Origin of the sequence: Micavibrio aeruginosavorus ARL-13 (assembly GCF_000226315.1) — a bacterium.
Taxonomy (GTDB): domain Bacteria; phylum Pseudomonadota; class Alphaproteobacteria; order Micavibrionales; family Micavibrionaceae; genus Micavibrio; species Micavibrio aeruginosavorus_B.
The window spans coordinates 115,344-346,029 of the sequence record NC_016026.1; the positions used below are offsets into that span (position 1 = coordinate 115,344).

Here is a 230,686-nt window from a genome sequence, read left to right on the forward strand (position 1 = left end):
AAGGTGTTCAAGGAAGAGCCGAAACATTTCATGGCGCTGAAGCCCATGAACTGCCCGGCACACGTCCAGATTTTCAATCAGGGCATCAAATCCTATCGCGACCTGCCGATCCGCATGGCGGAATTTGGCTGCTGTCACCGCAACGAAGCGCATGGCGCCCTGCACGGCCTGATGCGTGTGCGCCAGTTCACGCAGGACGACGCCCACATCTTCTGCCGCGAAGATCAGATCGAAGCGGAGTCCATGGCGTTCTGCGAATTGCTGCGCGTCATGTACACCGATCTGGGCTTTACCGATGTTGTGGTCAAACTGGCCACCCGTCCGGAAAAACGCGTCGGTACGGAAGAAAGCTGGGATTACGCCGAGAACGCCTTGAAGCAGGCCTTGGATAAAGCCGGTCTGGCTTATGAAATCGCACCGGGTGACGGGGCGTTTTATGGCCCGAAACTGGAATTCCACATCCGCGATGCAATTGGCCGGTCCTGGACCTGTGGCACGTTGCAGCTGGACCCGAACCTGCCCGAGCGTCTGGGCGCGTCCTATGTCGGCGAAGATGGTGCGAAACACCGCCCGTTGATGTTGCACCGGGCGATCCTGGGGTCGTTGGAACGCTTTATCGGTATCCTGATCGAAAACTATGCCGGGAAATTGCCGCTCTGGCTGGCCCCGGTCCAATGCGTGGTCGCCACCATCACGTCTGACGCGGATGATTACGCCCGTGACGTGCTGGAAAAACTGAAGGTCGCGGGCATCCGGGCCGAAATCGACCTGCGCAATGAAAAGATCAACTACAAGGTCCGGGAGCATTCCCTGGCCAAGGTCCCGGTCATGTTCGTGGTCGGCAAGCGCGAGGCCGAGGAGCAAAAGGTCGCCATTCGTCGCCTGGGCGATGAAAAACAGGCCTTTGACCCGCTGGAATCCGCGATTCAGGCCCTTGCAGAAAGCGTAAAACCGCCGTATTAATAACCCCTTATAGAAACTCGGGGGTGTGATGATCCGCCCCCGGTAACACCAACTTAATTAATGGAGACGACCCATCGCTAGACCACCTGTACCCCCGCGCCGTGATGCACCCCGTGATGACGGCCCGCGCGTGAATGCTCAAATCCGGGTGGACAAGGTCCGCCTGATCGGTGCCGATGGTGAAATGGTCGGCGTTGTGTCGATCCGCGAAGCTCTGGCCGCCGCTGAAGAAGCGGGTCTGGATCTGGTTGAAATCTCCCCGGGTGCTGAACCGCCGGTTTGCAAAATTCTCGACTTCGGTAAATACAAGTACGAGATGCAAAAGAAGGCGAACGAAGCCCGCAAAAAACAAAAAGTCATCGAGATCAAGGAACTGAAATTGCGTCCCGCAATCGGTGACCATGATTACGAAGTGAAGATGAAGGCCGCCCGCCGCTTCCTGGAAGAAGGGGACAAGGTGAAATTCACCCTCCGCTTCCGTGGTCGCGAAATGGCGCACCAGCAATTGGGGATGGAAGTTCTCAATCGCGTGAAGGAAGATCTGTCGGGTCTGGGCAAGGTTGAAATGGAACCGCGTCTGGAAGGCCGTCAGATGATGATGGTCATCGCCTCTGAATCACCGAAGACTTAAACACTTCGATAGCACATTCAAAAAGCCCCCGAGATTTTCGGGGGCTTTTTTAAATCAGGCCGCGTTCGGTGCGTTATCTTTCTTCGGCAGATTCCAGCCTTTCAACCCGGTGACGCAGGTCCGTGTTTTGTGTCCGCAAGACATCGTTTGCGATTTTCAGTTCTTGTACTGCTTTGACCAAGGGGACCACCACGGTGGAATAGCTCATGGACTTTGCGTTCCGAACAACTTCTTTTGTGCCGTTTTCCATCGTGATTTCAGTATCCGGGCCATACCCAACCAACTCCGGAAGGATCGGTTCAACGTCCTGTGCGATAAATCCCATTTCCGCCTTTCCGGCCGATTTAACGTCGCGCCAATGATACCGCACGGGGCGCAGCTGCATAATGGCCTCCAACCCGTCTTTATCACCCAGCGGCGTGATCTCCTTTTTCAATCGCCTGTCGGACGCGCTCGACCAGGCTCTGTTTCCACCGCATCCGTAGGTGTTTACCGCAAAACAGTAAATTGCGTATCCTGTGCTGCTGTTGCTGAGGGCGTAAAGGCCATAATTGGTGCCACTGTTGGATGCCGCATAAGCGTACACGCCGTATCCTGTGGGGCTGTCTGAATGTCCTTGGACGCCGTAATTGACATCGGATGTTGATGATGTGCGCCCATAGACACCGGTTGCCCCGTAACCGTTACCGCTATTGGTGCCGTAAATGGCGGCTGAGCTGGATGATGCCGTTGTAATCGCAACGGATAATAATCTTCCGGTCGCTGTTGATGATGTGATGGATAATCCGGGGCTGGATGTAATCCCATCCCATGTCCATGTTTGAGGATAGTTGGCGTTATTGATTGTGTTGGATGCTGTGGCTGGGGTCAGGCTTGAAATTGCGGCCGCGCCCATGCTGACCCATGCTGTTCCGTTGCAAAAACTCCATGTCGATACCCCGTTGTAGCGCAGTCGGCCCAGTTTCTCCGTTGTGCATGATGTCGCATCGTTCCCAATTTGCAGGAGAGATGTTCCCGCCGTGCTTTGCTCCAGCGCGTTTTGCCATGTCGTGCCGTTGCATATCAATGTGCGGCTTGGGATTTGTTCCGGTCCGCCGGTTTGTCGAACCTCACCATTCACGCTGCACGAATCACCGGGCTGCGCTTCGGCGGCCAGTGCGGGAATCGGAAAAAAAGACAAAAGGGCCCATAAAAAAATGGGAAAAAGGGCGTAAAAGCGCATCGCGAGTGATAACAATATTATAAATAAATATCTGCGCGAGCTTTCAATGGCAGCTTTGGGACGCTGCGGCTTAGCGCTATCACTCTGATTCCGGCACCAACGCCAAAGGCTTTCGAGGCCTTGCAATGTGGAACCGATTATAGGCGGCTTTTTTATTCCTTCAAGAGGGATTTTTGCGGACGCATTTTACTGCGCCGCAACGGCATCACCATCAATAAAATGCTCCGACTGCATCGCCCATAGTTTTGCGAACGTACCGTTTTTGGCCAGCAGTTCGGCGAAGCCGCCGTTTTCAACGATCTCCCCATTTTCCATGACGATCAGATTGTCGGCATGTTTCACGGTCGACAGGCGGTGGGCGATGATGACCATGGTTTTTCCGGCGAAGGCCGTTTCCATCGCGGTCTGGATCACCTGTTCCGACAGGGAATCCAGCGCCGATGTTGCCTCATCAAAAATAATCAAATCGGCATCGCGCACAAACGCCCGGGCAATACCCAGACGTTGGCGTTGCCCGCCGGACAATTTGATCCCGCGTTCGCCAATCATCGTGGCATCCCCATCGGGCAGGCTGGCAATCAATTCATCCAACGCGGCATGTTTCAGGGCGCGTTGGTATAAATCTTCGTCGACAGCGTCGATGCGGTCGAGCAAGATGTTGTCGCGGATGGTGATGTTAAACAATTCCACATCCTGCGGCACCAATGCGATACGGTTCAACCATTCATGCCCCGGAACATTGTTCAAATTGGCATTGCCGACGGTGATGGTGCCGGTTTCGGGCAACATCTGTTTCATCAACATGCGGACCAATGTTGATTTGCCCGCACCGCTGCGCCCGGTCAGGGCGATGGTTTTCCCGCGCGGAATGATCAGGTTGATATTGTGCAGGGCATGGCCCTTCTGCCCGTCATAGGTGAAATTGACATTGTTGAAACGAATATCATTCCAATCGGCGGGCAGGGATTGGGCGGGGGCGAAATCCATCATCTGCGGCTTTTCGCGCAGCGTTTCGGATATGCGCATAAACCCGTTGCGGTATTCCAGGAACTGATCCTGCATATAGACCATTTCTTCCAGGCGGGACCACAAATTGAACATCAGGAAGAACACGGTCGCAAACGCCCCGGCGCTCAACCACCCGCCAAACATACCGGACAGGCACAGGCCAAGGGTCAGGACGATCCAGAAAAACGCCGTCATGTTCAAAACCGTCCATTTGAAATAGGTGATTTTGAACACATCGCGCATGGCGAAATGGGCATCGGCTTCGTGGCGCTGGGCTTGCTCGTCGATATAGGCACCCATGTTAAACGCCTTCACCGTACGCACCGCGCCGACAAATTCGTAAACGCGGGCGGTCAACTTCTCCAGCATCTTGTTATGGCGGTCGTGCATTTTCGGCAAATTGCGCGCCGTATAAACGCCCACCGCCATAAAGGTGACGATAAACCCGGCATAGAGCAGCAGGAAGTAAAACGGTGCGTCGATCAGGATGACGGACGCAAAAATACCAATCACACTGCCCACGAACGGGACCAGTGACCATTTATAAATGTTATAAAGCTGTTTCAACGATGATCGCGCCGTGGTGATGCGCTGCATCTTGCTGCCCGATCCTTGCGATTCGTGCCAGTTGAGTGACAGGCGGTTCATGTGCCGCACGGAAAACAACGCCATGCTGCGATTCAAGCGATCTTCCATCGCCGCTTCGTTCAGGAACAAGCCCATGGAGATCAGCGCCAGGCCATAGGCCACCATATACGGTACGATCATCCACATCAGGCGGGACGGGTTTTCCATCGCCCAGCCTTCTTCAAATCCCTTGATGGTGATACCGATGAAAAACGGCATCATGGCCAGCACGGCAAATCGCACTATGCGTAATGCGGTAAACATGAAAAATGTTTTGCGATAGGGCCGCAAGAAAAACCACAACCAGCGCAGAAACGACGCCGATTCCGCGGGTAAATCGCGTTCGTCAGGCAGGATGAATTGTGGGTCTTGCATGGGTTTTACTCCGGTTTTTATGATTGTTTTCAACATGGTGCGCGCTGTCTCCCCACCTCTAGCATCCCCGCGAAAGCGGGGATCCAAGCGATATGCGGGGCCACACTCTGGATTCCCGCCTTCGCGGGAATGCCGAACAAAAGAAAAAATCGTCGTGTGCGCCGCGCGCGTCGTGTTGTGTATTTCTTGCAGTCATAAGACAATCCCGGCTTTCGCCGGGATGACTCAAAATTTTAAATGTGAACGTGGCGCGATCTTAAACGACCGAAGCAACCCATTCGTTCAGTTGCGTTTTGGACATCGACCCAACGCGGGTATCAACAACCTGACCACCCTTGAACACCATAAAGGTCGGGATGCCGCGCACGCCGTATTTCGTCGGAGCGTTCGGGCTTTCGTCGATGTTCACCTTGACGACTTTGACCTTCTCGCCCATTTCGTTGGCCAGTTCATCAACCAGCGGACCCATCGCCTTGCACGGGCCACACCATTCGGCCCAGAAATCAACAACGACCGGGCCGTCGGCTTTCAGGACTTCGGTTTCAAAATTTTGGTCGGATACTTTATGGGTCATGGCCCGTTCCTCTCTTCGGATGAATGAATTCTGTACCTTTTAATATGGTCGCTTGGCGTGCGGGGTCAAGGGTCGTGCGTCTTTTCCATCCACATTCCCCCTGTTTCGTCACCCCGGAAAAGGCGTATAGCCTTTATCCGGGGTTTGTGCCGCGATGGATAGGGCACGGCCAAAATCCCGGATAATCCCTGACGGGATTTCCGGGATGACGGTTTTGGATGAGGATGCTCTTTAGGTTATTTATTTTCCAGAATCTCCATCAGCCGCATCCCGTCGGTCCACAGCAGGGCCGTGCGAATCACCCGGTCTGGGTAGATTTTGCGGATGATGGCGGCATAGGCCCGCATCTGCTTGCGGTAGAGAGGGGCCACATCCTTCTGGTCCAGCGGTGGTGGGCGGTTGGTCTTATAATCAATGATCCATACTGCATCATTTGTGATCGCCAGACGGTCAATCTGCCCGCTGATCAATTGCCCATCGACATATCCGGTCACCGGCACCTCGGCCATGGTGCCGGGGGCGAACAGGGGCGCAAATTGTGGATCATCCAAAATCGCCATGACTTCGGTCACGATGCCGTCGCGCACACTGTGCGGTAAATCCTGTTTCGCCACATGCTGGCGGGCGGCATCCATGCGGGCGCCGGCCGGCATGTCGGGCAGGATTTGTAACAAGCGGTGCGTCACAATCCCGCGACGGAACCGGTACGGGTCATCCCCCTGCAACGGGGACCGCGCGGCGGGTTCGGCATCGTCGGGGCGTGATGGCATCAATGTCGTTGGCGCGCCGGGTTCGGTGGGGGCGGCGCGGTCAACCCAATCCGGGGCGGCTGCGTCGGTGGTGTTGGTGGGTACATATCCGGCTGTGCGCCTTTCATCGACGGGGCGCGTTTGCGGGTTGGATATGCGGCGAATGGGATCATCGAAACCGGGATGATTGACGGTTTCAACATCATCCATCCGGTCAAACGCATCGGATATCAGTTGATACCAGCTATCCTCCAGCCGGGCGCGTTTTTTCTTCGCCGCGGCGATAATCAACTGGTCCTCCGCCCGCGTCATGGCGACGTAGAGCAGGCGGCGTTCTTCCTCCGCCTCTGCCGCGTCAATGCAGCCTTGCGCGGTGGTGTAGGCGCGCGGCGCTTCGGCCTTGCGCGTCGTCCATAATGGCGCGGCCAATCCGGTTTTACGGGGCCACAGAACGGGCACATCTTTCTTCCCGCCACTGCCCTTGATCGTATCGGGCAGGATGACGACGGGGGCTTGTAGTCCTTTGGACGCATGCACGGTCATAATCCGCACCTGATCGCCCGCATCATCCATTTCGCGCTTTAGCTGGGTGTTCGTGCGGTCCTGCACCTGCACGAAATCCTGCAGGGACGGAACATGGGTGCGCTCAAACGACAGCGTGTTGTTAATGAATTCCTGCAACGGGTCCAGCGCCTCATGCCCCAGCCGCGCAATCAAGGCGTGGTGGCCGCTTTTGGAATCGGCGGGGCAAGGTGTTTGCAGAAGGCGCGTGAAAAATTCATACGGGCGTAGCAAGCTGCCATCACGCAAACGATCATTCAGCCACGCAGTCACCGGATCATCACCCGCGCGGGCGCGCAGGGCGGACCAGAGCGTTTGTGACCCCCGGTTCCACGCAATATGTTCCAATCGCGCATCATCCCACCCGCATAATGGTGATTTCAGGATACAGGCCAGCGATAAATCATCCTCCGGCAACAACGCGAATCGCGCCACCGCCATCATATCCTGCACCACCAATTGGTCGTTCAGGACCATGCGGTCCACGCCGCTGACGGGGATGTTGCGGGATTTCAATTCGCGCACCAGCTTTGGCACGAAATCATTCCGGTTGCGGACCAGCACCAGAATATCCCCGGCCAGCAATGTGCGGCCCTTGGATTCCAGCATCATTGTGTCAATAGATGATGCAATATGATCCGCCACGCGGATGGCCAATTGGGTGCGCGCATCGATGGATGATGTACGCTCCAGCGGCAACACCCAATCGTCTTTGCCTTTGTCTTTTTCCGGCTCGTGCAAAATCGGCCAGATTTCAACCGACCCGGCCTGTCCAATCCGGTGCGCGGTGTGGGTGATAATGTCATCGGCCACGCCCTGTAACACGGGCGGTGGGCTGAATGTTTCATCGGTTGCCCGCAAAACGGATGTGGTGGACCGGAATGACACGTTCAATCCAACATCCCGCCACCACGTCGCATTCATGGCGCGCACGCGCGCGGCGAAATTTTTGCGCATGGTCTGGAACCCATCGCGGTCGGCGCGTTGGAATCCGTAAATGGATTGTTTTTCATCACCAACGAAAAACAATGTACGGGCCAAATGCTCCGCATCATCGCGGCCACGCCCGGACAGGAAATCATCACTCAACGCCCGGATAATCGCCCATTGTTCGGGGTTCGTATCCTGCGCCTCATCGACCAGAATATGGTCCAGCCCCTGATCCAGCTTGAACATCACCCATGGGGCGATGGTGTCGGCATCCATGCCCATCGTCTGACCCTGCAGCAAGGACAGCGTGCGCAAAATCTGATCATCGAAATCCAATGCGGAATGGCGGGCCTTGATGGCGGCATAATCGCGCAACACCGCCCCGCCGAACGATAACAAATCACTGGTCGCCCGGGCGGATGCGACGGCGCGCAATGTTTCGTTAAGGGTGATCAACCGTTCGGCTTCGGCAATCAATGTCGGTTCGCAATTGGCATCCGCATCCTTCGCACCCTTGGTGGCGATGCGGGCCAGAACGGTTCCGGCTTTGGTCAGGAAAATACCCGTATAGGCCTCAAATTTCTCTGCCCGGACGTGCGCGGGTGATTCCAGCCAATCCTGTAATAATCCCGCGCGCTCAACATCGGTCTTTGTGCCTTGATTGAGTGCCCGACACGCCGCCCATAAATCATCCTTGGCGAATGATGTATCGGCGCATGCATTCAAAATAAACTGGTCGCGGTCCAATGTGGGATCAATGCCCAGAATATCGCACACGGCGCGGTGTAATGTGTCCGCATCCGGATGGGTGCGCATGGTGTGTTCCAGCGCGCCGCGTTCGGACAATAATGCGGCCAGTTGGGTATCCATCTGCTCTTCATTCAAAATGCGGGTCAGGCGGCGGACGATATTGTGCAAATCACCGTGCATGTCATCGCGCGCAGTTCTTAAAACCTGATCCCGCGCCATGGCGATCAACCGTTTGGCTTCGTCATCTTCCAGCGTTTTAAAATCGGGCGACAGCCCCGCTTCCAACGGAAACCGCCCCAGAATGCTTTTGCAAAACGCGTGAATGGTCGTGATGTTTAATCCACCGGGGGCGTCGACCACGCGGGCGAATAATTGCCGGGCGGCGACCATTTGGTCGGCATCCGGGTCCTGGCCAATCAAATCGCGCAATGTGGCGTGTAACTTCTCATCGTCCATTACCGCCCATTCGCCCAAGCGTTTGGACAGGCGCAGGCGCATTTCACTTGCCGCTGCTTTGGTGAAAGTCAGGCACAAAATGCGGTGCGGGGCGCACGCGCTGGCGGTGCCCTGGCCCGGGCGCGGCAACAAAATGCGCAAGACGCGATCGGTCAGAACCTTGGTCTTTCCCGATCCGGCGGATGCGCCCACCCATACGTGGGCGGCAGGGTCGGATGCTTGCGCCTGCAACGATGCGGCGTGGGCGCTGGCGGCCTGTGGTGATTGATCGGGCTTCTCTGCTGCGGACGATTTCGGGTTCATGCCGCATCCTCCGCTTCATCATCCGCATCGCTCAACACCACCCATTCCTGCACACGGGCCAGTTGATCGTAATCACGATATTTGGGTGCGTTCGCCGGGTTGGGCAGGCTGTAATACGGCGTTGCCGGGTTTTTGAATGCGGTGACCAGATCGCGCAATCCGTTATGGGCATAGGTGGCCAGATGCACGGCATCGCCTTCTTCTATGTTCAGAATGGTGGGGTTCTTCCGGCCCGATCCATCCCATGCGGTAAAAGCGCGCAGTCCATCGACGCTGGGTTTCGGCCCGCTATCGTTAAACCCGCCATGCAGAATCATCGCCCCTTCCAATGGCAATTGCGGGGCCAATCCGGCCTCGATCGCTTTTTTGCTGGGCAATGTTCCGGTTTTGTAATCAATCACGGTGGCGCGGCCATCGATCGTGCTGCGGTCAATGCGGTCGGCCTTGGCGGTCAGGGTAAAAACGCTGCCATCATCCAAGGAAATCGGTAATGTTCCTGTGGCCTCCAGCGCCCATGGTTTGGAATGGATGCGCTGCGCGGTTTCTAGCGTAACGAAATGGTCAATCGCCGCTTCCATGCGCGGCCACCAGAACCCCCACAAACGTGGATCATCCATGTGGGCTTTCATCTGGTCATGGGCCAGCGTGATTAAACGGCTTTGTGCATCATCCGGCCATTCGTGCATATGATCCGATACGAAATGTTCGAACACTTCATGGATCAACGTGCCGCGGCTAGCCGCATCTTCGGGCTTGTCCAGCATGTCCAGTTTGCGCAGGCGTAAAATCCGTTTGGCATACAGGGCATAGGGATCGCGCATCCATGTTTCAATGTCGGTGACCGGCAATGTCATTGGGCGGCGATCGGCTGGTGGTGTCGGCGCGGGGCGCGTGGCGGCGGCAATGCGTGCACCATCATCGCTGAACATCCGCGCACGGTGCAGGGCGGGGTGGTCGTGCAAATGTTCGGGCGGGATATCGAGCGCCTGTAACACCGTATCCAGCCGTTGCAACCAGCGGGACGGAACGGTCGGCGTGCCATCCACCCGCTTGCTGCGGCTTAAATACACAGTGGGCGCGCAGAAACCGCAGGCAAAATCATGCGCGGCAAATCCGACCATTTGTTCCGTGGGCGGCAGGCCGAATTGCTTGCGCATCGGGCGCGACATCCACGGGTCATGGCCGGGATCGGGGGGCCATGTGCCATCGTTGAGTCCGGCCAGAATAACGCAATCGGCTTGGGTCATCCGTGCTTCGATCTGGCCCAGAATGGACAGGCGCGGGTGGGTGCCATAAGCGGGGCGGATGTTGACGCCCTCCATCATGCCGCTGATGATGGATAGATAATCATCCAGACTCATCGGCGGCATGGCGTTCATATCACCGGAAAAGGCCTGTGCCAGTTCGCCGTGCAATTCGGCCAGAACGGTGGCTGCCGCCTCGCCATCTTCGCCGGTCCAGATCGTATCGGCACGGCTTAAGTGCTCGGCTACCTTGATATGCGCGGTCAGCCAGGAGGGCAAAGGGCGCAGCGTATCCGCATCACCCTGCAATAAATCATCAAACGGTGCGAAACAGGTACGCAGATGATCGATCAAGGGCGCAACATCCGGCGGCGCATCATGGCCGCGTGCAATTTGCGCTTCGCGTTTGGCGTTGATATGGGCGATTAATCCATCCCATCCATGGGCCGGGGCGGGGCCGCGCAGATAATGGCGATCCAGCGCCCGGACCATGCCGCGCCCGCCATCCGCATCATTGTCATCCCACCGCATCAATGAATGTTTCACGGCGGCCAGCAACGCGGCGGGGGCGTACTGCTCAATCGCCGCCCGTGCAATCAGGCGCAGGAAAATACCAACCCGTGTGGTGCTGAGCGGTTGGCCGCCGGAATCATCCATAATGATGCCCCAGCGATTCATGATCAAACTGACCCGGCGGGCCAGCATCCGGTCCGGTGTGATCAGTGATGCCGTGCGTCCCGGTGTTTCCAATGTTTCGCGTAAGAGAAGGGCAATGGCCTCGGCCTCTTCCTGCGGGTTTTCGGCATCCATGCGGCGCACGCGGCCCAACGTGTCGCGCACATGGGTACGGGTGTCTGTATCCGGGTCCAATGTCGTCCACGCATCGGCGGTGGCGGCGGGGCGCATCATTTCACGCGCCAGCCATTGGCGGGCGTTTAATTGCTTCTGGGCCACGCCCGGATTGATGTCGGTGCGTGCGGGTGGTGTATGTGGCCAGAGAACAACGTCATGGCGATGCAAATTTTCATCCATCCCATGCAGTAATTTTTTCAATGCATGTTGCGGGTGGGAATCATCCAATGCCGCCCAACTGCCATCATCCATATCACGATCCAGCGCGGGCAGGATCACCGACCCATTGGGTAATCCCGCAATCACGCGCAATAAACGGGCCGTGGCGGGAATGGACCCGGTTGAACCGGCGGCGATAATGCGTTGGGTCGGGCGCGTGGCATCCCAATGATCGGCCAGCGCGTGGGTCAATCGGCCACCGCGGTCCGCCGCATCAATCATGCCGTGCGCGTCCAGCAAGGCGGGCCACAATTTCATGATGATCGACAGGAAATCCAGCGTCACGCGCCAATGATCGGCAAATTCATCCGGTACCAACGCGGGCAGGGCGTCCAGCGTGACCCCCTCCATATAGCATTGGTCGATCAGGCGCCCCAGTGTTCCGGCCAGGGCAAAGGCCTGATCGGGGCTGTGCACCCGGGTCTTCCATTCCATGATCATGCGCGCCAATAAAATCTGACGGCGAATTTTCGGCATGGCGGGAGGCAGGTTCAGGGCGACAGCATTCCCGGATGAAGCAATCGATTCAAGGCTCAATGAATCTTCATCCACCTCGCCCAAGGCGCTCAGGCGCGGCAGCAAAATCGGCGCGCCCTTGGACAGACGCAAAAACGCATTCTGCATCGTCCGTGTCGCGCGGCGTGTGGGCAACAACAGATGAATAGAAGACAGACCCTGCGGATCGCCCCTCGTTTCATCCAGCAACCCATGCGCCAGCGCATCGGCAAAGGCCACCCCCGCCGGAATGGTGAACAGGGTCAGCTTGTGATCCGCTGCCCCCATATTCATCACGCGGTGGGTTTGGCGGGCGGGTAAACCGGATTGGACGGGGAGATTGAGCCGCCCGTGGCGGCCAGATGGGCCTCCACGCTGGCCAGATCGGCCGGCGTGCTGATGTGGTGCCATGCGCCGTCATGTTCCAGTCCGAACAAACGGCCATTGGCCTGCGCCTTGTCCATCAGTTGCAGGAAGGAGAACGGACCGTTCGGCGCATTTTCAAACAAACGCGGATGCACGATGCGCACACTGGTCCACATATGGGTGCCGGTTTGCGTTGTGCTGCGGATAATCTGGCCATTCGGCAGAATGTCGTAATCGCCAACGCCGCCGGTCAAGGTCATGGCGCTGACGGGTTGCAGCAACAGCAACAAATCCATCTTGGAATCATCCCACATGCTGGCCATACGGGTCAGGGCATCGCCGCTGACGCCATCCTCCCACAGCGTGTCGCCGGAAAACGCGAAGAACGGCTGGTTGCCCATGGTGTACAGGGCCTTGTTCATGCCGCCACCCGTGTCCAGCAATGTTTGTTCGAATGAAAACGTTAAACGCGGCGCATGGCGTTGGCCCAGATGCTGTTCCAATTGCGTGGCGCGATAATGCAGATTGACGGTCACATCATGCACGCCATACGCGACCAGACGGTCCAGCGTGTGGTCGATCATTGCTTTACCGGCCACGGGCACCATCGGTTTTGGCATCGTGTCGGTGTGCGGGCGCAGGCGTTTTCCCATTCCGGCGGCCAGAATAAAGGCACGGTCAATATGCGGCGTACTCATGATTATGCGTTTCCTTCGTTAAGGGGAATATCGGGAATGGTGATGATGCGAATATCGGGGCGATGCGGGTCGGCGGCGAAATGCAACGTCCACCCTTGCGGCGGCACCATGGTTTCCAGGATCGGGCCAAGGTTACCGGGCCATTCAACGATGGTGATGGCACCGCTCAACGCTTCTTCCCAGCCCAGCTCCCACACCTCGTCCGGTGTTTTGATGCGATATAAATCGAAATGCCATACGGGCCCGCGCGGCGTGTCGTATGTCTGAACCAATGTGAAGGTCGGGCTGGGCACTTCCAGTTTTTCATCTCCGGCCAGGGCGCGGATCAACGCGCGGGCGAAGGTGGTTTTTCCGGCCCCCAAATCCCCTTCCAGCAACAACACCTGACCCACGCACAGGCGTCCGGCGATGGATTGTGCCAACGCCGCGGTGGCGTCTTCGCCCCGCAATTCGTGGGTGGTCGTCGGGATGTGAAAATCATGGTCTGTCATGGCTTGCTATTTGTGCAGGAAATGGCGCAAAAACCAAGCCCCGTGCGGTGAAAAAGGGATTGTTTTCCATGATCGTTCCGGGCACGCTCGTTCCTGTTTGAAAGAGGTCGTTAAACGATGAACGCATCCATTCCAGCCCCGATTGTTGAAACAGACGTTGCCGTGATTGGTGCGGGGCCTGTTGGCTTATTTACCGTATTCCAGTGCGGCATGCTGGGTCTGTCCTGCACGGTCATTGATGCGCTGCCCGATATTGGCGGGCAATGCACGGCGGTGTACCCGGAAAAACCCATCTATGACATTCCGGGTTTCCCGCGTGTTGAGGCGGCATCACTGATCGCCGCGCTGGAACAACAGGCCGCGCCGTTCGCGCCGCTGTACCTGCTGGGGCAACAGGTGGTGCGCGTGTCCGGTACGGTGCATACGGGGTTCGATCTGGAAACGGAAAAGGGTAATAAAATCAAGGCAAAGGCCATCATCATCGCCGCCGGGGCCGGGGCGTTCGGCCCCAACCGCCCACCGCTGGAGGGCATTGAATCGTACGAAGGCACGTCCGTGTTCTACATGGTGCGCCGCCGTGATGACTTCGCCGGGAAACGCATCGTCATCGCCGGTGGTGGTGACAGTGCGGTGGACTGGGCGTTGTCGCTGGCCCCGATTGCCGCGCGTGTGATGGTGGTGCATCGCCGCGACAATTTCCGCGCCGCCCCCGAATCCGTCATGCGGATGCAGGCGATGGCCGATGCGGGTGAAATTGATCTGGTCGTGCCCTATCAGCTAAAGGCGCTGGACGGTGTTGGCGCGCATCTGCGCCACGTGACCGTGGCGACGATGGATGGCACGGAAAAAGTGCTGGAGGCTGATGTGCTGCTGCCGTTCTTCGGTCTGGCGGCGTCGCTGGGGCCGATTGCGGATTGGGGGCTGGCGGTTGACCGGCACCATATTCCGGTGGAACCATCAACGGCGGCCACATCGGTGCCGGGTATTTATGCCGTGGGCGATGTTGCAACCTATCCGCAGAAATTAAAGCTCATCCTGACCGGTTTTGCCGAGGTGGCGCAGGCCGCGCACGCCATCTACCGCCAAACCCATCCGGGGCAGGATCTGCACATGGAATATTCAACGACGAAAGGTGTTCCGGGTTTGGCCTAGGCCAGCACGTCATGCTGATCCGGATGACGGTTCATCCACGACACGGCGTAGGAACAGATGGGATAAATTTTCTGGCCGTGGTCGCGGGCCATGGTGGTGATGCCCTCCATCAAGCGCCCGGCGGCGCCGGTGCCGCGCAAAGGCGGCGGGGCTTCCACATAATCGATGAATAAAGTGGTGCCTTCGACCCGATACGCCGCAAAGGCGGTGTGCCCGTCAATATGCAGCTCGAACCGTTCTTTCTCTTTGTTATCAATAACTTGAATTGATTCTGTGGCGCTCATCTCCGCACTCGCTTTCCTGTACTGACATAGGGTGCGCATAAATCTGCACAAGTCCATGGCGCATTTTATGCTATACTCAGACCTATGAGGACGTTGATCGGATTACTCTTTTTGCTGTTTTGCAGCATGGTGACGATCCCGGTTGCCAGCGCACAGGATGCGCCGGTGATTGTGCCGATGGCCGATCCGGTCACACCGCCCGCGCGGCCTGATGGGGCGCGCTGCTTCATCATCAAAAATGCTGCGCCCTATACAATCATGGGCTCGTTCCGCACCAATTTTTTTGAAGCTGCCGATGGAACACAGGCGCGGTCCCAAACCAATTTCCGCATGGCTCCCGGTGTGTCCGAAGAATATTGCACCTATGGCCCGTTTTACAGCGGTGGGCGGCTTGAGGTGATACTGCGCACAATCGTGCCCATCTTCTCCTGCTTCACTGTGGCGGAGGGGGAAATCACGATCCGTGGCAAGGTGGAAAAAACAGGATCAAAAACCTGGATCGAATGCCGCTAGGCGCGCCATGTCTTCCAGAAATTGCGGCCCCTTTTTATGAGGGTTCGAACTTTGTTCGAGCGGGCGCGCGAATTTAAACGGGCAGGGAAATCGTAACAATCGTGCCGTGATTATGCGGGCTGTCCAGTGTGATGGTGCCGCCATGCAATTGCACAATATTCCGCACAAGGGTCAGTCCCAACCCCGCACCCTGTCGCGCGGCCATGGCACCCTTTACATTGCCGCGTTCAAACGGCTCCAGCACACGGGCGCGATCTTCGCTGGCGATACCGGGTCCGGTGTCGGTGACGTGCAGGGCGATATGACCATCGCTGGTGCGCGTTGCGCCCACGGTGATGGTGCCGCCCTCCGGTGTGAAATTGATCGCGTTGCGGATCAGGTTCAGCAACACCTGCTTCATGCGCTGTTCATCGGCATTGATGCTGCCGATATCATCCGGGCAATCCAGCCGGACGTTGATTTTTTCCTTCCGAGCCCATTCGGTGGTCAGATCAACCAGCCCGGCCAGCATGCGGTGAACATCAACGGTGGATGTTTGCAATTGCATATACCCGGCTTCAATCGTTGACAGGTCCAGAATGTCGTCAACCAGACTGACCAAGCGTTTGCCCGCATCCTGCAAACCGGTTGTATATTCTTTTTGTCGTTCATTCAGTGGTCCGAAATATTCATGGCCCAAAATTTCGGCAAACCCGGTAATGGCGTTCAGCGGTGTACGCAGCTGGTACGACACGTTGGCCAGGAAGTCGAGCTTCAGCCGCTCCGCCGCTTCCAAGGCTTCGTTACGATCGCGCAAGGCGGCTTCGACGCGGGCGCTGTCGGTCACGTCGATATGCGCGACCAAAACGCCACCATCGGGCAGCGGCACGGTCGAAAAATCAACCAGTGTCTGGTTCAGCAATTGCAGGCGGCCTTCGCGCTGTGTGCGGTCCAGCCCTTGTGCAATCAGTTCTTCGCGCTGCTGGGGCCACACGGTTTCATGGAATAGTGGTTTGAGGCGTTCAACGATCCGGCTGATATGCGGCTCGCCGTCCAGATCTTCGGGGTTCAGGTGCCACAGCCGGGCCCAGGCCGGGTTCCACAATTTCAATCGTCCGTCGCCGCCAAACACGGCCACGCCTTCGGACAAATTGTCGAGCGTTTCCTTTTGCACAGCGACCAGCGTGTTATAATTGGATTCCAGTTCCAATCGTCCGGTCACGTCTTCGAAAATCATCATCAATCCGCCCATCGGGTGCGGGATGACCAATTGGCGCAGGGCCCGCCCATCGGGCAGGTACAGCATATCTTCGTGCCCACCGATCAGGCCGGTAAACATGTTCAGCCAGCTTTGCTTGAACTTGCGAAAATCGGCCTGTTCCGGCAGGCGCCGTGTTTCGCGCAATTTTTCCATGATATCGCCCAGCTTTGGCTGGGTGTTTAACCAGCTGTCGTCCAGTTGCCACAACTGCGCAAAGGCCGAATTGAAAAACTCAATCTTCTGGTCGGCGGCGAAAATGGCGATGGATGATCCCAGTTGTTCCAGCAATTCTTTGTTGGCGGCGGTGTTGCGACGCTGGTGTGTTTCCAGCTCTTCTTCCCGGGTGCGGTCATGCGCGCTGCCCAGTGTTAACCCCAATCCCGGCAGAGGGGTTTCCGTGACGTCCCACAACAACCGTGTGCCCGCATGGATAATATGGGCCTGTGTCGTTTTGGGCTGTGCCGCATCCAATGCGGCCTGTGCCAATGGGCGGCCCGGCTGTAATGCGGTTGCGGGCCCCTTTTTGCGGGCTGTTTGCGGCAATTCGCGCTGTTCTGCGATGACGGTCGCGGGCGAGGTGTCCAGCACGTTGGCATAGGCCCGGTTGCACCAGATCAAATCGGTCTGCGTATTGCGCATCCACAACGGAACAGGGGCGTGATCCAGCGCGGCCTGCAGGCGCAATTGCTCCGATTCGGCAAATTGCTGGGCTTCGCTAATGCGGCGCTGTTCCTGGGCCTGGACGGTTGTATCCTGAAGCCACAGGATGTTGAAACGCATGCTGCCATCGCTATCGACGCCTCTGGACCCGGACAGGGTCATGGTTCGGGTGCGGTCCGCTGTGCGGACGGTGATGGAAAAGGGTTCCCCCTGTTCCTGCAACCGGAAAAACATACCCTCCAAAGCGGCGGCGTCACTGGCCGACAGGCGGTTTTGAATGTCGTGAATGTTGCGGATCGAATCCAGTGCCAACAGGCGACAAAACCCCTCGGAATAGGCGATGGCCCCATCCGGGCCCCAGCCGCAATAATCCATCGGCACCGCTGACAGAAAAGCCTCCATCCGGGCCTTTTCCGTGCGGAGCTCGCCCCCGCCCATCAGCGCCGTGATAAAACGGGGGCCTTTGGCGGTTTTTTGCGGGTTTTTCTTATTGGAATCTGCGGTTTGGTTCATGCGCGCAGTTTATCCGGTCGGGGGGGTATCATCAAGGGTGGCAGCAGAGGCGGGAAGTCAGCCCGGTTTTATAGATTTATCAATATTTTCTGGTACAATTTCTATCAATGATAACGGGGGCATACATCATGGGGGATTCTCTTTTGCGCAAGGCTGGGCGCGCGGCTCTGCTCGTCGGGGTGGTGACGCTTGGCTTGGGGGCATGGGGGCATTCAAACCCGGCTTTTGCCGCATGCTCCAACCCCGCCGGAAATGCGGGGGATGTCATCTGGAATACAGCGTCCAACACCCCGACCTATTGCAACGATACCAACTGGGTTTCTTTTGCCAAGGGCGGCAACGCGATCAGCTGGTTTTCCGCGGCGACTTTGCCGTCGCTTGTTAATCCGTCCCCGTCGACCAACGATTATATGGGGCGCGGGGGCGTATCCATTTCCGGCAATTTGGCGGCCGTTGGCGTGCCGGATAACGCCGTCACTTTTGCGGCGGAGGGGTCTGTCTATGTCTATGCGCTGGATACCGGTGCGTTGGTTTCAACCCTGGTGAATCCCAACCCAACCGCCAGTGACTATTTCGGATATGACACGGAAATCGATGGCAATCTGGTCGTCGTGGGTGCGCCCGATGATGATGCGGGCGGCAGCGGCGCGGGTCAGGCCTATGTGTTCAACGCTACGACCGGGGCGCTGGTGTCAACGTTGGCCAATCCCAATCCAACGGCCAATGATTCCTTTGGTGGTGATGTTGATATATCGGGCAACCTGGCCATTGTTGGTGCACGTTTTGATGATCCGGGCGGGGTCAGTGCGGCGGGTCAGGCCTATGTGTTCAACGCTACGACCGGGGCGCTGGTGTCGACGTTGGTTAACCCCAGCCCGACAACAAATGATTATTTTGGTGTGGATGTTACGATCTCTGGCAACTGGGCCATTGTGGCTGCCCCTGATGATGACCCGGGCGGCCTTGATAATGCCGGATCGGTTTATGTTTTTGATGCCACAACTGGCGCATTGCTTCACACCCTGACCGCGCCTGTTCCGGCCGCCTATAAAGATTTTGGGTCGTCAATTGCGGCGGACGGTGATCGGCTGATCGTCGGAATGAACAACGCCGATGTGGGCCCGGGGCCGGCTTATTCCGCCGGGGCGGCGTATGTATATAATTTAAACACCGGGGCCTTGGTGACCACCATCGAAAACCCCGAACCGGAAGACAGCGATAATTTCGGCTATACAAATTCGGTTGCGATTTATAATGGCATGGTGGCCGTAGGGGCCTATAGCGCTGATCCAGATGGAGTCGATGGCGCGGGCAAGATTCACCTGTTCAATGCGGACAGTGGAACATGGCTGGGTCGCGTCACCCGCCCGAATAAACAAACCATGGATTTTTTTGGTCAGGGAATTGCGCTGGGTGATAACGTTCTGGCCGTGCCGTTTCAAAAGGAAATGGTGTCGGGTCTTAGCAATGCCGGAACGGTTTATGTCTTTGAACCCAGCCTTCCGAAAGGGGCGGAGCCGTGGGCTACCGTTGGGATGGGGTACTACACGGGCTGTGGTACGCGGAATGGTGAACTGTACTGCTGGGGTCAAAATTCTTATTACGCGACGGGTCTTGGTACATCGACTGGGGAGCAGACAACGCCGGCGCGTGTGGGAACGGATACGACGTGGGATATGGCCAAGGGTTCGGCTTTCCACAGCTGTGGTATCAATAACGGGGCGTTATATTGCTGGGGCGGAAACGCTTCCGGCCGTACCGGGATGGGGACAACATCCGGTGATACCACGACACCAACCCAGGTTGGGGCATTTACGGATTGGACCTATGTTGATGCGGAATACAGCCATTCTTGCGGGTTGCGTGGAACGGGATTGCTGTATTGCTGGGGGTCGAATAGCTCGGGTCGTACAGGTCTTGGAACGACATCAGGGACGACGACAACACCAACGCAGGTTGGTGCGGCCACAGATTGGACGTGGGTCGCCGGCGGGAACACGACCACATGCGGCATTCGTGGTGGGGCTTTGTATTGCTGGGGGTCGCAATTCTACGGCAAGCTGGGCAATGGTTTGACCAGTGGCAGTGCATCCAGCCCGGTTCAAATCGGATCGGACACGGATTGGACGGATGTCAGCGCGTCTTGGGCGCACACATGCGGCATTCGCGGTGGGGCGTTGTATTGCTGGGGCTTCAACGGTGATGGCAGAACCGGGCTAGGAATCAGTGCCGGGAACCAAACCACACTGGCTCAGGTCGGATCGGATACGGACTGGACTCGCATTTCCGTTGGCGAAAGTTTCAGCTGTGGCTTGCGTGCTGGTGGTCAGCTGTATTGTTGGGGGGCGAACTTCAGGGGAAAAACTGGTTTGGGGACTGATTCCGGAAGTCAGCTGGTTCCGGCTCAGGTGGGGGCCTACACCGATTGGATTGAACTCAGCGTCGAAGAAGGGGCCAGTTGCGCCTTGCGCAACGGTGGGACGATGTATTGCTGGGGTGGCAATGGCAACGGTGTTACGGGATTGGGTCTTGATGGCAGCACAACCGGTGTCGAGGGCACATGGGTGCCGACTCTCGTCGGGGATGCTTGTGCGGGGCCAGCGGGAAGCAATGGTGATATAACCTACAATCCGACATCCCATGTCCTGCAATATTGTTCTGGTGGGCTGTGGCTGGCCGCGGGCCCGCCGGGGAACGGCGGGGCGGGATGTTCGAACCCATCCGGATCGGCGGGGCATCTTGTCTACAATTCCACACACAATGTCCTGCAATACTGCGAAGGTGATGCGTGGGTTGCGCTGGGGCGTCCGTAAACGTTGCGGTTTATTGTTGTTGCGCTCTTTTGAATTTATGATTGTATATATTTAGGACGACATCTGTCGCCCCGGGTCTCGAAAAGCCCGTATGAATCAAAACGTGGAACGGCTCTGCACTATATTCGTGCAGAGTCTGCCTGCTGTCACATTCATATGGTCTGGCCCCGGCGGATGCCCGTCCCGGGGCTTTTTTATTTTTTGGATTTTGACCATATGATCCGTTTTATACGCCGTTTGTCTGCCTCCATAATTTTTATCGTCATGATCGCTCCGGCGACGCCAGCATGGGCGGATTGCGCCAACCCGGTCGGTGTCGTGGGGGATGTGATATGGAGTGCTGTGAGCGAGAGCCCGGCTTATTGCGATGGCACAACATGGCACGCCTTTCCCAAGGGAAAAGAAGTGGAATCGTGGGCGGCTCCGTCACAATTCCCGGTCCTGAACAACCCAACGCCGCATTCAACCGATTATTTTGGCTATGCGGTGGCCATTTCGGGCAGCCTGGCTGTTGTGGGTGTGTATCAGGATGAATCGGATGGTACGACCGGAATTTCGAATGCGGGCCGTGCCTATGTCTTTAATGCTGACACGGGGGTTTTGGTTGCGACCTTGAACAACCCAACCCCTCATATCAGCGATTTTTTTGGCTATAGCCTTGCGATTGACGGCAACACGGTTGTTGTTGGCGCATATCAGGATGAATCAGACGGCGAAGCGGGCGTGTCTGCCGCAGGGCGTGCGTATGTGTTTAATGCGACAACTGGGGCGCTTGTTTCGACTTTGAATAACTCCAGCCCGCATGCAACGGACAATTTCGGTTATTCTGTCGCGATCGATGGAAACGTCGCTGTTGTCGGGGCGCATATGGATGAATCCGATGGGGGTGCCGGTGTATCGGCGGCGGCTGCTCTGCGCCATCGGGTGCGGCGTGCGATCTCGTGTTCAATACAACGCACGGTGTCTTGCAATATTGCGAAGGCGATGCGTGGATGGAAATCGGGAAATAGAATGAAGATTAAAAAAGGCGGGGTGTGTGTCCCGCCTTTTTGTTCTGGCTTTTTGTTTTGATTAGTAACGGTAATGATCCGGTTTGTACGGGCCTGATTCTGCAACGCCGATATAATCGGCCTGTTTCTTCGTCAGCTTGGTCAGCTTCACGCCCAGTTTTTCCAGGTGCAGGGCGGCGACTTTTTCGTCCAGGTGTTTCGGCAGAACGTAAACCTTGCCCGCCTCATAAGCGGACGTGTTGGTCCACAATTCGATCTGGGCCAGCACCTGGTTGGTGAACGATGCGGACATCACGAAGCTCGGGTGGCCGGTGGCGCAACCCAGATTGACCAAACGGCCTTCGGCCAGAACGATCAGGCGTTTGCCGTCCGGGAATTCCACTTCGTCCACTTGCGGTTTCACATTGTGCCATTTGTAATTCCGCAGCGCTTCGATCTGAATTTCGGAATCGAAGTGACCAATGTTGCAAACAATCGCGCGGTCTTTCATCTGGCGCATATGGTCCAGCGTGATGATGTCAACGTTACCGGTTGTGGTGACGAAGATGTCGGCGGTGGATACCGCGTCTTCCATCGTCACAACCTGATACCCTTCCATCGCGGCCTGCAGTGCGCAGATCGGGTCGATTTCGGTGACCAGAACGCGTGCGCCTTGGGAACGCAAGCTTTCAGCAGAGCCCTTGCCCACGTCGCCAAACCCGGCCACCACGGCAATTTTACCGGCCAGCATCACGTCGGTGGCGCGCTTAATGCCATCGACCAGCGATTCACGGCAGCCATAGAGGTTGTCGAATTTCGATTTGGTCACGGAATCGTTCACGTTAATGGCGGGCACTTTCAATGTGCCTTTTTTTGCCATTTCGTACAGGCGGTGCACACCCGTCGTGGTTTCTTCGGACAGGCCCTTGATGTCTTTCATCATGTCCGGGAATTTTTCGTGCATGCGAATGGTCAAATCGCCGCCATCGTCCAGAATCATGTTCGGGGTCCAGCCATTCGGGCCGGTGATGGTGCGGTCGATGCAATCCCAGAATTCTTCTTCGCTCAAGCCTTTCCATGCGAACACCGGAATGCCGGCGGCGGCAATCGCTGCGGCGGCTTGGTCTTGCGTGGAGAAGATGTTGCAGGATGACCAGCGCACTTCCGCACCCAGTGCCACCAGCGTTTCAATCAGCACGGCAGTCTGAATCGTCATGTGCAGGCAGCCAACAATCCGGGCGCCTTTCAGGATCTGCTTCGGGCCATATTCGGCGCGCAAAGCCATCAGGCCCGGCATTTCCGTTTCGGCAATCGCAATTTCCTTGCGACCCCAATCGGCCAGTGTGATGTCTTTCACGGCGTAATCGTGGGTTTGGGCTTTTGCGGCAACAGCGCTCATCTTTCGGGCTCCTTAAAAAGCGGGCGGAATTTAGGAAAATGTTATATCTTTGCGTGTATTGATAAGGGGTCGGCCCGCCAAAAGCAAGGGCAAAAGCCACGAAAAGATGGTTTAAAATATAACAATATCAATCGGTTAGGTTAAAATAGGGGTTTGATCATGACGGTGTACCGTGTTCCTGCAGCCAATCCATTGAAATCACAAGCGCCCGTGATCGAGGCGCTGGATGGCGGCCAGACCATCCCGGCCATCAGTTTTTCCGGCGGTTGGAATGGTTTCCCGGTCGATGCGCGGAAATTGGCCGACAACATGGCCTCTCTGCTCAACGGCAACCCGGCGCCCCATGCGCTGGCTTCACAAAATTCCGATATTCATTATCACCGTATTCCGGCGGGTATCGTCCTGCGCCATCGCGACCCGTCATCGGGTGGGGTTAGTCGCGAAGGCTTGACCATGATCGTCAACCATGCGGCGGGTGATGTGGGTGAAAAATTATTGGCCCGCATGACGCCGGATTTTATGCGCTCACTGTGTGCCACGATGGATCATCGTGTCTCCGCTGGCGGTCCGTCCGGTCGTGCGCCGAAGCCTACGCTCTAAATATTTTACCGTCCAATATCACGGTGCAATGTTGTGCTGGAATAACCTTGTTGTTCCAGCCAATCATGCATTTGTTCGGTGGTGAACACCGACCGGTGCCGTCCGCCCGTGCATCCAATCGCAATGGTTAGATAGCTTTTCCCCTCCTGCTGATACCGCGGCAGGAGCGGAGCGAGGAGGGTCTGGAAATTCTGCATAAACGGGGCCCAGGCCGGATCGTTGCGCACGTAATCGCCGACATCCTTGTCCAATCCCGTTTGCGGGCGCAGTTCCTTGATCCAATGCGGGTTGGCCAGGAAGCGTATATCCATGACGATGTCCGCCTCACGCGGTACGCCGTATTTGAATCCGAATGACATGATCGTCACCGTCATGCGCTCCCCACGGGCCAGTCCGAACAGGGATGTTAATTGGCGGCGCAAATCCTGCGCCGACATGTCGGATGTATCAATCACATGACTGGCTGTGGCGCGTAAGGGGTGCAGCCATTCCTGCTCCCGTTTGATCCCGGCGCTGACGGGGCGGTCCTTGGCCATCGGGTGGCGGCGGCGTGTTTCGGTGAAGCGTTTTTGTAATGTCGATTCATCCGACCACAAAAACACCAGTTCCGCGTTGTGGCGCTTGGCGGCGGCCAGAATGGCGTCCGGGTCAAACCCGCGGGATCGCGCATCAATACCAATCGCGACCGGGGCGGCATCGTGTGCGGTTTCCTTGATCAGTGAATCGATCAGCGACAGCGGAAAATTGTCAAAAACCTCATACCCCAGATCCTCCAGCGCCTTCAGCGCAGAAGTCATGCCCGCACCGGACAATCCGGTCAGGATCAGGGTCGGGCGGTGGGATGATGGCGGGGTCGCGGATGAATCATTCATCCCTCTAAAATACCCCCGCGCGCATCAAACGTCACGGGACAAGTTTCATTATTTTAATCAGGGCCTGGCCCAGCGGGCTTTGGGACAGGTCGTTCTGTCGTTCCGCCGCGCGTCCGATATGGTCCTCAATCCGCGTCAGGCGCGGGTCCGGTCGCCAGGCCTGCACCGCGTCCTGCAAAGGCGGGTAATCGCGGAACGTATCGGGGAAGGGCACGCTGACATACACGGCGTCATGGCGGACGCAAACGCGAATCTGCGAATTGGCGCGCTTGGCAAAATCCACATAACCGGGCAAATGCCGCGCCTGCGCCATGGTGGACACATCGGCGGTTGGCCAGTTGAGGGCATCATGCACCGGCCCAAATCCCGGCAGGCGTGGCAGGGCGTCAATATCGCGCTTTACATCATCTGTTTCCGGAACCAGCCAATTGGTGCCGGGAATTCCGATCCATCCTTCGTGGGTCAGCCCGATGCCATAGCGGAAGCTGATGCTTTCCACGCGGCCATCGTCATCCACTTTGTAATGTGGTGTTTCCGCACCCAGCAGGGGTGTGGCCTTGCGCAGATAGGCGCTGATAATCTGCGCGGCATCATTGCGGCACGTGGCCCAATCGCCCAGGGTGCGGGCCAGTGCGGGATCGTTCACCTGAAAATAGGCGCGTCGCCCGGGATGCAGGCGCAACGGACCCTGTGGTGGTTTTTCTCCCGTGGCGCGGGCCCAGAAATTGGATAAACGTCCCATGAAATACCCTGTTTTCTTATTCGTTTTTATAATGGGCAGGACTTTAGGGTGGGTGTTTGTCCCTGTCAAATTTGACGCTGGACCCTCTTCTGGGCTATGCCCTGTGGGCCATAAAAACAGGGGTTGATTGTGCAGGACAACATCAAAAAAGGCATTTTGACATGGGGCAGTTACGTGGCCGCGATACCTGTGGGGCCGGGGGCTGGGCTGGCGGGGTATAGCGCTGGCGTTGCCGCGGGTGGTCTGTTTCCGCTTGGCCTTGTGGTGGGTGTTGGTGTGGCTGTGGCCTTGTCGGCGGTGTGTGTGCCCCTGGCGCTGGCCATGCGCGACAAGGGGGAGGATTTATCCGTTTCAATCCCCAAGGCCGCAATGGGCTATGCCCGTGCGATTGAGAATATCATCCCGGCTGTTTTGATCGGTGTGATTACCGGGGCCATGCTGAACCTGCAGATGGGCAGCCTGTTTGACCGGAAAAAACCGGATCAATCTGTTGATACGGGCATGGTCATGTTGCCGCACCCACCTTTTCACACGGTGCCGACACGCCCCGTTATTGCCGTGCCGCAATCTTCTGTTCTGGCTGTGCGGTTTAATGCCCCGGCGCAAAACATCATCCCGTTGACGCGTGAAGCCTATTATTGTGCGGGACGTGCAGCGGGCGACATCGTGCGTGTGCATGTGCCCGACGTGCAATATCCGGGCGGAAAAATCTTCGTGGCTGAATGTAAATAATTTCGCCTATGCGCGGTTAAAGACGACGGTAAAGCGCGCGCCGCGAATTTGATTGTCGCGGTCACGAATATTCTCCGCAAAAATCACGCCGCCATGCGCTTTCACGATCTGCCGCGCAATGGACAGGCCCAATCCCGAATGGCTGCCGTAATCTTCGTGCGCGGGGCGCTCGCTATAGAAGCGTTCAAAGATGGTGTCCAGCTTATTTTCCGGGATACCGGGGCCTTCGTCTTCGACCTGAATCAAAACCTGTTCCCGGTTTTGTGACAGATTGATGGTCACCGATTTATTGACGGGCGTGAAGGACAGGGCATTGGACAGCAGGTTTTCAAACACCTGCGCCAGTCGCCCTTCCGATCCCCGGACAATCACGGCTTCGGCGCTGTCGATATTGATGCGCAGGCGTTGTTCCGGTGGCAATGTTTCCACGCCACTTTCGGCATGACGACGGTTTTGCTGGGCCAGTGCGACACGACGGCCATCAATAATCTGGGTCAGCATCCGGCCCATATTCACATTGCCCATTTCTTCGCGCGATAATTCGGCGTCCAGGCGGGATGCGTTGGAAATATCGCTGATCAAACGGTTCAGGCGGTTCACATCATGCTGCATAATGCCGAACAGGCGGTCCAGATCGGCCTTGCTCTTCACAATCGGTGCGGTTTCCACCGCACTGCGCAGCGATGTCAGCGGGTTTTTAATCTCGTGCGATACATCGGCGGCGAAGCGTTCAATTGTATCCATCCGATCGCGCAACGCCGTGGTCATGGCGTTCAATGCGGCGGAGAGTTCGCCAATTTCATCCTTGCGGTGGGTCAAATCTGGAATGTCGATCTGGCGGCCCTTGCCCAAGCGCACGGCTTCGGCGGCGCGGGCCAGTTTTTTCAACGGGCGGCCAATCGATCCGGCCAGATACATCGACAGGAAAATTGTGATGGACAACGCGCCCAGGAAGACGGTCAGCACATCGTACCGCATCTGGGTAATCGCGGATTCAATTTCACGCCCATCGCGTGATAGCATGACGACGCCAATCACATTTTCAACCTTGCGGATCGGGGCGGCGGCGGTCAGGCGAATTTTTCCCTGCCGGTCTTCCCATGCGGTGGCGCTGATCCGTCCGGTCAGGGCGACGGCGGCATCCGGGTATGCGGTGATGCTTTGTGCGCCCGTGTCCGGATAATCGGGCAGGTCGCTTTGCATTGGGATCCATTCAATAATCGCCTGGCCCCAGCGGTTCATCTGTTCGGACAGGCTGGGCTGGGCCGCTTCGCTTTCGGCGGCAACGGCACTACGTGCGGCGGCCACGCGGGCCTCGCCTGATCGTTCGCCACCCAGCTCCAGCGAATCGCCGATCAATGTGCCATCCGCGCTGAACAATCGTGTACGGTTTTCGGTGGTCTGGCCCAGGCGTCGCACCATGCGGCGGGACAGTTCGGGCACCAGCATTTCAATCTCTTCGGGTTTGGCGAAGAAGAACGGTTTCCCCTTTTCCACCGGACGCACGGCGGCTTCGGCAATGGCGCCGGCGAACAATTGCGATTGAATTTGCATGGTTTCCAGTTCGGCGCGGATCAAACTGTCGCGGTACTGGCCGAGATAGAGAAGACCAACAACCAGAACCAGCGGTGCAATCACGTTTACCGCCAGAATACGGACCGTCAGTCCGCCCAGAATACGGGGGCGCGGCATGGGCGGCAAAATAGCCCATACATCATAACCGATATCGGAACTGGCTTTACTTCGCCGGTCCTTAATCTTCTTTATAACGGTACCCAACGCCATAGAGTGTTTCAATCTGTGAGAATTCGGGGTCAACGACACGGAACTTTTTCCGGATGCGTTTAATGTGCGAGTCGATGGTGCGGTCATCGACATAGATATTTTCGCCATAGGCCATGTCGATCAATTGATCGCGGTTCTTCACGTGGCCCGGGCGTTGTGCCAGTGCCTTGACCAACAAATATTCCGTCACGGTTAAATCAACCGCGCCACCCTTCCACATGCACAAATGACGGGCATCGTCCAAAACCAGATTGCCCCGCTCAATCATGTTTTTGGCCGCCTCGTCCTGCGACGGGGCGGGCTGTTTGCGCACGTCATTACGGCGCAGGATGGATCGAATCCGTTCGATCAGCAGGCGCTGTGAAAACGGCTTGGTGATGTAATCATCCGCCCCCATGCGCAGGCCCAGAACTTCGTCAATCTCGTCATCCTTGGAGGTCAGGAAAATGACCGGAATGGCCGATTGTTCGCGCAATTTGCCCAATACTTCCATGCCATCCATCCGCGGCATCTTGATATCCAGCACGACCAGATCAGGTAGATTGGCGGTGATCCCGGCCAAGCCTTCCTCACCATCGGTGTAGGTCTTCACCGTATAGCCCTCAGCCTCCAGCGCCATCGAAACCGATGTCAGGATGTTGCGATCGTCGTCAACCAGGGCGATGGTTTGGGTGGCGGTCTGGGTCATGGGTGTGGCGGTCCTTTGAGAATCAGCAAAAATATCGAAATGATTATAATGATTTGCCATGCAAATGGGGATTGAAAAGGGCACGTTTGTGAAAAAATCGTGGTCTTTTGCCCTTTTTTACGAAAATGCGGCCTGCGCCAGTGTGTGACCCGCCAGATAAAGCGATCCGGCCACGATGATGCGGCCCGGTGCGTGTGTGGCGGCCAGTGTTGCGATGGCGTGGTCCAGATCCGGGGCGCATGACACATTGCGCGCACCATGTGTCCGCCACAGCGGGACCAGTGTTGCGGGGTCGTGGCTTTTCCCGCCCTCGCTGCCCGGCACGGGGATCAGTGTCACGCTGGTCGCACATTGGGCCAGCGGGGCGATAAACCGGGCCGCATCCTTGTGTCCCATCATGCCAATGATCAAATGCGTGGGGTGGCCATCGCTTGCGTACAGGGCGGCGATATGCCGGGCCAGCACAATGGCGCCGCTGTCATTATGGGCGCCATCCACCCATACGTCCCACGATGCGGGGGCGGCGGGATGTGAAATACGATGCAACCGCCCCGGCCAGTGCGCGGTGCGCAGGCCGTGATGTATGGCGTCGATGGGAACAGGGCATTGCGATTGCGCGCGCAAGGTGGCGATGGCCAGCGCGGCATTGTCAATTTGATGCGCGCCCGCCATGGCCGGGCGGGGCAGGGCGGACAGGGTTTCCCCTGCCACCGTCAAGGACCAGGATGAATCGGTGACATCATGCACATGCCAGTCGCGTCCCATGATCGTCAGTGCGGCCTGCATCGCGGCGGCGCGCGTTTCAATCACGCGAATGGCGGCCGGGGCCTCATCCATCATCTGTGCGCCCACGACACAAGGCACGCCGGGCTTGATAATGCCGGCCTTCTCGGCCGCAATGTTTTCCAATCTTTCGCCCAGCCACGCCGTGTGGTCAAAGGACAGGGTGGTGATTGCGGTGGCAATTGGGTGTTCGACCACGTTGGTGGCGTCCAACCGCCCGCCAACGCCGGTTTCCAGCAGGACAATATCGGCGCGCGTCCGGGCAAAGGCGGTAAAGGCCGCCGCCGTAGCGATTTCAAAGAAGCTCTGATCCGGGTCGTCGTGGGCGGCGGCCAACACTTCATCCAACAACGGTTTTAGCCGGGCATCATCAATCACCTGACCGTTCAGGACGATGCGTTCATTGAACCGGATCAAATGCGGGGAGGTGTAGGCGTGAACGCTGTGTCCCGCCGCCTCCAGCATCGCGCGCATAAAGGCGATTGTTGAGCCCTTGCCATTCGTTCCCGCGACATGAATAACCGGCGGCAGGTGCGTATGCGGATTGCCCAGCCGATCCAGCAGTGTAAAAAATTCAGGCCGGATGGAATGATCCATCCGGCCATTTTTACGAAGGCTGAAAATATGGTTCAGCGTGTCCTGCAAACCAACCTTCTGCTGTTTCGTTAATCCGCGATCTTGCGGATGGTTTTGCTGGTCATCGCGGCGCGCTTCTTGGTTATTTTTGCGGCCACTTTCTTTTTCACAGACGGCAGTTTTGCGACATTGCGCGCGGCTTTCGCGGCGCTGGAAATATCGCCCTTGCCGGATTTGCCCGATCCGTTGACGGATTTGCTGCCCTTGCCGCGGCTGCCGCCACGGGCTTCTTCGCGGCCCGTGCGGTTCATCAGCAGGTTCAGAACGCGGGACAGGGTGGAATGCAAATCCTTGCGCGCCACAACCATGTCGATCATGCCGTGATCCAGCAGATATTCGGCGGTCTGGAATCCCGGCGGCAATTCTTCGCGGATGGTTTCCTGGATTACACGCTTTCCGGCGAAGCCGATCATGCAACCCGGTTCGGCGATTTGAATGTCGCCCACCATGGCAAAGGATGCGCTGACCCCGCCCGTCGTCGGGTCGGCCAGCAAAACGATGTAGGGCAGTTTGGCGTCCTTCACCATCTCCACGGCGATGATCGTGCGCGGCATCTGCATCAACGACAACGCGCCTTCCTGCATACGGGCGCCGCCCGATGACGGAATAACCATGAAGGCGGAATGGGTGCGCACGGCTTCTTCGGCGGCACGCACAATCCCTTCACCAACGCCCGCGCCCATGGACCCACCCATGAAGGAGAAATCGAACGCCGCGCACACAACCGGCTGGCCGCCGATGGTGCCGGTGGCAATCACAATCGCATCTTCGCGTTTGGATTTGCTTTGGGCTTCTTTCAACCGTGCGGAATATGCTTTGCGGTCCTTGAATTTCAACGGATCAACCGGAACATGCGGGGCGCGGATTTCGTTCCACTCGCCGTCGTCGAACAGGATGTTCAGGCGCTGGTCCACGTCGATTTTCAAATGATGTCCGCAATGGGTGCAGACATTCATGTTTTCATCCAGATCGCGATGGAACAACATGCCATCGCACGCCGGGCATTTTTGCCACAGATTATCGGGCACGTCCTTTTGCTGTGAAACAAAGGACCGGATCTTCGGACGAATGAAATTGCTCAGCCAGTTCATGCCTGCAACACTGCCTTCTTTAAAGTGGGCCAGATGATCATGTCTGATCATTACGCTCCCGCTGGTCGAAACGGGACCAGTCGGGGCGTCTTTATCCCCCAAGCCGGGGGGGATTGTCAAGGAAAGCGCGGTTATGACAATTGGAAAACCGCCCAGAATGGCGGTTTTCTTACGTTTTAAAACAAAAGGTTAGGATGTGGCCGTCGCGGGCACCAGCCCGCGCAGGGGCGGGAAATGAAGCTGCGGATTCTTCCGCAGGGTGCGCTGCATCTGATCCGATGTCATCCATCGGAAGACCTGTGCACACGACCGCTGGTTCTCGGCGGTACCAATCAGCATGGGGTGCGTCGGCGCCCCGTATTTCAACGCATCGAATAAATGTTCGAACGCATCATACAAATTCAGATCATGGCCAATATTAAAATCCAGGAACCCGCGCTGCGATGGCATCTTGCCATTGTCATGCAGGGCCAGGACGCGATGATCGTGATAATAAATGGCAAAGACCAGCGGCCCGATTGTGCCATCGCTTTTATAGCATAAACGCTGGTCCAGGCAGGGCGTGATGTCACGTTCGACCAGCATGTGCAACGTGTCGGTGCGCAATTCGCCCAGCAGGTTGCGCAGCCGCGTCGCATAGGCGGATGTGCCGCTGGCCACCATGGATGGGGCCAGACCCTGATGCGTGTCCGCCCGCAACAATGACCGGCGGACCAGAACGGCGATCAGATCTTTCTGTGTCACCGGTATAGTGTCGTCGTCTGTGTGATTCTTTGTGAAGAGCACATCAAAGAAGCGCCGTATGGTGGCCGATACATTCAACATGGTCTGCAGTCCCCGTTTTTGAACTCTGAAGAGTATCCTAATAAGCGGGGCTTACAGGAAGCTTTCATGGGATTTTGCGATTGAAAATCAGGGGGTTGGCGTATGTTGGCTGGGTTGTGGCAAGGCCCGGGCCATGGTGTTGATGGCCTCAATATCCACTTCTTTCAACCATCCGTTCGCTTGATAGGGCGCAATCTTGGCCCATTCGCGCAAGACGGTGCGGCGAAATTCGGCATGGGTGTGAAAATCCTGTGCGGCCACCGGGAATTTGTTTCCGGTGGCGTGCATCGCGAAAACTTCCGGCCAGCGGCGGGCGGTCGTCATCATGGTGCGGCGTCCGGCGGTGACGTTGCCAACGGTGATGATGGTGCGGATCTGATCCAGTTCACCCCGTTGCATGATCATCCGGCGGGCATAGACAATATTTTCCTGCGTGTTCGTCGCGCGGTTTTCCAGCAGGATGGAATGATCCGGCACGCCATGTTCAATCAGGATCCGGCGCATCATTTCCGCTTCGGTTTCCTGTGCCGTGGCCTTGACGCGGCCCGACACGATGAAACGGTTTGTGTACCCGTCATGGAACAATTGCGCGCCGCATTGGGCAATCGCGGGGGTGGTTTTAACGCTGCCGCACAACACGGCCAGATCGGCACAGGCCAGTTCGGTCTGTTCAATCAGCAGATAGGCATGAACGGCCCGATAAAACGCATGGCGCAACCCCCCGCGCGCGGCGGGGCAAGACGGTGGAAAATCGGGTGACGCATTACGATCCATAAGACCGTGATTAGGTGAGGGGGGCGGCAATGTCCAGAAAAAATACCCCTATGCCGCCTTTTTTAGGCTGGCTTTTTCAAGGTGGCCAGAATGGTGCGGGCGGCGGCGGCCGGATCGGCGGCTCCCGTGATTGGGCGGCCAATGACCAGATGGCTGGCCCCGGCATGCAGGGCTTCGTCCGGGGCCATCGTGCGCTTCTGGTCTCCGGCGTCTGATCCGGCGGGGCGAATGCCCGGTACCATCAACGTGAAATCGGGGCCAAGGGCGGCACGAAGCGGGGCAATTTCGTGGGCCGAACACACCACGCCGTCCAGTCCGGATTCTTTCGTGAGTGTAGCCAAGCGAATGACCTGTGCGGCCACATCATCCCCTTGCCCCACGGCGGACAGGGATGGGGCATCTAGGCTGGTCAAAATGGTAACGGCCAACAGACGCGGAGGTGTGATGGCGCATTTGGCGGCTTCATCCATCAACGCATCGTGCCCCGCCCGCATCATGTCGGCCCCGCCGGATGCGTGGACGTTGACGAAGGCGGGCCGCGTGCGTGTGGCCGTGCGCAATGCGGCGGCCACGGTGTTGGGAATGTCGTGGAATTTCAAATCCAGAAACAGGGCCGCGTTTGGCGCTTCATCCATCACGCGGCGAATGCCATCGGGACCATGGGTGCAGAAAAACTCCAACCCTAATTTGATCCCGCCCGTTACCGGGCCAATGGCGGCAACCAAGTGTTTGGCATGGTCCAGATCGGGTGTGTCGATGGCGCAGAAGATGATGGGCTGGGTCATGGTGGGGTGGTCCGGTCTTGTGTTTTGCGCTCAAGAAAAAGGGCGCTGGTGATGCGCCCTTTTTAAATTCTGTTTGTGCGGATTAAAATTCGTTGTCGTCCCCGTCGGACACGCCGCCATTCAGGCGCTCGCGCAGGGCTTTGCCGGTTTTAAAGAACGGCAGGCGTTTGGCGTCCACCTCGACGCTTTCGCCGGTGCGGGGGTTGCGGCCCGTGCGGGCTTCGCGTTCTTTCACGGAAAATGCGCCAAAACCACGCAATTCCACGCGATCGCCTACGACCAAGGCCTTGGTGATTTCTTCGAAGATGGTATCGACGATTTTCTCAACGTCCCGCATATAAAGGTGCGGGTTGCGTTCTGCGAGCTTCTGGATCAGTTCCGATTTGGTCATCGCCTTCAAATCCCTTGTGTTTTTGTGCGCCTTGGGCGCTGAGATCTTTGTCTGGGGTATTCCTTAAGGATGCCCCATTTCCCCCGGCCTCGTCAAGTGAAACCCATTGATTGAAAAGGATTTTTTAAGGAATTGGGGGTGTTTTGCACCCCCTGATCCCCCTGAATCCGTGGTTTTGTGCGGGATTCAGGTGAATCAATGTGTTAACGCCGCTATGAAAAAACCCCGCTGGTTTTCACCAACGGGGTTTTTCCTGTGTTCAGGCGAAGGGATTAGGCTTCGTCTTTTTTCGATTTCAGGGCTGCGCCCAGAATGTCGCCCAAGGACGCACCCGAATCGGACGAACCAAAGGCAGCCATGGCTTCTTTGTCTTCGTCGATTTCGCGTTGCTTGATCGACAGGCTCAGCTTGCGGGACTTCTTGTCGGCGCTCAGAACTTTCGCATCGACTTTTTCGCCAACGGCGAAACGGTCGGGGCGTTGTTCAGAACGTTCACGGGACAGATCGGCCTTCTTGATGAAGCCGGTCACGTTGTCGCTGACGTTTACTTCCAGACCGTTTGCGGTCACTTCGGTAATCGTGCAGGTCACAACGGCGCCCTTGTTGAAGCCGTCCAATGCACCAGCGTTCGGATCTTCACCCGACAATTGCTTGATGCCCAGAGCAACGCGTTCTTTGTCAGCCTCGACTTCGAGGATCTTGACCTTCACGGTGTCGCCCTTGTTGTACTGCTTCAGCGCGTCTTCGCCCGTTACATCCCAAGCGATATCGGACATGTGAACCATGCCGTCGATGTCGCCCGGCAGACCGACAAACAGACCGAACTCGGTGATGTTGCGGACTTCGCCGTCCAGAACATCGCCAGCCTTGTTTTTCGCTGCGAAGTCTTTCCACGGGTTTTCCGTGGTTTGTTTCAGGCCCAGGCTGATCCGGCGTTTTTCCTGATCAACATCCAGAACCATAACTTCAACTTCTTGGGATGTGGACACGATCTTACCCGGATGAACGTTCTTCTTCGTCCAGGACATTTCAGATACGTGAACCAGACCTTCGATCCCGGATTCCAGTTCAACAAATGCACCGTAATCGGTGATGTTGTTGACGCGGCCCGTGACTTTCTGGCCAACCGGGTATTTCGCTGCAATGCCATCCCACGGATCGCTTTCCAGCTGTTTCATACCCAGGCTGATGCGCTGGTTTTCTTCGTTGTAACGGATCACCTGAACCTGGATGTTCTGACCGATGGTCAGCATCTCGGACGGGTGGTTGACGCGTTTCCACGAAATGTCGGTGACGTGCAGCAAGCCGTCGACACCGCCCAGATCAACGAACGCACCGTAATCGGTGATGTTCTTGACGATACCGGTCAGAACCTGGCCTTCGCGCAGGTTGCCCAACAGATCCGAACGTGCGGATTCGCGGGACTCTTCCAGAACGGCACGGCGGGACACAACGATGTTGCCACGCTGACGATCCATTTTCAGGATGTGGAACGGCTGCGGTGTACCCATCAGCGGACCAACGTCGCGGACCGGACGGATGTCCACTTGGGACCCCGGCAAGAATGCAACGGCGCCGCCCAGGTCGACCGTGAAGCCGCCTTTGACGCGACCGAAAATAACGCCCGTAACACGTTCGTTTTTCTCGGTTGATTTTTCCAGTTCGGCCCAGACTTCTTCGCGACGGGCTTTTTCACGCGACAGGGCGGTTTCCCCATCACGGTTTTCCATGCGCTCGACGAATACCTCAACGATATCGCCAGCTTTCACTTCCGGATCTTCACCCGGGCGTGAGAATTCGCGCAAGGCCACGCGGCCTTCGGACTTCAGGCCGACATCGATCATTACGAATTCGCTGTCGACACCAATGACGCGGCCCTTAACAACGGACCCATCAAAGGATTTTTGTGGTCCCAAAACTTCGTTCAGAAGTTTCGAGAAGTCTGAGTTTGTGCTCAGGTCTTTCAGATTTGCGGCTGGTTTTGCCATGGTTTAGTTTCCTTTTCGGTAGTCATGATCGCAAGAGGATTCCCCCGTCCGGCTGACCCCCAAACCCGTGAAGGTGAGGGGGAGTGACGGACGCTTGTCGCTGCCAGAGATTCATTGCGTCGTGCCTGATGTGGATAAATCCATATCAGACGCGCTGGTTGTATCGGGCAAAGCCGCAGAAATCAACCATTTTCACCGAAATTTGTGATTCTTTTTCAAGGATTTGGGGCGCAGCAGCCCGCGCTTTATTCCCCCTCCCTGAGGGATGGGGCTAGGGGGAGGGGTTATCATGCCGGTTGTATGGTGCGCCACCGTGCCTCCTCACAACCATTTTACCCCCTCACCCCAACCCTCTCCCCATGGGAGAGGGGGGTGAAGAAAGCTTATTTCTGGCCCAAAACCGTCCGCACATGCGCCATCGCCAACGCCACAACCGCCTCGACCCCCATGGCGGTGGTGTCGATCACGATGGCGTCCGGGGCGATGGTCATGGGGGCGTCCTTGCGGCCCATATCGCGGGCATCGCGGATCTTCATATCCTCTAAAACCTGTTCAAATTCAATGGCTTCTCCGTTGCCAAGCAGCTCCTTGTGGCGGCGCTGGGCGCGTGTTTCGACCGCCGCATCGACATAGAATTTCACCGGGGCGTCGGGGCAGATAAAGGTCGTAATGTCCCGCCCGTCCAAAATGGCCCCCTTGGCCGGGGTCCCGTCCGCCAAGGCGGGCGGGTGGATGGCAAATCCGCGCTGTAAATCGGTCAGCGCGCTGCGCACCCCCGGTACGGCGGCCACAACAGAGGCGTATTTTCCGGCCTCCGCTGTGCGGATGGCGGGATCTTTAAGGGATTGAAGATCAAGGTTTTTTTGCAGATTTTGTGCGGCTTCTATGGCTGCCCCCGCATCCGCAGGGTCGCCCCCGGCGCGCAGCACATCCACCGCCACCTTGCGGTACAGCGTGCCTGTATCCAGATAGGCAAACCCCAACGCATCGGCCAACCGCCGGGCCAATGTGCCCTTGCCGCTGGCTGCGGTGCCGTCAATGGCGATGATCGGTGTCGGGGCTCGTGTTGTCATAGTCGGCAGGATTGAGGGATTTAGGGGATTTTGTAAAGCCTAAAAACGGCAGGTTTTATAGATTTATCAATCTATTCTGGTACACTGAATGGATGTTTTTAGGTGGTGGGGGCCATCCATATGCATTTTTGCAGTTTTGCTCCAAAGCGTCGATTGAATTGCGCGCGCTCATGGTCTTGGGCGTGTGGCCTGGCCTTTATTTTGTTGTTTGGTGTTGTGCTGGTGCCGGGCTCTGCGCTGGCGGCCTGCGCGAGCCCGACCGGTGTGGCGGGCGATATGATCTGGAGCAGTGCGGGCCGCGCTCCGGCCTATTGTGATGGTGCGAATTGGCGGGGCTTTCCCAAAGGGGGGTATTCCTGGTCATCGCCGATTACTGGCGCGATCATGAATAACCCCAGTCCGACCAGCAATGACCAATTCGGTAGCTCGATTTCTCTTTCCGGCAATTTGATTTTGGTGGGTGCCGTACTGGATGAATCCAACGGTACGAATGGCACTGCTGATGCGGGGCGGGCGTATGTTTTCGACATCGATACGGGCGCGTTGGTATCGACATTGAATAATCCCAGTCCGAACGCGAACGATTATTTTGGTGGTTTTGTGGGGCTGTCGGGAACTCTCGCGCTTGTTGGGGCTGAAAACGACGAATCCAACGGCACGAACGGCACCACAGATGCGGGCCGGGCTTATGTCTTCAATGCGCTGACGGGCGCGCTGGTGTCAACGCTCAACAACCCCAGTGCCACGTCAACGGATAATTTTGGCTGGACGGCTGGTCTGTCGGGTAATCTGGCGGCCATTGGTGCGCCGAATGATGAATCGGATGGTGGCGCTGGCGTTGCCAATGCAGGGCGAGCATATGTTTTTAATGCGACCACGGGTGCGCTGGTGTCGACGCTCAACAACCCGGCACCGCACACCAATGACCAGTTTGGATACTCGATTGCGATCGATGGAAATCTGGTGGCCGTTGGTACGCCGAATGATGCCGCTGATGGGACCAGTGGTGTCCTGTCGGGCCGTGCATACGTGTTCAATGCGACCACGGGTGCGTTGGTATCGTCGTTAAATAATCCGTATCCGAATGCGACAGATTATTTTTCAAATGCGATCGCGATCTCGGGGAACCGTGTTGTCGTGGGTGCCCCATGGGATGAATCGGACGGCACCACGGGAACCAGCTCCGCGGGGCGGGCGTATGTCTTTAATGCGACGACGGGGGCTCTGATATCAACTATCAATAACCCTACGCCCCATGCCAATGATTATTTTGGGGTCTCGGTTTCAATCTCTGGCAATATTGTCGCGGTTGGTGCTCCGTATGATGAATCGAATGGGACGACGGGTACGGCGGATGCGGGGCGTGTCTATCTTTTTAGCGCGGATACTGGCGCGCTAATTACCGCGATCAGCAACCCAACGCCGAACAATACAGACTGGTTTGGGAATGCTGTTTCTGTGAATGGGCAGCGTTTGGGGGTAGCGGCTCCGTTGGATGAATCAAACGGAACAAACGGCACGGCGGATGCGGGGCGTGTTTACGCTTTTAGTGTCAGTTCCGGCACGACATCGTGTGCAAACCCTGCGGGAAATGTTGGTGATGTATCATACAACACGACAAGCCACGTCCTGCAATATTGTGATGGTCACGCTTGGTATGCGGCGGGTGCACCCGGCAATGGTGGTGCGGGTTGTACGAACCCGACGGGCGTGGAAGGGGCTGTGACCTATAACAATACGCACAAGGTTCTTCAGTATTGCGAAGGTGATGTCTGGATGGCGGTCGGCGATCTGGTGCCACCGACATGCGGCGGTGTCGTTGTCGGGACCTATTGCTGGTATTACGGTGGCGATGGTCAAAGCTGTAACACCGTGTGCGCGTCGCGTGGCGGATGTAACGCCACGGGTCTGTCCTATGCGGCGGGATCGACGGCCAATTGCACGGCGGTTCTCGATGCGATTGGCGCGCCGGGGGCCGGATATTATTTCCAGGGTTATGCGGCCCTGAATGTTGGGTGCAGCTACGCCATGGGCAATGGCCGTGTCCGGGATACCAGCAACACATGCGGCGGTTCGGTGGCGGCGACATTGCGTGCCTGTGCCTGTAACAATTGATATGACGATTTTTTAAACGGGATGTTGTGTAAAATGTGGCGGGCGAAGACGAACATATTATTTCTGGGTCTGGTGCTGGGCACCCTTTTGGGGGCGGGCCCCGCGCACGCGGCGTGCGTGTCTCCGGCAGGTGATGCGGGGGATTTGATCTGGTCTTCGGCTTCGAATGCGCCCGCTTATTGCAATGATACGGATTGGGTGGGGTTTCCGTCGGGCACATTTGGGGCGTTTCCCGGGGCCTTGTCGCAAACAATCAATAACCCACCCGCGCATTCCAGTAACTCCGACTTCTTTGGTGCGCGTGCGGCAATTGACGGCAACCTGATTGTCGTTGGTGCGCATTTGGAGGACCCCTCCGCGATCGTTGATGCGGGGCAGGCGTACGTATTCGATGCGACGACGGGCGCATTGGTTTCCACCTTGCTCAACCCCAACCCAACGTCACAGGATTATTTTGGTATTTCTGTCGCGATCAGCGGGAACCTGGCAATTGTTGGTGCGTATCAGGATGATCCGGGTGGTGTCACCAGTGCCGGAACGGCCTATGTGTTTAATGCGACAACCGGGGCCTTGGTGGCGACGTTGAATAAAACAGTCCCGGCGTCCTATGATCTGTTCGGGATTAGCGTTGGGATCAGTGGCAATCTGGCGGTTGTCGGCGCTTATCATGATGACCCGAGTGGTGTGAGTTTTGCGGGCGCGGCGTATGTGTTCAATGCAACCACCGGGGGGCTGATCACAACGCTGACCAATCCCGCGATGACGGCGTCCGCGTTCTTTGGCAACTCCGTTGCGATCAGCGGCAACCTGGTTGCGGTTGGCGCGTATCAGGATGACCCGGGCGGCGTGGCCAATGCGGGAACGGCCCATGTGTTTAACGCGACGACCGGTGCCTTGGTCACAACGCTGGTTCAACCGGGCGCGGAGGCAGATGATTCCTTTGGTTCCAGTGTTGCCATATCCGGTAATACGGTTGTCGTCGCCGCGAACAAGGACCATGTGAGTGGTGTGGACGATGTCGGCACGGTGTATACGTTTAATGCAACAACGGGTGCATTGATGGCGACGCTGAATAATCCAACACCGACGGCGAATGAAAGTTTTCCGACCGCTGTGGCGATTGATGGAAACACGGTCATCGCGGGCAGTAACCTGGAAAACATCAGCGGAAATTCCAACGCGGGTGCTGCCTATGTTTTTGATGCAACGACCGGGGATTTGTTAAAGTCGATAGACAACCCGACGCCTGCGGTTAATGCCTATTTCGGCAGCGCTGTCGGGGTTTCGGATTCGATTGCCGTTGTATCGGGTTATGGCTTCTCAAGCGGTGCGGGTCGTGCGTTCACGTTTGTGCCGGATGTGTCTGGTGCGGGCTGTGTTGCTCCCGCCGGTGCGGTTGGTGATATTTTCTACAATATGATCCACCATGTCCTGCAATATTGCGATGGGTCCGCTTGGCGTGCGGCTGGGCCGACGGGCAATGGCGGTGCCGGGTGTGTGAATCCGGCCGGTGATGCGGGTGATGTTGTGTATAATTCCACCCACAATTACCTGCAATATTGCGAAGGGGATGATTGGATTGGGATTGGGCGCAAGGATGTTTCTGAAATCCCGCCAACCGGGTGCCCGGTCATTGGCAATACGTGTAATGATGGGTCGATTTATGCAGGCTTGACGCCGGATGGAAATGTGCCGATGTATGCGGCCGCGTCGAATGCGCCAACGCAGATGAATTGGAACAATGGAACATCCAACAATATCGATACGGCGATTGTTAACTGCACCAGCGGGGCGCAATCAGGCTGTGATACAGGTGAGGCCAATACAATATTGCTGGCGGGTCTTGTGAATGCGGCCTCACCCTATGAGGCGGCCACATACTGCAGCAACCTGGTCGCCCATGGCCGCAGCGACTGGTACCTGCCGGCTTTGAATGAATTGCAACTGCTCTACACCAACCTGTATCTGGGGGGATTTGGCGGACTGACCAACCATGATTACTGGTCGTCTTCGGAGCAGAGTGACGATAGTGGCAAGAACATCTATTTTGGCGACGGGAACACCTATAACGGTGGCAAGTCCAATGATTTCCGCGTGCGTTGCGTGCGGAAATAATCAGATTTTGTTGTTCTGAATCAAGCTATTATGCTCGCCACCCTGTTTACAGGCCTGCGCCTTATCCAAAGGTGTAGGATGACTGGCGCGCGCCATAAATCAAATTAGTTCAGTTGAATAGTTTAAAAAGGTCCGGCCTGTGGCGGGTACGGGTCCCATTCGGGTTTATAGCGTAGGCGTATCTTGGGTATGGTCGCATATTATGCGGGCGCGATATGGCGCGGGGCTGTGTTTCGGTCCAGGGTCTGTGGTGCTGTTTTATGTCTGACGGGTTTTCTCTTCCTCTTTTCCGGGGGTTTTTCCACGAGCGCGTTTGCGGCCTGCTCTTCCCCGTCCGGTGTGGCGGGTGATTTGATCTGGGACAACACCGCCAATGCGCCGGCGTATTGCAACGATACGGCCTGGGTGCATTTTCCGACGGGAATGGCGGGGGATGCCTATACGGCGACGGCATTTCTTTCGAACCCAAGCGCAGTGGCTGACGATGATTTCGGATCAGCAATCGGGATTTCCAATGGAAAAATTGTGGTGGGCACGCGCATGCGCGATGTATCCGGCGTGAGCAATTCGGGTCGGGCGCATATTTTTGATGCCGAAAGCGGCCGCCCTCTGGTGACGTTGGTGAACCCTGATAATACAGCCGGGGACCAGTTTGGTCACGGGGCAGATATTGACGGCAACCTGGCTGTTGTTGGTGCGCCGGTAAATACGGTGGGTGGCGTGGCCCAGGCGGGATCGGCCTATGTCTATAACGCGACGACGGGCGCACTGGTGGCGACGCTGGATAACCCGGCACCGGGTAACATGGATTGGACCGGGTATGACGTTGCGATCTCCGGCACCATTGCTGTTGCGGGGACGCCGCGTAACGGGGCGGGCGATCATGGGTCTGTGCATATTTACAACGCCTCGACCGGTGCTTTCTTGCGCGGCTGGAATGCACCGGATCAGGCGGATGGCGATTGGTTTGGTGTTGCTGTCGATATTGATGGCGACCTCATTGTCGTGGGGGCGCACCAGAAAGAATCCGGGGCGATCACGGACGCGGGCAGGGCCTATGTGTTCAGTGCGGCGGATGGGTCGCTGGTCGCCACGCTGAATAATCCCGCCCCCGGTGCGAATGATAATTTTGGCCGCGCGGTTGCAATTCATGGCACGGTGGCGATTGTGGGGGCACCGAATGATACGTCCGGCGGTGTGGCTACTGCCGGGGCGGCCTATGTGTTCAACGCGCAAACAGGCGCTTTGCTGACCACTCTTGAAAACCCCGACCCCGAGGCGAGTGACAATTTTGGCATGGCGGTTGCGATCCATGGCGGAAAGGTTGTTGTGGGTGCGCGCTGGGCCAATGTTGACGGGCTGGACAATGTGGGTGTGACCTATGTGTTCAGCACATCAACAGGGGATTTGATTGATACGATTCATAATCCCGCACCGGCGGCCAGCGACACATTCGGGTCGCAGGTTGCGATTGAGGGCGAGTATGTCGTGGTCTCCGCCCGCAATGATGCCTCGGGTGGTGTTTTGACATCCGGTGCGGCGCATGTGTTCAAGCAGCAGCGCCCAGCCCTGAAAAACGCGCAGTTGATCGGAACGCTGGATAACCCCGATCCTGGGGTTGATGATCGGTTTGGCAACGTCATGGAAATTTCCGGCGATTATGTCGCGGTTGGGGCGTGGACCAACGATGTGGCGGGTTTTGATGATGCCGGCAGTGTGTATGTATTTGATTTGCGTACAGGGGCGCTGGTCTCTTCTATCGATAATCCCGAGCCTGCTGTGGGCGATGCGTTTGGTTTTAATATTGATCTTGATGGGGCGACGTTGGCCGTTGGTTCGCACCTGGATGACCCTGGTGGTGTTGTGGATGCGGGCAGTGTTTATATCTTTGATGCGCTCAGTGGAGCGCTGTTGCGGCGTTTGAATGACACGACGCCAGAACCGAATGAGCGATTTGGTTTTGATGTGGGTTTATCGGGCAATCTGGCGGTGGTTGGTGCCAACTTGGCCGATCCCGGCGGGGTTACCAATGCGGGCGCGGCGTATGTTATCAATATTGATACTGGAACAGTTGTAAGTACGCTGAATAATCCGGCTCCCGGGTCTGGGGATGAGTTTGGCGTTCGTGTTGTGATTGCCGGGGACAAGGTCGCTGTCGGGGCCTATAAAGATGATCCTGGTGGGGTTGTGGATGCGGGGTCGGCCTATGTTTTCAATGCGACGACAGGGGCGCTGATCGCAACACTGAACCATCCGTCACCGACGACGGATGCGCAATTCGGACTGGGTATTTCCCTGTCGGGTGATCTGGTTGCCGTCGGGGCGTTTCTCAGTGACTTGAACGGCGTGACGGATGTAGGGGCCGCCTATATTTTTGACGCCAATACGGGGGCCAATTTAAAAACCCTGACCAGCCCCTATCCCAACACGAATGATCGTTTCGGCAATGGTATTGAATTGGTTGGTGATCTGGTGATTATCGGGTCGCGTTTTGATGATTCCAGCGGCACGACCGATGCGGGCGCGGCCTATGTCTTCAATGCCCGAACGGGGGCGCTGGTGCGAAAATTTTATGCGCCGACACCAACGACTGGTGATGAATATGGTGCGCGCCCATCCATGTCCACCCGCTATGTTGTGATTGGCTCGCGCTGGCGCGATGTGGGTGGTGTTGCTGACACGGGGCAGGTCTATGCCTATGCTTCACTCTGCACGAACCCGAATGGGGCTGTGGGGGATATCACCTACAATACAACGTCCCATGTTTTGCAATATTGCGCGGGTGGGGACTGGATTGGTGCCGGCCCGGCGGGTGATGGTGGTGCGGGTTGCACCGGCCCTGCGGGGATTGAGGGTGACCTGATGTATAATTCCACCCACAATTACCTGCAATATTGCGAAGGCGATACATGGCGCGGTATTGGGTTTTAGGGTGTAACTAACACGCGTCCAGATCCGCGCCCAGATCGCGCAACAATTTCACGAATGTCGGAAAACTTGTGGTGATCGGGGACGCGTCATCGACGCTCACCGGATCTGTGCTGGCCAGCCCCATGATCAGGAAGCTCATGGCGATGCGGTGATCCAAGGCGGTTTCAACATCCGCGCCGCCTTGTGGGGCGTGCCCGTTGCCATGGATGGTCAGGCTATCCTCGCCCGCTTCAACACGCACGCCGCATGCGTCCAATCCCGTGGCCATCATCGCCAAGCGATCGCTTTCCTTCACCCGCAATTCGGCCAGATTGGTCATGCGGGTGGTCCCGTCGGCAAAGGCGGCGGCAATCGACAGGATGGGGATTTCATCGATCATGCTGGGAACGCGTTCGGGCGGGACCGTGATGCCTTGCAGGGTTCCGGTGTAGCGCACGGCAATGTCGGCGATGGGTTCTCCTGCTTCGGTGCGGATGTTTTTGAATTCAATGTCCGCACCCATCTCCTTCAGCGTGTCGTACAGCCCGATGCGGCGGGGGTTGATGCCGATGCGGGGCAGGGTGATGTCCGACCCCGGCACGATCAATGCGGCTACGGCTAAAAACGCGGCGGATGATGGGTCGCCGGGGACGTCGATCGCGCATCCCTGCAACACGTGCCCGCCATCGACATGAATGGCATCGACCAGACCGCTGATTTTCTCAATCCGGACCGGTACGCCAAAATGGCGCAGCATATTTTCGGTGTGGTCGCGGGTGGGGTGTTCTTCAATCACCGTTGTGGTGCCGTTGGCGCGTAAACCAGCCAGCAGGACGGCGGATTTTACCTGCGCCGATGCGACCGGCAGGGTGTATTTGATGGGTTTGAGCGCGTCGCTGCCACGCATGGTCAAGGGCAGTTTTCCGCCATCGCGGGCCAGGAACACCGCGCCCATTTGTTCCAGTGGGGTAATAACACGGCCCATCGGGCGCTTGGTTAATGATGCATCGCCTGTCATTGTTGCGGTGATGGCGTGCCCGGCCATAATCCCGGCCAACAGGCGTGTCGATGTGCCGGAATTGCCCATATCCAGAACGTGGTCCGGGCTGTGCAAACCTTTGGTGCCGACGCCATGCACGCGCCACAGCCCATCATCGCCCGACGATATGTGCGCCCCCATCGCGGATAACGCGGCGGCGGTGGCCAGAACGTCACCCCCTTCGAGTAAGCCCGAGATGATTGTTTCCCCATGCGCCAGCGCCCCCAGCATGAGGGCGCGGTGCGAAATGGATTTGTCGCCGGGAATGCGGACACGGCCCATCAGGGGTGGGCATTGGCGGGATGTCATTGGTTTGTGTTGGGGCTGGTGCATGGGGACGCGCATTATTGTTCAAAAATCCATCATAAAAGAGGGAGTCGCATGGCTCCCTCTTTTGTAACGCTTCTGGTCCTGAAAGCCAAGATCGGTTCAGCCATCAAACTGGGACAAATTGCCGTCATAGCTGGTGATAAAGCTTTTGAATTTCACCAGCGGGATCGGGCGGGAGTAGCGGAAGCCTTGCACCTCGTCGCAATCCTCGGCGATCAGGAAGGCTTCGTGTTCGCGGGTTTCCACACCCTCGGCGATGACCTTCAGGTTCAGGGAATGGCCCAGACGGACAATTGTCTTGGCAATCGCCGCATCATCCGGATTGTTCAGGGCATTGCGGATAAAGGACTGGTCGATCTTCAGGCGGTCAATCGGGAATTGGCGCAGATACGACAGAGATGAATAGCCCGTGCCGAAATCATCAATCGCCAGCTCTACGCCCAACCCGTGCAGTTCCTGCAGCGTGTGGATCGTGTGCTGAATATCGTCCATAAAGACGCTTTCCGTGACTTCCAGTTCCAGCATTTTCGGGTTCAGCCCGGTTTTATTCAGCACATCGCGGACGTAGGACACGATGTCGCTTTGATAAAACTGCGCGCCTGATACGTTGATGGCGATGCGAATATCGTGGCCGTTGCGGTTCCATTCCGCGGCGGCTTCGCACGCCTGGGCCAGAACCCATTCGCCAATCGGCACGATCAGGCCAGATTGTTCCGCGACCGGAATAAAGTCGGCGGGCGATATGTATGATCCGCCTTCTTTGCTGTTGTCCGGCTTGAACCAGCGCAACAGGGCCTCGGCTCCAATCACCTTGCCGGTTTTTAAATCCAGCTGCGGCTGGTAATGCAGGTCCAGTTGGTTTTTGTCCAAGGCTTCGCGCAGGTCGCGCAACATTTGGAATCGTTGCTGAACGGCACGGTCGAAATCTTCGGAATATTCCTTGACCTGATCGCGCCCTTCTTCTTTTGCGCGGTTCAGGGCGATATCGGCGTTTTTCAACACCTGATCCGGGTCGATACCATCATCCGGGAATGTAGCCACGCCGATGGATGCGCGGATCTGGAATTGTTCGTTAAACACGCGGAATGGTTCGGAGCGGATCACGCCCATCACGCGGTCGGCGATATCGCGCGCGACCAGTCCGCCCGACAGGGCGACGGTAATGGCAAATTCATCCTCGCCCGACCGGGCCACGGTGGCGGATTCGGGCAGGGAAGAACGCAAACGTTTGCCCACGGCGCGCAAAATGGCGTCACCAATATTGTGGCCCATCGTGTCGTTCACGTCTTTGAAATGGTCCAGATCAAGCGCGACGACGGCAAAGCGCGTCATGTTGTCGGCGGCGTCGCGGCTGCGGGCATGTTCGTTCAAATTCATCACGAACTGCGTCCGGTTTGGCAGCCCGGTCAATGTGTCGTAATAGGCCAGCTTGTGAATCTGGTCTTCGGCCGCGGCGCGGATGCGGCGAATGTTATCGGCATTTTGTTCAATCAAATTATGCGACAGCGCGATGGCTCCGCCAATTTCGTCCGCCGGGTCATACGGAGAATCCGGCAATTGCGGGTTTTCCGGGTGTTCCGCGGCCATGCGCAGATTGTTACGCATGAACATGACGGGTTCCAGAAGCCAGCGGCCCAACGCCACCATCAATACGGTCGTCACAAAAGCAGACATCAGCATCATGATGGTCAATGTCTGCTTTACGTACGCAATCACCTGCGGCTGAACCGCGGAGGCATCGATGCGCACGACAATATTATAGGGCCGCCCCAAAGCAGACGGGCGGAATACCGTTTCATAAATATCCCCATTATTCGTGCGTAACGTCCGCGTCACGCTGTTGGGGTCGTTTAATGTGATCGTTGTCGCCTCACCATAACTGCGCAGGAAGTTTAAATCGGCCGCATAAATGGCCAGACCGCGCACCTTGGTGGTGGACAGAAGCCGGCGAATGCCCGTGTCGTTCAATGGTGATGTGTAATAATCCGGAACATCTTCGATCATCAGCGGAACAATCGCCGTGCGTGCCGTGTCCGACAATTCCGCCAGCCGGTCATTGGCATAGCTGTTTACCGTGATCCACAGCGTAAAGACCTGCACGATCAGGATGGTCAAAAACACAACCATGGCGATGCGCCAGCTCAACCGGCTGCGCCAGATTTGCGCCGGGGAATACAGAAGCTGGTCGGTCAGGCTGCGCTTTTTAACCTGTGTTCTGTTTCGCTTCGCCTTGGCCACCGTTGAAAATCCGCTCGAATGAATCCGGGATTGAAGATGCATTTTAGACCGTAATCCCACACATAAAACTATCGTTACATCGCCGTTGATTGTGTGCGCAGAATGCCCCCATCCGCCCGGAACAGGCGGGCAATGAAACCCCACACACGAATCCGATTATGGCCGGGAAGTGTTAAAAACCACTTTAAAAACGGCGAAGAAAAGGTAAAAAGACGCCCTGTAACGCCCTGATTTTCAATATTTATCAGGCTTTGCTAAAAAATTTTACGTTTTTGATTAAAATTTTTCGCAATTTGCATCCATTCATGCAAACCGGCGGTATCCGGGCGGGTTACAGGGTCTCCCGGAACCGTACGGGGGTCCCGACGGGGCTGCCGACCAATTCATCGTCACGCATGACAATATGGCCGCGCACCACGGTCATGACCGGCCACCCGGTGACCCGCATACCGTCATACGGGGTCCACCCGCATTTCGATTTTTGCTGGGCGTTGGTGATGGTGTGCGTGGCATTCAAATCAACAATGGTGAAGTCGGCGTCGTATCCAAGTGCAATCCGCCCTTTGTTCGCGATTTGATGGATACGCTGCGGGCCATAACTGACCAGTTCGACAAACCGTTCCAGACTCAATCGGCCTTCGTGAATGTGATTCAACATGACGGGCACCAATGTCTGCACGCCCGGCGTACCGCTGGGGCTGGCGGGATAGGTTTGATCTTTTTCGTCTATGGTATGGGCCGCGTGGTCGGACCCCAGAATGTCAATCAACCCGTTATTGACGGCAGCCCACAGCGCATCCTGATGCCGTTGTTCGCGAATGGGTGGATTTTGCTGGGCCCGCGTGCCCAGCCGTTCATAACAGTCCGGCGCGGAAAAGGTCAGATGGTTGGGCAAAACTTCGCAACTGACGATGTCTTTATGATCTTTGATAATGTCCAGCTCTTCCGCCGTGCTGATATGCAGGATATGCACCCGCCGCCCGGTCTTGCGGGCCAATCGGATCAGGCGTGTCGTGGCCGATACGCACGATTCAACCGACCGCCAGACAGGGTGGAGCCGCACATCATGACTGTCGCCCAGTAACGTGGCCTTGTTGGCGTTCATCATGGCTTCGTCTTCGGCATGGGCGGCAACGATGCGTTTTCCATGGCGCAGGATGTTTTCAATATGTTCATCCTCCGCGCACAATAAATCGCCCGTGGATGACCCCATGAAAATTTTAATGCCGCAGACACCGGGCAAATTTTCCCATTCGGCAAGGTGTGCCGCATTGTTCGCCGTGCCCCCGAAATAAAAGGCGTAATCGACCCACGGTGCGCGTGCGGCCAATTGCATTTTATCGGCCAATGTTTCCGGTGTGATGGTTAATGGCTTAACGTTGGGCATTTCGAAAATGGCGGTGACGCCACCGCACGCCGCGGCCATGGTGCCATGTTCAATATCTTCCTTGTGCGTTAATCCGGGTTCGCGGAAATGCACCTGCGTATCAATCACGCCGGGCAGGATGTGCAGACCCGCGCAATCCACCCGATTCGCGGTCTTTGCGGTGCCGAGGTCGCCAATGGCGACAATGCGCCCACCGCGCACCCCCACATCGGTGTTGGCCCGCCCGCCGGGCGTCACCACTGTGCCGTGGCTCAGAATCAGGTCAAATCCGGCACTTTCAGGGGCGGGGGCTTGGGTCATGATGGGGGCCTGTGATATGATTAAGGTCAGGTTTTTACACGGAAATTTAAGGTCCGTCAGGGGATAATAGGCGGCAGGGGTTCAAAGGAAAAGCACCTTTCATGGAAATTATTCGCGAAAGCGCCGAACATCATTTTCTCACCTTCGTCGAGGTGATGCGCACCGATCCGAAAGGGTGGGTGGGGATGATTCTGGGTCTGTCGCGCAAATATAACCATGACGCGATGATCAGCGATTTGATGACCATTCCGGCGAAACAAGCTGCATTGGCCGCCGAGGGTGATCAGTGGGTTGATTATTTCGCCGAAAAAACCGGCATTCTAGACAAACCGACACTCTATCGCTTTGCTGATGGCGATGTGCTGCTGGTTACGCGCATCGTGACAGAACAGCAACAGGACCGCCTGTTCGACATGCACCGCGAAATCACGGATCAGCATAAAATCTCATCCTGTGACGTTTTGAATTTCGGGCGTGAAATGATGGTCGCGCAAAAATTGGCCGATCGAAAAATGTTGACGCAACAGCGCAGCAAGGCCTATTTGGCCATGGCCGATCAAAACCGCGTATCGTCTATCGCCGTGCGCCGTGACCGGCGTGATGCGGCCCTGATTTTATTGGTCGAAGATGATCGCTTCACCGCCTCCTACACCACCGGAATTTTGCAGAAGGATTATGAACTGGTCCATTCCAAGGTGGGCGAGGATGCTATTCTGGCCTATATCGAACACGCCCCGGATGTCGTGTTTCTGGATATCCATTTACCCGGCCTGAACGGCCATGAAACGCTGGATGCCATCCGCAAGGTGGACCCGGCGGCCTATATCATCATGCTTTCGGTCGACACGGTGAAGGAAAATATTGTCAACGCGTCCAAGGGTGGCGCATCGGGGTTCCTGAAAAAACCCTTCTCCAAGGACCGGATGCTGGCCATCGTCCAAAAATCCCCCTTTATCAAAGGGGGAAAGGTGCCTTCCTTTAGTTAAATCATCCTGCTATAGATTTTCAACGGATTTTCAAACGTTTTTGACGGATCGTCGCCATGACCGAAATGCCTGTTTTGCGGCTGCATAATTCTTTGTCGGGGGAGAAAGAAATTTTCACCCCCGCCGACCCAAACCATGTGCGCGTCTATGCCTGCGGCCCGACGGTGTACAGCTTCGCCCATATCGGGAATGCCCGTATGGCGGTGGCGTTTGATTTGCTGAATCGGGTTCTGCGCCATTTGTATCCGCGCGTGACCTATGTATCCAATATCACCGATGTGGATGATAAAATCATCACCGCGTCCAAAGAAACGGGCGAGGCGATTGACGTGATCACCCGCCGTTACGAAAAAATCTATAACGACGATATGGCTGCGCTCGGCGTGCTGCAACCCGATGTGCAACCGCGCGCCACCGAACATATCCCCGAAATGATCACACAGATTGAACAAATCATTGAACGCGGTCACGGGTATGCTGCCGATGGTCATGCGTTGTTCAACGTGCCGTCTTACGATGCCTATGGCGCGCTGTCGGGGCGCAGCCGTGATGATCAAATCGCCGGTGCTCGTGTTGAAATCGCCCCGTATAAGAAGGACGCGGCGGATTTTGTGCTGTGGAAGCCGTCGACACCGGACCAGCCGGGCTGGGATTCCCCATGGGGCCGTGGCCGTCCGGGCTGGCACATTGAATGCTCGGCCATGGCGGAAAAACATCTGGGTCTGCCGTTTGACATTCATGGTGGCGGGGCCGATCTGAAATTCCCGCACCATGAAAATGAAATCGCACAAAGCTGCTGCGCCCATGGGCATGAAACCGATCCCCGCGCCTTTGCCCGTATGTGGGTGCATAACGGGTTTGTGACGGTGGCCGGTGAAAAAATGTCCAAATCATTGGGCAATTTTCTGGTTGCTCATGAATTGTTGCAAGATCACCCGGGCGAAGTGTTGCGCCTGGCCCTGCTGGCCGCGCATTATCGTCAACCGCTCGATTGGACCGAAAACGGCCTGCATCAGGCGCGCAAGAATCTGGATACGCTCTATCGTGCGCTCGATAATTTGTCCGGCGTGCCGGATGGCGATGCTGTCGTTCATCATGGGGTGATGGCGGCGTTGTGCGATGATTTGAACATGCCGCTGGCGCTCGCCGCCTTGTTGGCTTTGGCCAAGGATGCCAACCGCACCGATCTGAATGAATCTGAGAAGATCGAAATCAAGGCGGCGCTGAAGGGCACCGGGGCCTTGCTGGGCTTGTTGCAGCAAGACCCGCAAACATGGTTCCAGGGTGGTGCGGCCAATGATGACGATGCCGAAATTGATGCCTTGCTGAAGGAGCGCACCGAGGCCCGTAAAAACAAGGACTTCAAACGCGCCGATGAAATCCGCGACCTTTTTGCGGCCAAGGGGATCGAGATCGAAGACACCCCAACCGGGCCAAAATGGCGCCGGGCTGTGAAGTAAAGCAGGCTGGCAATCAGGCGGTGTTTGGGCTAAAACGGATTTTATGATGACCCCAGTTTCCAATATGCCGGCGCGCGGTCTGGTTGCGCACCATTTATCCAAGACCTACAAAAAACGTCCCGTTCTGCGCGATGTCAGTGTGCATGTCCAGCGGGGCGAGGCCGTGGCCCTGCTCGGCCCCAACGGTGCCGGTAAAACCACCAGCTTCTATATCATCACCGGCCTGATCGGCGCGGATTCCGGCATGATCATGCTGGATGGGCAAGACATTACCAACCTGCCCATGTATCGCCGCGCCCGTCTGGGTATTGGGTATTTGCCACAGGAATCATCTATCTTCCGTGGCTTGTCGGTCGAGGATAATATCCGTGCCGTGTTGCAGGCCCAGAATTTGAACCGCGAAGATCAGGAAGCCCTGCTGGATGAATTGCTGGCGGAATTTTCCGTTGATCATTTGCGCCGTGCGCCCGCCATTGCCCTGTCGGGTGGTGAACGCCGCCGTGTCGAAATTGCCCGCGCACTGGCCAGCCGCCCGTCCTTCATTCTGCTCGATGAGCCGCTGGCCGGGATTGACCCGATTGCGATTGGCGAAATTCGTACGCTCATTTCACATTTGAAAGATAAAGGTATCGGCGTCCTGATCACCGATCACAACGTGCGTGATACGCTCGACCTGGTGGACCGGGCCTATATCCTGCACGATGGTCATGTGTTGATGGAGGGTACACCCGCCGAAATCATCGCGCACGACGATGTGCGCCGTGTTTATCTGGGCGAAACTTTCGCGATGTGATTTAGCTCAAGATTTTTTTCAAGCTTTGTGAACACTGCGCCAGTTTTTGACGCGGTGTTTTTTTATATAATGCCGCGATAAAGCTGTTGTAATTCATCTTGTCCATATACGGGTGGGGTGTGAAATATTGCACCATGTGCGCACACTCCGCCGCGGTCAGGGTGTACAGGCTCAGGCCCACATGCTGTAACGCGGTTTCCAATTCCTGCATATAATCGTCGATATGATCGTTGATATATTGCTGGCGTGTTCCCGCAGGTGCACCCACCCATGCAAATCCGGCCAAGGCCTTGGCGATGGCGGGTATGGCGTTTTTATCCGCACGCAATTGAAAGGATTTTTGTTGTTGCGGCGGGTATGCGGATGCTGCGGCCAATACATGCCCGCCATTATGATGCAGAAAACTGATCATATTCGCCGCCGTTGTTCCTTGCTCATAAGCATCATCAAACACAATGAAATATGACGGCGCATTGTTATTGCGGTCCATAAAGGGCAGGGGATCAATCTGATCCGCGGCCACAAACCCGAAATGATGTTTGGCGCGCAATGTCGGCACCAACCCTTGCGCTTTGGAACTGGACCGATTCAAATGCCGCAATTCACACAATCCCGTGGCCAATCGCCAATCCACCTGCGGTATGTCGTGGCGCAAGGCGGCCTGAAACCGTCTGGCCAGCAATGTCAAAGGGTGCGGTGCCGGAAAAATGCGCGATGGGCTTTTGTGCGGATAGGCGATGGTGACAATATGATCCGGCCCATCCGTACCACGGATTTTATCCAACTGCGCCAGAACAACATCCTTAAAAACCGACAGGTCCACGGGCTGTGTGTATCCCTTCACCCGCACCACATCCGGGAAATCATCCCGCAGGGGCAGGCGCATATCCACATTCACCAACGGGCGTGGTGCGGCGTGTGTTTGGAAAAGCTGAGCCAGAAGCCCCATGGCTATGTCTCTCGTCTGCTGTGTGGATTGCGGGGACCCTAAAGGGTCATGTAAATTATGTTAAACATTCCAGGGGCATACCCATATAACCCTCTGAAAGCCCCATGATTTCCGCCAATTTTGTGGTACACTTATTGCATGTCCAATGTGTCCCAACGGCTGGATCTTCGCCAGTCTCAAAACCTCGTCATGACCCCCCAGCTGCAACAGGCCATCAAGCTGTTGCAGATGAACAATATCGAACTGGCGGAATATATTGAGGAGGAGCTGGAAAAAAACCCGCTGCTGGAAAAGGGCGAACCCGAAACCCAAACCAGCGTTGAGGGTGAGGGCGATACAACGGCCGCCGAATCATCCGCACCGGAACGGGACGCGATGGAAAGCGGCTTTGATGAAAACTGGACCGGGAACGAAGCCGACACCCCGTCATCCACGGCGGCCAGCGCCGGTGATTACACCGGGGCCGATGTCTATAGCGGCACGGGTGCGGGCGGGCGCAGCAATTTTGAAAATGATGAAAACTCCCTTGAAAACACCCTGACGCGCGACAAGACCCTGCGCGAACATTTGCTGGAACAGGTGGCGGTCGATACATCCGACGCGCGTGATCGCATGCTTGCGGCCCTGTTGATCGACCAGCTGGATGAAACCGGATATTTGCGCGAAGGTGCGGAAACATTGGCCGAACGGCTAGGCTGTCCGTTGGATCGGATGCAGGCTTTGCTGGCGCGTCTGAAAAAATTTGATCCGCCGGGTATTTTTGCCCGCGACCTGTCCGAATGTCTGGCCCTGCAACTGGATGATCTGGGGCAACTGGACCAGCCGATGCGGATTTTGCTGCAGAATCTCGATAAGCTGGCCAGCCATGATTACGACGCGCTGGCGCGCGCCTGCGGCGTCAATGAAACATATCTGCGCGATATGATTGATGATATCCGCGCACTCAACCCGCGTCCGGCGTCCTCGTTTGATCATTTTGTGGTGCAAACGGTGATCCCCGATGTGGCCATGCGCCCAATCCCGAAATCCGAAGGGGGCGGCTGGCGCGTTGAATTGAACAATGACGCCCTGCCGCGCGTTCTGGTCAATCAATCCTATTACACCACCGTGGCCGGCCAGGCGAAAAGCCGTCAGGACAAGGATTACTTAAGCGCGCAGATGAACGCGGCCAGCTGGCTGGTCAAGGCGCTGGACCAGCGCGCGAAGACCATTTTAAAGGTCGCGGCAGAAATCGTTGAACAACAAAACGCGTTCTTCCTGTTCGGGATTGAATTTCTGCAGCCGCTGACGTTGAAGGACATTGCGGAAAAAATCGAAATGCACGAAAGCACGGTCAGCCGTGTGACCACGAATAAATACATCGCCACACCGCGCGGTATTTTTGAAATGAAATATTTCTTCTCCACCGCTTTGGTCGCGGCGGATGGAACCAGCCATTCGGCAGAGGCGGTGAAGGCCAAAATCAAAACCATGATTGATGCGGAAAAATCCGACGCCGTGCTGTCCGACGATGCCATCGTTGATGCGCTGAAGGCCGAGGGGATCGACCTGGCCCGCCGTACCGTTGCCAAATACCGCGAGGGCATGAACATCCCCTCCTCGGTCCAGCGCCGGAAGCAGAAGAAAAATTCAGGGCCCGCCTGACCGACTCTTTATCTTGGTTTCATTCCTTTTTGCTGTCATTCCCGCTTTCGCGGGAATGACAAAGGAGGGGGGATTGCAAAGTTTCTTCTTGCCATAATTTTTATATAATTGATTTTATTATACATTTCACCTTTCGATACGATGGGTAAGTTAAGTTGATGTCAATGATTTGCGGACTAGACTCAATAATACGGGGGTACGAAGGCGCGCGACGCGCTTTTCGGGGTCCCCGAACCGTGGAGGATTTTCGCTAAATAAGCACGTCACAATCATCCCGCCTAAATCGCAAGATTTTTCTAAACCAAATGTAAGGACGAAAACCATGGAACTATCCGTTCAAGGCAAACAGATCAATGTCGGCGACGCACTGCGCGCCCATGTCCAGGAAAAGCTGGAGGATCTGAACGCCAAATTCTTTAATCGCGCGATTGATGCAACGGTCATCTTCTCGCGCGAGGGCCATGCGTTTTTCAATGCGCATGTGTCCATTCGCATCGGTAAAAACATCAACGTCGTGGCCGAGGCCGAAGACACCGATATTTATGCGGCCTTTGACCAGGCGGCGGTGAAGCTGGCCAAGCAATTGCGCCGTTATAAAAACCGCCTGCGCGACCACCACCGCCGTGCCGAAGACATGCCGGACGATACAATCCTGCAAGCCCGCAGCTATACCATCGCCCCGGAACAGGATGATGAAGATGCAAAAGAATCATCCGGTGAACAGGCCCCGATCATCGTCGCGGAAATGACCACCGACATCCTGACGCTCAGTGTGTCCACGGCCGTGATGCACATGGATCTGATGCACCAGAATGCGCTGCTGTTCCGCAACGAAAGCCACGGCGGCCTGAACATGGTCTATCGCCGCCCGGACGGGCATGTGGGCTGGGTCGACCCGGTCGGCAACGGCCTCTCCGCGCACAAGGAAGCGGCGGAATAAATAAACATTTTCTCTTGAAACGCATGAACAAGGCGGCCTTGGTGGCCGCCTTGTTTTTTTACGCGCCCGCTTGCGTTCATGCGGGGCCACAACATCACTTATTCTTTTTCCGATACATACACGGCGCAATCCTCCGACCCGACGCGCAAAACGGCCATGTGCGTGTAATGCGCCACGCGGTCCCCGCCGATGCAAAAATCGTAATACAGATTGGCCGGGAAATAATGGTCCGCCGTGGTCGCCACCACGCTCGCATCACCAAACGCAATATAAACCGGGGCGGTGGCACAGACGCTGACAATCCGCGTATCATCATCAAACGCGGTCGCGTTACGGCTGGATGTGGCCCCGGCGGTCAACGCATGCGCCCCACCAGATTTCAAGCGCACGGCGGGAATCGGGGTGTTATCACTGTCACGCGGCAGTAAAGTGGCCATTCTTTCTCTCCTTCAAATCACAATAAAAAACGCGCCGAACCCAAGGGGCCAGCGCGCAAAAAAGCCGGGCAAAAATGGATACAGTGATCCCGGCGACAGAGGGCAGTATCACCGGGCTTTAGCGGATTGTCAAGGAAATTATTCCTACGCCATCGACCCGATCGCAAATTCCGTCGCGTGCCCCGGATGGACCGTGTGGTCGGCATGCAATGCGCCGACGGGGAGGTCGACGAGGGTGACGTAGAGCTGGACGCCCATCTGGCCGCTGGAGGACAGGTCGGCATTTTTCGACAGGGCCTCGGCAAAGCGGGTGGCGGCTTCCATCGGTTCGGTTTCGTATTGGGGCCGTTGCAGCATCAGGCAATATTCGTTTTTACCCGTTTGCGCGATGATGTCGCTTTGACGGCGCAGGCGGACCAAGCTTTGTGACAGGCGCGCGGACAGGGCGGCGGCGGCGTAGGACCCGTCCACCTCCAGCACATCCTTGTGATTTTTAATCCCGATAAAAACGAGGAAGGAACGTTCGCCATAGCGGTCGGCGCGGTCCAGACAGGACAGGAACAATTGGTTAAAGGCCGATTTGGCGATGACGCCCCCGGCGGAGGGGAAATCCTCGCTATCATCGCCAATGCGAGCGATCAGGCTGGTCAGCCGCTCGGCGTTTTGGGCCATTTTTTCCAGGCCCGCCCCGTCGATGGGTTTCAGCATCACGTCATTGGCCCCGGATTTCAACGCCTCGACCCGGTCCATGGACCCGGACATCAGGACGATATAGGGGTAATTCCGCACCGAACGGCGAATGCCCAGAATGATCGGGCGCGCGTTGTTCAGCGGGGCGGGATCAATAAACACCGCATCAAAGGGTTCCACCCCCAGCCGTTCAATCGCGTTATTTTTCACCGCTTCTTCCACCACGCTATGGCCGGCGGATTGCAGGCGGGAAGATACGAGCTGGGTCGTCAGGCTGTCGCGGTCGATCACGAGGATTTTCATGCTGGGTGGGTCCCTTGAAACCCCCGGATTTCCGGGGGGATATGTCTTAAATAAAGGCCTGATTATTCTATCCTATTTTCCCATTGTGCCAAGGCTGGTCTTAAAAAATGGGTAAGAGGGCGCAAAATCCGCAAAAACCGGGAATTCCGCCCCAAAATAGTGCTTTACAAGGGCATGAGGCTTCGCTAATTAAAGGGCCTTCGCCGCGAGGCGGAGGAAAATCCAAATGCCGTGCCCAGGTGGCGGAATTGGTAGACGCGCACGGTTCAGGTCCGTGTGGCCGAAAGGTCGTGGAAGTTCGAGTCTTCTTCTGGGCACCATTTATTTAGAGTATGAGAGGCTTTCGCCTTGAATGACGATCACCCGCCCGCGATAATGTGGCGGGTTTTTGTTTTTTAACCATAAGGGATCGAGACCACCCATGACCGTGACGTTGCATAAGGGCGATCTGCCCGCGGGATTGAATTTCGGCAAAATCATTGCCGTTGATACCGAGGCCATGGGTCTGAACAATCACCGTGACCGTTTGTGCGTTGTGCAACTCTCCGCCGGGGATGGCGCCGCCCATCTGGTGCAATTTGCACGCGGCGAATATGACGCGCCGAATTTGAAAAAATTGCTGGGCGATCCGAATGTTTTGAAACTGTTCCATTTCGCCCGTTTTGACGTGGCGATTATCAAACATTATCTGGGCGTTGATTGTAACCCGCTGTGGTGCACGCGTCTGGCGTCCATGCTGTGCCGGACCTATACCGACAAACATGGCTTGCGTGAATTGTGCCGCGAATTGCTGGGCATTGAACTGAACAAGCAGCAACAATCATCCGACTGGGGCTATGACACGCTCAGCCCGGAACAGATGAATTACGCCGCCAACGACGTGTTGCATCTGCATGCGTTGAAAGAGCGTCTGGAAATGATGCTGGAACGCGAAAACCGTTTGGAGCTGGCGCAGAAATTGTTCGATTTCGTGCCGACCCGCGCGCAGCTGGATTTGATGGGCTGGCCGGAAACCGACATTTTCGCGCACAATTAAAGATAAGAAAGATCGCCATGATGACTGCACCGCGCTTTGACGCCGACACCACGCCGATGGATACCGACAAGGCCGCACGCGACATCGCCACGGGCCGCCGCACGATTGAAACGGAAGTGGCGGGGCTGAACGCGTTGGCCGCATCCATGGATGAAAATTTCGCCCGCGCCGTCGCCACCATTCAGGCGATGAAGGATTCTGGACGCGGTCGTTTGATCGTGGCAGGCATTGGCAAAAGCGGCCATATCGCCAAGAAGCTGGCCGCGACCTTCGCCTCCACCGGCACGCCGGCGTTCTTCGTTCACCCGGGCGAAGCCAGCCATGGTGACCTGGGCATGGTGACGGAGGATGATATTGTCCTGCTGCTGTCCAATTCCGGCGGCAGTGCGGAACTCTCCGACTTGATCCATTATACGCGCCGTTTTGGCATTACCCTGATCGCCGTGACCAGCAAAGCAGACAGCGCGCTGGCCAAACATGCGGATCAGGTGTTGCTGTTGCCGCAAATGCCCGAAGCCTGCCCCATCGGCATGGCCCCGACGACATCCACCACCATGACGCTGGCTCTGGGCGATGCGATTGCGGTTGCGCTGCTGGAACGCATGGGGTTGAGCAAGGATGATTTTAAAGTCTGGCACCCGGGCGGCAAACTGGGCCAGCGTTTGCAAAAAGTTTCGGCCTTGATGCATGCCTATGACGCCCTGCCTTTGATCGACCAATCGGCCACGATGGATCAGGCGATTTTGATGCTGAGCGCGAAAAATCTGGGCGTTGTTCTGGCGCTGGATTCATCCAAAAAGCTGGCCGGGATTATCACCGACGGCGATTTGAAGCGCCATATGGGCCCGGATCTGCTGTCCCGCAAGGTGGCTGAGATTATGAGCAAGAACCCGCGCACCATCGCGCATGACGCGCTGGCGGTTGAGGCCGTGGACGTCATGACCAAAACGCCGGGCCAGTATTTGACCAGCTTGATCGTCGTTGATGACAATGGCGATCTAACCGGACTGATCCGCTTGCAGGATTGCCTGCAGGCCGGAATCGTTTAACCCCTTATCTTGATATAAAGGCGTACCACAATGCATTTTGATATTCTGCACCTGATCGAAACACTGGGCATGTGGGGCGTCTGGGCTGTGGTGTTTGCCGAATCCGGCATTTTGTTCTGCTTCTTTATGCCGGGGGATTCCCTGTTGTTCGCGGCTGGCGTTCTGGCGGGACAGGATTTGATGCCGATTGGTCTGCTGGCGGGGGGGTGTTTCATTGCGGCGGTGACGGGCAATTTGCTGGGCTATGAAATTGGTCGCCGTGTCGGCATGAAAATCATCAACCCGCGCACGGAAAAATTCCTGAAGCCGGAATATCTGCAAATGACGTCCGACTTCTTTGAAAAGCACGGTAAAATGGCTGTTGTGCTGGCGCGTTTTATGCCGATCATTCGTACATTCACCCCGTTTCTGGCCGGCATGGTCGGCATGTCGTACCGTGTGTTCTTCATCTACACCATCGTTGGTGCGGTGTTCTGGGCGATTGGCCTGACTATGCTGGGCTTCTTCCTGGGCGACCTGATCCCGCAGGACAAGATCGACATGTATATCCTGCCGATCATTGTGTTGATTATCCTGATTTCGGTTTTGCCGTCGGTGTTCCATATCTGGAAAGAAATGCGCGCGCGGAAAGCCGTCGCGCCCGAGAATGATAAAGCATGACACCCGGCGCATTAGATTCCGACGATCACGATCTGGACCGGGCGCGCCTGTCCCAGCTCTTGCGCCCCGATACGCGGGAACGTGCGCGGCTGAAACTGACGGGGCAACGTCGGACTTTTATCATGCGGTGGGTGCGCCTGTTGCTGCCATTGGCGGCGCTGGCGATTGTGGCGGTGGTGATTGCCTGGCCAAAGATGGAAGACAACATGGCCCCGGTGCGCAAGGAAGAAATCCTGCCGCAGACGGTGGGTCGGAACGAACTGATCAATCCGCGTTTCGAAAGCGAAGACAGTGACGCCCAACCCTTCACCGTCACCGCCATATCCGCCACACAGGACAGCAACGATCAAACATTGATCCTGCTGAATAAACCGAAGGCGGACATCAAGCTGAATTCCGGGCACTGGATTGCGGGCGAAGCGGATCAGGGCGAATACCGTCAGGAGCAAAAGAACCTGACCCTGACCGGGAATGTCCGCCTGACTCAGGATGAAGGGTATATGATGGAAACCGCCTCCCTGTTTGTTGATATGAATACACGTACAGTCCGCACCAGCGACGCCGTGCGTGGCAGCGGCCCGGCGGGCACGTTACAGGCCACCGGCATGCAAGGTGATGGCGTCAGCGGCGTTCTGGTCTTTACAGGCCCCGCGACACTGGTTCTCAACCGCTCTGTGAAGGGCTTGTCACAATGAAAAAATTTCTCGCTCTGTTTCTGGTCTGTGCGCTGTACGCCCCGGCGGCCATGGCCCAAACCAGCAATTCATCCGAACCGCTGGAAATCAGCGCGGATAAAACGCTGGAATGGCATCGCAATGACAAACGCTATATTGCCAAGGGCAAGGCTGTGGCCCAGCAGGGCGATACCACCATCGCCGCCGAAACGCTCACGGCGGACTATCGCGAAGCGAACGGCAAAGACATGGATATTTACCGCCTGACCGCGGAAACGGATGTGGCGATTACATCGGGCATTAACACCGCCTACGGCAATCATGCGGTTTATGATGTCGACAGCGGTATGGCCACATTGACTGGCGGTGATTTGCGCATGACGTCACCCGAACAGACCGTCACCGCGACCGACAAATTTGAATATGACGTCAATGGCGGGCGGTTGTCGGCGATGGGCAATGCCAAACTGGTGCGGGGCGAAGATATTCTGGAGGCCCCCAGCATGTCGGCCTTTTTCGCCGCGCAAAGTGCGGATGGCGAACAATCCCGCAAGCTGGAGCGGATGGAAGCCACGGGCGGAATCACAATCACCACCCCGACGGAAATTCTCACGGGTGATCGCGGGGACTATGATGCCGCCACCAACATCGCGACTGTGACCGGTAACGTCAAAATCACCCGGGGCCAAAACATTCTGGAAGGCGAAAAAGCCACCGTCAACCTGACCACGAATGTCAGCACCCTGACCGGAAATACCGTGCAAAAGGGCAGTGATGGGCGCGTGCGCGGTGTATTTTATCCGGATGATCAGACGAATGAGAAAGCGGAAACAACGCCGGCAAAGACGGATCTGAAACCGATCATTACCGTCATTCCCGCACCAACGGCGGGTGAACCGGTTACGCCTTAAAAAACCCAAGACGTCATCCCGGCGAAAGCCGGGATCTTCCAGACATAATGGACGAAGACACCGGCTTTCGCCGGTGTGACGACTGATTTTTATGCAGAGTAATATTACCGCGCGATCAAGACGCGGTAGAAAACATACTGGTTCGCCGCTGTATCGCGGAAACATCCAGAACTGTGGTTGCGCAGGCGGTCGCCGGCATCATCATCGCCCAGCGTTTGCGCCCCGGCATAGGTGCCATCAAACAAGGTGAAATCGGCTTGCGCGTCCACGGGAATGGCGTCGCCGTCATTCTGAATATCCACCAGTACATTGATCCATTTGCACACGTCGGCCCGCAAATCGCGCACCAGCATGATCAGATCCGCCGATGCGGCCGTCCCCGCCGTGGTGCCGGCCCCGATAAATTCATTGCTTCCGGTAAACAGCATGCTTGGGACGCCAACACCGGATGAGGCATCAATGGTTTTTAAAACCACGCCGCCGCCGGTGGGGTCAAACACTTCGAAATCGGGGTTTGTCCCCGGCGTGCCATAGGTCACCGGCAGGTCGTCATGCGCGAAGCTGACCTGTGATGCCGTTGCCCCACGCAGCCGAATTTGCGCCACCGCCCGGGCCATGGTTTCACCATATTCAATGATGTCAGAGGCCAGCAATTTATCGCGGTCGCGCTCCAGCGTTTGCACCGATCCGCGATTGCCCTGTGAAATCGCAAAAGACAACGCGCCAAACAAGGCCACGCCGACAAAGATATAAAAGAAAACGTTGCCGCGTTCATTGCGGCGATCTTGAAAATGTTTCATGTCTTTATGATGCCTGATCCCGGGCCATTTTGCCAGACACCGCCTCCTCTCCCCTTTGGCATTCCCGCTTTCACGGGAATGCAGACTGAAAAAAGAGAACGCTTGCTAGACCTTCGCAATAAAGGCCTTGAATTCAGACTGGTTGGATTTGGGAATATGTACGGGCATGGTGCGTATGCCGTGCGCGGCCAGTGTCAGGAACGTAGCGCGTCCCGAACCGATTTCAATATTTTCCATGAGACCAATCCCAAGGATCGGCATTTCCAATGCTGCGCCGGAGGCAATCTTGCCTTCCACTTCGGCGCGCTTGGGCTGTTCCTTCTCCGGCAACTCTGCCGCATCTTTGATACGCCCATCGGGCAACATCCATTCATAGGAGAAGAGCGAGGTCTGCCAGCTTTTCAAAACCTTGGGCACGTCGATCATGACCGTTTCATAACGGTCTTCGCGCCCCGCGGTCACGGGGTTGGCTATAAAGTCCGGAATTTTAACCGCGTCTTTTGTGGCCATGCGTTGATTCACAATCGGGGCCCGATCCCCTCTGGACGGGCCTACCCCTTTTTTATAAAGTGTGCCGGTAACAAATTGGTAAACGCGCCCCGCGCCGCGTTAAAGGTTTTATGATTATGACAATGCAAAACGCATCCACCCAACCGCCTGAAATCATTGCCGTCGATGCCGATTGCGACGAAGTCTGCTGCGATGGCGGGGGCGGGGCCTTGGGGCATCCGATGGTCTGGTACACGTTTGATGGCCGCAAAACCGTGGAGTGCCTGTATTGCGACCGGCAGTTTGAACAGAAAACGGCTTAAAACCGCCAAAATCTGCCTCGAATGCTCTGTATGAAATTCAAACCCCCGGCCTTGATGAAGGGCGGGGGTTTTCTATATATTTAAATGGATGGTGCCGGATGGCCGGGCCATCGATTGCACACCGCCAAGGGTGCCGGGGATCCGGGCCAGCTGGGGGTGGGTGATCTGAACAACATCAAACCTCGCTTATCTTTGAAGGAGGATTATTATGACATCACGCCTGACCGTGTTCGATTCCCCCCTGTTTCTGGGCTTCGAACAATTTGAACGCACACTGGACCGGATTAAAAAAACATCCGACGGTTATCCGCCTTACAATATCGAACAGATCGGGGAAACGGGGCTGCGTATTACGCTGGCGGTTGCCGGGTTCACCATGAATGATCTGGATGTCGAAGTTGAAAACAATCAACTGACCATCCGCGGCCATCAGGCCGAAGACGACGATACGCGCCTGTACCTGCATCGCGGGATTGCGGCGCGGCAATTCCAACGCTCTTTCATCCTGGCCGACGGTATTGAGGTCGATGGCGCATCGTTGGATAACGGTTTGTTGCATATCGACATGAAACGGGTCGAACCCGAATCGGCGGCCCGCAAAATCGCCATCAAGGATCAAAACGTCCTTGGCCAGAACGGCCATTCATCCCGCAAGGCGATCGACGTCGAAGGCCAGAATAACAAATAAGGCCTGAAACCACCCACACACCCCTAAGCAACGCGTGTCTTCTTAAGCGTTGCTTAGGATCTTTCCTATACTTTCTACCGAAAGGGGAATAGCCATGACGGACTGCAAAACAACGGACTGCAAATCGGCGTCCGCCCTTCGCGACATTTCTGCGCAGGATTTTCTCGGCTTTGGTGTGCAGCATGTTGCCTATGTACGCCCGGCCATTCTGAACGGCCAGAAGGTGTTTTCCATCCATGCTGCTGATGGGACGCCGCTGGGGTATCACGATAATTTCGATGCGGCCCTGGTCCTGACACGTCAGAACGATCTGGAACCTGTGCGCGTGCAGTGATGCACCGTGCCCATCCATGAATAGCAAAAAGCCGGTCATTGAACCGGCTTTTTTCATGTCTGTATCGTTGCAACGGATGGATTATTGTTTGACGTCGTTGCTGGCCATCGCGCGCAGGTTCATGCGCAGATTTTGCCACTGCCGCGCCGTGGTGTGACGCTGGTTTTCGGTTTTGTCGCTGTTGCGGACGATCAGTCCACGGATAAATCCCTTACGCGGTACGAAATGCTCGCGGCTATAGCTGCGGATAATCGACGGAATATTCAACATGATGTTTCGGCTCCCTTTGCCCTTGCGGGCGTTTTTATCGCGCGCTGCTTCACAATCGGGGCGTCCCGAAAGGCCAGCGCCTTCAACACAATAATGCTACGGAGTATTTACATATCCATACACGATCACACGAAAAAGTCAAGAGACAAGCGTACTTACACGCAATCGCGGGGGCGCTGATGGTGATGAAAACCAGATGGTGCCGTGTGAAATCACAGGAAATCCGTGCTTGGTCTTGATCAATACCCTTTGTGTATTTCCATAACTATAATCTCACTATACAGGCTTTTTGTGATGCGATTATGGAGATTCGACGCGGATTGCGGCGAATCGCACCGAATCGGCGGTTCTTTGGGATAGGCGTGCCCGCGGGCGCTCAATTTAAAAATGAAACGCGGTTACGCCGCGAACATGCCGCCCGTACGCACCATCGGGGCGTTCAGGGCCATGCGGATATCGCTCTCGCTACGGGCGCGGCGCAAGGCGGCGCACGCTGCGTCATCACGCAACAGGCGCGACAGGCGGGCCAGACGGCGCAAATGCAACGGGCCGTCAGATTCCGGTGATAACAGCATGGCGACAATATCCACCGGCTGGCGATCCACCGCGTCAAAATCAACCGGGCTGGCCAGCGTCATCATGACGAAGACCGGGCGGTCCAGCAGGCGCAGACGCAAATGCGGAATCGCTACACCGCCCCCAATACCGGACGTGGCCTGACGTTCACGCTGCAACAAACGTGCGGCGATGGCGGCGGGTTCCATAGAAGCGGGGGAGGCGGCCAGATCGGCCAGGCGGTCAATGATTTTTCGGCGGGTGGGCAATTTCGCCAGCGGCAAAACAAGGTCGGCGTCGATGTGAAATACCGAGTCGGACATTCTGTCTTTTCCCGTTCCTTTAAAAACCAAGTGAACGATAAGGCAAAGAATCTACGCCGTTCTTTGTACAGCGTGTGATTCGCTTCGCCAACGGTTTCTGAATCATGTGATTCATTTTAATCACAACTTTGAGATTGTCGTAAGATGGGCGCTTGTTACGGGAAACCGCGCATGAGCACAAAGATATTCCCCGTCATCCCGGCCTTCGCCGGGATGACGGATGAGGGCAGATCTTCACGCACGCGATTTCAACGCCGTGGCGATGGTGCCATCATCCAGATAATCCAGATCCCCGCCCACCGGAATGCCGTGGGCCAGCCGTGTGATTTTTACGGCCTGATTCCCGCTGTTATTGCCATGCAGACGATCGGTGATGTAGTGGGCTGTGGCTTGCCCGTCCACTGTCGCGGCCAGCGCCAGAATGATTTCATCGAACCCGTCATGGCGCACACGCTCCAGCAGCGATGCAATGCGCAGATCCTGTGGCCCGATCCCGTCCAGTGCGGACAGCAATCCACCCAGAATGTGATAGCGCCCTTTATACGCACCCGTGCGTTCAATCGCCCATAAATCCGACACGCCGGATACCACGCACAATGTGCGGGCATTGCGGCTGGTGTCCTGACACACGCGGCACGGATCGGCCATATCCAGATTGCCGCACGCGGAACAGGTGCGGATGGTTTCCGCCGCATGGTCCAGCGCGTGGGCCAGTGGTTTCATCGCGCTGTCCTTGCGCGACAGCAGATGCAACGCAATCCGCCGCGCCGAACGCGGCCCCAGTCCGGGTAAATTGGCAAAGGCGCGGATCAATTGATCCATCGGGCCATCGTCACGCCCATAATTGCTGGTTTGACTCATGATGGCTGGGTCCCGCTGGATTGGGTTCCAGATGGCTGACGGCCCAGACCGCCCGCGCGGGCGGATGAATCATCGGTGTGAATATCGCCGCGATGGGCCTTATGCGCCAGCAATTGCGGGATGATGGCTGATACCATCGGCGGTGGCCCGGCGACGTAAAGCGACAGGCCGGATAAATCGGCATGATCACGAATCACGACATCCCCAACCATGCCGGCCTGTGCATCCGCCGGGCGGCTTTGGTCATCGCGCACAACCGGCACGAACCGGAACTGCGCATGGGTGACTTGCAGGGCGCGGAAATGGTCGGCCATATACAGGTCATCGCCATGATTGACGCCCCAATACAAAGTCACAGGCCCCGGGTGCCCGGTGTTCAGGGCGGATTCAACAATTGCCTTCATCGGTGACAATCCCATGCCCCCGGCAATCGCGATAATCGGTTTCACGCATCCCGGGGCCAATGTGGCATGGCCCATCGGTGCGGTGACGGTCACGGTATCGCCGATTTTCAATTGTGTGGCAACGTGCTGGCTGGCCACGCCGCCGGTGTTGCGAATGTGAAATTCCAGACGATCTGTCGTGCCGTTGGCATCGGGCGCATTGGCGATCGAGTAAGATCGGGCGGGCAATCCCGCCACGGCCAGATCGGCATAGTGCCCGGCACGATAGGACAAACGCATAGTGTTGTTCAGGCGCAGACGAAGAATACGAATATCGGCACTGGGCGCATCAATCCCCTCTACCACCGCGTCGAATGATGCGGGTGGCGGTGTGGGGGGCAGGGCGGTGCACATCCCTGTGCATCCTGCCGGATCAGCGCTGGCTTTCAGCGTGTCGCTCAATCGCGGTCTCCGTTTGCTGGCCATTCAAGATGCCTCGTTATACCCTATTGGTTCAGCGAACCAGCCTTTTTTTGCGGATCGCGATAGACAAATAAATCACGTTCCAACGCAACACCGGTCTGCATCTGGAACAATTCCACTTCGCTCACCGATCCCTGCGGATCGACGACACGCCATTTTTTCAACTGGAACGGCTCGCGCGTGAAGCCGAGGGTCAGGCTGCCCGCACCCGCATCGGCGGTCTGGCTCAGTTTGATCTGGATCAACCCGCCGCTTTCCACGACGCTGTCGACCTTCACATCGCCAGACAGGCGAATATCACTGCGCAACAGGAAATCGGCCAAAGTCTGGCCAATCGGCGCGTTGGATTGTTCGCCCAGATTGGCGTCATAGAAATAAATGAACACGCCATCGGCGACGACAAAATCCTTCACCGGGTCATCATAATCAAACCGCAATTTGCCTGGGCGGTTCAGATAGAACGTCCCGATCAATTGCGTGCCGTTTCCGGCGGTGAGCAGGAAACGCGCCCGCGCTGTTTTTAATTGCTGTAACCATTGCTCGGCCTGCGTGGCTACGGCTGTGGCCTGTTCGGGGCTATAGGTTATGACGCCGGGGGCCAGGGCCGGAACGGCCTGCGGGGCTGCGATGGCGGTGGCGGGCATGGCGATCGGGCTGGCCGTCTGGTCAGCCGTTTGGGCGATGGCCCCTGTGCCAATGAATGCCACGGCCCCCAAAAGAGCCACCCCGGTCAAAGCTGTCAAAATACGTGTTTTCATGGGGTCATTTGTACCCAAACAACCCGGCGAAAGAAAGGCATGAAGAAGGCCGGATCAGGGTGTATCCCGAACCGGCCTTATTGCAAAATTATGGTAATATATACGAGAGGTCAGGCGTCGGAATAATCCCCGACCAGAACCTCGCGCTTGCCGGTGGCGCTGGCGCGGCTGACCACGCCTTGGCGTTCCATCTCCTCCATAATCCGCGCGGCGCGGTTATAGCCGATCTGGAAGTGGCGCTGGATAAAGCTGGTCGACGCCTTGCGCTCGCGCGCGACCAACGCCACAGCCTTGTCATAGAATTCATCGCAATCATTGCCGCCGCCGCCTTCGCCGAACATGGCGGACATGATTTCGGAATCACCAAAATCGCCGCCCTCGGTCACATCGTCGATATACGACGGCTCGGCCTGGCTCTTGATGAAGGTGACAACGTTTTCAACGTCATCATCGGCGACGAACGGGCCGTGCACACGTGTGATGCGGCCACCCGATGCCATGTACAACATGTCACCCATGCCCAGCAATTGTTCCGCCCCGCCTTCACCCAGAATGGTGCGGGAATCGATTTTCGATGTGACCTGGAACGAAATCCGGGTGGGGAAGTTGGCTTTAATAACGCCCGTAATAACGTCAACGGACGGGCGCTGGGTCGCCATGATCAAATGGATACCGGCGGCCCGGGCCATCTGGGCCAGGCGCTGGATCGCGTTTTCAACGTCCTTCCCGGCCACCAGCATCAGGTCGGCAAATTCATCGACCACGACAACGATATACGGAATTTCGTTCATATCCATCGGCTGTTCTTCAAACACCGGTTTGCCCGTGTCACCGTCAAATCCGGTTTGAACGCGACGGGTCAGAACTTCGCCCTTCTTGCGCGCTTCGCGCAGGCGTTCGTTATACCCCTCGATGTTCCGCACGCCCAGTTTCGACATGGCGCGGTAGCGGTCTTCCATCTCCTTCACCGTCCATTTCAGGGCGACAACGGCCTTGCCCGGCTCGGTCACCACAGGGGACAGCAAGTGCGGAATATCGTCATAGACCGACAATTCCAGCATCTTCGGATCAATCATAATGAAGCGGCATTTTTCCGGTGGCAGACGATACAGCAACGACAAAATCATCGTGTTCACGGCCACGGATTTACCCGAACCGGTGGTCCCGGCGACCAGTAAGTGCGGCATACGCGCCAGATCGGCGATAATCGGCTGACCACCAATATCCTTGCCCAAAATCAACGGCAATGCGCCCTTGGCATCCTGTACATCCGATGTTTCCAGCATTTCGCGCATAAACACGGTCTGGCGTTTGCGGTTCGGCAATTCAATACCAATGACGTTGCGGCCCGGAATAACGGCACAACGCACCGATGTGGCCGACATGCTGCGGGCAATATCGTCGGACAGGGAAATGACGCGCGATGATTTCACGCCCGGTGCGGGTTCCAGTTCGTACAGGGTCACAACCGGGCCGGGGTGAATGGATACGATTTCGCCCTGAACGTTGAAATCCTGCAACACGGTTTGCAGCAATTCGGCATTCCGTTGCAACGTGGCTTCGTCCATTTGCCCATCGCCCAGATTGTCCGGCAATTCGCGCAGCAAATCAGTGGATGGCAATTCCCATTCGCCATCGGCGGTGGCCAGCGCCAATTGGCGTTGCTTGGTGGACGGTTTCGGGGCCTTTTTCTTGGCTTTTTCGGGTTTGACGACTTTGGCGGCCTTTACCGGCGCGCGCAGTTGTGGGGTGGAGTCTTCATCCTCCTCGTCCACTTCTTCTTCGTCATCCTCTTCGTATTCTTCGTCGTCCTCGTCTTCTTCCTCATACTCCGCATCAATGACGTCGTCGTCATCTGCGGTGATACGGGCGCGGCGGGACCGGGATTTCGGCGCTTCCAGTTGGGTCAGGCGTTCGCGTTGCGGGGCGACATATTCTGGGTCGCTGTAATGGCGGACCCAATCATAAAACGCATGGGCGGCGCCAACGATTTTCTCGGTCGTCCATGCGGCCATGTAACGCAGTGAATCCCAGACATAAATCACTTCATCCTTCGTCACGGCCATGGCCAACGGCAGGCACGCCAGCGCGCCCACAGCGGCAATCATGGCGGCAATCGTGTGCGCGCCCAATCCCGTGGATGACCCCGGCAACCATCCGGCCAATGTGTTCAACAAAACAACACCACCACTGCCGCCCAACCAGTCCTGTGTCATCCATCCACCAGAAGGCAGACGTGCCGCCGCCGTGGCCGTAAACAACGCGGCCAGAATGGTGAACACAAACCGCAGCGTCAGCGGGCGGATCGGCGTGCGGCGAATAACCCGCGCACCAAGCGCGATCAGAACCAGCGCAAACACGCATGATCCAATGCCCAAGGTCTGCAAAAACAAATCCGACATAAACGCGCCGGGCGTGCCCAGCCAGTTCTGTGTGCCGCTCAGCATCTCATCGGCGGCGCTGGCCGTATTCATCGACGGATCGGCGGGGTGATAGCTGATCAAAGCGGCAATCATGGCCAGACCGGCCAAGGCAATGGCTCCACCAAATCCATCGACCAGACGGTTGGCGGCAAAGGCCTGAATCCGCTCCGGCACAAAGGCGGGGCCCTTTTGACGGGACGAAGAGCGGGAGCGCGAAGAGCGACGGGAACGGGCCATGGCGGTGTAAAGTCCAGAGGGTATGATTATGAAAAGAATGACCCGGGAGGGCCGATGAGAAACGGTAAGGCAGAGCGCCTTGTCCACCATTTTATCCCCAGACTCCAGCCTATACAAGCGGGGATCAGTACGGAAAATGGGGTTTTATGGAGGTGCCTCGCGGCCTCCCCCCACCCAACCCTCCCCCCTCATGCGGGGGGAGGGCTATTTCTCGATCATCTCCTCCCCCTTGGAAAGGGGGGGAGGGTCAGGGTGGGGGGATGGAAAGAGTTGCCGGGGATAAAAAGGGTCCCGTTAACGCTTTATTAAAGTTTTTAGCCAAAATTCAGGGATGGAGAGTCCTGCGCTTTCTCCAAGCGCTGGGGTGTGTGTTTTTTGAAATTGATATTTGAGACGAAGGAAGGGGTTTTCAATGCCTTCAGCCGCCATGCGTGATTCTGCCAAGAAATCCGCACCACCGGGCGCAATTGAATACAGCGTCTACAGCTTTCAAAAATCCGGCGGTGCCTCTGGCGACCGTTGGAAAAAACACGACTCCTTTTCCGACATGACCAAAGCGGTGGAACAGGCGGAAACGCTGTTCGCGACCAACGAATATTGCCGCGTCGAAATCAAACAAAAATACACCGATCCAAAAAATAACCGCTGCGTCGACATGACGCTGAAAACCTATGAACGCAAGGGCGTGCGTATCTCCGGCACGGTCATGGCGTTGGGCGGGGCTGTCGCGTGTGGCGTTATTGCCTTTATCGCGGCCTATATTGTTGGCACGAAAATGTAATCTGTTCGCTCTCGCCTTTTCACGCTTTGCGCTTCTCAACACAAGGAATTTTTCTCCATGGATGGCTTTATTTCCTTCGGTTTTATCGTGCTTATCATGTTCCTGTTCGTGGCGTTCAAGGGCGTCGTCACGGTGCCACAGGGCTATGAATACACACTGGAAATGTTCCGTCGTTATACCCGCACGCTGGGGCCGGGCCTGCATCTGATTATCCCGTTTATCGAAGGGATCGGCGCCCGCATCAACATGATGGAACAGGTGCTGGACGTTCCGTCCCAGGAAGCCATTACCAAAGACAACGCCATGGTCAAAGTTGACGGTGTGGTGTTCTTTCAAGTGATGAGCGCGGTCAAGGCCGCGTATCAGGTGTCTGAACTGAACCTCTCCATACTGAATCTGACCATGACCAATTTGCGGACCGTGATCGGGTCGATGGATCTGGATGAATTGCTGTCGCAACGGGAAAAGATCAATCATCAATTGCTGCGCGTGGTGGACGAAGCCACAGCCCCATGGGGCGTGAAGGTGACCCGGATCGAGGTGCGTGATATTTCACCGCCGCGCGATCTGGTCGATTCCATGGCGCGCCAGATGAAAGCCGAACGCGAACGCCGCGCCGTCATTCTGGAAGCCGAAGGCATTCGCCAGAGCGAGATCTTACGCGCCGAAGGTGAAAAACAGGCCGCCATTCTTGAGGCCGAGGGTCGCAAGGAAGCCGCCTTCCGCGATGCCGAGGCCCGCGAACGTGAGGCCGAAGCCGAAGCGCGCGCAACGCAAATGCTGTCGGATTCGATTGCGAACGGGAATGTGAATGCCATTAATTATTTCGTGGCCCAGCAATATGTGGAAACGCTGAAGCAATTCGCGATTTCTCCGAACCAGAAACTGATCTTTATGCCGCTGGAGGCCTCGGGCGTTATTGGTGCGCTGGGTGGTATCAACGACCTGATCCGCGATGCGGGCCTGGCGCGCGACACCGCCGCCGCAACCAAAAGCCCGTGGAAGGAATAAGCAACCTCAACCGTCATTCCGGCGCAGGCCGGAATCCATACGGTCTATCCAATGGATACCGGCCTTCGCCGGTATGACGAAAGGACAAAATTGAAATGAAGCAGGATATTTGATCATGGAATCACTGAACTTATTCTGGGGCTGGTTTGCCCTCGCGGCGCTGTTTCTGGTGATGGAAATGGTGTTGCCGGGCTTTGCGTTCCTCTGGATCGGTCTGGCTGCGGCGATTGTGGGTGTGATTGTCTTTGTTGCCCCGATGCTCAGCCTGCCAATCCAACTCGCCTTATTTGGTGTGCTGGGCGTTGCGGCGTATTTCATCTCCCGCCGTTTCCTGCCACACAAAACCCGCGAAGAACCGGGCGGCATCGGCGGCAACGTCCATGCCCGCTACATCGGCACCATCGTCACATTGGATGAAGCCATCGAAAACGGCCGCGGCCGCGCCCGCGTGGGCGACACAACATGGGCCGTCGTCGGCCCCGACGCCTCTGCGGGTGCGTCGGTAAAAATCATCGGATTAAAAGATGAAACGACGTTCCGGGTTGAGCCTGTTTAATATATGGGGTCGCTGCATGGAAAAGAATATCGGGCAGAAAATCTGTAATATTCTGTTCAGTGAAAATTTGTATTTTGAAAAAACTTCTGGCGATTTGGAGATTTTTTACCCTTGGTGCGGGCCAGGCGATGCCTTCTATATCAATAAAGAGCAAAAAAGATGGATTTTGCTCTTTATTAGAACTTCGATGGCTTTGTTTTTATCCTCGGCTGTTTTGTTAACGGCTCTATCCGAAGCTAATGCCGTTAGCTTCGATAAACTATTTTACGCGGGACATCTTTTTCTCTGGGTGTCGTTTAGTGTTCTGTGCGGCAGTCTTCTTTTATTCGGTAGATTGTTTGGCCCTTTCATTGTCCCTGCGCACGAGCAGGTCAAACGGACGCCTTCTTGGATTTGGGGGTATCTTTTTATATTTTCAGCCTGGCTTTTGATATTACTTATGGGATACGCCCCCATAAGTAATATGGACTCACATCTCCTCTTGATGGGGATGGTCGCCATGGACGGTATTTTCGCCGCGCTATCGGGTTGGCTTCTGTGGCGCAGTAAAACAACCGGGCTCTATTTCTTCACTTAAGCCCCGACGCCCTTCTTACTCCCCATCCGGCAAATGCCCCAGCGGGTCGGCTTCGACCATATTCGCCACCTGTTCAAACACGGTGGCGTTTTCTTCCATCTGGTCTTTCAGGACCGGGTTCTGTTCGGCCACGGTGCGGAAGAAGAAAGCGGCGTCGCGCAACAGGCGGGCGGCCAGTTCGGCATGGGTTGCCATGGGGGTGTCCTCGGGTTCGCGGTGGGGCCGCCTGATCGGGGCCTGAAAAAACGATGCCGACAGTGTAGGGGCTTCAAAGCGGGCCGCCTAGATGAAATATTTTGTCATAATATTAAATTTGCCCCGCGATCTCCCGCATTCCACCCGCATCCACCCCTTGGCTTTTTGTCCGTTTATCTGTATACCGCAAGGGGTGGGGGCCAAACGGGTCGCCGCATGTTAAACCTTTCTTTCCGTACGCGTTTTTGAGATTAGGGTCCGCACACATGGACAACATGGAATTCAACAAAATTTTCGCCGCCGTGCTGGTGGCCGGTATCGTCGCCAGCCTGACGGGATTCATTTCTTATACGGTGATTCATCCGCATAAATTGGATGAAAACGCCTATAAGATCGAAGGCGTCGTCGAAGATGGCGCGGGTGCCGCTGCTGCACCGACGGGCCCGCAACCGATTCTGGCGATGCTCGCTTCCGCCGATGTTGCGCGTGGTGAACAGGCGGCCAAGGCTTGCGCGGCGTGCCACAGCTTTAACAAGGGCGGCGCCAACGGCATCGGTCCGAACCTGTACGGCATCGTGAACGCGAACAAAGCCCACCTGGCCGGCTTCGCGTATTCCGAGGGCGTAAAGACCAAGGGCGGCAAATGGGATTACGACAGCCTGAACCATTTCCTGTGGAAGCCGAAAGCCTATATCGCCGACACGAAAATGAACTTTATCGGCCTGAAAAAACCGGAAGACCGCGCTGCTGTCATCGCTTGGCTGCGCACGCTGTCTGATTCTCCGGCGGGCCTGCCCTCTGCGGCCCAGATTGCTGCGGAAGAAGCCGAACTGGCTCCGCCAGCGCCGGCTGCCGAAGCGGCCCCGGCTGAAGCCAAACCGGCAGAAGCCGCGCACTAAGCGCCTGCGACAGATCAAATAAAAAATCCCGCCGTTCGGTTCGAACTGGCGGGATTTTTTTAACCACAGATGGACACGGATATATTTCACGTCATACCGGCGCAGGCCGGTATCCATGGGATGGATCGTATGGACGCCGGCCTGCGCCGGAGTGACGGGTGAAAGGGTTACGCCTTCTGCTCCCACCCGCCCGTCGGCGTTTGTTGCCAGTATGTAATGGCGTGGCCCGCGTCTTTGTATGTTTTCCAGCGCTGGCGCGCGGCGGCGATTTGGGCATCGTCGTGACCGTCCAGAAATTCACACACCAGAGCGAAGTGATCGACATCATCCGGGGCCACACCCATGCCGGTGATCAACAAATCGGCCTTGTTGGGATTGTCGTTTCCGGCGGTGATGTAAATCGGCTGGTCTTCGGCAAATCCGTCTTTCTTCGTGCCATGGGGCAGGAAGGAATCGGGGTTGTATGTCCACAAATGCGCGGCCATTTTTTCGGCGATGTCATCATTGGGCAGACGGATAACCACACGCTTGCCGCCGGCAATCGCCTTGGTCAAAACCTGGGGCAAGGCTTGCCCCAGATCCTGTGTTTGCAGATGGTAAAAACGAATTTCGCTCATCCGGCCTGTTTATCACGCTTTCGGTGCGGGCGCAGCTGCCACTTTCGGCTTTTTCTCAAAATGATCCATGATCAATTGGTTCAACAGACGCACGCCAAACCCGGTGCCGATTTTATCCGGCATGGTCGGGTGACCAAAAACGCCATTGGCCACGCCTGCAATATCCAGGTGCGCCCATTTGGTTTTGCCCTCGATAAATTCCTGCAGGAACGCGGCCGCCGTGCTGGCGCCCGGTCCGCCATTGCCAATATTGACCAGATCGCTGTAGGTACCGCGAATGGCCGCGGAAAATTCGGGGCCCAATGGCATCGGCCAACCGCGTTCTTCCACTTTCGCGCCGCTGGTACGGATGCGTTTGGACAATGTTTCATCGTTGGAAAACACACCGCACATCGTGCTGCCCAATGCGGCCTTGCACGCACCGGTCAATGTGGCCAGATCGATCACAGTGTGGGGTTTGAACCGGCGTTGAACATAGGTCAGGCAATCGGCCAGAACCAGACGCCCTTCGGCATCTGTGTTCTGCACATCAATGGTTTTGCCGTTCATGGCGGTGATAATGTCGTCAACGCAATTGGCGTCGGGTCCGATATCATTGCGGGCCAACCCCAGAATGGCGACCACATCGACGGGGGCCTTGCGTCCGGCCAGTGCGGCCATGGCTCCAGCCACGGCGGCGGCCCCGCCCATGTCGAATTTCATGGTCGACATATTGGTTTTTAGCGACAGGCCACCCGTGTCAAAGGTCAACCCCTTGCCCACCAGCGCCAAGGGTTTGGATTTTGCGTTGCCCGTGCCGTTGTAACGCATCACCAGCATACGCTGGCGGCGATCTTGGTCCAGATGGCTGCTGCCCTGACCAACGGACAGGAACGACCCCATGCCCAACGCCTTCATGCCGTCTTCCAGAATGGTTTCAACGCTGATGCCCAGCGGGCTGAGCGCGGCGGATACGCGCGCGGCCATGTGACCCGGGGTCATAACGTTTGGTGGCTCGTTCGCCAGATCGCGCGCCAAAAACGCGCCTGCCGCCACCGGGGCCAGATGCGCGAATTTTTCGCGGGCGGCATCCGGGTGGGGTTGGGCGATGCGGATGGTGTAATCCGGGGTTTTGGGCGCGTTGGATTTGTATTTATCGAACGTATAGGATTTCAGCACAAACCCATGGGCCAGATCGGCGGTCAGATGGGCATCATTCCCGGTGAAATCATTCGCCAGAATAGTGACGGATGTCATGCCCGTTGCGGCGACAGCCGTATAAATTTTCCCGCCAATGGTTTCGGCGCGCAGGCTGTCCATGCCTTTTGCGGCCCCCATGCCGACCAGAATCATTTTCTTGAACGGGGTCCCCGACGGGGCCGGCACGGTCAGGGTCTGGCCGGTCTTGCCCTGAAAATGCACATCGGTGCTCAGTGCGTGTTGAATGGCCGCGCCCATATCGCGCGGGGCGATCATGGTGGCGACGCCCGGGGCGCGCTTGTCATACACCGGAACGATGACGATATCGCTGGCGTGTTCGGTTTGCCCGGCTTGGGTGGTGAATGAAAAATGCGTCATGGTGCGCTCCCTTGGTTCTTCGTTTTTTATGATTGGACGGGTAGTCTTGCGCCACGCGGGCGCGGGCGTCAAGGATTGGTTGTGGCGCACAGCAAAACCCCCTCCATGCGTTGGCAGGAGGGGGTTTAAGGTGTTCAAATTCAATATTATTTCGCGCGGGACACGTATTCGTCCGTGCGGGTGTCGATTTCGACTTTTTCACCGATTTCGATGAAGGCCGGAACCGAAATTTCATGGCCGGTGGCCAGTTTCGCCAGCTTCATCACTTTACCGGATGTATCGCCACGGGCGGCCGGCTCGGTGTAGGTGATTTCGCGCACGACTTTGGTCGGGATTTCGATGGACAGCGGGCGGCCTTCGTACATGACGATTTCGCACGGCATTTCATCTTCCAGATATTTCAGGGCATCTTCCATGTAATCCGGGGTGATTTCGTACTGGTTGTACTCGGCATCCATGAAGACATAGTTGTCGCCGTCGTTATAGGAGTATTTCACTTCCTTGTGGTCCAGAACAACGTCATCGAACTTGTCGTCGGCGCGATAAACGCCTTCGGTCGAGTTGCCGGTGATCAAGTTTTTCATTTTCAGTTTCATAACGGATGCGTTACGGCCCGATTTGCTGAATTCAGCCTTGGTGATCAGCATCAGGTTTCCGTCCATCGTCACGACGTTGCCGGAGCGAAGTTCTTGGGCGATTTTCATTGTATGAATGTCCTTATATTAGTTTTGATCTTTTTGGTTCCGGATAAAACGGACCAGCTGGTCGGCCAGATCCGCCTGTTCGGCCAGATTGCGGGCCCAGTCTCGCGCGTGCGGGCCCAGCCGGGGCAGGGCCTCAAAAAAGTCGCGCATCACCTGGGTGCTGCCCTCTCCAAGGGCCTCTACATTCCACATTATAGTGAATTGTGCAAGCTTCTCGGCGTCTTGGGGGCTCAGATTCGCACTGTAACGGCCTAAGAACGCGTCCAGTTTGACCAGGTGGGCGTTCTCCTCCTGCACATAAATCTGCCAGACCATGGGGCGCCCGGCCCAGATGGCCCGGACGAATGAATCTTCCCCCCGGACGAAATTGATGTGCGCGGTCCAAAGCAATTTGTCGTAATCATCCTGTGTCAAAAACGGCACGGGGTGGAGGCTGACATGGTCGGATTGAAAATCGTTCAGCGCGGCCATATGCGTCGGGGCCACCCCGGCGGGAACCAGCAATCGGGTTTTGATCTGTTCCCGGTCCAACATCCGGATCAGGGCGGCGACGGGTGCGTTGTCATAACAAAACAGGCTGATGTCGATGGTGTCCGGGTCAATGGCCGGGATGCCGTGGCGGGCACGCCATGCGTTTTGCGCGGTGGTGTCGGATTGGAATGTTTTGATCGCGTCCATCAATCCGACCTCACGGCTCAGGCCCCCCGTGCGCGGGGTGAAGCCGGGGAAGAATAATGTCTTCTTCATCCCGGTCATCGGGTTGGTGGATGGGATGGCATGGACCCCATCGACCCAGTCCTCGGCACTGAGATATTCAAGGTCGACCCAGACCGGATTCGGGGTGGTGGCTTTCATCGCCGCGATGACCGTCTGAGGCAGGTCACAGGCAAAAGCCTCGATCACCGCATCGGCCATGGGCAGGTCTGGCGTGTTATAAAATTGCCCGATGGCATCCTCGGTCCAGAGCAGGATGGTGACCCCATCGATCACCTGCCGGGGGGCGGCGGGGTCCAGCCGGGGTTCGATCCGGGCAAAGGTTTTGAAGTCATCAACATACAGCCGGACACCGCATCCTTGATCCCGGACGAGTTGCCGCGCAAACCGCCAGCACACCCCGATATCGCCAAAATTGTCGATCACGCGACAGAACAGGTCGATGCTCAGTGGGGCGTGGATTGGGGGTGTGGTCATCATGAAACCGCTCTCGGGGTGGTGTGATGCGTGTATAGCAGGGTGGGGTAATCGGGTTCAATCTTTTCCCGGTCTGGCCACCCATCCCTCACCCCGACCCTCTCCCGGAGGGAGAGGGAGCAGTCTAATCTCCATGTACATATCTCCCCAAATCTTCCCCCTCTCCCTCCGGGAGAGGGCTGGGGTGAGTGTGCTTTGGTGTATGTCATGGAAAACAACTAAGTTATTGATTTTGTTTATACGTACGGTCGCATACGTGCTGAATGTGCGATGCTTTTTGGTTGGGTGTATGTGCGAGCTGGATGGTATGCGGCTGCCCGTTTCGGGGGGTGCGGCGCGCGTACGCGAGGCTATTATAAAGCGTCTGCATTGTTTGCTTGCGCGGCTCTGAAATCTGCCGCACCCTGTTTAAAGGGGGTGTGCATGATCCGCGAAGTTATATTAACCATAGTGGGGCTCGGGTTATTGTATCTGGGGTACACCGTTGTCGTAATGCACTTTTGGTCTGATAGCCATCTGGCTGTTCTGAGCCAAGAATTGGAGCGTACGGAGCGTGCAATGGCCGCGCGATCACCAGATCAGAAACTGTTTGATGTCAAAGATTGTGATCGGGCTATCGACCAAGCGAAGGTCCAGAATGCCGACCCATCCGGATACGACGAGGCTGTGCGTATTTGCCGTCATGTTGGTGCATGGGGAGATACAGGGGTACAGTACATTCTGGGAACTTGGTACAAGCAGGGCAAGCATGTCCTGCAAAACGATGAAGAGTCCCAAAAGTGGTATTTGGCCGCTGCTATGCAGGGGCATGTCCCAGCCCAATTGGAAATGGTTTTAGCTTACCTACGCCAATCCGAAACCGCCGAACAGCAGGGAGATTCCCATCAGGCGATGGATTATGGGATGGAGGCGTATGGTTGGTTTTGTGTAGCACAAAAGCAGGCGGAAACGTCCAATTTCACCGGCTTTGATGCCTGGACGGCTACGCGTACAGATGATGGGCCTCAGTTAATGCAAACTATTGCGAATGGTTTCGTAGAGCACATTAAGCGGCAACCTTTTTTCCCAATTCGTAAGACGTACGAGAAGATGTGTCGGGAATATGTGAATTTATACTACAAGCCGCCAGCGGCTCATTAGACTGTTATAAGGCCCCATCCCCACTGCGGAGGTGGGGCCTTAAAATAGGATGGCCTTACGTCTTACTCGTAATAATCCATCACCATCTGGTTCAGGACGCGGACGCCAAATCCGGTGGCACCTTTCGGGCCCAGTGGCTTGTCGGCGTTGACCCAGGCGGTCCCGGCGATGTCGAGGTGGGCCCAGGGGGTGTCGCCCTCGATAAAGTGTTGCAGGAACCCGGCGGCGGTACAGGACCCGCCATGCGGGGACCCGCTGATGTTTTTCAGGTCGGCAATGGTGGACACCATCGATTTGCGATAAAAATCGTCCAGCGGCATCCGCCACAATTTTTCGCCCGTCTTCTGGCTGGCGTCGTTCAACTGGGTCCACAGCGTTTCATCATTGGCATAGGCCCCGGCATATTCGGATCCCAACGCCACCATGATCGCCCCGGTCAGGGTGGCCAGATCGATGATCATCTTCGGCTTGTCATGTTTCTGGACATAGGTCAGGGCGTCGCACAGGACCAGACGGCCTTCGGCGTCCGTGTTCAGGACCTCGATGGTTTTTCCGGCCATCGAATTGATGATATCGCCGGGGCGATAGGCGCGGTCGGACGGCATATTTTCGGCCAGACCGACAATCCCGACCACATCGACCTTGGCCTTGCGGCTGGCCAGCGTGTGCAGCAAACCGACCACGGCGGCCGATCCGCCCATGTCCATTTTCATGTCATCCATGCCGGCGGCGGGCTTGATGGAAATGCCGCCCGTGTCAAACGTCACGCCCTTGCCGACGAACGCCAGCGGTTTGGTCATTTTCGGGGCGGTTTTTGCGGATTTCGCGGCCTTTCCGCCCGATTTTCCGGCATAGCGCATAATCACCACGCGCGGCGGGCGGGCCGAGCCCTGACCCACGGCCAGATGGGATTCCATACCCAGCTTGGCCATTTTCTTCTCATCCAGAATTTCGACATGGATGCCCAAAGGCTGCAGCATTTTGGCAATTCGTTTGGCGTAGCTGTCCGGGTAAATCACGTTTGGCGGCTCGTTGGTCAGGTCGCGGGCCACATGGGTTCCGGCGGCGGCGGCGGCCAGATCGCGGTCAAACGCGGCGGCCTTGGTCGCGTCATCCAGCACGATATCGACGGATTGCAGGGTGCGGGCTTTCTTCTCGCCCTTTTTGCTGCTGCCCTTCTCGGTCGATTTATACAGGTCGAAATCATAGGCGCGCAGGCGCACACCTTCCGCAATGTGGGCGGCGATGGCGTCTGCGCCAAGGGATTGTTTTTCATCGGATTTTTTGGGTTTCTTGTCCGATTTTGCTGCGCCTTTTGCTGCAGCAAAAAATGTCGCGTGTTCCGTGCCCGTGGATTTCAGGGCGCTGTAGAATTTGCCCCCGATCACGGCGGCTTCGGCGGCGGTCAGATCGGCAACCTCGCCCATCCCGACCAGCATGTAACGCACCACGCCGTCCTTGTTCTTTGGGGCGGCGATCACGGCGACCTGCCCGGCCTTTCCGGTGAAATGATCCTGCGCGTCCATCCACTGGCGAATGGTCCCGCCGCTTTGCTTGTTCAGGGCTTCGGCCTCTGGGCTGAAAGCCCCATCGGCGCCAACACAGGCAGCCAGGGTGTCGGATTTGGACTTCGATGTTTTGGAAAATGTGATTTTGACGGTTTTGGTCATGATTTTTCCGCTTTTTGAGAGATTTACGGCTTTGCCGCCCGGAACGGGCTTGGTATGGATAAAGGCCGACAAACTTTAACCCAGACGCGTGCCTTTTTCCATGGGTGTCTTTGACCGCTATCTGTTCAAAACCCTGCTGATCGCCACGGTGTTTATTGCCGTGGTGCTGGCGGCTATTATTTTCCTGACGCAGTCATTGCGCTTTCTGGAACTGGTCATCAATGCCGGGGCGTCGGGCTCGGCCTTTTGGTTGCTGACTCTGCTGGCCTTGCCGCGCTTCTTTGAAATCATTCTGCCCATCGCGTTGCTGGCGGCGATTGTCTTTATTTATAACCGCATGACGATGGACAGCGAACTGGTGGTCATGCGGGCCATTGGGGCCTCGCCCGCGCGGTTGGCCCGTCCGGCCTTGATGCTGGCGCTGGGGGTCAGTGTCGTATTGTTGATCATGACAGCGTGGCTGGCCCCGGTGACGTTGGCGGGAATGCAACATCTGCGGCAGGTGATCAAAGCGCAATATTCCAGCCTGCTGTTCCGCGAAGGGGTGTTTAACGCCGTGGCCCCCGGCCTGACCGTGTATATGCGGGAACGGCTCGAGAATGGTGAGCTGGGCGGATTGATGATTCACGACACCCGGGCCCAAAACCCGACCCCGGTGACGGTGATTGCCAAACGCGGTGTCATGGTCGCCACCGATTCCGGGCAGCAGGTTGTTGTGTATGAGGGGTCGCGGCAGGCGATGGATGACAGCACGGGCAACCTGACCCGGCTGGATTTTGACCGCTATCTGATTGATTTGCCGGAAGGGTCGGGCGTGGTGCGCCAACGCTGGCGCGAGCCGGAGGAGCGGACCCTGTTCGAATTGTTCCGCCCCGACATGAATAATGAAAATGACCGGGCCAATCGCCGCGATTTTATGGTCGAAGCCCATCGCCGCATCATCAGCCCCTTCCTGGCCCTGACCTATAGTGTCATCGGTCTGGCCTTCTTGTTGCTGGGGCCGGTGGATCGCCGCGGGCAAACCCGTCGGATCGTGGCCGCCATTGCCGCCGTGGTCGGGATTCAGGGCCTGTATCTGGCCGCTTTTAACATGGCGCAGGACCATATCGGCGGGATTATTTTGATGGATGTGCTGGTGCTGGGGCCGTTGCTTTTGTGCGGTTACCTGCTCAGCGGAGCCAGCGAGGCCATGCGGCAAAAACCATGGTGCCGCACCCTGTCATCCGTGTTTGTTTCCGGCGCGAAAAACACCAAGGCCGGGGGTGCAGCATGATCAACCGTCACGCCACGCTCAACGCCTATCTGGGGCGGCTTTTTGCGGTCAATTTCCTGTTTATCACGGCCATTTTGCTGGGCGTGGTCTATCTGTTCGATACGGTCGAATTGCTGCGCCGGGCGGCGAAGCGCGATGTCGGCCTGTCCCGCGTGCTGGAGATGGGGTTGTACAAGCTGCCCGAGGTGGGGCAGTTGATTTTCCCCTTCGCCATCCTGTTCGGGGCCATGTTCACCTTCTGGGTTCTGACCCGGCGCAGCGAACTGATCGTTGTGCGCGCGGCGGGGTTTTCCGTGTGGCAATTTCTGGCCCCGGTCATGGGTGTGGCGGTCCTGATCGGCGTGCTGCAAATGACCGTCATCAACCCGCTGGGGGCGATGATGCTGGGGCGGTATCAGGTGCTGGAAAACCGGTATTTGCTGCCCGAGGGGAACCAGATCGCTTTGTTTAAGGAAGGGCTGTGGCTGCGACAGGCCTATGACCCGCAGGCAGAGGCCACCCCGGCCCCCGGGGATGATGATGGCGATGCGGGCTATGCCATTATTCATGCGGCCAAAATTCAGTTGCCGGACTGGGAATTGCGCGAAGTGATGGTGCTGTTCTTTGATGGCGACAATAACTTCCTGCGCCGGATGGACGCGGCCCGCGCCCGCCTGACCCGTGGCCAATGGAATTTGCAGGATGTGCAAATCAGCGTGCCGGGAAGCCGGGCCGAGCGGGTGCAACGTTATGCCCTGCCAACCCGGTTGACCGCGGATGAGATTGAGGAGAGCTTCTCCTCCCCGGAAACTTTGTCCTTCTGGAAACTGCCGGGCTTTATCGCCACGCTGAAGCAAACCGGGTTTGATGCCACCCGCCTGTCGATCCATTTCCAGTCTTTGCTGGCCCAGCCCTTGCTGTTTATGGCCATGGTGTTGCTGGCGGCGACAGTGTCGCTCCGGCCGCCACGCTTCCGTGGGGCGATGGTGATGGTGATGGCCGGGGTGCTGATGGGCTTTCTGGTCTTCTTCCTGTCCAGCTTCCTGCAGGCGCTGGGTGCCTCGCAACAGATCCCGGTCCTGCTGGCGGCCTGGTCCCCGGCGCTGGTGACGTTGTTGCTGGGCGGGGCGGTGCTGCTGACGCTTGAGGATGGCTGATGCCACTTTGCAACACTCTGTGTATTATTTGTGCCACACTGCCCGGAACGTCTTGATATAAAGGCGAAAAAAAGTTAAATCGGTGCGTCTGTGTTAACCATGCGTTTAGCGCGATCTGGTTAACTCGGTGTGTGTGGCGCGTGCTGGCCATGCGCTTGTTCTTACAAAACTTTACAAGATCCATGAAACCCCTTCGATTGTGCGGGATATAAAATGATGGCGCGGTTTGCGTGTTTGAAATTCTCTCATTTGGTGCTGGCCGGTTTGGCCGCGCTGACCCTGTCTGCATGCAGCAGCACCCAAGCCACGGACCCAAATGATCCGTTGGAAGGGTATAACCGCGTCATGTTCGCCGTGAACGATGCCGTGGATCAGGCTGTTCTGCGCCCGGTGGCCAAGGGATACCGATTTGCCGTTCCACAACCGGCCCGTACCGGCGTGCGCAACTTCCTGCGCAACCTGCGTGCTCCTGTGAACCTGGCCAACGAAGCGTTGCAGGGTGACCTGGCGGGTGTTGAAAATGTTCTGGTCCGCACCTCGGTCAACACGCTGATCGGCGTTGGTGGCCTGATTGATGTGGCTGGTATGGAAGGCTATCCGTACGAACAGGAAGATTTCGGCCAGACGCTGGGCGTCTGGGGCGTTGGCCACGGGGCTTATGTGATTTTACCGCTGATGGGGCCGTCGTCCCTGCGTGATGGTACGGGCATGCTGGTCGATGGGTTTATGGACCCGCTGCGCTGGTACCTGTTCAACACGGAACGCGAAGGCTGGCACTATGCCCGTCTGGGGATGACCGTGATCGATTCGCGTGAAGAATTGCTGGATGCGCTGGACGATCTGCGCCGCAACTCCTTCGATTACTATGCCGCGACGCGCAGTGCCTATCTGCAGCGCCGTGAAGCTCTGGTCAATGATATGGACCCGGGCGTGGGTGGCGTGGCAATCCCTGACTACGATTAAGGGTGTCGGGATCGCTGTATAAAGGATTGATTCGGGGCCCTGCGTGGGTCCCGAATTTTTTTAGAAATGAAGGCCATTTGCCCTGTTTTTGCCTTTGATGTCTGGCACACTGACAATAGAGTTTGCCGCACGCGATAATCAGGCTATATGGTGTGCCGGCCAAAGGATATGGCCTAAGATTAAAGTCACTGAAACCGCCCCTCTATGGGCCCCATGAATGTGTTGAGGTTATTTGAATGCTGGATCGGAAAACAGGACTGCGCGGATTGGTTTTGGGTGTAGCGGCGGTGGCTGTACTGTCCCCGCTGGCCGCGCATCAGGCATGGGCGGGAATGGATATTCGCCCGGCTTATACGGCGGACTCCCTTTTTGTCCGCGTCGCGGATCAAAAGGGCGCGGAAAATTTCGTTGATTCCATGGCCGGACGGGCGATTGCCTTCCTGGGCAATGACGCCATGTCGCAGCAGCAGAAACGCGCGTCTTTCCGCAAATTGCTGGAAGATTCTTTTGATATGGCGACCATTGGCCGCTTTGCGCTGGGGACCTATTGGCGCTCCGCATCCGAAGCCCAACGGGCCGATTATCAGAAACAATTCAAAATTATGGTTGTGAATGTCTACTCCGAACGGTTCAGTGAATACACGAACCAGACCTTCCGCACCACGGGATCGCGCCCGGACGGGGACAAGGATGTGATCGTATCCTCCCTGATCGAATCGCCGGAAGGAAAACCGCCGGTAAAGGTGGATTGGCGTGTGCGCAACAAGGATGGCCGTTACAAGATCGTTGACGTTCTGGTCGAGGGGGTCAGCATGTCCCTGACGCAGCGTTCCGACTTCTCCTCGGTCATCCAGGCTGGCGGTGGCAATGTACAGGTTCTGCTGGATCATCTGAAAAAGAAGAACGGATAAGCAGCGCTCACAGCGCGCATAAAAAACACCCGCCGGATTGGCGGGTGTTTTTTATTATTCCGTATGAGGTTACTGTTTCGCGAACATGCCTTGCAAACTGCCCGCCGCCCCTTTGAGCGACCCACCGACCGAGTTCGCGCCCATGGACACGTTGCGGACCAGGTGTTCCGCCGGGTCGCCGGAGAAGTCGCCGAAGCCGTTGACGTTCGTGCCCAGCCAGTACATGACGTGGTTCGGGATCAGCGTGATCAGTTTGAACGACGCCATGCCCATCATGTACACGATGATCGCGTAAATCACGGTGTGGAAGAAATAGTCGATGGTAGAGCGCATAAACTCCCATGCGCCCAGCTGGCCATCCAGCGCGTTTTGCGCGTCCTCGTTGTTAAAGCCGGTCAGGTTGGACACGACCAGATCAAAGATACTGTTCAGCACCTGAACCTGGGCCGCGAAGATCGACACGGCAGCGATCAGGCCAAAGACGATAAAGAGCGGTCGCATAAAGATTTCAAAGATCAGGAAATAGCCGTCCTTGGCCGCATCCCCCATCAATCCGTCCCCGTCGATCCGGATGTGGGCCAGCGCCCACAGCGGCACGCCCACCATCGCCTCGAACACGCCCTTGACCCAGTTGCCGACGGCGAAGAAGAAATAGATGAAGGGCAGGAACGGCAACACGTAATACAGCACGAAACCCATGCTGAGCGTCATAAAGGCGACGCCGCTGGCGATGCTGGAAAACGCCCCGGCCAGTGGTCCGATCCCGAACAAGCCGTTCAGCAGGTTGGACAACGTGGCCACGGCCCCGGACCCGGCGGCAATACCAAGGTTGGTGATGGCCGAATCCACCATGGATTTGCCCAACGCCACCAATTGCGCCAGCGGGTGGACGTTGGCGTTGTTGCGCATGTTGAACAACCCTTCCGTCCCGAACATGGCATTGATCACGTCGATCAGAATGTTTTGTGATGTCGGGATGGGAATGTTTTCGGCCCCGCTTGGCTGGCCTGCGGCCTCAACGTTCCAGATATCATAGGCGCGGTTCAGCGCAGAGGACAACGCCGCGCCATACTCCGTAAATTCAACCGCCACGCCATCCGCCATCGTCGGCTGGTACCGCAGCTGGCTGATGATTTCGTTGTCCTTCTTCCGTTTTTCCTCCAGCACATATTCCATGATGGCCGGGTACTTGGTCGGGAAGGGGATGTTATAGGCCGCGGCGATCATGGCGCCGTTCATCTGGGCGATCTTGTTGTACCAGATACCACCGCCGCCCCAGCCCAGATCCTGCTGGGTGAACAGCCATTGCGCTCCGCCGATTTGCTGGACCGTGCCGTAATAAATCCACTGATCAATGTTTTCACTCCACGACCGGACCAGATCATCGCGGTCCTGAGGCGTGGGCATGGTGTTGGTGATGCTGCTGGCCGTGCTGTTGGGCAGGGCTTCTTTCACCGCGGCATAACCCGCATTGATGAAATAGCTGCCATTGTCTTCGGTGTTGATCTGGTTCCACGGGGCGCGGATCAGGCCTTCATAGTAGGATTGCTGGATAAAACGGGACCCCGGCTCCTGCACATCGGTCGTGGTCATGACCAGCTGTCCGCAATAAGGCATGACGTAACCCGGCTTGTTCTTGTGCCGGATAGGGTCGCGTTCACCAAACACGACGATAATGTCGCCATTATCGTAGAATTGTAGAGCATCGGCCCAGGCAGCGTCAGACAGCAACATGAATTCCGGCGCGCGGGTCACGCTGCGCACCAGATAGGCGTTGATGCTGACTTTGCCTTCGGCCAGCAACTCATACGATTTCGTGCAAGCGGCCAGAACCGTATAAAACTGCAACAAATCGTTCGGTTTGGGTTGTTGTGGTTCTGCGACCAGAAAATTTGGGTTCCCCAGCAGGGTCGTGCCGACAAGGCGCTGGTTAAACAGGCTCCAGCCATTGCTGGCCATGTTTGATCCCCATTTCGCCGCATACAGCGTCACATATTGCGCCCCGTTCAGCCCGTAGCTAAGCGGTACCAGCAGCCCCAACGCCACCACCATCCGGATCGGCGCCCAGACGTGGTTGAACCGGCGGCCAAATGGCGTACCGCTTTGTGCCGTTTCCACGACGATGGCCACGGCAAAATACAGGAAGATAATAACGGCAATCACCATCAGCCCGATGCTGTAGAATTGCAGCATATCGTGCAGGGCGCCGTGATACGCAAACGGCCACGGCCCATCCGGAACGGTGGATTGCAGGCAGGGTGTATTGGTGGCCACGCATGTGCCGCCGCCATTGGCGTCGGTAAACATGCCGGGCACGCCAAAAACACGGTCCAGCAGGATAAAGGCGATGTCGTTCTGGGCGTTTTGAATCTTGAAGAAATCGCCATATCCGGCGGGCATGGCGGCCTTGGCCGTCTGGACCATCAGGCTGAACAGCAAGATGCCAATTTGTAACAGCAGCAGCAAGAAGCCCAGGCAGACGATCGAGAAAATGACGATCTGGTCGGCGTGGGATTTGTTGAACTGCAAATTCCGATAGGCTTCGCCCAGCACGTTGCTGATCCCGAATTTGCGGATATTTTGCGGGCTCAGGTACGGGTGCCCGGGGGGCAGCAGACGCGCGGCGCGAAACACCTGCGCCATAAAGAAGGATACGTGGCTGAATCCTGAACCAACCAGATCGCGTGCCATCGGGATAACCCCGGGCAGAAGCGCAAATTTCAACACTTGCCGTGTTGTGATCGTTTTTGTTTCATTTGGCATTGGTTCGTCTGCCCCGCCTTTTTCTCACCACACCGCTGCTGTTATCCAGCGCCGGATTATTAATATTTTATTAAGATTATGGTTTCTCCGGTTCCCCAGATTATACCACAACCCGTTGGTCTTTCTCCAGAATCGCGCGCATGCTGCCCGTGTGACCCTGTCCTCAATTAAAATCTGCTCGTCATGTTTTCGCCCCAGCCTGCACCGCGGCCTGTCATCTGACCAATAATGCTGCCGCCTGAGCTGAAGATAGAGTTGGTGCCCAGGAACGCGTTCCGGGTCAAATTCTCGGCCGGCGGCTGCAACTGGTCGCCGAAGGATTCGACCGAGCCGTGCATCCAGCGCAGGATGCTTTTCGGGATCAGGTCGATCAGCTTAAAGGTCGATTGCGCAATCATATAAACAACCAGCGCATACAGGATCGTATAGAAAAACTGATCGATAATGCCGCGGTAATAGGCGACGCTGCCGGTGCTGTCGGCGGCGACGGCCTGGGCATTGGTGTGGTTAAAACCGGCCAGGTTGGAAATAACCAGCTCGAACATGTTGTTCAGCGTGCGCACCAGCGCATAGAACACCACAATGGATGCGATCAATCCAAACACGATCAGGATCGGGCGGATAAACACCTCCACCAGCAAATAATAACCGTTCATTGCGGCGCGCCCGGGCAGGCCCTCGCCATCAATTTTCAAATGCGCCAGCGCCCACAGCGGGACGCCAACCATGGCCTCGAACACCCCTTTGATCCACCCGCCGACGGCAAAGAAGAAATACAGGAACGGCATAAACGGAATAACGTAAAACAGCACCAGCCCGATGCTCAGGCCGATCATGCCAATCCCCAGCAGGAAGCCGGATACGGCCTTGCCCATGGCGCCAACCATGGTGCCACTGGTGACCAGCCCCAGAATGCCCGAACCAGCGGAATAGCCCAGAACCGTGACGCCATGTTCCACCAGTGCCCGCCCCAGCGACGCCAATTGCGCCAGCGGATAGACGTGTTCGTTGCGGCGCATGTCCCACAACCCCTCCATCCCGAACAGGACATAGATGAAGTCCATAATCTGGTTGCCAGTGGCGGGGCGACGGCCGCATCCGATGTCACTGGAAATTGCACCGTACGATGAATCGCCGCATCCGTATGTGGTGTCGTTCCATGAAACGAAGGCCTGGTGCATGGCTTGCGCCATCGGGAAATAGGCCGGATCGGGCAATTCCACCTGGCTGTTATCGGAATGGTGCGGCTCGAACCGTTTGTTCCCGGTAAAGGAACTGTCTTCCTTGCGGTGGGCAGCCTGGATCAGTTCCAGAATATGCGGATATTTCGTCGGTTGCGGCAGGTTAAAGACCGCGGCCGTCAAATCGCCGTTGACCTGGGCAATTTTGTTGTACCAGATGGCGGCCCCGCCCCAGCCATAGATTTTGGCATCCTCCGCCCATGGGTAATTGCCCATCTGGGCATAGGCATCACGCAGCGCGTCCTCAATCCAGTACCGGTAATCGGTCAGGATGAATTGCTTTTCTTCCTCGGTCGGAAGCGGCGCGGCCGGGTCGCGGTTTTGCGGCAGGTAGCGGCGGTTGATGTTCTTGGCCCAATCGCCGATATACACGAAATCACTGCCCGTGCCGGTGCCCGGGCTCTGCGTTTTCATGTCGTACCATCCGAATTGCAGGATGTTGACGATATAATTCTTGGTGATCATGTCGACCGGCGATTCTGTCGCCAGCGTGGTGCCGGTTGTGATGCTGGGTGCCCCCTGCGACATGATTTTATAGGTCATTTCACCGCAATAGGGGAAAACATACCCTTTTTCATTTTTATATTCTGTCGGATTATGCTCGCCAAAACGCACGATCATGTCGCCGCCAGTCCATGCGGCGATCTCCTGAACGGTCATGTTCATATCGTCCAGCAACATGTAAACCGGGGCGGGGTTTGTGGTTCCGCGCACGACATAGGCTTGAATATCCATGTTGTACATCGCGCGATAGGCGTCGACGCAGGTGGATACGACGGTGAAGAACTGGAAAATATCCTGCGGCATCGACGGGAATTCCGGGATCGATGTCAGCGAGTTCGGCTCGCCCAGCAAAGTGGGGGCCGTGATGTTGTCGACGAAACGGTTCCATCCGTTGGTGGCAAACCCCGATCCCCATTTCGCGGCATGCAGCGTGATATATTGCGCCGAGTTCAGGCCGTACGACACCGGGATCAACAGGCCCAGCCCCGCAACAATCCGCAAAGGGGCCCAGACACGGTTAAAACGGCGGCCAAACGGTGTGCCTGTTTCCGCGGTTTCCACGACAATGTTGACGATCAGATACAGCACAATAATCGTGGCAACGATCAGCAGGGCTTCGCTGTACAGGGCGAACATGTTCTGCATCGCGCCGTGATAGGGAAAGGGCCACGGTCCGTCACTGACCGAACTGCCGAAGCAGGCGACGTTTTGTTCGACGCATGACCCGAACAGGCCCGGAACCCCGAACACGCGGTCCAGCAGAACATAGGCCAGGTCATTCGTCGGGTCCGCCGGTGTGAACCAGCCAACGAAATCCGTGGGCATGGCCCCGGCGGCCTTGGCCGATCCGATAAAAAGCGCCCCGGCCAACAGGCCGAATTGCAGGACCAGCAGGACAAAACCGAGCAGAAGCAAAAAGAAAATCGCAATCTGGTCGACATGCTTGCGGTCGAATTTCAGGTTGGATGCGGCCTGAAACACCACATTGTGCAAGCCAAAGCGTCCGAAATTTTCGGGGTTCAGATAAGGGTGCCCGGCGGGCAACAATCCGACACTGCGGTAAATCAGGGCCGTGAACATGGCAATGTACCGGAACCCGCCCGCCATCAAGTCCCGCAATCGCGGCGCGATTCCGGGAAGCAGGGTAAATTTGAAAAACCCTTTCGGGGTCAGGTTCATGCTCATTCCACTTTGTGGTTGCCCACGTTGTCTTTCAAGCCACAGACCGCATCCAGATGTGATGCGGCCCGTGAAGGTTTAAACTGTATGCCGCCACGGGGATCGCGGCCGTTATGGTGTGCCGCCACCGCCGGTTATGCGCGATCCGCCGCCGCCGCCGGGCCCAATATTGCCAATCACGGTTCCAGCGGCATTGCCCGCCAGTCGTCCGCCGCTGGTCAGTGTGCCGGCCAGCTGACCGGACATGGTCATACCACCCATCGCGGCATATTGGACCAGACCTTCCTTGGCGTCGCCCTGAGCATCGGCAAAGCCCTGAACACCCGAACCCATCCAGCGCAGGATGCTCTTTGGCACCAAATCGATCATTTTGAAGCAGGACGTTGCGATCATATAGACGACGATCGTGTAAACGACGGTGAAGAAAAATTCGTCAATGACGCTGCGTTTAAATTCCAGCGGCGTGCCGCCGAACAGGGTCGCGCCCGCATCGGTGCCATCAAATCCGGTCAGGTTGTCGGTGACCAGCGGGAAGATTTCGTTCAGCACCCGCACCATCGCCGAGAAGATGACGATACTGGCCAACAAGCCAAACACGGTCAAAATCGGCCGGATGAAAATTTCAAAAATCATGAAATAGCCGCTCATCGCCATATCGCCGGGCAAACCATGCCCGTCGATTTTCAGGTGGGCCAGCGCCCAGAGCGGCACACCCACCATGGCTTCGAACACGCTTTTTAACCATGTTCCGACGGCGAAGAAGAAATAGATGAACGGCAGGAACGGCAGAACGTAATACAGGATGAACCCGACGGTTAGGCCGACCGTTGCCAGGGAGACCAGCATGCCGCTGGCGACGTTCAGGAACGCGCCCATCCCGGCGAATTGCGGAATTTTTTCAAACAGCCCGCCACCGACCGAGAAAATCGTCGCGGCGAACAGGTTGCGCACTGTGCTGTCAACGATGCCCTTGCCAATACCGACCAGCTGCGCCAGCGGGTGAATGTCTTTGTTTTCCCGCATGCTGAACAGCCCGTCCGTGCCGAACAGGAAGTTCAGCGTGTCCAGGATGATGTTATTCTTCGGCGTAACATCAGAATCCATGTAGATGCCGTCTTCGCCCCAGACCTTGAAGGCGTAGTACAAAACTTCCGCGACCAGATAATCATTCGGATCTTCGAATTCAATGGCGTTACCATCCGACTGGTGGGGAGCGAAATATTCGTTCCCGCCCAGGTTTTCGTCGTGCATACGGCGCGATTCTGAAATCGTCTGCATCGGAACAGGCAGGCGGTTCGGTGATGGCAGGTTGAACGCCGCACTGAACAGCGCGCCATTCATCTGCGCAATGCTGTTGTACCAGATGCCGGCACCGCCCCATCCTTTGATCAGAACTTCTGGCGGAACGCTGAAGCCGCCGGCGGCAATCATGTTGTTCCGGGCGTCGGTGACTGTTGCATCGAACTGGTCGTGCATGTCCCGGATCAGCTGGTCGATGAACGGGGCGCGGACGCCATCATTACAATTGATGTCGGCGTTCGATGTGTTCAGCGTACAGCCACCCTGGCTGTTGGGCAGTTTTTTATAGGCCATGACCTCGGCAAAATCCGCGATGCGCGGGTTCTGCCACAGGAACATGATCATGTTGAAATATCCCTCCTGCACCTCCAGCGCGCCGACTTGGGTGACGGCGTTGGTGCGGATCACAACCTCACCGCAATAGGGTTTGATCCCGCCGGTGTTCTGGTTGAAATTCATGCGCCCGCCCGTGGGGTCGGCGGCACCGAATGAAATGATGATGTCGTTGTTTTTATAGAATTGCAGGGCGGTTTGGTAAAACCCGGCGCTGTTGGTGGGGATTTGTTGGTTGATCAGCGGGTTTTTCACCAGATAGGGCTCAATGGTGAAGACAACGTTGCCGCTGTTGCCCTGGTTGTTCAACACGCGTTCATAGGATTCTTTACAGGTGCGGGCCAGCGCCATGAATTTGACGATGGCGGCTGTATCGGGGATGGAGGGGCGTGCGACCAGGCTTTCATCCGATGTGCCCAGACCGTTGGTCAGGCTTTCGTTAAACAGCAGCCAGCCATTGGTGGCCAGGCCGGAGCCCAGTTTCGCCGCATACAGCGTGATGTACTGGCCCGAGTTCAAACCGTTTGCGATCGGAACCAGCAAGCCAAGCGCCACCACCAGACGGATCGGGGCCCAGATATGGTTGAACCGTTTGCCGAACGGCGTTCCCGTTTGCGCGGTTTCACCGACGATGACCAGCACGTAATACAAAACCACAATGACCGCGACGATCAGCATGGCCAGGCTGTAAAACTGGAACAGGCCGTGCATGGCGATGTGGAATGGTGTCGATGCGTAAGAGCCGAACATGCCCGGTACACCCAGAACCGTGTGCAACAGGATGAAAGCGATATCGTTATCCGGGGCGGGGGTGGAGAACATGCCGCCGCCAAAGGTCGGGCCCGCCGCATGCGCGGTTTGTAATACCAGCCCCATGGCCAGCAGAACAAATTGCAAAACCAGAATGATAAATCCGACCAGCAACGCAAAGAAAATCACGATCTGGTCGATGTTCGACCGGGTCATTTTCAAATTGTTGGCGGCCTGGGCAATGACGTGGCGAACGCCATATTTCCCGCGATTGGCGGGATCAAGATAGGGGTGGCCATTGGGCAGCAGGCGGACCGCATTATAAATGGCGGCCATCAGGAAGGCGAGCCAGCCAAAACCGCTTTCGGCAAAGCTGCGGATCCGGGGGATAATCCCCGGCATAAAAGCATAGGCTAAGACCTGTTTTCCGCGTATTTCCTGCACTATTTCCACCACACCCGGCTTTACCACACCCGGTTTGATTTTAAGCCGGGATAGATAAAATTTTATTAAATTTTTAATTCGCCTTATTTATCCACATCCTACCATAAAATCAGGCCCTTCGGCCAAAGGATTCCGGGGGTGCGAGCCAAATCAACAAGGCGGCTCCGGACTGTATGGCGCGGTATGGCGGGCGGCGGGGCGTTAAGGATTGTTTTCCCGAATAAAAACAGAGTGTTGTGTTATGGTAATATGGTCGGTGCGGGGAAGATGTGGTGCAACCCGTCCAGATTGGCCAGCAACCACGCCAGAACCATCCCGAAAATCATCACCCGCCAAAGATAGGGGTAAAAGGTTCGGGTGGTTTCGACCCCGGTGATGGCCTCCATGGCGTAGCGCAGGATCCAGTATCCATCCAGCCCGGGCAGGGGGATCAGGTTCAGCAATCCGATCATGATTGACAGCAATGCCATCATAAACAGGACACCATGCACCCCGGCGACCAGCCGCAATCCGTCCCCGATGACTTGTGTTTCGGGCCTGATGGTGGTGCGGTCCAGCGGCCAGACATCGCGGAACGTGCCAAAGACGCCGCGCGCCAGCCGCGCGAAATCATGCCACCCGGTAATAACCGCCTGTTCAAATGTCTGCAGGCGATACATGTCACCGCGTATCCGTCCCATATAAAGCACGGCCGGGTCGGGCATGGTGTCCAGCATCAGATCCGCGTTGGTCTCGGGATCGATATAGATGCGGTATGGCACGGCTTGCCCGTTCGTTGAAAACAGATCCAGCACAACGGTTTTTCCGACATGCTGTTTCAGGGCGTCAAACGCGGCCTGTCGGGTGGGTGTGGCGATGCCATCCACCGCGCGCACAGCGCTCAGATCCATTGGGTTATGCTGGGCAATGGTGCCCAGCCGCCCATGGGCGCGGTCAAAGCCGCGCAAATCCGTATATTCATCCCACCGTGGGGTCAGCGCGATGTCCGTCATCGCGCCATCCCGCATCAGGCGCAGGGTCACGTCCTGATCCATCGGCGTGCGCAGGGCGTGCACGATGTCTTCGTACCGTTCCACGGGCTGGCCCTGGAACAGGATGATCTGATCGCCGGGCACAATACCGGCCCGGTCTGCGGGGCTGGCCACTTGTACGGCGGTGACGATGGGGCGCGTCGATGGTTGCCCGATCAACGCATAAAACCCGACAAATAAAACATAGGCGAAAAAGAAACTGGCCGCCGGCCCTGCCAACACCATGAAAAACCGGAACCACGCCGGACGGCGCGCAAAATCGTCGGGGGTTTCGCGGTCGGGGTCGGTCAACTGGACCATGCCGCTGAACGGAAAAATCTTGATACTCCACCGCGTGCCGTATTTATCGGTGCGGCCCCACACTTCGCGGCCGAAGCCCAGCGACACGCGCGTGACGTGCACGCCCAGCAAACGGGCCATCAACAGATGTCCCGCCTCATGCGCCAAAAACACCACACCCAGCGACAGCAGGAACAGAAGAGTAAAAACGATCTGGCTGTCGATGGGGAGCATGGTTGTCAGGCCTTAGCCCGCGCGGCGCAGCGGTTTGTATTTGATCCGGTGCGGTTGGTCCGCATCGCGGCCCAGGCGACGTTTGTAGTCTTTCTCGTAATCTTCGTAGTTGCCTTCGAACCACGTGACTTGGGAATCGCCTTCAAACGCCAGAATGTGTGTGGCTAGACGGTCGAGGAAGGCGCGATCGTGCGAGATGACCACGGCGCAACCGGCGAATTGTTCCAGCGCTTCTTCCAAGGCGGCCAATGTTTCCGTGTCCAGATCGTTGGTCGGTTCGTCCAGCAGCAGAACGTTCGCGCCGGATTTCAGCATCTTGGCCAGATGGACGCGGTTGCGTTCACCGCCTGAGAGCGATCCAACTTTCTTCTGCTGGTCCGGCCCGCGGAAGTTGAACGCGGATACATAAGCCCGACTGGGCATTTCGATTTTGCCCAGTTTCAAAATATCCATGCCGTCGGAAATTTCTTCCCAGACGTTTTTATCCCCGTCCAGCGCGTCGCGGCTTTGGTCGACATAGCCCAGTTTGACGGTTTCACCAACGCGGAACGACCCTTCATCAGGCTGTTCTTGTCCGGTAATCATGCGGAACAATGTGGATTTACCGGCACCGTTCGGACCAATCACGCCCACAATCCCGCCCGGCGGCAATTTGAAGGACAAGTTTTCGATCAACAGGCGATCGCCAAACCCTTTGCGTAAGCCTTCGGCCTCGATAACCACGTTGCCCAAACGCGGCGGCGTCGGGATAACGATCTGCGCGTTGCGTTGATCGCTTTTTTGCGATTGGGCCAGCAAATCTTCATACGCGGCGACACGGGCCTTGGATTTTTTACGGCGGCCTTCGGGGGATTGTTGAATCCATTCCAGTTCGCGCGACAATGTTTTCTGGCGCTCGTCTTCCTGTTTGGATTCCAATTCCATCCGTTTGCGCTTGGCGTTCAGGTAGGCGGAATAATTGCCTTCATACGGAATGCCGCGGCCACGGTCGACCTCCAAAATCCATCCGGTGACATTGTCCAGGAAGTAACGATCGTGGGTGACCATGACAACCGTGCCCTTGTAATCGGTCAGGAAGCGTTGCAACCACGCGACAGATTCGGCGTCCAGGTGGTTGGTCGGTTCGTCCAGCAGCAGCAGGTCCGGCTTTTCCAGCAGCAGGCGGCACAGCGCGACGCGGCGGCGTTCACCCCCGGACAGTTTCGTCACATCGGCATCCGCCGGCGGACAGCGCAACGCGTCCATGGCGATTTCAATCGTGCGGTCCAGTTCCCAGCCATCAACGGCGTCGATCTTTTCCTGCAACTCGCCCATCTCGGCCATCAGGGAATCATAATCGGCATCCGGCTCGGCCATTTCCACGCCGATGGCGTTGAAACGGTCGACCATGTTTTTCACGTCCTTCAACGCTTCGGTGATGTTCTCGACCACGTTTTTCGTCGGGTCCAGTTGCGGTTCCTGTGCCAGATAGCCGACGCGCGCGCCCTCGGCGGCCCAGGCTTCACCCGTGAAATCCTTGTCCACCCCGGCCATCAATTTCAACAGGGTCGATTTACCGGCCCCGTTCGGACCCAGAACGCCGATTTTCGCCCCGGGGAAAAACGATAACGTAATGTTTTCCAACACCTTTTTGCCATTCGGCCAGGTCTTGGACAAACCATTCATCACGTAAACATACTGATACGACGCCATCGCGCGCTCCGCTTCTCACAAAAAAGGGCTGAAATCAGCCATAAAACCGGAGGGCACTATAACAGAGGGGGCCTAGAAGGGAAGATGCGGCGGGGTGTTTTTTGCTCAAAGCCTGCCTTGGATACGGAGCTGGTGATGTCAGGATTCTGTCTATTGTTCAGGTGTCCCATGTTAGTAGCTGGAGCTCAAGTTCTTGTGTGTTTGAGGCGATAACACCCATAATTTTTTCATATACCGGCGAGGTCGTACCGGTATCTGAATGGAGGTCGAGGTAGAGCCCAGTTGCCTCTCTTGATACGTCATTTATGACTTTGCGCAGTGCTTTGTGCATGAGTGATGGCGCAATACCGATAGATGCTGCGAAATTTTTCCAGTTACGGGCAGACATGGTGTGAGGCATGTAATGACCATCGATTTTCATAGCCATTCTGAATTTTCCGTTCTTATTGTAAATTTCTGTGCAGAGCAAATCATAAAAAGGCGCGAGGGTTTCGGCGCCATTTCTGTAAAGAATGGAAAAATTCTTTGCGTGTGCATCTCCATTACCGATAAGAACGTTAAAAATAACACCATATAGGAATGTGAGCTTGTCTTTTCCGGGCATGCTTCCTGATCTTATTCGTTGATCTAAAAGATTGAAGCATGCTTCAAGGCTGGGGCCGCTATCGTTCTCATATTTTAATTCTGGGGGAATGTGTAAAGCCTGGCAAAAATCTTCCTGATGCAGTCGTGCGACTTCCCCCGTTTCGTTTGTTTCCCGATCATAACGAGTTACGCAGTAATAGGGGTTTTGATCTACATATAGAATTTTTGTGTCAGGTGCAGGTAAACCAATTTTTTGCGCAAGCCGCATGCAAAAAAATTCATTTTGCACAGAATTTTCAGCGCCTTTTATTGGAGGCTTTATTATGTGCGTTGATGGGGTTTGTCCTGTTGGAAGGGCTATTTTTTTACCAACAAAAGAAACCATAAGTTTGTCTTGTGCGCCAGCGCCAGACATACGGATACCTTCCTCACCGACAAGGAATGGACGATGATTGAGCGACGATAAAATCTCTGCCGCCTCAGTATCGCTCAGGACTTTGTAGGTTGGGTTGGTTGTATTGTTTAGGAGGTCATGCTCTTTGTACAATGAGACTGCGCCAGCGCAGTCGCCGCCAACGGCTTCCAGAAGACCAAATATATTTTCAGGGGATAGTTTTAAGTGTTTTGCTAAATGCTTACGTACGTCTCCATCAGGTAAAAGTCCCGAGAAGAAGGGGGCTGCTGCATGGTGGGAAAATGTTTCTTTTTGTATGGGTAAAGATACTGATAATTTCGGGGCATCTTTTTTTTCGCAATAAGCCCCATCGTATGCGAAAGACAATGTGCCGGAATCAGACGTGAGTGCCCCAACGTATTCTCCGCGTAAATAGACGCGCAATTTTTCGAGAGGTGTTGCTTGCATGGCTGTTTATTTTTTCCACTTGCTCAGTGCGTACAGGGCGATGCCTAGTGCGGCAAGCACCAGTAGAACCTTTCCAAGTTCAAGTGTTGTTTTGCCTTGTTCCAGTTCGCTGATAAAGCGCCGTCCTGTTCCGGTTAGTCCGGCCAGCTCTTCTTGGGTTAAATGCTGTTCCTTGCGTGCCTCTCGTACAATTGCGCCCAGCTCTTTTGGGTTTGGTATGATTTGCTCCATGATACCCTCTGCTTGATCCCGTACGGTATCAATATAGGGCGAAAAAGTTAAAAACAAACATTTTGTTACCGTTCGGGAGCATTTCTTCTGTTTTGCTTGCTGTAATACATATTTGCTCCCGAGCGGGATCATTTTGTGGGCCTTTTAGCAGCCTGTTCATTTTAACCGCTATATACTATCCTATAAAAGTTAGTTTTCGCGCCACAATATAGGAAAATATACCCATGTCCCGTGAACAATTGTCGCAGGATTCCCTGTCCGAAGCCACGCGCAGCCGGGCGTCGTTTTCCGGGCATGGCAATGCCAAGGGGGCGGCGGGGTATCGGGTGCCGTCAACCGATCCGGATTGTGAATTCCTGTCCCAGGCGGGGCAGATGAGCGTGATCAACCCGCGCGAAGGTGGTTTCCCGAAAATTCGTATCGGTGCGGCGTGGGATAATATTCAGGTGCAACAGGCCGGGTTTTTCAGCCGCCTGCTGAAAAAAATGTCGAAGCAGGGTGTCGATGTCGATCTGGGTTGTCTGTATGAATTGCATGATGGTCGCCGTGGGGCCATTCAATCCTTTGGTGATTTGTATGGCGCGTATAACGATGCGCCGTTTGTGCATCATACGGGCGATGAACGCACGGGTGATAAAGACGGTCTGGACGAAATCATTGAGATCAATGGCGCGCGCTGGGGCGAGGTAAAACGCATTCTGGCTTATGTTTACATCTATCATGGTGCGCCGGACTGGGATGCGATCCGGCCCCAGGTGCAATTGCTGATCCCCGGTGAAACGCCGATGATCGTCACGCCGCGTGTGGACCGTAACGATTTGTCGGTCTGCGCCGTGGCGATGTTTGAAAATCGTGAAAACGGTATTCGCATCACCAATCACACGGAATATTTCCCCGGTCATGCTGAAATGGACCGGGCGTTTGGTTTTGGTCTGGAATGGGAAGGGGGCAGTAAATGAGCGGCGGCATAGGCGATGATCCGTTCTGGAACGAAACAACAGCGGGCGATAATGATTTTGAACGTCCCATCGACATGATGGGCGATATGGGCGGGAATGGAAATGGCGGGGCTCAAAACACGAACCTGCCGGACAGCGGTGTCGACATGATCGGTGATCTGGCCGCATCCGCGCCTGCGCCGGCGCCTTCACCCTCCGATTTCCATCTGGTGGAAAAGGGCGATTATTTCGATCTGGTGAAAAAGGTTCCGTCCCTGCGCCGTATCATGATTGGTGCAGGCTGGGACCATAAAATGCTGGAAACAACCAAGATCGACGTGGATTTAAGCTGCTTCCTGCTGGATAAGCAGAACCAGACCCGTGTGGATGAGGATTTCGTTTTCTACAACAACGAAAGCGGATGTGACGGGGCCGTGCGCCATAGCGGCGACAGCCGCACCGGTGCGGGCGATGGCGATGATGAATCGCTGTTCATCGATCTGAACGGTCTGCCGTTCGATGTGTTGCGTGTGATGATCACATTGTCGATCTATAACGCGGCCGAGGCCGAACAGCATCTGGGTATGGTGCGCAATATCTATCTGCGCGTCGTGAACGAAGAAGACGGCAATGAAATCGTCCGTCTGCAGATGGATGAATCCATGCTGAACGGCGTTGCCGGGATGCAGGTCGCGTGCCTGGTGCGCGAAGGGCCGAAATGGTATCTCGAGGTGCTGGAAAACCCAGTCAAAGGCGGCTTAGGTGCGATCGCGACCCAGTACGGAATTATCGTTGGCGCCGGCGCGTAAGCCGCGTTTTTAAAGGGAAAAGAAGAGGGCCGTCAGGATTAAAACCCGCGGCCTTTTTTCATGTCCAGCAATTGGCCCGGGCGGATTTTCGGGGACTTGCCGCCGCCGCCGCCATATTGGTCGTGGAACCGTTCGCGGCTGTGGAATTCTTCTTCGATCAGCGCATCAATATCCGGCATCTGGTCCAGCTTCATAAAGCGGGCCACGGCACCGAAGAAGTTGCAGCATTTTTCTTCCCAGTTATAAATTTCGCGGTCGATCGGATCGCCCTTCAACCGGGCATTCACGACATCCCAATCGGCCCCAACAACGGGTTTGCACTGGAACCAGATCACCTGTTGCATCGGCGGCTGGCCTTCGGCCGGGATGTCAACCATCAACTGAATTTCGGCTTCGCATTCATTCGGGTCCATGCCCATGCGGATTTCGGCGCTGCACGTCGCACCCGTGGCCGGATCATACACGGTCAGCGGATAGGTTTCGTAAGGCGACAGCTCATAGCCAACGCCCAGACGGTCCATCATGTTGCGGAATGTTTCGCGCATGGTTTTGATTATACTCCCGATCCGGTCAAAATACCCTGAAAACCGCCGGAATCATAGGGCCAAAGCACCCTATAACCGGGTTTTCAGTCCTTAACCGTGGCGGTGCGGTGTTTCTTGTCACGGAATTCCAGCGTGATATCCGATCCCTTGGCCAGCGCATCGGCATTCGATACGGGCGTTCCCGCCGCATCACGCACCACGACGAACCCGCGATCCAGCACCCGTTCAAACGACAGGGAATCCAGAACGCGGACCGTGGCGGTCAGGGTGCGGGCTTTGTCCGGCGTGATGGTTTGGGCCGCGCGGATCAGACGTTCGGCGCGCTCACTCAAACGACGCCCCGCATCCTCGACAATCTGGCGTGGGTGGCGCAAGGCGGCGGACAGACGGTCTAGTTTCGCAATGCGGGCCTGCACGGCCTTGTCAAAGGCGGCATCCAGACGGTGGATGGCGTGATCGGCGGCCTGTGTTTTGATCTGCAGCAATTTTTGCGGATCACCCAGCCGCGCGGCCAAGGACACTACGCGTTCATGGTGGCGATCGGTGATGCGGTTCATGCCGCCCATCAAACGACGGGCATCATCCATGATCTGGGCCATCAACTCGGCGCGCACGGGCACGGCCATTTCGGCGGCTCCGGTCGGTGTGGGTGCGCGCATATCGGCGGCATAATCGATCAATGTCGTATCGGTTTCATGCCCCACCGCTGAGATCAACGGAATAGAACAGGCGGCGGCGGCGCGCACGACGATTTCCTCGTTAAACGCCATCAAATCTTCGAGGCTTCCGCCCCCGCGCGCGACAATCACCACATCCGGGCGCGGCACGGACCCATCGTGCGGAAGTGCATCAAACCCGGCAATGGCCGCCGCAATTTGCGCGGCGGCATTATCGCCCTGCACCGCGACGGGCCACAACAACACATGGCGCGGGAACCGATCATTCAAACGATGCATGATATCGCGGATCACCGCACCCGTGGGTGATGTCACCACGCCAATCACGGTGGGCAAAAACGGAATGGGTTTTTTGCGGGCGGCGTCAAACAGGCCTTCCGCCGCCAGTTTTTTGCGGCGGTCTTCCAGCATTTTCAGCAACGCGCCTTCGCCCGCCAATTCAATGGAATCAACGATAATCTGATACCGTGATGATTTCGGATAGCTGGAGACTTTACCGACGCACACCACGTCCAGCCCGTCTTCGGGGCGGATGGACAGTTTCGAAAGGTTGCCCTTCCAACAGACGATATCAATGACCGCATCCGCATCCTTGATCGTGCCATACAAATGGCCAGAGGAGGCCAGCTTCAAACCGGATAATTCCCCGCGCACCCGCACGCGACCAAAGGATTCTTCCAACGTCCGGCGCAACGCATTGGCCAGATCCGCGACGCTCATTTCAGGCACGTTCGTGCGCATGGGTGCGGCTGCCGGGGGTTCCGCAGGTGTTTGCTTCGCGCTGGGAATGGGGTCCCCAACGGGCGCGGGATTGGGTGGTGGGTCGAATAACGTGCGGTTGGTCATGGCGGGCATCTTAGGGCCTGGGCTCTGGCTTGTCATTCCCGCGAAAGCGGGAATCCATACGTTTTTGCCGTTCTTTCCGCTGGATCCCCGCTTTCGCGGGAATGCGGATGAAGCAAGCTCAAGAATATGAAAATTCTGGCGTTGGGTCTGGCTTTTGGGCTATGACAGGCCCCATGACCCGTCAAAAACGCCTCGATTTGTCTTTGGGCGACCCGCTGCTGCCGTTGCGCGGGGTGGCGGCGTATGCGTTTCGCATGGCTTCGCGGGATTTGAACAATTATTACAACATGATCCCCAGCTATAGCGGCCCCGGCTCTGTGCGGGATGTACTACATCCGGTGCGCGATTATTTCAGCGCGCGGGGTTTCCATGACAAGGGCTGGTCCGGCCTGACCACCGAAGAAATTTTGCCCACGGGTGGCGGCACGACGGAAGCGTTCGATCTGGCCCTGCGGATGTTGCATGCGGATGTGGCGGAACGGAACGGTCAGGGCGCGGTGATTAAACCCGCCATCCTGATGCCCGTGCCCACCTATGGCATGTTTATGGATGCGGCCAAGGCGGCGGGGTTCCATGTGGTCAAGGTGGAGCGCGATCTGGCCGCGGGCGGTGTGTTAAACCGTGACACGTTGATTGCTGCGGTGAATGACGCGCACAAGGCCGGATACCGCATCATCGCCTATTACGATTGCAACCCGCATAATCCGACGGGGCTGATCCGGGGCAAAGCGGAAACAGAACATCTGGCGGAAATTTTTGAGGCCATCAACGCCCATTACGCGCAGCAGGATTTGAACGCCCTGTCGCTCAACACCCGCTCCCGTCTGTGGGATCATGCGGGCACGCGCGTGACCATTATCGACGATATGGTTTATGACGGGCTGGAAATGGGGGATGAAAAACCCTTTGGTTTCGCGCAATTGCCGCACATGTATCGCGACACCATCACATTGTTTGGCCCGTCCAAGGCGGGTCTGGTGGGGCTGCGGGCCGGGGTGGCCATTGGCCCCCGCGACAAAATCCGCGCCATGATGGGCATTACCCGCCACGCCGGATATTTCCCGCCGACCCCGGTGCTGCACGCGCTGGCGGCCTATTACAACGACGATGAAAAATTTGCTGCACAGCGCAGCCATCATCTGGCCCGCCTGAACGCGCAGCATCGCCAGAACACTCTTTTGATGAAAGCGTTGGTCAACGGCATGGACACAATGCCTGAGGCCAGCGATGCCGACCGCGCAAAAATGCTGCGCATCGTGATGAAGGAAACCGGTATGGACCGCGCCGCATCACGCGACCTGCTGACCCGTGGGATCAAGGGTGTGCGGATTATCACAACGCCGCAGGCCGGGTTCTTCCATTTGCTGGATTGTTCGCCCCTGCGCGACCGTCAATATTCCAATGAATTCGTGCCCTACCGCGCCTTTATGGGCACGGCCACGGCCCAGACGGAAGAGGCTATCGACCATGTTCTGGCGGCTGGGCAAAACCTGCAATTTGCCTATGGCAGCTGGGCCGGGCTGCCCACCCATTCCATGATTGTCCGCCTCACCTGCGCCATGCCGCACCGGGATATTCTGGAGACGGCGCGGCGATTGGCGGCGGGGGTCAAGGATTTCAAGCGTGCCCCGCGCGTCGCTGCCATTCCCTCTCCCTCCGGGAGAGGGTTAGGGTGAGGGAACAGGCCTTCGCAAAGAGGCGCAGGCGCGTGCGTTAGAGCGCGATAGCCCCTCACCCCATCCCTCTCCCGGAGGGAGAGGGTGTGTTGTTTTGTTATGGGAATCTGTGGCCCCCATTGCCGCTTTTTTTCAATCCTATAGACTCATCACCGAAATCTTGAATGGAGATTCGATGATGACAGCTCTGCGCGCAATGACCCCCCCGAATGTAACCGACCACGATCTGGCCCCGTATCTGTATGCCGATGAAACCGTGCGCGTGAATACGCTGCTGGTCGATCTGGCGTGGAAGGCGGAACGGGCGGAGCGTGTGGGCAAGGCAGCTTCTGATCTGGTCACACGCGTGCGCGGGGCGAGACGCAAGGCGGGTGAGCTGGAAGCGTTTATGCAGGAATATCGCCTGACCACGGATGAGGGGCTGGCGCTGATGGGCTTGGCGGAGGCCTTGCTGCGCGTGCCGGATGCAAAAACGGCGGACGCACTGATCCGCGATAAAATCACCGCCGCCGACTGGGCCCCCGAAGGGGCGGTCAATGACTGGATGGTCAAGGCCACGGGGCTGGGTCTGAGTGTGACCAAAGCCACGCTGGAAAGCGTCGTGGCGAAACTGGGTGAACCCGTCATCCGCACCGCGATGGGGCAAGCCATTCGCATCATGGGGCACCAATTCGTTCTGGGCCGCACGATTGATGAAGGCATGAAAAACGCGCAGGCCTATGAAGCCAAGGGCTACCGCATGTCCTATGACATGCTGGGTGAGGGCGCGCGCACCATGGCCGATGCCGAACGCTATTTTAATTCTTACGTGTCCGCGCTGAATGTCATTGCCGCCAATGGCAAAACGGTCAATGGCGTGATGCCGGGCATTTCGGTGAAATTGTCGGCCCTGCATCCGCGCTATCGCTATTCTCAGGCGGATCATTGCATCCCGGCCCTGACCGATAAATTGATGGATCTGGCCCGCGTCGCGGCGGCGAAGGATGTCGCCCTGACCGTGGATGCGGAGGAAGTCGAGCGTCTGGAAATTTCCTTGGATATCATTGGGGCTGTCGCTGCCGATCCGTCTTTGAAACACTGGGACGGGCTGGGGCTGGCGGTGCAGGCCTATTCCAAACGCACCTATCCGTTGATCGACCGTCTGGCCGCCATGGCGCGGGCGGAAAAACGCCGTCTGTCCGTCCGGTTGGTGAAGGGGGCGTATTGGGACACCGAAATTAAACGCGCGCAGGTGATGGGTCTGCGCGATTACCCGGTCTTTACGCGCAAATGCAATACGGATTTATCGTATCTGGCGTGCGCACAAAAATTGATCCAAAACCGCGATGTGTTTTACCCTATGCTGGCCACGCACAATGCGCACACGGTGGCGGCGGTGCTGGACATGGTGCGCGAAAATGGTGGCGCGGCGGCGGGCCCGTTTGAATTCCAACGTCTGCACGGTATGGGTGAAGCGCTCTATGACATCGTGCTGGATGATGCGAAACAGAGCGAAAACATCCGGGTCAGCATGTATGCCCCCGTGGGCACGCATGAAGATTTGCTGCCCTATCTGGTGCGGCGTTTGTTGGAAAACGGGGCGAACAGTTCCTTTGTGAACAAGTTGCTTGATCCCAAAGTGCCAGTGGAAGATGCGGTGGAAGACCCGATTGCTGATGTAAAACGCAATGAAACACGTCGTCACCCGCGCATTCCGTTGCCGGCCGATCTGTATGGTATGGGCCGTAAAAATTCCGCCGGGATGGATTTAACCGATCCGGATGTGGTTGGGCCGCTGATCCCGGCGATGAAGGCGGCCGTGGATGATGTGGAATGGGTGGCGGCCCCGCTGATCGGGGGCAAGCTCTACCGCGATGGGGCGATGATCCCGGTGACCAATCCGGCGCACCGTGACCATGTTGTCGGGCACGCGGTTTATGCCGGTGCCGACCATGTTAAACGCGCCTTTGAAACGGCCCGGAATGGTTTTGCGGTCTGGTCCGCAACCCCCACCCGCGACCGGGCTGCGTGTCTGGATCGTCTGGCCGATCTGATGCAGGATTATGCGATCCCGTTGATGGGCTTGTGCGTGCGTGAGGCGGGCAAGACCATGGATGACGCCGTGGCCGAACTGCGCGAAGCGATTGATTTCTGCCGCTATTACGCCATGCGCGGGCGCATTGATTTTGTTGATCACGGCCATGTCATGCCGGGCCCGACGGGGGAAAACAACGTGCTGAACCTGCATGGGCGCGGCACGTTCGTGTGTATTTCCCCGTGGAACTTCCCGCTGGCCATTTTCATGGGGCAGGTCTCTGCCGCCCTGATGGCCGGGAATGCCGTGATTGCCAAGCCCGCCGAACAAACGCCGTTGATTGCGTCGCTGGCCGCAAAACTGATCCACATGGCGGGTGTGCCGCATGATGCGTTTACCCTGCTGCCCGGTGATGGGCATGTGGGCGCGGCCTTGGTGGCGCACCCGGATGTGGCCGGTGTGGCCTTCACCGGATCGACCGAAGTGGCTCGCATCATCAACCGGACCTTGGCGGCCAAGGATGGCCCGATTGTGCCGTTGATCGCCGAAACGGGCGGCCAGAACGCGATGATTGTTGATTCATCCGCTCTGCCGGAACAGGTGGTGGATGATGCGATGATCAGCGCCTTTGGCTCCGCCGGGCAACGCTGTTCCGCTTTGCGTGTCCTGTGTTTGCAGGATGATGTGGCGGATAAAATCATCACGATGCTGCGCGGTGCGATGGAACAAATCCGCATCGGCGACCCGATGGATATTCGTACCGATATCGGTCCGGTGATTGATGATGAAGCGCGCCAGATTCTGGTGAAGCATCGCGCAGCGATTGAGGGGTTTGGAAAAATCGTGGCGTCCGCCCCGTTGCCGATGGGCGCGGAAAAACAGGGCACGTTCTTTGCCCCTGTTGCCTGTGAAATCAAATCGATCAGTGATTTGAAACGGGAAGTGTTCGGTCCGGTCCTGCATATCATCCGGTACAAGGCGTCTGAGCGGGATGCGATTTTGAAGGCGGTCAACGATACGGGCTATGGCCTGACATTCGGGATACACAGCCGTATTCAATCCACGATCCATGATTTGGCCGACGGGGCCCATGCGGGCAACGTTTATGTGAACCGGACCATGATTGGGGCGGTCGTTGGGGTGCAACCCTTTGGTGGACATGGACTTTCCGGCACGGGGCCAAAGGCGGGCGGGCCGTATTATTTGCCGCGTTTTGCAACGGAAAAGGTCATTTCGGTCAATACAACGGCCAGCGGCGGCAATGCCAGCCTGGTCAGTCTGGATGATTAACCTCTTAAACCCTAATCCTGATTTACAATAGGGATATGAACAAACCACACCCGACCTTGCAGTCTTTGACCAAAATCACCCCGCCCAGCAAGCGGGTGGACCGTGGCGTGCGTCTGCAAAATTTCAAGGCGGGCAGCGTGCTGTTCAAAGCGGGTGAGCCGCGGGACAATGCCTATCTGATCGAGGGCGGAACTGTCGATATTCTGGGTCCCGGGCCGGAGGGGCCACAAAGCGTTCTGGCGCGGTTGAGCCCGGGGGACGTGTTTGGTGAAATGGCGCTGATCGATGGTGGATTGCGCAGTGCCGCCGCCGTCGTCACCAGTGATGCGGTTTTGTTCGTCATTCCGCGCGGCGCGCTCAGGAACCGCGTGTTGGAAATGGATCCAATTTTATCGCTGATGGTGGCGCTGCTGGTGGAACGGTATCGCACCGTCCGCGTCAATCTGCCAGAATCGATCCGGCAGGATCAATTGTCCGCCGTGGCGCAGGCGATGGACCGGGCCACGCATTATGATATGCCCGAAGATGCGGCCCGCCTGTCCGAACTCTGGCGTCGGCGTGACAACGCGATCAAGGAATTAAAGCTGGAGCAGGAACTGCGCCGCGGTATTGAAAAGGGGGAATTTGTCCCTGCTTTGCAGCCCATCGTGTCCTTGCCCAGCCGCCGGCTGGTGGGGTTTGAAACGCTGGTGCGTTGGAACCATCCGGAGCGGGGCATGGTCTTCCCCGATGAATTTATCCCGGTGGCCGAACGCACCAATCTGGTGCAGTTTATCGACCATATGATGCTGCAAAAGGCCTGTGAATTGATGCCGGATCTGCTGTCTGACATGGGCGGCGATGACGTTCCTTTGTTTATCAGCGCCAACCTGTCCGGGATCAATTTTGAAAATCTGGATATTATCCAATCGGTGCGGGAAACATTGGTCCATAGTGGCGTCGACCCGCACCGGATCAAACTGGAAATCACGGAAAGCGCGCTGATTGATGACCCCGAAAAAACCGAACAGGTGCTCAGGGGGCTACGCGCGCTGGGCGTGACCATCGCGCTGGATGATTTCGGGACGGGGTATTCCTCGCTCGGCTATCTGCACCGCTTCCCGATTGATTCGATCAAAGTGGATCGGTCTTTCGTCAGCCAGATGCACGATGCCCCGCGCAGCATTGATATTATCCGCGCCATTGTCGGTCTGGCCCATAACTTCAAAATGGATGTGGTGGCCGAAGGTCTGGAAACCGAACAGGATGTCCAGATGATCAACGCCCTGGGGTGTGAGATGGCACAGGGGTATTTCTTTGCCAAACCCCTGATGCCCGCACAGGCGCGCGAATTTGCGCAAGGGTTCGCGGTGCGTAAGCCAATCTGATCCGCCTTGCGAATAATTCTCAATTATCCTTCTCAATCAATGCGTTCTTGATCTGTGGCGATCCGTTGTTATCATGCTATCTGATTAAAAATACCAGTCAGGAGATGATCCGTTGAAACGCCTTGCCGATTTGAAAGAAGACGAAGTCCTCGCGCTGGCCGTGTCCAGCGAAGAAGAAGACTCGCAAATCTACAAGCACATCGCCAACCGCCTGCGTGCGGAATTTCCGTCCACAGCGCAGATGTTCGATGAAATGGCGGCGGAGGAGCAGGATCATAAAAACATGCTCCTGACGCTGTTTAAGAAGCGTTTCGGCGATCAATTGCCTTATATCACGCGTCAGGACGTGCGCGGGTTTTTGAAACGCCGCCCGGTCTGGTTGATGGACAATCTGCCCGTCGATGCCATGCGCCGTCAGGCCGAGATCATGGAGATCGAAGCCTCCAACTTCTATGCCAAAGCGGCGGAGCAGGCGAAGGATGTCGAGGTCCGTAAATTGCTGGGCGATCTGGCCCTGATCGAAAAAGGCCACGAAGCCCGCGCCGCCGACCTGGAAGAAAAAAACCTGCCCGCCGATATCAAGCATGAAGAGGCGCAAACCGCGCACCGCATGTTCGTGCTGCAGGTGGTGCAACCCGGTCTGGCGGGCCTGATTGATGGGTCGATCTCAACGCTGGCGCCGATTTTTGCGGCGGCTTTTGCCACGCATGATTCGCACAGCGCCTTTGTCGTCGGTCTGGCGGCATCACTGGGGGCGGGGATCAGCATGGGGATTACCGAAGCCATGTCCGATGATGGTGAAATCACCGGACGCGGCAGTCCGTGGCTGCGCGGTGGCGTGTGCGGGTTGATGACGGCGGTGGGTGGTCTGGGGCACACGCTGCCCTATCTGATCCACGATTTCTGGACGGCCACGTTTATTGCTGCGGTCGTGGTCGTGGTCGAATTGTGGGCGATTTCGTGGATTCGCTGGAAATACATGGACACACCATTCCACTCTGCCTCCGTCCAGGTGGTGCTGGGCGGGGCGCTGGTCCTGCTGACCGGTATTTTGATCGGCAGTTCGTAAGGCGTCCGCTGGCAGCCCAAGAGAGCCTCACCTCTTTATTCCCCCTCCCAGAGGGAGGGGCTTTTTTGAGGTCGGAGCTTACGACTTCCTGCAGTAAAGCAAGGCCAGATAAGGCGGCATGTTGTTGTGCGCCGTGGCTGCGCCCGTGCTTTCCATCAGCGTGGTACCGCTGGCGCCCAGCGTCGATAAATCGGTTGGCCGTGCCACGGCTCCGACGGTGCTGAGGCTCAGCGTCACGGTTTCTGCTCCACCGGTATTCCCGCGGTTATAGGTTGCCCCGTCAGCCCCGACAATCATGCGACCATTGGCGTTGGCAAAGGGCACCCATCCATCCGGACATGCGCTCAAATCAAACGCCATCACGGCCCCGTCCGGAATGCCGATGCCCAACGCCGTTGTGGCGCGGATGCGGATAAAATCGTCATACAGGTTGGCGTTGTTGCCCGTGCTGCGGATTGTTGTGCTGACGAATGTTGCATCATCATCGCAGTTTTCTGTCTCGCGCGTTCCGGCGGTACAGGCAAAGCGTCCGGTGCCTGATGCGCTGTAGGCCCCGGCGTTATTTTCGCCGTGGCTGTTGATGATGTAATGGGCCGTGCCGGCGGCGGGGAAGGTCACAACCGGGTTGCCGGCGGCGTCATTGACGAAAATGGCCCCTTCATCGCGGTTATAGGTGGTGGGGTGGGCCAGGGATTCCGTGATGGCATAGGTAAAGCGCCCGCCCCACGCATCCCGCACAAAATCATCCGGCAAATTGAGCGTGCGTACCGGCACCGCCCCGATGCGGACCAATCGCCCGCCGCGTCCACCGCCCGCAGCAATCGTTTCATCGGCGGCGGGCGCAACCGTGTTGCATCCGTTTTCGGAAATTTCGACGCCGAAATTGGCGGTGTCGGGCGCAGCATTGAGGCGCGCGGGGCAGGGGTAGCGGCCATTCAGGCTGAGGAAGAGCTGCAGGGCCTCGTCAATCTGGTCCAGCCGCTCCTGTGTCGTGTTGATCTCGGTTTTTTTCAGATAGCTCAGCAACATGGTCGATGCGGTGGCCAGCAAAATGCCGCCGATCAGCATGACAATCGCCACTTCCACCAGTGTAAAACCGCGTTCGCGGATGTTCGGGTGGTGCGCCATCGTAATCTCCCCCGGTCCTCTCAAGACCAAATTTATGAATAAAAACCAGAAGTTACGCATTTAGATCAATTTTTACGCAAGTTTAATCAAAAGTATATATGATTGTTGGTTGAGAGGGCGTTAATGGGGGATACGGTCATGCAGGGTCATGAAAACCGGTCTGCGTGCAAATCTGATAATCGGGCCCATTGGACATCACAGGCGGGGTTCTCCCTGTTGGCGATGGCCTTTTTAATGATCATTCTGGGCGGCGTCGTCGCCGTCGGCGGGGCCTTGTATCAGGTCTGGTCCGCACAGAAGGGATCATCAACCACCCAGGCGCGCATGGAGTATATTCAGGATGCGCTGGCCAGTTTTGCGGCCCATCATGGGCGTTATCCGTGCCCGGCCCGTTTGACGGACCCGTTTGATACCGCCAATTTCGGCGTCGAAATTTCCGATAATTGCGCCACTGATCTGACCGCTCCGGCGGGCACAACCCGCGTGGCCAGCGAAGACGCGACCAAGGGCTTTATCCGTATCGGGGCGGTGCCGGTGCGCACCCTGAACATTCCCGATGAATATATCGCCGATGGCTATAACCGCCGTCTGGTCTATGCCGTGACAGAGGCCTACACCGAAGACGGTGCCCCGTTGGCCGAAGACCGGGGGGCCATCCGCATCGAAGATGCAGCAGGCAACAGCGCCACATCCAAACCCAACAACATCGTGCAGGTGGTTTACAGCATGGGGTGGGACGATAACGGGGCCTATACCGATAACGGGGCCATCGTGGCGGCCTGTGATGCGGGCAAGAAGTCCGGCATTAACTGCGATATCGACAGCAATGCCGTGTTTATGAACACCATGGAAAAATCATCCAACCCGGCCGATCCGTTCGTATCGCGCGTGGCCTATCGCCCCAGCAAGACCGTTGTGGCGTGTGAGGACAAGGGCCTGAAAATCCCGCGCGACACCGCGTTCCTGATTGATACCAGCGGCAGTATGGCCAGCAAGGCCAACGGGTGCCCGCCGGAGGTTGGCAAGAACTGTACCCGGATGGATGTGGCCCACTGGGCCATGCGGCGCGTGATGCCGGCGCGGCTTTATTCCAACACGCTGAGCAAAAGCCCCGGTGATACCATTATGACCGGGTTTACCAATAAACAATGGCTCAAGGACGTGAATCCGGTTTTGAGTTCAACATGGAAAGACCGGATTTTCGACAAGGCCCCAACCGACGGGTCCGTCTATGTCCCGCCCAAGGACGATGAAATGATGGCCGATCTGGAGGGGGATTTGGCCAAAATGTGCCCGTCGGGCGGAACGCCGCTGGGCTCGCACATGATGGGGCTGGCGGATCAGATCAAGGCGCACAAGCCGGAAGGCTATGTCGACAACCCGGATTTTCCGGACAAAATCACCATCATTTCCGATGGGGAAAATAATGGCGGCGAAGATCCCATGTCCCTGCTGGCCACATTGAAAGCCAAGCATCCGAACATTCAGGTCGATGTGATCGACGTGGTGGGGAACCCCAGCCTGCAAAAAATCTCGCAGGAAACTGGCGGGGCCTATTACCGGTCGAACAATCCGGATGAATTGCTGGACGCGCTGTATAAATCTGCCGGGATTTGCAAACCCTATACCCCGGCCACGGTGGTGGATAAGCTATATTGTAAATAAGCGGGCCGCGGATGCGGACCGGATCGGCTTATTTCTTCCGTTTTGCGGCAAAGAAATCCTTGAGAATCTGGCCGCATTCATCCGCCATGATGCCGCCTGCGACCGCTGGGCGGTGATGGCAGGTGGGTTGGGTGAAAAACTGGCCGCCGTGATCAATCCCGCCGCCCTTGGGGTCTGGCGCGCCATAAACCACGCGGCGGATGCGGGCAAAGCTGATCGCCGCCGCACACATGGCGCAGGGTTCCAGCGTCACATACAAATCACAGGCGGGAATGCGCTGGGCCCCCGCATTTTTGCACCCATCCCGAATGACCATAATTTCGGCATGGGCTGTGGGGTCGGCCCGTTCAATCGTGGCGTTGCCGCCCCGGGCGACAATGTCACCCGTTTCCACATCGACCAGCACTGCGCCAATCGGAACCTCGTCCCGGGTGCCAGCGGCGTGTGCTTCGGCCAGCGCGGCCTGCATGTAATGATCGTCGGTTTTCATCACCATGGCAGGGTGTTTACCACAAAGGCGCGGCGGCACAAAGGACGCAGCGCGGTCGCTTCCCCTTGCTCCCTCTCCCATGGGGAGAGGGGTGGGGTGAGGGGGTACAGGGTGGATGAAGGGGAGCATATATTCTGGCTTTATTCCCCTCCCCCTAGCCCCCTCCCTCTGGGAGGGGGAACTCTTCGAGTTTCTTTATGCCGCTGTACCTTTGTGGTACATAAGGCCGGAACAATCAAAAGACCGCCAAAGAGAACACCAGCATGAACGACACAGAAAACAGTGAATCCGGCGGCGAACGCATCGCCAAGGTCATGGCCCGGGCGGGGCTGTGCTCCCGGCGCGAGGCGGAAAGCTGGATCGCGGCGGGCCGCGTCCGGGTGAATGGCAAGACGCTGGAGTCCCCGGCCTGTCTCGTCGGGCCGGATGACCAGGTCTTTGTCGATAACAAGCCCCTGCCGACGGCGCAGGTCACCCGCCTGTTCCTGTATCATAAGCCCGCCGGGCTTGTGACCTCGGCCCGGGATGAACTGGGCCGCCCCACCGTGTTTGACATGTTGCCCGCCGCCATGCCGCGGGTGGTCAGTGTCGGGCGGCTGGATTTAACGACCGAAGGGCTGTTGCTGCTGACCAATGACGGGGGCTTGTCCCGCCATCTGGAATTGCCGGCCACCGGGTGGAAACGCCGGTATCGTGTACGTGTGTACGGGACCGTGAATGAAAAGAAACTGGCCGGGTTAAAGGACGGCATTACGGTCGATGGCGTGCGGTATGGCGCGATCGAGGCCACGCTGGAAGAAGCACAGACCAAAGCCAATAGCTGGTTGTCCGTCACCCTGACCGAGGGCAAAAATCGCGAAATTCGCCGGGTGATGGAGGCACTGGATTTGCAGGTGACGCGCCTGATCCGGGTGTCCTATGGCCCGTTCCGTCTGGGCAAGCTGAACGAAGGCGCGGTGGAGGAAGTCCCTTTGGCCGCCCTGCGCGAGCTGATCCCGACATACTTTAATCCCGGGGCTGCGCAGACGGATACGGACATTGATGGTGTTGATACTGCCCCGCGTACAGCCCGCACGCATACGGGCGCGGCCCCGGCCAAGAACGCCACCAGCCGCAAAGGCTGGGCCAAGGCCAAGCCGGACACCAAGGTCAAGCCGCGGAAAAACCGTAAACCGTCTGGGTCCGGGGGAAAGCCCACGGGTAATCGTACGGGTAAACGCTGATGGGTGTACGAATCACCGGCGGGGAATTTCGTGGGCGCGTACTTCAGGCGCCAACGGGTACACATGTACGCCCAACGGGGGACCGGAACCGGCAGGCGATTTTCAATATGTTGAATGCCCCGCGCTGGCTGGATGACCTGATGCCGGGGACGGATTTTGATCTGGATGGAGCCGTCGTGCTGGATGGTTTTGCCGGAACCGGGGCGCTGGGGGTTGAGGCCCTGTCCCGCGGGGCAGCGTACGCCGTGTTTTTTGAGAAGGATCGCGCTGTTGCGGGGCTGTGCCGTAACAATCTGGAATCATTGAAAATTACCGATCGTACGTCGCTGTATGTCCGGGATTCGACCAAGCCGGGCGCGCGTCCGGCGGACGTCCCGCCGGCGACGCTGGTCTTCCTCGACCCGCCGTATCGGCAGGGTCTGGTGCCTAGGGCGTTGGGCCCGCTGGTTGCGGGTGGGTGGATGGCCCCAGGGGCGATAGCAGTCCTTGAGACTGAAAATACGGCGCCAGCCGATGAACTGGTGCAATCGGTGTCAGGTGTACGTATTTTGGATGAGCGGGCGTATGGTCTGACCCTGTTTCGCTTTGTTCAATATTGTGGCTGAAACCATGGCCGGCCTTGAAGTTGAACGCGCTGAACAGCGTGGTCAGCGAACGGGCGAGCGTAATGCTGGGGCGGACATCCTGCCGTTTCATGGCTTTTTCAATCGCACGCGTTCCGTACACATACCCCGGATCTGACATTTTGCTGGCGGATTCGGCGGTGTAGCGGTCCACAATGCACCCGCGTTTGTGCCAGGCAAAGGCCACCTTGAGCGGACGGGCGGTGGCCCCATCCTTGTCGGAATCCCCGACCATCACGGCCCGGTTCGTTGGGCACGAAAAATCCTTCAGAATTTGCTGTAAATGTTTCGGGCTGGGCTTCGCCAGACGTTTGCCCGTCACCGGATGCGGTCCCCACAGCGTCATATTCCGCTTAATCGCCTGAACGAAGGCCGGATCAATCTGGCTGAGCAGGCGATTGTCGGATTCGATGCTGGGTTGGCAGTAAAAATGGTCAAACAGCGCCGGAATTTCCATGAAATCGGCAATTTGGCCGCTTTTTTGTGCATTTTGGGCCAAAAACCACAGGCGCAGGATCAGCGATGTGGCTTCGGTGTCGGAATAAATCACCTGTTGTGCACCGCTGTTGCGGACACCGCGCAATGTTTCGACCGCTTCCGGATAGAAGGTGGTTAATTCCTTTTGTTCTTTCATCCAACGGTCGCGGATGGCCCATTGTGTCGCTTTCAGCTGCGTTTCTTCAACCGGATTGGCGGCCTTGGGCAGCATGTTTTGTGCGCCCATCCATTGCAGGGCCCCGGTGTAATCGTAAAAACGGAACTGGCTGGGGGTCTTGCGGAAGGCCTGCTGGACATGGGCCGGGTTCAAACCGTACAGCGCGGATGTGCGGGCCATGGCCCGGCTGGTGGATTGCGCCCACGTCTTGATCGTATCGGTCAGCGTGTTGTCCAGATCCCAGACGACCAGATGTTTTTCCGGGCGGCTGGCTTTTGCGTTACGCGGTTTCGACATAGAGCATAAACCCTGCTGTTATTTTCTATAATAACTCGACAGGGATATATGTATCAGCCCAGCATGCCAGTGTAAAGCAAAACCAGCAGGAACAGGCCCAGACCGACGCGGTACCAGACAAAAACCATGAAGCTGGAACGGGTTAGCCATTTCATCAGGACATGCATGGCCCCCAACGCGGCCAGGCAAGACACGACGACCCCCGCCGCAATATCCAGCCACAACCCGTTGCTGGGCGGGTTTTCAACCATGCCCAACGCGGCCAGAAACCCGGCCCCGGCAATGGCAATGCTGCCCAACAGGAAGGAGAAGCGCGCGGCTTCAACCCGGCTCAGGCCCAAAAACCGCCCGGCGGTCATGGTGATGCCCGACCGGCTGGTCCCGGGCAACAGGGCCAGACATTGGGCCAGCCCGATAATCATCACATCCTTGAGAGTCAGGTCCGCCCCCGTGCGGGTGGCGGGGCATTTCAGGTCGGCCACGCCCAGAAGGATCCCGAAAATCACCAGCCCCCACGCCGCCAGCGGCAAGGACCGCGCCCAGGCCGGTTCATAAATATGCAGGATCAGGCCGATAATCACGACCGGAACGGTTCCAGCCATCAGGAACAGACAGAGTTTGGACCGTTGCGTCAGCCCGTTTTTATGCACGGACAGCAAGTCGAATCCGCCCAGCACCACCTGCCAGATATCCTTGCGGAAATAGAGCAGAATGGCCAGCAAACTGCCGACATGGACCGCAATATCCAGTGTCAGCGTTTCACCCCAGTAATCGGGTTGCCCCGGTCCCTCATGCAGCAAAGCATGGGTCAGGATCAAATGCCCGGATGACGAAATCGGCAAAAATTCGCTGATCCCTTGGACGATGGCCAGGATGATAATATGATAGAGTGGCATGATGAAGCGGAGCTTTCCGTGATGCGGTCAGGTTTGTGATTCAAAACAATAAACGGATTTTTACCCATGGTCTATGTCATCGGTGTGGCGGGCTTTATTGGCGGTTTTGTGCTGGGGTTGATCGCCCTGCGTTACATCCTGAAAGACCGCAGCAAAGAAGACTTGCTGCAGGATAAATCCCTGCGCCTGTACGGGGCGATCACATGGTTGCTGGCCGCTTTGGGCGGGGCCACGGCGATGGCGTGTTATACGCATTTCTGGGGGTAGGGATGAAGCAGGGAAGACGTTGGCTATGCGTTGTTTTTCTAGGGGCGTTGGCAGTCGTCCTCGGAATTGCCGCTTTCCAAAACAACACGTCTGACAAAAGCCTGCTCAAAATATTTGATGGGGCTTATGGTAAGAATGTTGGTTATGTGGGACGTGCTAGTGCGGAACATATCCTACAGTGTTGCGCAGAACGAGCCCTTGCCTATGCTGAGTTAGAGAAAAATGGGTTTCGAATAACAACCCGTCAATGGCTGCCAGATGAACCATATCCGGCCGGATTTAAATCGGCAGAGTACTACGACGAAACGGTCCATGGCCAGCGCGGGCCCGGTTTAGGCCGGATATTTGATGTTTTTGCGTCCTATAAAATAACGATATTCATCCGTGATGGTCGTGTGGCCAAGGTTTCTGCGCGTATTGATCGAACAATGCCTTGAACCTTGTATTTCCCCTGTTCCCTCTCCCACGGGGAGAGGGCTAGGGTGAGGGGGGGGTGGTTGGAAGGGGTGTCGTGCTTGATCGGCAAGATCAGAACCCCTCACCCGGCTCCGGCTAAGGGCTTTCGCCCTAAGCCTGCACATCCCTCTCCCCATGGGAGAGGGACACTGAATTTCAATATGAAAATACCGATTGGTATAAAATTCTTTGCGCCAGCCCTTGATCCTGTATACGCACCACCTAACTGACTGAAAGTGCGCGCAAAAGCGTGGTGCCATGGTGACGATTTGTTGAGGATTTGTTCATCCTTGATTCAGACTTTTCGTGTTACCTGAACCATCGGATCTTTCGCGTAAGAATTGTTTTTGAAACACATCACACCAACAACCACTGACACACAAAAGGAACCGTTCCACCATGTCTCGTTTTTTATCCATTCTGGCTGCGGCCGCTTTGCTGATTACGCCTGTTGCGGCCCGCGCGGCAGATGCTGTTGAAACCTACACGCTGGAAACGCCGCACACGCAAATCGTGTTCGCGGTGAACCACCTTGGTTTCTCCAACTCCATCGGGAAATTTCTGGGGTATAGCGGGACGATCCATTTCGATCGCACCGATCCGTCCAAATCCAATGTCGATGTCGTGATCAAATCGGACTCGCTGGAGATCAATGACGATGCCTGGAACAAGCATTTGAAGAATGCCGATTTCCTGGATGTCGAAAAATTCCCGGAGATTACGTTCAAAAGCACAGGGATTGCCGTGACGGGTGAAAAGACCGCTGACATCACTGGCGATCTGACCATCAAGGGCGTAACCAAGCCAGTCGTGCTGAAAACCACCTTTAACAATGCGGGTCCGCACCCGATGAACCCGGCTGAAAGTCGCGCGGGCTTCTCGGCCACGACCAGCTTTAAACGCTCGGATTTCGGCATTACCTATGGCATTCCGGCCGTGGGTGACGATGTTGAGGTGCGGATTGAGGTTGAATCGATCCTGCAGGCCAAACCGGCGACCAACGAATAATCCCTGATCCGAGACGAGAGGACCATGCACCATGCAGTGGCGTAACACATCTGAACATTATGGCGTTGTCGCCAAAAGCTTTCACTGGGTTATCGCCCTGCTGGTGATTGGTCTTCTCGGTGTTGGGTTGTATATGGAGTCGCTGGACCCCAGCCCGTTGATGTTTAAATTATCCTTCTGGCATAAATCGTTCGGGATTACCGTTCTAGCGCTGGTCGCGGCCCGTTTGGTCTGGCGGTTTATGAATACGCATCCGCACAGCCTGCCCACCCATGCCGGGTGGGAAAAAACTTTGGCCAAAATCACCCATGGTCTTCTGTATCTGGCGTTGTTTGCCATGCCGCTTTCGGGGTGGATCATGTCGTCGGCCAAGGGGTTTTCGGTCAATGTGTTCGGCTGGTTTACCCTGCCGGATCTGGTCGGGGAAAACGAACAGATCGGGTCGATCGCCCGCAGCATTCACGGCTATGCCGGATATGCGCTGATCGTCTTGATCGGGCTGCATTTCGCCGGTGCCATGAAACATCACGTCATTGACAAGGATTCAACGTTGCGCCGGATGCTGCCCATGGTGGTCGTGGCGCTGGGGGTGATGATCGCCCCTGCCTCTGCCGCGGACGCCCCGGCGTGGACGATTCAAAAAGATCAAAGCACCATTGCAATCGAAGGCACGCAAATGGGTGCGCCATTCAAGGGCGGGTTCAAGACATTCGATGGCGTCATTCACTTCGATGCCGGCAATCTGGCGGGATCCAAGGCCGATATCACCATTGATATCGCCAGTTTTGACAGCGCCAGCAAGGACCGTGACGGGTCGGTGCAGGGGGCGGAATGGTTTGATTCAAAAACCTACCCCCAGGCAAAGTTTGTCACGGATAAATTTGAGGCCGGGACCGATCCGAACAGCTTTATCGCCCATGGCCAGTTGACCATCCGTGATAAAACCGTGCCGGTGCAATTGCCCTTTACTCTGGTTGTCGATGACTCGGGTGTGGCCACGGCAGACGGCACGCTGACCATCAACCGTATTGATTATGGTGTCGGGGCCGGGCAATGGTCGAACCCCAAGGATGTGGGAACGGATGTAAAAATCACGATCCACATCGTGGCGAAAAAATAGAGATCATAAAAAACCCGGCCACTGGCCGGGTTTTTCTTTATGGCTTCGGAACGCGCGGGGTTGGCGGATCATCCGGGTATTCTATTACGGCGGGCAGGGGTTCTGCCGGTCCTGTGACCTTGCTTTCGGTCATGGCGCGCACAGGTGCGGGCAGGACGCCGTTTTTGCGCAATACATCGCGCAGGGCCGCAATGGCATTGCCGGGTTTTTGCCCGCGAATGTAAATGCCGGCGCCGGGTTCCATCTTGCCCCGGCTTTCGATTGTAATGACATCGCCCTTTTTCACGTCTTCATAGGCGAAGGCATAGGTCGAAAAAGTTTCTGTTTCGCTGAACGGCATGCGGAATTGAAAGCCGGCGGGGGTCGTTACAATCGGCATAATCGTTAACCAGGAACCACCCGGTGTGGCGATGGTTAACCGGCTGAGTGTCATATCTTCCGGAACCACAAAGCTATATTTGTTGAACGCTTTGCGGCCGGTGCCGATTTTTTCATGGCTGTGGACCGACAGGAATTGCGCGGTGGCTTGCGTTGTTTGCAGGCCGTCGCGTTCCTTCAAGATGATCATGGTTTGAATGGCGTTGTTCCATGCCTTGGGGTTAATAATCCCGGCGCCGCATCGTTCGTGCCAAGGCAGCCCACCGCCATTGCTTGTGTAGTGTGCAGGCTGACCTTCAAAATTGGCTGGGTTGTTAGCGACTGAATGGTCCTTGTCATCTTTGAACATGCCAGGATTTTTGAAGTCCCATGGGTTACGATCCGCGCTCATCAAACCCGCCGCCATTATTTCCTCAAACGACAGGGCATCACCATACCATTCGGCCATTTGGCGATATGTTGCGGCCAGTGCCGGCGTTGCATTTGACGTTCCGTGATTTATTTCTCCGTCAAATGAAGGTGTGCGGTTGCAAATGTCTGCGGCAAAACTTGTGTAATGCGCAATCATTGGCCGCTCTGTCTCCATGTTTTTGGCTCTAAAATCAGCGCTTGCGCCAACCGTGACTGCGCGCGGGCCGTGTGTAATATATGATGTTTCGCCCATGCGTCCGCCGCCGGTAAACCAGTCATTCCCGTTGGCAATGAAATAGGTGATTTTGTTTTTTTGCTGTTGATCCAGGCTTTCGCGGAGTGCGATGAAGTCTATTGCGCCTTCGTAGCGTTCGACATTTTCTTCGGAAACGTGATCAGTGTCTTTTGCACTGCCTTGCGATGTGCTGAATACAATATTATCGGCGATTTTTGCGCCGTTATTGTTGAATAAGGCCGTGTGAATGTCACTGTTATCCTTCCGGATTTGGCGGAATGATGATTCGTATAGGTGGTGAAAGTTTTTTGTATCAACATTGGGGTTTAAGATCAGCGCTGATTTAACCGCCGTTGTAAAAACGATCACATGGTGATTTTTGATGGGTGAATTATCACCTTTGGATTCAACGGTCACCAGGTCCACTTCACGGTTTTTTGCGGTGGGTCCAGGTTCCAAGGCTTCCAAGGAGGACGATTTTGGTAATGATGGGATGGCGATTTTTGCAATGTTGGCGCCATTGTTCGTCAACATTTCACGTGTTAAATGCGTGTTGTTTTGTACAGCATCACGGGAATTTTGATTGCCAATGGTCAAGCGCGTATAGTTTTTTTCATCAACCAGTGACAATTCCTTGAGAATTTCAAGCGTCTTTCTGTCCATCGCCCAGTCGGCAATGCTGGTAAAATCTTTGTATTCTTTCTGCCACTTAGGGGCGTCGCTGTAAGTGAAGCCAAAGCTGTAAAGCCATTGGATGACGCTCAATATTTTGCGGACTCCATCAATGTGCTCCTGCTCAGATTTAAGAAATATTTCGACAGCTTCATCCATGATGGTCATGTCGTTGGATGTGATCTGGCGTTTATTTCCACCTTTTTCGAGCACTTTTTTCATCAATGCACTGGCGTTTGTGCCTGTGTCCCCTTTTTCAGCAAAAAGGGTATAGGCCACTTCGATCGGGCTCAGGATGTTCATGCCTTGCGTGATGCGCAGATGCGGGTTCGCGCCTTGATCCAGCGCGTTGATCGCGCTGTCGACCAACGCGGCAATATCCTGCGCCGGTTCATCGTCCTTTTGGAACAGCGCGGCCTTATAGGCTGTCAGCAAAGATTCATGCAGGACCTTGTCCTGTTCCGTGCGCACATCGTTTTTATTTTTTTGCGCGGTCTTGGCCACAGGTTGTTTGGCGGTTTGTGCGGCGGCGTCATTGAAAGCCAGGCTCAGACTTAAAACGGCCAATCCGGTTGCGGCGAGAGCAGAGCGCAGTGTGCGTGCGGAACCCATAATTTAAAAACTCCATACAATCTATATAACAACACGGCCGGGGCCGTGGGTGGGCACCATACAATAAATCTTCTGGAAAATGCAAAGGTTTAAAATTGTTTATTTTCAGTATGTTAATGTGAAAAACGCCCGGATCGCCGGGCGTTTTTTTGACGGGGCAGGCGGCGCCCGAACACGGGCCGGGCTTTTTGATTATCGTTCAAACCGCGACGGGTAAATCGGCGTCGGGGCGATGGGCTGGGGCCGTTGCAGATCGACGGGGTACATGAAATCGGATTCCTTGTCCCCAGTAATCGTTTTCAGTGGTTTGGGCAATGTGCCTACCGCCTGTAACGCGTCGCGCAGGGCGGCGATGCTGTTGCCCGTTGGCTGGCCGCGCAGGATGATGCCCGCCCCGGGGGCCAGCGGTTGCGTTGTGCGGATTGTGAACATGTCGCCCGCTTTCACATCTTCATAGGCGAAGGCGAAGGTGGACACGGTTTCGCTGAAAGATTTGGGCATCCACAAATCAAATCCGGCCGGGGTGCGCACAGCGATGTCGCCATGGGTGCCCAGAGGATGCGGGAATTTAAAGGTCAGTTTACCCAGTGTCATGTCTTCGGGCACGCGGACCTGATACACATATTCCGGTTTCTTGGCGTGGCCGACCGTGATACGGGCGGGTGTCGCCATGATGGTATGGCTGACGGGTGTGGCGGCTAGCCCCTTTTCCGCCTTTAAAACAAGCATTTTTTGAATGGCGGCGTGCCACGCCGGAACGTCCAGAATACCGGGGCCGCATCGGTCATGGTGCGGCAGGCCCCCGCCATTGGTGACGAATTCGGCCGGGGCGGATTGCAATGTGACTTCGGCTGGCGATCCAAACAGGCTTTGGAACGATCCGACATTTTCAAAATCGCGCACGTCGCGGCTGGCCGTCATCATGGCAGCGGCGATGATTTCCTCGAAATTCAGCTGGTCGCCATACCAGGACGCCATTTGCCGATACAAAGCGGCCGTTTCCGGTGTTGAAAACGATGTGCCGCTGAGCTGTTCACCCCGGCGGTTGGGCTGCTTGGCGCAGATATCGCCGCCAAAGCTGCTGTACGTGCTGATGACGTGGACGGGCTGATCTTTGGAATCCTTGGTCTTGTACATGCCGCTGGACCCGACGATGACCGCACGCGGGGAGTGCGTGGTGGAATAGCCCTGTATATACCGCCCGCCGCCGCTATACCAATCATTGCCCGCGGCCTGAAACACGATGGGTTTTGACGCGTCGAGACGTTTGATCACTGTATCTGTCGTGCGGTAAAGCAGCGTGTCTGTTGTGTGATAGACGCGTTTCTGATCACCCAGTTTTTCCGACCGGGTCATGCCCATAGAATGGGTAAAGACGACATTGTCCATCAACGGGGCCGCCGCGTTGTTAAACAGTGCGCGCAATATGTTGGATGTCTCCCCGCCCGGATAAAACATGATGGATTCCTCGATGGCGTGAAACCGTGTGAAATCCACCTTTGGATTGATGGCAAAGGCCGTGCCCGTGGCGGTGCGGAACGTGTCGGTGTGATGGTCCCCGGTATCGCCGGCGGGGCGTTCAACGACGATCAGGTCGACCGGTTTGTTGCCCGCCGTGGGTCCGGGAATGACCGGGGCCAGATGGGCGTGGCTGTCGTACAGATAGGGCACGATAATCAGCCGGTCGCGCGGGATGGCGGCGTGAACAGCCATGCCATTGATGCGGGCCAGATCGGCGGCGATCGTCGCCGTATCGGCATCGGGGCGGGCATATTCGGTGCCCACGCGCTTGGCAATTTTTTCGAAGCTGGTTGTGGTGTCCGTGTCACTCATAAAGACAAAGGCGTGTGCGGGTTTTGTATCAATTTCCTGACCCACCGCCACAGGAATGCGCAGAGTTTGTCCTGCGTGCGGGGGAAGCTTGCCTGTATTATGCGCGATGATGGCGCGACGGCTGTCTTCTGTATCGCGTGTGCCCATGATCGGGGCGAAACGTGCGGCCAGTGTATCCAGCGTATCACCGTCTTGAATCACATATTCAAAAGGTTTCAGCGGCAGGACGGCGGAAAAATCCAGCACTTTGGCCCCGTGATCGCGCAACAGATCCGCTGTGATCGTGGTGGCGGTGCGGGCGGCATGGGTCGCCGACGGGGTGCTGTAATGCAGGCGGTAGTAAGTGGCGTAATCAATCAGCCCGGCGCGCCAGAATTCTTCGGCGCTGGCCAGATTGTGAATGATGTCGGTCATGCGGGTTCCGGCCTGAATTTTAATGGTCTCTTCCGCATCTTTCAGGCTGAGCCCACCATCAATCAAGCGCTTCATCATCTTCAGGCTCAGGCGCAGGTCGGCGCGGGATTGATCCTGTGCGTCAATGACGGCCTTGACCGCGTGATCCATCGGCCCGCGTCCGCCGACATCCTGTGATTTGATATCGGCCCCGCGCTCCATCATGAAATCAAACAACTCCGTTGATTCCAACAGGCGCGATACCTGGAACATGGCGCTAAAAGCGGTGGAATAAGCCTCTTCCCCGACCATCAGCGCGCCGTAGCTGTTGTGGTTGATGTTGCCGCCGTCTTTAATCAGTGTTTTGATCAGGTCAATATTGCCCCGGACATGCGGGTCGTTTTTTGGGTTATAGGCCGGGTTGGCGTTTTTCTGTGTCAGCAAAAACTGCCCCAGAATCCCAACTTCGCGCGCCAGATCGTGATTTAATTTGAATTGTTTCTGGGCGGCGTCGGATTGCGTGGCCAGAGTTTGGGTTTGGGCTGCTGCATCGGCCTCTTCCAGTGCCGGATGGGCGACGCTGTTGAAGGACAGGCTCAAGGCCAGCGTGCTCAGGCCAGCGGAAGCAACGATAGTGCGAATATGTCGACGGTTCATCTTTAAAATCCACCTGGAAAGGCTGGCTTGGCGCCCGGGGCGTCGGGCAGGGGTTTGTGAATATTGACCGGCTGGGCATCCCCTGTGACGCTGTTCATCGTCATGGATTTCAACGGGGCGGGCAGGGTTCCATGGCCACGCAGATAATCACGCAACGCCGCGATTGAATTGCCCGGCGCGTGCCCGTTAAAGACGATGCCCGCCTCAGGGGCCAGCGGTTGCGTTGTTCGCAGTTCAAATACGTCGCCGGCTTTCACGTCTTCATAGGCAAAGGCGAAAGTGGACAAAACGTCCGTGTATGTCCGGGGTAACAGCATTTCAAACCCGGCGGGTGTGCGTACGACCACGTCGCTGTGGGCATTCTGGAATTGCGGCAACAGGAACGTCAGCTTGCCCAGCGTCATATCCGCCGGGGCGGGAATGCGGTACGTATATTCGGACACGTTGTTCGCGTCAGATCGGGTGAACGCGTTTTTGATGGTGACGCGCTGATGCGGCACCATATTGGCGGACAGGTTAAATTGCGCCTTTAACGACAAGACATTCTGCAGGGCCTGATGCCATGATTGGGGCTCCAATACGCCCGCGCCACAGCGTTCATGACGCGGCAAGCCGCCGCCATTGGTGGTGTAAAGCGCTGGCACGCTGTTCAACGTGGACAGGCTCGGGGGCAGGGATGCGGTATATTTCCCGATATTTTCTACGTCCAGAACGTCGCGGTCCGCGCTCATCAACCCGGCGGCCATGATTTCTTCAAAGCTTAAACGGTCGCCGTACCATTCGGCGAACTGGCGGTATTGCGCGGCGGTGGATGGGGTGGAAAACGACGTTCCCGTCATGATGTCCCCGCGGAAATTCGGCACACGTGCGCATACATCCGCCCCGTATGAACTGTAATGCGTCATCACGTGCATTTTAACGCCGGGGGCGGTGTTTTTGGTTTTGGCGATGGCGCTGGCCCCAATCAAGACAGATCGCGGTGAATGGGTCAGGGTGTATCCCTGCATATATCGTCCGGCACCATAGCTGTACCAGTAATTGCCCGCAGCGTTGAAGATGATCGGCTTCGCTTCGTTCAACGGGTCCAGCATCATGGCGATGGATTCGACGTTGCGGTCATTTGCGGTACGGGCCTGCCGCGCGTCATTGGCGGCACTTTCCTTGACTGCGGTACCCATGGAATGGGTGAACACAATACGGTTGTTGGGCGAATCCATGGAATCATTGCGCGTGTTGGCGCTGAACAGCGCGCGCAACGCATCCGGGATTTGTGCGCTCGGATAATCAATCGGCAGGGTCTCAATAGTGTGTATCCGGCGCAGATCCGCCGCCGGGTTTATGCCATAGGTCGTGCCCGCCGCAATCCGGTATGTATCACGATGGTGGGAGTCTTCGACCTTGATCGGCAGGGGGTTGCCCTCAATCACGAATAAATCAACCGGATTGCGCTTCGCGCTCGGGTCCGGTTGGATCAGCTTGACGTGGCTATGGCTGTCGTTGGTGTAGGGGAACAGTATTTTTTGCTCGGCATCCAGTTTGGTGTCGAGGGGCAGGTTGTTCATCGCCGCCAGTTCCGCCGCAATAGTGTTGATGGATGCGCCGGGGCGGTAATAATGCGCGGCGTTGCCCTCGGCCAGTAATTTAAAGGTGGCCCCCGTGCTGTATACACTGATTACGCTGATTTCGCGGCCCGGCGGCAGGGGAATCAGCACCGGCTGATTTGCGGCCAGTGGCGTGTCGTTGGCCTGCGCGATCAGGGTGCGGGCGTGGTTCAGATCAATTGCACCCATGACCGACGCAAAGCGCGCCGCGACGCTGTCCAGCGTATTATCCGCCGTCATTGTAACTTGAAAGGGGCCGCCGGGGCGCGAGCCGCTGAAGTCCGGTGTTTTGGCTCCGTGTTCCTGCAGGATTGCGGGCGTTATATTGTCCGTGTTCAAGAGCGCATCGCGCGCGGCATCCGACCCGATAATAATTTTTTTATAAACATCATCAGGCACCAGCCCATGATCGCGCAACACGCTCAACCCGAACAGGTTTTTCGCCGTGGCGGCGTAATCGCGATGCTCCACGCCTTTCAGTCTTTCGCGCGTGTCGTTCAGGGTCAGGCCCCGGGCCTCCAATGTCTGCACGATGCGCAACGCCGCTTCAACCTTTTCCCGGGACACAAGCTGGGCATCCTGCAGGTTGCTGACGGCGTAGTCCATGACACTCCACCCATCCGCGTCGATGGCGTTCAGGTCGGGATTTTTTGTCAGGATATGATCAAGAATTTCCGTCGTCATCATCATTGCTGACAGCTGAATGGCCGCGAACATCGGGCTGGACACGCTGGTTTTGCCCACACGCATGCCCTTTTCAATGCGGAAATTCGGGTTGGCCCCGCGATCCAGCAGGGATTTGATGGTGTCTATATTGATGCGGATATAATCGTCCGTGGCCGGATTGTAATTGGTGATGCTGCCCGTGCGCTCTTCAATCAATCGTCCCAGGGCGCGCATTTCAGCCGCCAAATCCATATTTAATTGATGGAGCGGATCAATCACCACGCTGAGCGGGGAAGTGCGCTGCGGCTGCAGGGTTGGCTCCGGCGTTTGCGGACGGTCCAGATTGTCACTGATAGGTGAAATGGCGGCGGCGTTAAACGCGCCCAGCAATGTTGCGAATCCCAGACCCGCGGCGGCCAAAAGCCGCGCCCGTTTTTGAGCGGAAGCCATTTTAAATAATCCCTGTTTTTACTTTTTTATTTTTTCAAGCAGAAACACTAGGAGGGATTGCCGGGGAATGCAAAAGCAAAAACCGGATTTTGGAATGGCTGGGTTGCAATGGATCGTTGTTATGAAAATAATTGGCGCGGCGTTTCATTTTTGTTCTTTAAAATCAGGCCGATAAAAATTTTTTTCGGGGAAATGTGAATTTGCGGCTGGGGAATCGGGTGGGAAAAGTCTATGATGTCAGTCAATTAAAACATGTCCTTCAAGGGACGTCTGGGATAGTCTGTGTAACATGAGAACTCTGTATCATCTTTGGCTTCACCCCTTTTCCCGGAAGGTGCGCATCGCACTGGCCGAGAAGAAGCTCGATTTCGAGCAGCGCATTGAAAAAGTGTGGGAACGCCGGACGGAGTTTCTGGCCCTGAACCCCGCGGGCGATGTGCCCGTGCTGGTCGAGGCCGATGGCACGACGCTCGCGAACTCTCAGGTCATCTGCGAATATCTGGAAGAAGTTTACCCCGAAATCAATCTGCTGGGCTTTGACCCGGCACAGCGCGCGGAAACGCGCCGCTTGGTCAGCTGGTTTGACGTGAAATTCAACCGCGAAGTCACCGACAACCTGGTCGGCGAAAAATTGATGAAGCGGTTTTTGAAATTGGGTGAACCGCACGGGCCGTCCATTCGCGCGGGCCACGCCAACATTCATTATCATTTGGATTATATCGGTTTTCTGACGGAAAAACGCCGTTGGTTGGCCGGTGAGAATTTTTCGTTGGCGGATGTTGCGGCGGCGTCGCATTTATCGGCCATCGATTATATCGGCGACGTTCCGTGGGATGAGCATCAAGCCGCCCGGGAATGGTACGCACGCGTTAAATCCCGGCCCAGCTTCCAGCCTCTGCTGGAGGATAGGATCCCCGGATTTACGCCTGTTGGCCACTACGAAAACGTAGATTTCTAAGATACAGTATCGGTCCGTTTTTGTCGGGGAGGGCGATGTCCTCCCGGGATCGGTGACTGCGCTTCACTGCGCACCAAAAAGAAGAATGTAGTAAATGACGGACAAAAAACTTTTTTGTTTTGGATACGGGTACACCGGTGACTATCTGGGTCAGGCTTTGAAAAAAGCGGGCGGATGGACCATTGCGGGAACAACGCGTGATCCGGAAAAGCGCCGCTTCCTGAAAAATCTGGGCGTGCGCGGTTATATGTTCGATTACACCCAACCGCTCGAAGACCCGCAATTGTTCCTCAAAGGAACCACCCACCTCTTGATCTCCACCCCGCCTGCGGATAATGGTGATCCCACCTTCCTGATGCACGAAGATGATATTCTGTCGATTCCGACGCTGGAATGGGTCGGTTATCTGTCATCGACATCGGTGTATGGCGACCGCGATGGCGAATGGGTCGATGAAAATTCCGAAGTGCGCCCATCCACCAAACGCGGGTCACGCCGCGCCCGGGCCGAGGCACAATGGTTGTCACTGGCGGGCCAAGGTGTTCCGGTGCATGTGTTCCGTCTGGCGGGCATTTATGGCCCCGGACGATCCGCGCTGGATTCCGTGCGTGCCGGTATTGCCCGCCGCATCGACAAACCCGGCCACGCGTTCAGCCGCATCCATATCGATGACATTGTGCAGGTGTTGATGGCGTCGATGGCGAAGCCCAATCCGGGCGCGATTTATAATTTGGCCGACGATTTGGCGGCCCCCAGCCATGCGGTGATTGCCGAGGCCTGTGACATGTTGGGCCTGACCCCGCCGCCGCTGATGAAATATGACGATGCCGACATGGCCCCGATTGCCCGCAGTTTCTATTCCGACAACAAGCGCATTAAAAACGACCGCATTAAAAACGAACTGGGCGTCGTCCTGAAGCATCCGACCTTTATGGAAGGGCTGCAGGATTGTCTGGCCAAGGAACAGGCGCACCGCTCCCGTATGGGTGCCTTTGCTGCCGCCGCCATGGGTGGAGCCCGCGAAGGGTAGATTTTTCAAGACGGATTGAGGGGCTTTAGGCCTCTATTTTTATGTTTATTTTCAATGCTTTGATGTGGTTCGCGCGCGAAAGTTTGTGCGGTCTTTGCGCTTTGTGCTACGACCATATTTCTGCAAAAAACGAAACGGGATTGGGTCATGGCCGGAGTGGGCGAAACATATTCATTGAGCGAAGATTATCTGCGCGGTGCGTTTGAACGCGCGCGGGCCGACAAGCAAGATTTCCTGATCACCTACACCTATGGCGAAGATGGTATGCCATGGGGCTATTGCCCGATGATCGACATTCACGAATCCTGCGTGGCTGTGACCAAGGACACGATGCGCCGCGAATTGCTGGGCGTTTATACGAAGCACGGCGTTCTGAATATCAGCCGTGTTTATGATTTGTCGTGCGATTTTGAAAATGCGTGTGGCGGTGTAGAAAAATTACCGTACGAAGTGGATGTGGCCGCCAACGATATCATCGTCAAAGTGGGGGCAGTCGAAGAGTGGCAGAACCAACCCTTCTGGAAGCGCTGGTTTACCAAGCCGAAAATATAAGGCTGTTTGATTAAATCAAATCATCGATGGGCGCGGGGAGGGATCCCTGCGCCTTCATCGCATCATAGGCATTGTAGGGCAGGCGGACGCTGACCGCTGTGCCGATGCCGACGGTGGATTCGATGTGCAACGTGCCGCCGTGCAGTTCGATCAATTCCTTGGTGATTGCCAGACCCAGTCCCGTGCCCTCATGCTTGCGCGTGTAGTGGGATGCGGCCTGTTCGAAGGGCCTCGTGACGTTTTTCAACTTGTTGGCCGGAATGCCGATGCCTGTGTCGGTGACTTTGATCAGCACGTAATCATCGCGTTCCATGCAATCCACGCGCACCGATCCGCCCGCGTCGGTGAATTTCACCGCGTTGGACAACAGGTTCAACAACACCTGCATCACGGCGCGGCGATCAGCGATGATTTGCAGATCTTCGTTCGCCATGTCGATGCTGACACGGATTTTGGCCTCGGTCGCGCGGCCCTCCATCATATGGACGGCCAGGCGAATGACCTTGGATACGTTTAATTCTTCCAGATCCAGCTCATATTTCCCGGCTTCGATCTTGGACATGTCCAGAATATCAGCGATCAAATCGAGCAGATGTTCGCCGCTTTCGCGGATACCGCCGATATAATCCAGATAGCGGTCCGACCCGATGGGGCCGAGCAACTGGCGCTGCATCATTTCGGAGAATCCGATAATGGCGTTCAACGGCGTGCGCAGTTCGTGGCTCATATTCGCCAAAAACTGGGATTTCGCGGCATAGGCGCGCTCGGCGGCTTCCTTGGCTTCGTGCAGGTCGCGTTCGTACAGGGTACGGTCGGTGACGTCCTGCATGATACCGAACAGGGAAATCACTTCGCCGTCCGCATCGTTTTCGCAACGGCCTTCGCACCGGATATAACGCACTTCGCCACTGGGGCGCAGGACGCGGAATTCCATTTCATATGGTTTTTGTTCGATGATCGCGCGCTGGAACGCCTGCAACAGGCGACCCACATCGCGGCGGTGGAGCAGGGCATTCACACTGTCCAACGTCGGATGAAATTCTTCCGGGTCGACACCGAAGATGCAGTAAATTTCTTCGGAAAAGATAATGTCGGTCGCGCCGACGATCCAGCGCCAGTGGCCCATATGGCCGATGGCTTGGGCTTCGCGCAGCATTTGTTGCTGGCGGAACAGGGCGTCTTCTTGTTTTTTAATGGCGGTGACGTTGCGGCCCACGCTGTAAATCGCGTCGCCGGACCGTTTGTTGCGCCATTCCATCCACAATGATGCGCCGTCGCGGGTCAGCATGCGGCATTCGAAATCTATGACATGGTCATGCACCGCGTCATCGGTCATCAAGGCACCAATGGCATTGCGCACCATGGCTTTATCTTCCGGGTGGATCGCGTCCAAAAAGCCCATGCGCTGCATCTGGCTTTCGGTGTAGCCCAGCGTATCGGCCATCACCGGGTTGATCCGGGTAAAACGGGCGCGCGTGTCGGATACGGCCATCAGGTCGGACGACATCGCCATGAAATGCGCGGTTTCATCATTCGTGTTTTGGGTGTTGCCATGTTTTGCGGTGGCATCATCGGCACGGGTTTTCCATTCATTCCCGGCAATCCGGTCCAGCAGGCGCGCGGCCATGTCGGTATCCAGGCCCGCATTGCGTGCGGTTTCACCATCGGTGCCCGAGGCGATAATCAATCCGCGGCCATCGGCCATTTTCAGGCGATCAAACTGGTACGGGCCGCGCACGGGGGGCAATGCATGGCCGGTCTGAATATCGACCAGATGCAATCCTTCGCGCAGGCTGGACAGAATAGCGTTCGCGTCATCGCGGCGTGCACCGAACATGGAGGTTGCATGAAACGCATCATCGGGCTCAGCAAAGGTGAAAACACTGGTCAGGGCCCGGCCAATCAGATCGGCGGGTTCAACACCGCAGAGCGCGGCAAAATCAGTCGTGGCAAAGAGGATTTTTCCATCCTGATCGGCGATCAGGCGCGGCACGCCGTCGTTCAGATCATCCAAGACCCGGTTTGCGACCTGTGCGGTCGCGGAGCCTGTCGGGGTTTGGGTGTCCTTTGGGGCCATTGATTTACCAACTTACGGGCCGTTTGGCCTCGTTATCCCTGTACAACTCACCGATTCGAATGGTTTCGAATCACATTTAACGCCTGCCATGATGACAGGCGGAGCGGGGCCTTTTCAACCAAAAGATTTTGGAAATTTGCGCGATTATTGAAAAAGATCGCTTGACGTTATGGATTTGGCTTGGGGAGTGACTGCACGCGATAAATCGCTTGCTCCACCACGGCGGCCACATGATCGGCATGATCCGGTGCATGTTGGTTCACATAGTTCATGATGGCGCAGAGTGTCGAGATCGGACGGGCCGGGGTCAGCGGCAAAGCCGGTGTATCCGCGCCATGGTGCAAGGCGCATTCATGGGTATTGGTGTCGATCGAAAAACACGCCCCACCCTCGTCCGGAGGCAGGCGGGTCAGCGCGTTGAGAACGTCGCGCAACGGCGTCAAATGATCCGGCAAATCCATGGTCTTGGCACACCCAGTTTTATTTTTTGATTATGGGAAAATATACATCTGGATGGTGCGGTGCGTCAAGTTTGTTGGGGGAGTGCCGTGAGTCATTTTGTTCCTCTTGTTCTGTTCCCCCTCCCAGAGGGAGGGGGTTAGGGGGAGGGGCGTATGTTGGAAATGAACGACGACCCGATCCCCCACCCCAGCCCTCCCCCTTTGGGGGAGGGAGCTTCAATGACGCACAACCAACGGAGAGGGAGCATAAAAAAGCGCCCTCCCCGAATGACGCGGGAAGGGCGCTTTTTAAAATTTTTCCAGCTTAATATTTCACGCCGCAGCCATAAGGTTGGCTGCTGGCGGTTTCCACCGGCTTCCCGGCGGCCAGATCGGCCAGCGCGGCGCGGACATAGTTTTTCGCCCCGGCGATGGTGGCGGGGTCCGCACTTTTGTTATCATCAATCGCACCGGCATAGACCAGCGTGCCTTCGCCATTGATCACAAACATATGCGGGGTCGTGCTGGCGCCATAGGCATGGCCGACGGTGCCGTCACCATCCAGCAGGTAAGCGGTGGATTTGAAACCATCGCGGGTGATGATCTCTTCGGCTTGGGCACCGGTCACGTGGCCTTGTTTGCCTTCCGCGCCGGAGTTAATCACCAGCCAGACCACGCCCTGGCCCGTGGCTTCTTCCTGCAGGGTCTGCATGTTCTTGCTGTCGTAATGCTTGCGCACGAACGGACATTCGGCGTTGGTCCATTCCAGCACAACGGTCTTGCCCTTGAAGTCGGACAGGTTATGCGATGTGCCCTTGGAATCGGTCAGGGTGAAGGCCGGTGCGGCCTCGCCCACCGTTGCGGCGGCGTGTGCGGGCAATGTCGGGGCAAACATCAGGGCTGCAACAGCCGCGGCGAGCAGGATTTTCATGGTCGGTCTCTCTCCATTTATGGTGGGGTTTAAACGCAGGACACTTACTCTTGATTGATCACGCCCGCTACGATGCCGGGTGTCAGGATTTGTGGCAAGACCACCGCATCCGGACGTGTGCCGTTTACAGCAGGCGGATAGTACACGTAGAGCGGAACGCCATTGCGTCCATAGGATTCCAGAAATTTTGTGATTTCCGGATTCTGGTTGGTCCAGTCGCCTTTCAGGTAGGCGATGTTCTTGGCCTTGAACAAATTCATCGTATCCATCGTGGCGATGGCGACGCGTTCATTGACCTTGCACGTAATGCACCATGCGGCGGTCATGTTGATAAACACGGCCTGATCGGTGGCCAGCAGTTCGTTCAGCCGCGCGGTGGTAAAGGGTTCGGATTCGCCATTGTGCATGGCGGTTGCGGCCATGGGGGCTTCGTCCATCATCGGTTTGGCCATCGGGGCGAAGGGCAACAAAGCCAGTGCCAGTGCAACCAATCCCAGAAGGGTGATGATGATGCGGCCCGTGCCTTGGTGCGGGCGGTGCGACAACATCCACAGCGCAAAGGCGATCAACACCATGCCCATCAGCGCGGCCAACACGCCGTGCGGTCCGCTTTGCAGGCTCAAAACCCAGATCAGCCAGACGGCGGACGCATACATCGGGAACGCCAAAAATTCGCGGAAGCGCAACATCCACGCCCCCGGTTTCGGCAAGGCCCGCGCCAGCGCCGGAACGAAGCACAGCGCCAGATACGGCAAGGCCAGCCCCAGCCCCAACGCCATAAAGACGGACAGGGCGATAACGGGCGGCTGCACCAGCGCATAGCCCAACGCCGCCGCCATAAACGGTGCGGTGCAGGGGGTAGCGACAATGGTGGCCAGCATGCCAGTGAAGAACGACCCGCGCAGACCCGATTGCCCCGCCAGTTTTTGTCCCACGCCCGCCAATTGTCCGCCAAATTCAAACACGCCGGACAAAGACAAGCCGATCACGAACAGCAGATAGGCCAGCGCCAGAATGACCTGCGGGTTCTGCAACTGGAACCCCCAGCCTATTTGCGCGCCGCCGGACTTCAGCGCAATCAACGCTCCGGCAATCACGCCAAAGCACAACAAGATGCCAGCGGTATAGGCCAGCCCATGCGCGCGGGCGTGGTTTTTTTCTTTCCCCTGCATCTGCACCAGCTTCAGCGCCTTCAGTGACAAAACCGGAAACACGCACGGCATCAAATTCAAAACCATGCCGCCCAGAAGCGCGAAGAGCAGAGCCTGCACCAAAGTGGTTGTCGGGGCGGGCGGCGGTGTAGTGACAGAAGTGGGTATGGCGGCCGTATTTGGCGCGGGGGATGCGGCGGTGGTAATCGTACCCGGTTCAATCGTGACGCTGTGGGCGCGGTCATTGGCGGTCAACACGACATCAAAGGCACCCAACTCCTCAATCGGGCGGGTGGTGTCGCGGGCCTGGCGAATGGTGATGGTGTTGTCGGTGGCCTCAATAACGGGGGCTGCATTGTTGATCACCGCGCCCCATTCATGTGGAAACAGGCGCAGCGCTGCCGTGTCGATTCCGGTCAGGGCCGCAGCGTCGTTGGCCGTGATGGTCACGATAAAGTCCTGATCATTGACGTTATACGTGCCGGTGGCATCCAGCGCGGTGGGCAATGCGGCCCGCGCGGCGGCGATGGCGGATTCATCCGCCGGGGTGTCCGTGCCATCCCCGGCATTCAATGTGATTTCATGGCTGGAAAACTCCGGGATGCAAATATCGTGGCACACCAGAATTTCAACATCGGCTTTAATCGTGATGGGCCCGGCGGGCAGGGTGGCGGGGATCGTGATGTCCTGCAACAAGGTTGCAGAATTTTCGTACCCGTAATTCATCAACCCGGCATACGGCACCGCATGCGGCGCGGGCCAGTGCAATGTGGTGGCGGTGAACCCATCGGGCAGGGTCCATGTGATATTGGGGGCCATACCGGAATCGCCGGGGTTGCGCCAATAGGTATGCCACCCGTCCTTGATGGTTTGTTCCACGGCGATCTGGATCGTGGTGCCTGCTTCAACCGGATTTTTTTCCGGGATCAGGCGGATATTGACGTTGGGGGCTGTGCTCGTCGGTTGGGCCTGTGCCGCCCCTGCGGGAACCGCCAGACTGAGGGCCAGCAGAGAGGCGAGGGTCAACAGGGGGCGGAAGCGCATGGTTAAGATCCTGATTTTTCCGGTAAAACACAAACGGCTTCAATAATGTAGCCTATTCCCGGCCGGGGGCAAGAGTCCGGGTGCGCTTGACTCTTATCATGGGGTGTAGAGAATACCCGCGGACCTTATGGGGGATCAGCAATGGGGCAGGCAAAAATGACCAAAACCGACCGGGACGCCGTTATCACCAAAAACGGGAACGGCCCGCTCTGGAGCCCTGATCGCGTCCGCCGCGACCGGTCCAGCCTGCACCATTTTATGGAACGCGCCGAAGTGCGCGCGGGTCAGGAATTTTCCGATTATGACAGCATCTGGCGCTGGAGCGTCGACAACACTGAATCATTCTGGGATCTGGTGTGGGATGCGTGCGGGGTGATCGGGGATAAGGGTGCGACCATTCTGCAAGATGGCGACCGGATGCCCGGCGCTACGTTTTTCCCCGATGCGCGCGTGAACTACGCCGAAAATCTGCTGCGCCGTCGCGATGATGCGGTCGCCATGATCTTCCGCAATGAAAAGGGCGAGGAACGCCAGCTTTCCTTCAATGATGTTTACGACCTGTCCTCCCAAATCGCGCAGGCCTTGCACCATGCGGGTGTGGGCGAAGGGGACCGCGTGGCGGCCTTTATGCCCAACACGCCGGAAACCATTATCGCCATGCTGGCCGCGACGTCGCTGGGCGCGATCTGGTCCTCGGCCTCGCCCGATTTCGGGGTGCAGGGGTTGGTGGATCGGTTCGGCCAGATTGAACCGAAGGTTTTGTTCGCCGTTGATGCCTATTACTACAACGGCAAAACGGTGGATTGTCTGCACCGCGTGGCCGAGGTGCAGCCGCGCCTGCCGGGCTTGCAATGCACGGTGATTGTTCCGTTCGTGAATCCCAATCCGGATCTGACGGGTTTGGATCGGGCTGTCACGTTGGGTGATTTTGTCGCCCCGTTCGTGCCGCGCGATATGTATTTCAACCGCGTGGCGTTTAATCACCCGCTGTTTATCATGTTTTCGTCCGGCACGACGGGCATCCCCAAATGCATCGTGCATGGCCATGGTGGCACGCTGATCCAGCATTTGAAGGAACATCAACTGCAATGCGATATTGGTGAGGGGGACCGCGTGTTCTACTTCACCACCTGTGGCTGGATGATGTGGAACTGGCTGGTATCGGCATTGGCCTCGGGTTGCACGCTGATGCTGTTTGACGGGTCGCCGTTCTACCCGAATGGCAAGACGCTGTGGGATTTCGCCGAAAAACATTCCTGCACCTTGTTTGGTACGGCGGCGAAATATATCGACGCGCTGAAGGCCGCGGGCCTGCGCCCCGGGGATGAGCATGATTTATCTGCCCTGCGCGTGATAACCTCGACCGGGTCGCCGTTGGTGCATGAATCGTTCGATTATATTTACGATGCAATCAAGAAAGACGTGCATCTGGCGTCCATCTCCGGCGGGACGGATATTATTTCCTGCTTCGTGCTGGGCAATCCGCTCTCTCCCGTCTGGCGCGGGGAAATTCAGGGGCCGGGCCTGGGTATGGCCGTGGATGCGTTTGACGAAGATGGCAAACCCATTCCGGCGGGCGCGGGTTCGGGCGAACTGGTCTGCACCAAACCCTTCCCGTCGATGCCGGTGATGTTCTGGAACGATCACGATGGCGCGAAATATCACGCGGCCTATTTCGAACGGTTTGACAATGTCTGGTGCCATGGCGACTGGATCGAACGCACCAATCATGGTGGCTTTATCATTCATGGCCGATCGGATGCGACCCTGAACCCCGGCGGCGTGCGCATTGGCACCGCGGAAATTTATCGCCAGGTGGAACAAATCCCCGAAGTCATCGAATCCATCGCCGTGGGTCAGGATTGGGACAATGACGTGCGCGTCGTTTTGTTCGTGCGCCTGCGTGATGGTGTGACGTTGAGTGGCGAACTGGCCGACCGGATCAAGGCACAAATCCGCGCCGGGGCCTCACCGCGTCACGTTCCCGCGCGCATCATCGCCGTCACCGACATTCCCCGCACCAAATCTGGCAAAATCACCGAACTGGCCGTGCGCGACATCATCCATGGGCGTAAGGTGAAGAATGTCGAAGCCCTGGCCAACCCCGAAGCGTTGGATTTGTATAAAGACCTTCCGGAATTGAAAGCGTAAGAAAAGGGGGCGGGTCAAATCACCTTTTTTATCGCCCGATGGTCCGTGAGCGGTGCGGATCAGGGGTGCGTTTTGGATATGGGTGGTGAAATATCGTGCTTTTTCAAATGATTGGCGAGGTCGCTTATAAAAATCAAGCGTATGACGCTATAAAATCCTAAGAATTCCTTTGACTCATTCTTAGGGTTTTCCCTATAAAACGAATATCAGGTCACGGCGGACGTTTTAAAAGATCGGCTGGACCGCGATACGATGAACCGGGCAAATGCCGGTTTAGAGTTGGTGTGAAAAAGAAAAACAAAGGGTGTAAGGCGCTATGGTGGCTCTGCCTCCGCGCGATGGTAACGGACAATTGCTTTCCGGTCTGAATGACCGCGATGCATCAAAAACCGCGCCGTTTATGCGCCCGATCCTGAATGACATTCATCACAATCCCGGTGCCGAAATCGTCCGCTATGCGCGCGGACGCGACAATATGATCGCGCTCAGCATGGGCGAAGGCGATGCGCCGACGCCGGATTTTATTATCCGCAGCGTTCAAGATGCGTTGGGCCGTGGTGAAACATTTTATTCCCCGCCGCTGGGCCGTCCCGAATTGCGCCAGGCTTTGTCCGCGTATTATCTGCGCCATTACGGCCACGATATTCCGATGGAGCGTTTTTTTGTAACGCCATCGGGCACGTCGGCGGTGCATCTGGCGCTGGCCGCCGTGTTGGAAAAGGGTGACGAAGTCATCGCCGTTGTGCCGATGTGGAAAAACCTGCTCGGCGCGATGCGTTTGCAACAGGCAGATATTAAACCGGTTTATCTGGATCTATCGGCGGATGGTCAGGACTGGGTCCTGAATGTTGAACGCCTGTTCGATGCGGTGAGCCCGAACACGCGCGCCATCGTCATCAATTCCCCGAACAACCCGACCGGATGGATCATGACCACCGATCAAATGCGCGCCGTGATGGATTTTGCCCGCGCGCGCGGCATCTGGGTGATTTCGGATGAAGTGTATAGCCGTATGGTCTATGGCGTATCCTGCGCCCCCAGTTTTCTGGATGTGGCGGAACCCGATGATCGCTTGCTGGTGATCAACAGCTTCTCCAAAAACTGGGCTATGACGGGCTGGCGTTTGGGCTGGCTGATCGGGCCGAAAGAGGCCGAGCAGAAGATTTACGATCTGGTCCTGTATGATTCCCTGTGCCCGAATACGTTCACGCAATTCGGCGCGATCGCCGCATTGGAGCAGGGCGAGGATTTCATTGCAGAGCAAAAAATCCGCTACGAACATAACATGCAGATCGTGCAAAGTTATTTCGACGATATTGGCGGCATCATTGCCCCGCGCACGCGCATGGGTTTTTACAGCTTTTTCAAGGTTGATGGTCATGAAGATTGCATGGCGTTGGCCCGCAATCTGGTTGATCAGGCCGGGCTTGTTCTGGTGCCGGGTTGCGCCTTCGGTGAAAATGTGAAAGGTTTCATGCGGATGTGCTTTGCCGTTTCTGAACCGCGCCTGCGTCTGGCGCTGGACCGGTTTGCAACGGCCATAAAGCGCTAAGGATCACCCTTAGACGACAAAGGTTCCCCTCCGTATGATGCGCGGTTTCTTTGGTGTTGGTGTGCAAAGCATCAGCAAAGAACAAAATCTTGGCAATCTGGTTCGGACCACCCATGCCTTTGGCGGGTCGTTTTTCTTTACCATCAAACCGGACATTGATCTGGATCTGGTCCGCGTGTCGGATACGTCCGATGCGTTCGATCATCTGCCGTTGTACAATTTTGACTCGGTCGACAATTTGCGCCTGCCCGCCGGATGCCAGTTGGTGGGGGTGGAACTGACGGATGAATCCATTCCGTTACCGTCCTTTCGCCATCCCACACGGGCGGCCTATGTGCTGGGGCCGGAGATGGGCAGCCTGTCGCCTGACCTGCTCGCCAAATGCGACCATGTCATCCGCATTCCCATGAAATTCTGTGTCAATGTCGGGGTGGCCGGGGCGATTGTTATGTATGACCGGATGGTGTCGCTGGGTCGGTTTGCGGATCGCCCCGTTGCGGCAGGTGGGCCGATGGATGCCCATCTGGGCAACATGCCGGCGCCCGTCTGGCAACCGCGCCGGGTTATTCGCCATCCGCTAAAAGGGCGGAAAGTGACGGAATAGGTGGCTTGTATGCCGCCCTGTGTTTTTCGGTTGCCAAGGCGGCCCGATTCTCTACACTGGTCCCGAGTTAGTCCCATGATCGCAAAGGATGATTTGAACCATGCCGATGCCGCGCGCTTCTTTGTTTCTGTTTTCTCTGGCTCTTGTTTCCGGTTTGACGCTGGCCGCCCCGGCGGCGCAGGCGCAGAACCCGGTTGAACTGGGCGTCCACGGAAACTGGACGGCCTATCGGATTGACGAAACCGGGGGCAAGGTCTGCTACATGGCGGCCCAGCCGGACAAGGCCGAGGGCAAATATAACCGCCGTGGCGAAATCTTCGCCCTGATCACGCACCGCCCGGCCGAAGGCAGCCGCAACGTTTTCAGCTATATCGCTGGCTATGAATACAAGCCGGGCAGCGACGTGACGGTGACGATTGACGGTCAGTCTTATACCCTGTTCTCACAGGATGACACGGCCTGGGCTCCGGACGCGGCAACGGACGAGAAAATCGCCAATGCCATCCGCAAGGGGTCCAAAATGGTGGTCAAGGGGCGGTCCAGCCGCGACACGGCCACCACCGATACCTTTATCCTGAAGGGGTCGGGCGCGGCTCATGACGCGATCAATGAGGCCTGTGCGAAATAAGAATTCTCTTGAGATAAAATTGGCTAAAAAGGCGCGGGTTTCCGCGCTTTTTTATGTTCTGTTGCGGCGCAAGCCATTGAAATTAGACGGCATTTTATCGAATCCCATCATTTTGTTAACGCGTTGTGGATAAGATTAGGAAATAAGGCGATTTTGGGGCCGTTTTGGGGCGGCTCTACACAAAAAAGCCCTTTGGATAAAAGGGTTAACGCCCTTATAAAGCGGTTGTTCGCCCCCTGGCGCTATGCTAACTCTGAGGGGCGAAATTAATGAAGTGTTAACGATTTGGGGTCATACGTATCGTCGCATTTTGGGGCATCTGGCCTCGACCTGGCGACCGATCCCAACCAACCAGGAGGATAGAACGCGTTCCCGCCTTGCCGGAATGTGTGTCGGTGACGACGCACGGACAAACGGGGATCGGATCTTGACCCAATGCCACAACTTAAAAAACGCTCGAATAAAATCCTGTCCATGATCCCGCCCGTTGCGGTGCAAGATGTCTTGCACCGTTTGAACCGTTACCTGCCATTGCGTCACCGCCATGTGCTGACCCGGAACAACACGGTGCGCCTGCGCTATGTCGCGGGTCCGGTTTGCGCTGTGGTCATGGTGGGTCTGGTTTTTTCCGCGCTGGGTAATCCGGCGCAGGGAATCTCGTCTGAACTGACGGCGCAGGCCTATGCCAATCTTGAACCCGCCGCCGGTGGTGAGCGTCAGGATGGTGAAGAAGGTCTGGTGACCCAATTGGCCGCGACGCAGAAACGTCTGCAACGCTATACGGCCGCCTCTTACACGATGGACCCGGGCCAGACCGTTGCCATCAATCGGGCCGCGACCCTCGCGCCCAAGGAAAAACAAGTTAAAATCGCCCCGGGCGACACCCTGACGGGCGCGTTGTTGCAGGCGGGCCTGTCCGATAAAGATGCCTATGGCGTGGTGCAGGCCATGAAACAACACGTCAACCCGCGCTCGATCCGCCCGGGTCAGGTGTTGCAGGTGCGCTTTGATCAGGGTGAAGGCGACGTCAAGCCGCTGGCGCAGGTCAGCATGGCGATGGACGCACTGAAAACCATCACCGTCGCCCGCGCGGCCACCGAAGAGGCCGGGTTCAAGGTTGATGTGAGCGAGAAAAAGGTCGTCAAAAAACTTTATACCCAGGCGGCGGATATTTCCGTGTCGGTTGTGGGCGCGGCGGCCAAGGCGGGCATTCCGTCTGCGGTCGTGAACGAAGCGATCCGGATTTATTCCTGGGACGTCGACTTCCAGCGTGACATTCGCCAAGGCGATAAAATCGAAATCACCTACGAAGCGTATGAAACCGAAGACGGCCAGCGTGTGAAAACGGGCGATGTCCTGTACACCCAATTGTCGGTCAGCGGCATCGACATCCCGCTCTATCGTTATGAAACCAGCGAAGGGCGCGTGGATTATTTCCAGCCGAATGGCCGGTCCATCCGCAAGACGCTGATGAAAACCCCGATTGATGGGGCGCGTATTTCATCCGGCTTCGGTGTGCGTCGTCACCCGGTTCTGGGCTATACCAAAATGCACAAGGGCATGGACTTCGCTGCACCAACCGGCACGCCGATTTATGCCGCCGGTGATGGTGTGATTGAAAAGGCCGGGAAGTTTTCCAGCTTCGGCAACTATGTCCGCATTCGTCACAATGCCCAGCTGAAAACCGCCTATGCCCACATGAGCCGCTTTGCCAAGGGTATCACCCCGGGCACCCGTGTCCGTCAGGGACAGGTGATTGGCTATGTCGGCACCACGGGCCGCTCCACGGGCCCGCATTTGCACTATGAAGTCCTGGTCAACGGTGTGCAGAAAAACCCGCGCAGTCTGGATTTGCCCACGGGGGAAACGCTGGACGGCGAAGACATGCGCCTGTTCAAAGCCCACGTGAAGCAGATGGATCGCGACATTTCCAACGGCCGCGCACTGCGTTATGCGCGCAACACGGCCTCAACCGCGCAGTAAGCGGATATGAATTAAAAAGGCCCCGGTGTTTGCCGGGGCTTTTTGTTTTTTGAACCACGAATGGACACGAATGACGCGCCTTATTTCATTCGTGTTTATTCGTGTCCATTCGTGGTTTTCGTCTTAATACCCGCGTTCAAAATCCACCAACCCCGGCGGCTCTTCGCCACGGTCCAGCATCATGATCGCCTGACGAATGGCGGCCACGCCGGTTTCGGGAATGGTGATCGCGGCGATGTGGGGGGTGACCAGAATGCGCGGGTGGGACCAGAATGCGTGGTCGGCGGGCAGGGGTTCGGTCCGGAACACATCCAGCGCCGCCATGCGCAATTGCCCGCTGTCCAGTGCGGGGATCAAATCGTCTTCGACCAGATGCTTGCCGCGCGCAGCGTTGATCAGGCAGGCGCCGCGCGGCAATTGCGCGAACACATCGCGGTTCAGAATGTTTTCCGTGTCGGGGGTCAAAGGCAGAAGGCAGACCAGAATGTCGCACCCTTTCAGGAAGGCGGGCAGCTGATCCTGCCCCGCATAAACACCCACACCGTCAATGGCGTGGCGTGTCCGGGCCCAGCCGCGCACGCGGAAACCGAGGGCGGCCAATGCGCGGGCGCAGGCCCCACCCATTTCCCCCAGCCCCAGTATGCCGACCACCCGGTCCTTGGCCAGTGTCGGCATGATCCCGCCCCATGGAATGGACGCCCCACCCGTTTGCACCAGATCATGGTCGCGGTGAAAACGCAGGACATAGCTGGTCACATAATCCACCATGCCGGATGACAGGCCCGGTTCGATCATGCGGATCAGTTTGGCGGGATGGGGGAATTCGGGGTGACCGATATATTGGTTCACACCCGCCGACAGCGATAAAACCGCGCGCAAATTCGGGTACGCATCACGGTCGCCCGGGAACATTTTCCACGCCACCATGTGCGTGATATCGGATGGATTGCCAACGTCGGGCCAGATGCGCATATCCAGATCGGCCAGGCCAGCGCGCAGTGCGGGAACCCAATGCGGGTTATCAACAGAATAAACAGGGCGAAAGAGAATCGCCATCTCGTCATTTCCTTTGTGATGGTGAATGATGCGCAAAGTGATTCTTTAAAATACTTTATGCCCATCCGGATCAAAGACAAACCATGAATCTTGCCCGTAAAACCATCCGTCTGACCTTTTTGTTGGGGTTGGCATTGATCCTGCCCGGCCATGTGTCCCATTCGGGGGCGCAGGGTGTGCCGAACGCGCTTCCTCGCACGGCCATGTCGGGCCAGACTTTGATGACATTCTGTGCCAGCAAACATGACGTTGATGCCGGGTTCTGCAGCGGGTATATCGCCGCCGTGGCCGAAGCCATGCTGGTCCAACCGGCCTATGCCCAACGCGCTTGCGACCATGCCACGGTCAAGCCGCAGCAGCTGGTCGATACGGTGAAGATTGAAGTGGATGCCGACCCATCCCTGACCCGGTTGCCCGCCGGGGTGATGGTGGCGCAGGTGATGGCGATGTCCTATCCCTGCTATAACGATTACGCCCCGGCCGCCGGGGATGTCGTGACCAGCGGTGTCGCCGGCTATCAGGTTGAACCGTTGCCAGCGCCCTCTGTTTCACCCTTCGGCTTGCGTCCGTAAACGATAAACCGTAATCCATACATAATGATCAGAATGCCCGCCATCGTGAACCAGAAGATGGCGTAGGACAGGTGATTGTTGTTGGGCGTCTGCCACGCCTCAACCGGCAGGGGCCAGCCCACATCGTCGCGTTTGGTTTCTTCATAAAACGCCAGCGGCACAACATTCTCCAGATTGTGGGAGACGGCCAATGCAGCGGGGTCCAATGTGAACCACATATTCTGATCCGGCAGGTTTTTCGGTGTGAATGAATTCGTTTGCGTCGGGTGGCGCAGCGTGCCGATGATGGTCACCGTCGGGTCCGGGCGCTGGATAAACGTGTCGGGATCATCACTGACCCAGCCGCGCAACACCGGGATAATCGTGCGCCCGTCAGACAGCAGGAACGGTGTCACCAGATGCGCGCCCGTTTTCTGTCCCATCGGTCTGGGCTTCAGGAAGATTTCGTGGTCGTGCAAATATCGCCCGGTCAATGTGCCACGGATCAGCAAGTCCTTTTCGTCGACCAAGGGCGCAATGGTGCCCGCGTCCAACGCCAACGGCTGGGCCGTGCGCGCCGTTTCAATGCGGGCCAGCAGGTCGTTTTTCCATTGCAGGCGTTGTAACTGCCACGATCCCAGGCCACACAGCACGATCACGCCCGCAAGGGTCAGGGTCGTGGCCCAGAAGGGGAGGCAAAATGGAGTGGGGCGTACGGAGGACATAGCGTGATTATTCTTCCCAGTCGCTGGAACGGTGTTTGTATTGCAGGGCGATGACATAGGCCTTGATGGGACGTAGCAGCCCCACGGTGATGGCCAGCGCCACGAGGGTCCACACAATCACATGCGCCCACAAGGGCGGTGCAAACCAGACCTCGACCAGCAGGGCCAGCGGGACGAGCAGGAAGCTGAGAATAAAAATCAGGAAAACGGCGGGGCCATCGGCGCTGTCATTCTTCGCCAGATCGAAACCACAATGGTCACATTTATCCGCCAGATTCAGGGTCAGGCCCGGCTTGTACAGATTGCCAATGCCGCATTTCGGGCATTTCTGACGCAGGGCCAGCTTCATCAATTCTGTATCAGGGTTCATGTCCATGGTGTGTACTCCTTCAAGGAAAAAACCCTCCCTGTGGTAGGGAGGGTTTTGATTCTTTCAATTCTTTACGGGGCCGGTACGGCGTTGACGCCGACGGTGTTGCCCCACCAGTAAATGGCGACGAACAGGAACAGCCAGACCACGTCAACGAAGTGCCAGTACCAGGCGGCGGCTTCGAAGCCGAAATGGTGTTTCTGGTCAAAGTGACCTTTCTTCGCACGCAGCCAGCACACGAACAGGAACACGGTCCCGACGAAAACGTGGAACCCGTGGAAGCCCGTCGCCATGTAGAAGGCCGAAGCGTAAACGGTGTCTTTGAAGCCGAAGGCGGCATGGTGATATTCGTAAACCTGGAAGCACAGGAAGATCACGCCCAGCAATACGGTCAGGCCCAAAGCCTTAACCGCCTGATCGTTATGGCCGTCCAGAATGGCGTGGTGCGCCCATGTCACGGTGCAGCCAGACAGCAGCAGGATCATGGTCATCAGCAGCGGCAGGCCGAACGGCATGATCACTTCGATCGTCGCCGGCGGCCAGACGAAGCCAATCGCTTCGGTCGGGAACAGGGCGGCGGCGAAGAACGCCCAGAAGAACGCGACGAAGAACATCACTTCGGACGCGATGAACAACGACATGCCATAGCGCAGGCCGATTTCGGCAATCGGGGTGTGGGCTTTTTCTTTTACGGCTTCGAAAATAATGTCCTTCCACCAGAAGAACATAACGGCGGCAACGGACAGCAGGCCCAGGCCAACGCCGACCAACCCCGGAGAGATGCCGAAAATTTCGGTTTTGTGCATGAACAGGACAACCATGGCGGCGAGCAGACCCGCCGCGAACGATCCGGCCATCGGCCAGATGCTGGGGCGAACCATGTGGTACGGGTGCGGTTTGCCGGTGGTGCCGAAATGGGTTCCGGTTGCGTGATGGTCGTGGGCCATGAGTAACAGTCCTTACTGAAAAATCGTAGCGAATCGGTCAACGTGAACCCCGGGCGGGCCGGGGGTCGATATACGGCTCTGTTTTTACTGCTTTTCTGGTTCCAAGGCAACGGTGCCAACCAGTGAATCATCCGCCGCCGGGCCAGTTTTTACGACAACCCCGTTATCCGCCTGGTTAAAGGCCTCCCACGCGGCGTCCAGTTCAGGCGTATCCGCCTTGAAATAGGTGTAGGACAGGGTGATGACCTTCACATCGTCCAGATTGGGGTCTTTGGCCATCTCGGGCGACAGGAAAAACACGACGGGCAGGGTGGTTTCCTGCCCCGGCTGCATGGTTTGCTCGGCGAAGCAGAAACACTGTGTCTTATGAAAATATTTTCCAGCCTTGGCCGGGGTAACATTATAAAGGGCCGTACCCGTGACCGGGACGCGATCCTTGTTTTCCAGACGGAAGCTGGCCAAAGCGGGCTGGCCGATTTTCACCTTCACTTCACGCTGATCAGGCTTGAACGTCCACAGCAGGTTGCGGCCCGTGTCGGTGTTGAAATGAATGGTCACAACACGATCCACGATTTCCGACGGGTCCGGGGCCTCGGCCGACATTTGCGTGGTCCCGCCAAACCCGGTGACGCGGCAGAACAGATTATACAGCGGAACCGCGGCAAAGGACGCTCCAATCATAATGGCAACGGCGGCCAGCACGATAATCAGGATGCGGCGGTTTTTTGTTTGCAGGTCAGGTGTGGACATAGGGGATACTCCATTCACGGTGCGCGTTACGCGCGGAACGGTCAGACGGGATGAATGTTACTGCATCCCGGCTTTGATCTTGATCATGGTGATGATCCAGATCACGGCAACCCAGCCCATGATCGCGGCCAGAATGGTCAGGTTCTTGGTCATTTTCTTTTTGTGCATGTCGGACAGGGGCATATTTATCTCCACTTTATAGTCTGATTAAACAGCGTCGATCATCAGCGCCAGAAACAGCGCAAACAGATAGAATACGGAATAGCCGAACATCAGACGCGCGCTTTTCAGGCTGTCATCCATCAAAACGCGGATCGATGTGAAGACAAAGAAGCCCGACAGGATCAGCGCCGCGATGCCATACCCATATCCGGCAAATCCCATCAATGTCGGCAACAACGACAGCGGCAGCAGGATCAGTGTGTAAACCAGCATCTGGATTTTGGTTTTCCGTTCACCCGCAACAACGGTCATCATCGGGATGTTGGCGCGTTTGTAATCTTCGTTCGCGAACAAGGACAGAGCCCAGAAATGCGGCGGTGTCCAGAAGAAGATCAGCGCGAATAAAACGATGGATTCAATGGTGACCGTACCCGTGACTGCGGCCCAGCCGATCATCGGCGGGAACGCCCCGGCGGCACCGCCAATAACAATATTTTGCGGCGTGCGGCGTTTCAGCCACATGGTGTAAATGATGCTGTAGAAAAGATTGGCAAAGGCCAGCAGGCCGGCGGCGGTCCAGTTGACGGCCACGCCCATGGTCATCACGGACAAAGCCGACAGGACGAGGGCAAAGCTGACCGCTTCGTCCGGGTTCATGCGGCCGCGCGGCAACGGGCGGCCCGCGGTGCGTTTCATCACCGTATCAATGTCGCGCTCGTACCACATATTCACGGCCCCGGCCGCACCCGCGCCAATGGCCAGGCACGCAACGGCCACGGCAATCATAAACGGATGCATATCGGAGAAGCCGGGGGCAACCCACATGCCCGCAAAACCTGAAAAAACGACCAGCGACATCACGCGGGGTTTTAACAAGGCCCAGAAATCCCGCACCCGCGAGGTGTCTTTCGCGGGGGTGGGCTCAGAAATCTGCGGATCGGCTTCGGTTTGTACGTCACTCATGGCCGTTCTTTTAGCCCGAAACGTGATGCAGATGCAAATGCGCGCTGGGTCAGGGCTTATGGGGCCGGGGCGGGGGCGGCCGGGCCCGCTTTTTGACCTTTTTTCTCTGGTTTTACAGAGGCTTGATCGCGGCAAGCCAGAATGTCGTCATAGCTGGGCAAGAGGGCAGGCTCCGTTTCCGGCGGCACCATGATGACCACAGACGGGGCCGCATTCAGCAGATTCTTGGCCACGCGGCGAATATCCGCCGATGTCAGGCCCTGAATCCGCCCGGTCAGCGTGTCCACGCTCAGGATCTGTCCCAGATGCAGGGCTTGTTCCCCATAGATGCCGCAGGTGTCCAGGCTGGTGGACAGCTGGGACAGGGTGGCCATTTCCATCATCGCCTTGACGCTGTCCAGTTCCAGCGCCGTGACCCGTTTGCTGAGGCCGTGCAGTTCCTTGTAGGCGAGGTTGACGATTGTGTGAATATCTTCGGCCTTGCCCATGCCGCCAATGCCAAGAACGCCCAGATTTTTCAAACTGTCGAAATGGCACAGGACGGAACCCGGGTCGATGGTGGTGTGTTTGTCCAGCGCGACATTCAGGCGGGCGTTTGGACCGCCGGCCAGCAGGACGCTGAGCGCTTGGTAGGCGAGTTCATCCGGGTGGTTGTACGCCGCCGCATTAAAGGCAAGCTGGAAATGGCTGCGGTCCAGCCCGTCGATGCTGACGCAATCAATCCCGCTGTGTGCGACAGGGGCGGGCAGGGCCGGAACCGGGGCGGCGGGCAACGATCCGAATTTGCGATCAATCAGCGCCACAAAATCCGCGTGTTTCACCGGACCGGCGGCGACAAAGGCCACATTGTTCGGCACATAATATTGATCACGATACGCCACCAGTTGCGCGGTGGTCAGGGCGCTGACGCTGTCAACTGTGCCAGCAACGGGGCGGCCATAGCATTGATTTTGATAAAGCTGGGTCATGGTCAGATCACGCAGGATCGATCCGGCATCCTCGGCATATTCGCCGATTTCTTCAAGGACGACATCGCGTTCCCCGGCCACGCGGATTTTGTGTCCGGATTCATCCGTGACGATGCCGCCGTTAAAGGCGCGATCGTCCAGGTTGGCTTTGAAAATCATTTCACCGCAAATATCGACGGTTTGGTCCAGATGTTCGGGCAACAGGTCGGAAAAATCATAATTGGTGCTGTCGGTCCCGGTCATGGCGTTGCTGGACCCGCACATTTTATCTTCGACAATCTGGTCGATGATTCCGGGGCCATAGGTGGGCGTGCCGCGGAACATCATATGTTCGATCATATGGGTGATGCCGTTGATGTCCGCTGTTTCATTATCGGACCCGACGCCGACCCAGCCGGATACGCACAGCGTGCCGCTGCGCGTGGCGGTGACCACCTTCAGTCCGTTGGGCAGAATGGTCATTTGTGCGTCGGTGGCCAATGAGGAGCGGCGTTTTTGTGCGGCGCTGAATGCGGTCACCAGCGTATGTTCCGGGCGAACGGGGGCCGCGGGAATATCAACCCCCTGCAATTGTTTGGCCATGGTGGCGCGGATATCATCCGGGGTTGGCATCTTGTCATGCGGGCCAACAGCGGCCAGTGCGTATTTCCCATCGCGCAGCAAAGCGGCGGCGGCGGCGCGGACGTCATCCTGTGTGACGGTGGCCAGTTTTATATCCAGCTCCTCCGGTGTCAGGATGCGGCCCGATTCCATCACCATATAAAGATTCTGGGCACAGGCGGACGCAGCGCTTTCTTTTGACGCTTGAATGGATCGCACCATCCGTGACCGTGCGGCATCCATTGCGTCTTGTGAAAATCCGTTCCGCACCACATCGCCCAGAAGATCGATGGTGCAGTTGATAACCTCTTTGGCTTTGCCGGGGGATGTGCTGGTCTGTACGGTGAAGGCGAAATTGTTGCCCACGGGCGTCATGGCCGCATCAATCGTGTAAACAAGGCCGCGTTTTTCGCGAATTTCCAGCGACAACGGTGCCGCCATGCCACCGGAAAACAGCGATTCCAGCATAAAGAAACTGAAACGAGCCGGGTCATTGGCGTGGGGGGCGGGGAAGCCAAAGGTCAGGAACAATTGCTTGCCCTTGTTGTCCTGCCGCGTGTCGCCGCCAATAAAGGGCAACAAGCCGTCCGGGGTTTGTTGCATCTCTGGCGTATTCGTTACGGTCAAATCGCCAAAGCAGGATTGAACCAGACGTTCGGCCTGCGCCGGTGTGATGTCGCCGGAAAATGACACGACCATTTTGTCCGGGCGGGACAGCATTGCGGTGTGGCGTGCGCGCACCTGATCCACCGTGTATGTGGCGGCCAGGGCGTTGATTTCGTCATCGCTGGGCGTTGTCACGCCGGGTTGGATAAAGGCGGCCTTGATATATTCGTTATAGGCGGTGGCGGCGGGGTCTTTTACTTTGATGGTGGATTCTTCCATCATCTCTTGTTTGACGGTGTCCAGATCTTCGTTGTCAAAACGCGGTTCGCGGATCATGTGGGCGATGACGCGGAAGGCATCCGGTGCAAAACGTTTCAGCGCATTGATGGTCAGGGCCGTACTGTCGCGACCCACGTGGCCATCAAACTGGCACCCCCATGATTCCAATGTGCCGACGATTTCGCTGTAGTCCCATTCATCCGTTCCAGCCCAGAGCATTTCCTGCATCAGAACGCTCATCCCGGTCTGATCTTTGGGGTCATGAATGCGTCCTTGCCCAAAGCCGATGGCCATGCTGACCGTGCCCGTCCCGGGACGGGAATCGCAAACGCAGGTGATGCCGTTGGGCAGGCGGGTGATTTTTGTCATGTCGAGATCCCTGTTTTTACGCTTTTTATGATTATGTCTATTTGCTTAGCATGGCCGGGGGGTGGGTGCATTAAAAAATCTTTGGTGCGGTGCCGCAAATCCGGCGTTTCGGCCAGGCGGGGATAAGGGTGCCAAAGATTTTGACAGCCCCGTAAAACCCCCCTACAACCAAGGGGTAACCATAATCACAAGAATAAAAGAACAGGCAAGGGAGCCCAGCCGATGGCCGATTACCCATTCGACGCATCCGTCAACAACCGTTTCTTCTTCGCCGCCACGGGCATGGACCCGGACGCGGTCACCAAGATCGTGCGCAATGGCCTGGCCAAGGCCGATGGCGGAGAGCTGTATCTGCAACGCACGCAGGGCAAGTCGATTTCATGGTCTGACGGAAAACTGCAATCCAACAGCTCCTCGATGGATCAGGGATTCGGGTTCCGGTATATCGCCGGTGATGCGGTGGCCTATGCCCATTCCAACAATCTGAGCGAAAAAAGCATCGCCAACGCCGCGCGCACCACGCGCGATATTCGCAACCATGCCGACATGATGGGCAAGATTGCCCTGCCCAGCCATGGCGCCAATCGCATTTACACGGGCGAAAGCCCGCTGGCCGACATGACCGAAGCGGCACAGATCCAACTGCTGGGTGAAATTGATGCGTATGTTCGCGCGGCGGATACCCGCATTGTTGATGTGTCGGCGGCGATTTCGACCAGCTGGGATATCGTGACGATTATCCGTCAGGACGGCACACGTCTGGACGATTTGCGTCCGATGAGCAGCCTGAACATCTCCGTCGTAGCCGAGGAAAATGGCCGTCGCGAAACGGGCCGGGGCAGCCTGTCCAGCCGGACAATTCTGACCCGCATGTTCAATGCCAAATCCTGGCATGATGTGGCCGACAAGGCGATTAAGCAGGCGCAAACCAATTTGCGCGCGATTGCCGCACCGTCGGGCGATATGCCGGTGATTGTGGCCAATGGCTGGGGCGGCGTATTGTTGCACGAAGCGGTTGGTCATGGCCTGGAAGGCGATGCCGCCCGCAAAGGCTCGACCGTATTCAAAACCAGCATGATCGGCCAGAAAGTGGCCGCCGATTGCGTCACCATCGTCGATCAGGGCGATTTCACCGAAGCGCGCGGATCGCTGTCCTTCGATGACGAAGGCGTGCCGACCCAACGCAACGTGCTGATCGAAAATGGCATCCTGCGCGGATATATGCAGGATACGTTGAATGCCCGCCTGATGGGTGTGGCCCCGACGGGCAATGGCCGCCGTGAAAGCTATGAACACGCGCCGATCCCGCGCATGACCACCACCTATATGGAAGGTGGGAAATACACGCTGGATGAAATGATTGAATCGGTGGATCGCGGGATTTATGCCGTCGATTTCTCCGGCGGTCAGGTCGATACGGTTAGCGGCAGCTACGTTTTCGCCTCCACCGAGGCCTATCTGATCGAAAACGGCAAAATCGTTGCTCCGGTCAAGGGTGTCATTCTGGAAGGCAACGGCCCGAAATCCATGGGCTTGGTTGAAATGGTCGGCAACGACATGGAAATCGCCCAGAGCGGATCATGTGGCAAGGATGGCCAGTCCGTTCCGGTTGGCATTGGCCAGCCCTCCGTCAAACTGCGCGGCATCCGCGTGGGCGGGACCGAACCGTCATAAGGCTGGGGCCGTCCTTTCCCCGTCCTCTTTATTCCCCCCTCCTAGAGGGAGGGGGTTAGGGGGAGGGGTTAAGAGCCGTCCTTTGTGATTGAATTTATACCCCCTCACCCAACCCTCTCCCCCTGGGAGAGGGCTTTTAAAAGAGGGCCAATAAACAACAAAAAGCCCCACCATCATCTGGCGGGGTTTTTGTTTGTCTGTTGTGATTGGCTTTACGCGATCGTCATGCCGTCGACGCGCAGGGTCGGGGACGACACTTTGCGTTTGAACCGGTCCAGATCATCGGCTGCGACCATGTGTTTGAACATCTCACGCAGATTTCCGGCGATGGGCACGTTGGATACGGCGAAGGCGATTTGTCCATCGCGGATCCAGAATCCTTGCGCCGCCCGGCTGTAATCGCCATTGATCAGGTTGATGCCCTGACCCATCAGGCCCGTGACATACAGTCCGTCCTTAATATCCGCAAACATCTCGGCCAGCTTCATGCCCGGCTCGATCGTCAGGTTGGAGGCGCCGCCCGTCGGGGCCATGCCAAAATGGCGCGAATCTTTCAGGCCCATAAACACGCCGCGCAAGACACCGTTTTCAACCAATGTGCGGTTTTGCGTGGCCATGCTCAGCCCGTTATACATTTTCGACCCCAGCCCGCGCTTCAAATGCGGGTTGTCGATAATGGTGATGCCGGGTGCGAACAGTTCCGTGCCGATTTCATCCAGATTCATGAAGGTGCGTTTGTAACGCAAAACGCCACCCTGAACCGCGGAGGCAAAATGGCCCAGCAGGCCCGCTGCCATGTCCGGTGCGAACAAAACCGGATAACGGCCTGACAGCCCTTTTTGCGGGTTCAATGCCGCTGCGGCCTTGGTGCCGGCGTTGCGGCCAATTGTTGCGGCATCGGGCAGATCATTGCCATGAATGGCAACGCCGTAATCATAATCGCGTTCCATCGCGCCATTTTCTTCGGCAATAACAACCGCATTCATGGAGTGGAAGGTGCCACGGTTGGTGAAGATCACGCCATCGGTATCCAGCGATACGGATGTGCTTTTGTGCCATGATGCGCTGCCACCTTCGGAATTGGTGATTTTTGCAACGCTCAGCGCCGCACTTTCGGCGGTGCGGGCGCGGTCCAGCATGTCACCGGCGGTGGGCACACGCGGATCATACAGATCCAGGCGGTCATTGTGACGGATTGTCGCCAGCATGGATGGGTCCAGCGGGCGGCGTTCCGGATCTTGCTCGGCCAGCTTGATCGCGGCGTGCATGGACGCAATCGCCGCATCGATGTCATCGGGGCTCAGGCTCGACAGGCTGGTGGACGCCGTTTGGTTGCCGATCCAGGCCTGCATCGACACGCCCAGGGATTCCGCCGTTTCCATCTTTTCAATCTGGCCCATGCGCACGCCCACTTCGCGGGCTTCGGACACGCTATAGCTGGCCTCGGCATGATCCACGCCGTCGATCTTTTTGATCTTGTCCAGAATACGCGCCAGCGTATCGGTCATCTCGGTCATTTGTTTGGTGGTTTTCATGTCAGGCTCCCGGTTGTTCGTCTGGCGCAGGTCACAGGCCCGCGCCGCATCATTGTTTTTCGTGTTTTTTGATGGTTTAGGCGTAGCATGCCCGCCCCCTTATGTCAAAATTTAGGGGGCGGTTATGCACGATGAAATTATATTTAAAAACAACGTGTTAAGGATTTGGGGCGCGGGATTTGTCTGGGGCCGGGGTGTTGGGCCGGGTGATTGTATATTGGCTGTTGCGGCGCAAATGGTCGATGGCGCAAAGCAATGTTTTATCCGGCTCGCCGCTGAACAGGCGCAAATCGTCATTGGCGATCTGGGTTTTAAAATCATCGCGGACGCGGCATGTCTGGCTGGCCTTGCGGGCGGCGATTTTGTCGGCATCGGGGTTTTTGATCATGCGGTCTTTGTCGCGTTCATGTTCTTTCAACCTCGCTTCGACCCCTTCGACTAAAATGTCGGGCATGATTCCGTACCCTTGCAAAAATGCACCAGAGGGCAGGCGGTACAACGCCGTTGTGATACGGATGGCATCATCGCGGTTCTTGTCAAAACGGCTGAGGTAAATCGGGCTTTGCACCGATCCCTTGCCATAGGATTGTGTGCCAACAATGGTGGCGCGTTTATGATCCTGCAAGGCACCGGACAGAATTTCGGCGGCAGATGCGGTCGCGTCGTTGACCAGAACGGCCAGCGGTGCCCCGTTCAGGATATCACCGCGCGTAATTTTCTCATCATAGCTGAATTTTTTATTTTCAACGGTGACCGAAACGCCAGTTTCAGAGTCAATAAAATTATTGGCAAGGCGTGCAGCCAGTGTGACCCGTCCACCGGGGTTGTTGCGTAAATCCAGAACAAATCCACGCAACGGGGTGCCGTTATGTGCCTGTTTCATTTCACGAATGGCATCGTTGATGGTGTTGAATGATGACAAGTCGCTGAAATTACGCAGGCGAATATACCCGATATCGTTATCAATCACGTTGTAACGGACGGAGGAGAATGTCACGACACTGCGTTTCAGGGTCATTGTTTTTTCTTCCGTTTCGCCCCTCGGTATGATGCTCAGCGTCACGGGGGTTCCCACTTCGCCCAGGATCATTTCCGCGGCTTCGTTGAATTTTCCGGCGACGCTCGTATTCTCGACTTTGGTGATAATGTCGCCGCGCTTTATGCCGGCGGCTTTGGCCGGTCCGTCATCGGCTGTGTCTTCAATCACCAAGCCACCAATGCGGTTATCGTTTTGATAAATTATGCCGATACCCTTCAAAGTGCTTTTGCCGATAATGGATTCGCGCACTTCCTCGGGTGTAACGTAATAATCATGGGGGCTGACGCGGGACAGGGCGCCAGTAATGGCGTCGATAATGATTTTTTCGTGTTCATCCTTGGAAATACCTTCGCCATCAATCAGGGCTTTGATCTGTGCGTCACTGCTGTTTGCAAGGTCGGGGCTGCGCATTTCGCGCACGTGGTCGATCGCGCCGCGGATCATGTCGTCAATTTGTGGATTGGCGAAAGATTCTTTTGCCACGTCATCCAGCAATCTGTTCATCAAATCATATTTGAAATAGCGCGTCGGCACAGGTTCGGCGGGCGCCGTGTTTTGTGCGTTTGCAACGGGTTCTGTCGTTTCAACGGAAACGCACCCCGTGCCCAGGACACAGGAGGATGCCAAAAAAAGAGCGCAAAGCTTTTTCGCTGTGGAGGTCATTCTATGCGATATCCCTGTTTTTATTCTCGTTTTTTGTTTTGTTAGGCATGACGGTAGGGCAGGGGGGCGAAGCCTGTCAAGAAAACGATCCTCGAAAAAGCAAATTCCCGGCCAAAGCCGGGGATTTGTTTCGCTGTTTCAGTCATCCCCCAAGCCCCGAAGAGGGGCGTCAGGGTGTGGGGGCCGGATGGGCCCCCGGATGGGCCGAGGGCAGCGGGATCGTGCGTGTATGGGTTTCCGTGCGGCGCAGATGGTCCAGCGCGCAGAGCAATGTACGGTCGGGCTGGCCGCGATAATCGCGGAAATCGGGTTTCAGGCTGGGCGCGGTCACCGTGTTTTTCAGCAGGCAATGCGCGCCGGATCGCCGCAGCGGTTTTCCCGTGCCGTTCGGATTGGCCAGCACATTGTCCAGATCGCGTTCATGATCCTGCAATAACGGCGTGACATCTTCGACCAGGATGTCGGGCGTGATGCCGATATTCTGGATCGACGCCCCAGAGGGCAGGTAATACATGGCGGATGTGACCTTCATCGCGTCGTGGCGATCCGGCCAGATGCGGCCCAGTGAAATGCGCGTCTGCACCGATCCCTTGCCATAGGATTGAATGCCAAAGACCGTGGCGCGGTGATGGTCCTGCAACGATCCGGACACGATTTCGGCGGCGGAGGCCGATCCATCATCAATCAGGACGCTCAGCGGTTTGCCGTCAAGCATATCGCCGGGATGCGTTTTTTCGCTGTAGGTGTAATTGCGGGCGCGCACTTCGACGCTGGGGGCGCCCGCCTTGTCGACGAAGGCATCGACCAGCATACGGGCTTCCTGCACCAAACCGCCGGGATTGCCACGCAGGTCCAGGATGTAGCCCTTCACGCGGTCCGCGCCGATGGATTGTTCCAAGGCGGCCATGGCGTTGACCACCGCCCCGGCCGATCCGCGCGATGAAAAATCACGCAGCCGGACGTAGCCGATATCACCAATCGCTTTGGCCGCAGTGGGTGTGTATCGGTATGTGTCGCGCGTGATTGTGATGTTCTGTGGGGTGTTTTCACCCATACGGCGAATGGTCATGGTGACGGGCGTGCCCTTGTCGCCGACAATCAGGGCGCGGGCCTCCTTTGTTTTTAATCCGGCGACGGGTTTTCCATCAACCGCGGTGACGATGTCGCCGATATGCAGGCCGGATTTAAAGGCCGGGCCGTGATCAACCATATCAAAAATCACCAATCCGCCCGCCTTCTCATCCATTTCGAATGAAATGCCGATGCCTGTAACCTTGGGGCTGCCGCGCCAGAGTTGCTGGACCTCTTCCGCCGTCATATAGGCGTCGTGTGGGCTGAGGATTTTGGCCAATCCCTTGACGCCGCCGACGATCATTTTTTCGCGTGTTGCGGGATCGATGTCGGGTGCGTCGATCAGGGTGCGGATCTGATCATCGGTCTGTGTCTTATAGGAATCGCCCAATTCCGCGCGCACGCCATCAATAATGCCTGCGGCCATGGCGGATGTATCGCGCCCGACAACGGAGTAATACGACGTTGTTTTCAGCAATTCATTGAAGGGGCCGTATTTGAATGGTGGGGCTTCGGCGCTTAATGTTTGCGGGGCTTGTTCTGCGGGGGCGTTAGGCTGGGTGCTGCATCCGGCGGCGGACAGGCCGAGCGTTGCGGCAAAGAAATCCAGCGAAAGGGTTTTGGCCCGGATGCGCATGTCAGTAATCCCTGTTGGTCGTTTTTAAATTTTTGTTTGTCCGACCCTAGGACGCTTCGGCAAAAACTGTCAAGAAATGCTGGCCCTCAATGTGAGGGCCAGCGGTCTTGTATTGTTATATCAGTGTGTTGCCAGTTATACGCCGGGCTGGGGTGCTGGCGTAAATGGTGTCGTGGTCGTTTGTTTGGGGGTTCCCCGGACGTGTTCCAGCGCACAGAGCAAAGCCTTGTCCACCGTTTTGCTGGAGATGCGGGCATCGGCAATGACGGTGGTGGGTGTGACATTGTCGTTGATGGCGCAGGTGGATTTGGGTTGGACCGGTGGCGTTGTGCCCTCCGGGTTGTCCAGTGTGTTTTCCAAATCCCGTTCATGTTCGGGGAAAACGTCTTCGATGCCTTCTACAAAGATGTCCGGCATGATGCCAACGCCTTGAATGGATGCCCCGGATGGCAGGTGATACAACGCACTGGTGAACTTGATGCCGTCCTTGCGATCGGGGAATTTCACGCTCAACGGCAGGACGCTTTGGACGGATCCCTTGCCAAAGCTTTGCGTGCCGATAATGGTGGCGCGACCAAAATCCTTCAAAGCCCCGGCCAGAATTTCCGATGCCGATGCCGACCCGTCATTGATCAGCACGACCAGTTTCTTGCCATTCAGCATATCGCCCGGTGTGGCGTTAAACGTTTCGGAAATATGACCACCGCGTTTACGAACGGTCAGGATGGGGTCCGTGGAATCGACGAACATATCGACCAGTGTGGCGGCCTGTTCCAGCAGGCCCCCCGTGTTGGAGCGCAAGTCGATGATATAGCCCGCAGGATTATGCTTCGCAGCGTGTGTCAGGGCGGCCCGGATTTTCTTCGGGCTGTCATCGTGCAGAAAATCACGCAACGCGACGTAGGACACGTCCCCGATCATCTTGCTGGATACAGATGGAATCGTGAACGGCGCGCGGGTGATGGTGAAATCCAGATCCTGATCATCGCGGCGAACGCGGATGGACATTGTCGTATCGGCGGGGCCGCCGATTGATTCATAAAGGGTTTTAAAATTATTTTTGGTCAGCGTTTCGCCGTTAATCGCGATGATCTGGTCGTCGGCCTGTAATCCGGCCTTGTGTGCGCCGCCACCCTCAATCGCTTCGATGATGCGGATGCTGCCAATATCTTTTTCCACGCTGACAATCACGCCGATCCCGGTTTTGGGTTTTTCGTTCCCTCTGAGGACGTCCATCTGCTCGGGTGTCAGGTAGGAATCGTGTGGGCTGAGTGTTTTCAGCATGCCGTCGATAGCGCCCTTGCTCAGTTGATCCGGGTCGACCTCATGCACGGACCGGTTTTGAAGAACATTTCGAACGGTCATGTAGAGGTCAATTGTTTCCATCTCCTTCATGGTCATAGGAACCATGAAGACGGGCTCAGACTGTGGGCCGATATCCGGGGATTCGACGACGATTTTTGGGGTTGCTTCGTCTTCTTCCGTGACCGGGGCGGCAACGGGAGCGGCGACAGATTCCGGGGCCGTTGCCGGGGATTCTGCCGGGATTTCCGCCGGGGTTGTCGCAGGCGTAGCCGTGTTTGTGTCCATGTTCGGGCGGTCGGCGTTGGCGTCTTTAGCCGTGGCGCATCCGAACACGCCAGCGCCCAGTGCCGCTGCCAGAAATACGGAGCGTAAAATTTTCGAATGTAATGTCATTGTCTGGTCCTGCTCGGTTCAGTTACGGCTTCGGCTGTGGCACCGGCGTAATCGTTGCGTTTTTCGACGCTGTTCCCGTTGTGCTGTTCAGGTGTTTGATGGCGCACAGCAGGGCTTTGTCGACATCGTCGCGACCCCAGCGATAATCGCGGCCCAAATTTTTCCACGTCACACCATCCTTGATGGTGCAGGTGTGGGTTTGGGTGCGTTTTTGCTCGGTATCGCCGTTCGGGTTGTCGACGTTGTTGGCCAAATCGCGTTCGTGCTTGATGTTCGATTCATCAATGCCTTCGACCAGAATGTCCGGGGTGATGCCGATATTCTGGATCGACCGGCCCGTGGGCAAATGGTACAGCGCGTTCGTGATTTTGATACCGTCTTCACGACCGGGAATAAACATGCCGAAAGGCATGATGGCCTGGGCGGAGCCCTTGCCAAAGGATGGGGTGCCGATCAATGTGGCGCGGTTGAAATCCTGCAACGCGCCGGCCACGATTTCGGATGCCGATGCCGATCCGCCATTGATCAGAACGACCATATTCTTGCCGTTCAGCATGTCGCCCGGTTCGGCGGTCCAGGCATGTTTGACCACGCCGTTGGCGCCGCGAATATCCACGATCGGCATATCCTGTGGGTCCACGAACAGGTCGGTGATTTCCGCGGCCATGTCCAATCGGCCACCGCCATTATAGCGCAGGTCGAGAATGTAACCGTTGACCGGCTTGGTCCCGGCTTTGGCTTCCAGTTTTTTGAAGGCGTCGGCGACCTGTGTATCGACGTCCCCTTCCATAAAGCTGGCCAGGCGGACATAGGCGATGTCGCCGATCAATTTGGCGTCAACGGGTTTCAAAACCACTTCGTCACGGATGATGGTCAAGCTTTGCGGCTTGCCATCGCGTTCAAAATTCAGCGTGACGGGCGTGCCCTTCTCCCCGCGGATCAGGTCGATGGCTTTGGCGATGTCCATGTCCAGGATGGATTGGCCGTTGACGTGGGTAATCGCATCACCAATTTGCAGGCCTGTTTTTTCCGCGGGGCCCCCTTCGACCAGGCTTTGAACGATAATACGGCCCTTATCCTTTTCTTTTTCCAGTCCGGCACCGATCCCCTTCAGGGTTTCGGGTTTGCCGCTCATATATCCCTTCATGTCTTCGGCGGTGATATAGGCGTCGTGCGGGGTCAGGGTTTTCAGCATGCCGTCAACCGCGCCCTGCAACATTTTGTCGCGGTCGCGGGCTTGCGGCATGACGGAGTTGTCTTCGGCCAGGCGGCGGGCAATTCCGTACACCATGATGCGCTCAAATTCTTCGCGGCTGCCCAGGTCGATCGTATAAGGAGAAGGCCCGCGCGGCTTTGCACCCGTGGTCACGGGTTCGGACGGTTTCGGCGCGTCGGTGGCGGCCGTGTTGTCACTGGTCGTGGCGCATCCGCTTAACCCCAGGCCGATGGCGGTGGTCAGAAAAAGGGCGGAAAGGGTTTTGGATTGCAGACGCATTATATGTATCCCTGTTTAAAGTTATTCTTTTTTGTTTGAAGGGCCTGATCCTAGGACTCGTGTGGCGCTTCTGTCAAATCATTTGTCCCTGTTAATTCGGGCATAAAAAACACCCCCGAAACGGGGGTGTTTTCTTTAATTTCAATCGCTTGTCCGATTATTTCACCGTCGGTTGAACCTCGAACTGGTGGAACGGCGGCGGCGAGGACAGGGTCCATTCGAACGTCATGCTCTGCGGACCATTGTTCCAGTAGTTGTCGCCAACGCGACGGCCAAAGAACAGGGTGTAGAACACGATGAACACGAACAGGATCGTCGACGCCCCGGCCAGATAGGCCCCCAACGAGGACACATAGTTCCACAAATGGAAACCGTAATCCTGCGTCATGATCCACTGGATCTTCTCAACCGGGTTGACGAAGAAGCCTTGCAGATGTTCCGGAGGCAGCGGCGCCTGGTAGTCCACGTAACGACGCGGCATACCGGCCAAGCCTAAGAAGTGCTGCGGGAAGAACACCAGGTTCACGCCGATAAAGGTCATGAAGAAGTGCAGCTTGCCCAGGAACTCCGGATACTGGCGGCCAGACATTTTACCGATCCAGTAATAGAAGCCCGCGAACAGAGCGAACACAGCACCCAGCGACAGCACGTAGTGGAAGTGGGCCACGACGTAGTATGTGTCGTGCAGGGCCAGATCCATACCGCCGTTGGCCAGAACCACGCCCGTTACACCGCCAACGGTGAACAGGAAGATGAAGCCAATCGCCCACAGCATCGGGGTTTTGAATTCAATCGACCCGCCCCACATGGTGGCGATCCAGGAGAAGATTTTGATCCCCGTCGGAACGGCAATGATCAGCGTTGCGGCCGTGAAGTATGCACGGGTGTCAACATCCATACCCACCGCGAACATGTGGTGCGCCCAGACGATGAAACCAACGGCACCAATCGCCACCATCGCATAGGCCATGCCCAGATAACCGAACACCGGCTTCTTGGAGAAGGTCGAGATGATGTGGGAGATGATACCGAAGGCCGGCAAGATCATGATGTACACTTCCGGGTGGCCGAAGAACCAGAACAAGTGCTGGAACAGGATCGGGTCGCCACCGCCTTCCGGTTTGAAGAAGGACGTGCCGAAGTTACGGTCGGTCAGCAACATGGTGATCGCACCGCCCAGAACCGGCAGGGACAGAACCAGCAGGAACGCGGTGACCAGCATAGCCCAGACGAACAGCGGCATTTTGTGCAGCGTCATGCCCGGGGCCCGCATGTTGAAGATCGTGGTGATGAAGTTTGCAGCACCCAGAATGGATGACGCACCGGCCAGGTGAAGGGCGAAAATCGCCATATCCACCGACATGTCCGGGTGCCCCAGCGTGGATGACAACGGCGGATAGACCGTCCAGCCCGTTCCCGCACCAACACCGATCAGGGTGGAGCAGGCCAGCAGCAGGAACGCCGGAACCATCAGCCAGAACGAAATATTGTTCAACCGGGGGAACGCCATATCCGGCGCGCCGATCAACAACGGAACGAACCAGTTGCCGAACCCGCCAATCAAGCCGGGCATAACAACGAAGAACACCATGATCAGGCCGTGGGCCGTGATCCAGACGTTCCACATCTGGCCATCAGCCGCCAGCTGCAGACCCGGGTCCTGCAATTCGGCCCGCATCATCATCGAGAAGAAGCCGCCGATCAGGCCAGCCACGATCGAGAAGATGATATACAGCGTTCCGATATCCTTGTGGTTCGTTGAACAGAACCACCGGGTAAAGAAACCAGGTTTATGATCATGTGCATGATCATCATGGTGTGTTGTATGAGCGTTCATGGTTACGCGTTCCTTTTGGTCTTTTTAAGAAAAACGGTGATTATTCAGCGGATTCGGCGTTCGCGCCCGCGTCGTTTGCGGGGGCTTCAATGCCTTGGTCAGCCTGTTGACGGGCAATCCATGCGGCGAAATCTTCCTTGCTGACAGCATGGATTTCAATCGGCATGAAAGCGTGGTTGATGCCACACAGTTCCGAGCACTGACCGTAGTAAACGCCCGGTTTTTCAATGCGCATCCAGGTTTCGTTGATACGGCCCGGAACGGCGTCGATCTTGATGCCAAAGTTCGGCATGGCGAAGCTGTGGATCACGTCTTGTGCGGTGACCAGAACCTGAATGGTGGTGTCAACCGGAACAACAACCGGGTTGTCGGTGGACAGCAGGCGAACCTGGCCTTTGGCCGGGTCGATCTCGTCATCCTTCAGCATGTTCGCGGTCAGCGTCACGCCGCCCTGATCCGGGTATTCATAGCCCCAATACCATTGATAACCCGTGACTTTCAGCGTCATTTCCGGCTCTTTCGCGCGATCGACGTAATAGAGCAGTTTGAATGACGGCACGGCAATGATGATCAGGATGATCACCGGCACCAGCGTCCAGATAATTTCCAGCATCACGTTGTGTGTCGTGGTGGACGGTGTCGGGTTCGCCTTCGCATTGAAGCGAACCATGACGAACACCAGCAGGGCGGTCACGAACAACACGATCCCGGTGATGACGATCATCAGCAGGTGGTGGAAATTGTGAATTTCCGTTGCCGACGGCGTGACCGCGGGCAGCATACCAAGTTGTGTCGGATGAGCCAGATTGTCAGCCGCCATCGCAACGGACGGCAGAATCAAAACCAGGGCGGACAGGAAAAGGGATAAGAGAGTTGTAATGCGCATGGATAAGAGCTTCATGTTACAGGATCGGGAGTGTGATATTTTTCAGCACAAACAGCACTTTAATCACGCCTTTCTGATACACGGAAAGGGGTGGTCAGCGCAAGGGGGAAGCGCAAAAACTTGCCGCATTATGGCAACGTTAAGGGCGGCGGTATGGGGCGGGATTAACCGTGACGGGCCGGCTGGAACACGGCCGTGGCCAGAGCGGTCACCAGGGACGGCAACGGACGGGCTTTAAATTCCATAACATTATACGTGTCAAGCTGGACCGGACGGGCCAGCGCACGCTTCAGCCCGGCTCGGCTGTTGGCGGCATAGGAGCGGGCTTCGTCCGCGACATTCTCAATGACCGAGGGAATGTGGAGCAGGGATGGAATATCCATCCGGCGCAAATCCGCGGCGGCCTTACCAAAACCTGGGATCAGGCGGCGGATCATGTCTTCGGCCTGATCCAGGGTCAGGGAATAGACATAAATATTGTCGCGTGACCGGGTCAGGCGGCGCATCACATCGTCCTGCCATATGTCAAAGCAAACGGCCAGTGTGTTGCGCACGAACACCAGATCGCGGCGGACCGGGTCGACGATGTCCTTTTGCCCGCGGCTGTCCAGAACGCTGTCCAATGTGCGGACGGCATTGCCGAGGTGGGTCAGGGAATCCAGCGGATTGTACACAGACAAAGTCGGTTCAGACTTTACAGCGGCAAAAGCACGCGCTTCTACGGACATGATCACACCCATGGGTTCGGTTTTTTGTCTGCGCGCCTTCTTGATGGGCGGGTCAGGGGCCAAATGGATACCCGATTCGCCCCAACCCCGGCAACGGGGCAGGATAAAGTTGTGCACCGGAAGTTTTGGGGTATCAGGGCTTCAATTCGATCAGCGTGTTCAGCGCCGGGCCGGTCGTGCCCCAGATGTAAAGTTTGGCGTCGGTAATATCCGGCGTGCCGAAATACATTTGCGGCAGGATCAGGGTCCAGGTGCCCTTTGTATCTTCGCCCAGAAATGCCGATGTCGATACGACCAGGCGCATGCCGCGCGGGTCGGCCAGGCTGGGGCGGTCCCATGCGGCCAGCAATTTAACTTCCGTTCCCGATGGCGAAATCAGGGAGACTTCTTCCGGCAATCCGTTCTGATAAATTTCATACGGTGATGTGGTTTGCGGGACCGCGCGGAATTCAAAGATTGTTTGCAAGGCTGCGGCGTTGTCCGTCACGGTGAGGCTGAGCCGGCGGGCATTGCGTTGAAAATCAAAACGAATATTTTTCGTCCCGTCACTGCGGATCAATGTCGGGGTAATGTGCTGGCCGTCGTTGCTCAGATGGCGCAGGAGTTGCTGGTGCCGGTCGGGATTGTAGATGCCAAATCCGGTCAGGCTGCTGTGCCGCAATCCGCGCGCATTGCGCACCATCGATTGATCCAGATATTCGCCGTGCTGGCCCGGATCGGTGATCAGTTTGTCCTGTGATGCGGACAGCAGCGCCGTTGCGCGGACATCCTGATCCGTCGCCTGCGGGAAGCGGCTGCGCAATGTTGCGATGTGGGCGGCGACATTGGGGGATACAAACGACGTGCCTGTGATGTCGCAATTTAATTTGCCCGCATCGCGGTGGGCGGTAAAAGCTCTGCGAATGGTTGACCATTGCAGCTTTGTGCCGTTTTTATCCCCGACGGACATGGTGGTGCGAAAATCGTCGATTTCATCCTGCGTCATATAATAATTGTTGCAAAAACCCTGCTTGTACCCGGTTGGATAAACAATGTCGGGTGCGTTTTCAGATGTGTAGCAGGTGACGGTATGATCGGGGGTCACGGCCCCGGTGAAGATCGCGCTGTCCGCGTAGGAATAGGCGCTGACCATCTGGCGACGCAGGGCGTCGTAATCGCGCTCTTCCGGGCACAATGTGTTGCCGGCGTTCCCGGCGGCGATCACCGGATTGATGTCGGCTTTCGTCCACAGGGATAGGAAATGCTCCGCTTCCGGGCGGGGCGTTTTGTCAAACGGGGACGGGGTGCTGGAGATGGATACGACCTTGTAACGCAGCAGATGGTCTTTGCCCTCGATCCCGTCATAGGCGTCGTCGTCGATCAGGGGAATGGCGGGTATGCGATGCCCATTTTTCTCAATCCGCCATTTGAAAATGCCGCGTGCCGATGTGGCATGGTGGGTAAACAGCCAGTCTTTTGTTAAAAACCGTGTGGCCGGTTCAATATGGGCCACGGGAACGATGGGAACGGATGAATAATCCGGCTGAACCGCGTTGTTGAAACAGGCGCTGAGCGTTGTTCCCAATGCGGCACACCCAACGGCGCGCAAAATGGCAGCGGTGCGGGTCATGGGTTACGGCCCCTTGGCAACAGCGTGTTGAGTGTCGCGGGATCTGTGCCCCAGATATACAGCGCGGCATCACCAATTTTCGGCGTCAGGAACTTCCCGCGCGGCAGGCGCAGTGTCCATGTGCCATTGGTCTGTTCACCCAGAAACGCCGGTGCGGCCACCGCCATGCGGTAGCCATCGGCATCGCTTAACGACAGAGGTTCTGTTGCAACGGGAAGGCGTATGGCCGTACCCGAAGGGGAGACCAGGGTGACGTGAGTGGGTAAACCCTGCTCCAGAATATCATCCTTCGATGTGGAATGGGGCGTTAAACGAAATTCTACAATTGTGCGTATGGCGGCAGCATTGTCATCAACATGGAATGTAATGGTGCGATCCGCATTTTCTGGCTCGTTCACTGTGCCTGTGGCGGCATGAATGAAACGTGATGATAAGGTCTTGTTTTCACGGATCAGATGTTCGAGCAGGCGTTCGTGCTGGGCCGGATCATATAATCCAAAACCGCTGATCGTGTTGTAGTGCAGGCCGTTGGCATTGATTGCCGATTGTGCGTGGAAGTAATTCGCATCCTGATCCATACCGATCCGTAATGTGTCTTGCGATGATGCCAGCAGCGCGGTGATATAGGTGTCTGTGTCGGTGGCCTGCGGAAATTTGGTGCGCAATGTGGTCAAATGGCCGTTGACGTTGGGCGCGGAAAACGATGTGCCTTCAATGTTGCAAACGGTTTTTCCGGCGTCCGGATGGGCGCGGAACAAACGGTCCCCCATCATGCGTTCGCGCGGGGTCATGGTGCTGGACCGGACGGTGTGGCGCATGGCGTCGATTTCCGGCTGGCTCATATAATAATCATTGCAAAAGCCTTGGGCATATCCGTGGGGATAGAGCAAATCCGGTGCATTTTCCGAGGAATAACATGAAATGGTGCCATCCAGCTCGGCTGCGCCAACTTTCATAAAGCTGTCGGAAAAAGTGTAGGACGTAATGCGTTGCCAGAACAGCAGGCGCCATTCATCGACAGTTTGTTTTTTCCCCGTGCACAGGTAATTGCCCATATTGCCCGTGGCCGCGATGGTCAGTGTATCGCTGGCGGACCAGATCGGGGCCAGTGTCATGGCATCCGGTGTGCGTAAATCAGGGTCGGGGATGGCGCTGGTCGACAGAATTTTGAAATCGCGGATGTACGTGCTTTTTTCAATATCGCGATAGGATTCGTCGTCAATCATGGGTGGAATGGCGGCATCGGAAAATCCATTCAGTCGGATGCGCCAAGCCAGAATATCGCGGGCCGATTGGCCATGGTGATGGAAAAACCGGTAATCGCGGACCAGGCGGGTCATCGCCTCAATATGGGCCGAGGGCGCTGTGACGGGTGGTGCGGTGACCTGTGTGGCCACGCTGGGCCCGGCGGCCATGGCTGCGGCTATGGCGAAGATGGATGAAAGCTTTTTCACTCTGACGCGTCCCTGTTTAATCGGGCCTCTTTATAGGCTGGGCCCGGAATGCAGGGACGTTAGGGCAAGTGGGGCGGGGAATGCAACCCTTCAGGCCAAAATTAATGCCCGCGCCCCATTGTATATTTAAAGTGTGGCGCGTCCGCGCCACAGGGATAAGCCATAAAGGGCGGCCGTTTCGCTGCGCAAGATGCTGGAGCCCAGTGAGACCGGGGTGAAGGGGGTGGTTTTGCGCAAGATTGTTGCTTCTTCTGTCGTAAATCCGCCCTCGGGTCCGATCAGGAGGGCGAAGCTGCTGCGGTTGCTCAAAAGATTTTGCAGGTCCGGCGTATCACCCTGCCGCTCCAGTGCGGCGAAAATCGGTGTGTCATGAGACCATGCCCCCGGCACGCGGTCCAATGCGATCAACGGGTGCAGGGTGGGAATATCCATCCGCTCGCATTGTTCACTGGCTTCGATAATCTGTGCGCGCAGCCGTTCATCATTCACATCGCGGACTTCGGTATTGCGTGTCAGAACGGGGTGCAGGTCGGTGACGCCCAATTCAACCGCCTTTTCAATCAGCATGTCCATCCGCGCCTTCTTGATCGGGGCGAAGAACAAATGGGCCGGGGCCGGGGCCGGTGTTTGCGGGATCAACAAATCGGCGACATGCAACGCGCCATCGCGTTTGCCGATGGCATGAAAGGTTGAGGCCCATTCCCCGTCGCGGCCATTGAACACACGCACGGAATCACCATCCTTGCGGCGCATTACGGTTTTAAAATAATGCGTTTGATCCGGCGACAGCGGGACCTCCGCCCCGGCGCTGAGCGCAGCATCCAGAAACAAACGCGGCCATTTTTTGAAATCGGGTGTCATAAATGGATATCACCATGAAAGCCGGGTGGTTGTCTATCGCCCTATCATGCGCTCCCTCCCCCAGAGGGGGAGGGTTGGGGTGGGGGGATAAGGTGGTGGTGATGACTTTAATACTCTGAGCCCCTCCCCCCAGCCCCCTCCCTCGTGGGAGGGGGAGAAGAAGGGATTTCCTCCTTGTGGGAGAGGGCTGTTGACATATTTTGTGAGAATTGGTTTGTAAGCGTCATTCGTTAAAAAATTTAGGATAAAAACCATGACCAAAGAATCCGTCAAAGCCATGCGCGAATACCGGGCCGCCTTTATGACCGTATTGGGTCATCTGGATGCGGAGGGTGTAGCGATGGACAAAGCGCACCGTGTGTTGGGTGTGACCAAGCGTGAATTTAACAAATGCGCGTTAGCGGCGGCCGTGGCAACGTGGGATGCGTCGATGGACGATGTTGTTGCGCTGGAAAAGAAAAACAGCGTCTTAGGCCGGGGAATGTTGCTGGCCCAGCTTGGCAACGTGCATGAGGTGTTGGTGTTGCTTGGTGCGGATGTGTCATCGGATGCCGGTTTTGCGGCGTTGGGCATTACAAAACAGGTATTCGACATGGAATGTCGTGAAGCTGTTCTGGGGGCGCTGATGATGGTCGAAACGGGCGGTGTGCAAATGGCCGTCCAATATGGTGACTGGGATTTTGTGAACAACGTGTATCGATGCATGTGCGCGGGCGGGATAAGTCCGTCGCAGGATCAGATTTACAAAGATGCCGGTTTAAAGTCCCGCGCGCATTTTGAAGCGGTTTATGCCGATTGTAAGGACAAGGCGGCGCGTATCAGAAGCGAAGCCATTTGCCCGCTTAATCACAACCCATCCTGAGACACCCATGACCCACACCGACATTCGTACCCAAGGCTGGACCGCATACCTTCCGGGATTTATGCGCCCCTATGCCTTACTGATGCGGCTGGACCGGCCGATCGGGACGTGGTTGTTGCTGTTGCCCGGCTGGTGGGCGATTGTGCTGGCGGCGGGTGGGGTGCCTGCCATGAATCCCTATGACTGGAAATTGATTGTCCTGTTCGCCATCGGCGCGATTGTCATGCGCGGGGCGGGGTGTGTGATCAACGATCTGTGGGATCGCAAGCTGGATGCCAGGGTGGAGCGCACGGCCCAGCGGCCATTGGCGTCGGGCGCGGTCTCGGTTCCGGCGGCGTGTGTGTTGCTGGGCGTGTTGCTCAGCATCGGGTTGATGATTTTGCTGGAACTGAACATCACGGCCATTTTGCTGGGTGTGTTGTCGGTGGCGTTTATCGTCGTTTACCCGGCCATGAAACGCATTACATGGTGGCCGCAGGCGTTTTTGGGGCTGACCTTTAATTTCGGCGCGCTGATGGGGTGGGCTGCGGTCACGGGCGCGGTGGATATGGCGGCGTTGTATCTGTATGCCGCCGGATTCTTCTGGACGCTGGGGTACGACACGATTTATGCCCATCAGGACAAGGAAGATGATGCGCGTATCGGCATTAAATCCACGGCGTTGTTTCTGGGTAAAAAAAGCCGCATCTGGATCGCCGGGTTTTATACGCTGACCCTGATCCTGCTCGCGGCGGCGATTGGATCGGTGTGGGGGATTGTGACGCTCATTCCTGCTGCGATGCACCTTGCCTGGCAGGTGAGGGATTGGGATATGAATGACCCGGCCAGCAGTTTGAAATTCTTTCGCTCCAACCGCGATTTTGGATTATTGGTTCTGGCGGCGGTGGGGCTGGCCACGCTTCTCTAACCCTTCACAAATCCTGCGGTGTGTGCGATCCTTGTAAAAAAATACAGGGAGAAAAGCCGTGCCGAGCCAGATTTACGCCCCATCATCCGATATTTACCGCCTGTCCGACGCGTTCCGCGCCCGGGTTGAGGCCGTGTCGATGCAGGCACACCGCGTTTTGAACGTCGATGTGATTCGCCAGAACACGCAAGATGGCAATGTCATGCAAACTTTGTCATGGCAGGGTTTTGACCGCCTCGATCTGGGGGTGGAGGATATTATGCTGGCCCGCGCCATTCTGGAACACCCGCCGCTGGCCCCGGTGTTGATGCCGTATTTTTCCGATCCGTTTGAATTGCCGCCCGTGGCCCTGCGCGTGCGTGAATTGTTCGACATGGCCAGCCTGGCCCCTGTGCCGGGCCGGGATGAAATTGATGATCTGATCGCCGACACGGACCGGGCACTGGATGATTGCACGACGATGATGAGCACCCTGCCGAAATCGGCGTTGGTCGGTGGATTCCTGTCGCGTGATATCGCAGGTCGTGCCGCCATGATCGACCGTGCCCCGGCTCTGCGCCATTATGCCTGCCTGAAGGACCGCGTGCGCGATTGGGTTTTGAACCCGCTGAAGGCCGCCCTGCTGGGTCAGGATGGAAACGTGACCGAACAGGATATGGGCCCGGTTCATTCCATCCGCATTACCAGCCGCGCAGTGACATCGCGCGACGAATTGATGGAAGCCCGCGCCATCGTCGCCGCCATGCGGGGTGAAAGCAACCGGGTTGGGTTGATGACGCCAAAAATATAAAACAGCATTTAAAAAAACCCCGCCGATTGGCGGGGTTTTTTATTTTGATTTTAATCCGCGGCGCTGGCCAGATGGCTCAAACGTTGTTCCGCGATCATCAGGCGGGGAATGTCCACCGCGCCGCCTTGTTGCAGGGTGGCCAGCAGTGGCGTGATTTGTTCCGCCTTGTCTGCGTGCTGGGCCAGCCATTGCTGCAGCAATGAATCTTTGGCCCCCTTCTTGGCATTGGCCTTCACTGAATCCTTCAGGATGCGCAGGGTAATGGCGGCCTGCACACTGAACAGGCGTTCGATCAATCCGCCACGGGCTTCGTGGGTCCAGCGGTCGCGTACTTCGATCTCGTCCGCGCGCTGGCGCAGCCAGTCGATGTGGAAATGCTCGCCAGCCTCGAAATAGGCCTTCGCCGTCTGGATCGGGTCGGTTTTACCGTCCAGCGTGATACGGATGATGTCACAGGCCGAATCCAGAACCGGGATCATGGCAATGTTGCGGGCCAATGACGCCGGAACACCGGAGGCTTTCAATGCCTCCATCCGCGCCTTCATCGTCTCCAGCATGGCTGGGGTGGCGATATCCTCAACCGCATCGCGCAAGGCTTTGACGCGCGGGGTGAAGCTGGCGATGTCCGCATCAATATTCGGGCGGCGGCCCAAACGGGTCAGCATCCATGTCACGGAGTGATCGGCCATATACGCCAGATCGGCCAGCATGCTGGTTTGAATATCCGCCGGGACTTTGTTGTCCAGCGCTTCAATCGCATCCCACATATCGCGCAGGCCAAAGATTTCCCGCACGATGATATAGGAACGGGCCACATCGGCGGCCGATGCGCTGGTCGAATCCATTTTGGATTTAACGAACGTCGCACCCAGACGGTTGACCACGCCATTCGCAATCGCCGTGGCAACAATTTCGCGCTTCAGGCGGTGCTTGCGGATCTCGGCGTCAAACTTCTTCCGCAGGGCGGCGGGGAAGTAATCAGACAGCCAGATATGCGTGGCCTTTTCATCCGGGACGTCCGAATCCAGCAATTCCCGCGTAAACATAATTTTCGCATAGGATTGCAGGGTGCAGAGTTCAGGCCGCAACAGGCCCATGCCCGTGGACCGACGACGTTCAATTTCTTCTTCATCCGGCAGATGTTCCAGGGCACGGTTCAAACCGTGATCACGTTCCAGATCGCGGATAAACTGCACATCCGTTGTAAAGGTGTCGGATGCGCGATGGGCCATCAGGCTGATGCCCTGCGTTTGCTGATAGTTGTTGCGCAGGACCAGATTGGCCACCTCATCCGTCATGCTGGCCAGCAATGTATTACGCTTGGCCAGGGTCATTGTGTTGGCTTCGTCGTGCATCACGGCGGTCATCAAAATTTTGATGTTCACCTCGACGTCCGACGAATTCACGCCACCGGAGTTGTCGATAAAGTCCGCGTTCAAACGCACGCCACGGCGGGCCAGATCATTCCGGGCCGCTTGGGTCACGCCAAGGTTGGCACCTTCGCCAATCACGCGGGCACGGATGTCGGATGTATTGACGCGCAGCGCATCGTTGGCCTTGTCGCCCACATCGGCATGGGTTTCGTGCGGCGCCTTTACATACGTGCCAATCCCGCCGAACCAGAGCAGATCGACCTGTTTTTTCAACATGGCGCGGATCAGGTCCGGGGGGGATACTTCGCTTTTCTCAATGCCGTATTGGGCCATGATTTCCGGGGTGAGTTTCAGGCTCTTGTCCGCGCGGCTGTAAATACGGCCCCCTTTGGACAACAGCTTTTCATCATACCCGTCCCAGCCCTTGACGGCGTCGAACAGGCGTTTGCGCTCGGCAAAGCTTTTCGCGATATCCGGGTTTGGGTCGCAGAAAATGTGAACGTGGTTGAACGCACCGATCAGGCGGATATACGGGGACAACAACATACCGTTGCCGAACACGTCGCCACCCATATCGCCGACGCCAATGACGTCGAACGGCGTTTCCTGAATATTCGTGCCCAGTTCGCGGAAATGGCGCTTCACCGATTCCCACGCACCACGGGCCGTGATGCCCATTTTCTTGTGGTCATAGCCAGCAGAACCACCCGACGCGAACGCATCACCGAGCCAGAAGCCATATTCAGCGGACAGGCTGTTGGCGAGGTCGGAGAAGGTGGCCGTGCCCTTGTCGGCGGCGGCGACGATATACGGGTCATCCCCGTCACGGCGCACGACGTCCTTGGGCGGAACGACCTTGTGGCCCTTCAGATTGTCGGTGATGTCCAGCATGCCACGGATCAGCATTTTGTAGCATTCGATCCCTTCGGCCATGAATGCTTCACGCCCGCCCGTGGTGGGCGGGTTCTTGACGACGAAGCCGCCCTTCGCGCCCATTGGCACGATAATCGCGTTTTTCACCTGTTGGGCTTTCATCAAGCCCAGCACTTCGGTGCGGAAATCTTCCGGTCGGTCGGACCAGCGGATACCGCCGCGCGCAATGCGGTCGCCGCGCAAATGAATCCCCTCCATTCGCACGGAATAAACGAAAATTTCGCGGAACGGTTTCGGGTCCGGCAGGTCAGCGATCTGGCCGCTGTCCAGCTTGATGGATAGATAAGGCTTTGGCTGGCCATCCGCACCCTTCTGGAAGAAGTTGGTGCGCAGGGTCGCGTTGATCATCGTAGTGAAAGAGCGCAGGATTTTATCCTGATCCAGCGACTTCACGGCGTTGAGTTCTTTTTCAATCGCCTTGTTGATCTTGTCCAATGCGGCATCGCCGTCTTTTTGCCCGGTTTTGTTTTGGGCCGGGTTCAGGCGCGCCATGAACAAATCGACCAGCAAACGGGCAATCACCGGATAATCGGTCAATGCCCGCTCAAGGAAGCGGTTGGAGTACGTGACGCCCGCCTGTCGCATATAGCGAACATAGGTGCGCAGGATGGTGACTTCGCGCCAGTTCATGGCGGCGGAGACCACCAGACGGTTCAAGCTGTCATCTTCCGTTTCCCGATTCCAGATACGGATCAGGGCTTCCTCAAACGGCGTGTTGATTTTATCAATCGCCATCACCGGACCGGTTGTTTCCATTTGGAAATCGTGAATCCAGATGGCGGTGTCGGTGCCATGTGGGCGGACTTCGAATGGCAATTCGGCAATCACGCGCAGACCCATATTCTCCAGCATCGGCAGAATATCGGACAGGATGACAGGCTTGTCCGCGCGATACAGCTTCAGGCGCAGTTCGTTATCGGGCAAACCGTGTGACCGGTACAGGTCACGGGCCAGAATGCCGGTCGACAACGCTTCCTCAATCTTGAAGACGTCGTGAACGCAGCTTTTCGGGATATAGGTTTCGCGGTACGCACTGGGGAACGCGCGGCCATATTTTTCGGTCAGGTGTGCGATCTCCGCATCTTCGTGCAGTTTTTCGGCAAAGGCCACATTCAGGCGTTCCGCCCATGACCGCCCGGCTTCCTGCAATTCATGTTCAATCGCCAGACGGTCAAAGGTGGGCTTTTTCTTCGGATCAATGGTGATGACATACATCACGCGGGCCAGCGGTGAATCGTCCAGGCTGGCGTAATAATCGTCGCATGTGCCGTTCAGCCGTTCTTCCAGAATGGATTGCATGCGCATCCGCAATGTCGTGTCATACAATTCGCGCGGAACGTAAACCAGGCACGATACATACCTGCTGAACGTATCCAGACGGGTGTATAGCGCAATACGCTGGCGTTTTTGCAGACGCAGCATGGACAGGGCGTAGTCATAGAGCGTGTCCACGTCGATCTGGAACAATTCGTCGCGCGGATATTTCTCCAGAATATGGGCCAGGGCCTTGTGGTTGTGGCTGCCGCTGGCGAAATGGGACCGGTCGGTGACCATGTGGGTTTTGCGGCTCAAATACGGGATGTCGCGGATGGACCGGGAATAGGTCACGGACGTGAACAGGCCGACGAACAACGCTTCGCCCTTGATCTTGCCGCCCTTGTCATACAAGCGGACCATGATGGCATCCATGTTCACACGACGGTGAACGGTGGATTTGCGATGGATTTTAAAGACCAGCAAGGGTTCGTCATTTTTATGCAGCTCGGCCAGATGCTGGGGCAGGGTTTCGCGCCCTTCCGGGAAAATGTTGGTTTTCACTTCCGTGCGCAGCAGGCCCAGATGCGAACCCGGCACAGCCTTGGCCACCATCTTGCCATTCTTGTCTTTGGCATACGCATATTCGCGGTAGCCGAGCAGGGTGAAATTGTCCTTGTACAGATATTCAAGGAAGCCTTGGTAATCCTCGACCGCGTCGTCGGCGAAATGGGCCGGGGCGTGGCTGAGCGCGTTTTCACAATCGCGCAATTTGCTGCGCATTTTCTGCCAGTCACCGGTGGCAAAACGGGTGTCGACCAGAATCTGTTCCAGACGCTCGTGCAGTGTTTTAATCTGCGCGTCGCTTAACGTGCGGTTCAGGTGGATATGGATGTGGGACTGGCCCTGTGTCGTATCATCCGGCGTGGCGGATACGGATGTGACTTTGCCACTGGCATTGCGGCGGACTTGAATCACCGGGTGGACCAGCAATGTGATGATCTGGGCCTGGTGCGTGATTTCGGCGGTGACGGAATCGACCAGAAACGCCATGTCATCATTGACGATGTCGATCACGGTGCAACCGGGGGCCCAGCCGTCTTTCTTGATCGTCGGGTTGGTGATGCGGATATCCGGCTTGCCCACTTTGCGCGCATTCATCATGTCGAAATGCAGTTGCGCGGCCAGCGCCATGTTCTTCGGGTCCATCATCTCCAGATCGTCTTTCGACGTACGCTGGAACAGAACTTCGGTGAAGTCCTTCAGGGCCTGCGGCGCCTTCGGCGGCAACGCATTGACAGCTTTGGTGATGAGGGGGTGGAGTTTCGTCGGGGCAGGGGCTTTGGCCATAGTGTCACATACATCCATGATGCTGGTGAGGGGGGTACTCTATATTACGCAGTCTGTTCTGGCGGCAAACTAGGCCGAAATGTCGGGCGCGGCAAGCCTGCACCCATGTTGCGAACGCACAGGGGGCATGCACTGTGTAGCGGGATCATGATGAATTATTTCTTTTATTTTTCAAGGTCTTGTGTGGTGTTTGTTTGGTGTGCGCCGCACAAGGTGTGAAAATTGACGATTTATGGGAAAAGGCGTAGTTTGAACACCGTTATAAAAAGCCCGTTGAACAGAGCGAAGGATAAAAACATGACCACGAAAACCAAGAAACCAGACACCACCGGTATGGATTTTTCCCGCGCCGCCGTGGGCCCGGATCGCGTCGAAAGCGCCGCACAAACGGATGCCACCCGCGAATGCCAATATCCGCGCCAGCCGAAGCGTCAAGGCCATGAATCGTTTGAGCCGTATGGTTTGAACTAAGATTGATTTTGAGAATAAAAAAGCCCCTAACCGGGGGCTTTTTTATCGGGCCGTCCATCCGCCATCGACGGGCAATGATGTGCCGGTGATGTTGGATGCGGCATCGGAACACAGGAACACGGACAGCGCGCCCAACTGTTCCACCTCAACAAATTTCTTCGTCGGCTGCGGGGTCAGCATGATTTTCTCGACCACTTCGCTTTCGGGCAGGTTGTGGACCTTGGCCTGATCCTTGATCTGGTTTTGCACCAGTGGCGTCAGGACATAGCCCGGGCAAATGGCGTTGCAGGTGATGTTGTCCGTTGCGGTTTCCAGCGCAATCGTTTTCGTCATGCCGACCAGCCCGTGTTTGGCGGCGATATAAGCACTTTTAAACGGTGATGCGACAAGGCCGTGGGCGGAGGCAATGTTGATCACGCGGCCCCAGCCCTTTTTCTTCATGCCGGGCAGGCAGGCTTTGGTCGTGTGGAACGCGCTGTTCAAATTGATGGCGATGATGGCGTTCCATTTATCTTCGGGGAATTCATCAATCGGGCTGACATGTTGGATGCCGGCATTGTTGACCAGAATATCAATCGCGCCAAATACACCGATGGATTTTTCGCACATGTCGCGGATCTGCTCCGGCTTGGTCATGTCGGCCCCGTGATAGAGTGCGCGGATGCCGTGATCCTTCTCCAGCCCCAGCCGGATTTTTTCAATCTCCGCCGTATCGCCCAGTCCGTTCAACACCACGTTGGCCCCGGCGGCGGCCATGGCCTGTGCAATGCCCAATCCGATGCCACTGGTCGATCCGGTAATCAGGGCGGTTTTTCCGGCGAGGCTGGTCATGGGCGTATCCTTTGGTGCGGTTGCGAAGGTGTCGGGGGGAAGGGTAAAACGGCGGCCGATGACGGGCAAGGGGGGTGTGAGCCTGCTGCCCATATATTTGACATAATGCAAAATCTTGGGTAAATTAAGGGCTATGAAACAGATTTCCTTGGATCAACATCCTGATTTTATTGCCGTTTTCGATGGCCGGGTCGATCTGGCCGCCGCGATGAAGGCGGCGCGCGATGCCTTGCTCGACCCGGCCTATCAGGCCGTGGTGGTGGTGCGGGACAGCGCAACGGCGGATCAATCGGCTGACCGGGCGGCCAGTTTGCTGAAAACCATGTCCCCCAACCGCGATGAATTGGGCCGCTTGCCTGATGGACGCTTTGCCGTGATGCGCGCCAGAGAGGGCACGCAGGATGTCTATGCCCGCGATGATTTCAACCGTGTGGCGGGGCATGATGTCACCGACCTGCTGACCGCCATGAATGGGCTGTTTCATTCCGATCCTGCCATGTATGTGCGCGTGGCTGATGGCGATAACGCCAATGCCCATCTGGATAGCGGGTATGAATTCATCAACCCCGATCTGGTCAAGGATGCGCCGTTGCCCGGTGCGGTGACGTTGACCATGGCCCTGCGTGGTGGCGGAACGATCGTGCGCGAAGTATCACGGAATGAATTGGAACGGTCCCGCGGGTCGAATGGCCAGATGGTCTGGCGTCAGGTTTCGGATATGCACGATGACGATATGGGTGTCGGTGGCGCGGCCATTCCGGCCCATCTGGGGTGGCAAGCCAAAGCAGGGGATGTGTGTTTGATGCGTGGCGGCGATTGGCCGGAAACGCATTTGCCGACGCTTCATGCCTCTCCCATTCGACAACGTCAGGGTGACCCGAAAGAGCGGGTTGTTTGTCTGGCGTTTCTGTAAAACCCTGTTTTGTCTTATGGCATATTGCAGTGCCATCTAAACCCTCATTCGCTGCCAGTCATTGATTGCAGGCCATGGATCGCCTAGGCTTCTCCCCACAATTCATAATCAGGGGAGAACAATCATGGCCGATCTTTTTGAAAATCCGCTTCACACCGATGGCTTTGCATTCGTGGAATACACGGGCGAGCCGAAAATTCTGGAGAAGCTGTTTGCCGATTTCGGTTTTACGGCCGTGGCCAAACACAAGACGCGCAATGTTGTTCTGTATCGTCAGGGCGGCGTGAATTTCCTGATTAACCATGACACCACGGGTCAACCGGGTGAATTTCAGGCGATCCACACATCCGGTGCCAGCGCCATGGGCTTCCGCGTGAAAGACGCGAAACAGGCGATTGCCGATGCGGTCAAACGCGGCGCGGAACGCGTTGAAAATCACGGCGGGTCAATGGGTGATGATATCCCGGCGATCAAGGGGATTGGCGGATGCCTGATCTACTTCATCGATAATGACGGCGTGTATGAGCGTGATTTCGATTTTTATCCGGGCGTGGATAAACACCCTGCGGGCGTTGGTTTCACCTATATCGACCATCTGACGCACAACGTACATCGTGGCAACATGGCGGTGTGGGCGAAGTTTTATGAAGACATCTTCAACTTCCGCGAAATTCGTTACTTTGATATCGAAGGCAAATTGACCGGCTTGAAATCCAAGGCGATGACCAGCCCGTGCGGTAAAATCCGCATTCCGCTGAATGAATCATCGGATGATAAATCCCAGATCGCGGAATTCCTGAAACGCTATAACGGCGAAGGGATCCAGCATATCGCGCTGGGCACCAACGACATTTACAAAACCGTGGAAATGATGCGCGCGCAGAACGTGCCGTTCCAATCCACGCCGGAAACGTATTACGAATTGCTGGACAAGCGTGTGCCGGGTCATGGCGAAGATGTGGCGCGCCTGAAATCGCTGAATATCCTGCTGGATGGTGCGCCGACGGAAGGGCAGGGGCTGTTGCTGCAGATCTTCACTCGTGATGCCATCGGCCCGATCTTCTTTGAGATTATCCAGCGCAAAGGCAATGAAGGATTTGGTGAGGGTAATTTCAAAGCCCTGTTCGAATCCATCGAACTGGACCAGATTCGCCGCGGCGTATTGAAAGATGAAAAGGCAGCGAACGCTTAAATAGATGAGGACGCCATCCATTTTGAGCATCCCCGCGAAAGCGGGGATCCATGGGGGCGGTGGGTACGGTGTGGATTCCCGCTTGCGCGGGAATGCTGAGGAAAAAGAGAGTTTAGGAAGAATGAAACTAGCGTCCTATAAAGGTGGGCATGACGGGTGGTTGATGGTTGTGGCCAACGACCTCTCCGTCTGGGCCCCGGCGACGGATGTGGCTCCAACTCTACAATATGCGCTCGATCACTGGGCAGATGTTGAGGAAGATTTGCGTATCCTGTCCGATGCGCTGAATTCCGGTCGGGTCAAGGATGTTGAAAAATTCGACACGGGCAATTGTTCGGCTCCGTTGCCCCGGGCATACCAGATTGCGGATGGCAGTGCGTATCTGAACCACGTCGAATTGGTGCGCAAGGCGCGCGGTGCCGAAATGCCGCCGGAATTCCTGCATGACCCACTGATGTATCAGGCCGTATCCGACCCCATTCTGGCTCCCAACGACGATATTGTGGTGACCAGCGAAGAATACGGTATCGATTTCGAAGGTGAAGTTGCCGTTATTACCGGTGATGTGCCGATGGGCGCAACGCCGGAAGAGGCCGCCGCGCAAATTCGTTTGATCATGTTGATGAACGATGTGTCGTTACGCAACCTGATCCCCGCCGAATTGGCAAAGGGTTTCGGATTTTTCCAGAGCAAGCCGCCCTCCGCCTTCTCCCCCGTGGCGGTCACGCCCGATGAATTGGGTGCGGCGTGGCAGGGGGGCAAAGTGCATTTGCCGTTGATTTGCACCCTGAATGGCCGTGTGGTGGGCAAACCCAATGCCGGCGTGGACATGCAATTTGATTTTGGCCAATTGGTGGCCCATGCGGCGAAAACACGGCCCTTGCGCGCCGGGGCGATTATCGGGTCGGGGACCATTTCCAACCGTGACCGCGCGGCCGGTGTGGCATGCCTGGCCGAAACACGCATGATCGAAAAAATCGAAACCGGGGTCATGACCACGCCATTCATGGCGTTTGGCGATGTGATCCGCATTGAAATGATCAATGACAAGGGCGCGTCCGTGTTCGGCGCGATTGAACAAAGGGTAACCCGTCAATCATGATGACACTGTATAGTTACTTCCGGTCCTCTACCGCGTATCGGGTGCGCATTGCCCTGAATTTAAAGGGGGTTGAGTATGAAATTGTGCCCGTGCATCTGGCCAAGGGGGAGCAGTTTGCGGACATGTACCGCCTGATCAACCCGATGGCGGCGGTGCCGGTGTTGGACCATGATGGGTTCCGTGTGTCGCAATCATTGGCCATTTTGAATTATATCGACAATGTCGCGCCCAACCCGCCTTTGTCCCCCATTGATGATATTCAGGGGCAGGCCTATGTACGGCAAGTGGCGTTGGCGGTTGCGACCGATATCCACCCGCTGACAAACCTGAAGGTTTTGAAAAAGCTGGGCACGATGTTTGGCGCATCGGAAGACCAGAAAAATGAATGGTACGCCCATTGGGCGCTGGATGGGATGCGCGCGGTCGAGACGATGCTGCTGGATTGTGGGCGCACGGGTAAATTCGCCAATGGTGATGCGGTCAGTGTGGCTGATCTGTGCATCGTGCCGCAAATGTACAATATGCGCCGGTATCATCTGCCGTTAGATGAGTTCCCGATCTGTCGCCATATCGAGGAAAATTGCATGGCCTTGACCGCGTTCCAGACAGCATCGCCGGAAATGCAACCCGATGCACCAGATGATTTAGAAATTATTCACGGCCCGCATTTTAAAGGAGGTTTGATATGACCGAATATGATTCCGGTAATCCGCTGGGCGCCGGCGTGGCCGCCGATGCGATGAAATATGTGATTGATCAAGGGTGGGACGATTATACAGCGGAAGAACACGAAACATGGCGCTTGTTGTATGAACGTCAGCGCACATTGATGCCGGGCCGCGCCTGCAAGGAATTTTTGCAGAATATGGATGCGTTGGGGATTGGGGACCAGCAGATCCCGCGCTTTACCGAATTGAATAAAAAATTGAAGGCCCTGACCGGGTGGGAAATTGTCGCGGTTGAAGGGTTGATTCCCGACGCGCCGTTCTTCCAGCTTCTGGCCGATCGTAAATTCCCGGCGGGGTCGTTTATTCGCCGCCGTGACCAGATGGATTATCTGGAAGAACCCGATGTGTTCCACGATGTCTTCGGCCATGCGCCGATGCTGGCCCACCCGGTGTTCGCCGATTATATCCAGGCCTATGGTCAGGGTGGTCTGCGCGCGATGAGTGAAGGGGTGATTACCAACCTGACGCGTCTGTATTGGTACACGGTTGAATTTGGATTGATGAAAACGGATGAGGGTTTGCGCATCTATGGTGCGGGCATCCTGTCATCCCCCGGCGAAACCGTGTTTGCGGCGGACAGCGATTCACCGAACAAAATCGGCTTTAACCTGAAGCGGGTGATGCAGACGAAATACAAAATCGATGATTTCCAGACCAGCTATTTCGTCATCGATTCGTTTGATGATCTGTTCAAACAGACCTATCAGGATTTTGGCCCGATCTATGCCGACCTGAAAGCCAATCCGATGAAATACGCGCCGGGCGATCTGTTGCCGGATGATGTGATCCTGCAACGGGGCACCGGCGTCTATGCCGCCGAAGCTGCAAAACGCAAGGCGCAAGCGCAAGGGTAAAAGGGGGTTACTGTCCGCCGGACAGCAATTCACCGTCCTGAACTGTATCGTGACCATGTCCATCGGGCGTGGTCGCGGTCGTTTTGGGGGCGGACATCATGGATGGTGGCGGCACGGAAGCGGCTGGCGCCGTACTGTCCGGTGTGGGTGTTGTTGCTGTTGCCGTGGTTGTCGCAGGTGCCGGGGCCGCCGCTGTCGCGGGTTCTGTTTTGACCGGTTCTGTTATGGACTGGCTCTGTGCGGTTGGGGCGGGTGTGGCCGCAGCTGCGGGGGCCTCAACCTTCGGCTCTTCGGTTTTTACGGGTTCCGGTGTCGGCTCCGGTGCGGCTTTTGGTGCCGGGGGCGGGCGCTTGATTGTGCCTTGATGTTTCAGGTCGATCACGGCGCGGTAATGTGCGGCGTTGGCGTCCGGCGCAATCAGGCTTTTGTCCGTGACGGCCACATCCTGGCGCAGGACGAGGACCAGACGGGTGCCATCTGTGCCGTTATCCATGGCTTGCGTCGACCATGACTTGATCGCGGGGGATGATGATGTGCCGCTTTTCGCCGCCGTCCATTTCATGCCCGGCAATTCGACCAGCAATAAATCTTCGCTGTTGTCCAGATCGGTGGTGAATTTGACGGGGGATCCTGCATCCAGGACCAGACGGGTTTTGCCAGCATGTTCGCCAATACGCAACGCGCTGATCACCGGGCCGGATGGGGCAGTGACTTTTGTCTTTACCGGTGCGGCGGCTTTAACGGCGGGTTCGTCCATCACCGGGGCCATCACTGGGGCCGGGGCGGCGGGTGCTGGGGCCGGGGCTGTTGTCGCTGGCGCAGTTGTGGTGACAGGGGCGGGCGCCTCCACAACCGGGAACAGGCTTTGTGGTGCGGCGGTGCTGGCGACCATGACCGGTGCGGCCATCGGGGCTTGATCCTGTGCGGTCAAGGGCGCGGCCACGGAGTGCATGGTGGGTGCCTGCAGGGCATTCATATCGCGGCGTAAATCAATAATGGCAGCTTCGGCGCGTTTGATGCGGGCTACCGGATCCTGAATATCCTCAACGAACAGGGCTTCGGGGCTGACATTCATGCCCCGCGCCGGTTGCATCGCGGGCGGTGTTTCGGCCATGGCCATCGGGCAGATCTGGGTGGTGGTTTGCACCACGCCCACGTCTTCCGCATCCGATCCGCCACAGGCCGACAGCGTCAGCGCACACACCATCAGGGCCGTGCTGCAAAAAAGGCGGTTCAGTGTGGGGCGGGGAGCCCGGAAAAAGGACATGGACATTGAAATCCGAACGGAAGGAACAGAATGAAAAACGCAGGAGAGGCCAGTGATTCGGCCTTGACTATAAGAGTACGGGCGCGGGCTTGTCTTCGTCAATAGCCTGGCGCTATCATCCCGGGCAAGGAATGGGGCTTTTCGATCATGCAAAAACAATCTCATATCGGCATTATTGGCGGCGGTGCCGCGGCGGTGGCCCTGGTGGCGCATGTGGCCCGTCAGGCCGCTGATTCAGGCATGGACGCCCCCGTTATCACCATTTTTGATCCGGCGGATGTGATTGGTCTGGGGGTGGCTTATGCCACGCGTGACCCGGCGCATGTGTTAAACGTCCCGGCGGCGGGGATGAGCCTGTGGCCCGACCGGCCGAATGATTTTCTGGATTGGTTGAACACCTATCCCGGCTGGCGCGTGCTGGACCCGTCTTTCGAAGATATGGCGGTCACGCCGTATAGCTTTATGCCGCGCATGGTCTATGGCGCGTATCTGCGCGACCATCTGGCCCAGGTCAATGAATGGGTCAATGTGACGCATTGCCGGGCCATGGTTACCAATGTCGTGCCACAGGATGCGGGAATTGCCGTGTCATGTGGGGCACAGACACAGGTCTTTGATGCGGTGGCTCTGGCCTGTGGCAATGTGGCCCCGGTCCGGGTTCCCGGGATGGAGGTGAATGCGCCCACGATCCCGCTTTATGGCCTGCGCCCCAACGATATTCCGTCCGGTTTCACCGGGAAACGTGTGATGATTTTGGGCACGGGGCTGAGCATGGTGGATGCCGTACTGACCCTAGACCGCATCGGGTATGACGGACAGATCGTGGCGGTCTCGCGTCACGGCCTGTTGCCCCAGCCCCATGCGCCCCAGATGCTGACACCGCGTCCGGCCTTTGTTGCGCCTGATGCGTTGCCATCATCGGCGCGGGGGATGATGCAGGCCCTGCGCCGGGCCGCACGTGAGGGGGATTGGCGGGCTGCCGTGGACTCCTTACGCCCCTTCAGCAATAAAATCTGGCGCGGATTATCACTGACCGAACGGGCGCGGTTGCGCCGGGTTCTGCCCTATTGGGCGGTGCATCGCCATCGCATGGCCCCGCACGTGGCCCTGCGCCTGCAGGAATTGATGGGAGCGGGCCGTTTATCCATCCATCATGGCCGGGCGGATTATGTGCGCGGGGATGGCAATAACGGTGTCGTGGTTGGCGTGGACGGGGTGGATCATGCGTGCGACGCGGTGATTTCTGCGTTGGGCTATCGTTCCGATCCTTTCGCACCGGGCAGTTTGACCGCCACACTGGTGGATACGGGTGTCCTTGCGGTGGATGGTCCGGCCATGCGGATTTATGATGATGCCACTTTGCGTCTGCATGCGGATGCCCGGCTGTATGGGCTGGGGCCTGTTCTGGGGGCGGCCTTCATCGAAACCACGGCCATGCCGGATATTCGACAACAGGCGGCGGCGATTGCCGCGACCCTTCTGGTTCGATAATCTTTGGGCGCAATAAAAAACGACCCGCCGGTGACCAGCGGGCCGTTTTCGTGAATTTTAAATGGAGACTTAGTCCGCCAGCTGGATGTTCCCGGCTGCGGTTTTGCCGCGGCTGGTGACCAGTTCATAGCTCAGCTTCTGGCCTTCTTTCAGGCCACGGATGCCGGCTTGTTCCAGAGCGGTGATGTGAATGAACACGTCGCTTCCGCCATCATCGGGTTGAATAAACCCATATCCTTTTGTGGTGTTGAACCATTTAACGGTCCCGGTGGCCATGTTCGTCTCCTTCATTCAACTAAAAGCACGTGAGTATAAACGGCTCCATCCCGCGGCCGGCGGAATGATTCCGGGGTTTTGAATGTCTCGAACCCGGGCCGTACAATACCGTTAAAACGCACCCCTCGCAAGGGAATCGTATGGGTTGCAGACGCATGAAAACGGCCCGGAACGCGAGGTCAAGGCGCGCGACAGGGGCGGGATGGGTGTGTGGAAAACATTACGAAAAAGAAAAAGTGGAAGGCCGAACGCGACCCGGCAAATTTCGTTACGGCTGCTGCCTCTCGGCCCTGACCGGATTGGCGAACTGTCCGCCCGCGCCGACCTTCCGTGGGTTGATATAGGCGCTTGCGCGGGCAAATGCAACACACACAACCCCCATCCAGGTATAAATTTTCCAGATTATCGGCCCGCTATAGCTCCGCGCCCCAGAATTTTCCCTCTGCGCCCTTGCGTTCCATGGCTGGAATGCGCTATAGGCATCCGGTCTGTTTCCTTACAAACAGCACGCCGCTGTAGCTCAGGGGTAGAGCAGGTCATTCGTAATTAAATGCTCTGTGCCTGAAAGCAGCGTGTATAGAGGGGGTTAGCAATCTTGCCCCAGCCCTAATAAGGCTATAATAAGGTTGCCACATTTTCCGGTGTGCCGCTGTAGCTCAGGGGTAGAGCAGGTCATTCGTAATGACAAGGTCGGGGGTTCAATTCCCTTCAGCGGCACCAGTCGGAGGTTATATTTCCATTCCCAACAGGGGTTCTTTTGCAGTTACACTGCATTTCCCGCCATTTTTCCTCCCCCTTAAAGTTGCATCGTATAATTTACGCCCTAGCTGCTTGCAAAGGGGCGTGTTTTTTCGCAATCTATAAATCTAATGGCTAATTTATTTAGAGGGACGCCAGTATGACTTTTGATATCACTAAATTTAAAGCAAGAGAGAAATTAACTGGGCGTTATGGTCAGCACATTGGCTCCCTGAAAGCTGCTGGAAAAGAAACCGCGTCAATAGAAACGGCGGTTGAAGGTGCTCTTGCCAATATAAAAAGCGGCAACACTCGTTCTTTCGTGATCTACGGAGAGCCTCAGAGTGGGAAAACCGAGATGATGATTGGGTTGACCGCGAGGTTACTCGATGAGGGGCATCCAATTATCATTCATTTGCTCAATGATAGCGTTGATCTCTTAGAGCAAAACTTGCGTCGCTTCAAAAAATCAGGAATTGCGCCATCGCCAAAGATCTATAAGGAAATTTTGGATCCAGCAATTAAGGTTGGAAATGGCGAATTAATTCTGTTTTGTAAGAAAAATTCGAAGGACTTGAAAAAGCTAATCGATAAGATTGGTAATATAGATAAAAAAGTCATCATAGATGATGAAGCGGACTATGCATCACCTAACGGCAAAGTGAACAAGGGCGAAAAAACAAAAATCAATGGCTTAATCACTAAATTGCTTAAAGATGATGGCTTATATATTGGCGTCACTGCCACGCCAGCGCGGCTGGATTTGAATAATACATTTGAGAACGATCATGAGAAGTGGGTCGATTTCCCTCCTCATTCTAAGTACACGGGGCAAAATATTTTCTTTCCGCTTAATCCTGATCGCGAGCAGTTGAGTTTCAAATTAACGTTTTTGCCAGATTCTGGAGATAGTCCAAAATATATCCGTGATGCTCTGTGTCGGTTTATGATCAATGTGGCTTATCTCAATATTGAAATTAACAAAAAGCCTGAGAGCTATAGCATATTAATACATACGAGCGGTAAAAAGGCTGATCATAAAGGTGATTGGCATGTTGTTGAATCTGTTTTTTCAAACCTGTCTAGTGAACAAAACCCCAAATTTGCTAAACAAGTAGAGGCTATTTGGGAAATGGCTCAAGAGATATATCCCGGTAAAGCGGATTCTATTACTGGATACATTGTCGATAATGCAACTAGAAACGCTGTGCTTCTTTTGAATAGTGACCGAAATGATCCGAACTTAGAGGAGGCCTCCAATCCGTCTTCTCTTTTTACGGTGGTTATCGGTGGGAATATTGTGTCCCGTGGTGTTACATTTAATAATCTTCTTTCAATGTTTTTTACAAGAGATGTGCAGCATAAAATACAACAGGATACATACATTCAGAGAGCACGAATGTTTGGTGCTAGAGGTGATTATTTAAAATTTTTCGAGCTTACGATTCCTGAGGCGCTATATGTGGATTGGCACCGCTGCTTTGTATTTCACAAGCTGGCTATAGAGGCGATTAAAGAAGGTAAGGGAGCCCCTGTCTGGTTGGCTGATCACAGAATTAGTCCTGTATCTTCGTCTAGCATCGACAGAAGTACAGTTTCCTTGGATCGTGGAGAAATGGCGTTTTCTTTGTTTGATTTTGATGCAGACAGTCAGTCCCTCTATGAGTCCGTAGTTGAATCATCAGTCGATGAATTTTCAAAATTAAAAGAGCTGCACTTGGCTTTTGGTGATCAGGTGTTCCCAGAGTATCTTTTAAAATACATTGAAAGCACCTCGTTTAAAGGCGCTTCTTCTGTAGCGATACACCCTGCGACGTCGATAGCTGGCTACAAGCAAAGCGCTGGTTTGGACAAGGAAAAAATTGAGCGTTTAAAAGGGTTTTTCGGTAAAACGCAAATGCAAAAAGAGAAGTTTCCTGATGCTGTCCATCATCTAAAGGTTTTTTATAATGAAAGTGGGCGCGCTCGACTTTTTTATAAATTTGATGGGTCTGTTCAATTCATCAAGAATTTGATTAGCCAGATCGAAAGGAAAGCTGCGTGATTAAGGAGTATGAATATTTACACGGTGTAGTTTTTTCTAGGTTGTGTAACGTATATGGCACTTCTGTGTCTATTCGTCCTTATACTGAACAAGGCTATTCATCTTACGTTGTTAACGATGTGACAGGTTTGTATATAAAGTACTCCGGAAAAAGGCTTAATCCTTGGCGCTTTTCCTTCACTGAAGGGCATCAGAACGAAATTTTAAGAATGCACCAGGAGTATGGGCAGGTTTTTATTGCCTTGGTCTGCAACATAGATGGTGTTGTTGTTCTATCTTACAAGGAGTTTAAAGAGATCCTTGATGAAGAGCACTCTGCCCATGAGTGGGTGAGTGTATCTAGGACCAAGAGAAAAATGTATTCTGTCGCTGGATCCGACGGTAAACTAGAGTACAAGATCAGTAGATCATCCTGTCCTGATAAGATAATAGATTATGTATCGGGTGCTAATTCTTGTGAACAAACGTCAGGACATGTTCGGAGCGCATCCTTTTTCCCAAGGCTTCTTTCGTTCCTTTCGGGATAGGCAAGTACCTACTTGATTGAGGTAATTCGCGCTCCGTATGATGTTTTACTTTGAGGTTGTGGATTCTTGCAGCCTCCTTAAAAATCTCGGAATTTTCTACGTGTGTAGAACGCAAGCAGGAGTTTCCTATGACGAATATTGCTTTTCCGTTCTCTTTTAATACTCTTGATGTTTCGCCCATGAGGTTTATGGCATCGACTATGTAACGATTAATCATTTTGATCTGATTTGGTTGTAGATCATTTTTTTGTGGAATAACTTTTCTTTGTATGTCCTCGGCAATCGTGTGTGTTGCGCCGTTCTTTGTTTTTTCTGTGCCGATGGAAGATGCGCGAATTTGGCGCAATTTTTCTATATCGTGTCCAAGCCAAACCAAGGCTAGTTTATGCCCGCGCAGATAATCAATAGCATTCAAGTATGGTGGTGATGTTACAATGGCGTCGATTGACGCCGTGTCAATGCCCGTCATTTTTCTGGCGTCCCCAGATTTTATTACGGCTGTTCCTGAAAAGTCACAATCTGAGCAAAGGTTCTCAATAAGTTTAAGCGCAGATTTAGTATATCCACTCACAACGTCAAAATCGTTGGTGTCCTTAGCTCTGTGTGGCCTGCTGTGCGAGATATCCCAAGCCAATGAGGCGCCAATTTTTTTTGTTATAATAATTCTGCTCAGGGCCAATTCTAAAAGATTGATGGACTCTTTATTCATATTTGAGTGACGGTACTCATTCAATATGAACGCGATGGCCCTCAGTTTTTTTCTCTGTTTCTGTGCAAACCAGAATTTTGTGAATTCTAGCGTTTCAACATCGTCATCTATCCATGGCAAGTCTACGCGACTATTGCCCAACGCTTTAAGATCATACAATAGGCGATCGAGATGTTTCTGTACCAATGTTTCTTTGGGGCTGCTTACGCTTACTTTTGACATTAAGACGGCAAGGGGATCCATGTCGTATCCGTATGCCCTGTGGCCATTCCTTAGTGCCTGCCTAATTACAGTTCCAGAACCAACCATTGGGTCTAATACAGTGGACCCCCTCTTCATCGAGGCCATAGCTTTTAGTGCAATTTCTGGAGCCATTCTAGCTGGAAAGGGGTGTATCTGCCGCATTAGGTTTATATTTCTGTTGTAAGGTTTCCGTCTATGAAAATAGCAAAATTAATCATGTCTAGAAAGTGCAATCTTCTATTCTGATAGGGGGTGATCTTTAGATGCGCAATAATCACCCCCTACTATATTTAGAATGATGTAATGCCTTTCAATTTTGCTTGTGTGGCTCTGTCTTCCAAAACAGGCCCTTCAAAATGCCACGTTCCGCCGGCCTCTAGGTTATTGATGTTCGCAAATGTGCTACCAACCTGCGCCCCTGTGTCATCGTACAAATTGAATTCCACCTGTACATACGAAAACTCTTTGTTGCTGTTATTGCGCAACGTTCCTGTGACTTTGCCAACCCCATATTCCCCAACTTCCAGCGCATAGCTCTGAACCATCAGGCCGTTTTCACCCTTTGATGCGGCTTTGACGAATGGGTTGTCTGTTGTGGCTGAGGCGTATTCGGGGGATTCGAGAATGGCGGCGGCATGAGGTGTGACCATGGCGGAGCCGATCAGGGACAGGACGATCACGCATATAACACGCACTCCGGTGGAGATTGTTTTGCCTGTTTTCTGGTGAACGAATTTGCGGGCCGGGGGAAGCAGGAAGGCCGCGATGATAAGGGAAGTAAACCCAGCCGGAGCGGTGAGGGGGTTAAATAAAGTAACAAAGCCCCAGATCAGGCAGAAAAGCCCCAATCCCCAACTTGTAATCAGTCCCAGTGTAATTTTATCTTTTTGCTGTTCGGTGGCTTCGGTCATGGTTTCAACTCCTGTCTTTTTGGTTTGGGTTAAAAAGCAGTACGGCCACCAGATTTCTCTGGCAGCCGGGGAGTTAAGAACCGTCCTGAGAACGGCGCAGCGTATTCACGCAAGCGCTATTATATTCCGCCGCCTCCCCGACCAGAGGTCGAGAGGCAACGTCATTGGTAACGGCCTGACGTTGAAGCAAGGCCGCTCAGGAAGGGGTTCTTACGCCCCGGCGGCCCTCTCGGGCCACTGTTTTTATGATACCGCTAACCATCTGAATTGACAATGCAATTATGACTATCGGCGAGGGGCCGGAAACAGGAGAAAACCGTGGTGAAATCTGACCACGGTTTTTTGCCTAAGTGATTTTTTTTTGTCCCGATATCGTCAAGGCATCGGGCGACGTGAATAAACCCGCCTTTGCGTTGATCGCAGGGGCCCCAGCGATGGGGGGGCTGGGCGGTGTTACCCTTGTAACTGAATCACGGGAAAGTTTCCGGGCCATCAGTAACAAGGGTAACAGGGGTGCGCAGGTGGTCTAGAACGCCACTTCTTTGGTCGGGGCTGTGTGCTGGGGCTTGGGGCGGTGGGTGATGCGGAGGCCCTTATAAACCGTCATCGGAGCGCCGTTGTATCGCTCCTTCACGCGGAGAATCCTCTTTTCGGTTAATTTTAGGCCAAAGGTTCTTTGAGTCATAAACGGTTCGCCCGCATTCTTTTGCCAGACGCGCCATGTTTCATAAAGCTCATGGGCTGAAACACTGTCGTTCTGACTGGATGTGGTGCATTCAGCCAGGAACCGGCCCACAACATCCATATCCCCTCGGTATTTTTCAAGGGCGGCTTTAATTGTGGGGGGCTCCTGTAAACCCCCTGCATGCCATTGTTTTAGACCCTCCAGCGCCCAGTTCAAAATCCCGGATTTTTCGTTCTGGAGTTTTCCCATCAGGTTTTTATCCCGCTTATGTTCGGGGATGGTTACTTCAAACGGGATCAGGCGAATGCGCTCCCATATTCCCACATCCGTTCCGATAATTTCGGGCTTAACGTTCACGGCCATGATGATTTTGCATTGTGGCCGGAATTCAAAATACTCCTGATACAGGAACCGGGCGGCAATAATGTCACCTCCGGTCATCTCCTTGATTAGCGGCTCGTTCATACGAATCCCCTCCGCAATCTCGCTGGCTGTGACAACGCGAACACCTTTCAGACCCGCAATGTCATTGCGCACACCTTCGTTGCGTTGTGTCAGGAAGCTTTTGGCCTCGGACTTGCGGTGATAATCGCCCATCAGTTCGGCCAGAATGGTCAGCAGGGTGCTTTTGCCATTCCGCCCCCGTCCCTCCATAATGAAAAAGCAATGTTCCACCGTCAGGCCAGTCAGGCAGTAGCCAAAAACCCGCTGGATATAGGCGATCATGTCTGCCTTCCCGTCGAAGGTGGAGTGCAGGAATTTCATGAACTCAGGGCATTCCGCCTGCGGATCGAATGTCACCGGAGCCATTTTTGTGATCAGATGCGCAGGATTATGCGGGAGCAAATTCCCGGTTTTCAGGTCAATCGTGCCGTTCTGCACGTTGAGCAGCATGACATCGCGGTCCAGATCGTTTTGGTGGATACGGAGTTCGCTCTTGCTGGCCCAGACCATATTGTTCAGGCCACCGCGACTTTGCAGGTTCCTCATATGCTTGCGCAGGCCGGAGGCGTTTTTCCCCTCGGCGATGGCCGCCTGAATTTCCGAGGTCAGGCTCAGGGCGGTTTCCTTGGCAAGGGTTATTATCATGTCGGTCTCGTCGCGTTTGTAGCGCGTCTTGTCCCAGATATAAAAGTGTTCGCCGGGAAAGGCACAAATCACGTGCCCCTCATACCGATCCCGGAAACGGTAGCCGTTCCCTTGATCCGTCAGGGGGTAGCTTGTGTCCTGTGGCTTAACCTTTTCGTCAATCCACTTCAAAATCTGCTGCACCTCTTGCTGGTCCATCGGCGGTGTGCATAGTGTTTCTGCCGCATGGGTCAGGATTTTTTCCACCGTATCCATGCCGTAACCTTGGCGTCGCAGGCTGGTCCCCCGGCGCAAAAGCTCATTATGCCGATTGCCTTCCGCGATTTCGTCTTTCCATTGCGGCTCGGCTTTCTTGGGTTTTGTGGGTTTTGGGCCGATGCCGTTGTGGGCAATCACCTCCCTCAGCGTGTCGAGGTCAGTGCGGCGTGCTTCCGCGAGTGCAAGAAACCGCTCAAGATCAACGGGCTGTCCGTTCTCAATGGCGTATCGATCCGTTTGGGCGGCGTTAAAATACGGCATGTTGATGAAATTCCCGACATCACCCGGATTTTTCCTGTGCGTTTGCTTGGGAAAAATCTCTGCATCCGAATAGCCCAGAAGCATGGCGCACTGGCGCATAGCCGTTTGCACTTGGTCTGCGGGGTAGGGGCGGGTGAAGAACATATATAAATGTGCGCCGCCACTTTTGGACCGACAAATGGTCAGGGGCAAGCCCATTTTGGCAATATCCCGCTCAAGCGCCGCATGGTCGAATTTTACGTACAAATCAATGTCGATGGCGGCCCATGCGCAGGTGTTGTCGCCCAGCAGGGGAATGAGCCCAATGCCGGTTGACCCGTCCAGATGGCGTTGGATAGCCTCTGGGGTTATGGGTTTTCTTACGGTCTTTGTGTTTGTGGCCTTCTTTGTTTCGGGGGCACTGGCATCACCTTTATATGTACACTGGCCGTAGGCTCTGTCGTAGGCGGTGAAAGTGCCCAAGAATTTGGTTGGAATCGACGTTTTCGTCATTTTCTTCTCCTGAAAAAGTTAAAAGTGCGCCCTCTCAGCGTCGTTATGACGCTGAGGGAGCACATTCGCCTTCATGGCATGCGGGTTAAAGTTTAGTGGGGGTCAATACTCACTCGTTGAGCGGAACTCATGAGCGGCAATGTATTGTAGGACGGCAGCACGATCGTAACGCACGGATCGTCCAATTTTGTGGTACGGGATACCAGCTCCCAATCTGCGGTCACGCTGTAGTTTATATGGTGTGCAGCCAAGCATGCGCGCCACTTCTTTTTCTGAAATCAAAACAGTCGTCATCTAATCACCTCCTTCGGTCTTTGTTTTGCGATGTTCGGAGTTAATCAGATTTCGTTTTGGCCAGATATCCCACCGTCTTGTTACCACTTAACACATTGATATATATCAATATAACGTGTTTTAGTTTTGTGCTGTTTGACGGGGCGGCTATGAGGCGTGATCTTTGGCAATCAGGGTATTAAATGCATCCAAGTTTTGAGCTATGCGCTCCTCCAGTTGCTGATACGCAAGCTGTTGCCCCATGTAAGCTGAACGTTCCTTTGCGGACATCGCGTTTATTTCCTCGTCTGAGGGGGGAAAAAACATGGAAATAAATAGCGGGTTTTTAAAAAAAGTTTCCTCCGCTTTGAACGCTTTCCTGAGTCCCCTTTCGATGGTGCCAAGCCGTGCTTTTGCCTGATGGGGTTTTAAGCCCGATGCCTCTATACGCTTTTGCGCAATATCTTTTATCACCGGGTTAATAGGTTTTTTCATTCTTGCCGTGCGACCAATTCTAAATAGCTCGTCGTACGTATATTCACGCTCCGCCCTGCTTGGTTTTTTCGCATTTAAATTTGTGTCGCCATAAATGGCGTATAACGCTTCACGAAATCGATCCCATTCTTGCTTATTTGGCTCCGAGTGTTTGCTGGTTTTTATGATGCGGATGAGCAGCATTTCAAATGGAGATAGGCCAGTACTGCCGGGATTTTTTCCGTAAACTAAATTGAGCTCAGGTTTTTTCATTCGTTTTTTATTTTTCTGACGCCGCAATTTTTCTGCCTTGGCTTCTTCTGCGCTAGGGAACGTTGGTTTTGGCAAGATTAGTTTCTGTTCACCGTTTTGATCGGTAATCAATTCTCCATCTTGCGCATCACCGTTTATCATCGACGGGTTAACGCCAAATTGATCGTTGATAATTTTGTTATCTGGCTTCGTTTTTGCTGATCTTTTTTTCTTTTGCTGTGGTTTCAGGACTTTTTTTCGCGGCTTTTTTCCATCCTTGCGTTCTTTGCTCATGTCGGCTCCGTTCTCTCTGGATCAATTTTCTAATTAAAGAGACTGTATTAAATCCAAAAAGCGCCTCCGTTTCAAACCGGAAGCGCTTTGTCGAGTTATTCGCGCATTATTTTCTGGGCGATCATTTCCACGGGGCCTCGCAACCTATCAACGCCACTTATAATATATCCGGCTGTTACGTCCCGTGTTTTGTGGTTCATGAGGCGTTTGATTGTGAAATCCGATAGGTCCAAGCTCTCCGCTGTGGTTGCGAATGTTCTTCGCAAATCATGGCAGGTCACTTGGATTCCGGTGTCAGCGTAAATTTTCCAGAGTGCCTTCTTGGGTTCCTGCAGGTGTCCGCTTTTACCGGAACCGGGAAAAACAAACCTTTCCTTCGGGTATGTCTCGCGGCGGGCCTGTAGCATGTCATATAAATATGTGCTGAGGGGCAGCGTGAGCGAATCTCCGTTTTTTGTTTCCGGGATGTGTAGGGTTCGTTCGGCGAAATCAACGTTTTCCCAAAGCAATCCCGCCGCCTCGGACCGCCGCATTCCGGTAAGCAGCAGAGTAATAAGGTAATCCCGGTACGTATCGTTCTCTAAATCCCGCACAGCGGCAAGCCAAGTCTGGATCTGGCTGGGTTTTAGGTGGTTTGTTCGCCGCCGCTCCTTGTTCCAGGCGCGCGCCTTGGTCAGGATATGAACGGGGTTGTTCGGGCACACGTCATAGACCGCGTAAGCGTGATTAAACAGCGCACTTAAAATGCGCATGGTCTTGTTGGCGGTGGACTTGCCATTTTGTTCCGTAATCTCTCCGTGCCGCTTGCAGACCATGGTGGTCGTTATGTCTGTGAGGGGCCTGTTTTCCCATGTCGCCAGATAGAGCGATATATAATAGGTGTAGTCCTTTTTCGTGCTCGGTTTCAGGTTTTTGTTTGTCCGGGTGTACGACTCCACGATGGCTTTTAAGGTTAATTCGCCGTCTTGGTTCGATTTTCCGGGATCTTCGGGGAAGGTGCCCTGCGCCATACTGCGCAAATGCTCAATCGCAATGGTGCGGGCCTGTTGCACCGTGAAAAGGGGATATTTCCCGATAGTTTTCCGCCTTGTGCGTCCGTTCATGTCCTTCTGCACGACGAAGGTTTTGCTGCGTTTACCGACCACAAGATAAAAACCGGGAAGGTCTTCATCCGCGAAGGTCAATTGCCCGCTTGGGTTGTGTGGCGTCTTTTCGACGAACGCTTTGGTGATCTTCACGACGGCCATGGTGTCTCCTTTACTAACGCTTGAATAAGGCGCGCTTATAAAGTGAGCGGAGCAGGGTGAGCAAGAAAAAACGTCGGATAATCGAACTAAATCAATGCTTTATATTAATTAATCCAAAACAAAACAATGACATACAAAAGCGGCAGCGACCGATAAATTTTTACGGACAGGGGCGGGGTTTGAGGGCGGTGATGGATCACGGGGCGGTTGTATGAAAAATACATCCGCCTTGATTGTGCTGTTTTGTAGCGTACAATCTTTTCGAGAATTTGAAGTGTAGGTTAAGATCTACCCGCCGTTTTCCAGACTGTCACTATGGCCGTCGTGTTCGTCATCATAATTTCAGCGGAAGATAGTTTTCAGTTTTTAAAAGGCGAGATGCATGAAAAAGTTTTTTATGGTTTGTGCAATACTAGGCATTATGGCGACCATTGCTGTTGCAGGAATGATCCTGACCAAGAAAGCGCCGCCGTTTTACAAACGCAACGTCAAAATGACGGTCACAATTGAAACACCCGAAGGTGATGTTTCTGGTTCTGCCGTGCGTGAAATTGCCAATCAGGGAACGAACAGCAAGCTTGATTGGCCGGGCGGAAATCCGGCATCAGTCCGCGGCGAAGCTGTGGTGATTGACCTCGGTGCGCGCGGCAAGGTCTTTGCCCTCATCAACAAAGATGGAGAAGAGGCGCGTTTCTACAAAGCCTTTCCACCACCGGACGGGCACCCGCAGAGCAATGACAGCATGGCATATTATGCGCAGTTACCCGTGGGTAAGTCCGCAGTGCTGGAGCCAAATGATTGGCCGATGTTTGTAACGTTCACCGATATGAATGACCCGAAAGCTGTCACCTTGGTGCGTGGAGGCCGCTTTAATCTGCAGACGCAAAAATATGACTTGGTCGATGACTTTGAAAAGATCTTTGGGAGCGGTGTGCGGGTGAAAGGTGTCACGTTTGAGATTACTAATAAACATGTAGAAAAAACTGGAATTTTGGAGACAGTTCCAAAATTCGATGACGAATTTTGGAACTGGCGTAAAACACTTCAATTTGATGATCCCAGAAAAATATCGGGTGTAAACTTTAGTCAAGGAGCGGCAGAATGACGATCTCTAGTGATTTATTTAAAGCCATTTTGTCAATGGATTCCTACAATCGCGGTTATAATGCTAGCATTGATGGAATATCGGGTGATGTAGGCGATGCTACATTAGGGATAGATTCGTCTGAACTTGGCACTACCACTATTAATGGCGAAGATATAAGGAATGATGCGCTAATAGGATTCTATGCTCTTTCTTACAACTACAACGGCGAAACAATCATCGCGTATCGCGGCACGGATGATCGTGATGAAGCAACCCAGATTGATGAAAATACCGGCTGGCCCATTGGGCTTGGTTCGGTTGGCGCGCTCCAAGCAAATATGGCGTTTGCCTTTTATAACAGCATAGCCGAACTCCTCAACACACAAGGCGCACAGAATAATATTTATCTCGATGCGAATATTTCCCTGACGGGCCATTCCATGGGCGGCGGTCTGGCTGCAAATGATAATTTCTCTATGCAAAGGATTGCGGCATGAAGAAATTTTTTATGGTTTGTGGAGTGCTGGGTATTGTGGTGATCATTGCTATTACTGGAATGATCCTGACCAAAAAAGCGCCGCCATCTTACAAACTCAATGTCAAAATGACGGTCACGATTGAAACGCCCGAAGGGGATGTCTCCGGTTCCGCCGTGCGTGAAATTGCCAATAAGGGAACGAACAGCAAGCTGGATTGGCTGGGGGGAAACCCGGCCTCTGTGCGTGGTGAGGCCGTGGTGATTGACCTCGGTGCGCGCGGTAAGGTTTTTGCCCTCATCAACAAGGATGGAGAAGAGGCGCGTTTCTACAAAGCCTTCCCGCCACCGGACGGGCACCCACAGAGCAATGCAACAATGGCATATTATGCACAATTACCCGTGGGTAAATCTGCAGTGCTGGAACCAGATGATTGGCCGATGTTTGTGACGTTCGCCGATATGAATGATCCGAGATCCGTTACGCTGGTGCGGGGTGGTCTCTTTAATCCGCAGACGCAAAAATATGATCCGGTGGATGATTTTGAAAAAATCTTCGGTGAAAATGTGCAATTAAAAAGCATCATGCTTGAGATAGCTACTGAATCGTTTGTGTCTGGAAAAGGCGTCGATAAATATCTTCCTGCAGATTTTTGGGAGAAATATGCCGATTGGTGGAGGAGTGTTTCAGCTTCGGAAAAGATGAAATACGCAAAGTTGTTTGCTTTTAAGGCAGGAGAATATAAATGACCATTAGTGCAAATTTAATGAAAGCCATCTTGTCTCTCGATTCCTATAACAGAGGATATGATGCTGGTATAATATTTGGTGACAATGCTGGTGACAATGATTACTCCCTTGATGCTGAAGGCACGCAGATTGGCACAGCAACGATTATACTTAATTCTGAAATTTTTCAAAACAACGGACAACGTGAAGATTCATCCATTGGCTTCTACGGCATAGCCTATACCTACAACGGTGAAGTCGTGATCGCGTACCGTGGTACGGATGATCTTGACGAATCTGACCCGAATAATCAGATTGATGACAATACCGGATGGCCCATTGGTGCTGGCCTTGTTGGTGCGCCACAGGCTAACATGGCGTTTGCTTTTTACAACAGCGTGGCCGAACTCCTCAACACGCAAGGCACACAAAACAATATTTACCTTGATGCGAATATTTCCCTGACGGGCCATTCCATGGGCGGCGGATTGGCCGGTTTGGTAGCGGCTGTGTACGATCAGGATGCGGTCTTGTTTGACAGCATGGCCTTTGAATCGGCCGCAGAAAATACGGCCGACGATGCACAATATAACTACATTAGATATGAAGCATTTGTAAGCGGTGGTTGGAATTATTATGTCACGCAGGTGGCGCGAGATGATTATGAGGCGACGTTACTCTCATACCAAAATAATTCGAACTATCGTAATGTTATCGGGTCAACTGTGCTCAATGATCTTGTGTATCAAGGGGGCGATTCTTACGGATCGCTGAATTATGATGGGATAGAGGGGTACGCAATTGACGGTGAGGCGCTTGGTTTTAACCGACTGCTTCAAAATGCTTTAGGTGTAACCAATGTCGAAACTTTGGAGGTCGATGCTGATCTTGGGGATGGTCTGGCCGAGGCGGTAAACCGCCACTCTCAATCACTTCTGGTTATCCGTATGTTTGCGGACGAAAAAGATGAAAACGGGGATCCTCTTTTCGGAACCAGTTGGAAAAACGCGGAAGAGCATTTTTGGCCTGTTTTATTTAACGAATCATTCGCTGAAAGCATTGGTTTTGATCCGGCGGGGACGGGGGGCCAGGATTCTGCCGATGCAAAAATGCGCGCAATGCTGGCTTATTCTGCGATTGACGAAGGAGTGCGCGTTTTTGGCGATACGGGTATTCGCGCCTTTTATAATGATGCGAACAACCTTGGTGCCCTTTTAGATCAGAGTGGTATATCGAGCAATATTGAAGCTTATGCAGCGGATATCAGTACGGCTTTTGTTCAATATGCAGGCCATTTGGCGTTAAACAAAATTTTAAAATCGGATAATTCAAGTGTTCTGAATGGTGTCCTTGATATATCTCAAAATCTTCTAGCGGTCAGTTTTGAGGATTCGAAGTGGCTTCTGGGCGCGGAATTTTTACCTGCTATGGTGGCTCGTGCGCAGTTGGTGGGAAATATTTATCAAAACAGCGGCATTGAATCGCTTTTGCGTTCGAGCGCTCTTTATCTATGGAGCGATGATACCACAAATGTTATTGAGCGTGTCGTTTTTGCAACGACAGAAAGTGGCATTCATACAATAACGGATGCTGCGAACTTGACCGATAAAGCCGCGCTCTTTGTCGGTGGTACTGGCGTTGATGAGGTTCTGGGATCATCTGGGCGCGATTTGCTACTTGGGAACGGTGGAGGAGACAGTCTTTTTGGTGGAGACGGTAGTGATATTCTTATTGGTGGAGGTGATGGTGATTACATTGCTGGGGGGGGTGGCAACGATATAATAGATTGGGGTGCGGGAAATAATACCGTCTTCTATGGGCTGGGAGATGGAGACGACGTAATTAACTCTAATTATACAGCTTCACATATAGTCTTGTTTGGGCTGGGCATTGATCAATCAATGCTAACATATTCTATGGATGGCAATGATTTTGTTATACGCATCTTAGAATCTGGAAGCATTACTTTTAGAAATTATGAACCATCTACTTCTAATTCCATAGACTATATTGAGTTTTTTGATGGCACTACAGTGCAGTGGGAGACGGTCCGTAATAACGCAGGGGGAACAATTTATACATATGGAACGACGAATGATGATCTAATATTTGCGGGTTCTGGTGTTGATATAATTTATGCAGGGCTCGGTGATGACGTTGTTTTCGGTGGTGCTGGGAACGATTCTCTGAAAGGAGGGACAACGACTACTGGGACAAGCGCAAATAGTTATAGCGAGCATGCGGGAAACGACACGATTTATGGTGGCGCTGGTAATGACACGATATATGGGTACGCTGGTGATGATTACCTTGATGGTGGAGACGGTAACGATGTAATTTACACTATGTTGGGCGAAAACCATGCTTACGGCGGTTCTGGTGATGATCGAATAGAGTTTGGTGGCACTGGCTTTATTGATGGTGGTGATGGTAATGATGTTTTGACATATGTTGGACGACAGTCGGGGCAAATTTCTATTATGGGTGGAAATGGCCACGACGACTATCGGGCTACGGGGACCGCCTCGGATTTTGGTGGTTCCGGATATGCGCAGAAAAACTATGAGGATATTGGTGGAGATGATGATTACGTGGTTGCTGGTTATGATAACCACATCATTGATCATGATGGAAATGACATATACAGAGATACGGGTAACTATACAGTAGTAGAGGATTTTGGTGGGGTTGATGCTTATACTGTAACGTACTCTTCTACGGCAGGATATTCTACATCAAGGTATTTTTCCGTTGATGGCTTTGATTTGCTTATTGTTAACTCTGGCCGTAGTTTTCTTTTTAAAAATCACTTCAATCCTTTTGTCGATAGTAATATAGAGAATATAACTTTTTCAGGCGGTGTAACCGCTAATTTAAACATTCGCCTATCGGCTTTCAATGGCTCGGAGTCTGGTGATTCTTATTCCAATCATTCAACGAACGGTAATCCGTATCTAAATTCCCATCGTTCAAATATTTTGCTTGGAAATGGAGGTGATGATTACCTTGATTCTTGGCTGGGGGATGATTTTATCTCCGGTGGGGATGGAGACGATATTTTAGTCGGGGCTGGTGGAAATGATACCCTGCTTGGTGGAGCTGGTGATGATGTTTATCGGTTCTCTGTTGGGGATGGGGCGGATATAATCGCCGAACTTGATGGAGAGGGATATGACTCTATAGAGATATCTGGTTATTCATTCCAAGATATTAACATTGTTCAATCCGGATCAGATCTTGTAATTAATATGGGGCAATCTGGCGATACAATTACGGTTGTTCATTCAACGGGAATTGAGCAAATAGTATTTGATGATAATACAGTTATTGATCTGGTTGCCTTGCTAAATGTTGTTCCAGAAGCCAGGGATGATTTGTTCTCTATAGATGAAGACGCCATTCTCACAGGTAATCTTCTTTCTGATAACGGTGAGGGCGCTGATTTTGATGAAAATGGTAATTCTATTTATGTTCAATCTGGAACGTACGCTACCGCTAATGGCGGTAGCGTAAATATTCTTGTAGATGGCAGTTTTATTTATACGCCATATGAAAATTTTTATGGTTCCGATAATTTTAATTACACGCTGTTGGATTCCGCGGGCGGTTATGATGTGGGTACCGTTTATATTGTTGTGAATTCAATTAATGATGCTCCGACTATAGCCTCCGAGAGCGAGGGTAATGTTGCTAGCTATCTTATGAATGAAGGGGTTGCAAGCGTTGCTACGGTTATTGCTGTGGATCCTGATAGTCAAAGCAATCTCGTGTTCTCAATTTTTGGTGGCGTAGATGCGCAAATGTTTGGAATTGATTCCCTTTCCGGCGCTCTATATTTTTTGGTTCCTCCCGATTTCGAAAATCCTCAAGATGCTAATGCTGACAACTTATATGAGGTTGAGGTGTCGGTCTCTGATGGGGTTCTGAGCGATAATTTAGATATTGAGGTAACAATATTGCCAGCATCTGGAGCGATCTTTGGTACCCCGTCGGTTGATGTAATCAACGGCACCTCGGGCTCTGATTACATTTATGCATTTGACGGAGATGACATTATTAATGCTTCTGATGGAGGCGACCATATATATGGTGGATATGGTGATGATGTACTTGATGGTGGATTAGGAGATGATTTTCTGGATGGCGGCTTAGGGGATGACACTGTCACATACGCGACGGCCGCATCGGCAATAACCATAGATCTTTCTGCTGGGATTGCTTCTGGGAGCGCAGGAAATGACACCCTTGTTTCTATCGAAAACGTAATAGGCTCTCCTTACGCAGATAATATAACTGGTACAGATGGCCAAAACATAATCAATGCGAATGGTGGCAACGACATTATCTTTGCGTTGGGTGGCAATGATACTATCTACATGGGGAGTGGAATTGCAAATGTTAATGCGGGAGATGGTAATGATATTATTTATGGCGGCTCTGGGCCTGCCGGTACAATAACGCCAGGTTCTGGGGATGATATTGTTTATGCCGGTGTGGGAACAGGCTCAATCACTATTCATGATGGTCAAGGATTTGATGTATATGACGGCACGGGAAGAACTAACATAAGTGTCCGTTATGATTCTTATGCGACGCAAGGGATCGTTGTTGATTTGGCCGCTGGTACAGCCGACATTAACGGGGATGACGTTTCTGATGATAGTTTAATTAATATTACAGGTGTTGCGGGTACAAGTTACAACGATACGCTGTCTGGAAGTGACCAGAATAATATTTTAATGGGTTTAGAGGGGGATAATATTTTTTATGGCCTGGGTGGCGCGGATAATATTCAAGGTTTGAGTGGAAATGACATTATGTATGGGGGTGATGGCGGGGATCAGTTTTGGGCGAGAGGGGGGGGTAATTTCTTGTATGGAGATGCGGGGGACGATTTTTTCGTAGTTGATTTAGGGGCTGATACAATTGATGGCGGGGCTGGAGTAGACGAGATTTATTATAAGTACTCCACGCAGGCAATTGATGCCAATTTGGCGCTTGGTACTGTTGATGTCGGTAAGGATGGCAGCGTAGATGATTTATTTGTCAATATTGAAGACATAACTGGTTCAAATTATGACGACAAAATTATTGGCGACGCTGTAAGAAATGAAATCAGCTCTGAAAATGGAAATGATTTTGTGTACGGCGGTGGTGGAAATGATCTCATTTATGGTGGGAGTGGTAACGACGCTCTACATGGTGAAGATGGTAATGATAATTTGAACGGTGGTGATGGGGATGACGCGTTGTATGGGGGTGATGGTTCCGACACTCTTCGTGGGGATGCGGGGAATGATGTTCTTTATGGTGGAAATGGATTAGACACTTTGTATGGTGGTTCTGGTGCCGACGCATTCATCTTTGAGAACGCGACAGCTTTTAACAATGTGGATGTGATTAAAGACTTCAATGTTAGTCAGGGCGACAGTTTGGACCTGTCTGATTTACTGGGTGGCTTCGACCCGTTGACAGACGCGATCACGGACTTTGTTCAAATTACGGAAAGTGGCGGCAATTCTTCCTTGTTTGTTGACCGTGATGGTTCCGATTCTGTTTATGGTTTACAGCAAATAGCGACCCTTCAGGCTGTTACAGGACTTACGGATGAAGTCGCGCTATATAGCGCGGGTACCTTAGTCGCATAATTGTGAAGAGCGATGCTTTTAACGACGGCTCCTTTCGGCGGAAAGGGGCCGTTGCTTTTATTAATGCCGTAGCAATGGTGAGGGAGTGTAATGGAGATGTGTGGATATGAAGAAATGCAGTAAGGGGGCGTTTTAAATCGAGATTTATAATCTGTAATAACAACGGGTTATATGAAGCGATGTGCTTAGGGTCTGTGCTATACAAAATTGACATAATTAAAATTCGTAATGACAAGGTCGGGGGTTCAATTCCCTTCAGCGGCACCATTATTATTAAAAAACCCTCCCCTTCAGGGAGGGTTTTTTAATAGGCCGGTCAGGCAATGATTCGCGAATAGCCCTTCTTGCGGACGCAAATCCCATCAATCCAGCTTGATTAAAAATTGAGATGGATTTGTTCCATTTTCGGCAGAAGCCCCCGTCCTTGACATTTGGGGCCCGCGCAGAATGTTAGTTATGGGGGATGTCTTCATTCTACAGAGATGAGGTGCCGTCATGATACGTGTTCAAAAGGCAGGGAATGATGCTCCTGTCATGGTGCATGAAGCGGTGGGTGTCTTCAGCAATGCTGATGATCTTCAGGCCGCCATGGATGACCTGCAATCCCATGGGTTTATGCGCCATGAGTTAAGTGTTCTGGCTGATCAAGAGAAAATAAAAAGCAAGCTGGGGCGGAAGTACCGCGATGTGCGTGAATTGGAAGATGATCCGTCCGCGCCGCGTGCGACGTTTTTGCCCAACGAAACCGTGGGCGAGATCGAAGGGGCATTCATTGCCATTCCGATGTATCTGGCAGTGATTGCATCGACGTGGATTGTTGTCGCCGAAGGCGGAACGCTGGCCCATGCGGTGATTGCCGCGATCGTGGCTGGGGCGGTCGGTGCGGCGATTGGCATGATGATGGCGCGCGGTTTCGCCGAACATCGTGACCGCGATTTACGGGAGAAAATTCATAAAGGCGGTTTGCCGTTATGGGTCAACCTGCGCGCTCCGGAGCAGGAAAATACGGCAACAAACATCATGAAAAAGCACGCGGCGCGGGATGTGCATGTTCATGATATTGCCTTGTATGGGTGAGTGGCGATAGGGGCCTGTCGCACACTTTTTTATTTTGAAAAACCCCGCTATCATGGCGGGGTTTTCATCTTTTTGGGTATTGTAGGGATGGTGTTCAGTTTAAACGGTTATTTTTTTGAAGATTATTTAAGTGAGGCCAATCGTGCAACTTCCGCGAATGATTTGTTTTATGTTCTCTTACAGGCGATCAATCGTCACGGGTTCGATAGTGCTCTCTTTTCTCTCATAACGGATCATGATGATATTGGGCAAAAGGCTGATTTCGGAATAATCTGCAGTTATTCTGAAAGTTGGATGTCGCATTACTTTGAACGATGGTGCCGCAATATTGATCCGGCTGCTCTGGATATAGCAAGGCATGATGAAGTGTTCTTCTGGGGTGATATGCCTGAGCTTATGCGGTTAAGAAAAGATCAGCATGCCCTGATGTTTCTGGAAAGTGATGCGTGTTTGCGGTGCGGCCTTGCTGTTCCATTGCGAGGGATGGACGGGCAGTTTGCTGCATTGGGCTTTGCGGCTACAGAAAAAAAAGATTCGAATGAATATGATCTGGACATGGTCACCGCGTATGCTAATCATTTTTACGTTGCATATAAGCGTCTTTATCGAAAAGAAGATCGCCAAGACGCTGTTTTTTTGACACCGAAAGAGCGTGAAGTTTTAACGTGGGTGGCCTCGGGAAAAACGGACTCTGAAATTGCAAGCATTTTAAATCTTAGCCGAAATACAATCGATGCGCATGTGCGTAAAGTATTCAAGAAATTGAATGCGAATAGCCGTGTTTTGGCGTCAGTCAAAGCCATTTCTATGGGGCTTATTCATATTTAGTGTGTTCTGATTAGGTGTTGTGGGGTGCGTCGTGATTGGTTTAAATGATTATCGTTTCGAGGATTATTTGTTAGAGGCAAATCGGGCAGAGAGCGTAGATTCTTTGTTTTCGATTTTGACCAAGGCAGCGGGTAAGCATGGTTTAAATCGCTGTGTATTTGGCATGATGACAGATCATTTAGATATTGGAAAAAAAGCCGGCTTTGGAATTGCCTGTAGCTATCCTGACGATTGGGTTCAATATTATAATGAAAAAAATTTTCGATACATTGATCCTGTTATAATGCTGGGATCTATTCGTGCTGAGCCATTTCTATGGTCGCGCCTAAATGATTTTATGAATCTGAGCAAAACTCAGAGGGATTTTTTATTATTAGCGGAAGAGGCAGGCTTGAGAAATGGCCTGTGTGTTCCTTTGCACGGCTTGAATCATCAGATTGCTGGCGTTGGTTTGGCGACGACAGAAAAAAAAGACGCATTTGACAGGAATGTGGATTTAGTGGCTGCGTATTGCAGTCATTTTTATGTTGCTTATAAGCGTCTCATGCGCCGAAACGCGGATGTTGTGCATATACAACTGACGAATAAGGAGCGCGAAGTCTTAACATGGGCAGCTGCTGGAAAAACAGACGCAGAGATTGCGTTTATTCTTAATATGAGTCGGAATACAGTTGATGCGCATATGCGTAAAATCTTTAGCAAGCTCGGTGCGAATAGCCGGGTTCTTGCTGCTGTGAAGGCGATCTCTTTGGGTTTAATAAATGTTTAATTTTAAATATAATTTTTTCCATCACGTATCCTCGTGATACCTGATTCTGTCGATTCTCTCTATGCTCGTTTTTGTGGCTTTAACTATATGGGTGAAGCGTAAATGAAAAGAGCGAATAAAGTAGAGGGGCAAATGGAATCGAAGGTTTTTGACTATGAAAAAATAAAGAGCATCGTTGACTCGTTGCAATACTTGAAGGAAGAGGCTCGGAATTGCGGCAATGAGGATGTTGAAATCCTTATTCAGTCTATGTTCAATATTATGATCACCACATATTGTATGATTTTGCGTGAGCGTTTGCCACGTCATAGTATTGAAATGTCATCGCTGAAAAATTGAACATTATTATCTAATCTGAGCGGAAAAGTCGTCCCCGCTTTCGACCCTGCGGGCCTTCTCTGTAATCGCTGCTGCGGCGGTGATGTCTGCCAATGGCAGGTCTGCAGGGGCGTTGAGGCCGCCAATGTCGTAGATGTAGGCGGGTAAATAGCCGGAGAAGATGATGCGCGGGTCCATGTGCAGGCCCGGTACAATCGCCTGGGCCATGTTGAACACGATGGTTGTACAATTCGCGGTTAGCGTATTGTAGAATTGCGGGGTTTTGCGCAGCGTGTTGCCGGTGTTCAGGTAAGAGAGGAACAGGGCCCTCATCGCCTCGGGCTTAGCCTTGATCGAGTAGCGGTATACATCTTCGCCGCGGACGTTGGTGCGCAGATAGATGATGTCACGCTCATCCGCGGCGATCAGTGCCAGTTCATATTCCTTAAAAAACCCGGCCAGATTTGAATAAACCTCGCCTTCCTCCTTGCGGATTTCGACGGAAAAGACCAGGTGCTCACCGCTTTCAAAGCCAAAGCTGACCAATGTGTGAGCAATGGCGGGCATGCCCCAATAGGATAAGAACAAATCAACCGACGTAATGGTGTCGATATCATAAGTACGTTTGTCCCATTTCACATCGTAATCATCCAGACTACGCCATGTGAAATTGCGGACATCCTTGATCGTGACGTTTGATCCGTCGATTTCAGCGGCAACGATATGCGCAACTTCTGGCATCCAGTAACGGTAATTTTGCGGCTTGATCGACGTCCACCACATGATCGACAGCGCCATGGCCACCATAAAAACCCCCGTCGCCAGTGGCCGTCGCCATGTGAACAGGGCGTAATAAAGCGTGGCTGCAACATAGGTGCCCCAAATGCCGCTGGCCAACCAGCTGCCATCCCCCAAGCCGAACAGGCCCTGGAACGGTGCGCGATACCACAAGGCCAGTCCAACCAGAATGGACGGAATCAGGATCGCAAGCGTAAGGCCGATGGCGTGCAGGGCGGCGAAGATTTTATTTTTTCTGCTTGATGGCATATTCGGTCCAATTGCATTTTTCCGCGATCAGCGGGTGCATATGATTGCGGTTGAGGCCACTGGTCATCAGGGCGATGACGCGGTCGTCATCCTGATAGCCGACATGGGCTTCCAGCGGGTTGGCAAATTCGGTGACGCCCAGCAAATCTTTCGGGTGGGCGATGTTCAGGTCGATATTCACGATTTCCGGGCAATACCGGCTGTCGATATAGGCATCGGCATAATCCGGCGGGATCGGGTAGCTGAGGATATCGTTCGGATCACTGAACGCGACGATCCGGACTTTGCCGACCAGGCGCTCGCTGTAATGCGATCCGCCGGGTTGGCAATATTCATCTGTAACGCCCGTGGTTCCAGATTTTTCCTGCCCCACCTGCAGAAGCGGCAATTGGTTCGCCATCATGAAAACGGTGATGGTTTCGTTCTGCAATGTGGCGTTCAACCCGTCCAGTTTTTTACATTCTTCGCAATTTTCACGATCGGCGGCAAAGCGGTTGAGCGTGTCGATGGTGATGCGACTGCCAAGGCTGTGTGTGACGATGTAAAAGTCATCCTGTTTGATGTTGGTGGCGATGCTGTTGTCATAGGCGTTGCAGTAGTGGCGGCCATTGTCCGGCATGTTGTCCCACGATCCGCGAAAGGCCCAGCAAACGGATTGCCCCACGGATTTATCAATCAGGCCTTTTTTGAGGCCCTCATAGACCAGGAGATCGGGCACGGTGGCGTTCATGAATTTTTTCAGGGATTTGTTCAACCCGGCGCGGCGGTAATTATAAGCCTCGGAATCATCGAACGCGATCACCTCTTTGTCCATTTCGCCAATGCCGGACCAGGTCAATTCATAGAATAAAAACTCGCGGTCATTGGCGCTGGAAAAATGGCGCGACACGCGTAACGTTCCCACGTCCTCGCCATTTTCGACGGCGTTGGTCAGGGTTATGTTTTTGATCGTCGGATCCATGCTGTCCAGCCCCAGCGATGCAGCCAGTTTTTCACGGAAGCGGGCGGAATATCCGGGCAGGTGCTTGCTGATCCCGTGCACCATTAACACCTTTGTCGTTCCCGGTGCGCCGGCGACGGCTTTGTGGGCGACGCTGGCTTCAATTCCCTCAAAGGCTGGGCCTGCAATTTCGCACAAGCGTGTGTCCTCGGCTTTGTCCTTCTTTTCCATGATGGCTTCCGTCACGCCTTTGGCGATGGAACTGCACCCGGTCAATGGTGTGACCAGCGCGCATACAGCGAGGCAGAGAAGCATTTTTTTCATGGTGTTGGCTGGACTCATCAAGGGTGGGGCGTCGGTGTCGGAGAAAATTATGCGGGTTATCAGAGCGATCCGCAATTGAAAACCCCGCCGGATAGGGCGGGGTTTTCTGTAATGCTGAAATGTCTACATACCGGGAGAGGCCATGCTGGGGTCCGTCGGGGCCGGCCTGTTTTCCGGGGCCATGGCCGGGGCGCTGCCCGGGTTTTGATAGGCGCCGGTGGCGCTTTGGTTGAAATGGGTGCCAATCACGCCCCGTTCGGCCGGGCCCAATTGATCCTGATTTTTCCAGGCTTCCATTTTTGCGGCCACATCGTCGGCCTCCTGGGTCCAGGCGGTGCCAGCGGCGGGCAGGCTTTCGATCATGTTGATCAAATCCTGTTCGTTCGACTGGTTTTGAAAATCCTGAATGGCTTTTTCGCCTTCGGGGGTAATTTCGGTGCCGGGCGCGGGCAAATCGACCGTTGGATCGAAATCATCGCCTTGCTGTTCCAGTGCCTCGATTGTTTGCTCTCCGGCCTCGTTCATTTCCGATCCGGGTGGTGCAATATCATTCAAGTGGTTTACCAGTTCTTCTGCACTCATATCCGCCAGATCTTTGGCCATGGTTGTATCCCCTCTGCTCTGATCTTTTTCGGTTTTTCGCGACCGTGCGCTCAATCTACGCCTAAAGGATGAGGGTCCGATTAAGAAAGCACGGCTTTTTAGGTATTTTTGTTGCTTTTGTGCGAAGGGCATAAAAAACCCCGCATTTCTGCGGGGTTTTTAAGGGTGTTTCGCCTTAGGCGGCCTGTTTGCTGCGGCTGGCGTAACTGTTCATCAGGTTGCGATAGTTGGGAATGTGGTTGGAAAACAACGTGCCCAGCCCTTCAATATCATTGCGCCAATCGCGGTGCAGTTCGCACGCCACGGCGAACCAGTTCAGCGGTTGGGCCCCGGCCTGAACCATGCGCATCAAGGCGCCATCGCGCGTGTCCTTGTTAAACGTGCCGGAGGCGTCGGTGACGATGAACACGTCAAACCCTTCCTCAATCGCCGAGAGTGCGGGGAACGCCACGCAGACTTCCGTCACTACACCGGCGATGATCAGTTGTTTTTTGCCGGTGGCTTTGACCGCTTTCACGAAATCTTCGTTGTCCCATGCGTTGATTTGACCGGGGCGGGCGACGTAGGGCGTGTTTGGGAACATTTCTTTCAACTCAGGAACAAGCGGGCCATTCGGGCCATCTTCGAAGCTGGTGGTCAAAATGGTCGGCAGATTGAAATATTTGGCGACATTCGCGATCGCCAGAACGTTGTTTTTGAATTCATTCGGCGTGTAATCCTGAACCAGATTGATCAAGCCCGTCTGGTGATCAACCAGCAGCACGGCGGCGTTGTTTTTATCAAGTTTTTTGTATGTCGGATTCATGGTGTGTGTCCTTTAAGATCAGATGGGTTAAAACAAGCGTGAACGATAAGGAGCCGGATTGAGGGCGTTATTCTGCCCCGGTTCCCCGAAAAAGCAAGTGTGGTGGCACCAGTGTTGAAAGGAATCAAAACCGACCAGCGCGAAAATCATCAAAGGCCTGACGAATTTCATCTTGCGTATTCATGACGAAGGGGCCGTACCCGGCGATCGGTTCATCAATGGGCGCACCATTCAGCAACAGGATCGCGCTGTCTTCTGCGGCTTCCAGTAATATATCACTGCCCGACAATTCAAACAGGGCGAGGTCGCGAGGCTGCAATGTTTTCAATCCATTAACCTGTACAGAACCCCGCAAAACCAGGGCCATGGTGGTGAAGCCATCGGGCAGGGATAATGTCGTCACACCGCCTGCTTTCAACCGCAGATCAAATACGTTGATCGGCGTGAATGTGCGGGCAGCCCCGGACGTGCCATTATAATCGCCGGCAATCACGCGCAATGTTCCTGCATCACCGGGCAAGGCGATCACCGGAATGCGTGCCGCCGTCAGTTCCTGGTACGCCGGATCGGTCATTTTGTTTTTCGCGGGCAAATTCACCCAAAGCTGGATCATCTCCAGCGTGCCACCACGCGCGGTGAAATCACGTCCGTGCATTTCTTCGTGCAGGATGCCGCGCCCGGCGGTCATCCATTGTACATCGCCGGGTCCGATTTTGCCGCTGTTTCCGGCATTATCGCTGTGTTCCACTTCGCCGTCATAGACGATGGTGACGGTTTCGAATCCGCGGTGCGGGTGTTGCTCAACACCGCGCGGACGATCGGATGGTTCAAATGTCGCGGGGCCTGCATAATCCAGCATCAGGAATGGGCTGACCTCTGCGCCTTGTGCGGTGTATGAAAACATTGTGGTGACGGGGAAGCCGTCGCCAACCCAATGGGCCTGTGTGTTGCGAATGATACGCTTTATCGCTTTGGTGGCAGGCTGATCATTTTTTTGCGGTTTCATCACGGGGCCTCCTTCAAATTTCTTGTCCGAAGGGTAAGTTAGTGGAGTACGATCATTTTGTAAGTACGATCAAAAAAGATACCGCCTTATGGCGGTGGGCAAAAAAGATACCGCTCCGCACGTCGGAAAAGGGCATAAAATGGCAGAAAAGAAAGAAAAAGGAGTGTCCTGTCCGGTCGAAACCACACTGGCCGTAATGGCGGGGCGATGGAAAATTCTCATCATTCATCAGCTGGTTGATGGGCCGAAACGGTTTAACCAGCTACAGCGTGAATTGGGCGCAATTACCCACCGTACCCTGACCCAGCAACTGCGCGAGATGGAAGAGGACGGGCTGGTGATCCGCACGGATTACAGCGAAATACCACCGCGTGTGGATTACACATTGTCCCCGCGTGGAATGACATTGAAACCCATTCTCATCGCGATGGAGGAATGGGCGTATCAGCATGGCGGGTATGTAAAAAAATAATAGCGGGGCGGAACACTCCTCTCTGGCTTTGGGCGAGCATATTTTGTATTGTGCATTGCAGAGAATGTTCCTTTTACAAAAGGGGCGGCCATCTCGCCCCGGAAAGTGTCTTAATTCATGGACCTCGATCCCGCCCTTCTGGCCCGCGTTCAATTCGCCGCCAACATTACGTTCCATATTCTGTTCCCCAGCATCACCATCGCGCTTGGATGGATCCTGCTGTTCTTCAAAATGCGCTTTAATGCGACGAGGGATCAGAAATGGATGGATGCGTATTTCGTCTGGACCAAAATTTTTGCTCTGTGCTTTGCCATGGGTGTGGTCAGCGGCATCACCATGTCGTTCCAGTTCGGCACCAACTGGCCGGGTTTCATGGAAACCGTGGGCAATATCGCCGGGCCATTGCTGGCATATGAAGTACTGACGGCGTTTTTCCTCGAAGCCACGTTCCTGGGCATCATGTTGTTCGGCTTCCGTCGTGTTCCAGGGTGGCTGCACACCACGGCGACGGTTCTGGTCGCCGCGGGCACGACATTTTCGGCCTTCTGGATTCTGGCCTTGAACAGCTGGATGCAAACCCCGGTGGGCTTTGAAATGATCCCGAACGAAGCGGGCCATATGCAGGCGCATGCCACCGACTGGATGCAGATTATTTTCAACCCGTCTTTCCCGTACCGCATGGTGCATATGTTGCTGGCCTCGGGCCTGACGGCATCGTTCCTGGTGGCGGGGATTTCGGCTTATCGCTGGTTCCGGAATGATCGGGCGCCGGCTGTACTGGCCGCGTTGCGCACGGGTGTGACGATTGCCGCTATCCTGATCCCCGTTCAGATTTATGCGGGCGATTTGCACGGTCTGAACACGCTGGAACACCAGCCGCAGAAAGTGGCTGCGATGGAAGGATTGTGGGAAACCCGCGAGGGTGCGCCGCTGGTTCTGTTCGCCATGCCGAACGAAGAAACGCGAACCAACGATTTCGCCATTGAAATTCCCAATCTGGCCAGCTTGATCCTGACCCACCATATGGATGGCGAACTCGAGGGCCTGAATGAATTTGTTGGTAATCACCCGCCTGTGGCACCGGTGTTCTGGGCCTTCCGGATCATGGTGGGGACGGGTGTTTTGATGTTGGTGTTGTCATGGGCTGCGGCGTTTTTCCTGTGGCGTCGCGGTGATATGCCGAAACTGTTGACCTTTGCCATGATCCCGATGGCGTTTTCGGGGTGGGTGGCCACGGTGGCGGGATGGTATGTCACCGAAATCGGACGCCAGCCGTGGCTGGTGACCGGGGTGCTGCGCACGGAGGATGCCATATCCGCCGTTCCGGCCCCGATTATCGGAATCAGCCTGTCGATGTATCTGGCCGTTTATGCGGTGTTGCTGGTGGCCTTTATTGGCACGTTGCTGTACATCGCGCGCAAGGCGGGATCGAAAGTACCGGAAGCCGCACCCGCATCGGGCCAGGCCATTGTTGAAGCCATCGCGGAATAACGGAGAGAACCATGGAAATTTTTGCAAACGGACATTGGCTGCCTCTGGCTTTCGCGGGTTTGATGGGTTTATCGATGCTGATCTACGCTGTTTTGGATGGCTACGATCTGGGTGTTGGTATTCTGATGCAAGGGGCTACAGAGGCTGAAAAAGACCGCATGATCGCCTCGATCGGCCCGTTCTGGGATGCGAATGAAACGTGGCTGGTGCTGGGCGTTGGGTTATTGCTGGTGGCGTTCCCGATGGCGCATGGCATCATCCTGTCCAGCCTGTATCTGCCCGTGGCGCTGATGCTGATTGGGTTGATCCTGCGCGGGGTGGCGTTTGATTTCCGGGCCAAGGTCAGTGCCGCGCATAAGGGCATCTGGAACAATTTGTTTTTTGGTGGGTCTTTGCTGACGGCGTTGTCGCAGGGGTATATGCTCGGCTCCTATATTCTGGGGTTTGATAGCGGATGGGGCCCGGTGGCCTTCGCCCTGCTGACCGGTGTGTGCGTGGCCTTTGGCTATTGCCTGATTGGTGCATCATGGTTGTTGATGAAAACCGAAGGTGAGTTGCAGAAAAAGGCATCCCGTTGGGCGCGGTTTGCCCTGTGGGGGACGTTCGCGGGCATTACATTGGTGTCCATCGCAACGCCGCTGGTCAGTGAACGCATCTTTGAAAAATGGTTTACGTTCCCGAATGTCTTGTTGCTGGCTCCCATTCCGGTCATGACCGGGTTGCTGGTGATTGGGCTGGAAACGGCGCTGCGCCGCTTGCCGCGTCCGGATGATCATTGGTGCTGGTTGCCGTTCGTAGCGACCATCTGCCTGTTCGTATTGTGCTTCCACGGGCTGGCCTACAGCTTCTATCCCTACATCGTGCCGGATAAATTGACGATCGTGGATGCGGCCAGCGCGCCGGAATCGCTGATGATCATTCTGGTCGGGGCGTTGATCGTTTTACCCGTGCTGATTGGTTATACGTTCCTGGCGTATAAAATATTCCACGGGAAAAGCCGGGATCTGCATTACGATTAAGAAACAAAAAGCCCCCGTTTCGGGGGCTTTTTCTTGTCAGTATCCGACGGTGAACCGCTGGCGAATATGGGCGGGGTTTTCCAGTTCATCCATCAATGCGATGGCGTAATCTTCCTGTGAAATGCGGCTCGACCCGTCGGGGGCAAACAGAACCGTGTCATCGCCCAGACGGAATGTGCCCGTGCGTTTCCCCGGTTCGATCATGATGGACGGGGAAATGAAGGTCCAATCCAGATCCTGTTCCCGGCGCAGGCGGGCCAGATAATCAACCCCTTTGCGGGCCTCCGGCTTCCATTCAGCGGGGAATTCTTCGCTGTCGACCAGACGCAATCCGGGTTTCAGCTCCAGGCTGCCCGCGCCGCCCACGGCGATGTAGCGTTTAACGCCCGACGCTTTGATCGCGGCCAGCAAACTGTCCGGATCAAAGGCGGAAAAATGCAGGCTGCTGATCACCGCATCGTGCCCGGTTAGAAGGGCGGACAAGCCGGCTTCATCACCGACATCGCCTTTACGCGCGCTCAGCCGATCGTGGGTGGGCAAAGCGTCCGTATTGCGGACGATCGCCGTGACGCTGTGGCCGCGGCTTAACGCTTCGGCCAGAATTTTTGATCCGATATTTCCGGATGCGCCAATCAATGCAATGTTCATAGGTGGTCTCCTTTCAAAGGCGGTTACGCCGTGGCGCCGCCATCGACACGAATTTGCGCGCCATTGACGAAGGACGCGGCGGGAGAGGCGAGGAAGGACACAACGGCACCAATTTCGGCCCCTTCGCCAAAGCGGCCGAGTGGAATTGTGCCGCGTTGCATATCACTGGACGGACCGTCGGATGGGTTCATGTCGGTATCAACCGGGCCCGGTTGCACGTTGTTCACGGTGATGCCGCGCGCGCCCAGATCACGGGCCAGCCCGCGGGTCAGGCCCGCAACGGCGGCCTTGGTCATCGTGTAAATTGATGCAGTGGGAAAAATGGATGTCTCGCTCATCACGCTGCCGATATTGATGACACGGCCGCCGGATTTCATGTGTTTCACGGCTTCGTTCACGGCGACGAAAATGCTCTTGATGTTGACATTGACCATACGGTCGAAATCGTCGGTGGTGTATGCGGCAATATCGGCATTGATGGCGATGCCCGCATTGTTGACCAGAATATCCAGCCCACCGAAGGCGGCCACCGTATCATTCACGGCCTTGCGCACAGCGGCCTCATCGCCGGCATCGGCCTTGATTGCGATGGCTTTTCCACCGGTGGCTTTAATGGCCGCAACCACGTCGTCGGCTTTCCCCGGCGATGCGGAGTAGGTGATGGCGACACTGGCACCATCTTCGGCCAGTTTTTTGGCGATGGCGGCGCCGATGCCACGGGAGGCTCCGGTGACGAGGGCGACTTTGTTATCCAGTGGTCGGGTCATGTCTGTATCCGTTCTGTAATGCTTAAGGTTAAAATATGTACCATTTAGTAAATATTATATTGGGGCTGGGGTTTGGTCAAGGCATATTTTACCAAACGGTAAAAAATAATCATGGACTTTTTTCAATGGATTCTGTATATTTTACCTATAAGTATAAATGTAACTGTGACAAAGGAGCATGAAAATGGCAGCCGGACGTCCCCGCCAGTTTGATTACGATCAGGCTTTGGACAAGGCCATGCACGTCTTTTGGGAAAAAGGGTACGAGGGTGCATCCCTCCCCGATTTGACCGAGGCGATGGGCATTAACCGCCCCAGCATGTATGCCGCCTTTGGTAACAAGGAAGAATTGTTCCGCAAAGCCCTGCAAAAATATCAGACCGATGCGACTGATATGCTCAAAGCCCTGCTGGATGCCCCGACCTTGCGTGAATCGCTGGAGCGTTTTTTGCTGGGGTCTGCAGAATCCTTTACCTGCAAGGAGCGCCCGAGCGGCTGTCTGGCCGTACATGGCGCACTGGTTGGCGGAGAGGAATGCAGCGAAGCGCAACAGGCGGCCAAAGAATCCCGCGACGTGATTACGCGGCTGTTGAAAGAACGCTGTGATCGCGCACTGGAAGATGGCGACCTGCCCGCCGGAACCAACACCGCTTATCTGGCTCGGTTCTACACCACCATCCTGAACGGGATGTCGATCCAGAGCACCAGCGGCGTGTCCTGCGATGAAATGCGCGCCATTGCCAAACACGCGCTGGATGCGTTGCCAACAACCAATTGATCGCGGTATTGCTATTGCACAAATGATTAAGGCCCCCCGGTGACGGAGGGCCTTAAATACAGGAGCAATCCATAGTGGATCCTTTCGCTGTTGATATGTGTTAGCGGGGACGGGCAACAATTCCTGTATAACGGGCGCGGTCGCGCAGTTCACGAATGCGGGCGTCCTGTTCCGCGATATGGCGGTTAAAGGCCATCAGTTCTTCGATATCCCATTGCAGATTTCTCATGATTATTCTCCTTACATTTGGCTGTTGGCGCGCAGATATTTAACAACGGCCGGTTCGTTTTCATCGGATTCAAATTGGGTCACAACGCGGTTGAATTGTTGGTACATCGGCTGTGAAAAAAATTGATCCTGAAATGATTGTGTGTGCATTTTGTTCTCCGTTTATTTCATGCTGTTGAGGGTCAGGGTTGAAGTCTTCAGGTATGTGATCAAGTCACTGATAAATTCATCGCGGTTTTGCATTTTTGAACTCCCTGTTCGTGTTGGTTTCATTTTTTGATTAGCCGTTGATCCAGTCGGATACAGCATAGGTGCTGTGAACATCACCGCGGAACATGTTCGCGCGTTTGGTCAGTTCGGCCAGATAGACATCACCGGTTTCAAATTCCAGATCCAGAACCGGGGTTTTCTTAAAGCGGGTGCGTTTCATGTTGGTCATCCTTGTTGTTTAATTCTGTACTTATAAGTATAGAATAACGTAGATTTGACCGGTCAGTCAACAATTATTTATCAATCAGTATGAAATTTATTATCTTTATTTTTCAACTATTTAGCTGATTTTACCCGGTCCGGGGGCAAAGGCAGGGCATCATTTTTATCACCGGGAATGTCCCCGAACCGCCCTTTGGCCCAATCGTCCTTGGCCTGTTCGATCCGCTCTTGGGAGCTGGACACGAAATTCCACCAGATAAAGCGTTTCTCTGGCAAAGGCTCGCCCCCCAGCAAAACGAAATGGGTGTCGGTGGCGGCCTCAATCCGCACGGTCCCATCCGGCAGGAAAACGGGCAGGGTGTGGGGCATCACATCTTCGCCGCCCACACGAATATTGCCATCAATCAGATACAGGCCGCGTTCGCTATATTGCGGTGGCAGGTCAATATGACGCCCGGCATTCATGTGCACTTCGACATAGAAGAGCGGGCTGTGAATTTTTACGGGCGCGTGTTCGCCGAAGGCCGATCCGGCGATGACCTTCATGCGCACGCCGGGGGATTCGAGAACGGGGATCTTGTTGGCTTCGTAATGTTCGAACTCAGGGCTTTTTTCTTCAAACTCTTTCGGCAGAGCGATCCAGAATTGCAGCCCATGCACATCGTTGGCATGCACACGTTCGGCGTGATCGATGCGTTCTGAATGCGCGATACCCGATCCCGCGATCATCCAGTTAACAGCGCCGGGTGTAATGGCCTGATGCGACCCCAGCGTATCGCGGTGAAAAATTTCACCGTCGAACAGGTATGTGAGCGTGGCCAATCCAATATGGGGGTGTGGGCGCACATCCAGCCCGTGCCCTTCGTCGTAATGTTTCGGGCCCATGTGATCCAGAAAGATAAACGGCCCCAACGTGCGGCGTTTCATATACGGCAGCAGGCGGCGGACGAGCAGGTCGCCAATATCGGCTTCACGTGGCGGGATGGTCAGTTCGATCAGGGACATGGGGCAATCCTTTGGTCAATGATGACCGGAATTGTAAAGAGTGATGGGGTGAATGGAAAGGCTTGAGCATACGGCTCATCCCCCTACCCTGACCCTCCCCCCTTGAAAGGGGGGAGGAGATAAAGTGTAAGCCCTCCCCACTCCTCGAGGGGGCGTGTTGGTGTTGTGCAAATCGGCAAGACGCCAAAAAAAGAAACCGGGCGTCCCGACCACAAGGACGCCCGGCTAGACAGAGTGCGGGGAGATGGGTTGGGGGCGTTCTCCTTACGCGACGGCCTGTCTGTTCGCTTTCGCCTTCTCGCACTGGCTGGCGATGGTGTTCATCGCGCCATCCAATGCGGATTGGCGTTGATCCGGGCCCATGGCGACCCCTTCGGCGCGGATATACTCAATATCCGTAATGCCAAGGAAGCCGAACACGGCACGTAAATACGGTTCCTGATGGTCCAGCGGGGCGGCGGGTGTGTCGGGGCCGTAAAATCCGCCGCGGCTGGACACGATCACCACTTTCTTGCCACCGGCCAGACCTTCCGGCCCTTTTTCGGTGTAGCGGAATGTTTTTCCGGCCACGGCGATGCGGTCGATCCACGCTTTCAACTGGCTGGGTACCGAAAAATTATACATCGGCGCGCCAATGACGACGATGTCGGAGGCCAGAAAGTCGTTCAGCATTTTTGCGCCGTGGTCGATGTCGCGCTGTTGATCGGCGGTACGATGTTCGGGGGCGGATGCTTGGGCCGCGAACAACTCGCCACTCAAATGCCGCACCGGGTCGCTGGCCAGATCGTGATAGATGGTTTCAAATTCATCGTGGTCGGCTTCAATCCGCTCGACAATCGCCTTGGACAATTGGCGCGAAATGGAATTGCCGCCCATGATGCTGGAATCGATATGCAGAATTTTCATTGTACTGGTCTCCGTTCATCTTTTGTTTGCGTGTACAAGGCCCCGGCGGACGGTCGTTACGGGAGATAACGACCGTCCTATTGCGTGGGCTTGGGGATCTTCTTAGGGGTTAGTTCGTGCCAAAGGCGCGTTTGATGGCACTGGCGGCCTGGGCAATTGCCCCTTCGGTCGCAGGCGTTTCGGCCAGCGCATTCAGCAACAGGAAGTCATGGATCGTGCCGTTATAGCGCGTGACCGTGGTGCGTACACCGGCTTCATCCAGCTTCTCGCCATAAGCCTCGCCCTCATCGCGCAGAACGTCGTTCTGAACGGTGATGATCAACGCCTCTGGCAGGCCTTTCAACGTGTCGATCGAAGCGCGTAGCGGGAAGATATGCGGGTCATTACCCGGATCTTTATCCAGCAGCGCTTCGCCGAACCATTTCATGGCAGGCAGAGTCAGCCACGGGCCATCCGCAAACGCGGTGTAGGAGCTGTTGTTCGAAACATTATCCGTGACCGGATAGAACAACACCTGCATCGCAATGCGCGGACCTTTGCGTTCCTTGGCCATGATCGCCAGAACAGCGGCCATGTTGCCACCGGCGCTGTCACCGGCGACGATGATGCGGTTGTTGTCCAGATTCAGTGAGTCCGCATTCGCGGCGAGGTATTCCAAAACGGCGTAGGCTTGCTCATGCGGAACCGGGAATTTCACTTCCGGGGTGCGGTCGTAATCGACAAACATCAAAGCGGCGCCCGTCGCGAAAACCAGGTCACGGCTCAGACGATCGTGCGTTTCCGCATCACCCAGCATCCAGCCACCGCCATGGGTGTACAAAATGACGGGCAGTTTTGCCGTGGAACCAGCCGGGCGGTACAGGCGCACCTTCACGCTTCCCGTCGGGCCGATATTCAGGGTCATGTCTTTGACATCGGCGTCACGCAGGCGGACGGGCACCTTCTGCACGGTTTCAAGAACCTTGCGGGCCTCGGCCGGGGTCAGGGTGTAAAGCGGCGCACCGCCAGCGGCAACAACGGCGTCCATAAAGGCCTTGGTCGGTTTGTCGAGGTACGGGCCCTTGGCGGTGCCGTGAATGACGTTCAGGGACAGGTCTTTTGCTTTTTGAAGGATATTCATGGTCGGTCTCTCTTTCATGGTCTGTTGTGGTCTTAATCTGTACTGATAAGTACATATTAAGCTGGATTTGGGCGTGGCACAACAGAAATCTGTACCGGATGATAAAAAAATTTATTCCTTATTTATTTCAAATGGTTGAGATGATGAAAGGGGGCTATTATATTGAGGGACGAAACGACGATCACGGCGTTTTTCTCCATGCGGCATCCCCGTGAAAACGGGGATCCATTGATGATGTGGCCCGCCTGCATGGATTCCCGCTTGCGCGGCAAGGCCTGTGGAGAGCAAGGAATCGCCGTGATCGCCGTGCCCGCCGTGTTGTAACCCCTTCATTGAAGGACAAACAAAAACCCCGGCCATACAAGCCGGGGTTTTGTCTTTTCAGAATTTTGATCCGCTTACTTCGTCCCGAAAATCCGGTCCCCGGCATCGCCGATACCCGGCAGGATATAGCCATGCTCGTTCAATTGACGGTCAATCGCGGCGGTGTAGATGGGCACATCCGGGTGCGCTTCCTGGAACGCCTTGATCCCTTCCGGGCAGGCGATCAGGCACAGGAACTTAATATCCACGGCGTCATGATCCTTGATCCGGTCCACGGCGGCGATGGCCGAATTGCCGGTGGCCAGCATCGGGTCAACCACAACGACCTGACGGTTCCCCAGATCCTCGGGCACCTTCATGTAATATTCAACCGGGATCAATGTTTCGGGATCGCGATACAAACCGACATGGCCCACGCGGGCGGACGGAACCAGATCCAGCAACCCGTCGATGAAGCCGTTACCAGCACGCAGAATCGAGATCAGGCAGAGTTTCTTGCCTGCCAGTTGCTGGCCTTCCATCGTTTCCAAGGGTGTTTCAATTTTCACACCTTCGGTCGGCAGGTCACGCATCAACTCATATCCCATCAACATGGAAATTTCGCGCAACAGATCACGGAATTCTTTTGTCGATGTATCAGTTTTCCGCATGATGGTCAGTTTGTGCTGAACCAGCGGATGGTTGATCACGTGAACGTTATTGTCACTCATGGTGGATACACTCCGTTCTTCCATTGTTTTATTCATCGAGGCCACGTCCTTTCACGCCTTCCAATCCTTTTTCATCCATCACCTGTTCCGGGTCCGGAACGAAATAGCCAGCGGCCTTTTTCGCTTCCATCTCGACGGCCGCATCCGGCGGAATCAGTTCGGCCGGAATCGGGATGCGGTGGACGATTTCGATACCGTGCTGGGCCAGCGCATCATGCTTCATGTTGCTCATGCTGGCGAAACGGTCGATCTTTTTAATGCCCAGCCAGTGGAAAATGTCCGGCATCAACGCTTGGAAGCGCATATCCTGAACCCCGGCGACGCATTCGGTGCGTTCGAAATATTTCGCGGCGCTGTCTCCGCCTTCCTGGCGTTTGCGGGCGTTGTAGACCAGGAATTTGGTGACTTCGCCCAAGGCGCGACCTTCCTTGCGGTTATACACCACCAGGCCACAACCACCTTGCTGCGCCGTTTCGATGCACAGCTCAATACCGTGGCACAGATACGGGCGGCAGGTGCAGATGTCGGACCCGAACACGTCGGAGCCGTTGCATTCATCATGCACGCGGCAGGCCAGCGGGACATTCGGATCATGGATGGTTTCAACATCGCCCATGAAATACAGCGTGTGCCCGCCAATCGGAGGCAGGAACACTTTCAAATCGGGCCGCGTCACAAGTTCCGGGAACATGCCGCCGGAATTTTCAAACAACGACCGGCGCAGATCGTGTTCATCAACCCCCAGACGCGCGGCCATGCCCGGCAAATGCCAGACGGGATCAATCGCAGCTTTGGTCACGCGCACGTCGCCGTTTTCCTTCAAAATCTTACCATCCGGTTTCAGACGGCCCGCGCGCATGGCGTCATGAATTTCCGGGATGTTGATATGGGCGCGGGTCACGGCGATGGTCGGGCGCACGTCCAGACCCTTCTGGCGGTAATCTTCAAACGCCTCACCCACCATGTGGCCCCACGGGTCGAGCGAAACGATCTTGCCCGGTTCGAACCATTGTTCATGCGGGCCGATTTTGACCGGCGGCGACGTGTTGTGCAGGTCGGGAACGTGCAGCGGGTCCAGTTCACCGGTGGCCACAGCCACGGCACGGTAAACGGAATAGGCCCCGGCATACGCGCCGATAACGTTGGACGCAGCGTGATCGGCCATGCTGGCGATCAGCGGGCCACGTTCGGCGAGCGTTTTCGCGCCCCATGTGATTTTCGGAATCTTGCCATCCTTCGGCGGATGGGATGTCAGAACAATATGGGATGGATTGGATCGGTTCTTTTTCATTATGGCCTCCCGGCCTTATGCCCTGTTGAATATATGGCCCATCAATAATGGAGGGGCACTATAGCGCAGGGTGACGGCGGGGGCAAAGGATGATAGATATAGGGGTCTTAAAAATTGAACCGCACGGGGATGAATTATGACCGCATCGCAACAAATCCATCATTTCATCAATGGCCGGGCCTATGCCGATCCAGATGGGCGCACGGGTGCGGTCTATAATCCCGCCACGGGTGAAATTGCGGCATCGGTGGCCTTGGCCGCCCCGGCCACGGTGGAACGCGCAATTGCTGCTGCCGAAGCCGCCTTGCCCGGCTGGGCCGCGACGCCGCCGTTGCGCCGGGCGCGTGTTTTGTTCAAGTTCAAGGATCTGTTGGACCAAAATGCCGACAAGTTGGCCGCGATTATCACGGCGGAGCATGGCAAGGTTTTGTCTGATGCTGCGGGTGAAGTTACGCGCGGGATTGAGGTGGTTGAATTCGCCTGTGGTATTCCGCATCTTTTGAAGGGCGAATATTCCGAAAATGTTGGCACCAACATCGACACCTACTCCATTCGTCAACCGGTTGGGGTGTGCGCGGGCATTACGCCGTTTAACTTCCCGGCCATGGTTGGCATGTGGATGTTCCCGGTGGCGATTGCGTGCGGCAACACATTTATTTGGAAACCGTCGGAACGCGATCCATCCGCTGCGCTGTTTATTGCCGATCTGTTTAAGCAGGCGGGATTACCGGACGGTGTGTTGAACGTTGTCCATGGCGACAAAGGGGCTGTGGATGCATTGTTGCATGACAAGCGCGTGAGTGCGATCAGCTTCGTCGGATCCACGCCGATTGCGCATTACATTTATGAAACCGCGGCCCGCAACGGCAAGCGTGTGCAGGCCTTGGGCGGAGCGAAAAATCACATGGTGGTGATGCCCGATGCCGACATGGATCAAGCGGTGGATGCGCTGATGGGCGCGGCCTATGGGTCTGCGGGCGAGCGCTGCATGGCGATTTCGGTGGCGGTTGCTGTTGGTGACGCCGGTGAAAAATTGATGCAAAAATTAAAACCGCGCGTCGAGGCCCTGAAAATCGGGCCGGGTACGGACCATGAATCCGAAATGGGCCCGCTGGTGACGCGCGACCATTTGAACAAGGTTCTGTCGTATGTGGATGCGGGTTTGAAAGAGGGCGCGCAGCTGGTCGTTGATGGGCGCAATTTCAAACTGAACCGTCAGGGATATGAAGATGGATTTTATATGGGCGGGTGCCTGTTTGATCATGTGAAGCCAGACATGACGATTTACCGCGAGGAAATTTTTGGTCCCGTTTTGTGTGTGGTGCGCGCGGACAATTTCGATTCCGCCGTTGATTTGATCAACAATCATCAGTTTGGAAACGGTACGGCAGTATTCACGCGCGATGGTGATTGCGCGCGCACTTTCGTCAATAAAATTCAAGTCGGGATGGTTGGTGTAAACGTACCAATCCCTGTGCCCGTTGCGTTCCACAGCTTTGGCGGGTGGAAAGATTCTGTGTTCGGCGCGCATGGTATGCACGGACCGGAGGGCATTCATTTCTACACGCGCTTGAAGACGGTGACGTCACGCTGGCCAGCTGGCGTGCGCGAAGGTGCGCAATTCGTCATGCCGACGATGAAATAACCCGGGAAATAAATATTCCAACCTTAAGTATGTGTTAACGCCATCCCCCATCCATGGGGGGTGTTCACGCATGTCATCTGCGTGTACATTATTATCTACGTGAATCAATAAGATATGGGGCACCGGCGAAAGTCGGTAAGCTTCACGTCATAATAGAATGGCACAGTAACCCTAAGATAGGGGTTTTACAGTGCAGGATACAAATCGAATGCAAAGTCTCTTACTCATCGAAGATAATCCGATCATCGGATCCATGACGGAAACGGTTTTGAAATCTGCTTACAAAGTGGAGTGGGTTCAATCGGCCGAGGCTGCTGCGCAAAAGCTGCAAAGCAGGACGCATTATGATTTGCTGATCCTGGATGTGAATTTACCCGGCATGTCCGGTTTCGATTTTCTGCGCCAGATGCGCGAAGGCGGGCAGGATTATCCCGTGCTGATGCTGACCGTTCACAATTCGGTCGATAATCGCGTCGAAGGATTGAATGCCGGTGCGGATGATTATGTTTGCAAGCCGTATAACCCCGATGAATTGCTGGTCCGTGTGGCCACCCTGCTGCGCCGTGTCGGCGGCAGCACCCAGCACATTATTACCCATGGTGATATGCGGTACGACACCGCGTTTTGCAGTGTAGAAAAGGCGGGTGTGCCCATATCCCTGTCCGCGCGCGAAGCGGCGGTGCTGGATATCCTGATGGCCAATATCGGCCGGATTATCAGCAAGACCCAAATCGAAGATTTCGTCTATGGCCGCGCCGGGTCGGACCAGGCGCAAAGCAATGCCATTGAAGTGCATGTCTCCTCCCTGCGTCGCAAACTGGGCCACGGCGTCATCCGCACGGTGCGCGGCCTGGGGTACACCATTCCGACGGAAGTCGACATGGATGCCCTTGATTCCGAAGACGAAATTCCCGCGCCGCACAAAACCGGCCTGGCTGACCCTGCCGAATAAAGGGTGGTGTAGTCCAAGCCCCCTAAATCCGGTGTTTTTCCTTCTTATAAAGCTTTTCCTGCCGTCCCAAATCTTGTACAAACCGGGCAAGCCTTGGGCTTGCTTGGTTTTACATAAACATTGACGATTGCGCTGGGGCCAGATGGTTTGGCTGCCTTCGGCAATCGACGGGTGATTTCATCATGAAAAGTTCTGCGCTTCCGCAATTTACGACGATTGATCCGGCCTCGGACCTGCCGTCCGATATTCAGGACATGGTCAGTGCCTACGCGACCGCCAAGGCCACTGTCGGTGTTGTTGGTCTGGGGTATGTCGGTATCCCACTGGTGTCCACATTAAGCGCGAACGGTTTCGAAGTCATAGGCTTTGATGTTGATGAAGCCCGCGTGGAAGGTTTGAAAAGCGGTAAGTCCCCGATCAAACACATCCCGTCCTCCGACATTCAGAAAATTCTGGATACGGGCAAATTTGACGTGACATCCGATTTCACCAAATTGGCCAAGGCCGATGCGATCCTGATCTGTGTGCCGACGCCGTTGACGAAACAGCGCGAACCGGATTTGAGCTTCGTTGTCGATACCACGCGTGTGATTGCGAAATATTTGCGCAAGGGTCAATTGATCGTTTTGGAATCCACCACATATCCGGGCACAACGACCGAAGTGATGCGTCCAATTCTGGAAGAAACAGGTCTGAAGTGCGGTGAAGATTTCTTCATGGCCTATTCGCCGGAACGCGAAGATCCGGGCAATGAAAAATTCTCGGCGGCGTCCATTCCGAAAGTTGTTGGCGGTGACGGCGCGGCGGCGATTGCTATGGCAACCACCTTGTACGGCAAAATCGTGCCGCAGGTTGTGCCGGTATCCTCCACCGAAACGGCTGAAGCCGTGAAGCTGACCGAAAATATTTTCCGTGCGGTGAACATCGCGCTGGTGAACGAGCTGAAAGTGATCTACTCCGCCATGGGTATCGATGTGTGGGAAGTGATCAACGCAGCAAAGACCAAGCCGTTCGGTTTTATGCCGTTCTATCCGGGCCCGGGTCTGGGTGGTCACTGCATTCCAATTGATCCGTTCTATCTGACATGGAAAGCGCGTGAATACGAAATTTCCACCCGCTTTATCGAACTGGCGGGCGAGGTGAACGTAAACATGCCGCGCTATGTTGTCACCAATCTGGCCGAGGCTTTGAGCGTGCGCGCGAAGAGAAGCCTGAACGGGGCAAAAATCCTGTTGTTGGGCATTGCCTACAAAAAGAACGTGGATGACATGCGTGAAAGCCCGTCTTTGCGTTTGTGGGAAATCATGGAAGATCGCGGCGCGACTGTTGATTTCCATGATTCATACATCCCGGTTGTGCCGAAGACGCGCGAACATATGGCCCTGGCGGGTCGCAAGGGGGTTGATCTGACTCCGGCGGCGCTGGCGCAATATGATGCTGTTCTGATCGCCACCGATCACGATGATGTTGATTACAAAATGATCGTCGATAATGCCAAGCTGGTCGTGGATACCCGTAACGCGTGTGAGCGTAGCGGCCTGACCGGCGGCAACATCGTTAAATCGTAATCATCATAATCGGGGATTTTGGATGTCCAGTGTGAAGAAGAATATTGCGGTTGCGGGTTGCGGTTACTGGGGCAAAAACCTGGTTCGTAACTTTGCTGAAATCGGCGCATTGGCCGCAGTTTGCGACCATAACCCTGATCTGGCCAATGCCATGTCGGTGCAGCACAATGTGCCGGTCCTGACATGGGATGCGGTTCTGGCGGATCCGGCGATTGCAGGTGTGGCCATTGCTGCTCCGGCTGCTTTGCACTACACGCTGGCCAAACAAGCCATGTTGGCGGGCAAAGATGTTTTCGTCGAAAAGCCGTTGTCGCTGGACGTAAACGAGGCGCAGGAATTGTGTCAGCTGGCCGAGAAGAATGGCCGCATCCTGATGGTCGGGCATTTGCTGCAATATCATGCGGCATTCCTGAAGCTGAAGGATATGGTCGCATCCGGTGAATTGGGCCGTTTGAACTACATCTACTCCAACCGCTTGAACCTCGGAAAAATCCGTCGTGAGGAAGATATTCTTTGGTCCTTCGCGCCGCATGATCTGTCTATGATTCTGGCGTTGGCTGGACAAGAACCTGAGCAGGTTCACGCCCACGGCACCTATACGCTGCATAACTCCATTGCTGATGCGACGATCACCCATCTGGAATTTGCCAGCGGGTTGAATGCGCATGTGTTCGTATCCTGGCTGCACCCGTTCAAGGAACAGAAGCTGGTAGTGGTCGGTGAAAAAGGTATGGCTGTGTTTGATGATGGACAAGCCTGGCCGAATAAACTGACCTTGTATCGTCACGCCATTCAATGGAACGGCGATGTGCCTGTGCCGGAAAAAGCCGATGGTGAAGCGGTTGAGCTGGTCGTCTCCGAACCGTTGCGCGGCGAATGCCAGCATTTCGCCGATTGCATCGATAGCCGTAAATCGGCCCGCACCGATGGCCGTGAGGGTCTGCGCGTGTTGAAGGTTCTGGACCGTGCGTCCAAGGCGTTGAAATCCGAACGTCCGGTGGTCAAGGCCGTTGAAAATTCACACCCCGGTGTGATGGTGCACGAAAGCGCCTATGTCGATCAACCGAGCACGATTGGTGCGGGGACAAAGATCTGGCACTTCTCCCACGTTCTGCCGAACACGGTGATCGGGAAAAATTGCGTGATTGGCCAAAACTGTGTTCTTGGCCCCGATGTCAGTGTCGGCAACACCTGCAAAATTCAGAATAACGTCAGCCTGTATAAGGGCGTCGTGCTGGAAGACGGCGTGTTCTGTGGTCCGTCCTGTGTGTTCACCAACGTGAACAACCCGCGCGCGGAAATTGAACGCAAAAGTGAATATCGCCAAACGCTGGTGAAACGCGGCGCAACCATTGGTGCGAACGCCACCATCGTCTGCGGCCACACACTGGGTGAATATTGCTTTATCGCCGCCGGTGCGGTGGTGGCCAGCAATGTTCCAGCCTTTGCCCTGATGGCGGGTGTTCCGGCCAAGCGCATTGGTTGGATGAGCCATGCGGGCGCAAAATTGGGCGCTGATCTGGTTTGCCCGCTGTCTGGGGACAAATATCGTGAAGATAACGGCACGCTGGTGCTGGTTGAACAAGGGAAAAAGGACGTAAGCCATGGCTAATGCAAATCTGAAACTGGTTAAACCGGAAACGGAAATTCAATTCATTGATTTGAACGCCCAGCGTTTGCGTATCACCCCGGCGGTGGATGAGGCGGTTGTGCGCGTGATTCACCAGGGCAAATACATCATGGGCCCGGAAGTGGCGCAGCTGGAATCCGAACTGGCCAAGTGGGCTGGTTGCAAGCATGTGTTGTCCTGTGCCAATGGCACGGATGCCTTGGGTCTGGTCCTGATGGCCAAGGGTGTGGGGGTTGGTGATGCAGTTTTCGTCCCGGCCTTTACGTTCGTGGCAACGGCGGAAGTTGTGGCCTGGGTTGGGGCGACGGCCTATTTCGTTGACGTGCTGGAAGACAGCTTCAACATGGACCCGGAAAGCCTGAAAAAAGCAATTGCGGCGGCCAAGGCCGATGGTTTGAAACCGGCTGCGGTTATTCCGGTCGATCTGTTTGGCCAACCGGCCAATTATCCGGTCATCAACGACATCGCCGCCGAAAACGGTATGTGGGTGATGGCGGATTCCGCGCAAAGCTTTGGCGCGTCGTTGAATGGCAAAAAAGTCGGTTCCATGGGATTGGCCACGGCGACCAGCTTCTTCCCGGCGAAGCCGCTGGGCTGCTACGGTGATGGTGGCGCGGTGTTTACCGACAGTGACGAAATGATCGCTCTTTTGAAATCCATCCGTGTGCATGGCCAAGGTTCGGACAAATACGACAACGTCCGCATCGGCATGAATGGCCGTCTGGATACGATGCAGGCTGCCGTTCTGCTCGAAAAACTGAAAATATTTGGTGACGAACTGGTTGCTCGTCAGAAAGTTGCCGATCGTTACAATGACGGCCTGCGCGACGTGATCAAGGTGCCGGAACTGGACAAGGGCGCGACCAGCGCTTGGGCGCAATACACCCTGACCCTGAAGCCGGGCCAGAGCCGCGCCGCTGTGATGGATGCGTGCAAAGCCGCAAGCGTTCCGACCATGGTGTATTACCCGATTCCGCTGTCGCAACAGCAAGGATACAAACATTATCCGTCCGTTCCGGGCGGCGTGCCGGTGTCGGAAGCCTTGGCGCAATCGGTGTTCAGCCTGCCGATGCACCCGTATCTGGACACGGAAACGCAAGACTACATTATCGGCGTTGTCCGTGATGCCGTCGCCGGATAAAAAACTGGTCTACCTCGCGCTGGAAGCCACGCGCGAGGGTTCGGCCAGTTTTGTTCACGTCAATGAAATTGCAAACGGCCTGCGTGCGCAGGGCTGGGATGTCACGTTGGTGCAGCCGGCCTATGCCCGATTTAAAAAATCGCCACCTTTGCCTGTACGGCTGCTGTGGTTGATGGTGTTGCAGATTAAAATGTGGGCGTGTTGGCCGTTTAAATATCGCGGTACTGTCTTATATGTGCGCAATCATAATCTGGCATTCCCAACTGGGTTGGTGGCGCGTGTGTTCGGCGTGCCAATTTTTCATGAAATCAATGGGCCGTATGATGACGTGTTTATCACGCACACGGTTCTTCGCCCTTTTCAATCCATTTTGATCTGGATGCAGAAACAACAATTCCGCTGGGCCACAGGGCTGTGCGCGGTTACGCCGCAATTGGTGGATTGGGCGCGCGTGCAATCGGACGGCCGTCCGATTGAATTGGTGCCCAATGGGGCGAATACGGAAGTGTTTCACCCAGATGCCAAACGGCCCGATGGGTTGCCGAGGCGCTATGTTCTGTTTTTCGGCTCACTGGCTCGCTGGCATGGTGTTCCAACAATGATTGAAGCGGCGGCATCTGCGCGGTGGCCCGCTGGTGTTGATTTGGTCGTAATCGGTGCGGGGCAAGAAAGTGCGGCAGTTCAGCGTGCAGCGCGCACGCAGGCGCATGTTCATGTGTTGGGCCACGTTCCGCACCATCAATTGGCCGGGTACATTGCCAATGCGATTGCCGGGTTGGTTCCAATTGGCAATCCGGGGCGGCGGTCAGGGACTGGATTGTTTCCACTCAAAATGTTTGAAACTCTGGCCTGTGGCGTTCCAGTGATC

At 55.6% G+C, this 230,686-nt stretch carries 191 protein-coding genes, 2 tRNA genes, 1 other RNA gene and 1 pseudogene (2 of these 195 only partly in view); 88 read left to right on the forward strand and 107 right to left on the reverse strand.

The features are described from left to right. Positions 1 to 963, forward strand: partial view of a threonine--tRNA ligase gene (thrS, locus tag MICA_RS00530; RefSeq protein ID WP_014101686.1) — the end only. Its footprint begins 1,020 nt before the window's first position; 963 of the gene's 1,983 nt are visible here — the last part of the coding sequence; its start codon lies off the left edge, out of view; the stop codon is at positions 961 to 963. A 73-nt stretch (positions 964 to 1,036) separates the two neighbouring features. Next, entirely contained in the window at positions 1,037 to 1,594 is a 558-nt protein-coding gene (infC, locus tag MICA_RS00535) for a translation initiation factor IF-3 (protein WP_049782071.1), read from the forward strand. 73 nt (positions 1,595 to 1,667) lie between these two features. Here infC and MICA_RS00540 read toward each other — a convergent pair whose 3' ends face one another. The 7 genes from MICA_RS00540 to tsaE all read right to left on the reverse strand — a co-directional run bounded on the left by MICA_RS00540 (position 1,668) and on the right by tsaE (position 13,514). After that, positions 1,668 to 2,774, reverse strand: a complete 1,107-nt coding sequence (locus MICA_RS00540) for a tail fiber domain-containing protein (protein ID WP_041794132.1) — start codon at positions 2,772 to 2,774, stop codon at positions 1,668 to 1,670. A gap of 228 nt (positions 2,775 to 3,002) precedes the next feature. Continuing rightward, positions 3,003 to 4,826 (reverse strand): ABC transporter ATP-binding protein, encoded by a 1,824-nt coding sequence (locus tag MICA_RS00545; protein WP_041793701.1) that lies wholly within the window; start codon positions 4,824 to 4,826, stop codon positions 3,003 to 3,005. A 256-nt stretch (positions 4,827 to 5,082) separates the two neighbouring features. After that, positions 5,083 to 5,400, reverse strand: a complete 318-nt coding sequence (gene trxA / locus MICA_RS00550; RefSeq protein ID WP_014101690.1) for a thioredoxin — start codon at positions 5,398 to 5,400, stop codon at positions 5,083 to 5,085. Positions 5,401 to 5,636: 236 nt separating this feature from the next. Further along, the gene (gene addA, locus MICA_RS00555) at positions 5,637 to 9,149 is read right to left on the reverse strand and encodes a double-strand break repair helicase AddA (RefSeq protein ID WP_014101691.1); all 3,513 of its coding nucleotides are present in this window, start codon (positions 9,147 to 9,149) and stop codon (positions 5,637 to 5,639) included. Then, positions 9,146 to 12,370: a double-strand break repair protein AddB gene (gene addB / locus MICA_RS00560; RefSeq protein ID WP_236619923.1), complete on the reverse strand. Its 3,225-nt coding sequence runs from the start codon at positions 12,368 to 12,370 to the stop codon at positions 9,146 to 9,148. Before addB ends, addA begins: the two co-directional genes overlap by 4 nt. After that, positions 12,253 to 13,023: a nucleotidyltransferase family protein gene (locus MICA_RS00565; RefSeq protein ID WP_014101693.1), complete on the reverse strand. Its 771-nt coding sequence runs from the start codon at positions 13,021 to 13,023 to the stop codon at positions 12,253 to 12,255. Before MICA_RS00565 ends, addB begins: the two co-directional genes overlap by 118 nt. A 2-nt stretch (positions 13,024 to 13,025) precedes the next feature. Next, entirely contained in the window at positions 13,026 to 13,514 is a 489-nt protein-coding gene (tsaE, locus tag MICA_RS00570) for a tRNA (adenosine(37)-N6)-threonylcarbamoyltransferase complex ATPase subunit type 1 TsaE (RefSeq protein WP_014101694.1), read from the reverse strand. A 117-nt stretch (positions 13,515 to 13,631) separates the two neighbouring features. Here tsaE and MICA_RS00575 point away from each other — a divergent pair, with 117 nt between their 5' ends. Further along, positions 13,632 to 14,666: an NAD(P)/FAD-dependent oxidoreductase gene (locus tag MICA_RS00575; protein WP_014101695.1), complete on the forward strand. Its 1,035-nt coding sequence runs from the start codon at positions 13,632 to 13,634 to the stop codon at positions 14,664 to 14,666. On the opposite strand, the gene MICA_RS00580 is transcribed toward MICA_RS00575, so the two are convergent. Beyond that, positions 14,663 to 14,950 (reverse strand): GNAT family N-acetyltransferase, encoded by a 288-nt coding sequence (locus tag MICA_RS00580; RefSeq protein ID WP_014101696.1) that lies wholly within the window; start codon positions 14,948 to 14,950, stop codon positions 14,663 to 14,665. The two genes, MICA_RS00575 and MICA_RS00580, sit on opposite strands and share 4 nt — an antisense overlap. 111 nt (positions 14,951 to 15,061) lie before the next feature. On the opposite strand from MICA_RS00580, the gene MICA_RS00585 reads away from it, so the two are divergent. Then, positions 15,062 to 15,463, forward strand: a complete 402-nt coding sequence (locus MICA_RS00585) for a hypothetical protein (RefSeq protein ID WP_014101697.1) — start codon at positions 15,062 to 15,064, stop codon at positions 15,461 to 15,463. A 73-nt stretch (positions 15,464 to 15,536) separates the two neighbouring features. Here MICA_RS00585 and MICA_RS00590 read toward each other — a convergent pair whose 3' ends face one another. Then, positions 15,537 to 17,876: a sensor histidine kinase gene (locus tag MICA_RS00590; protein WP_014101698.1), complete on the reverse strand. Its 2,340-nt coding sequence runs from the start codon at positions 17,874 to 17,876 to the stop codon at positions 15,537 to 15,539. A gap of 128 nt (positions 17,877 to 18,004) precedes the next feature. Between MICA_RS00590 and MICA_RS00595 the strand changes: the two genes are divergently transcribed. Then, positions 18,005 to 20,689: a chromosome condensation regulator gene (locus MICA_RS00595; RefSeq protein ID WP_014101699.1), complete on the forward strand. Its 2,685-nt coding sequence runs from the start codon at positions 18,005 to 18,007 to the stop codon at positions 20,687 to 20,689. A gap of 216 nt (positions 20,690 to 20,905) precedes the next feature. Then, a complete protein-coding gene (locus MICA_RS00600; RefSeq protein WP_187287636.1) occupies positions 20,906 to 21,760 on the forward strand; it encodes an FG-GAP repeat protein in 855 nt (284 codons plus the stop codon). On the opposite strand, the gene ahcY is transcribed toward MICA_RS00600, so the two are convergent. After that, on the reverse strand, positions 21,761 to 23,077 hold the full coding sequence (gene ahcY / locus MICA_RS00605) for an adenosylhomocysteinase (protein ID WP_014101701.1): 1,317 nt from the start codon (positions 23,075 to 23,077) through the stop codon (positions 21,761 to 21,763). A 159-nt stretch (positions 23,078 to 23,236) separates the two neighbouring features. Here ahcY and MICA_RS00610 point away from each other — a divergent pair, with 159 nt between their 5' ends. After that, positions 23,237 to 23,677 (forward strand): hypothetical protein, encoded by a 441-nt coding sequence (locus MICA_RS00610; protein ID WP_014101702.1) that lies wholly within the window; start codon positions 23,237 to 23,239, stop codon positions 23,675 to 23,677. A 5-nt stretch (positions 23,678 to 23,682) separates the two neighbouring features. Here the strand turns inward: MICA_RS00610 and rapZ are convergent, their stop codons facing one another. Further along, positions 23,683 to 24,549 (reverse strand): RNase adapter RapZ, encoded by an 867-nt coding sequence (gene rapZ / locus MICA_RS00615; RefSeq protein WP_014101703.1) that lies wholly within the window; start codon positions 24,547 to 24,549, stop codon positions 23,683 to 23,685. A gap of 31 nt (positions 24,550 to 24,580) precedes the next feature. Beyond that, positions 24,581 to 25,291, reverse strand: coding sequence for a hypothetical protein (locus MICA_RS00620; protein WP_014101704.1), 711 nt, complete (start codon positions 25,289 to 25,291; stop codon positions 24,581 to 24,583). Between the two features lie 129 nt (positions 25,292 to 25,420). Here MICA_RS00620 and MICA_RS00625 point away from each other — a divergent pair, with 129 nt between their 5' ends. Continuing rightward, positions 25,421 to 26,023: a hypothetical protein gene (locus MICA_RS00625; protein ID WP_014101705.1), complete on the forward strand. Its 603-nt coding sequence runs from the start codon at positions 25,421 to 25,423 to the stop codon at positions 26,021 to 26,023. A 6-nt stretch (positions 26,024 to 26,029) separates the two neighbouring features. On the opposite strand, the gene MICA_RS00630 is transcribed toward MICA_RS00625, so the two are convergent. From MICA_RS00630 to cmk, 10 genes are all read right to left on the reverse strand, one after another. After that, entirely contained in the window at positions 26,030 to 27,715 is a 1,686-nt protein-coding gene (locus MICA_RS00630; RefSeq protein WP_014101706.1) for a stimulus-sensing domain-containing protein, read from the reverse strand. 61 nt (positions 27,716 to 27,776) lie between these two features. Then, complete coding sequence (locus MICA_RS00635; RefSeq protein ID WP_014101707.1) at positions 27,777 to 28,496, reverse strand: response regulator transcription factor; 720 nt, start codon at positions 28,494 to 28,496, stop codon at positions 27,777 to 27,779. Positions 28,497 to 28,613: 117 nt separating this feature from the next. Next, a complete protein-coding gene (locus MICA_RS00640) occupies positions 28,614 to 29,924 on the reverse strand; it encodes a bifunctional folylpolyglutamate synthase/dihydrofolate synthase (RefSeq protein WP_014101708.1) in 1,311 nt (436 codons plus the stop codon). 20 nt (positions 29,925 to 29,944) lie between these two features. Then, the gene (gene accD / locus MICA_RS00645) at positions 29,945 to 31,057 is read right to left on the reverse strand and encodes an acetyl-CoA carboxylase, carboxyltransferase subunit beta (protein ID WP_148260392.1); all 1,113 of its coding nucleotides are present in this window, start codon (positions 31,055 to 31,057) and stop codon (positions 29,945 to 29,947) included. Positions 31,058 to 31,195: 138 nt separating this feature from the next. Next, positions 31,196 to 31,750 (reverse strand): hypothetical protein, encoded by a 555-nt coding sequence (locus MICA_RS00650; RefSeq protein WP_236619924.1) that lies wholly within the window; start codon positions 31,748 to 31,750, stop codon positions 31,196 to 31,198. Positions 31,751 to 31,918: 168 nt separating this feature from the next. Then, entirely contained in the window at positions 31,919 to 32,605 is a 687-nt protein-coding gene (locus MICA_RS00655) for a YdcF family protein (RefSeq protein WP_014101711.1), read from the reverse strand. Positions 32,606 to 32,667: 62 nt separating this feature from the next. After that, positions 32,668 to 33,390: an orotidine-5'-phosphate decarboxylase gene (gene pyrF / locus MICA_RS00660; protein WP_014101712.1), complete on the reverse strand. Its 723-nt coding sequence runs from the start codon at positions 33,388 to 33,390 to the stop codon at positions 32,668 to 32,670. 82 nt (positions 33,391 to 33,472) lie between these two features. Next, the gene (ihfB, locus tag MICA_RS00665; protein ID WP_014101713.1) at positions 33,473 to 33,781 is read right to left on the reverse strand and encodes an integration host factor subunit beta; all 309 of its coding nucleotides are present in this window, start codon (positions 33,779 to 33,781) and stop codon (positions 33,473 to 33,475) included. A 272-nt stretch (positions 33,782 to 34,053) separates the two neighbouring features. Next, complete coding sequence (gene rpsA / locus MICA_RS00670; RefSeq protein ID WP_014101714.1) at positions 34,054 to 35,769, reverse strand: 30S ribosomal protein S1; 1,716 nt, start codon at positions 35,767 to 35,769, stop codon at positions 34,054 to 34,056. A gap of 383 nt (positions 35,770 to 36,152) precedes the next feature. Continuing rightward, positions 36,153 to 36,842, reverse strand: a complete 690-nt coding sequence (gene cmk, locus MICA_RS00675; RefSeq protein ID WP_014101716.1) for a (d)CMP kinase — start codon at positions 36,840 to 36,842, stop codon at positions 36,153 to 36,155. A 120-nt stretch (positions 36,843 to 36,962) separates the two neighbouring features. Between cmk and MICA_RS00680 the strand changes: the two genes are divergently transcribed. The 3 genes from MICA_RS00680 (at position 36,963) to MICA_RS00690 (ending at position 44,003) form a co-directional block, all read left to right on the forward strand. Continuing rightward, positions 36,963 to 38,957 (forward strand): FG-GAP repeat protein, encoded by a 1,995-nt coding sequence (locus MICA_RS00680; protein ID WP_236619925.1) that lies wholly within the window; start codon positions 36,963 to 36,965, stop codon positions 38,955 to 38,957. Positions 38,958 to 38,990: 33 nt separating this feature from the next. Then, positions 38,991 to 41,072, forward strand: coding sequence for an Lcl domain-containing protein (locus MICA_RS00685; protein WP_014101718.1), 2,082 nt, complete (start codon positions 38,991 to 38,993; stop codon positions 41,070 to 41,072). A gap of 351 nt (positions 41,073 to 41,423) precedes the next feature. Next, on the forward strand, positions 41,424 to 44,003 hold the full coding sequence (locus MICA_RS00690; protein ID WP_236619926.1) for an FG-GAP repeat protein: 2,580 nt from the start codon (positions 41,424 to 41,426) through the stop codon (positions 44,001 to 44,003). 7 nt (positions 44,004 to 44,010) lie between these two features. On the opposite strand, the gene aroA is transcribed toward MICA_RS00690, so the two are convergent. The 3 genes from aroA to MICA_RS00705 all read right to left on the reverse strand — a co-directional run bounded on the left by aroA (position 44,011) and on the right by MICA_RS00705 (position 49,276). Next, entirely contained in the window at positions 44,011 to 45,354 is a 1,344-nt protein-coding gene (aroA, locus tag MICA_RS00695) for a 3-phosphoshikimate 1-carboxyvinyltransferase (protein ID WP_041794140.1), read from the reverse strand. 96 nt (positions 45,355 to 45,450) lie between these two features. Beyond that, positions 45,451 to 47,631 carry a putative bifunctional diguanylate cyclase/phosphodiesterase gene (locus MICA_RS00700; protein WP_014101722.1) on the reverse strand — a complete coding sequence of 727 codons (2,181 nt, stop codon included), beginning with the start codon at positions 47,629 to 47,631 and terminating at the stop codon, positions 45,451 to 45,453. 289 nt (positions 47,632 to 47,920) lie between these two features. Continuing rightward, positions 47,921 to 49,276 (reverse strand): dihydroorotase, encoded by a 1,356-nt coding sequence (locus MICA_RS00705; protein WP_014101723.1) that lies wholly within the window; start codon positions 49,274 to 49,276, stop codon positions 47,921 to 47,923. A gap of 101 nt (positions 49,277 to 49,377) precedes the next feature. On the opposite strand from MICA_RS00705, the gene MICA_RS00710 reads away from it, so the two are divergent. The 3 genes from MICA_RS00710 (at position 49,378) to lptB (ending at position 52,515) form a co-directional block, all read left to right on the forward strand. Next, on the forward strand, positions 49,378 to 50,262 hold the full coding sequence (locus tag MICA_RS00710) for a response regulator (protein ID WP_014101724.1): 885 nt from the start codon (positions 49,378 to 49,380) through the stop codon (positions 50,260 to 50,262). A gap of 65 nt (positions 50,263 to 50,327) precedes the next feature. Further along, positions 50,328 to 51,722 carry a cysteine--tRNA ligase gene (gene cysS, locus MICA_RS00715; protein WP_041794143.1) on the forward strand — a complete coding sequence of 465 codons (1,395 nt, stop codon included), beginning with the start codon at positions 50,328 to 50,330 and terminating at the stop codon, positions 51,720 to 51,722. Positions 51,723 to 51,765: 43 nt separating this feature from the next. After that, the gene (gene lptB / locus MICA_RS00720) at positions 51,766 to 52,515 is read left to right on the forward strand and encodes an LPS export ABC transporter ATP-binding protein (RefSeq protein WP_014101726.1); all 750 of its coding nucleotides are present in this window, start codon (positions 51,766 to 51,768) and stop codon (positions 52,513 to 52,515) included. 1 nt (position 52,516) lies between these two features. Here the strand turns inward: lptB and MICA_RS00725 are convergent, their stop codons facing one another. Next, positions 52,517 to 53,464, reverse strand: a complete 948-nt coding sequence (locus MICA_RS00725) for a hypothetical protein (protein ID WP_014101727.1) — start codon at positions 53,462 to 53,464, stop codon at positions 52,517 to 52,519. Between the two features lie 138 nt (positions 53,465 to 53,602). Here MICA_RS00725 and rpoN point away from each other — a divergent pair, with 138 nt between their 5' ends. Further along, positions 53,603 to 55,108: an RNA polymerase factor sigma-54 gene (gene rpoN / locus MICA_RS00730; protein WP_014101728.1), complete on the forward strand. Its 1,506-nt coding sequence runs from the start codon at positions 53,603 to 53,605 to the stop codon at positions 55,106 to 55,108. Positions 55,109 to 55,430: 322 nt separating this feature from the next. Then, positions 55,431 to 56,048 (forward strand): ribosome hibernation-promoting factor, HPF/YfiA family, encoded by a 618-nt coding sequence (gene hpf / locus MICA_RS00735; protein ID WP_014101729.1) that lies wholly within the window; start codon positions 55,431 to 55,433, stop codon positions 56,046 to 56,048. 98 nt (positions 56,049 to 56,146) lie between these two features. Here the strand turns inward: hpf and MICA_RS00740 are convergent, their stop codons facing one another. Continuing rightward, positions 56,147 to 56,485, reverse strand: coding sequence for a hypothetical protein (locus tag MICA_RS00740; protein WP_014101730.1), 339 nt, complete (start codon positions 56,483 to 56,485; stop codon positions 56,147 to 56,149). 144 nt (positions 56,486 to 56,629) lie between these two features. Beyond that, positions 56,630 to 57,478, reverse strand: a complete 849-nt coding sequence (locus tag MICA_RS00745; RefSeq protein ID WP_014101731.1) for a PleD family two-component system response regulator — start codon at positions 57,476 to 57,478, stop codon at positions 56,630 to 56,632. A 233-nt stretch (positions 57,479 to 57,711) separates the two neighbouring features. On the opposite strand from MICA_RS00745, the gene MICA_RS00750 reads away from it, so the two are divergent. The 6 genes from MICA_RS00750 (at position 57,712) to MICA_RS00775 (ending at position 61,808) form a co-directional block, all read left to right on the forward strand. Then, positions 57,712 to 57,798: transfer RNA gene (locus MICA_RS00750), tRNA-Leu, on the forward strand. A 101-nt stretch (positions 57,799 to 57,899) separates the two neighbouring features. After that, entirely contained in the window at positions 57,900 to 58,514 is a 615-nt protein-coding gene (locus tag MICA_RS00755) for a ribonuclease D (RefSeq protein ID WP_014101732.1), read from the forward strand. 17 nt (positions 58,515 to 58,531) lie between these two features. Further along, positions 58,532 to 59,563 carry a KpsF/GutQ family sugar-phosphate isomerase gene (locus MICA_RS00760; protein ID WP_014101733.1) on the forward strand — a complete coding sequence of 344 codons (1,032 nt, stop codon included), beginning with the start codon at positions 58,532 to 58,534 and terminating at the stop codon, positions 59,561 to 59,563. A 30-nt stretch (positions 59,564 to 59,593) separates the two neighbouring features. Continuing rightward, positions 59,594 to 60,223: a DedA family protein gene (locus MICA_RS00765; protein WP_014101734.1), complete on the forward strand. Its 630-nt coding sequence runs from the start codon at positions 59,594 to 59,596 to the stop codon at positions 60,221 to 60,223. Further along, positions 60,220 to 60,918 carry an LPS export ABC transporter periplasmic protein LptC gene (lptC, locus tag MICA_RS00770; RefSeq protein ID WP_014101735.1) on the forward strand — a complete coding sequence of 233 codons (699 nt, stop codon included), beginning with the start codon at positions 60,220 to 60,222 and terminating at the stop codon, positions 60,916 to 60,918. Before MICA_RS00765 ends, lptC begins: the two co-directional genes overlap by 4 nt. Beyond that, entirely contained in the window at positions 60,915 to 61,808 is an 894-nt protein-coding gene (locus MICA_RS00775; RefSeq protein WP_014101736.1) for an LptA/OstA family protein, read from the forward strand. Before lptC ends, MICA_RS00775 begins: the two co-directional genes overlap by 4 nt. A 104-nt stretch (positions 61,809 to 61,912) precedes the next feature. On the opposite strand, the gene MICA_RS00780 is transcribed toward MICA_RS00775, so the two are convergent. Together MICA_RS00780 and MICA_RS00785 are read right to left on the reverse strand one after the other, a co-directional pair. After that, the gene (locus MICA_RS00780) at positions 61,913 to 62,608 is read right to left on the reverse strand and encodes a hypothetical protein (protein WP_014101737.1); all 696 of its coding nucleotides are present in this window, start codon (positions 62,606 to 62,608) and stop codon (positions 61,913 to 61,915) included. Between the two features lie 105 nt (positions 62,609 to 62,713). Continuing rightward, complete coding sequence (locus tag MICA_RS00785) at positions 62,714 to 63,118, reverse strand: hypothetical protein (RefSeq protein ID WP_236619927.1); 405 nt, start codon at positions 63,116 to 63,118, stop codon at positions 62,714 to 62,716. A gap of 116 nt (positions 63,119 to 63,234) precedes the next feature. On the opposite strand from MICA_RS00785, the gene MICA_RS00790 reads away from it, so the two are divergent. From MICA_RS00790 to MICA_RS00800, 3 genes are all read left to right on the forward strand, one after another. Beyond that, entirely contained in the window at positions 63,235 to 63,420 is a 186-nt protein-coding gene (locus MICA_RS00790) for a zinc-finger domain-containing protein (RefSeq protein WP_014101739.1), read from the forward strand. A 208-nt stretch (positions 63,421 to 63,628) separates the two neighbouring features. Next, positions 63,629 to 64,108, forward strand: a complete 480-nt coding sequence (locus MICA_RS00795) for an Hsp20 family protein (protein ID WP_041793706.1) — start codon at positions 63,629 to 63,631, stop codon at positions 64,106 to 64,108. 94 nt (positions 64,109 to 64,202) lie between these two features. Further along, a complete protein-coding gene (locus MICA_RS00800; RefSeq protein WP_014101741.1) occupies positions 64,203 to 64,442 on the forward strand; it encodes a DUF1150 family protein in 240 nt (79 codons plus the stop codon). Positions 64,443 to 64,523: 81 nt separating this feature from the next. Here the strand turns inward: MICA_RS00800 and MICA_RS00805 are convergent, their stop codons facing one another. The 6 genes from MICA_RS00805 to MICA_RS00830 all read right to left on the reverse strand — a co-directional run bounded on the left by MICA_RS00805 (position 64,524) and on the right by MICA_RS00830 (position 70,735). Continuing rightward, positions 64,524 to 64,712 (reverse strand): hypothetical protein, encoded by a 189-nt coding sequence (locus tag MICA_RS00805; protein WP_014101742.1) that lies wholly within the window; start codon positions 64,710 to 64,712, stop codon positions 64,524 to 64,526. 398 nt (positions 64,713 to 65,110) lie between these two features. Next, positions 65,111 to 65,590, reverse strand: coding sequence for a PTS sugar transporter subunit IIA (locus tag MICA_RS00810; protein ID WP_014101743.1), 480 nt, complete (start codon positions 65,588 to 65,590; stop codon positions 65,111 to 65,113). A 234-nt stretch (positions 65,591 to 65,824) separates the two neighbouring features. Beyond that, positions 65,825 to 66,451 carry a recombination mediator RecR gene (gene recR / locus MICA_RS00815; RefSeq protein ID WP_014101744.1) on the reverse strand — a complete coding sequence of 209 codons (627 nt, stop codon included), beginning with the start codon at positions 66,449 to 66,451 and terminating at the stop codon, positions 65,825 to 65,827. Further along, the gene (locus MICA_RS00820) at positions 66,448 to 67,296 is read right to left on the reverse strand and encodes an FAD-binding oxidoreductase (RefSeq protein WP_014101745.1); all 849 of its coding nucleotides are present in this window, start codon (positions 67,294 to 67,296) and stop codon (positions 66,448 to 66,450) included. The genes recR and MICA_RS00820 overlap by 4 nt, the downstream gene beginning before the upstream one ends. Positions 67,297 to 67,340: 44 nt before the next feature. Beyond that, positions 67,341 to 68,075, reverse strand: coding sequence for a LolA family protein (locus MICA_RS00825; protein WP_014101746.1), 735 nt, complete (start codon positions 68,073 to 68,075; stop codon positions 67,341 to 67,343). A gap of 110 nt (positions 68,076 to 68,185) precedes the next feature. Further along, on the reverse strand, positions 68,186 to 70,735 hold the full coding sequence (locus MICA_RS00830; protein ID WP_049782073.1) for a DNA translocase FtsK: 2,550 nt from the start codon (positions 70,733 to 70,735) through the stop codon (positions 68,186 to 68,188). 412 nt (positions 70,736 to 71,147) lie between these two features. Between MICA_RS00830 and MICA_RS00835 the strand changes: the two genes are divergently transcribed. From MICA_RS00835 to MICA_RS00850, 4 genes are all read left to right on the forward strand, one after another. Further along, positions 71,148 to 71,516, forward strand: a complete 369-nt coding sequence (locus MICA_RS00835) for a hypothetical protein (RefSeq protein ID WP_014101749.1) — start codon at positions 71,148 to 71,150, stop codon at positions 71,514 to 71,516. A gap of 57 nt (positions 71,517 to 71,573) precedes the next feature. Further along, positions 71,574 to 72,527: an SPFH domain-containing protein gene (locus tag MICA_RS00840; RefSeq protein ID WP_014101750.1), complete on the forward strand. Its 954-nt coding sequence runs from the start codon at positions 71,574 to 71,576 to the stop codon at positions 72,525 to 72,527. Positions 72,528 to 72,642: 115 nt separating this feature from the next. Then, positions 72,643 to 73,083 (forward strand): NfeD family protein, encoded by a 441-nt coding sequence (locus tag MICA_RS00845; RefSeq protein WP_014101751.1) that lies wholly within the window; start codon positions 72,643 to 72,645, stop codon positions 73,081 to 73,083. 16 nt (positions 73,084 to 73,099) lie between these two features. Further along, positions 73,100 to 73,660: a hypothetical protein gene (locus MICA_RS00850; RefSeq protein ID WP_014101752.1), complete on the forward strand. Its 561-nt coding sequence runs from the start codon at positions 73,100 to 73,102 to the stop codon at positions 73,658 to 73,660. Between the two features lie 15 nt (positions 73,661 to 73,675). On the opposite strand, the gene MICA_RS00855 is transcribed toward MICA_RS00850, so the two are convergent. After that, complete coding sequence (locus tag MICA_RS00855) at positions 73,676 to 73,855, reverse strand: hypothetical protein (protein ID WP_014101753.1); 180 nt, start codon at positions 73,853 to 73,855, stop codon at positions 73,676 to 73,678. Between the two features lie 266 nt (positions 73,856 to 74,121). Between MICA_RS00855 and MICA_RS00860 the strand changes: the two genes are divergently transcribed. Beyond that, on the forward strand, positions 74,122 to 74,754 hold the full coding sequence (locus tag MICA_RS00860) for a c-type cytochrome (RefSeq protein WP_014101754.1): 633 nt from the start codon (positions 74,122 to 74,124) through the stop codon (positions 74,752 to 74,754). Between the two features lie 167 nt (positions 74,755 to 74,921). On the opposite strand, the gene MICA_RS00865 is transcribed toward MICA_RS00860, so the two are convergent. The 4 genes from MICA_RS00865 to earP all read right to left on the reverse strand — a co-directional run bounded on the left by MICA_RS00865 (position 74,922) and on the right by earP (position 78,826). Then, positions 74,922 to 75,371, reverse strand: coding sequence for a DNA polymerase III subunit chi (locus MICA_RS00865; RefSeq protein WP_014101755.1), 450 nt, complete (start codon positions 75,369 to 75,371; stop codon positions 74,922 to 74,924). A 12-nt stretch (positions 75,372 to 75,383) separates the two neighbouring features. Beyond that, positions 75,384 to 76,928 (reverse strand): leucyl aminopeptidase, encoded by a 1,545-nt coding sequence (locus tag MICA_RS00870; protein ID WP_014101756.1) that lies wholly within the window; start codon positions 76,926 to 76,928, stop codon positions 75,384 to 75,386. A 146-nt stretch (positions 76,929 to 77,074) separates the two neighbouring features. Next, entirely contained in the window at positions 77,075 to 77,632 is a 558-nt protein-coding gene (gene efp, locus MICA_RS00875; protein ID WP_014101757.1) for an elongation factor P, read from the reverse strand. An 18-nt stretch (positions 77,633 to 77,650) separates the two neighbouring features. After that, entirely contained in the window at positions 77,651 to 78,826 is a 1,176-nt protein-coding gene (gene earP / locus MICA_RS00880) for an elongation factor P maturation arginine rhamnosyltransferase EarP (protein WP_014101758.1), read from the reverse strand. 420 nt (positions 78,827 to 79,246) lie between these two features. Between earP and MICA_RS00885 the strand changes: the two genes are divergently transcribed. Next, positions 79,247 to 79,963 (forward strand): SEL1-like repeat protein, encoded by a 717-nt coding sequence (locus tag MICA_RS00885; protein WP_041793711.1) that lies wholly within the window; start codon positions 79,247 to 79,249, stop codon positions 79,961 to 79,963. 62 nt (positions 79,964 to 80,025) lie between these two features. Here MICA_RS00885 and MICA_RS00890 read toward each other — a convergent pair whose 3' ends face one another. After that, positions 80,026 to 81,705 (reverse strand): leucyl aminopeptidase, encoded by a 1,680-nt coding sequence (locus tag MICA_RS00890; protein ID WP_014101760.1) that lies wholly within the window; start codon positions 81,703 to 81,705, stop codon positions 80,026 to 80,028. Positions 81,706 to 81,733: 28 nt separating this feature from the next. Here MICA_RS00890 and lptF point away from each other — a divergent pair, with 28 nt between their 5' ends. From lptF to MICA_RS00910, 4 genes are all read left to right on the forward strand, one after another. Beyond that, a complete protein-coding gene (gene lptF, locus MICA_RS00895) occupies positions 81,734 to 82,906 on the forward strand; it encodes an LPS export ABC transporter permease LptF (protein ID WP_014101761.1) in 1,173 nt (390 codons plus the stop codon). Further along, on the forward strand, positions 82,903 to 84,042 hold the full coding sequence (lptG, locus tag MICA_RS00900) for an LPS export ABC transporter permease LptG (protein ID WP_014101762.1): 1,140 nt from the start codon (positions 82,903 to 82,905) through the stop codon (positions 84,040 to 84,042). Before lptF ends, lptG begins: the two co-directional genes overlap by 4 nt. Positions 84,043 to 84,255: 213 nt before the next feature. After that, positions 84,256 to 85,005, forward strand: a complete 750-nt coding sequence (locus tag MICA_RS00905; RefSeq protein ID WP_014101763.1) for an MlaA family lipoprotein — start codon at positions 84,256 to 84,258, stop codon at positions 85,003 to 85,005. 236 nt (positions 85,006 to 85,241) lie between these two features. Further along, the gene (locus tag MICA_RS00910; protein ID WP_014101764.1) at positions 85,242 to 85,916 is read left to right on the forward strand and encodes an MlaC/ttg2D family ABC transporter substrate-binding protein; all 675 of its coding nucleotides are present in this window, start codon (positions 85,242 to 85,244) and stop codon (positions 85,914 to 85,916) included. A gap of 69 nt (positions 85,917 to 85,985) precedes the next feature. On the opposite strand, the gene MICA_RS00915 is transcribed toward MICA_RS00910, so the two are convergent. The 7 genes from MICA_RS00915 to MICA_RS12280 form a co-directional block, all read right to left on the reverse strand. Next, positions 85,986 to 88,679 carry a DotA/TraY family protein gene (locus tag MICA_RS00915; RefSeq protein ID WP_014101765.1) on the reverse strand — a complete coding sequence of 898 codons (2,694 nt, stop codon included), beginning with the start codon at positions 88,677 to 88,679 and terminating at the stop codon, positions 85,986 to 85,988. Between the two features lie 167 nt (positions 88,680 to 88,846). Further along, on the reverse strand, positions 88,847 to 91,603 hold the full coding sequence (locus tag MICA_RS00920; RefSeq protein ID WP_236619929.1) for a DotA/TraY family protein: 2,757 nt from the start codon (positions 91,601 to 91,603) through the stop codon (positions 88,847 to 88,849). A 111-nt stretch (positions 91,604 to 91,714) separates the two neighbouring features. After that, positions 91,715 to 94,387: a DotA/TraY family protein gene (locus MICA_RS00925; protein ID WP_148260395.1), complete on the reverse strand. Its 2,673-nt coding sequence runs from the start codon at positions 94,385 to 94,387 to the stop codon at positions 91,715 to 91,717. A 281-nt stretch (positions 94,388 to 94,668) separates the two neighbouring features. After that, complete coding sequence (locus MICA_RS00930; RefSeq protein WP_014101768.1) at positions 94,669 to 95,973, reverse strand: M50 family metallopeptidase; 1,305 nt, start codon at positions 95,971 to 95,973, stop codon at positions 94,669 to 94,671. Positions 95,974 to 95,985: 12 nt separating this feature from the next. Further along, entirely contained in the window at positions 95,986 to 97,665 is a 1,680-nt protein-coding gene (gene ettA / locus MICA_RS00935) for an energy-dependent translational throttle protein EttA (protein ID WP_014101769.1), read from the reverse strand. Positions 97,666 to 97,822: 157 nt separating this feature from the next. Then, on the reverse strand, positions 97,823 to 99,112 hold the full coding sequence (locus tag MICA_RS00940) for a type II toxin-antitoxin system HipA family toxin (protein ID WP_014101770.1): 1,290 nt from the start codon (positions 99,110 to 99,112) through the stop codon (positions 97,823 to 97,825). Between the two features lie 6 nt (positions 99,113 to 99,118). Next, a complete protein-coding gene (locus tag MICA_RS12280; protein ID WP_236619930.1) occupies positions 99,119 to 99,475 on the reverse strand; it encodes a helix-turn-helix transcriptional regulator in 357 nt (118 codons plus the stop codon). Positions 99,476 to 99,567: 92 nt separating this feature from the next. Between MICA_RS12280 and MICA_RS00950 the strand changes: the two genes are divergently transcribed. Then, the gene (locus MICA_RS00950; RefSeq protein WP_014101772.1) at positions 99,568 to 100,302 is read left to right on the forward strand and encodes a hypothetical protein; all 735 of its coding nucleotides are present in this window, start codon (positions 99,568 to 99,570) and stop codon (positions 100,300 to 100,302) included. Then, on the forward strand, positions 100,299 to 101,090 hold the full coding sequence (locus MICA_RS00955; RefSeq protein WP_014101773.1) for a TerD family protein: 792 nt from the start codon (positions 100,299 to 100,301) through the stop codon (positions 101,088 to 101,090). Before MICA_RS00950 ends, MICA_RS00955 begins: the two co-directional genes overlap by 4 nt. A 38-nt stretch (positions 101,091 to 101,128) precedes the next feature. On the opposite strand, the gene MICA_RS00960 is transcribed toward MICA_RS00955, so the two are convergent. Further along, positions 101,129 to 101,635, reverse strand: a complete 507-nt coding sequence (locus MICA_RS00960) for a hypothetical protein (protein ID WP_014101774.1) — start codon at positions 101,633 to 101,635, stop codon at positions 101,129 to 101,131. An 83-nt stretch (positions 101,636 to 101,718) separates the two neighbouring features. Continuing rightward, the gene (gene xseA, locus MICA_RS00965) at positions 101,719 to 103,158 is read right to left on the reverse strand and encodes an exodeoxyribonuclease VII large subunit (RefSeq protein ID WP_236619931.1); all 1,440 of its coding nucleotides are present in this window, start codon (positions 103,156 to 103,158) and stop codon (positions 101,719 to 101,721) included. A gap of 173 nt (positions 103,159 to 103,331) precedes the next feature. On the opposite strand from xseA, the gene MICA_RS00970 reads away from it, so the two are divergent. The 4 genes from MICA_RS00970 to mbfA all read left to right on the forward strand — a co-directional run bounded on the left by MICA_RS00970 (position 103,332) and on the right by mbfA (position 110,574). Beyond that, on the forward strand, positions 103,332 to 104,834 hold the full coding sequence (locus MICA_RS00970) for a pyridoxal phosphate-dependent aminotransferase (protein ID WP_236619932.1): 1,503 nt from the start codon (positions 103,332 to 103,334) through the stop codon (positions 104,832 to 104,834). Between the two features lie 178 nt (positions 104,835 to 105,012). Beyond that, a complete protein-coding gene (gene putA / locus MICA_RS00975) occupies positions 105,013 to 108,138 on the forward strand; it encodes a bifunctional proline dehydrogenase/L-glutamate gamma-semialdehyde dehydrogenase PutA (RefSeq protein WP_014101778.1) in 3,126 nt (1,041 codons plus the stop codon). Between the two features lie 35 nt (positions 108,139 to 108,173). Continuing rightward, a complete protein-coding gene (locus MICA_RS00980; protein WP_014101779.1) occupies positions 108,174 to 109,505 on the forward strand; it encodes an EAL domain-containing protein in 1,332 nt (443 codons plus the stop codon). A 112-nt stretch (positions 109,506 to 109,617) separates the two neighbouring features. Then, complete coding sequence (gene mbfA, locus MICA_RS00985) at positions 109,618 to 110,574, forward strand: iron exporter MbfA (protein WP_014101780.1); 957 nt, start codon at positions 109,618 to 109,620, stop codon at positions 110,572 to 110,574. Positions 110,575 to 110,652: 78 nt separating this feature from the next. On the opposite strand, the gene MICA_RS00990 is transcribed toward mbfA, so the two are convergent. Beyond that, positions 110,653 to 111,702: a prepilin-type N-terminal cleavage/methylation domain-containing protein gene (locus MICA_RS00990; RefSeq protein ID WP_014101781.1), complete on the reverse strand. Its 1,050-nt coding sequence runs from the start codon at positions 111,700 to 111,702 to the stop codon at positions 110,653 to 110,655. Positions 111,703 to 111,840: 138 nt separating this feature from the next. Between MICA_RS00990 and MICA_RS00995 the strand changes: the two genes are divergently transcribed. Continuing rightward, the gene (locus MICA_RS00995) at positions 111,841 to 113,367 is read left to right on the forward strand and encodes a vWA domain-containing protein (RefSeq protein WP_236619934.1); all 1,527 of its coding nucleotides are present in this window, start codon (positions 111,841 to 111,843) and stop codon (positions 113,365 to 113,367) included. 28 nt (positions 113,368 to 113,395) lie between these two features. On the opposite strand, the gene MICA_RS01000 is transcribed toward MICA_RS00995, so the two are convergent. Next, the gene (locus tag MICA_RS01000) at positions 113,396 to 113,863 is read right to left on the reverse strand and encodes a nucleoside deaminase (RefSeq protein ID WP_081463052.1); all 468 of its coding nucleotides are present in this window, start codon (positions 113,861 to 113,863) and stop codon (positions 113,396 to 113,398) included. Positions 113,864 to 114,120: 257 nt separating this feature from the next. Here MICA_RS01000 and MICA_RS01005 point away from each other — a divergent pair, with 257 nt between their 5' ends. Together MICA_RS01005 and rsmD are read left to right on the forward strand one after the other, a co-directional pair. Further along, positions 114,121 to 115,080 (forward strand): pseudouridine synthase, encoded by a 960-nt coding sequence (locus MICA_RS01005; protein WP_014101785.1) that lies wholly within the window; start codon positions 114,121 to 114,123, stop codon positions 115,078 to 115,080. Beyond that, positions 115,080 to 115,613, forward strand: a pseudogene (rsmD, locus tag MICA_RS12485) (16S rRNA (guanine(966)-N(2))-methyltransferase RsmD); the annotation flags it as partial. The gene MICA_RS01005 and the pseudogene rsmD, both read left to right, overlap by 1 nt. Here the strand turns inward: rsmD and MICA_RS12285 are convergent. Beyond that, positions 115,507 to 116,655 (reverse strand): HAD family hydrolase, encoded by a 1,149-nt coding sequence (locus tag MICA_RS12285; RefSeq protein ID WP_014101786.1) that lies wholly within the window; start codon positions 116,653 to 116,655, stop codon positions 115,507 to 115,509. The pseudogene rsmD and the gene MICA_RS12285 sit on opposite strands and share 107 nt — an antisense overlap. Positions 116,656 to 116,708: 53 nt before the next feature. Beyond that, positions 116,709 to 117,551 (reverse strand): undecaprenyl-diphosphate phosphatase, encoded by an 843-nt coding sequence (locus tag MICA_RS01015; protein ID WP_014101787.1) that lies wholly within the window; start codon positions 117,549 to 117,551, stop codon positions 116,709 to 116,711. A gap of 66 nt (positions 117,552 to 117,617) precedes the next feature. Here MICA_RS01015 and MICA_RS01020 point away from each other — a divergent pair, with 66 nt between their 5' ends. The 4 genes from MICA_RS01020 (at position 117,618) to MICA_RS01035 (ending at position 120,402) form a co-directional block, all read left to right on the forward strand. Then, the gene (locus tag MICA_RS01020; protein ID WP_014101788.1) at positions 117,618 to 117,818 is read left to right on the forward strand and encodes a hypothetical protein; all 201 of its coding nucleotides are present in this window, start codon (positions 117,618 to 117,620) and stop codon (positions 117,816 to 117,818) included. Further along, positions 117,755 to 118,255, forward strand: coding sequence for a hypothetical protein (locus MICA_RS01025; RefSeq protein WP_148260396.1), 501 nt, complete (start codon positions 117,755 to 117,757; stop codon positions 118,253 to 118,255). Before MICA_RS01020 ends, MICA_RS01025 begins: the two co-directional genes overlap by 64 nt. A 418-nt stretch (positions 118,256 to 118,673) precedes the next feature. After that, the gene (locus MICA_RS01030; protein WP_014101789.1) at positions 118,674 to 119,282 is read left to right on the forward strand and encodes a YceI family protein; all 609 of its coding nucleotides are present in this window, start codon (positions 118,674 to 118,676) and stop codon (positions 119,280 to 119,282) included. Positions 119,283 to 119,313: 31 nt separating this feature from the next. After that, positions 119,314 to 120,402 (forward strand): cytochrome b/b6 domain-containing protein, encoded by a 1,089-nt coding sequence (locus tag MICA_RS01035; RefSeq protein WP_014101790.1) that lies wholly within the window; start codon positions 119,314 to 119,316, stop codon positions 120,400 to 120,402. 37 nt (positions 120,403 to 120,439) lie between these two features. Here MICA_RS01035 and MICA_RS01040 read toward each other — a convergent pair whose 3' ends face one another. The 3 genes from MICA_RS01040 to MICA_RS01050 all read right to left on the reverse strand — a co-directional run bounded on the left by MICA_RS01040 (position 120,440) and on the right by MICA_RS01050 (position 128,310). Beyond that, complete coding sequence (locus MICA_RS01040; protein ID WP_014101791.1) at positions 120,440 to 122,710, reverse strand: hypothetical protein; 2,271 nt, start codon at positions 122,708 to 122,710, stop codon at positions 120,440 to 120,442. Between the two features lie 192 nt (positions 122,711 to 122,902). Next, positions 122,903 to 125,593 (reverse strand): S8/S53 family peptidase, encoded by a 2,691-nt coding sequence (locus MICA_RS12290; RefSeq protein WP_014101793.1) that lies wholly within the window; start codon positions 125,591 to 125,593, stop codon positions 122,903 to 122,905. Between the two features lie 2 nt (positions 125,594 to 125,595). After that, positions 125,596 to 128,310 (reverse strand): ankyrin repeat domain-containing protein, encoded by a 2,715-nt coding sequence (locus MICA_RS01050; RefSeq protein ID WP_014101794.1) that lies wholly within the window; start codon positions 128,308 to 128,310, stop codon positions 125,596 to 125,598. Positions 128,311 to 128,599: 289 nt separating this feature from the next. Between MICA_RS01050 and MICA_RS01055 the strand changes: the two genes are divergently transcribed. The 3 genes from MICA_RS01055 to MICA_RS01065 all read left to right on the forward strand — a co-directional run bounded on the left by MICA_RS01055 (position 128,600) and on the right by MICA_RS01065 (position 130,850). Beyond that, positions 128,600 to 129,268, forward strand: coding sequence for a glutathione S-transferase family protein (locus MICA_RS01055; RefSeq protein WP_049782074.1), 669 nt, complete (start codon positions 128,600 to 128,602; stop codon positions 129,266 to 129,268). Positions 129,269 to 129,362: 94 nt separating this feature from the next. Continuing rightward, the gene (locus tag MICA_RS01060) at positions 129,363 to 130,298 is read left to right on the forward strand and encodes an SDR family oxidoreductase (RefSeq protein WP_014101797.1); all 936 of its coding nucleotides are present in this window, start codon (positions 129,363 to 129,365) and stop codon (positions 130,296 to 130,298) included. A gap of 147 nt (positions 130,299 to 130,445) precedes the next feature. Continuing rightward, positions 130,446 to 130,850 carry a hypothetical protein gene (locus tag MICA_RS01065; protein ID WP_014101798.1) on the forward strand — a complete coding sequence of 135 codons (405 nt, stop codon included), beginning with the start codon at positions 130,446 to 130,448 and terminating at the stop codon, positions 130,848 to 130,850. Positions 130,851 to 130,860: 10 nt separating this feature from the next. On the opposite strand, the gene MICA_RS01070 is transcribed toward MICA_RS01065, so the two are convergent. The 4 genes from MICA_RS01070 to MICA_RS01085 form a co-directional block, all read right to left on the reverse strand. Continuing rightward, positions 130,861 to 132,927 (reverse strand): sensor histidine kinase, encoded by a 2,067-nt coding sequence (locus MICA_RS01070; protein ID WP_014101799.1) that lies wholly within the window; start codon positions 132,925 to 132,927, stop codon positions 130,861 to 130,863. A 167-nt stretch (positions 132,928 to 133,094) separates the two neighbouring features. Next, on the reverse strand, positions 133,095 to 133,388 hold the full coding sequence (locus MICA_RS01075) for a hypothetical protein (protein ID WP_014101800.1): 294 nt from the start codon (positions 133,386 to 133,388) through the stop codon (positions 133,095 to 133,097). 304 nt (positions 133,389 to 133,692) lie between these two features. Then, positions 133,693 to 134,298, reverse strand: a complete 606-nt coding sequence (locus MICA_RS01080; RefSeq protein WP_014101801.1) for a thioredoxin family protein — start codon at positions 134,296 to 134,298, stop codon at positions 133,693 to 133,695. 44 nt (positions 134,299 to 134,342) lie between these two features. After that, positions 134,343 to 136,493 carry a protein-disulfide reductase DsbD family protein gene (locus MICA_RS01085; RefSeq protein WP_014101802.1) on the reverse strand — a complete coding sequence of 717 codons (2,151 nt, stop codon included), beginning with the start codon at positions 136,491 to 136,493 and terminating at the stop codon, positions 134,343 to 134,345. A 156-nt stretch (positions 136,494 to 136,649) separates the two neighbouring features. Here MICA_RS01085 and MICA_RS01090 point away from each other — a divergent pair, with 156 nt between their 5' ends. From MICA_RS01090 to MICA_RS01110, 5 genes are all read left to right on the forward strand, one after another. Then, the gene (locus MICA_RS01090; protein ID WP_041794158.1) at positions 136,650 to 138,644 is read left to right on the forward strand and encodes an acetoacetate--CoA ligase; all 1,995 of its coding nucleotides are present in this window, start codon (positions 136,650 to 136,652) and stop codon (positions 138,642 to 138,644) included. A gap of 316 nt (positions 138,645 to 138,960) precedes the next feature. Next, positions 138,961 to 140,196 carry a pyridoxal phosphate-dependent aminotransferase gene (locus MICA_RS01095; RefSeq protein WP_014101804.1) on the forward strand — a complete coding sequence of 412 codons (1,236 nt, stop codon included), beginning with the start codon at positions 138,961 to 138,963 and terminating at the stop codon, positions 140,194 to 140,196. Between the two features lie 37 nt (positions 140,197 to 140,233). After that, a complete protein-coding gene (locus MICA_RS01100; protein ID WP_014101805.1) occupies positions 140,234 to 140,800 on the forward strand; it encodes an RNA methyltransferase in 567 nt (188 codons plus the stop codon). A gap of 100 nt (positions 140,801 to 140,900) precedes the next feature. Beyond that, positions 140,901 to 141,428: an invasion associated locus B family protein gene (locus MICA_RS01105; RefSeq protein WP_014101806.1), complete on the forward strand. Its 528-nt coding sequence runs from the start codon at positions 140,901 to 140,903 to the stop codon at positions 141,426 to 141,428. Between the two features lie 435 nt (positions 141,429 to 141,863). Then, positions 141,864 to 143,411, forward strand: a complete 1,548-nt coding sequence (locus MICA_RS01110; RefSeq protein ID WP_014101808.1) for a M23 family metallopeptidase — start codon at positions 141,864 to 141,866, stop codon at positions 143,409 to 143,411. 123 nt (positions 143,412 to 143,534) lie between these two features. On the opposite strand, the gene MICA_RS01115 is transcribed toward MICA_RS01110, so the two are convergent. After that, positions 143,535 to 144,467, reverse strand: a complete 933-nt coding sequence (locus MICA_RS01115; protein ID WP_014101809.1) for a 2-hydroxyacid dehydrogenase — start codon at positions 144,465 to 144,467, stop codon at positions 143,535 to 143,537. A gap of 83 nt (positions 144,468 to 144,550) precedes the next feature. On the opposite strand from MICA_RS01115, the gene MICA_RS01120 reads away from it, so the two are divergent. After that, positions 144,551 to 145,039 (forward strand): Rap1a/Tai family immunity protein, encoded by a 489-nt coding sequence (locus MICA_RS01120; RefSeq protein WP_041793717.1) that lies wholly within the window; start codon positions 144,551 to 144,553, stop codon positions 145,037 to 145,039. Here MICA_RS01120 and MICA_RS01125 read toward each other — a convergent pair. The 7 genes from MICA_RS01125 to MICA_RS01150 all read right to left on the reverse strand — a co-directional run bounded on the left by MICA_RS01125 (position 144,985) and on the right by MICA_RS01150 (position 151,757). Next, positions 144,985 to 145,743 (reverse strand): SURF1 family protein, encoded by a 759-nt coding sequence (locus MICA_RS01125; protein WP_081463054.1) that lies wholly within the window; start codon positions 145,741 to 145,743, stop codon positions 144,985 to 144,987. The genes MICA_RS01120 and MICA_RS01125 overlap by 55 nt on opposite strands. Before the next feature lie 7 nt (positions 145,744 to 145,750). After that, positions 145,751 to 146,119, reverse strand: a complete 369-nt coding sequence (locus tag MICA_RS01130; RefSeq protein ID WP_014101812.1) for a DUF983 domain-containing protein — start codon at positions 146,117 to 146,119, stop codon at positions 145,751 to 145,753. A 65-nt stretch (positions 146,120 to 146,184) separates the two neighbouring features. Further along, positions 146,185 to 147,060, reverse strand: coding sequence for a cytochrome c oxidase subunit 3 (locus MICA_RS01135; protein WP_014101813.1), 876 nt, complete (start codon positions 147,058 to 147,060; stop codon positions 146,185 to 146,187). A gap of 84 nt (positions 147,061 to 147,144) precedes the next feature. Then, positions 147,145 to 147,810, reverse strand: coding sequence for a cytochrome c oxidase assembly protein (locus MICA_RS01140; RefSeq protein ID WP_014101814.1), 666 nt, complete (start codon positions 147,808 to 147,810; stop codon positions 147,145 to 147,147). A gap of 57 nt (positions 147,811 to 147,867) precedes the next feature. Beyond that, complete coding sequence (locus MICA_RS12390) at positions 147,868 to 147,993, reverse strand: hypothetical protein (RefSeq protein WP_014101815.1); 126 nt, start codon at positions 147,991 to 147,993, stop codon at positions 147,868 to 147,870. A 24-nt stretch (positions 147,994 to 148,017) separates the two neighbouring features. Further along, complete coding sequence (gene cyoE / locus MICA_RS01145; RefSeq protein WP_014101816.1) at positions 148,018 to 148,935, reverse strand: heme o synthase; 918 nt, start codon at positions 148,933 to 148,935, stop codon at positions 148,018 to 148,020. Between the two features lie 56 nt (positions 148,936 to 148,991). Next, complete coding sequence (locus tag MICA_RS01150; RefSeq protein ID WP_014101817.1) at positions 148,992 to 151,757, reverse strand: M16 family metallopeptidase; 2,766 nt, start codon at positions 151,755 to 151,757, stop codon at positions 148,992 to 148,994. 222 nt (positions 151,758 to 151,979) lie between these two features. Between MICA_RS01150 and MICA_RS01155 the strand changes: the two genes are divergently transcribed. After that, positions 151,980 to 153,431, forward strand: a complete 1,452-nt coding sequence (locus MICA_RS01155) for a TldD/PmbA family protein (protein WP_014101818.1) — start codon at positions 151,980 to 151,982, stop codon at positions 153,429 to 153,431. A gap of 212 nt (positions 153,432 to 153,643) precedes the next feature. On the opposite strand, the gene MICA_RS01160 is transcribed toward MICA_RS01155, so the two are convergent. The 11 genes from MICA_RS01160 to MICA_RS01210 form a co-directional block, all read right to left on the reverse strand. Further along, positions 153,644 to 154,966 (reverse strand): TldD/PmbA family protein, encoded by a 1,323-nt coding sequence (locus MICA_RS01160; RefSeq protein WP_014101819.1) that lies wholly within the window; start codon positions 154,964 to 154,966, stop codon positions 153,644 to 153,646. A 157-nt stretch (positions 154,967 to 155,123) separates the two neighbouring features. Beyond that, positions 155,124 to 156,668, reverse strand: a complete 1,545-nt coding sequence (locus tag MICA_RS01165; RefSeq protein WP_014101820.1) for a S41 family peptidase — start codon at positions 156,666 to 156,668, stop codon at positions 155,124 to 155,126. A gap of 169 nt (positions 156,669 to 156,837) precedes the next feature. Further along, positions 156,838 to 158,376, reverse strand: coding sequence for a S41 family peptidase (locus tag MICA_RS01170; protein WP_014101821.1), 1,539 nt, complete (start codon positions 158,374 to 158,376; stop codon positions 156,838 to 156,840). A gap of 135 nt (positions 158,377 to 158,511) precedes the next feature. Then, positions 158,512 to 160,074, reverse strand: coding sequence for a S41 family peptidase (locus MICA_RS01175; RefSeq protein WP_014101822.1), 1,563 nt, complete (start codon positions 160,072 to 160,074; stop codon positions 158,512 to 158,514). Positions 160,075 to 160,096: 22 nt separating this feature from the next. Then, positions 160,097 to 161,569, reverse strand: a complete 1,473-nt coding sequence (locus MICA_RS01180) for a S41 family peptidase (protein ID WP_014101823.1) — start codon at positions 161,567 to 161,569, stop codon at positions 160,097 to 160,099. A 157-nt stretch (positions 161,570 to 161,726) separates the two neighbouring features. Next, positions 161,727 to 163,406 carry a cytochrome c oxidase subunit I gene (gene ctaD / locus MICA_RS01185; RefSeq protein ID WP_014101824.1) on the reverse strand — a complete coding sequence of 560 codons (1,680 nt, stop codon included), beginning with the start codon at positions 163,404 to 163,406 and terminating at the stop codon, positions 161,727 to 161,729. 40 nt (positions 163,407 to 163,446) lie between these two features. Beyond that, positions 163,447 to 164,292: a cytochrome c oxidase subunit II gene (gene coxB / locus MICA_RS01190; protein ID WP_014101825.1), complete on the reverse strand. Its 846-nt coding sequence runs from the start codon at positions 164,290 to 164,292 to the stop codon at positions 163,447 to 163,449. A gap of 164 nt (positions 164,293 to 164,456) precedes the next feature. Beyond that, on the reverse strand, positions 164,457 to 165,020 hold the full coding sequence (locus MICA_RS01195; RefSeq protein ID WP_236619935.1) for a hypothetical protein: 564 nt from the start codon (positions 165,018 to 165,020) through the stop codon (positions 164,457 to 164,459). 133 nt (positions 165,021 to 165,153) lie between these two features. Beyond that, positions 165,154 to 166,629 (reverse strand): S8 family serine peptidase, encoded by a 1,476-nt coding sequence (locus MICA_RS01200; RefSeq protein WP_014101827.1) that lies wholly within the window; start codon positions 166,627 to 166,629, stop codon positions 165,154 to 165,156. After that, positions 166,626 to 168,083, reverse strand: a complete 1,458-nt coding sequence (locus tag MICA_RS01205; RefSeq protein WP_014101828.1) for a S8 family serine peptidase — start codon at positions 168,081 to 168,083, stop codon at positions 166,626 to 166,628. The genes MICA_RS01200 and MICA_RS01205 overlap by 4 nt, the downstream gene beginning before the upstream one ends. 126 nt (positions 168,084 to 168,209) lie before the next feature. Next, positions 168,210 to 168,944 carry a 16S rRNA (uracil(1498)-N(3))-methyltransferase gene (locus tag MICA_RS01210; RefSeq protein ID WP_014101829.1) on the reverse strand — a complete coding sequence of 245 codons (735 nt, stop codon included), beginning with the start codon at positions 168,942 to 168,944 and terminating at the stop codon, positions 168,210 to 168,212. A gap of 253 nt (positions 168,945 to 169,197) precedes the next feature. Here MICA_RS01210 and MICA_RS01215 point away from each other — a divergent pair, with 253 nt between their 5' ends. Genes MICA_RS01215 through MICA_RS01225 form a run of 3 tightly spaced genes read left to right on the forward strand, consistent with a single transcriptional unit; the run spans position 169,198 to position 171,503 of the window. After that, complete coding sequence (locus MICA_RS01215; protein ID WP_014101830.1) at positions 169,198 to 169,806, forward strand: hypothetical protein; 609 nt, start codon at positions 169,198 to 169,200, stop codon at positions 169,804 to 169,806. A 7-nt stretch (positions 169,807 to 169,813) separates the two neighbouring features. After that, on the forward strand, positions 169,814 to 170,713 hold the full coding sequence (gene ubiA, locus MICA_RS01220) for a 4-hydroxybenzoate octaprenyltransferase (RefSeq protein WP_014101831.1): 900 nt from the start codon (positions 169,814 to 169,816) through the stop codon (positions 170,711 to 170,713). Positions 170,714 to 170,771: 58 nt separating this feature from the next. Next, the gene (locus MICA_RS01225) at positions 170,772 to 171,503 is read left to right on the forward strand and encodes a hypothetical protein (protein ID WP_014101832.1); all 732 of its coding nucleotides are present in this window, start codon (positions 170,772 to 170,774) and stop codon (positions 171,501 to 171,503) included. A 50-nt stretch (positions 171,504 to 171,553) separates the two neighbouring features. On the opposite strand, the gene MICA_RS01230 is transcribed toward MICA_RS01225, so the two are convergent. Continuing rightward, positions 171,554 to 176,413, reverse strand: coding sequence for an NAD-glutamate dehydrogenase (locus MICA_RS01230; protein WP_014101833.1), 4,860 nt, complete (start codon positions 176,411 to 176,413; stop codon positions 171,554 to 171,556). 297 nt (positions 176,414 to 176,710) lie between these two features. Between MICA_RS01230 and MICA_RS12210 the strand changes: the two genes are divergently transcribed. Next, positions 176,711 to 176,884 (forward strand): hypothetical protein, encoded by a 174-nt coding sequence (locus MICA_RS12210; RefSeq protein WP_187287637.1) that lies wholly within the window; start codon positions 176,711 to 176,713, stop codon positions 176,882 to 176,884. A 42-nt stretch (positions 176,885 to 176,926) separates the two neighbouring features. Here MICA_RS12210 and MICA_RS01240 read toward each other — a convergent pair whose 3' ends face one another. Further along, on the reverse strand, positions 176,927 to 177,715 hold the full coding sequence (locus MICA_RS01240) for a 3-hydroxybutyrate dehydrogenase (protein ID WP_014101835.1): 789 nt from the start codon (positions 177,713 to 177,715) through the stop codon (positions 176,927 to 176,929). 133 nt (positions 177,716 to 177,848) lie between these two features. On the opposite strand from MICA_RS01240, the gene MICA_RS01245 reads away from it, so the two are divergent. From MICA_RS01245 to phhA, 5 genes are all read left to right on the forward strand, one after another. Further along, on the forward strand, positions 177,849 to 178,628 hold the full coding sequence (locus tag MICA_RS01245; RefSeq protein ID WP_014101836.1) for a hypothetical protein: 780 nt from the start codon (positions 177,849 to 177,851) through the stop codon (positions 178,626 to 178,628). 124 nt (positions 178,629 to 178,752) lie between these two features. Next, complete coding sequence (gene hppD / locus MICA_RS01250) at positions 178,753 to 179,820, forward strand: 4-hydroxyphenylpyruvate dioxygenase (protein WP_014101837.1); 1,068 nt, start codon at positions 178,753 to 178,755, stop codon at positions 179,818 to 179,820. 121 nt (positions 179,821 to 179,941) lie between these two features. Further along, positions 179,942 to 180,922, forward strand: a complete 981-nt coding sequence (locus MICA_RS01255; protein ID WP_014101838.1) for a fumarylacetoacetate hydrolase family protein — start codon at positions 179,942 to 179,944, stop codon at positions 180,920 to 180,922. Continuing rightward, entirely contained in the window at positions 180,922 to 181,611 is a 690-nt protein-coding gene (gene maiA, locus MICA_RS01260; RefSeq protein WP_081463091.1) for a maleylacetoacetate isomerase, read from the forward strand. The genes MICA_RS01255 and maiA overlap by 1 nt, the downstream gene beginning before the upstream one ends. Continuing rightward, positions 181,608 to 182,504 (forward strand): phenylalanine 4-monooxygenase, encoded by an 897-nt coding sequence (gene phhA / locus MICA_RS01265; RefSeq protein WP_014101840.1) that lies wholly within the window; start codon positions 181,608 to 181,610, stop codon positions 182,502 to 182,504. Before maiA ends, phhA begins: the two co-directional genes overlap by 4 nt. A gap of 7 nt (positions 182,505 to 182,511) precedes the next feature. Here phhA and MICA_RS01270 read toward each other — a convergent pair whose 3' ends face one another. Further along, positions 182,512 to 183,777: a hypothetical protein gene (locus MICA_RS01270; RefSeq protein ID WP_014101841.1), complete on the reverse strand. Its 1,266-nt coding sequence runs from the start codon at positions 183,775 to 183,777 to the stop codon at positions 182,512 to 182,514. 141 nt (positions 183,778 to 183,918) lie between these two features. Between MICA_RS01270 and MICA_RS01275 the strand changes: the two genes are divergently transcribed. After that, complete coding sequence (locus tag MICA_RS01275; protein WP_014101842.1) at positions 183,919 to 185,262, forward strand: FAD/NAD(P)-binding protein; 1,344 nt, start codon at positions 183,919 to 183,921, stop codon at positions 185,260 to 185,262. Between the two features lie 69 nt (positions 185,263 to 185,331). Here the strand turns inward: MICA_RS01275 and MICA_RS01280 are convergent, their stop codons facing one another. Beyond that, complete coding sequence (locus tag MICA_RS01280) at positions 185,332 to 185,538, reverse strand: cold-shock protein (protein ID WP_014101843.1); 207 nt, start codon at positions 185,536 to 185,538, stop codon at positions 185,332 to 185,334. A gap of 235 nt (positions 185,539 to 185,773) precedes the next feature. Continuing rightward, an RNA gene (gene ffs, locus MICA_RS11985) (signal recognition particle sRNA small type) lies at positions 185,774 to 185,868 on the reverse strand. A 315-nt stretch (positions 185,869 to 186,183) separates the two neighbouring features. Between ffs and MICA_RS01285 the strand changes: the two genes are divergently transcribed. Together MICA_RS01285 and MICA_RS01290 are read left to right on the forward strand one after the other, a co-directional pair. Then, positions 186,184 to 186,258, forward strand: a tRNA-Thr gene (locus MICA_RS01285). Between the two features lie 178 nt (positions 186,259 to 186,436). Continuing rightward, the gene (locus MICA_RS01290) at positions 186,437 to 188,320 is read left to right on the forward strand and encodes a Z1 domain-containing protein (protein WP_014101844.1); all 1,884 of its coding nucleotides are present in this window, start codon (positions 186,437 to 186,439) and stop codon (positions 188,318 to 188,320) included. A gap of 447 nt (positions 188,321 to 188,767) precedes the next feature. Here MICA_RS01290 and MICA_RS01295 read toward each other — a convergent pair whose 3' ends face one another. From MICA_RS01295 to MICA_RS01315, 6 genes are all read right to left on the reverse strand, one after another. After that, on the reverse strand, positions 188,768 to 189,799 hold the full coding sequence (locus tag MICA_RS01295; RefSeq protein WP_187287638.1) for a hypothetical protein: 1,032 nt from the start codon (positions 189,797 to 189,799) through the stop codon (positions 188,768 to 188,770). A gap of 290 nt (positions 189,800 to 190,089) precedes the next feature. Further along, positions 190,090 to 190,710: an FxLYD domain-containing protein gene (locus MICA_RS01300; RefSeq protein WP_014101846.1), complete on the reverse strand. Its 621-nt coding sequence runs from the start codon at positions 190,708 to 190,710 to the stop codon at positions 190,090 to 190,092. Between the two features lie 526 nt (positions 190,711 to 191,236). After that, positions 191,237 to 193,495 (reverse strand): phage/plasmid primase, P4 family, encoded by a 2,259-nt coding sequence (locus tag MICA_RS11805; protein WP_014101848.1) that lies wholly within the window; start codon positions 193,493 to 193,495, stop codon positions 191,237 to 191,239. A gap of 102 nt (positions 193,496 to 193,597) precedes the next feature. Further along, positions 193,598 to 193,789: a helix-turn-helix transcriptional regulator gene (locus MICA_RS11990; protein ID WP_081463055.1), complete on the reverse strand. Its 192-nt coding sequence runs from the start codon at positions 193,787 to 193,789 to the stop codon at positions 193,598 to 193,600. A 147-nt stretch (positions 193,790 to 193,936) separates the two neighbouring features. Further along, the gene (locus MICA_RS01310) at positions 193,937 to 194,788 is read right to left on the reverse strand and encodes a hypothetical protein (protein ID WP_014101849.1); all 852 of its coding nucleotides are present in this window, start codon (positions 194,786 to 194,788) and stop codon (positions 193,937 to 193,939) included. Positions 194,789 to 194,883: 95 nt separating this feature from the next. After that, positions 194,884 to 196,035 carry a tyrosine-type recombinase/integrase gene (locus MICA_RS01315; RefSeq protein ID WP_014101850.1) on the reverse strand — a complete coding sequence of 384 codons (1,152 nt, stop codon included), beginning with the start codon at positions 196,033 to 196,035 and terminating at the stop codon, positions 194,884 to 194,886. Between the two features lie 382 nt (positions 196,036 to 196,417). On the opposite strand from MICA_RS01315, the gene MICA_RS01320 reads away from it, so the two are divergent. From MICA_RS01320 to MICA_RS01355, 8 genes are all read left to right on the forward strand, one after another. Continuing rightward, complete coding sequence (locus MICA_RS01320; RefSeq protein ID WP_014101852.1) at positions 196,418 to 197,140, forward strand: hypothetical protein; 723 nt, start codon at positions 196,418 to 196,420, stop codon at positions 197,138 to 197,140. Further along, the gene (locus MICA_RS01325; protein WP_014101853.1) at positions 197,137 to 197,619 is read left to right on the forward strand and encodes an alpha/beta hydrolase family protein; all 483 of its coding nucleotides are present in this window, start codon (positions 197,137 to 197,139) and stop codon (positions 197,617 to 197,619) included. The genes MICA_RS01320 and MICA_RS01325 overlap by 4 nt, the downstream gene beginning before the upstream one ends. Further along, on the forward strand, positions 197,616 to 198,347 hold the full coding sequence (locus MICA_RS01330; protein WP_014101854.1) for a hypothetical protein: 732 nt from the start codon (positions 197,616 to 197,618) through the stop codon (positions 198,345 to 198,347). The genes MICA_RS01325 and MICA_RS01330 overlap by 4 nt, the downstream gene beginning before the upstream one ends. Next, positions 198,344 to 203,974, forward strand: a complete 5,631-nt coding sequence (locus MICA_RS01335) for a type I secretion C-terminal target domain-containing protein (RefSeq protein ID WP_014101855.1) — start codon at positions 198,344 to 198,346, stop codon at positions 203,972 to 203,974. Before MICA_RS01330 ends, MICA_RS01335 begins: the two co-directional genes overlap by 4 nt. 495 nt (positions 203,975 to 204,469) lie before the next feature. Further along, positions 204,470 to 205,051: a hypothetical protein gene (locus MICA_RS01340; RefSeq protein ID WP_049782076.1), complete on the forward strand. Its 582-nt coding sequence runs from the start codon at positions 204,470 to 204,472 to the stop codon at positions 205,049 to 205,051. Beyond that, positions 205,052 to 205,879, forward strand: coding sequence for a helix-turn-helix transcriptional regulator (locus MICA_RS01345; protein WP_014101857.1), 828 nt, complete (start codon positions 205,052 to 205,054; stop codon positions 205,877 to 205,879). It abuts the gene before it with no gap. Positions 205,880 to 205,910: 31 nt separating this feature from the next. Next, positions 205,911 to 206,648: a helix-turn-helix transcriptional regulator gene (locus MICA_RS01350; protein ID WP_236619936.1), complete on the forward strand. Its 738-nt coding sequence runs from the start codon at positions 205,911 to 205,913 to the stop codon at positions 206,646 to 206,648. 102 nt (positions 206,649 to 206,750) lie between these two features. Then, complete coding sequence (locus tag MICA_RS01355; RefSeq protein WP_148260398.1) at positions 206,751 to 206,987, forward strand: hypothetical protein; 237 nt, start codon at positions 206,751 to 206,753, stop codon at positions 206,985 to 206,987. 6 nt (positions 206,988 to 206,993) lie between these two features. Here the strand turns inward: MICA_RS01355 and MICA_RS01360 are convergent, their stop codons facing one another. The 5 genes from MICA_RS01360 to MICA_RS01380 form a co-directional block, all read right to left on the reverse strand. After that, a complete protein-coding gene (locus MICA_RS01360) occupies positions 206,994 to 208,013 on the reverse strand; it encodes an Lnb N-terminal periplasmic domain-containing protein (protein WP_014101860.1) in 1,020 nt (339 codons plus the stop codon). Beyond that, positions 207,991 to 209,277, reverse strand: coding sequence for a hypothetical protein (locus tag MICA_RS01365; protein WP_014101861.1), 1,287 nt, complete (start codon positions 209,275 to 209,277; stop codon positions 207,991 to 207,993). The genes MICA_RS01360 and MICA_RS01365 overlap by 23 nt, the downstream gene beginning before the upstream one ends. A 123-nt stretch (positions 209,278 to 209,400) precedes the next feature. Beyond that, the gene (locus MICA_RS01370) at positions 209,401 to 209,880 is read right to left on the reverse strand and encodes a hypothetical protein (protein ID WP_014101862.1); all 480 of its coding nucleotides are present in this window, start codon (positions 209,878 to 209,880) and stop codon (positions 209,401 to 209,403) included. 175 nt (positions 209,881 to 210,055) lie between these two features. Next, positions 210,056 to 210,685 carry an isochorismate family cysteine hydrolase YcaC gene (gene ycaC, locus MICA_RS01375; protein WP_014101863.1) on the reverse strand — a complete coding sequence of 210 codons (630 nt, stop codon included), beginning with the start codon at positions 210,683 to 210,685 and terminating at the stop codon, positions 210,056 to 210,058. A gap of 124 nt (positions 210,686 to 210,809) precedes the next feature. Beyond that, positions 210,810 to 211,691, reverse strand: a complete 882-nt coding sequence (locus MICA_RS01380; protein ID WP_014101864.1) for a pirin family protein — start codon at positions 211,689 to 211,691, stop codon at positions 210,810 to 210,812. A 139-nt stretch (positions 211,692 to 211,830) separates the two neighbouring features. Between MICA_RS01380 and MICA_RS01385 the strand changes: the two genes are divergently transcribed. The 3 genes from MICA_RS01385 to MICA_RS01395 all read left to right on the forward strand — a co-directional run bounded on the left by MICA_RS01385 (position 211,831) and on the right by MICA_RS01395 (position 214,673). After that, entirely contained in the window at positions 211,831 to 212,163 is a 333-nt protein-coding gene (locus tag MICA_RS01385; RefSeq protein WP_041794166.1) for a winged helix-turn-helix transcriptional regulator, read from the forward strand. Positions 212,164 to 212,280: 117 nt separating this feature from the next. Then, positions 212,281 to 213,654: a cytochrome ubiquinol oxidase subunit I gene (locus MICA_RS01390; protein WP_014101866.1), complete on the forward strand. Its 1,374-nt coding sequence runs from the start codon at positions 212,281 to 212,283 to the stop codon at positions 213,652 to 213,654. Positions 213,655 to 213,665: 11 nt separating this feature from the next. Next, the gene (locus MICA_RS01395; protein ID WP_014101867.1) at positions 213,666 to 214,673 is read left to right on the forward strand and encodes a cytochrome d ubiquinol oxidase subunit II; all 1,008 of its coding nucleotides are present in this window, start codon (positions 213,666 to 213,668) and stop codon (positions 214,671 to 214,673) included. Between the two features lie 36 nt (positions 214,674 to 214,709). Here MICA_RS01395 and MICA_RS01400 read toward each other — a convergent pair whose 3' ends face one another. Together MICA_RS01400 and MICA_RS01405 are read right to left on the reverse strand one after the other, a co-directional pair. Then, positions 214,710 to 215,321, reverse strand: coding sequence for an NAD(P)-dependent oxidoreductase (locus MICA_RS01400; protein ID WP_014101868.1), 612 nt, complete (start codon positions 215,319 to 215,321; stop codon positions 214,710 to 214,712). Positions 215,322 to 215,344: 23 nt separating this feature from the next. Next, positions 215,345 to 216,088: a 3-oxoacyl-ACP reductase family protein gene (locus MICA_RS01405; RefSeq protein ID WP_014101869.1), complete on the reverse strand. Its 744-nt coding sequence runs from the start codon at positions 216,086 to 216,088 to the stop codon at positions 215,345 to 215,347. Between the two features lie 184 nt (positions 216,089 to 216,272). Between MICA_RS01405 and MICA_RS01410 the strand changes: the two genes are divergently transcribed. Further along, on the forward strand, positions 216,273 to 216,866 hold the full coding sequence (locus MICA_RS01410; RefSeq protein ID WP_014101870.1) for a TetR/AcrR family transcriptional regulator: 594 nt from the start codon (positions 216,273 to 216,275) through the stop codon (positions 216,864 to 216,866). A gap of 100 nt (positions 216,867 to 216,966) precedes the next feature. Here MICA_RS01410 and MICA_RS12395 read toward each other — a convergent pair whose 3' ends face one another. From MICA_RS12395 to MICA_RS01435, 8 genes are all read right to left on the reverse strand, one after another. Beyond that, complete coding sequence (locus MICA_RS12395; RefSeq protein WP_014101871.1) at positions 216,967 to 217,095, reverse strand: hypothetical protein; 129 nt, start codon at positions 217,093 to 217,095, stop codon at positions 216,967 to 216,969. Between the two features lie 11 nt (positions 217,096 to 217,106). Next, positions 217,107 to 217,244 (reverse strand): hypothetical protein, encoded by a 138-nt coding sequence (locus MICA_RS12215; protein WP_014101872.1) that lies wholly within the window; start codon positions 217,242 to 217,244, stop codon positions 217,107 to 217,109. A 130-nt stretch (positions 217,245 to 217,374) separates the two neighbouring features. Beyond that, entirely contained in the window at positions 217,375 to 217,524 is a 150-nt protein-coding gene (locus MICA_RS12220) for a hypothetical protein (RefSeq protein WP_014101874.1), read from the reverse strand. Between the two features lie 116 nt (positions 217,525 to 217,640). Beyond that, positions 217,641 to 218,531: a pirin family protein gene (locus MICA_RS01415; protein WP_014101875.1), complete on the reverse strand. Its 891-nt coding sequence runs from the start codon at positions 218,529 to 218,531 to the stop codon at positions 217,641 to 217,643. 264 nt (positions 218,532 to 218,795) lie between these two features. After that, a complete protein-coding gene (locus MICA_RS01420) occupies positions 218,796 to 219,437 on the reverse strand; it encodes an FMN-dependent NADH-azoreductase (RefSeq protein ID WP_014101876.1) in 642 nt (213 codons plus the stop codon). Between the two features lie 109 nt (positions 219,438 to 219,546). After that, a complete protein-coding gene (locus MICA_RS01425; protein ID WP_014101877.1) occupies positions 219,547 to 220,557 on the reverse strand; it encodes an alpha/beta hydrolase in 1,011 nt (336 codons plus the stop codon). 398 nt (positions 220,558 to 220,955) lie between these two features. Then, positions 220,956 to 221,627, reverse strand: coding sequence for a uracil phosphoribosyltransferase (gene upp, locus MICA_RS01430; protein WP_014101879.1), 672 nt, complete (start codon positions 221,625 to 221,627; stop codon positions 220,956 to 220,958). Then, complete coding sequence (locus MICA_RS01435; RefSeq protein ID WP_014101880.1) at positions 221,620 to 222,882, reverse strand: GTP cyclohydrolase II; 1,263 nt, start codon at positions 222,880 to 222,882, stop codon at positions 221,620 to 221,622. Before MICA_RS01435 ends, upp begins: the two co-directional genes overlap by 8 nt. A gap of 136 nt (positions 222,883 to 223,018) precedes the next feature. Here MICA_RS01435 and MICA_RS01440 point away from each other — a divergent pair, with 136 nt between their 5' ends. From MICA_RS01440 to MICA_RS01465, 6 genes are all read left to right on the forward strand, one after another. Beyond that, positions 223,019 to 224,527 (forward strand): CoA-acylating methylmalonate-semialdehyde dehydrogenase, encoded by a 1,509-nt coding sequence (locus tag MICA_RS01440; protein WP_014101881.1) that lies wholly within the window; start codon positions 223,019 to 223,021, stop codon positions 224,525 to 224,527. Between the two features lie 208 nt (positions 224,528 to 224,735). After that, the gene (locus MICA_RS01445) at positions 224,736 to 225,479 is read left to right on the forward strand and encodes a response regulator transcription factor (RefSeq protein WP_014101882.1); all 744 of its coding nucleotides are present in this window, start codon (positions 224,736 to 224,738) and stop codon (positions 225,477 to 225,479) included. Between the two features lie 182 nt (positions 225,480 to 225,661). Beyond that, positions 225,662 to 227,047 (forward strand): nucleotide sugar dehydrogenase, encoded by a 1,386-nt coding sequence (locus MICA_RS01450; RefSeq protein ID WP_014101883.1) that lies wholly within the window; start codon positions 225,662 to 225,664, stop codon positions 227,045 to 227,047. 22 nt (positions 227,048 to 227,069) lie between these two features. Further along, positions 227,070 to 228,659, forward strand: a complete 1,590-nt coding sequence (locus MICA_RS01455) for a Gfo/Idh/MocA family oxidoreductase (RefSeq protein WP_041793723.1) — start codon at positions 227,070 to 227,072, stop codon at positions 228,657 to 228,659. Next, a complete protein-coding gene (locus MICA_RS01460; protein WP_014101885.1) occupies positions 228,652 to 229,818 on the forward strand; it encodes a DegT/DnrJ/EryC1/StrS family aminotransferase in 1,167 nt (388 codons plus the stop codon). Before MICA_RS01455 ends, MICA_RS01460 begins: the two co-directional genes overlap by 8 nt. Next, positions 229,802 to 230,686 carry the 5' portion of a glycosyltransferase family 4 protein gene (locus MICA_RS01465; RefSeq protein ID WP_014101886.1) on the forward strand. 243 nt of this gene lie beyond the right edge of the window, so only the first 885 of its 1,128 coding nucleotides appear in the window; the start codon lies at positions 229,802 to 229,804; the stop codon falls past the right edge of the window. Before MICA_RS01460 ends, MICA_RS01465 begins: the two co-directional genes overlap by 17 nt.

Excerpts from the sequence above, each read along its gene's own strand:
- MICA_RS01175 (WP_014101822.1), bottom strand. The coding sequence starts at position 160,074 with ATGACATTACATTCGAAAATTTTACGCTCCGTATTTCTGGCAGCGGCA.
- MICA_RS00845 (WP_014101751.1), top strand. The coding sequence starts at position 72,643 with ATGGAATCACTGAACTTATTCTGGGGCTGGTTTGCCCTCGCGGCGCTG.
- lptF (WP_014101761.1), top strand. The coding sequence starts at position 81,734 with ATGGGTGTCTTTGACCGCTATCTGTTCAAAACCCTGCTGATCGCCACG.
- MICA_RS01170 (WP_014101821.1), bottom strand. The coding sequence starts at position 158,376 with ATGCGCATCCGGGCCAAAACCCTTTCGCTGGATTTCTTTGCCGCAACG.
- MICA_RS01455 (WP_041793723.1), top strand. The coding sequence starts at position 227,070 with ATGTCCAGTGTGAAGAAGAATATTGCGGTTGCGGGTTGCGGTTACTGG.
- coxB (WP_014101825.1), bottom strand. The coding sequence starts at position 164,292 with ATGCGCATTACAACTCTCTTATCCCTTTTCCTGTCCGCCCTGGTTTTG.
- xseA (WP_236619931.1), bottom strand. The coding sequence starts at position 103,158 with ATGACCAACCGCACGTTATTCGACCCACCACCCAATCCCGCGCCCGTT.
- MICA_RS00680 (WP_236619925.1), top strand. The coding sequence starts at position 36,963 with ATGCATTTTTGCAGTTTTGCTCCAAAGCGTCGATTGAATTGCGCGCGC.
- MICA_RS00860 (WP_014101754.1), top strand. The coding sequence starts at position 74,122 with ATGGACAACATGGAATTCAACAAAATTTTCGCCGCCGTGCTGGTGGCC.
- MICA_RS01095 (WP_014101804.1), top strand. The coding sequence starts at position 138,961 with ATGGTGGCTCTGCCTCCGCGCGATGGTAACGGACAATTGCTTTCCGGT.
- MICA_RS11805 (WP_014101848.1), bottom strand. The coding sequence starts at position 193,495 with ATGACGAAAACGTCGATTCCAACCAAATTCTTGGGCACTTTCACCGCC.
- cyoE (WP_014101816.1), bottom strand. The coding sequence starts at position 148,935 with ATGAGTGACGTACAAACCGAAGCCGATCCGCAGATTTCTGAGCCCACC.
- MICA_RS01040 (WP_014101791.1), bottom strand. The coding sequence starts at position 122,710 with ATGGGTTCCGCACGCACACTGCGCTCTGCTCTCGCCGCAACCGGATTG.
- pyrF (WP_014101712.1), bottom strand. The coding sequence starts at position 33,390 with ATGACCCAGCCCATCATCTTCTGCGCCATCGACACACCCGATCTGGAC.
- MICA_RS01020 (WP_014101788.1), top strand. The coding sequence starts at position 117,618 with ATGGTCTATGTCATCGGTGTGGCGGGCTTTATTGGCGGTTTTGTGCTG.
- MICA_RS01060 (WP_014101797.1), top strand. The coding sequence starts at position 129,363 with ATGACGGACAAAAAACTTTTTTGTTTTGGATACGGGTACACCGGTGAC.
- MICA_RS01150 (WP_014101817.1), bottom strand. The coding sequence starts at position 151,757 with ATGACAAAAATCACCCGCCTGCCCAACGGCATCACCTGCGTTTGCGAT.
- tsaE (WP_014101694.1), bottom strand. The coding sequence starts at position 13,514 with ATGACAGACCATGATTTTCACATCCCGACGACCACCCACGAATTGCGG.
- MICA_RS01180 (WP_014101823.1), bottom strand. The coding sequence starts at position 161,569 with ATGCGTCTGCAATCCAAAACCCTTTCCGCCCTTTTTCTGACCACCGCC.
- MICA_RS00930 (WP_014101768.1), bottom strand. The coding sequence starts at position 95,973 with ATGCTCCCCATCGACAGCCAGATCGTTTTTACTCTTCTGTTCCTGCTG.
- MICA_RS01295 (WP_187287638.1), bottom strand. The coding sequence starts at position 189,799 with ATGGATCCCCTTGCCGTCTTAATGTCAAAAGTAAGCGTAAGCAGCCCC.
- MICA_RS01120 (WP_041793717.1), top strand. The coding sequence starts at position 144,551 with ATGAATCTTGCCCGTAAAACCATCCGTCTGACCTTTTTGTTGGGGTTG.
- MICA_RS01125 (WP_081463054.1), bottom strand. The coding sequence starts at position 145,743 with ATGTCCTCCGTACGCCCCACTCCATTTTGCCTCCCCTTCTGGGCCACG.
- ettA (WP_014101769.1), bottom strand. The coding sequence starts at position 97,665 with ATGGCGTCGTATCAGTATGTTTACGTGATGAATGGTTTGTCCAAGACC.
- ihfB (WP_014101713.1), bottom strand. The coding sequence starts at position 33,781 with ATGACCAAATCGGAACTGATCCAGAAGCTCGCAGAACGCAACCCGCAC.
- MICA_RS00775 (WP_014101736.1), top strand. The coding sequence starts at position 60,915 with ATGAAAAAATTTCTCGCTCTGTTTCTGGTCTGTGCGCTGTACGCCCCG.
- cysS (WP_041794143.1), top strand. The coding sequence starts at position 50,328 with ATGCCTGTTTTGCGGCTGCATAATTCTTTGTCGGGGGAGAAAGAAATT.
- MICA_RS00635 (WP_014101707.1), bottom strand. The coding sequence starts at position 28,496 with ATGACCCAGACCGCCACCCAAACCATCGCCCTGGTTGACGACGATCGC.
- hpf (WP_014101729.1), top strand. The coding sequence starts at position 55,431 with ATGGAACTATCCGTTCAAGGCAAACAGATCAATGTCGGCGACGCACTG.
- MICA_RS00595 (WP_014101699.1), top strand. The coding sequence starts at position 18,005 with ATGGGGGATTCTCTTTTGCGCAAGGCTGGGCGCGCGGCTCTGCTCGTC.
- ubiA (WP_014101831.1), top strand. The coding sequence starts at position 169,814 with ATGACCCACACCGACATTCGTACCCAAGGCTGGACCGCATACCTTCCG.
- MICA_RS01080 (WP_014101801.1), bottom strand. The coding sequence starts at position 134,298 with ATGAAAATCCTGCTCGCCGCGGCTGTTGCAGCCCTGATGTTTGCCCCG.
- MICA_RS01135 (WP_014101813.1), bottom strand. The coding sequence starts at position 147,060 with ATGGCCCACGACCATCACGCAACCGGAACCCATTTCGGCACCACCGGC.
- MICA_RS00830 (WP_049782073.1), bottom strand. The coding sequence starts at position 70,735 with ATGGCCCGTTCCCGTCGCTCTTCGCGCTCCCGCTCTTCGTCCCGTCAA.
- MICA_RS01340 (WP_049782076.1), top strand. The coding sequence starts at position 204,470 with ATGATACGTGTTCAAAAGGCAGGGAATGATGCTCCTGTCATGGTGCAT.
- ahcY (WP_014101701.1), bottom strand. The coding sequence starts at position 23,077 with ATGAGCGCTGTTGCCGCAAAAGCCCAAACCCACGATTACGCCGTGAAA.
- MICA_RS00795 (WP_041793706.1), top strand. The coding sequence starts at position 63,629 with ATGACATCACGCCTGACCGTGTTCGATTCCCCCCTGTTTCTGGGCTTC.
- hppD (WP_014101837.1), top strand. The coding sequence starts at position 178,753 with ATGGCCGATCTTTTTGAAAATCCGCTTCACACCGATGGCTTTGCATTC.
- MICA_RS00925 (WP_148260395.1), bottom strand. The coding sequence starts at position 94,387 with ATGCCGGGGATTATCCCCCGGATCCGCAGCTTTGCCGAAAGCGGTTTT.
- MICA_RS01085 (WP_014101802.1), bottom strand. The coding sequence starts at position 136,493 with ATGCGCTTCCGCCCCCTGTTGACCCTCGCCTCTCTGCTGGCCCTCAGT.
- MICA_RS00760 (WP_014101733.1), top strand. The coding sequence starts at position 58,532 with ATGATGACTGCACCGCGCTTTGACGCCGACACCACGCCGATGGATACC.
- MICA_RS01140 (WP_014101814.1), bottom strand. The coding sequence starts at position 147,810 with ATGTCCACACCTGACCTGCAAACAAAAAACCGCCGCATCCTGATTATC.
- MICA_RS00910 (WP_014101764.1), top strand. The coding sequence starts at position 85,242 with ATGCTGGATCGGAAAACAGGACTGCGCGGATTGGTTTTGGGTGTAGCG.
- upp (WP_014101879.1), bottom strand. The coding sequence starts at position 221,627 with ATGAATAAAACAATGGAAGAACGGAGTGTATCCACCATGAGTGACAAT.
- MICA_RS00590 (WP_014101698.1), bottom strand. The coding sequence starts at position 17,876 with ATGAACCAAACCGCAGATTCCAATAAGAAAAACCCGCAAAAAACCGCC.
- MICA_RS00800 (WP_014101741.1), top strand. The coding sequence starts at position 64,203 with ATGACGGACTGCAAAACAACGGACTGCAAATCGGCGTCCGCCCTTCGC.
- MICA_RS00765 (WP_014101734.1), top strand. The coding sequence starts at position 59,594 with ATGCATTTTGATATTCTGCACCTGATCGAAACACTGGGCATGTGGGGC.
- MICA_RS12210 (WP_187287637.1), top strand. The coding sequence starts at position 176,711 with ATGACCACGAAAACCAAGAAACCAGACACCACCGGTATGGATTTTTCC.
- MICA_RS00950 (WP_014101772.1), top strand. The coding sequence starts at position 99,568 with ATGTCCCGTGAACAATTGTCGCAGGATTCCCTGTCCGAAGCCACGCGC.
- MICA_RS00810 (WP_014101743.1), bottom strand. The coding sequence starts at position 65,590 with ATGTCCGACTCGGTATTTCACATCGACGCCGACCTTGTTTTGCCGCTG.
- rapZ (WP_014101703.1), bottom strand. The coding sequence starts at position 24,549 with ATGAATGATTCATCCGCGACCCCGCCATCATCCCACCGCCCGACCCTG.
- MICA_RS01435 (WP_014101880.1), bottom strand. The coding sequence starts at position 222,882 with ATGAAAAAGAACCGATCCAATCCATCCCATATTGTTCTGACATCCCAT.
- MICA_RS01270 (WP_014101841.1), bottom strand. The coding sequence starts at position 183,777 with ATGTCCATGTCCTTTTTCCGGGCTCCCCGCCCCACACTGAACCGCCTT.
- MICA_RS01160 (WP_014101819.1), bottom strand. The coding sequence starts at position 154,966 with ATGAAAACCACCAAACAAATGACCGAGATGACCGATACGCTGGCGCGT.
- MICA_RS01330 (WP_014101854.1), top strand. The coding sequence starts at position 197,616 with ATGAAGAAATTTTTTATGGTTTGTGGAGTGCTGGGTATTGTGGTGATC.
- earP (WP_014101758.1), bottom strand. The coding sequence starts at position 78,826 with ATGATGACCACACCCCCAATCCACGCCCCACTGAGCATCGACCTGTTC.
- MICA_RS12390 (WP_014101815.1), bottom strand. The coding sequence starts at position 147,993 with ATGCCCCTGTCCGACATGCACAAAAAGAAAATGACCAAGAACCTGACC.
- MICA_RS00835 (WP_014101749.1), top strand. The coding sequence starts at position 71,148 with ATGCCTTCAGCCGCCATGCGTGATTCTGCCAAGAAATCCGCACCACCG.
- MICA_RS00740 (WP_014101730.1), bottom strand. The coding sequence starts at position 56,485 with ATGGCCACTTTACTGCCGCGTGACAGTGATAACACCCCGATTCCCGCC.
- MICA_RS00725 (WP_014101727.1), bottom strand. The coding sequence starts at position 53,464 with ATGGGGCTTCTGGCTCAGCTTTTCCAAACACACGCCGCACCACGCCCG.
- MICA_RS01310 (WP_014101849.1), bottom strand. The coding sequence starts at position 194,788 with ATGAGCAAAGAACGCAAGGATGGAAAAAAGCCGCGAAAAAAAGTCCTG.
- MICA_RS01000 (WP_081463052.1), bottom strand. The coding sequence starts at position 113,863 with ATGGTGATGAAAACCGACGATCATTACATGCAGGCCGCGCTGGCCGAA.
- MICA_RS01050 (WP_014101794.1), bottom strand. The coding sequence starts at position 128,310 with ATGGCTTCCGCTCAAAAACGGGCGCGGCTTTTGGCCGCCGCGGGTCTG.
- cmk (WP_014101716.1), bottom strand. The coding sequence starts at position 36,842 with ATGACAACACGAGCCCCGACACCGATCATCGCCATTGACGGCACCGCA.
- MICA_RS00990 (WP_014101781.1), bottom strand. The coding sequence starts at position 111,702 with ATGGCGCACCACCCGAACATCCGCGAACGCGGTTTTACACTGGTGGAA.
- MICA_RS01400 (WP_014101868.1), bottom strand. The coding sequence starts at position 215,321 with ATGAACATTGCATTGATTGGCGCATCCGGAAATATCGGATCAAAAATT.
- MICA_RS11990 (WP_081463055.1), bottom strand. The coding sequence starts at position 193,789 with ATGACGACTGTTTTGATTTCAGAAAAAGAAGTGGCGCGCATGCTTGGC.
- MICA_RS01075 (WP_014101800.1), bottom strand. The coding sequence starts at position 133,388 with ATGGATTTGCCGGATCATTTGACGCCGTTGCGCGACGTTCTCAACGCG.
- MICA_RS01365 (WP_014101861.1), bottom strand. The coding sequence starts at position 209,277 with ATGAAAAAAATGCTTCTCTGCCTCGCTGTATGCGCGCTGGTCACACCA.
- MICA_RS12280 (WP_236619930.1), bottom strand. The coding sequence starts at position 99,475 with ATGATCCCGCTCGGGAGCAAATATGTATTACAGCAAGCAAAACAGAAG.
- MICA_RS01445 (WP_014101882.1), top strand. The coding sequence starts at position 224,736 with ATGCAAAGTCTCTTACTCATCGAAGATAATCCGATCATCGGATCCATG.
- MICA_RS01255 (WP_014101838.1), top strand. The coding sequence starts at position 179,942 with ATGAAACTAGCGTCCTATAAAGGTGGGCATGACGGGTGGTTGATGGTT.
- MICA_RS01130 (WP_014101812.1), bottom strand. The coding sequence starts at position 146,119 with ATGGACATGAACCCTGATACAGAATTGATGAAGCTGGCCCTGCGTCAG.
- MICA_RS00915 (WP_014101765.1), bottom strand. The coding sequence starts at position 88,679 with ATGCCAAATGAAACAAAAACGATCACAACACGGCAAGTGTTGAAATTT.
- MICA_RS01100 (WP_014101805.1), top strand. The coding sequence starts at position 140,234 with ATGCGCGGTTTCTTTGGTGTTGGTGTGCAAAGCATCAGCAAAGAACAA.
- MICA_RS01290 (WP_014101844.1), top strand. The coding sequence starts at position 186,437 with ATGACTTTTGATATCACTAAATTTAAAGCAAGAGAGAAATTAACTGGG.
- lptC (WP_014101735.1), top strand. The coding sequence starts at position 60,220 with ATGACACCCGGCGCATTAGATTCCGACGATCACGATCTGGACCGGGCG.
- MICA_RS01370 (WP_014101862.1), bottom strand. The coding sequence starts at position 209,880 with ATGGCCAAAGATCTGGCGGATATGAGTGCAGAAGAACTGGTAAACCAC.
- MICA_RS00705 (WP_014101723.1), bottom strand. The coding sequence starts at position 49,276 with ATGACCCAAGCCCCCGCCCCTGAAAGTGCCGGATTTGACCTGATTCTG.
- MICA_RS01355 (WP_148260398.1), top strand. The coding sequence starts at position 206,751 with ATGAAAAGAGCGAATAAAGTAGAGGGGCAAATGGAATCGAAGGTTTTT.
- MICA_RS12215 (WP_014101872.1), bottom strand. The coding sequence starts at position 217,244 with ATGCACACACAATCATTTCAGGATCAATTTTTTTCACAGCCGATGTAC.
- addB (WP_236619923.1), bottom strand. The coding sequence starts at position 12,370 with ATGGCACCACATCAGCACGCCGGCCGATCTGGCCAGCGTGGAGGCCCA.
- MICA_RS00655 (WP_014101711.1), bottom strand. The coding sequence starts at position 32,605 with ATGGATCGTAATGCGTCACCCGATTTTCCACCGTCTTGCCCCGCCGCG.
- MICA_RS01335 (WP_014101855.1), top strand. The coding sequence starts at position 198,344 with ATGACCATTAGTGCAAATTTAATGAAAGCCATCTTGTCTCTCGATTCC.
- MICA_RS01210 (WP_014101829.1), bottom strand. The coding sequence starts at position 168,944 with ATGACACCCGATTTCAAAAAATGGCCGCGTTTGTTTCTGGATGCTGCG.
- MICA_RS00980 (WP_014101779.1), top strand. The coding sequence starts at position 108,174 with ATGAACAAACCACACCCGACCTTGCAGTCTTTGACCAAAATCACCCCG.
- MICA_RS12395 (WP_014101871.1), bottom strand. The coding sequence starts at position 217,095 with ATGAGAAATCTGCAATGGGATATCGAAGAACTGATGGCCTTTAACCGC.
- rpoN (WP_014101728.1), top strand. The coding sequence starts at position 53,603 with ATGTCCAATGTGTCCCAACGGCTGGATCTTCGCCAGTCTCAAAACCTC.
- MICA_RS00780 (WP_014101737.1), bottom strand. The coding sequence starts at position 62,608 with ATGAAACATTTTCAAGATCGCCGCAATGAACGCGGCAACGTTTTCTTT.
- accD (WP_148260392.1), bottom strand. The coding sequence starts at position 31,057 with ATGATCAGACATGATCATCTGGCCCACTTTAAAGAAGGCAGTGTTGCA.
- MICA_RS01155 (WP_014101818.1), top strand. The coding sequence starts at position 151,980 with ATGGCCGATTACCCATTCGACGCATCCGTCAACAACCGTTTCTTCTTC.
- MICA_RS00790 (WP_014101739.1), top strand. The coding sequence starts at position 63,235 with ATGACAATGCAAAACGCATCCACCCAACCGCCTGAAATCATTGCCGTC.
- MICA_RS01380 (WP_014101864.1), bottom strand. The coding sequence starts at position 211,691 with ATGAAACCGCAAAAAAATGATCAGCCTGCCACCAAAGCGATAAAGCGT.
- MICA_RS01035 (WP_014101790.1), top strand. The coding sequence starts at position 119,314 with ATGCAGTGGCGTAACACATCTGAACATTATGGCGTTGTCGCCAAAAGC.
- MICA_RS01090 (WP_041794158.1), top strand. The coding sequence starts at position 136,650 with ATGACCAAAACCGACCGGGACGCCGTTATCACCAAAAACGGGAACGGC.
- MICA_RS00865 (WP_014101755.1), bottom strand. The coding sequence starts at position 75,371 with ATGAGCGAAATTCGTTTTTACCATCTGCAAACACAGGATCTGGGGCAA.
- MICA_RS01055 (WP_049782074.1), top strand. The coding sequence starts at position 128,600 with ATGAGAACTCTGTATCATCTTTGGCTTCACCCCTTTTCCCGGAAGGTG.
- MICA_RS01215 (WP_014101830.1), top strand. The coding sequence starts at position 169,198 with ATGACCAAAGAATCCGTCAAAGCCATGCGCGAATACCGGGCCGCCTTT.
- MICA_RS01275 (WP_014101842.1), top strand. The coding sequence starts at position 183,919 with ATGCAAAAACAATCTCATATCGGCATTATTGGCGGCGGTGCCGCGGCG.
- MICA_RS00785 (WP_236619927.1), bottom strand. The coding sequence starts at position 63,118 with ATGGCCACAAAAGACGCGGTTAAAATTCCGGACTTTATAGCCAACCCC.
- MICA_RS01415 (WP_014101875.1), bottom strand. The coding sequence starts at position 218,531 with ATGTCCCTGATCGAACTGACCATCCCGCCACGTGAAGCCGATATTGGC.
- MICA_RS01385 (WP_041794166.1), top strand. The coding sequence starts at position 211,831 with ATGGCAGAAAAGAAAGAAAAAGGAGTGTCCTGTCCGGTCGAAACCACA.
- MICA_RS00870 (WP_014101756.1), bottom strand. The coding sequence starts at position 76,928 with ATGACGCATTTTTCATTCACCACCCAAGCCGGGCAAACCGAACACGCC.
- MICA_RS00710 (WP_014101724.1), top strand. The coding sequence starts at position 49,378 with ATGGAAATTATTCGCGAAAGCGCCGAACATCATTTTCTCACCTTCGTC.
- addA (WP_014101691.1), bottom strand. The coding sequence starts at position 9,149 with ATGAACCCGAAATCGTCCGCAGCAGAGAAGCCCGATCAATCACCACAG.
- MICA_RS01420 (WP_014101876.1), bottom strand. The coding sequence starts at position 219,437 with ATGAAAATTCTGCATATCGATTCCAGCATCATGGGCGGCAATTCCATT.
- MICA_RS00630 (WP_014101706.1), bottom strand. The coding sequence starts at position 27,715 with ATGCCGCGCCCCCGTATTCTGGGCGGACTGACGGTCCGTATTCTGGCG.
- MICA_RS00565 (WP_014101693.1), bottom strand. The coding sequence starts at position 13,023 with ATGAGTACGCCGCATATTGACCGTGCCTTTATTCTGGCCGCCGGAATG.
- MICA_RS01065 (WP_014101798.1), top strand. The coding sequence starts at position 130,446 with ATGGCCGGAGTGGGCGAAACATATTCATTGAGCGAAGATTATCTGCGC.
- MICA_RS00995 (WP_236619934.1), top strand. The coding sequence starts at position 111,841 with ATGCAGGGTCATGAAAACCGGTCTGCGTGCAAATCTGATAATCGGGCC.
- MICA_RS01410 (WP_014101870.1), top strand. The coding sequence starts at position 216,273 with ATGGCAGCCGGACGTCCCCGCCAGTTTGATTACGATCAGGCTTTGGAC.
- MICA_RS01245 (WP_014101836.1), top strand. The coding sequence starts at position 177,849 with ATGAAACAGATTTCCTTGGATCAACATCCTGATTTTATTGCCGTTTTC.
- lptB (WP_014101726.1), top strand. The coding sequence starts at position 51,766 with ATGATGACCCCAGTTTCCAATATGCCGGCGCGCGGTCTGGTTGCGCAC.
- MICA_RS12290 (WP_014101793.1), bottom strand. The coding sequence starts at position 125,593 with ATGAACCGTCGACATATTCGCACTATCGTTGCTTCCGCTGGCCTGAGC.
- MICA_RS01320 (WP_014101852.1), top strand. The coding sequence starts at position 196,418 with ATGAAAAAGTTTTTTATGGTTTGTGCAATACTAGGCATTATGGCGACC.
- MICA_RS01025 (WP_148260396.1), top strand. The coding sequence starts at position 117,755 with ATGGTTGCTGGCCGCTTTGGGCGGGGCCACGGCGATGGCGTGTTATAC.
- MICA_RS01240 (WP_014101835.1), bottom strand. The coding sequence starts at position 177,715 with ATGACCAGCCTCGCCGGAAAAACCGCCCTGATTACCGGATCGACCAGT.
- ycaC (WP_014101863.1), bottom strand. The coding sequence starts at position 210,685 with ATGAATCCGACATACAAAAAACTTGATAAAAACAACGCCGCCGTGCTG.
- MICA_RS01115 (WP_014101809.1), bottom strand. The coding sequence starts at position 144,467 with ATGGCGATTCTCTTTCGCCCTGTTTATTCTGTTGATAACCCGCATTGG.
- recR (WP_014101744.1), bottom strand. The coding sequence starts at position 66,451 with ATGAGTCAAACCAGCAATTATGGGCGTGACGATGGCCCGATGGATCAA.
- MICA_RS01450 (WP_014101883.1), top strand. The coding sequence starts at position 225,662 with ATGAAAAGTTCTGCGCTTCCGCAATTTACGACGATTGATCCGGCCTCG.
- trxA (WP_014101690.1), bottom strand. The coding sequence starts at position 5,400 with ATGACCCATAAAGTATCCGACCAAAATTTTGAAACCGAAGTCCTGAAA.
- MICA_RS01230 (WP_014101833.1), bottom strand. The coding sequence starts at position 176,413 with ATGGCCAAAGCCCCTGCCCCGACGAAACTCCACCCCCTCATCACCAAA.
- MICA_RS00545 (WP_041793701.1), bottom strand. The coding sequence starts at position 4,826 with ATGCAAGACCCACAATTCATCCTGCCTGACGAACGCGATTTACCCGCG.
- MICA_RS00600 (WP_187287636.1), top strand. The coding sequence starts at position 20,906 with ATGATCCGTTTTATACGCCGTTTGTCTGCCTCCATAATTTTTATCGTC.
- MICA_RS00840 (WP_014101750.1), top strand. The coding sequence starts at position 71,574 with ATGGATGGCTTTATTTCCTTCGGTTTTATCGTGCTTATCATGTTCCTG.
- MICA_RS01425 (WP_014101877.1), bottom strand. The coding sequence starts at position 220,557 with ATGAATATCCTTCAAAAAGCAAAAGACCTGTCCCTGAACGTCATTCAC.
- MICA_RS00920 (WP_236619929.1), bottom strand. The coding sequence starts at position 91,603 with ATGAACCTGACCCCGAAAGGGTTTTTCAAATTTACCCTGCTTCCCGGA.
- MICA_RS00955 (WP_014101773.1), top strand. The coding sequence starts at position 100,299 with ATGAGCGGCGGCATAGGCGATGATCCGTTCTGGAACGAAACAACAGCG.
- MICA_RS01015 (WP_014101787.1), bottom strand. The coding sequence starts at position 117,551 with ATGCCACTCTATCATATTATCATCCTGGCCATCGTCCAAGGGATCAGC.
- MICA_RS00850 (WP_014101752.1), top strand. The coding sequence starts at position 73,100 with ATGGAAAAGAATATCGGGCAGAAAATCTGTAATATTCTGTTCAGTGAA.
- MICA_RS01105 (WP_014101806.1), top strand. The coding sequence starts at position 140,901 with ATGCCGATGCCGCGCGCTTCTTTGTTTCTGTTTTCTCTGGCTCTTGTT.
- ctaD (WP_014101824.1), bottom strand. The coding sequence starts at position 163,406 with ATGAACGCTCATACAACACACCATGATGATCATGCACATGATCATAAA.
- MICA_RS00685 (WP_014101718.1), top strand. The coding sequence starts at position 38,991 with ATGTGGCGGGCGAAGACGAACATATTATTTCTGGGTCTGGTGCTGGGC.
- maiA (WP_081463091.1), top strand. The coding sequence starts at position 180,922 with ATGACACTGTATAGTTACTTCCGGTCCTCTACCGCGTATCGGGTGCGC.
- MICA_RS00805 (WP_014101742.1), bottom strand. The coding sequence starts at position 64,712 with ATGTTGAATATTCCGTCGATTATCCGCAGCTATAGCCGCGAGCATTTC.
- MICA_RS00610 (WP_014101702.1), top strand. The coding sequence starts at position 23,237 with ATGACGGTGTACCGTGTTCCTGCAGCCAATCCATTGAAATCACAAGCG.
- MICA_RS01030 (WP_014101789.1), top strand. The coding sequence starts at position 118,674 with ATGTCTCGTTTTTTATCCATTCTGGCTGCGGCCGCTTTGCTGATTACG.
- phhA (WP_014101840.1), top strand. The coding sequence starts at position 181,608 with ATGACCGAATATGATTCCGGTAATCCGCTGGGCGCCGGCGTGGCCGCC.
- MICA_RS00700 (WP_014101722.1), bottom strand. The coding sequence starts at position 47,631 with ATGCATCTTCAATCCCGGATTCATTCGAGCGGATTTTCAACGGTGGCC.
- rpsA (WP_014101714.1), bottom strand. The coding sequence starts at position 35,769 with ATGGCAAAACCAGCCGCAAATCTGAAAGACCTGAGCACAAACTCAGAC.
- MICA_RS01405 (WP_014101869.1), bottom strand. The coding sequence starts at position 216,088 with ATGACCCGACCACTGGATAACAAAGTCGCCCTCGTCACCGGAGCCTCC.
- MICA_RS00885 (WP_041793711.1), top strand. The coding sequence starts at position 79,247 with ATGATCCGCGAAGTTATATTAACCATAGTGGGGCTCGGGTTATTGTAT.
- MICA_RS00575 (WP_014101695.1), top strand. The coding sequence starts at position 13,632 with ATGAACGCATCCATTCCAGCCCCGATTGTTGAAACAGACGTTGCCGTG.
- MICA_RS12220 (WP_014101874.1), bottom strand. The coding sequence starts at position 217,524 with ATGAAACGCACCCGCTTTAAGAAAACCCCGGTTCTGGATCTGGAATTT.
- MICA_RS01360 (WP_014101860.1), bottom strand. The coding sequence starts at position 208,013 with ATGCCATCAAGCAGAAAAAATAAAATCTTCGCCGCCCTGCACGCCATC.
- MICA_RS01200 (WP_014101827.1), bottom strand. The coding sequence starts at position 166,629 with ATGACCCGCACCGCTGCCATTTTGCGCGCCGTTGGGTGTGCCGCATTG.
- MICA_RS01165 (WP_014101820.1), bottom strand. The coding sequence starts at position 156,668 with ATGACCTCCACAGCGAAAAAGCTTTGCGCTCTTTTTTTGGCATCCTCC.
- MICA_RS01110 (WP_014101808.1), top strand. The coding sequence starts at position 141,864 with ATGCCACAACTTAAAAAACGCTCGAATAAAATCCTGTCCATGATCCCG.
- MICA_RS01070 (WP_014101799.1), bottom strand. The coding sequence starts at position 132,927 with ATGGCCCCAAAGGACACCCAAACCCCGACAGGCTCCGCGACCGCACAG.
- MICA_RS01300 (WP_014101846.1), bottom strand. The coding sequence starts at position 190,710 with ATGACCGAAGCCACCGAACAGCAAAAAGATAAAATTACACTGGGACTG.
- MICA_RS01315 (WP_014101850.1), bottom strand. The coding sequence starts at position 196,035 with ATGGCCGTCGTGAAGATCACCAAAGCGTTCGTCGAAAAGACGCCACAC.
- MICA_RS01390 (WP_014101866.1), top strand. The coding sequence starts at position 212,281 with ATGGACCTCGATCCCGCCCTTCTGGCCCGCGTTCAATTCGCCGCCAAC.
- MICA_RS01325 (WP_014101853.1), top strand. The coding sequence starts at position 197,137 with ATGACGATCTCTAGTGATTTATTTAAAGCCATTTTGTCAATGGATTCC.
- MICA_RS00905 (WP_014101763.1), top strand. The coding sequence starts at position 84,256 with ATGATGGCGCGGTTTGCGTGTTTGAAATTCTCTCATTTGGTGCTGGCC.
- MICA_RS00620 (WP_014101704.1), bottom strand. The coding sequence starts at position 25,291 with ATGGGACGTTTATCCAATTTCTGGGCCCGCGCCACGGGAGAAAAACCA.
- MICA_RS00580 (WP_014101696.1), bottom strand. The coding sequence starts at position 14,950 with ATGAGCGCCACAGAATCAATTCAAGTTATTGATAACAAAGAGAAAGAA.
- MICA_RS01460 (WP_014101885.1), top strand. The coding sequence starts at position 228,652 with ATGGCTAATGCAAATCTGAAACTGGTTAAACCGGAAACGGAAATTCAA.
- MICA_RS01005 (WP_014101785.1), top strand. The coding sequence starts at position 114,121 with ATGAACGACACAGAAAACAGTGAATCCGGCGGCGAACGCATCGCCAAG.
- MICA_RS00745 (WP_014101731.1), bottom strand. The coding sequence starts at position 57,478 with ATGAAAATCCTCGTGATCGACCGCGACAGCCTGACGACCCAGCTCGTA.
- MICA_RS01395 (WP_014101867.1), top strand. The coding sequence starts at position 213,666 with ATGGAAATTTTTGCAAACGGACATTGGCTGCCTCTGGCTTTCGCGGGT.
- MICA_RS00755 (WP_014101732.1), top strand. The coding sequence starts at position 57,900 with ATGACCGTGACGTTGCATAAGGGCGATCTGCCCGCGGGATTGAATTTC.
- MICA_RS12285 (WP_014101786.1), bottom strand. The coding sequence starts at position 116,655 with ATGTCGAAACCGCGTAACGCAAAAGCCAGCCGCCCGGAAAAACATCTG.
- MICA_RS00970 (WP_236619932.1), top strand. The coding sequence starts at position 103,332 with ATGACCCGTCAAAAACGCCTCGATTTGTCTTTGGGCGACCCGCTGCTG.
- aroA (WP_041794140.1), bottom strand. The coding sequence starts at position 45,354 with ATGCACCAGCCCCAACACAAACCAATGACATCCCGCCAATGCCCACCC.
- MICA_RS00960 (WP_014101774.1), bottom strand. The coding sequence starts at position 101,635 with ATGCGCGAAACATTCCGCAACATGATGGACCGTCTGGGCGTTGGCTAT.
- MICA_RS00855 (WP_014101753.1), bottom strand. The coding sequence starts at position 73,855 with ATGGCAACCCATGCCGAACTGGCCGCCCGCCTGTTGCGCGACGCCGCT.
- efp (WP_014101757.1), bottom strand. The coding sequence starts at position 77,632 with ATGAAAATCGCCCAAGAACTTCGCTCCGGCAACGTCGTGACGATGGAC.
- MICA_RS00940 (WP_014101770.1), bottom strand. The coding sequence starts at position 99,112 with ATGCAAGCAACACCTCTCGAAAAATTGCGCGTCTATTTACGCGGAGAA.
- lptG (WP_014101762.1), top strand. The coding sequence starts at position 82,903 with ATGATCAACCGTCACGCCACGCTCAACGCCTATCTGGGGCGGCTTTTT.
- MICA_RS01280 (WP_014101843.1), bottom strand. The coding sequence starts at position 185,538 with ATGGCCACCGGGACCGTTAAATGGTTCAACACCACAAAAGGATATGGG.
- MICA_RS00825 (WP_014101746.1), bottom strand. The coding sequence starts at position 68,075 with ATGAAAACACGTATTTTGACAGCTTTGACCGGGGTGGCTCTTTTGGGG.
- MICA_RS01195 (WP_236619935.1), bottom strand. The coding sequence starts at position 165,020 with ATGTCCGTAGAAGCGCGTGCTTTTGCCGCTGTAAAGTCTGAACCGACT.
- MICA_RS01440 (WP_014101881.1), top strand. The coding sequence starts at position 223,019 with ATGACCGCATCGCAACAAATCCATCATTTCATCAATGGCCGGGCCTAT.
- putA (WP_014101778.1), top strand. The coding sequence starts at position 105,013 with ATGACAGCTCTGCGCGCAATGACCCCCCCGAATGTAACCGACCACGAT.